Source organism: Amycolatopsis sp. NPDC050768 (assembly GCF_040654155.1).
In the GTDB taxonomy this organism is placed as follows: Bacteria; Actinomycetota; Actinomycetes; order Mycobacteriales; family Pseudonocardiaceae; genus Amycolatopsis.
This window is the reverse complement of sequence record NZ_JBFAHL010000006.1, coordinates 227,694-450,823: the sequence shown is the minus strand read 5'-3', so window position 1 is coordinate 450,823 and position 223,130 is coordinate 227,694. Positions and strand designations below refer to the sequence as shown.

The 223,130-nt window shown below is 71.2% G+C and carries 217 protein-coding genes, 3 pseudogenes and 1 riboswitch (1 of these 221 only partly in view); of the genes and pseudogenes, 133 read left to right on the top strand and 87 right to left on the bottom strand.

The window, feature by feature from the left end; all coding sequences use genetic code 11:
* Nucleotides 1-232: 232 nt before the first annotated feature.
* The 8 genes and pseudogenes from thrS to AB0H62_RS20710 all read left to right on the top strand — a co-directional run bounded on the left by thrS (nt 233) and on the right by AB0H62_RS20710 (nt 7,370).
* Nucleotides 233-2,260: a threonine--tRNA ligase gene (gene thrS, locus AB0H62_RS20745; protein ID WP_220241369.1), complete on the top strand. Its 2,028-nt coding sequence runs from the start codon at nt 233-235 to the stop codon at nt 2,258-2,260.
* The gene (locus AB0H62_RS20740; RefSeq protein ID WP_220241368.1) at nt 2,257-2,805 is read left to right on the top strand and encodes an HIT domain-containing protein; all 549 of its coding nucleotides are present in this window, start codon (nt 2,257-2,259) and stop codon (nt 2,803-2,805) included. The genes thrS and AB0H62_RS20740 overlap by 4 nt, the downstream gene beginning before the upstream one ends.
* A 66-nt stretch (nt 2,806-2,871) precedes the next feature.
* Nucleotides 2,872-3,402, top strand: a complete 531-nt coding sequence (locus AB0H62_RS20735) for a MarR family transcriptional regulator (protein ID WP_220241367.1) — start codon at nt 2,872-2,874, stop codon at nt 3,400-3,402.
* Nucleotides 3,403-3,502: 100 nt separating this feature from the next.
* Nucleotides 3,503-4,102 (top strand): annotated as a pseudogene (pgsA, locus tag AB0H62_RS20730) (phosphatidylinositol phosphate synthase); the annotation flags it as partial.
* 155 nt (nt 4,103-4,257) lie between these two features.
* On the top strand, nt 4,258-5,175 hold the full coding sequence (locus AB0H62_RS20725) for a phosphatidylinositol mannoside acyltransferase (protein WP_220241366.1): 918 nt from the start codon (nt 4,258-4,260) through the stop codon (nt 5,173-5,175).
* A 16-nt stretch (nt 5,176-5,191) separates the two neighbouring features.
* A complete protein-coding gene (locus tag AB0H62_RS20720; RefSeq protein ID WP_220247782.1) occupies nt 5,192-6,337 on the top strand; it encodes a glycosyltransferase family 4 protein in 1,146 nt (381 codons plus the stop codon).
* Nucleotides 6,334-6,822, top strand: coding sequence for an NUDIX hydrolase (locus tag AB0H62_RS20715; RefSeq protein ID WP_220241365.1), 489 nt, complete (start codon nt 6,334-6,336; stop codon nt 6,820-6,822). Before AB0H62_RS20720 ends, AB0H62_RS20715 begins: the two co-directional genes overlap by 4 nt.
* 35 nt (nt 6,823-6,857) lie before the next feature.
* Entirely contained in the window at nt 6,858-7,370 is a 513-nt protein-coding gene (locus AB0H62_RS20710; RefSeq protein WP_360587528.1) for an XdhC family protein, read from the top strand.
* Nucleotides 7,371-7,397: 27 nt separating this feature from the next.
* On the opposite strand, the gene AB0H62_RS20705 is transcribed toward AB0H62_RS20710, so the two are convergent.
* Nucleotides 7,398-9,506: an elongation factor G-like protein EF-G2 gene (locus AB0H62_RS20705; RefSeq protein WP_360587526.1), complete on the bottom strand. Its 2,109-nt coding sequence runs from the start codon at nt 9,504-9,506 to the stop codon at nt 7,398-7,400.
* 145 nt (nt 9,507-9,651) lie between these two features.
* Here AB0H62_RS20705 and AB0H62_RS20700 point away from each other — a divergent pair, with 145 nt between their 5' ends.
* Both AB0H62_RS20700 and AB0H62_RS20695 read left to right on the top strand, forming a co-directional pair.
* Nucleotides 9,652-11,103, top strand: coding sequence for an FAD-binding oxidoreductase (locus AB0H62_RS20700; protein WP_220241362.1), 1,452 nt, complete (start codon nt 9,652-9,654; stop codon nt 11,101-11,103).
* Nucleotides 11,104-11,160: 57 nt separating this feature from the next.
* On the top strand, nt 11,161-12,126 hold the full coding sequence (locus AB0H62_RS20695; protein ID WP_220241361.1) for a DUF5937 family protein: 966 nt from the start codon (nt 11,161-11,163) through the stop codon (nt 12,124-12,126).
* Between the two features lie 3 nt (nt 12,127-12,129).
* Here AB0H62_RS20695 and AB0H62_RS20690 read toward each other — a convergent pair whose 3' ends face one another.
* Nucleotides 12,130-12,450, bottom strand: a complete 321-nt coding sequence (locus AB0H62_RS20690) for an AzlD domain-containing protein (protein ID WP_220241360.1) — start codon at nt 12,448-12,450, stop codon at nt 12,130-12,132.
* A complete protein-coding gene (locus AB0H62_RS20685; RefSeq protein ID WP_220241359.1) occupies nt 12,450-13,145 on the bottom strand; it encodes an AzlC family ABC transporter permease in 696 nt (231 codons plus the stop codon). Before AB0H62_RS20685 ends, AB0H62_RS20690 begins: the two co-directional genes overlap by 1 nt.
* Nucleotides 13,146-13,215: 70 nt before the next feature.
* On the opposite strand from AB0H62_RS20685, the gene AB0H62_RS20680 reads away from it, so the two are divergent.
* Nucleotides 13,216-13,779 carry an XRE family transcriptional regulator gene (locus AB0H62_RS20680; protein ID WP_354875667.1) on the top strand — a complete coding sequence of 188 codons (564 nt, stop codon included), beginning with the start codon at nt 13,216-13,218 and terminating at the stop codon, nt 13,777-13,779.
* A 41-nt stretch (nt 13,780-13,820) separates the two neighbouring features.
* Here AB0H62_RS20680 and pdxS read toward each other — a convergent pair whose 3' ends face one another.
* Nucleotides 13,821-14,735, bottom strand: coding sequence for a pyridoxal 5'-phosphate synthase lyase subunit PdxS (pdxS, locus tag AB0H62_RS20675; protein WP_220241358.1), 915 nt, complete (start codon nt 14,733-14,735; stop codon nt 13,821-13,823).
* 454 nt (nt 14,736-15,189) lie between these two features.
* On the opposite strand from pdxS, the gene pdxT reads away from it, so the two are divergent.
* The 3 genes from pdxT (at nt 15,190) to AB0H62_RS20660 (ending at nt 17,400) form a co-directional block, all read left to right on the top strand.
* On the top strand, nt 15,190-15,849 hold the full coding sequence (gene pdxT, locus AB0H62_RS20670) for a pyridoxal 5'-phosphate synthase glutaminase subunit PdxT (protein ID WP_220241357.1): 660 nt from the start codon (nt 15,190-15,192) through the stop codon (nt 15,847-15,849).
* A gap of 60 nt (nt 15,850-15,909) precedes the next feature.
* Nucleotides 15,910-16,665 (top strand): YebC/PmpR family DNA-binding transcriptional regulator, encoded by a 756-nt coding sequence (locus AB0H62_RS20665; RefSeq protein WP_354875664.1) that lies wholly within the window; start codon nt 15,910-15,912, stop codon nt 16,663-16,665.
* Nucleotides 16,666-16,878: 213 nt separating this feature from the next.
* Nucleotides 16,879-17,400, top strand: a complete 522-nt coding sequence (locus AB0H62_RS20660; protein WP_360587522.1) for a DUF4262 domain-containing protein — start codon at nt 16,879-16,881, stop codon at nt 17,398-17,400.
* A 30-nt stretch (nt 17,401-17,430) separates the two neighbouring features.
* Here AB0H62_RS20660 and AB0H62_RS20655 read toward each other — a convergent pair whose 3' ends face one another.
* Nucleotides 17,431-17,877, bottom strand: coding sequence for a cupin domain-containing protein (locus AB0H62_RS20655; protein WP_220241354.1), 447 nt, complete (start codon nt 17,875-17,877; stop codon nt 17,431-17,433).
* A gap of 74 nt (nt 17,878-17,951) precedes the next feature.
* Between AB0H62_RS20655 and ruvC the strand changes: the two genes are divergently transcribed.
* From ruvC to AB0H62_RS20615, 8 genes are all read left to right on the top strand, one after another.
* Entirely contained in the window at nt 17,952-18,593 is a 642-nt protein-coding gene (gene ruvC, locus AB0H62_RS20650; RefSeq protein WP_255638075.1) for a crossover junction endodeoxyribonuclease RuvC, read from the top strand.
* Nucleotides 18,590-19,186: a Holliday junction branch migration protein RuvA gene (gene ruvA, locus AB0H62_RS20645; protein WP_220241353.1), complete on the top strand. Its 597-nt coding sequence runs from the start codon at nt 18,590-18,592 to the stop codon at nt 19,184-19,186. The genes ruvC and ruvA overlap by 4 nt, the downstream gene beginning before the upstream one ends.
* A gap of 3 nt (nt 19,187-19,189) precedes the next feature.
* The gene (gene ruvB / locus AB0H62_RS20640; protein ID WP_220241352.1) at nt 19,190-20,263 is read left to right on the top strand and encodes a Holliday junction branch migration DNA helicase RuvB; all 1,074 of its coding nucleotides are present in this window, start codon (nt 19,190-19,192) and stop codon (nt 20,261-20,263) included.
* Nucleotides 20,264-20,407: 144 nt separating this feature from the next.
* Nucleotides 20,408-20,830: a preprotein translocase subunit YajC gene (gene yajC / locus AB0H62_RS20635; protein ID WP_220241351.1), complete on the top strand. Its 423-nt coding sequence runs from the start codon at nt 20,408-20,410 to the stop codon at nt 20,828-20,830.
* A 205-nt stretch (nt 20,831-21,035) separates the two neighbouring features.
* Nucleotides 21,036-22,799 carry a protein translocase subunit SecD gene (secD, locus tag AB0H62_RS20630; protein WP_360587518.1) on the top strand — a complete coding sequence of 588 codons (1,764 nt, stop codon included), beginning with the start codon at nt 21,036-21,038 and terminating at the stop codon, nt 22,797-22,799.
* A 1-nt stretch (nt 22,800) separates the two neighbouring features.
* Nucleotides 22,801-24,054, top strand: coding sequence for a protein translocase subunit SecF (gene secF / locus AB0H62_RS20625; protein WP_220241349.1), 1,254 nt, complete (start codon nt 22,801-22,803; stop codon nt 24,052-24,054).
* A gap of 5 nt (nt 24,055-24,059) precedes the next feature.
* Nucleotides 24,060-24,578: an adenine phosphoribosyltransferase gene (locus AB0H62_RS20620; protein WP_360587516.1), complete on the top strand. Its 519-nt coding sequence runs from the start codon at nt 24,060-24,062 to the stop codon at nt 24,576-24,578.
* A 178-nt stretch (nt 24,579-24,756) separates the two neighbouring features.
* Nucleotides 24,757-27,120, top strand: coding sequence for a bifunctional (p)ppGpp synthetase/guanosine-3',5'-bis(diphosphate) 3'-pyrophosphohydrolase (locus tag AB0H62_RS20615; RefSeq protein ID WP_220241347.1), 2,364 nt, complete (start codon nt 24,757-24,759; stop codon nt 27,118-27,120).
* Here AB0H62_RS20615 and AB0H62_RS20610 read toward each other — a convergent pair.
* Complete coding sequence (locus AB0H62_RS20610; protein WP_360587514.1) at nt 27,096-27,959, bottom strand: alpha/beta fold hydrolase; 864 nt, start codon at nt 27,957-27,959, stop codon at nt 27,096-27,098. The genes AB0H62_RS20615 and AB0H62_RS20610 overlap by 25 nt on opposite strands.
* Nucleotides 27,960-28,032: 73 nt before the next feature.
* On the opposite strand from AB0H62_RS20610, the gene AB0H62_RS20605 reads away from it, so the two are divergent.
* Nucleotides 28,033-28,812: an enoyl-CoA hydratase-related protein gene (locus AB0H62_RS20605; protein WP_360587512.1), complete on the top strand. Its 780-nt coding sequence runs from the start codon at nt 28,033-28,035 to the stop codon at nt 28,810-28,812.
* A 7-nt stretch (nt 28,813-28,819) separates the two neighbouring features.
* Here the strand turns inward: AB0H62_RS20605 and AB0H62_RS20600 are convergent, their stop codons facing one another.
* Nucleotides 28,820-29,605, bottom strand: coding sequence for an aminotransferase class IV (locus AB0H62_RS20600; protein WP_360587510.1), 786 nt, complete (start codon nt 29,603-29,605; stop codon nt 28,820-28,822).
* A complete protein-coding gene (locus tag AB0H62_RS20595) occupies nt 29,606-30,493 on the bottom strand; it encodes a peptidylprolyl isomerase (RefSeq protein WP_220241343.1) in 888 nt (295 codons plus the stop codon).
* A gap of 146 nt (nt 30,494-30,639) precedes the next feature.
* Here AB0H62_RS20595 and AB0H62_RS20590 point away from each other — a divergent pair.
* Together AB0H62_RS20590 and AB0H62_RS20585 are read left to right on the top strand one after the other, a co-directional pair.
* A pseudogene (locus AB0H62_RS20590) lies at nt 30,640-31,214 on the top strand (MBL fold metallo-hydrolase).
* Between the two features lie 5 nt (nt 31,215-31,219).
* Nucleotides 31,220-31,876, top strand: a complete 657-nt coding sequence (locus AB0H62_RS20585; RefSeq protein ID WP_220241341.1) for a hypothetical protein — start codon at nt 31,220-31,222, stop codon at nt 31,874-31,876.
* Here the strand turns inward: AB0H62_RS20585 and AB0H62_RS20580 are convergent.
* The 3 genes from AB0H62_RS20580 to AB0H62_RS20570 all read right to left on the bottom strand — a co-directional run bounded on the left by AB0H62_RS20580 (nt 31,848) and on the right by AB0H62_RS20570 (nt 35,246).
* On the bottom strand, nt 31,848-32,135 hold the full coding sequence (locus AB0H62_RS20580; RefSeq protein ID WP_255638074.1) for a hypothetical protein: 288 nt from the start codon (nt 32,133-32,135) through the stop codon (nt 31,848-31,850). The genes AB0H62_RS20585 and AB0H62_RS20580 overlap by 29 nt on opposite strands.
* 101 nt (nt 32,136-32,236) lie before the next feature.
* Entirely contained in the window at nt 32,237-33,556 is a 1,320-nt protein-coding gene (locus AB0H62_RS20575) for a YibE/F family protein (protein WP_360587508.1), read from the bottom strand.
* A gap of 712 nt (nt 33,557-34,268) precedes the next feature.
* Entirely contained in the window at nt 34,269-35,246 is a 978-nt protein-coding gene (locus AB0H62_RS20570; RefSeq protein WP_360587507.1) for a GlxA family transcriptional regulator, read from the bottom strand.
* A 98-nt stretch (nt 35,247-35,344) separates the two neighbouring features.
* Between AB0H62_RS20570 and AB0H62_RS20565 the strand changes: the two genes are divergently transcribed.
* From AB0H62_RS20565 to AB0H62_RS20545, 5 genes are all read left to right on the top strand, one after another.
* A complete protein-coding gene (locus AB0H62_RS20565) occupies nt 35,345-36,046 on the top strand; it encodes a DJ-1/PfpI family protein (RefSeq protein WP_360587505.1) in 702 nt (233 codons plus the stop codon).
* A 676-nt stretch (nt 36,047-36,722) separates the two neighbouring features.
* On the top strand, nt 36,723-39,683 hold the full coding sequence (locus AB0H62_RS20560) for a BTAD domain-containing putative transcriptional regulator (RefSeq protein WP_360587503.1): 2,961 nt from the start codon (nt 36,723-36,725) through the stop codon (nt 39,681-39,683).
* A gap of 98 nt (nt 39,684-39,781) precedes the next feature.
* Entirely contained in the window at nt 39,782-40,288 is a 507-nt protein-coding gene (locus AB0H62_RS20555; protein ID WP_255638073.1) for a hypothetical protein, read from the top strand.
* A 200-nt stretch (nt 40,289-40,488) separates the two neighbouring features.
* Nucleotides 40,489-40,842, top strand: a complete 354-nt coding sequence (locus tag AB0H62_RS20550; RefSeq protein ID WP_220241337.1) for an STAS domain-containing protein — start codon at nt 40,489-40,491, stop codon at nt 40,840-40,842.
* Between the two features lie 112 nt (nt 40,843-40,954).
* Nucleotides 40,955-41,353 carry an SPW repeat protein gene (locus AB0H62_RS20545; RefSeq protein WP_220241336.1) on the top strand — a complete coding sequence of 133 codons (399 nt, stop codon included), beginning with the start codon at nt 40,955-40,957 and terminating at the stop codon, nt 41,351-41,353.
* Here AB0H62_RS20545 and AB0H62_RS20540 read toward each other — a convergent pair.
* Nucleotides 41,337-42,785, bottom strand: a complete 1,449-nt coding sequence (locus AB0H62_RS20540) for a DNA polymerase ligase N-terminal domain-containing protein (RefSeq protein WP_360587500.1) — start codon at nt 42,783-42,785, stop codon at nt 41,337-41,339. The two genes, AB0H62_RS20545 and AB0H62_RS20540, sit on opposite strands and share 17 nt — an antisense overlap.
* A gap of 50 nt (nt 42,786-42,835) precedes the next feature.
* Nucleotides 42,836-43,585, bottom strand: a complete 750-nt coding sequence (locus AB0H62_RS20535) for an SRPBCC domain-containing protein (RefSeq protein ID WP_360587498.1) — start codon at nt 43,583-43,585, stop codon at nt 42,836-42,838.
* A gap of 121 nt (nt 43,586-43,706) precedes the next feature.
* Here AB0H62_RS20535 and AB0H62_RS20530 point away from each other — a divergent pair, with 121 nt between their 5' ends.
* Entirely contained in the window at nt 43,707-45,455 is a 1,749-nt protein-coding gene (locus AB0H62_RS20530; protein WP_360587496.1) for a pyruvate dehydrogenase, read from the top strand.
* A gap of 91 nt (nt 45,456-45,546) precedes the next feature.
* Here AB0H62_RS20530 and AB0H62_RS20525 read toward each other — a convergent pair whose 3' ends face one another.
* The 3 genes from AB0H62_RS20525 to AB0H62_RS20515 all read right to left on the bottom strand — a co-directional run bounded on the left by AB0H62_RS20525 (nt 45,547) and on the right by AB0H62_RS20515 (nt 49,992).
* Nucleotides 45,547-47,436: an ABC transporter ATP-binding protein gene (locus tag AB0H62_RS20525; protein ID WP_360587584.1), complete on the bottom strand. Its 1,890-nt coding sequence runs from the start codon at nt 47,434-47,436 to the stop codon at nt 45,547-45,549.
* Between the two features lie 116 nt (nt 47,437-47,552).
* Nucleotides 47,553-49,286 carry an ABC transporter ATP-binding protein gene (locus AB0H62_RS20520; RefSeq protein WP_220241332.1) on the bottom strand — a complete coding sequence of 578 codons (1,734 nt, stop codon included), beginning with the start codon at nt 49,284-49,286 and terminating at the stop codon, nt 47,553-47,555.
* 64 nt (nt 49,287-49,350) lie between these two features.
* Nucleotides 49,351-49,992 carry a TetR family transcriptional regulator gene (locus AB0H62_RS20515; protein WP_220241331.1) on the bottom strand — a complete coding sequence of 214 codons (642 nt, stop codon included), beginning with the start codon at nt 49,990-49,992 and terminating at the stop codon, nt 49,351-49,353.
* A gap of 237 nt (nt 49,993-50,229) precedes the next feature.
* On the opposite strand from AB0H62_RS20515, the gene AB0H62_RS20510 reads away from it, so the two are divergent.
* Entirely contained in the window at nt 50,230-51,120 is an 891-nt protein-coding gene (locus tag AB0H62_RS20510; RefSeq protein ID WP_360587493.1) for a Ku protein, read from the top strand.
* A 199-nt stretch (nt 51,121-51,319) separates the two neighbouring features.
* Nucleotides 51,320-51,532: a hypothetical protein gene (locus AB0H62_RS20505; RefSeq protein ID WP_360587491.1), complete on the top strand. Its 213-nt coding sequence runs from the start codon at nt 51,320-51,322 to the stop codon at nt 51,530-51,532.
* A 242-nt stretch (nt 51,533-51,774) separates the two neighbouring features.
* Here the strand turns inward: AB0H62_RS20505 and ahcY are convergent, their stop codons facing one another.
* The 4 genes from ahcY to AB0H62_RS20485 all read right to left on the bottom strand — a co-directional run bounded on the left by ahcY (nt 51,775) and on the right by AB0H62_RS20485 (nt 55,846).
* Nucleotides 51,775-53,253, bottom strand: coding sequence for an adenosylhomocysteinase (gene ahcY, locus AB0H62_RS20500; protein ID WP_360587489.1), 1,479 nt, complete (start codon nt 53,251-53,253; stop codon nt 51,775-51,777).
* Between the two features lie 205 nt (nt 53,254-53,458).
* A riboswitch (S-adenosyl-L-homocysteine riboswitch) is annotated at nt 53,459-53,540 on the bottom strand.
* Between the two features lie 67 nt (nt 53,541-53,607).
* Nucleotides 53,608-54,381 (bottom strand): GAF and ANTAR domain-containing protein, encoded by a 774-nt coding sequence (locus AB0H62_RS20495; RefSeq protein ID WP_360587485.1) that lies wholly within the window; start codon nt 54,379-54,381, stop codon nt 53,608-53,610.
* Nucleotides 54,382-54,466: 85 nt separating this feature from the next.
* Nucleotides 54,467-55,513 (bottom strand): DNA polymerase IV, encoded by a 1,047-nt coding sequence (locus tag AB0H62_RS20490; protein ID WP_360587484.1) that lies wholly within the window; start codon nt 55,511-55,513, stop codon nt 54,467-54,469.
* A gap of 63 nt (nt 55,514-55,576) precedes the next feature.
* Nucleotides 55,577-55,846, bottom strand: a complete 270-nt coding sequence (locus AB0H62_RS20485) for a DUF3040 domain-containing protein (RefSeq protein WP_220241325.1) — start codon at nt 55,844-55,846, stop codon at nt 55,577-55,579.
* A gap of 512 nt (nt 55,847-56,358) precedes the next feature.
* On the opposite strand from AB0H62_RS20485, the gene AB0H62_RS20480 reads away from it, so the two are divergent.
* The 3 genes from AB0H62_RS20480 to AB0H62_RS20470 all read left to right on the top strand — a co-directional run bounded on the left by AB0H62_RS20480 (nt 56,359) and on the right by AB0H62_RS20470 (nt 59,818).
* Nucleotides 56,359-58,179, top strand: a complete 1,821-nt coding sequence (locus AB0H62_RS20480; RefSeq protein WP_360587481.1) for a serine/threonine-protein kinase — start codon at nt 56,359-56,361, stop codon at nt 58,177-58,179.
* Entirely contained in the window at nt 58,176-59,009 is an 834-nt protein-coding gene (locus AB0H62_RS20475; RefSeq protein ID WP_220241323.1) for an FHA domain-containing protein, read from the top strand. The genes AB0H62_RS20480 and AB0H62_RS20475 overlap by 4 nt, the downstream gene beginning before the upstream one ends.
* A gap of 68 nt (nt 59,010-59,077) precedes the next feature.
* Complete coding sequence (locus AB0H62_RS20470) at nt 59,078-59,818, top strand: FHA domain-containing protein (RefSeq protein ID WP_360587479.1); 741 nt, start codon at nt 59,078-59,080, stop codon at nt 59,816-59,818.
* 16 nt (nt 59,819-59,834) lie between these two features.
* On the opposite strand, the gene AB0H62_RS20465 is transcribed toward AB0H62_RS20470, so the two are convergent.
* Nucleotides 59,835-60,314, bottom strand: coding sequence for a MarR family winged helix-turn-helix transcriptional regulator (locus AB0H62_RS20465; RefSeq protein WP_220241321.1), 480 nt, complete (start codon nt 60,312-60,314; stop codon nt 59,835-59,837).
* Nucleotides 60,315-60,412: 98 nt separating this feature from the next.
* Here AB0H62_RS20465 and ribA point away from each other — a divergent pair, with 98 nt between their 5' ends.
* The gene (gene ribA, locus AB0H62_RS20460; protein ID WP_220241320.1) at nt 60,413-61,048 is read left to right on the top strand and encodes a GTP cyclohydrolase II; all 636 of its coding nucleotides are present in this window, start codon (nt 60,413-60,415) and stop codon (nt 61,046-61,048) included.
* 24 nt (nt 61,049-61,072) lie between these two features.
* Here ribA and AB0H62_RS20455 read toward each other — a convergent pair whose 3' ends face one another.
* A complete protein-coding gene (locus tag AB0H62_RS20455) occupies nt 61,073-62,056 on the bottom strand; it encodes a LacI family DNA-binding transcriptional regulator (protein WP_360587477.1) in 984 nt (327 codons plus the stop codon).
* A gap of 163 nt (nt 62,057-62,219) precedes the next feature.
* Between AB0H62_RS20455 and AB0H62_RS20450 the strand changes: the two genes are divergently transcribed.
* The 7 genes from AB0H62_RS20450 to AB0H62_RS20420 all read left to right on the top strand — a co-directional run bounded on the left by AB0H62_RS20450 (nt 62,220) and on the right by AB0H62_RS20420 (nt 69,014).
* Nucleotides 62,220-62,984, top strand: coding sequence for a sulfite exporter TauE/SafE family protein (locus tag AB0H62_RS20450; RefSeq protein ID WP_360587582.1), 765 nt, complete (start codon nt 62,220-62,222; stop codon nt 62,982-62,984).
* Between the two features lie 84 nt (nt 62,985-63,068).
* Nucleotides 63,069-65,333 carry a xanthine dehydrogenase family protein molybdopterin-binding subunit gene (locus AB0H62_RS20445; protein ID WP_360587475.1) on the top strand — a complete coding sequence of 755 codons (2,265 nt, stop codon included), beginning with the start codon at nt 63,069-63,071 and terminating at the stop codon, nt 65,331-65,333.
* 1 nt (nt 65,334) lies between these two features.
* A complete protein-coding gene (locus tag AB0H62_RS20440) occupies nt 65,335-65,805 on the top strand; it encodes a (2Fe-2S)-binding protein (protein ID WP_220241316.1) in 471 nt (156 codons plus the stop codon).
* On the top strand, nt 65,802-66,617 hold the full coding sequence (locus AB0H62_RS20435) for a xanthine dehydrogenase family protein subunit M (protein ID WP_360587472.1): 816 nt from the start codon (nt 65,802-65,804) through the stop codon (nt 66,615-66,617). Before AB0H62_RS20440 ends, AB0H62_RS20435 begins: the two co-directional genes overlap by 4 nt.
* 85 nt (nt 66,618-66,702) lie before the next feature.
* Complete coding sequence (locus tag AB0H62_RS20430) at nt 66,703-67,401, top strand: flavin reductase family protein (protein ID WP_360587580.1); 699 nt, start codon at nt 66,703-66,705, stop codon at nt 67,399-67,401.
* Nucleotides 67,402-67,449: 48 nt separating this feature from the next.
* Nucleotides 67,450-67,788 carry a hypothetical protein gene (locus AB0H62_RS20425; protein WP_360587471.1) on the top strand — a complete coding sequence of 113 codons (339 nt, stop codon included), beginning with the start codon at nt 67,450-67,452 and terminating at the stop codon, nt 67,786-67,788.
* An 86-nt stretch (nt 67,789-67,874) separates the two neighbouring features.
* Nucleotides 67,875-69,014 carry an RHS repeat-associated core domain-containing protein gene (locus AB0H62_RS20420; RefSeq protein WP_360587469.1) on the top strand — a complete coding sequence of 380 codons (1,140 nt, stop codon included), beginning with the start codon at nt 67,875-67,877 and terminating at the stop codon, nt 69,012-69,014.
* 128 nt (nt 69,015-69,142) lie between these two features.
* Here AB0H62_RS20420 and AB0H62_RS20415 read toward each other — a convergent pair whose 3' ends face one another.
* Nucleotides 69,143-70,090: a hypothetical protein gene (locus AB0H62_RS20415; RefSeq protein ID WP_360587467.1), complete on the bottom strand. Its 948-nt coding sequence runs from the start codon at nt 70,088-70,090 to the stop codon at nt 69,143-69,145.
* Between the two features lie 185 nt (nt 70,091-70,275).
* Here AB0H62_RS20415 and AB0H62_RS20410 point away from each other — a divergent pair, with 185 nt between their 5' ends.
* The 9 genes and pseudogenes from AB0H62_RS20410 (at nt 70,276) to AB0H62_RS20370 (ending at nt 82,574) form a co-directional block, all read left to right on the top strand.
* Nucleotides 70,276-70,767, top strand: coding sequence for a helix-turn-helix domain-containing protein (locus AB0H62_RS20410; protein ID WP_220241313.1), 492 nt, complete (start codon nt 70,276-70,278; stop codon nt 70,765-70,767).
* Between the two features lie 176 nt (nt 70,768-70,943).
* A complete protein-coding gene (locus tag AB0H62_RS20405; RefSeq protein WP_360587578.1) occupies nt 70,944-71,450 on the top strand; it encodes a DinB family protein in 507 nt (168 codons plus the stop codon).
* Nucleotides 71,451-71,522: 72 nt separating this feature from the next.
* Complete coding sequence (locus AB0H62_RS20400) at nt 71,523-72,452, top strand: 2-dehydropantoate 2-reductase (protein ID WP_266117909.1); 930 nt, start codon at nt 71,523-71,525, stop codon at nt 72,450-72,452.
* Between the two features lie 290 nt (nt 72,453-72,742).
* A complete protein-coding gene (locus tag AB0H62_RS20395; RefSeq protein WP_220241311.1) occupies nt 72,743-73,591 on the top strand; it encodes an ESX secretion-associated protein EspG in 849 nt (282 codons plus the stop codon).
* 53 nt (nt 73,592-73,644) lie between these two features.
* Nucleotides 73,645-74,037: a hypothetical protein gene (locus AB0H62_RS20390; protein WP_360587576.1), complete on the top strand. Its 393-nt coding sequence runs from the start codon at nt 73,645-73,647 to the stop codon at nt 74,035-74,037.
* A 10-nt stretch (nt 74,038-74,047) separates the two neighbouring features.
* Nucleotides 74,048-75,991: a hypothetical protein gene (locus tag AB0H62_RS20385; protein WP_360587464.1), complete on the top strand. Its 1,944-nt coding sequence runs from the start codon at nt 74,048-74,050 to the stop codon at nt 75,989-75,991.
* Nucleotides 75,992-75,998: 7 nt separating this feature from the next.
* Nucleotides 75,999-76,289, top strand: a pseudogene (locus AB0H62_RS20380) (type VII secretion target); the annotation flags it as partial.
* 486 nt (nt 76,290-76,775) lie between these two features.
* The gene (locus AB0H62_RS20375; RefSeq protein WP_360587462.1) at nt 76,776-77,363 is read left to right on the top strand and encodes a YbaB/EbfC family nucleoid-associated protein; all 588 of its coding nucleotides are present in this window, start codon (nt 76,776-76,778) and stop codon (nt 77,361-77,363) included.
* 189 nt (nt 77,364-77,552) lie between these two features.
* Nucleotides 77,553-82,574 carry an RHS repeat-associated core domain-containing protein gene (locus tag AB0H62_RS20370; RefSeq protein WP_360587460.1) on the top strand — a complete coding sequence of 1,674 codons (5,022 nt, stop codon included), beginning with the start codon at nt 77,553-77,555 and terminating at the stop codon, nt 82,572-82,574.
* 57 nt (nt 82,575-82,631) lie between these two features.
* On the opposite strand, the gene AB0H62_RS20365 is transcribed toward AB0H62_RS20370, so the two are convergent.
* Both AB0H62_RS20365 and AB0H62_RS20360 read right to left on the bottom strand, forming a co-directional pair.
* Nucleotides 82,632-83,264 (bottom strand): nitroreductase family protein, encoded by a 633-nt coding sequence (locus AB0H62_RS20365; protein WP_360587458.1) that lies wholly within the window; start codon nt 83,262-83,264, stop codon nt 82,632-82,634.
* Between the two features lie 63 nt (nt 83,265-83,327).
* Complete coding sequence (locus AB0H62_RS20360) at nt 83,328-83,909, bottom strand: TetR/AcrR family transcriptional regulator (RefSeq protein WP_360587456.1); 582 nt, start codon at nt 83,907-83,909, stop codon at nt 83,328-83,330.
* Nucleotides 83,910-84,031: 122 nt separating this feature from the next.
* Here AB0H62_RS20360 and AB0H62_RS20355 point away from each other — a divergent pair, with 122 nt between their 5' ends.
* The 9 genes from AB0H62_RS20355 to AB0H62_RS20315 are packed head-to-tail and all read left to right on the top strand — an operon-like array spanning nt 84,032 to nt 93,212.
* A complete protein-coding gene (locus AB0H62_RS20355; protein WP_360587454.1) occupies nt 84,032-85,648 on the top strand; it encodes an ATP-dependent acyl-CoA ligase in 1,617 nt (538 codons plus the stop codon).
* Between the two features lie 16 nt (nt 85,649-85,664).
* On the top strand, nt 85,665-86,414 hold the full coding sequence (locus tag AB0H62_RS20350) for an enoyl-CoA hydratase-related protein (RefSeq protein WP_360587452.1): 750 nt from the start codon (nt 85,665-85,667) through the stop codon (nt 86,412-86,414).
* Nucleotides 86,415-86,452: 38 nt separating this feature from the next.
* Nucleotides 86,453-86,941, top strand: a complete 489-nt coding sequence (locus tag AB0H62_RS20345; RefSeq protein ID WP_220241302.1) for a MaoC family dehydratase — start codon at nt 86,453-86,455, stop codon at nt 86,939-86,941.
* The gene (locus AB0H62_RS20340) at nt 86,938-87,384 is read left to right on the top strand and encodes a MaoC/PaaZ C-terminal domain-containing protein (protein WP_220241301.1); all 447 of its coding nucleotides are present in this window, start codon (nt 86,938-86,940) and stop codon (nt 87,382-87,384) included. Before AB0H62_RS20345 ends, AB0H62_RS20340 begins: the two co-directional genes overlap by 4 nt.
* Entirely contained in the window at nt 87,381-88,898 is a 1,518-nt protein-coding gene (locus AB0H62_RS20335; protein ID WP_220241300.1) for an acyl-CoA carboxylase subunit beta, read from the top strand. Before AB0H62_RS20340 ends, AB0H62_RS20335 begins: the two co-directional genes overlap by 4 nt.
* A 10-nt stretch (nt 88,899-88,908) precedes the next feature.
* On the top strand, nt 88,909-89,733 hold the full coding sequence (locus AB0H62_RS20330; RefSeq protein WP_360587449.1) for a CoA ester lyase: 825 nt from the start codon (nt 88,909-88,911) through the stop codon (nt 89,731-89,733).
* Entirely contained in the window at nt 89,733-90,656 is a 924-nt protein-coding gene (locus tag AB0H62_RS20325; protein WP_220241298.1) for an LLM class flavin-dependent oxidoreductase, read from the top strand. The genes AB0H62_RS20330 and AB0H62_RS20325 overlap by 1 nt, the downstream gene beginning before the upstream one ends.
* Nucleotides 90,649-92,388 carry a biotin carboxylase N-terminal domain-containing protein gene (locus AB0H62_RS20320; RefSeq protein ID WP_360587446.1) on the top strand — a complete coding sequence of 580 codons (1,740 nt, stop codon included), beginning with the start codon at nt 90,649-90,651 and terminating at the stop codon, nt 92,386-92,388. The genes AB0H62_RS20325 and AB0H62_RS20320 overlap by 8 nt, the downstream gene beginning before the upstream one ends.
* 44 nt (nt 92,389-92,432) lie before the next feature.
* The gene (locus AB0H62_RS20315) at nt 92,433-93,212 is read left to right on the top strand and encodes an SDR family oxidoreductase (RefSeq protein ID WP_360587444.1); all 780 of its coding nucleotides are present in this window, start codon (nt 92,433-92,435) and stop codon (nt 93,210-93,212) included.
* An 18-nt stretch (nt 93,213-93,230) separates the two neighbouring features.
* Here AB0H62_RS20315 and AB0H62_RS20310 read toward each other — a convergent pair whose 3' ends face one another.
* The 3 genes from AB0H62_RS20310 to AB0H62_RS20300 form a co-directional block, all read right to left on the bottom strand.
* Nucleotides 93,231-94,607 carry an NADP-dependent succinic semialdehyde dehydrogenase gene (locus tag AB0H62_RS20310; RefSeq protein WP_360587442.1) on the bottom strand — a complete coding sequence of 459 codons (1,377 nt, stop codon included), beginning with the start codon at nt 94,605-94,607 and terminating at the stop codon, nt 93,231-93,233.
* 256 nt (nt 94,608-94,863) lie between these two features.
* Nucleotides 94,864-95,490 (bottom strand): helix-turn-helix transcriptional regulator, encoded by a 627-nt coding sequence (locus AB0H62_RS20305; protein WP_360587440.1) that lies wholly within the window; start codon nt 95,488-95,490, stop codon nt 94,864-94,866.
* Nucleotides 95,487-95,744 carry a hypothetical protein gene (locus AB0H62_RS20300; protein WP_220241294.1) on the bottom strand — a complete coding sequence of 86 codons (258 nt, stop codon included), beginning with the start codon at nt 95,742-95,744 and terminating at the stop codon, nt 95,487-95,489. The genes AB0H62_RS20305 and AB0H62_RS20300 overlap by 4 nt, the downstream gene beginning before the upstream one ends.
* Nucleotides 95,745-95,866: 122 nt before the next feature.
* On the opposite strand from AB0H62_RS20300, the gene AB0H62_RS20295 reads away from it, so the two are divergent.
* Both AB0H62_RS20295 and AB0H62_RS20290 read left to right on the top strand, forming a co-directional pair.
* Complete coding sequence (locus AB0H62_RS20295; protein ID WP_360587438.1) at nt 95,867-96,721, top strand: helix-turn-helix transcriptional regulator; 855 nt, start codon at nt 95,867-95,869, stop codon at nt 96,719-96,721.
* Between the two features lie 3 nt (nt 96,722-96,724).
* On the top strand, nt 96,725-96,901 hold the full coding sequence (locus AB0H62_RS20290) for a DUF397 domain-containing protein (RefSeq protein WP_220241292.1): 177 nt from the start codon (nt 96,725-96,727) through the stop codon (nt 96,899-96,901).
* Between the two features lie 83 nt (nt 96,902-96,984).
* Here AB0H62_RS20290 and AB0H62_RS20285 read toward each other — a convergent pair whose 3' ends face one another.
* The 4 genes from AB0H62_RS20285 to AB0H62_RS20270 form a co-directional block, all read right to left on the bottom strand.
* Complete coding sequence (locus AB0H62_RS20285) at nt 96,985-97,848, bottom strand: dioxygenase (protein ID WP_360587435.1); 864 nt, start codon at nt 97,846-97,848, stop codon at nt 96,985-96,987.
* A gap of 32 nt (nt 97,849-97,880) precedes the next feature.
* A complete protein-coding gene (locus AB0H62_RS20280) occupies nt 97,881-98,681 on the bottom strand; it encodes a citryl-CoA lyase (RefSeq protein WP_360587434.1) in 801 nt (266 codons plus the stop codon).
* Nucleotides 98,678-99,856, bottom strand: coding sequence for a CoA transferase (locus AB0H62_RS20275; protein WP_360587433.1), 1,179 nt, complete (start codon nt 99,854-99,856; stop codon nt 98,678-98,680). The genes AB0H62_RS20280 and AB0H62_RS20275 overlap by 4 nt, the downstream gene beginning before the upstream one ends.
* 95 nt (nt 99,857-99,951) lie before the next feature.
* A complete protein-coding gene (locus AB0H62_RS20270) occupies nt 99,952-100,770 on the bottom strand; it encodes an IclR family transcriptional regulator C-terminal domain-containing protein (RefSeq protein WP_220241288.1) in 819 nt (272 codons plus the stop codon).
* 229 nt (nt 100,771-100,999) lie between these two features.
* On the opposite strand from AB0H62_RS20270, the gene AB0H62_RS20265 reads away from it, so the two are divergent.
* Nucleotides 101,000-102,436, top strand: a complete 1,437-nt coding sequence (locus AB0H62_RS20265) for an amidohydrolase family protein (RefSeq protein WP_220241287.1) — start codon at nt 101,000-101,002, stop codon at nt 102,434-102,436.
* 70 nt (nt 102,437-102,506) lie between these two features.
* The gene (gene ligD / locus AB0H62_RS20260; RefSeq protein ID WP_360587431.1) at nt 102,507-103,511 is read left to right on the top strand and encodes a non-homologous end-joining DNA ligase; all 1,005 of its coding nucleotides are present in this window, start codon (nt 102,507-102,509) and stop codon (nt 103,509-103,511) included.
* A gap of 71 nt (nt 103,512-103,582) precedes the next feature.
* On the opposite strand, the gene AB0H62_RS20255 is transcribed toward ligD, so the two are convergent.
* Nucleotides 103,583-103,963 carry a hypothetical protein gene (locus tag AB0H62_RS20255; protein WP_220241285.1) on the bottom strand — a complete coding sequence of 127 codons (381 nt, stop codon included), beginning with the start codon at nt 103,961-103,963 and terminating at the stop codon, nt 103,583-103,585.
* Between the two features lie 191 nt (nt 103,964-104,154).
* Here AB0H62_RS20255 and AB0H62_RS20250 point away from each other — a divergent pair, with 191 nt between their 5' ends.
* The 5 genes from AB0H62_RS20250 (at nt 104,155) to AB0H62_RS20230 (ending at nt 110,094) form a co-directional block, all read left to right on the top strand.
* Nucleotides 104,155-104,325: a hypothetical protein gene (locus AB0H62_RS20250; RefSeq protein ID WP_360587429.1), complete on the top strand. Its 171-nt coding sequence runs from the start codon at nt 104,155-104,157 to the stop codon at nt 104,323-104,325.
* Nucleotides 104,326-104,389: 64 nt separating this feature from the next.
* Entirely contained in the window at nt 104,390-105,019 is a 630-nt protein-coding gene (locus AB0H62_RS20245) for an SDR family NAD(P)-dependent oxidoreductase (protein ID WP_360587427.1), read from the top strand.
* 848 nt (nt 105,020-105,867) lie between these two features.
* Entirely contained in the window at nt 105,868-106,569 is a 702-nt protein-coding gene (locus tag AB0H62_RS20240) for a hypothetical protein (RefSeq protein WP_360587425.1), read from the top strand.
* Between the two features lie 23 nt (nt 106,570-106,592).
* On the top strand, nt 106,593-108,713 hold the full coding sequence (locus AB0H62_RS20235) for a DUF2156 domain-containing protein (protein ID WP_266117907.1): 2,121 nt from the start codon (nt 106,593-106,595) through the stop codon (nt 108,711-108,713).
* 94 nt (nt 108,714-108,807) lie between these two features.
* Nucleotides 108,808-110,094 (top strand): MFS transporter, encoded by a 1,287-nt coding sequence (locus AB0H62_RS20230; protein ID WP_360587423.1) that lies wholly within the window; start codon nt 108,808-108,810, stop codon nt 110,092-110,094.
* Nucleotides 110,095-110,124: 30 nt separating this feature from the next.
* On the opposite strand, the gene AB0H62_RS20225 is transcribed toward AB0H62_RS20230, so the two are convergent.
* The 4 genes from AB0H62_RS20225 to AB0H62_RS20210 form a co-directional block, all read right to left on the bottom strand.
* Nucleotides 110,125-110,382 carry a hypothetical protein gene (locus AB0H62_RS20225; protein ID WP_220241282.1) on the bottom strand — a complete coding sequence of 86 codons (258 nt, stop codon included), beginning with the start codon at nt 110,380-110,382 and terminating at the stop codon, nt 110,125-110,127.
* A gap of 63 nt (nt 110,383-110,445) precedes the next feature.
* The gene (locus AB0H62_RS20220) at nt 110,446-112,791 is read right to left on the bottom strand and encodes an aerobic carbon-monoxide dehydrogenase large subunit (protein ID WP_360587421.1); all 2,346 of its coding nucleotides are present in this window, start codon (nt 112,789-112,791) and stop codon (nt 110,446-110,448) included.
* Nucleotides 112,788-113,261, bottom strand: coding sequence for a (2Fe-2S)-binding protein (locus tag AB0H62_RS20215; RefSeq protein WP_220241280.1), 474 nt, complete (start codon nt 113,259-113,261; stop codon nt 112,788-112,790). The genes AB0H62_RS20220 and AB0H62_RS20215 overlap by 4 nt, the downstream gene beginning before the upstream one ends.
* Before the next feature lie 5 nt (nt 113,262-113,266).
* On the bottom strand, nt 113,267-114,133 hold the full coding sequence (locus tag AB0H62_RS20210) for a xanthine dehydrogenase family protein subunit M (protein WP_220241279.1): 867 nt from the start codon (nt 114,131-114,133) through the stop codon (nt 113,267-113,269).
* A 288-nt stretch (nt 114,134-114,421) separates the two neighbouring features.
* Here AB0H62_RS20210 and AB0H62_RS20205 point away from each other — a divergent pair, with 288 nt between their 5' ends.
* Genes AB0H62_RS20205 through AB0H62_RS20155 form a run of 11 tightly spaced genes read left to right on the top strand, consistent with a single transcriptional unit; the run spans nt 114,422 to nt 121,368 of the window.
* On the top strand, nt 114,422-114,658 hold the full coding sequence (locus tag AB0H62_RS20205) for a hypothetical protein (protein ID WP_220241278.1): 237 nt from the start codon (nt 114,422-114,424) through the stop codon (nt 114,656-114,658).
* Between the two features lie 10 nt (nt 114,659-114,668).
* Nucleotides 114,669-115,535: a xanthine dehydrogenase family protein subunit M gene (locus AB0H62_RS20200; RefSeq protein ID WP_360587418.1), complete on the top strand. Its 867-nt coding sequence runs from the start codon at nt 114,669-114,671 to the stop codon at nt 115,533-115,535.
* The gene (locus tag AB0H62_RS20195; protein WP_220241276.1) at nt 115,532-116,050 is read left to right on the top strand and encodes a (2Fe-2S)-binding protein; all 519 of its coding nucleotides are present in this window, start codon (nt 115,532-115,534) and stop codon (nt 116,048-116,050) included. The genes AB0H62_RS20200 and AB0H62_RS20195 overlap by 4 nt, the downstream gene beginning before the upstream one ends.
* A gap of 10 nt (nt 116,051-116,060) precedes the next feature.
* A complete protein-coding gene (locus AB0H62_RS20190; protein WP_360587416.1) occupies nt 116,061-118,451 on the top strand; it encodes an aerobic carbon-monoxide dehydrogenase large subunit in 2,391 nt (796 codons plus the stop codon).
* Between the two features lie 19 nt (nt 118,452-118,470).
* Nucleotides 118,471-119,394, top strand: coding sequence for an XdhC family protein (locus tag AB0H62_RS20185; protein ID WP_360587414.1), 924 nt, complete (start codon nt 118,471-118,473; stop codon nt 119,392-119,394).
* Nucleotides 119,388-119,969: an SRPBCC family protein gene (locus AB0H62_RS20180; protein WP_360587412.1), complete on the top strand. Its 582-nt coding sequence runs from the start codon at nt 119,388-119,390 to the stop codon at nt 119,967-119,969. Before AB0H62_RS20185 ends, AB0H62_RS20180 begins: the two co-directional genes overlap by 7 nt.
* A gap of 10 nt (nt 119,970-119,979) precedes the next feature.
* Nucleotides 119,980-120,234, top strand: a complete 255-nt coding sequence (locus tag AB0H62_RS20175; RefSeq protein WP_220241272.1) for a hypothetical protein — start codon at nt 119,980-119,982, stop codon at nt 120,232-120,234.
* 13 nt (nt 120,235-120,247) lie between these two features.
* The gene (locus tag AB0H62_RS20170) at nt 120,248-120,475 is read left to right on the top strand and encodes a hypothetical protein (RefSeq protein ID WP_220241271.1); all 228 of its coding nucleotides are present in this window, start codon (nt 120,248-120,250) and stop codon (nt 120,473-120,475) included.
* 13 nt (nt 120,476-120,488) lie between these two features.
* The gene (locus AB0H62_RS20165) at nt 120,489-120,731 is read left to right on the top strand and encodes a hypothetical protein (protein WP_255638069.1); all 243 of its coding nucleotides are present in this window, start codon (nt 120,489-120,491) and stop codon (nt 120,729-120,731) included.
* Nucleotides 120,732-120,736: 5 nt separating this feature from the next.
* On the top strand, nt 120,737-121,012 hold the full coding sequence (locus AB0H62_RS20160; protein WP_220241270.1) for a hypothetical protein: 276 nt from the start codon (nt 120,737-120,739) through the stop codon (nt 121,010-121,012).
* Entirely contained in the window at nt 121,009-121,368 is a 360-nt protein-coding gene (locus AB0H62_RS20155; RefSeq protein ID WP_360587409.1) for a hypothetical protein, read from the top strand. The genes AB0H62_RS20160 and AB0H62_RS20155 overlap by 4 nt, the downstream gene beginning before the upstream one ends.
* Nucleotides 121,369-121,502: 134 nt before the next feature.
* On the opposite strand, the gene AB0H62_RS20150 is transcribed toward AB0H62_RS20155, so the two are convergent.
* Entirely contained in the window at nt 121,503-121,859 is a 357-nt protein-coding gene (locus AB0H62_RS20150; protein WP_360587407.1) for a hypothetical protein, read from the bottom strand.
* Between the two features lie 169 nt (nt 121,860-122,028).
* Here AB0H62_RS20150 and AB0H62_RS20145 point away from each other — a divergent pair, with 169 nt between their 5' ends.
* The 4 genes from AB0H62_RS20145 (at nt 122,029) to AB0H62_RS20130 (ending at nt 126,783) form a co-directional block, all read left to right on the top strand.
* A complete protein-coding gene (locus AB0H62_RS20145; protein ID WP_360587405.1) occupies nt 122,029-123,480 on the top strand; it encodes a cytochrome d ubiquinol oxidase subunit II in 1,452 nt (483 codons plus the stop codon).
* Between the two features lie 104 nt (nt 123,481-123,584).
* Nucleotides 123,585-125,444 (top strand): glycoside hydrolase family 15 protein, encoded by a 1,860-nt coding sequence (locus tag AB0H62_RS20140; RefSeq protein WP_360587403.1) that lies wholly within the window; start codon nt 123,585-123,587, stop codon nt 125,442-125,444.
* Nucleotides 125,441-126,598: an NAD(P)/FAD-dependent oxidoreductase gene (locus AB0H62_RS20135; protein WP_360587401.1), complete on the top strand. Its 1,158-nt coding sequence runs from the start codon at nt 125,441-125,443 to the stop codon at nt 126,596-126,598. The genes AB0H62_RS20140 and AB0H62_RS20135 overlap by 4 nt, the downstream gene beginning before the upstream one ends.
* Complete coding sequence (locus tag AB0H62_RS20130) at nt 126,589-126,783, top strand: hypothetical protein (protein WP_360587399.1); 195 nt, start codon at nt 126,589-126,591, stop codon at nt 126,781-126,783. The genes AB0H62_RS20135 and AB0H62_RS20130 overlap by 10 nt, the downstream gene beginning before the upstream one ends.
* 67 nt (nt 126,784-126,850) lie before the next feature.
* On the opposite strand, the gene zwf is transcribed toward AB0H62_RS20130, so the two are convergent.
* From zwf to AB0H62_RS20100, 6 genes are all read right to left on the bottom strand, one after another.
* Nucleotides 126,851-128,251 (bottom strand): glucose-6-phosphate dehydrogenase, encoded by a 1,401-nt coding sequence (zwf, locus tag AB0H62_RS20125; RefSeq protein ID WP_360587397.1) that lies wholly within the window; start codon nt 128,249-128,251, stop codon nt 126,851-126,853.
* A 110-nt stretch (nt 128,252-128,361) separates the two neighbouring features.
* Nucleotides 128,362-128,751, bottom strand: coding sequence for a hypothetical protein (locus AB0H62_RS20120; RefSeq protein ID WP_360587395.1), 390 nt, complete (start codon nt 128,749-128,751; stop codon nt 128,362-128,364).
* The gene (locus tag AB0H62_RS20115; RefSeq protein WP_220241264.1) at nt 128,748-129,014 is read right to left on the bottom strand and encodes a hypothetical protein; all 267 of its coding nucleotides are present in this window, start codon (nt 129,012-129,014) and stop codon (nt 128,748-128,750) included. Before AB0H62_RS20115 ends, AB0H62_RS20120 begins: the two co-directional genes overlap by 4 nt.
* Before the next feature lie 12 nt (nt 129,015-129,026).
* On the bottom strand, nt 129,027-130,130 hold the full coding sequence (locus AB0H62_RS20110; RefSeq protein ID WP_360587393.1) for a VWA domain-containing protein: 1,104 nt from the start codon (nt 130,128-130,130) through the stop codon (nt 129,027-129,029).
* Nucleotides 130,123-130,998, bottom strand: coding sequence for a MoxR family ATPase (locus tag AB0H62_RS20105; RefSeq protein WP_220241261.1), 876 nt, complete (start codon nt 130,996-130,998; stop codon nt 130,123-130,125). Before AB0H62_RS20105 ends, AB0H62_RS20110 begins: the two co-directional genes overlap by 8 nt.
* A 4-nt stretch (nt 130,999-131,002) precedes the next feature.
* The gene (locus tag AB0H62_RS20100; protein WP_220241259.1) at nt 131,003-131,251 is read right to left on the bottom strand and encodes a hypothetical protein; all 249 of its coding nucleotides are present in this window, start codon (nt 131,249-131,251) and stop codon (nt 131,003-131,005) included.
* Between the two features lie 99 nt (nt 131,252-131,350).
* Here AB0H62_RS20100 and AB0H62_RS20095 point away from each other — a divergent pair, with 99 nt between their 5' ends.
* The gene (locus tag AB0H62_RS20095; protein ID WP_220241257.1) at nt 131,351-132,295 is read left to right on the top strand and encodes a LysR family transcriptional regulator; all 945 of its coding nucleotides are present in this window, start codon (nt 131,351-131,353) and stop codon (nt 132,293-132,295) included.
* 9 nt (nt 132,296-132,304) lie between these two features.
* Here the strand turns inward: AB0H62_RS20095 and AB0H62_RS20090 are convergent, their stop codons facing one another.
* Nucleotides 132,305-132,592, bottom strand: a complete 288-nt coding sequence (locus AB0H62_RS20090) for an antibiotic biosynthesis monooxygenase family protein (protein WP_220241255.1) — start codon at nt 132,590-132,592, stop codon at nt 132,305-132,307.
* 79 nt (nt 132,593-132,671) lie between these two features.
* Complete coding sequence (locus AB0H62_RS20085) at nt 132,672-132,821, bottom strand: hypothetical protein (protein ID WP_220241254.1); 150 nt, start codon at nt 132,819-132,821, stop codon at nt 132,672-132,674.
* 191 nt (nt 132,822-133,012) lie between these two features.
* On the opposite strand from AB0H62_RS20085, the gene AB0H62_RS20080 reads away from it, so the two are divergent.
* Nucleotides 133,013-133,345 (top strand): hypothetical protein, encoded by a 333-nt coding sequence (locus AB0H62_RS20080; protein ID WP_220241252.1) that lies wholly within the window; start codon nt 133,013-133,015, stop codon nt 133,343-133,345.
* Between the two features lie 117 nt (nt 133,346-133,462).
* Here the strand turns inward: AB0H62_RS20080 and AB0H62_RS20075 are convergent, their stop codons facing one another.
* From AB0H62_RS20075 to AB0H62_RS20035, 9 genes are all read right to left on the bottom strand, one after another.
* Entirely contained in the window at nt 133,463-133,786 is a 324-nt protein-coding gene (locus AB0H62_RS20075) for a putative quinol monooxygenase (protein ID WP_220241250.1), read from the bottom strand.
* Between the two features lie 902 nt (nt 133,787-134,688).
* Nucleotides 134,689-136,338, bottom strand: a complete 1,650-nt coding sequence (groL, locus tag AB0H62_RS20070) for a chaperonin GroEL (RefSeq protein ID WP_220241249.1) — start codon at nt 136,336-136,338, stop codon at nt 134,689-134,691.
* 50 nt (nt 136,339-136,388) lie between these two features.
* The gene (locus AB0H62_RS20065; RefSeq protein WP_360587388.1) at nt 136,389-137,414 is read right to left on the bottom strand and encodes an NAD(P)-dependent alcohol dehydrogenase; all 1,026 of its coding nucleotides are present in this window, start codon (nt 137,412-137,414) and stop codon (nt 136,389-136,391) included.
* On the bottom strand, nt 137,411-137,977 hold the full coding sequence (locus AB0H62_RS20060; protein ID WP_360587386.1) for an iron-sulfur cluster assembly protein: 567 nt from the start codon (nt 137,975-137,977) through the stop codon (nt 137,411-137,413). Before AB0H62_RS20060 ends, AB0H62_RS20065 begins: the two co-directional genes overlap by 4 nt.
* Nucleotides 137,974-139,008 (bottom strand): amidohydrolase family protein, encoded by a 1,035-nt coding sequence (locus AB0H62_RS20055; protein ID WP_220241243.1) that lies wholly within the window; start codon nt 139,006-139,008, stop codon nt 137,974-137,976. The genes AB0H62_RS20060 and AB0H62_RS20055 overlap by 4 nt, the downstream gene beginning before the upstream one ends.
* A 100-nt stretch (nt 139,009-139,108) precedes the next feature.
* Complete coding sequence (mimD, locus tag AB0H62_RS20050) at nt 139,109-139,459, bottom strand: propane 2-monooxygenase effector subunit MimD (RefSeq protein ID WP_220241241.1); 351 nt, start codon at nt 139,457-139,459, stop codon at nt 139,109-139,111.
* Nucleotides 139,456-140,559, bottom strand: a complete 1,104-nt coding sequence (locus AB0H62_RS20045) for an aromatic/alkene monooxygenase hydroxylase subunit beta (protein ID WP_220241239.1) — start codon at nt 140,557-140,559, stop codon at nt 139,456-139,458. Before AB0H62_RS20045 ends, mimD begins: the two co-directional genes overlap by 4 nt.
* A 54-nt stretch (nt 140,560-140,613) precedes the next feature.
* Nucleotides 140,614-141,663, bottom strand: coding sequence for an FAD-binding oxidoreductase (locus AB0H62_RS20040; RefSeq protein WP_220241237.1), 1,050 nt, complete (start codon nt 141,661-141,663; stop codon nt 140,614-140,616).
* Between the two features lie 89 nt (nt 141,664-141,752).
* Nucleotides 141,753-143,390, bottom strand: coding sequence for an aromatic/alkene/methane monooxygenase hydroxylase/oxygenase subunit alpha (locus AB0H62_RS20035; RefSeq protein WP_220241236.1), 1,638 nt, complete (start codon nt 143,388-143,390; stop codon nt 141,753-141,755).
* 277 nt (nt 143,391-143,667) lie between these two features.
* On the opposite strand from AB0H62_RS20035, the gene AB0H62_RS20030 reads away from it, so the two are divergent.
* Complete coding sequence (locus AB0H62_RS20030; protein WP_220241234.1) at nt 143,668-145,449, top strand: helix-turn-helix domain-containing protein; 1,782 nt, start codon at nt 143,668-143,670, stop codon at nt 145,447-145,449.
* 46 nt (nt 145,450-145,495) lie between these two features.
* Nucleotides 145,496-146,038 carry an enoyl-CoA hydratase-related protein gene (locus AB0H62_RS20025; protein ID WP_220241233.1) on the top strand — a complete coding sequence of 181 codons (543 nt, stop codon included), beginning with the start codon at nt 145,496-145,498 and terminating at the stop codon, nt 146,036-146,038.
* Nucleotides 146,039-146,060: 22 nt separating this feature from the next.
* Here AB0H62_RS20025 and AB0H62_RS20020 read toward each other — a convergent pair whose 3' ends face one another.
* On the bottom strand, nt 146,061-147,092 hold the full coding sequence (locus tag AB0H62_RS20020; RefSeq protein WP_220241231.1) for an LLM class flavin-dependent oxidoreductase: 1,032 nt from the start codon (nt 147,090-147,092) through the stop codon (nt 146,061-146,063).
* Between the two features lie 149 nt (nt 147,093-147,241).
* Here AB0H62_RS20020 and AB0H62_RS20015 point away from each other — a divergent pair, with 149 nt between their 5' ends.
* Nucleotides 147,242-147,766 (top strand): L,D-transpeptidase, encoded by a 525-nt coding sequence (locus tag AB0H62_RS20015; protein WP_220241229.1) that lies wholly within the window; start codon nt 147,242-147,244, stop codon nt 147,764-147,766.
* 37 nt (nt 147,767-147,803) lie between these two features.
* Here AB0H62_RS20015 and AB0H62_RS20010 read toward each other — a convergent pair whose 3' ends face one another.
* From AB0H62_RS20010 to AB0H62_RS19995, 4 genes are all read right to left on the bottom strand, one after another.
* Nucleotides 147,804-149,099, bottom strand: a complete 1,296-nt coding sequence (locus tag AB0H62_RS20010) for an NAD(P)/FAD-dependent oxidoreductase (RefSeq protein ID WP_220241227.1) — start codon at nt 149,097-149,099, stop codon at nt 147,804-147,806.
* An 82-nt stretch (nt 149,100-149,181) separates the two neighbouring features.
* Nucleotides 149,182-149,595, bottom strand: coding sequence for a VOC family protein (locus AB0H62_RS20005; RefSeq protein WP_220241225.1), 414 nt, complete (start codon nt 149,593-149,595; stop codon nt 149,182-149,184).
* Nucleotides 149,596-149,784: 189 nt separating this feature from the next.
* Nucleotides 149,785-150,570 carry a SigB/SigF/SigG family RNA polymerase sigma factor gene (locus AB0H62_RS20000; RefSeq protein ID WP_220241223.1) on the bottom strand — a complete coding sequence of 262 codons (786 nt, stop codon included), beginning with the start codon at nt 150,568-150,570 and terminating at the stop codon, nt 149,785-149,787.
* Nucleotides 150,567-151,019: an ATP-binding protein gene (locus AB0H62_RS19995; protein ID WP_220241221.1), complete on the bottom strand. Its 453-nt coding sequence runs from the start codon at nt 151,017-151,019 to the stop codon at nt 150,567-150,569. The genes AB0H62_RS20000 and AB0H62_RS19995 overlap by 4 nt, the downstream gene beginning before the upstream one ends.
* Nucleotides 151,020-151,236: 217 nt before the next feature.
* Here AB0H62_RS19995 and AB0H62_RS19990 point away from each other — a divergent pair, with 217 nt between their 5' ends.
* The gene (locus AB0H62_RS19990; protein ID WP_220241220.1) at nt 151,237-151,968 is read left to right on the top strand and encodes a GAF and ANTAR domain-containing protein; all 732 of its coding nucleotides are present in this window, start codon (nt 151,237-151,239) and stop codon (nt 151,966-151,968) included.
* 85 nt (nt 151,969-152,053) lie between these two features.
* A complete protein-coding gene (locus tag AB0H62_RS19985) occupies nt 152,054-152,587 on the top strand; it encodes a bifunctional nuclease family protein (RefSeq protein WP_220241218.1) in 534 nt (177 codons plus the stop codon).
* 228 nt (nt 152,588-152,815) lie between these two features.
* Here the strand turns inward: AB0H62_RS19985 and AB0H62_RS19980 are convergent, their stop codons facing one another.
* The 6 genes from AB0H62_RS19980 to AB0H62_RS19955 form a co-directional block, all read right to left on the bottom strand.
* Nucleotides 152,816-153,001, bottom strand: coding sequence for a hypothetical protein (locus AB0H62_RS19980; RefSeq protein ID WP_220241216.1), 186 nt, complete (start codon nt 152,999-153,001; stop codon nt 152,816-152,818).
* Between the two features lie 55 nt (nt 153,002-153,056).
* Nucleotides 153,057-153,959, bottom strand: a complete 903-nt coding sequence (locus tag AB0H62_RS19975; protein WP_220241215.1) for a TIGR03619 family F420-dependent LLM class oxidoreductase — start codon at nt 153,957-153,959, stop codon at nt 153,057-153,059.
* A 91-nt stretch (nt 153,960-154,050) separates the two neighbouring features.
* A complete protein-coding gene (locus tag AB0H62_RS19970) occupies nt 154,051-154,476 on the bottom strand; it encodes an STAS domain-containing protein (protein ID WP_255638065.1) in 426 nt (141 codons plus the stop codon).
* Nucleotides 154,477-154,655: 179 nt separating this feature from the next.
* Nucleotides 154,656-155,153 (bottom strand): hypothetical protein, encoded by a 498-nt coding sequence (locus AB0H62_RS19965; RefSeq protein ID WP_220241213.1) that lies wholly within the window; start codon nt 155,151-155,153, stop codon nt 154,656-154,658.
* A 34-nt stretch (nt 155,154-155,187) separates the two neighbouring features.
* Nucleotides 155,188-155,574, bottom strand: coding sequence for an STAS domain-containing protein (locus AB0H62_RS19960; protein WP_255638064.1), 387 nt, complete (start codon nt 155,572-155,574; stop codon nt 155,188-155,190).
* Nucleotides 155,575-155,732: 158 nt separating this feature from the next.
* Nucleotides 155,733-156,545, bottom strand: a complete 813-nt coding sequence (locus AB0H62_RS19955) for an LLM class flavin-dependent oxidoreductase (protein ID WP_360587378.1) — start codon at nt 156,543-156,545, stop codon at nt 155,733-155,735.
* A 310-nt stretch (nt 156,546-156,855) separates the two neighbouring features.
* Here AB0H62_RS19955 and AB0H62_RS19950 point away from each other — a divergent pair, with 310 nt between their 5' ends.
* From AB0H62_RS19950 to AB0H62_RS19930, 5 genes are all read left to right on the top strand, one after another.
* Nucleotides 156,856-158,364: a glycoside hydrolase family 30 beta sandwich domain-containing protein gene (locus tag AB0H62_RS19950; RefSeq protein WP_360587376.1), complete on the top strand. Its 1,509-nt coding sequence runs from the start codon at nt 156,856-156,858 to the stop codon at nt 158,362-158,364.
* Nucleotides 158,365-158,469: 105 nt separating this feature from the next.
* Nucleotides 158,470-159,468 carry a zinc-binding alcohol dehydrogenase family protein gene (locus tag AB0H62_RS19945; protein ID WP_360587574.1) on the top strand — a complete coding sequence of 333 codons (999 nt, stop codon included), beginning with the start codon at nt 158,470-158,472 and terminating at the stop codon, nt 159,466-159,468.
* 71 nt (nt 159,469-159,539) lie between these two features.
* Nucleotides 159,540-160,067, top strand: coding sequence for a PadR family transcriptional regulator (locus tag AB0H62_RS19940; protein WP_220241207.1), 528 nt, complete (start codon nt 159,540-159,542; stop codon nt 160,065-160,067).
* Nucleotides 160,064-161,278, top strand: coding sequence for a cytochrome P450 (locus AB0H62_RS19935; protein WP_360587374.1), 1,215 nt, complete (start codon nt 160,064-160,066; stop codon nt 161,276-161,278). Before AB0H62_RS19940 ends, AB0H62_RS19935 begins: the two co-directional genes overlap by 4 nt.
* A 130-nt stretch (nt 161,279-161,408) precedes the next feature.
* Nucleotides 161,409-162,101, top strand: coding sequence for a TetR/AcrR family transcriptional regulator (locus AB0H62_RS19930; RefSeq protein ID WP_360587372.1), 693 nt, complete (start codon nt 161,409-161,411; stop codon nt 162,099-162,101).
* A gap of 35 nt (nt 162,102-162,136) precedes the next feature.
* On the opposite strand, the gene AB0H62_RS19925 is transcribed toward AB0H62_RS19930, so the two are convergent.
* The 3 genes from AB0H62_RS19925 to AB0H62_RS19915 all read right to left on the bottom strand — a co-directional run bounded on the left by AB0H62_RS19925 (nt 162,137) and on the right by AB0H62_RS19915 (nt 165,331).
* Nucleotides 162,137-162,445, bottom strand: a complete 309-nt coding sequence (locus tag AB0H62_RS19925) for a helix-turn-helix domain-containing protein (protein ID WP_220241202.1) — start codon at nt 162,443-162,445, stop codon at nt 162,137-162,139.
* Between the two features lie 67 nt (nt 162,446-162,512).
* Entirely contained in the window at nt 162,513-164,918 is a 2,406-nt protein-coding gene (locus tag AB0H62_RS19920; protein ID WP_360587370.1) for a glycoside hydrolase family 2 TIM barrel-domain containing protein, read from the bottom strand.
* 2 nt (nt 164,919-164,920) lie between these two features.
* On the bottom strand, nt 164,921-165,331 hold the full coding sequence (locus AB0H62_RS19915; RefSeq protein ID WP_220241198.1) for a helix-turn-helix domain-containing protein: 411 nt from the start codon (nt 165,329-165,331) through the stop codon (nt 164,921-164,923).
* 93 nt (nt 165,332-165,424) lie between these two features.
* On the opposite strand from AB0H62_RS19915, the gene AB0H62_RS19910 reads away from it, so the two are divergent.
* Nucleotides 165,425-166,243, top strand: a complete 819-nt coding sequence (locus AB0H62_RS19910; protein WP_220241196.1) for an NAD(P)H-binding protein — start codon at nt 165,425-165,427, stop codon at nt 166,241-166,243.
* An 84-nt stretch (nt 166,244-166,327) separates the two neighbouring features.
* Here AB0H62_RS19910 and AB0H62_RS19905 read toward each other — a convergent pair whose 3' ends face one another.
* A complete protein-coding gene (locus AB0H62_RS19905; protein WP_360587368.1) occupies nt 166,328-167,218 on the bottom strand; it encodes an NAD-dependent protein deacetylase in 891 nt (296 codons plus the stop codon).
* A gap of 310 nt (nt 167,219-167,528) precedes the next feature.
* Between AB0H62_RS19905 and AB0H62_RS19900 the strand changes: the two genes are divergently transcribed.
* A complete protein-coding gene (locus tag AB0H62_RS19900) occupies nt 167,529-167,717 on the top strand; it encodes a hypothetical protein (protein WP_360587366.1) in 189 nt (62 codons plus the stop codon).
* Nucleotides 167,718-168,290: 573 nt separating this feature from the next.
* Here the strand turns inward: AB0H62_RS19900 and AB0H62_RS19895 are convergent.
* Nucleotides 168,291-169,688, bottom strand: coding sequence for a hypothetical protein (locus AB0H62_RS19895; RefSeq protein WP_360587365.1), 1,398 nt, complete (start codon nt 169,686-169,688; stop codon nt 168,291-168,293).
* A 79-nt stretch (nt 169,689-169,767) separates the two neighbouring features.
* Here AB0H62_RS19895 and AB0H62_RS19890 point away from each other — a divergent pair, with 79 nt between their 5' ends.
* The 7 genes from AB0H62_RS19890 (at nt 169,768) to AB0H62_RS19860 (ending at nt 176,365) form a co-directional block, all read left to right on the top strand.
* Nucleotides 169,768-170,517 (top strand): nucleotidyltransferase domain-containing protein, encoded by a 750-nt coding sequence (locus AB0H62_RS19890; RefSeq protein ID WP_360587363.1) that lies wholly within the window; start codon nt 169,768-169,770, stop codon nt 170,515-170,517.
* A 310-nt stretch (nt 170,518-170,827) separates the two neighbouring features.
* Entirely contained in the window at nt 170,828-171,781 is a 954-nt protein-coding gene (locus tag AB0H62_RS19885) for an ABC transporter ATP-binding protein (protein ID WP_360587361.1), read from the top strand.
* The gene (locus tag AB0H62_RS19880) at nt 171,738-172,523 is read left to right on the top strand and encodes an ABC transporter permease (RefSeq protein WP_220241185.1); all 786 of its coding nucleotides are present in this window, start codon (nt 171,738-171,740) and stop codon (nt 172,521-172,523) included. Before AB0H62_RS19885 ends, AB0H62_RS19880 begins: the two co-directional genes overlap by 44 nt.
* Nucleotides 172,520-173,500: an ABC transporter substrate-binding protein gene (locus AB0H62_RS19875; RefSeq protein ID WP_220241184.1), complete on the top strand. Its 981-nt coding sequence runs from the start codon at nt 172,520-172,522 to the stop codon at nt 173,498-173,500. Before AB0H62_RS19880 ends, AB0H62_RS19875 begins: the two co-directional genes overlap by 4 nt.
* Nucleotides 173,497-174,228, top strand: a complete 732-nt coding sequence (locus tag AB0H62_RS19870; protein WP_220241183.1) for an isochorismatase family protein — start codon at nt 173,497-173,499, stop codon at nt 174,226-174,228. Before AB0H62_RS19875 ends, AB0H62_RS19870 begins: the two co-directional genes overlap by 4 nt.
* Complete coding sequence (locus AB0H62_RS19865; RefSeq protein ID WP_220241182.1) at nt 174,225-175,661, top strand: UbiD family decarboxylase; 1,437 nt, start codon at nt 174,225-174,227, stop codon at nt 175,659-175,661. Before AB0H62_RS19870 ends, AB0H62_RS19865 begins: the two co-directional genes overlap by 4 nt.
* On the top strand, nt 175,661-176,365 hold the full coding sequence (locus tag AB0H62_RS19860) for a GntR family transcriptional regulator (RefSeq protein ID WP_220241180.1): 705 nt from the start codon (nt 175,661-175,663) through the stop codon (nt 176,363-176,365). The genes AB0H62_RS19865 and AB0H62_RS19860 overlap by 1 nt, the downstream gene beginning before the upstream one ends.
* Nucleotides 176,366-176,472: 107 nt before the next feature.
* Here AB0H62_RS19860 and AB0H62_RS19855 read toward each other — a convergent pair whose 3' ends face one another.
* Genes AB0H62_RS19855 through AB0H62_RS19845 form a run of 3 tightly spaced genes read right to left on the bottom strand, consistent with a single transcriptional unit; the run spans nt 176,473 to nt 178,784 of the window.
* Nucleotides 176,473-177,222, bottom strand: coding sequence for a GntR family transcriptional regulator (locus AB0H62_RS19855; RefSeq protein ID WP_220241178.1), 750 nt, complete (start codon nt 177,220-177,222; stop codon nt 176,473-176,475).
* Nucleotides 177,219-178,127: a LysR family transcriptional regulator gene (locus tag AB0H62_RS19850; RefSeq protein ID WP_220241177.1), complete on the bottom strand. Its 909-nt coding sequence runs from the start codon at nt 178,125-178,127 to the stop codon at nt 177,219-177,221. Before AB0H62_RS19850 ends, AB0H62_RS19855 begins: the two co-directional genes overlap by 4 nt.
* A 36-nt stretch (nt 178,128-178,163) precedes the next feature.
* Complete coding sequence (locus AB0H62_RS19845) at nt 178,164-178,784, bottom strand: UbiX family flavin prenyltransferase (protein ID WP_255638063.1); 621 nt, start codon at nt 178,782-178,784, stop codon at nt 178,164-178,166.
* 200 nt (nt 178,785-178,984) lie between these two features.
* Between AB0H62_RS19845 and AB0H62_RS19840 the strand changes: the two genes are divergently transcribed.
* The 7 genes from AB0H62_RS19840 to AB0H62_RS19810 all read left to right on the top strand — a co-directional run bounded on the left by AB0H62_RS19840 (nt 178,985) and on the right by AB0H62_RS19810 (nt 186,679).
* Entirely contained in the window at nt 178,985-180,019 is a 1,035-nt protein-coding gene (locus tag AB0H62_RS19840) for an amidohydrolase family protein (RefSeq protein WP_220241173.1), read from the top strand.
* Nucleotides 180,016-180,819 (top strand): alpha/beta fold hydrolase, encoded by an 804-nt coding sequence (locus tag AB0H62_RS19835; RefSeq protein WP_220241172.1) that lies wholly within the window; start codon nt 180,016-180,018, stop codon nt 180,817-180,819. The genes AB0H62_RS19840 and AB0H62_RS19835 overlap by 4 nt, the downstream gene beginning before the upstream one ends.
* Nucleotides 180,816-181,697, top strand: coding sequence for a xanthine dehydrogenase family protein subunit M (locus tag AB0H62_RS19830; RefSeq protein ID WP_360587356.1), 882 nt, complete (start codon nt 180,816-180,818; stop codon nt 181,695-181,697). Before AB0H62_RS19835 ends, AB0H62_RS19830 begins: the two co-directional genes overlap by 4 nt.
* 46 nt (nt 181,698-181,743) lie before the next feature.
* Complete coding sequence (locus AB0H62_RS19825) at nt 181,744-182,208, top strand: (2Fe-2S)-binding protein (RefSeq protein WP_360587572.1); 465 nt, start codon at nt 181,744-181,746, stop codon at nt 182,206-182,208.
* The gene (locus AB0H62_RS19820) at nt 182,205-184,556 is read left to right on the top strand and encodes a xanthine dehydrogenase family protein molybdopterin-binding subunit (protein WP_360587354.1); all 2,352 of its coding nucleotides are present in this window, start codon (nt 182,205-182,207) and stop codon (nt 184,554-184,556) included. Before AB0H62_RS19825 ends, AB0H62_RS19820 begins: the two co-directional genes overlap by 4 nt.
* 10 nt (nt 184,557-184,566) lie before the next feature.
* Complete coding sequence (locus tag AB0H62_RS19815; RefSeq protein WP_220241166.1) at nt 184,567-185,232, top strand: SRPBCC family protein; 666 nt, start codon at nt 184,567-184,569, stop codon at nt 185,230-185,232.
* A 91-nt stretch (nt 185,233-185,323) separates the two neighbouring features.
* On the top strand, nt 185,324-186,679 hold the full coding sequence (locus AB0H62_RS19810; RefSeq protein WP_360587352.1) for a solute carrier family 23 protein: 1,356 nt from the start codon (nt 185,324-185,326) through the stop codon (nt 186,677-186,679).
* Nucleotides 186,680-186,695: 16 nt separating this feature from the next.
* On the opposite strand, the gene AB0H62_RS19805 is transcribed toward AB0H62_RS19810, so the two are convergent.
* Complete coding sequence (locus AB0H62_RS19805) at nt 186,696-188,045, bottom strand: tannase/feruloyl esterase family alpha/beta hydrolase (protein ID WP_360587350.1); 1,350 nt, start codon at nt 188,043-188,045, stop codon at nt 186,696-186,698.
* Between the two features lie 154 nt (nt 188,046-188,199).
* Here AB0H62_RS19805 and AB0H62_RS19800 point away from each other — a divergent pair, with 154 nt between their 5' ends.
* The 5 genes from AB0H62_RS19800 to AB0H62_RS19780 all read left to right on the top strand — a co-directional run bounded on the left by AB0H62_RS19800 (nt 188,200) and on the right by AB0H62_RS19780 (nt 194,485).
* Entirely contained in the window at nt 188,200-189,153 is a 954-nt protein-coding gene (locus tag AB0H62_RS19800) for a PHB depolymerase family esterase (RefSeq protein ID WP_360587348.1), read from the top strand.
* Between the two features lie 122 nt (nt 189,154-189,275).
* Entirely contained in the window at nt 189,276-190,001 is a 726-nt protein-coding gene (locus tag AB0H62_RS19795) for an IclR family transcriptional regulator (protein WP_255638062.1), read from the top strand.
* Between the two features lie 84 nt (nt 190,002-190,085).
* Entirely contained in the window at nt 190,086-191,690 is a 1,605-nt protein-coding gene (locus AB0H62_RS19790; protein WP_360587347.1) for a thiamine pyrophosphate-dependent enzyme, read from the top strand.
* On the top strand, nt 191,687-193,165 hold the full coding sequence (locus tag AB0H62_RS19785; protein ID WP_360587345.1) for an aldehyde dehydrogenase family protein: 1,479 nt from the start codon (nt 191,687-191,689) through the stop codon (nt 193,163-193,165). The genes AB0H62_RS19790 and AB0H62_RS19785 overlap by 4 nt, the downstream gene beginning before the upstream one ends.
* Nucleotides 193,166-193,207: 42 nt before the next feature.
* Entirely contained in the window at nt 193,208-194,485 is a 1,278-nt protein-coding gene (locus AB0H62_RS19780; protein ID WP_360587343.1) for an aromatic acid/H+ symport family MFS transporter, read from the top strand.
* Between the two features lie 9 nt (nt 194,486-194,494).
* On the opposite strand, the gene AB0H62_RS19775 is transcribed toward AB0H62_RS19780, so the two are convergent.
* Nucleotides 194,495-195,436, bottom strand: coding sequence for a LysR family transcriptional regulator (locus AB0H62_RS19775; protein ID WP_360587341.1), 942 nt, complete (start codon nt 195,434-195,436; stop codon nt 194,495-194,497).
* Between the two features lie 66 nt (nt 195,437-195,502).
* Here AB0H62_RS19775 and AB0H62_RS19770 point away from each other — a divergent pair, with 66 nt between their 5' ends.
* Nucleotides 195,503-197,050 carry an MBL fold metallo-hydrolase gene (locus AB0H62_RS19770; protein ID WP_360587339.1) on the top strand — a complete coding sequence of 516 codons (1,548 nt, stop codon included), beginning with the start codon at nt 195,503-195,505 and terminating at the stop codon, nt 197,048-197,050.
* 184 nt (nt 197,051-197,234) lie between these two features.
* Nucleotides 197,235-198,725: an alkaline phosphatase family protein gene (locus tag AB0H62_RS19765; protein ID WP_360587336.1), complete on the top strand. Its 1,491-nt coding sequence runs from the start codon at nt 197,235-197,237 to the stop codon at nt 198,723-198,725.
* Nucleotides 198,726-199,037: 312 nt separating this feature from the next.
* Here the strand turns inward: AB0H62_RS19765 and AB0H62_RS19760 are convergent, their stop codons facing one another.
* Together AB0H62_RS19760 and AB0H62_RS19755 are read right to left on the bottom strand one after the other, a co-directional pair.
* Complete coding sequence (locus tag AB0H62_RS19760) at nt 199,038-199,622, bottom strand: CHAP domain-containing protein (protein ID WP_360587334.1); 585 nt, start codon at nt 199,620-199,622, stop codon at nt 199,038-199,040.
* A 148-nt stretch (nt 199,623-199,770) separates the two neighbouring features.
* On the bottom strand, nt 199,771-200,658 hold the full coding sequence (locus AB0H62_RS19755; protein WP_220241152.1) for an XRE family transcriptional regulator: 888 nt from the start codon (nt 200,656-200,658) through the stop codon (nt 199,771-199,773).
* Nucleotides 200,659-200,801: 143 nt separating this feature from the next.
* On the opposite strand from AB0H62_RS19755, the gene AB0H62_RS19750 reads away from it, so the two are divergent.
* Nucleotides 200,802-201,767 carry a DUF3152 domain-containing protein gene (locus tag AB0H62_RS19750; RefSeq protein WP_360587332.1) on the top strand — a complete coding sequence of 322 codons (966 nt, stop codon included), beginning with the start codon at nt 200,802-200,804 and terminating at the stop codon, nt 201,765-201,767.
* A 101-nt stretch (nt 201,768-201,868) separates the two neighbouring features.
* Here the strand turns inward: AB0H62_RS19750 and AB0H62_RS19745 are convergent, their stop codons facing one another.
* The 4 genes from AB0H62_RS19745 to AB0H62_RS19730 form a co-directional block, all read right to left on the bottom strand.
* Nucleotides 201,869-202,246, bottom strand: a complete 378-nt coding sequence (locus tag AB0H62_RS19745) for a hypothetical protein (RefSeq protein ID WP_220241150.1) — start codon at nt 202,244-202,246, stop codon at nt 201,869-201,871.
* Between the two features lie 139 nt (nt 202,247-202,385).
* Nucleotides 202,386-203,237 (bottom strand): sigma-70 family RNA polymerase sigma factor, encoded by an 852-nt coding sequence (locus AB0H62_RS19740; RefSeq protein WP_360587570.1) that lies wholly within the window; start codon nt 203,235-203,237, stop codon nt 202,386-202,388.
* A complete protein-coding gene (locus AB0H62_RS19735; RefSeq protein ID WP_360587330.1) occupies nt 203,234-203,725 on the bottom strand; it encodes a hypothetical protein in 492 nt (163 codons plus the stop codon). Before AB0H62_RS19735 ends, AB0H62_RS19740 begins: the two co-directional genes overlap by 4 nt.
* Nucleotides 203,726-203,975: 250 nt before the next feature.
* Nucleotides 203,976-204,686, bottom strand: a complete 711-nt coding sequence (locus AB0H62_RS19730) for a TetR/AcrR family transcriptional regulator (RefSeq protein WP_220241147.1) — start codon at nt 204,684-204,686, stop codon at nt 203,976-203,978.
* Between the two features lie 168 nt (nt 204,687-204,854).
* On the opposite strand from AB0H62_RS19730, the gene AB0H62_RS19725 reads away from it, so the two are divergent.
* Together AB0H62_RS19725 and AB0H62_RS19720 are read left to right on the top strand one after the other, a co-directional pair.
* Nucleotides 204,855-205,865 carry an NAD(P)-dependent alcohol dehydrogenase gene (locus AB0H62_RS19725; protein ID WP_360587328.1) on the top strand — a complete coding sequence of 337 codons (1,011 nt, stop codon included), beginning with the start codon at nt 204,855-204,857 and terminating at the stop codon, nt 205,863-205,865.
* The gene (locus AB0H62_RS19720) at nt 205,862-206,620 is read left to right on the top strand and encodes a DUF4389 domain-containing protein (RefSeq protein ID WP_360587326.1); all 759 of its coding nucleotides are present in this window, start codon (nt 205,862-205,864) and stop codon (nt 206,618-206,620) included. Before AB0H62_RS19725 ends, AB0H62_RS19720 begins: the two co-directional genes overlap by 4 nt.
* Before the next feature lie 742 nt (nt 206,621-207,362).
* Here the strand turns inward: AB0H62_RS19720 and AB0H62_RS19715 are convergent.
* The 3 genes from AB0H62_RS19715 to AB0H62_RS19705 form a co-directional block, all read right to left on the bottom strand.
* A complete protein-coding gene (locus AB0H62_RS19715; protein ID WP_360587324.1) occupies nt 207,363-210,020 on the bottom strand; it encodes an exo 1,3/1,4-beta-D-glucan glucohydrolase in 2,658 nt (885 codons plus the stop codon).
* Nucleotides 210,021-210,240: 220 nt separating this feature from the next.
* Nucleotides 210,241-211,164, bottom strand: a complete 924-nt coding sequence (locus tag AB0H62_RS19710) for an acetamidase/formamidase family protein (protein WP_220241139.1) — start codon at nt 211,162-211,164, stop codon at nt 210,241-210,243.
* Nucleotides 211,165-211,401: 237 nt separating this feature from the next.
* On the bottom strand, nt 211,402-212,238 hold the full coding sequence (locus AB0H62_RS19705; RefSeq protein WP_360587321.1) for a DUF4436 family protein: 837 nt from the start codon (nt 212,236-212,238) through the stop codon (nt 211,402-211,404).
* Between the two features lie 101 nt (nt 212,239-212,339).
* Here AB0H62_RS19705 and AB0H62_RS19700 point away from each other — a divergent pair, with 101 nt between their 5' ends.
* The 3 genes from AB0H62_RS19700 to AB0H62_RS19690 are packed head-to-tail and all read left to right on the top strand — an operon-like array spanning nt 212,340 to nt 214,730.
* Nucleotides 212,340-213,398, top strand: coding sequence for an agarase (locus AB0H62_RS19700; protein ID WP_360587319.1), 1,059 nt, complete (start codon nt 212,340-212,342; stop codon nt 213,396-213,398).
* Nucleotides 213,391-213,948 (top strand): TetR/AcrR family transcriptional regulator, encoded by a 558-nt coding sequence (locus AB0H62_RS19695; RefSeq protein ID WP_360587318.1) that lies wholly within the window; start codon nt 213,391-213,393, stop codon nt 213,946-213,948. Before AB0H62_RS19700 ends, AB0H62_RS19695 begins: the two co-directional genes overlap by 8 nt.
* A 35-nt stretch (nt 213,949-213,983) precedes the next feature.
* Entirely contained in the window at nt 213,984-214,730 is a 747-nt protein-coding gene (locus AB0H62_RS19690; RefSeq protein WP_220241133.1) for a dienelactone hydrolase family protein, read from the top strand.
* Nucleotides 214,731-214,773: 43 nt separating this feature from the next.
* Here AB0H62_RS19690 and AB0H62_RS19685 read toward each other — a convergent pair whose 3' ends face one another.
* Complete coding sequence (locus tag AB0H62_RS19685) at nt 214,774-215,037, bottom strand: GlsB/YeaQ/YmgE family stress response membrane protein (protein ID WP_220241131.1); 264 nt, start codon at nt 215,035-215,037, stop codon at nt 214,774-214,776.
* A gap of 265 nt (nt 215,038-215,302) precedes the next feature.
* Between AB0H62_RS19685 and AB0H62_RS19680 the strand changes: the two genes are divergently transcribed.
* On the top strand, nt 215,303-216,544 hold the full coding sequence (locus AB0H62_RS19680) for a carboxylate--amine ligase (protein WP_220241129.1): 1,242 nt from the start codon (nt 215,303-215,305) through the stop codon (nt 216,542-216,544).
* 34 nt (nt 216,545-216,578) lie between these two features.
* Nucleotides 216,579-218,600, top strand: coding sequence for a hypothetical protein (locus tag AB0H62_RS19675; RefSeq protein WP_220241127.1), 2,022 nt, complete (start codon nt 216,579-216,581; stop codon nt 218,598-218,600).
* Here AB0H62_RS19675 and AB0H62_RS19670 read toward each other — a convergent pair.
* Nucleotides 218,594-219,313 (bottom strand): glucose 1-dehydrogenase, encoded by a 720-nt coding sequence (locus tag AB0H62_RS19670; protein WP_220241125.1) that lies wholly within the window; start codon nt 219,311-219,313, stop codon nt 218,594-218,596. The genes AB0H62_RS19675 and AB0H62_RS19670 overlap by 7 nt on opposite strands.
* Before the next feature lie 221 nt (nt 219,314-219,534).
* Between AB0H62_RS19670 and AB0H62_RS19665 the strand changes: the two genes are divergently transcribed.
* The 4 genes in view from AB0H62_RS19665 to AB0H62_RS19650 are tightly spaced (at most 30 nt apart) and all read left to right on the top strand, a layout consistent with a single transcriptional unit that may run on beyond the window.
* The gene (locus AB0H62_RS19665) at nt 219,535-220,440 is read left to right on the top strand and encodes an alpha/beta hydrolase (protein ID WP_360587314.1); all 906 of its coding nucleotides are present in this window, start codon (nt 219,535-219,537) and stop codon (nt 220,438-220,440) included.
* A gap of 30 nt (nt 220,441-220,470) precedes the next feature.
* Nucleotides 220,471-222,096: an NAD(P)/FAD-dependent oxidoreductase gene (locus AB0H62_RS19660; protein WP_360587312.1), complete on the top strand. Its 1,626-nt coding sequence runs from the start codon at nt 220,471-220,473 to the stop codon at nt 222,094-222,096.
* Between the two features lie 14 nt (nt 222,097-222,110).
* Entirely contained in the window at nt 222,111-222,872 is a 762-nt protein-coding gene (locus tag AB0H62_RS19655) for an SDR family oxidoreductase (protein WP_220241119.1), read from the top strand.
* 24 nt (nt 222,873-222,896) lie between these two features.
* A protein-coding gene (locus tag AB0H62_RS19650) for an NAD-dependent succinate-semialdehyde dehydrogenase (RefSeq protein ID WP_360587310.1) crosses the window boundary here: on the top strand, nt 222,897-223,130 show its start. Its footprint extends 1,257 nt past the window's final position; 234 of the gene's 1,491 nt are visible here — the first part of the coding sequence; it begins with the start codon at nt 222,897-222,899; its stop codon lies beyond the right edge, outside the window.

Sequence of the window (223,130 nt, the reverse complement as noted above, 5' to 3'; positions counted from 1 at the left end):
TTTTTCCGCCCCCGCGGCGGGGGCGGGGGGGGGGGCCCGGGCCCCACCCGCCCCCCCGCCGGCCCCCTCCCCGCGCCCCCCCCCCCCCCGGGCGGCCCCCCGCTTCCGTGGTGCGGGGAGACGAGCCCGGGAGAGCCGCCCCGGTTAGCGCCGACACGCGTGAGGCGCCCGCGGGCCGCCGACTAGCATCAACCGGAGTCATTCTTGTCACTTGCCCCAGAAGGAGCCGATCGTGTCGCATCCGCCGTCAGCCGCCGCCGTCCCCGCCGAGCGCGTGGTGGTCCCGGCGGGCACTACGGCGGGAGCCGCGGTCCGCGAGGCCGGGCTGCCGACCAAGGGCCCGGACACGATCGTCGTCGTGCGCGATGCCGAGGGAAAGCTGCGCGACCTCGCCTGGGCGCCGGAGGCAGACGCCGCGGTGGAGCCCGTCGCGGCGAACACAGAAGACGGCCGCAGCGTGATCCGCCACTCGGCCGCCCATGTGCTGGCGCAGGCCGTGCAGCAGGAGTTCCCCGACGCGAAGCTCGGCATCGGGCCGCCGGTCAAGGACGGCTTCTACTACGACTTCGCCGTCGACAAGCCGTTCACCCCGGAAGACCTGCAGGCGCTCGAGAAGCGCATGAAGCAGATCGTGAAGGGTGCCCAGCAGTTCTCCCGCCGCGTGTTCGACTCCGTGGACGAGGCGAAGAAGGAGCTGGCGAACGAGCCGTTCAAGCTCGAGCTGGTCGACCTCAAGTCCGAAGTGGACACCGACGAGGTGATGGAGGTCGGTGGCGGCGAGCTGACCATCTACGACAACCTCGACCCGCGCACCAAGGAGCGCGTGTGGAGCGACCTCTGCCGCGGCCCGCACGTGCCCACCACGAAGTTCATCCCCGCGTTCAAGCTCACCCGTGTGGCCGCCGCCTACTGGCGCGGCAGCGAGAAGAACCCGCAGCTGCAGCGGATCTACGGCACGGCGTGGGAATCGGGCGAGGCGCAGGACGCCTACCTCGAGCGCATCGCCGAGGCCGAGCGCCGCGACCACCGCCGCCTCGGCGCCGAGCTCGACCTGTTCTCCTTCCCGGAGGAGATCGGCTCCGGGCTGCCGGTGTTCCACCCGAAGGGCGGCATCATCCGCCGCGAGCTGGAGAATTATTCGCGCCGCCGCCACGAGGAGGCCGGCTACGAGTTCGTGAACACGCCGCACATCTCCAAGGGCGAGCTGTTCCACACCTCCGGCCACCTGCCCTACTACGCCGACACGATGTTCCCTCCGGTCAAGTTCGACGACGAGGACTACTACCTCAAGGCCATGAACTGCCCGATGCACAACCTGATCTACCGCTCACGCGGGCGGTCGTACCGGGAGCTGCCGCTGCGGCTGTTCGAGTTCGGCACCGTGTACCGGTACGAGAAGTCGGGCGTGGTCCACGGCCTCACCCGCGTGCGCGGCCTCACGATGGACGACTCGCACATCTACTGCACCAAGGAGCAGATGCCGGGCGAGCTGCGCTCGCTGCTGAAGTTCGTGCTCGACCTGCTGGCCGACTACGGGCTGTCGGACTTCTACCTCGAGCTGTCCACCCGCGGTGACTCCGAGAAGTTCATCGGCGAGGACTGGGAATGGGAGGAGGCCACGGAGACGCTGCGGCAGGCCGCGATCGACTCCGGTCTCGAGCTCGTGCCCGACCCGGGCGGCGCCGCGTTCTACGGCCCGAAGATCTCCGTGCAGGCGAGGGACGCCATCGGCCGCACCTGGCAGATGTCCACGATCCAGCTGGACTTCAACCAGAACAAGCGCTTCAACCTCGAGTACACCGCGTCCGACGGTTCGCGCCAGCGCCCGGTGATGATCCACCGCGCGCTGTTCGGCTCGATCGAGCGGTTCTTCGGCGTGCTGACCGAGCACTACGCCGGCGCGTTCCCCGCGTGGCTCTCGCCGGTGCAGGTCGTGGGCATCCCGATCACCGCCGACCAGGTCGAGTTCCTCGACGGCGTGCAGAAGGCGTTGCGCGCCAAGGGGATCCGGGCCGAGGTCGACGCGAGCGACGACCGCATGCAGAAGAAGATCCGCACCCACACCACGCAGAAGGTGCCCTTCCTGCTCCTGGCGGGCGCGAAGGACGCCGAGGCGGGCGCGGTGTCGTTCCGCTTCCGCGACGGCGGCCAGATCAACGGCGTGTCCGTGGACACCGCCGTCGACGCCATCGCCGAGTGGGTGGCCGGCCGCGAGAACGCCTCGCCGAGCGCGGAGGCCGTGGAGAAGATCCTGCGGTGAGCGACGCGGACGGTCCCGAGATCGTCGAGCAGGACGGAGTGGGGGTCCCGGACGCGCTGCAGCGGCTGTGGACCCCGCACCGGATGGCTTACATCAAGGGGCAGGAGAAGCCGGACGACGACGAGTCCGACGGCTGCCCGTTCTGCCGCATCCCGGGCCTCGACGACGAGACGGCGCTGATCCTGGCGCGCGGCGAGACGGTGTACGCGGTGCTGAACCTGTACCCGTACAACCCCGGTCACCTCATGGTGGTGCCCTACCGCCACGTGGCCGACTACACCGACCTGACCGGGGCCGAGACGCGCGAGCTGGCCGAGTTCACCCAGCACGCCATGCGCGTGGTGCGGGCGGTGTCGGCGGCGCACGGGTTCAACCTCGGGATGAACCAGGGCGTGATCGCCGGCGCGGGCATCGCGGCGCACCTGCACCAGCACCTGGTGCCGCGCTGGGGCGGCGACGCCAACTTCATGCCGGTGATCGGGCACACCAAGGTGCTGCCGCAGCTGCTCGGCGAGACGAGGAAACTCCTGGCCGACGCGTGGTGAAGACCACGGGACGCGGGAGTGTACCGGCGCGGTAATTGAGCACTCAATCAGGGGTAACATGGGGGTATGTCCGAACCTCGCTGGCTTTCCGAAGACGAGCAACGCGTCTGGCGTGACTTCTCCCAGGCAGCCGCGCTGTTGCAAGCGCACCTCGAAGGCCAGCTGCAACACGACTCGGGCATGCCGCACACCTACTACGAGGTCCTGGTGGCGCTGTCGGAGGCCGACGGGCGCCGGCTGCGGATGAGTGAGCTCGCCGAAGCGCGCGGCTCCTCGCGCAGCCGCCTGTCCCACGCCGTGGCGCGGCTGGAGGGCAAGGGCTGGGTGCGGCGCGAGTCGTGCCCCACCGACAAGCGCGGCGCGTGGGCGGTGCTCACCGACGCCGGGTTCGCGGCGCTCGAGACGGCGGCCCCCGGCCACGTCGAGGCCGTGCGCGAGAGCCTCTTCGACCGGCTGACGCCGGAGCAGGCGCAGCAGCTGGGCGAGATCAGCTCGGCGATCCTCGGCGGTCTGCGGCCCCAATGCGCGGCCGCGATCGCGGCCGAGGAGGCGGGCGAATTCGTGGCCCCGGTCGTCGAACTGCCGAAATCAGGCTGATCGCCCGGCGGGTCGCGGGGCGGGACGTCGGCCCCGTGCCGGCGGGTCGATAGGCTTTCCTGGCCCACCCACCCTCGAGCCAGGTGCACCAGACGACGAGATGCTCAACATTTTCGCCCGTGCCTCAGTCTCCCGCGTCACCGATCCGATCGGTCGGACGCTGGTCCGTGCCGGACTGACTCCGAACGCGATGACCGTGATCGGCACCGCGGGTGCCGTGGCGTGCGCGCTGGTCTTCTTCCCGCAGGGGCTCCTGCTGTGGGGAACCTTCACCGTGTGGGGGTTCGCCATGCTGGACCTCCTCGACGGCGCGATGGCCAGGGCCCGCGGTTACGGCACCCCGTTCGGAGCCGTCCTCGACGCGACGTGCGACCGCTTGGTGGACGGCGCGCTGTTCGCCGCCATCGCGTGGTGGTGCTTCGTGGTCGACCACAACAACCGCGCGGCCGCGGCCGCCCTGATCTGCCTGGTGCTCGCCCAGGTCATCTCCTACGTGAAGGCCCGCGCCGACGCATCGGGCCTCGAAGCCGACGGCGGCCTCGTCGAGCGAGCCGAGCGGCTGATCATCGCGCTCGTCGGCACCGGCCTGCACGGCCTCGGTGTGCCGTACACGGTGGAGATCACGCTCTGGCTGCTCGCCGTGCTGTCGGTAATCACGCTGCTGCAGCGCGGTGCCGCCGTCGCGAAGGCCGCGCGAGCCGTGGCCGAGCAGGCAAAGCAAGCCGCGGAAGCCACGAAAGCCGAGCAAACCCGGCAAGCCGAGCAGGCCCAGCAAGCCAGGTCGGCCGAGCAACCCGCCACCACTCAGGCCGAGCAGGCCCCGACCGGCGACGTGCAGACAGGCGGGGCGCAGCCGTGAGCGCGCTGTCCCAGCGGCTCGGCGAGTTCGGCTACACGGCGGGCTGGCAGCTCGCCCGCCGGATGCCCGAGCCGATGGGGACGACGGTGTTCGCCCTCGGCGCCGACCTCGCCACCCGCCGCGGCGGCGGGGGCGTGCGCCAGCTGCGCGCCAACCTCGCGCGGGTCGTGCCGCAGGCCGACGAGACGGAGCTCGACGAGCTCGTCCGCCGGGCCATGCGGTCGTACGCGCGGTACTGGTACGAGACGTTCCGGCTGCCGTCGATGGACCGCGCCGAGGTGATCTCCAAGGTCGGCGCCGCGATCACGGGTGTCGAGAACATCGACGCCGCCCTCGCCGAGGGCAACGGCGCGGTGATCGCGCTGCCGCACAGCGGAAACTGGGACGCGATCGGGGTGTGGCTGGCCGACCGGCTCGGCGGGTTCACCACGGTCGTCGAACGGCTCAAGCCCGAGTCGCTGTTCAACCGGTTTGTGGCCTACCGCGAGTCGCTCGGGTTCGAGATCGTGCCGCTCACCGGCGACAGCGCGGCGATGCGCTTGCTGCTGAAACGCCTGCGGGAGAACAAGGTCGTGTGCCTGGTCGGCGACCGCGATCTCACCACGAGCGGTGTCCCGGTGCGGTTCTTCGGCGAGCGCACGCACATGCCCGCGGGCCCGGCGCGGCTCGCGGCCACCACCGGGGCCGCTCTGTTGCCCGCCGGTTCGTGGTTCAGCGAGGACGGCTGGCAGGTCCGCGTGCACCCGCGCATCCGCGTGACCGCCCGCGCCGAGGTGCCCGCGGCCACGCAGGCGCTGGCCGACGCGTTCGCCGGCGACATCGCGGCGCACCCGGCCGACTGGCACATGCTGCAGAAGATCTGGCTCGCCGACCTCGAGGCCGCCGAGCGCGGCAGCCTCGAAGAAGTGGGCTGACGCGGTGGCGGGCGGGCTGAAGATCGGGATCGTGTGCCCCTACTCGTTCGACGTGCCGGGCGGGGTGCAGGGGCACGTGATCGACCTCGCGCGGGCGCTCATCGCGCGGGGCCACCAGGTGTCCGTGCTGGCGCCCGCCGACGAGGACGCCGTGCTGCCGGACTTCGTGCACCCCGCGGGCAAGGCGCTCGGCATCCCGTACAACGGCTCGGTCGCGCGGCTGCAGTTCGGGCCGGTTTCCTACTCGCGGGTGCGGCGCTGGATCCGGGACAACGGGTTCGACGTGCTGCACCTGCACGAACCGGCCGCGCCCAGCCTGTCGCTGCTCGCCCTGAAGGTGGCCGACGGGCCGATCGTCGCCACCTTCCACACGGCGACCACGCGCTCGCGCACACTGGCGGCGTTCCAGCCCGTCCTGCGGCCGCTACTGGAGAAGATCACCGCGCGCATCGCGGTGTCGGCGCTCGCCCGCCGGGTGCAGGTCGAGCACGCCGGGGGCGACGCGGTCGAGATCCCCAACGGCGTCGACGCCGAGTTCTTCGCGCGCGCCACGCCGCTCGACGGCTACCCGCGCGCGGGCGGCACGGTCGGGTTCGTGGGCCGGTTCACCGAGCCGCGCAAGGGCATGGACGTGCTGCTGGAGGCGTTGCGCCGGCTGCAGCCGGAGTTCGAGGACCTGCGGCTGCTCGTGGTCGGCCGCGGCGACCCGGACCAGCTCCGGCGCATGGCCGGCCCCGAGCTGTGGCCGCACGTCGAGCTGCTCGGCCAGGTCGACGACGCCACGAAGGCGCGCGCGCTGCGCAGCGTCGACGTGTACTGCGCGCCGAACACCGGCGGCGAGAGCTTCGGCATGATCCTCACCGAGGCCATGGCCTCGGGCACGCCCGTGCTGGCCAGCGGGCTCGACTCGTTCCGCCGCGTGCTCGACGACGGCAAGGCCGGGCAGCTCGCGGCGACCGGCGACGCCGGCGCGCTCGCCGACGGCCTGCGCGAGCTGCTCGGCGACCCGGCCCGGCGCGCGTCGCTGGCCGCGGCGGCGGGGGAGCGCGTGACGGCGTACGACTGGTCGGTCGTCGTCACCCAGGTGCTGCGCGTGTACGAGACCGCGATCGCCGCCGACCCGAGGCTGGTCGTTGCGGCAGAGCGGGAGTTCGCGCGGTGACCTGGCTCGCGTGGCTGATCCCCGTGCTGGCCGCGATCGTGGTGCTGGGCGGGCTTTTCCTCGTCGCGACGGCCAACCGCCTCGACCGCCTCCACGTGCGCACGGACGCCGGCTGGGCCGCGCTCGACGCGGCGCTGGCGCGGCGCGCGGTGGTCGCCCGGGCGGTCGCGGCCTTGCTGGACGGCACCGGCCCCGGTCTGCACGCCGCGGCCGAGCGGGCCGAACGCGCGTCCCGCGCCGAACGCGAGGCCGACGAAAACGAGCTGACCCTGCGCCTCGGCGCCATCGACCGGGCAACGCTGCCACTGGTGCTGGCCGAGGAGCTCACCGACGCCGAGCACCGGGTGGTCATCGCCCGCCGCGTGCACAACGACGCCGTGCGCGACACCCTCGCGCTGCGGCGCCGGCGGAAAGTGCGGTACTTCAAGCTCGCCGGGACGGCGCCGCTGCCGGAGTACTTCGAGTTCGCCGAACCCGAGGTGTGACGGGAATTCCGGGTGACGGTGGCAGACTGAGGCGCATGACCGTCGAACCGGATGCCTGCGCCGTCGCCCACGGCGCTCCCGAAGCGAACCCCGACGCGCGGACCCTGGTCGTCGTGTTCGCGTCGCCGGTGGCCCGGTACCTGCTGAGCTACGCCGCCGACCTGGGCTACCACACCGTGCTGTTCGAGCCGGACGCCGCGCGCGCCACCGACGTGCGGACGGCGTGCGACATCCGCACCGCGATGCCGGCGCTCGACAAGTCCGCGGACGTCGTGGTGACCGACCACCACCGCCCCGAGCTGGGCCCGGTGTTGCGCGACGCGCTCGCGGAGGACACCCGCTGGGTCGGCGTTCTGGGCAACCCGCGTCACGAAGGGCCGCACGTGTCGGCGCTGACGGCTCTGGGCGTGCCGGCGCCGGACATCGCGCGGGTGCACCGCCCGGTGGGGCTGAACATCGGCTCGCGAAAGCCGGCCGAGATCGCCATCGCCGTGCTGGCCGGCCTCATCGCCGACCGCAACGACAAGCCGGGCGGCTTCGAGTTCTGAGTCTCCGCGGTCAGACCGGCACTGCGCTCACAGAGGCACCGCCCCTTCCGGCAGTGGTTCGAACCGGGCGTGGACGCGGGTGAACGTGGCCGTGCCCGACGTCAGCGAACGCAGGTCGATCGCGTACCGCAGGAGTTCCGCGGCGGGCACCTCGGCGTTGATGACCGTCCGGCCGCCCTCGCCCGACTCGGTGCCGAGGACCCGCCCGCGGCGGGACGACAGGTCGCCGAGAACGGTGCCCAGGTGCTCGTCCGGGAGCGTGACGGCGACGGTGTCCAGGGGTTCCAGCAACGTGATCCGGCTGGCGGCCGCGGCTTCCCGCAGGGCGAGCGCGCCGGCGGTCTGGAACGCCGCGTCCGACGAGTCGACGCTGTGGGCTTTGCCGTCGACGAGCGTCACGCGCACGTCGACGACCGGGTGCCGGTCGACGAGCCCGCGCTTGAGCTGCGCGCGGACGCCCTTCTCCACGCTCGGGATGAAGTGGTGCGGCACCGAGCCGCCGACGACCTTGTCCACGAACTCGAAACCGCTGCCGCGCGGCAACGGTTCCACTTCGATGTCACACACGGCGAACTGGCCGTGGCCGCCGGACTGCTTCACGTGGCGGCCGTGGCCGCGGGCGGGTTTGCCGAACGTGGCGCGCAGGCTGATGCGCACCGGTTCGGTGTCCACGTCGGCGCCGCCGGCGCGCAGCCGGGACAGGACGACGTCGGCGTGCGCCTCGCCCATGCACCAGAGCACGAGCTGACCGGTCTCGGCGTTGCGGTCGAGCCGCAGCGTCGGGTCGCCGGCCACGAGGCGCGACAGGTTGCGCGAGAGCGTGTCCTCGTCGCTGCGGGTCTTCGCGATGATGGCGACCGGCAGGAGCGGCTCGGGCATGCGCCAGGGTTTCATCACCAGCGGGTCGTCTGGCGACGAGACGGTGTCGCCCGTTTCCGCCGAGCCGACCTTGGTCAGCGCGCACAGATCGCCCGCCACGCAGTAGGGGACTTCGCGCAGCGCGGAGCCGAGCGGCGAGTACAGGTGCGCCACGCGTTCGTCGGCGTCGTGGTCCTCGTGCCCGCGCTCGGCGAGGCCGTGGCCGGACACGTGCACCGCGTTCTCCGGCCGCAGCGTCCCCGAGAACACCCGGACGAGCGACACGCGGCCGACGTAGGAGTCCACGGCCGTGCGCACGACCTCCGCCGCGAGCGGTCCGGCGGGGTCGGCCGTCAGATCACCGTGGGGGCCGCCGTCGGGGGTCGTGACGCCCGGCAGGGCGTGCTCCAGCGGTGACGGGAACGCGCGCACGATCCCGTCGAGCACCTCCGCGAGCCCGATGCCGCTGGTGGCGCATACGGGGATGACGGGGTGGAACGACCCGCGCGCCACGGCCGTCTCGAGATCGGCGATGAGCGTGTCCTCGGAGATCTCCTCGCCGCCGAGGTAGCGCTCCATGAGGGTCTCGTCCTCGCTCTCGGCGATGATGCCCTCGATGAGCGCGTTGCGGGCGTCTTCGAGCCCGGCGAGGTCGGCCGGGGCGGGCTCGCCGATCCGCGGCGGGTAGCCGGCCGAGTAGTCGAAGTAGCGCTGGGTGATGAGGCCGACCAGCCCGTCGCGGGCCGGCAGGTAGAGCGGCAGCACGCCCGCGCCGAACGCGGCCTGGCAGGCGGCGATCTCCGCGAGCGCGTCGGCCCGGTGGTGGTCGAGGCGGGAGACGATCACGGCCCGGGGCATCCCGACCGACGCGCACTCCTCCCACACGGCGACCGCCGCGGCGTCGACGCCTTCGGCCGCGCACACCACGAACAGCGCGGCGTCGGCGGCGCGCAGCCCGGCACGCAGCTCACCCACGAAATCGGCGTACCCCGGCGTGTCGATCAGGTTGATCTTGTGGCCCTGGTGCAGCACCGGCGCCACCGACAGCCCGACGGAACGCTGCTGGCGCTGCGCGGCCGGGTCGTGGTCGCACACCGTGGTGCCCTCGACGACCGAGCCGGCGCGCGGGACGGTGCCCGACGCCGCGAGCAACGCCTCGGTGAGCGTGGTCTTCCCGGAACCCGAGGGCCCCACCAGCACGACGTTGCGCACCCGGGCGGGGTCGGCCACAGCGACGGCGGCCCCGGTGTCGGTACTCCTGCTCTGTTTGTCGGCCATAGCGACTCCTCGGCGAACGGCTGGTGTACGCGATGTGTCCTCGATCACACACCCGCTACCCTGGGCAGGGCAAGGCAGGGCCGGGGGGGACCACGCGTTTGCTCCCCGGTGGGTTCCGGCCTCGGGCCGGGCAGGGGGGAGCGGGATGACGATCAGCAGGCGCACGTTCCTGTGGGTGTCCGGGGCGGCGGTACCGGTGGCGGCGGGCCTGGGGGCCACCACTCCGGACACGGCGCCGGACCGGTGGGCGGCCCTTCGGCGGCGGCTTTCGGGGGCGTTGCTGGTGCCCGGCGACACGGGGTACGAGGCCGCCCGCCACGGCTATTTCACGTTGTACGACCACCACCCGGCGGCGATCGCCGGCTGTGTGAGCGAGGCGGAGGTGCAGGCGTGCGTGGACTTCGCCGCGCAGCACGGCATCCCGGTGGCCGCGCGCTCGGGCGGGCACAGCTACGTCGGGTACTCCACTGTGGACGGCGGCCTGGTGGTGGACGTGGGGCGGCTCGACGGGATCCGCGTCCTCGGCCACGGACGGGCCGTGGTGGGTGCGGGCGCGCGGCTGGGGCCGGTGTACCAGGCGCTCGGTTCGGCCGGGCGGGCGCTGGCGGCGGGCACGTGCCCGACCGTCGGCATCGCCGGGCTGACGCTCGGTGGGGGAGTCGGCGTGCTGGGCCGCAAGCTCGGGCTCACGTGCGACCAGCTCGAGTCGGCGCGGGTCGTGACGGCGGACGGCGTGGCGCGCACGGTGTCGGCGCATCAGCACGCGGACCTGTTCTGGGCGTTGCGCGGCGGCGGGGGCGGCAACTTCGGCATCGTCACGTCGTTCACCTTCCGGACCGCCGAGGCGCCCGACCTCACGTCGTTCAGCCTGCAGTTCCCGCCCGAGACGGCCGCGACGCTGTTCGCCGAGTGGCAGGACTGGCAGCCGCGGATGCCCGACGAGCTCTGGTCCGACCTCGGGCTCGGCGCCACGGCGGCGAACTTCGGCGGCTGCTTCGCAGGTCCGCGCAGCCAGCTGAAGCCGATCCTCGACGACTTCGTCCGCCGGGTGGGCGCCGCGCCGCTGAAGCGTGAGGAGCCGGAGACCGATTTCCTCGGCGCGATGAGGTACTTCGCCGGCTGCACGGACCTCGCGGGTTCGGCGTGCGGCCCCGGCTGGGGCGGCGGCACCGGCAAGATCGGGACCGCGGCGTACGTGGCGACCTCGCGGATGCTGATGCGCCCGGCCAAGGATCCGGCCGCGGTCCTCGAGCTGCTGAGCGAGGACCCGGATTCTTACACGATCGTGGACGGTGGCGGCGGCGCGATCGCGCGCGGCGACTCGGCTTTCCCGCACCGGCGGGCGCTCGCGAGCTTCCAGTTCACCCACGGGCTGGAGCACGCGACCGAAACCGCGGCAAGGCGCGCGATCGGGCGAATTCGCGACGGGCTCGGGCCGGAATTCGGCACAACCGGTTACGTCAACTACCTCGATCCGGAAATGCCCGACTGGGGTCAGGCCTATTACGGCGGAAACCTGCCCCGGCTGCGCGCCCTCGCCCGCCGGTACGACCCGGACCGCGTGTTCGCCTTCCCGCAAGGGGTTACCCCGGCCTGACTGTCCACAACGGATTGTTTTACACTTCTCCGATTCCCGTTTTCGAGGAGGAGGAACGTGCTGGAGCTGGCGTGGTCGGTGGACGAATTGGCGCGAACGAGGCTCGCGTTCTCCCCGTTGTGGGAAATCGTGGCGAGCGTCCGGGTGCTGGCGCGTCCGGGGGAGCACGCGCTGCACCTGCCGTGGGTGCGCAAGGCGTCGGGCGCGCTGGCCGACGCGGGCATCGACGTCACGCCGCTCGCCGATCTCGTCGCCGGCCGCTCGGTGCCGCGGTTCCTCACGCCCACGCCGGCTTCGCCCGTGCCGCAGCTGGCCGACGAGCTCGCGGACCTGCGCGACGTCGCCCCGCGCGCGGTGCGGCGCGAGCTGGAGGCGATGGACCCGCCGCGCTCGGCCGCGCTGACCCGCTTGCACCGCGCCCCGGAGGCGGGGCTCGACCGGCTCGCGGAGCTGATGGAGCGGTACTGGGCGGTGGCGCTGGCGCCCGCGTGGCCACGCATGCGGGCCCTGCTGGAAGGCGACGTGCTGCACCGTTCGCGCCTGCTCGCCGCCGGTGCGGCTGAGGACCTGTTCCGCGACCTGGCGCCCGCTGTCCACTGGGCCGAGGGCGCGCTGATCGTCGCGCAGCGCCACGTCCCCGGCACGGGCGCGCCGCACGGCCACGGGCTCGTGCTGGCGCCGTCGGTGTTCGTCTGGCCGCGCGTGATCTCCCGGACCCACGCGGGCCGGCAACCCGTGCTGCGCTATCCGGCCCGCGGCGTCGCCGGCCTGTGGGAATCCGGCGGAACCGCGTCGTCGGCGGCCCTGCGCGGGGTGCTCGGCCGCAGCCGCAGCACGCTCCTCACCTCACTGACCACGCCGGCGGACGTCGGCGAGCTGGCGCGCCGCACGGGCCTGAAGCAGGGTGTTGTCGCGAAGCACCTCCAGCTCCTGCGCACCGCCGGCTTGGTCGCCACGGCCCCCGACGGCGTCCACTCGCGCACGGTCGCCGCCGACGCCGTGGTGACCGCGGCCGACGACTGAGCGTCAGGGGACTCCGGCCAGCCGCAGCAGCGCCGCCGTCGCCGCGGCGGCCACGACCACGGCAACGAACGGGGCTTTGCGCCAAGCCAGCACACCGCCGACCAGCACCCCGGCCGGCCGGGCGACGCCGGCGAACGCATGCCCGTCCATCAGCGCGCTTGTCGCGACCAACGCGGCCAGCAGGACGACGGCAGACAGCGCCATGAGCCGCTGGGCGCGAGGGGAGAGGCGCACGCGCGTGCGCAGCACCGGCCCCGCGAAGCGGAAGGCGAACGTGCCTGCCGCGAGGACCGCGGTGGCGATCAGGAGCTCGACGCCGTCCATCAGTGGGCTCCTTCCAGCGTCTTCGGTTCCTTGGCCGCGACGCCGACGAGCACGCCGGCCAGCGCCAGCAGCACCGGGAGACCCGCGGGCAGGAACGGGGTCGCCACCAGGGCGACCACCACGCCCACGGCGACGGGCAGCCGGGTGGCGCGGTCGCGCAACGACGGCAGCACGAGGGCCAGCAGCACGGCCGGGAACGCAGCGTCCAGGCCGAAGGCGGCGGTGTCGCTGATCGCGGTGCCGGCGAAGGCGCCCGCGACGCAGCCGGCGTTCCACGCGACGAACAGGCCCGCGCCGCACGCCCAGTAGGCCGCGCGGCGGCGCCCGGAATCGCGCTGGGCCAGGGCGAAGGCCACGGACTCGTCGATCATCAGGTGGCTGCCGGCGATGCGGGCGGCCCACTTCGAGCCGAAGACGTCGCCGATCGCGAAGCCGAACGGCAGGTGCCGCGCGTTCACCAGCAGGCCCGCGACCACGGCGGCCAGCGGGTTGCCGCCGCCGGCGATGATGCCCACCAGCATGAACTGCGACGCGCCCGCGAAGACCAGCAGCGACAGCAGCATCGGAGCCCATAGCGGGAAGCCCGAGCTCACCGCGATGGCGCCGTAGGAGACGCCCACGAGGCCGTCGGCCACGCAGACGAGCGCGATGTCCCGGGTCAGCTCCCGGTCGAGTGTTCGCCAAATCGAACGCATAGTGCCTTATGCTGAACACAAGACCGGGTGTTCGTCAAGGCGAACGGAAAGACTGATGGAGCGAACACGCATGTCGCAGGAGACCACCGGCGCGCCGCTGGAGATCATCGCCGCGTCGCTGCGCCGCGAGCGCACCCGTGCGGGCCTGTCGCTCACCGAGGTCGCGCGCCGCGCAGGCCTGGCGAAGTCGACGCTGTCGCAGCTGGAATCCGGCTCGGGCAACCCGAGCGTGGAGACGCTGTGGGCCCTCGGCGTGGCGCTCGACGTGCCATTCTCCCGGCTCGTGGAACCCGAACGGCCCCAGGTCCGCGTGATCCGCGCGGGCAAGGGGCCGACGGTGTTCGCCGAGCACGCCGACTACGCGTGCACGCTGCTGTCCGCGTGCCCGCCCTCGGCGCGCCGGGACATGTACGTGATCCGCGCGGAGCCGGGCACTCCGCGCAGGTCGGACCCGCACATGAACGGCGTGGTCGAGCACATCGTGATCTGCGCCGGACGGGCCCGCGTCGGCGTGCGCGACGACCCGGTCGAGCTGCTGCCCGGCGACTACATCTGCTACCCCGGGGACGTGCCGCACATCTTCGAGGCGCTGGAGCCCGGCACGTTCGGGGTGGAGATCTCGGAGTACTCGTGAAAGCAGTACTCGTGAAAAACCGGTGGTGAAAAACCCGGGGCTTACCAGCCGCGCTCGGCGAGCCGGTGCGGCTCCGCCAGCTCCTCGACGTTGATGCCCACCATCGCCTCGCCGAGGCCGCGCGAGACCTTGGCCAGCACGTCGGGGTCGTCGTAGAACGTCGTCGCCTTGACGATGGCCTCGGCGCGCTGCGCGGGGTTGCCGGACTTGAAGATGCCCGAGCCCACGAACACGCCCTCGGCGCCGAGCTGCATCATCATCGCCGCGTCGGCCGGGGTCGCGATGCCGCCCGCGGTGAAGAGCACCACCGGCAGCTTGCCGTTCTGCGCGACCTCCTTGACCAGCTCGTACGGTGCCTGCAGCTCCTTCGCCGCGACGAACAGCTCGTCCTCGGGCAGCGAGGACAGCTTGCGGATCTCGGCGCGGATCTGGCGCATGTGGGTCGTGGCGTTGGAGACGTCACCGGTGCCGGCCTCGCCCTTGGACCGGATCATCGCCGCGCCCTCGGTGATACGGCGCAGCGCTTCGCCCAGGTTGGTCGCGCCGCAGACGAAGGGGACGGTGAAGGCCCACTTGTCGATGTGGTTGGCGTAGTCGGCGGGCGTGAGCACCTCGGACTCGTCGATGTAGTCGACGCCGAGCGACTGCAGCACCTGCGCCTCGACGAAGTGGCCGATGCGGGCCTTTGCCATGACCGGGATCGAGACGGTCTCGATGATGCCGTCGATCAGGTCCGGGTCGCTCATGCGCGCGACGCCGCCCTGGGCGCGGATGTCGGCGGGCACGCGCTCGAGCGCCATGACCGCGACCGCGCCGGCGTCCTCGGCGATCTTCGCCTGCTCGGCGGTGACCACGTCCATGATCACGCCGCCCTTGAGCATCTCCGCCATGCCGCGCTTGACCTTGGCGGTGCCGGTGACGGACTGGGGTTCGGGGGTGGTCTGCTGCTCGGACACTTCGGGGGCCTTTCTCGGGACGGACTCCTGCACCTTCGAGCGTAGGGGTGTGGTGGACCGGTGAACCAGGCCAGTGCCCGGCTATCTCGGCAGTCCACTTTCCGAGTGGCCACCACCTGCGGATCCGGTCGCCGCGGGGCGGTGTCGGCCGCGTCACGTGCCGCCGGATCGACGCTGACCTGCGCCGGTGCCGACGGGGTATCCTGGAGGTACGGATGGGGGTCGCTTCGCGGATTCCCGGTGCTGTCCGGCCGGTGGGTGTCGTGAGCTCCGGCAAGATCCCCCTCGAGGTGGCCACTCGGCGACGTTTCGGGAAGGCCACTTGTCGGCGCCGGAGTCCGGTGGCCGGCCCGGTCCCTCGGGTGGGTGACAGCCGGCCGACCGCCCGCTGACCTGGCCGGAAGGCCCGCGAGGCGTCCCCCTAAGCTGAGCAGAACGTCTTTCGGGAGGTCGGGTGGCGACAGCTTCGGGAGCACGGCCGACAGTCGGTGTGCTCGCCCTGCAGGGCGCCGTGCGCGAGCACGTCGCGATGCTGGAGCGCGCGGGTGCGCACGCCGTGCCCGTGCGCCGCGAGGCGGAGCTGTCCGAAGTGGACGGCCTGGTGCTCCCCGGCGGGGAGTCCACCACCATGTCGCGGCTGCTGGAGAGCTTCGAGCTGCTCGAGCCGCTGCGAGCGCGGATCGCGGACGGGATGCCCGCCTTCGGCTCGTGCGCCGGGTTGATCCTGCTGGCGCGCCAGGCGCTCGACGGGCGCCCGGACCAGCAGCAGCTCGGCGGGCTCGACGTGGTCGTCCGGCGCAACGCGTTCGGCAGGCAGGTCGACTCGTTCGAGGTGGACCTCGACTTCGCGGGTGTCGAAGGCGGGCCCGTGCACGCGGTCTTCATCCGGGCCCCGTGGGTCGAGAAGGCGGGGGCGGGCGTCGAGGTGCTGGCCACCGTGCCGGCGGCGCTCGTGCCGGGAGACTCGGTGCCCGAAGATCCCGCGGTCGGTGAGCCCGAGGCTAGGATCGTCGCCGTCCGGCAGGGGTCGGTGCTGGCCACGGCGTTCCACCCGGAGATCACCGGGGACGAGCGGGTGCACCGGTTGTTCGTCGAGCTCGTGCGAGAAGCCTGAGCAGGGATTGCGGCGTGCGCGCGACGCGAGTCGGGGGTACGCGGAACAAATGGAGGAAAGATGAGCGGCCACTCCAAGTGGGCCACGACGAAGCACAAGAAGGCCAACCTCGACGCGAAGCGTGGCAAGCTCTTCGCCCGGCTGATCAAGAACATCGAGGTGGCCGCCCGGACCGGCACCGGCGGTGGGGACCCCGACGGCAACCCCACGCTCTACGACGCCATCCAGAAGGCGAAGAAGAACTCGGTCCCGCAGGACAACATCGAGCGCGCGCGCAAGCGCGGCGGCGGTGAAGAGGCCGGCGGCGCCGACTGGCAGAACATCACGTACGAGGGCTACGGGCCCAACGGCGTGGCGGTGCTGATCGAGTGCCTCACCGACAACAAGAACCGCGCCGCCATGGAGGTCCGGACCGCGCTCACGCGCAACAACGGCTCGCTGGCCGACCCGGGCTCCGTCGCCTACATGTTCAACCGCAAGGGCGTCGTGATCATGCCCAAGGGCGAGGCGAGCGAGGACGACGTGCTCATGGCCGTGCTCGACGCGGGCGCCGAGGAGGTCAACGACCTCGACGAGAGCTTCGAGATCGTCTCCGAGGGCGGCGACCTGGTGCCGGTGCGCAAGGCGCTGCAGGAGGCCGGGTTCGAGTACGAGTCGGCGGAGCTCACGTTCCTCCCGACGGTCTCGGTGCCGCTGGACGTCGACGGCGCGAGGAAGGTCTTCAAGCTGATCGACGCGCTCGAGGACTGCGACGACGTGCAGAACGTGTACGCGAACTTCGATGTGTCCGATGAGGTCATGGCTTCGGTCGACTGACGTCGGCCCACGGCGGGTTTCCCGCCGTGGCAAGGGATTTCGGCGGCACACCGAGAGTAGAGCGTGCCGGCGAACGGCCCCGGTCGAGCGCGGGAGAATCCGCGTCCGGCCGGGGCCGTTTCTCATGCGATCAGCGGAGCGTAGTCGGATTCCTTGCTGTGCCCGGAAATTCGCGGCTGTCGGTACTGGGCTCAGCCGCGCGGGTGCGGCACAATGACCGCCGTGACGACCTCAGCCCTCACCGCCGAAGAGCAGCGCCTGATCGACTGGATCGAATCCCAAGCGAAGGAACGGGGTAACGCGGTCATCGCGGTCCCGCAGGACGATCAAGGCGCCGGCTTCTGCTTCACCGCCTGCGCGTGGGCGCTGCACAACGTGCCGGAAGTCGTGGTCGTCGGCCTGCCCGGCGATCTGGGCCCGATCCTGCTCGACGCGTACGTCGACCGCGCGGCCAACGGCGAGATCTTCGAGGTCGGCAAACGCTACGACGACTTCTTCCAGGGCAGCGCCGTCGTTTTCGAACGCGTCGCCAAAGGCCACTACCCGGAGTACTTCGGGTCGGCGTTCCTCGTCTACCCCGACGGCGACTTCCCGGCGCTGCAGGTCGTCGTCGCCACGGCCGACGGGCACTTCCCCTGGCAGGACACGGCTCCCGAGGGCTTCTCCGAGTGGCAGCCGGTGCTCACCGAAAGCGGTGTGCCCGAGAGTTGGACCCCGGGCGTCGACGGGCCCTGATCACCGGCCCTGATCATCACCGGCCGCTGATCACCGCGGCAAGTCCCTGAGATCCGCTGCGGCGGCGGGAAACCGCGCGGCGAGCGTCTCGACGTCGGCGAACTCCACGCAGTCGTCGGTGTAGGGCGGCACCACCACGGTGCCGAGCAGAGACCACTCGCCCAGCGGTACCGTCGCCTGCCACGTCCCGGCGGGGACCACGACCTGCGGCCGTTCGCCCGCGGCGACGTCGGTGCCCAGCACCGGCCGCGTCACCATGCCGTCCGGGTGCAGGAGCAGCATCCGCCCCGGCGCCCCGGCGTGGTGCACGAAGATTTCGACGCGATCCAACCGGTGTGGCGCCGAGAACTGCGGCGCCACCAGCAGGTAGTAGATCGCGGACCCCTCTTCGGAACGCCAGCTCTGCGCGAAGAGGCCGCCTTCGACGGGCAGCGGCGACAGACCCAGGTGGCGGATGAATTCCGGTGGCTGCGGCATGGCGCCCATCCTGCCGGGCCCCGGCCCAGTAGCCTGCACGTCGAACGGATGTTCGTGCGGGCGAAGGAGAAGGTGTGCGGGTGCTCGGGGTCGACCCCGGTCTGACCAGGTGCGGTCTCGGCGTGGTCGACGGTGGCAAGGGCCGGGTCGTCCGCGCGGTGGCCGTCGGTGTCGTGCGCACCCCGCCGGAGGACGATCTCGCCCACCGGCTCCTCGGCATCGCCGACGAGGTCGAGGTCTGGCTGGACCGCTACAAGCCCGAGGCGATCGCCGTCGAGCGCGTGTTCGCGCAGCACAACGTCCGCACGGCCATGGGCACCGCGCAGGCGGGCGGCGTCGTCGCGCTGGCCGCGGCGCGGCGCGGGCTGCCGGTCGTGTTCCACACCCCGAGCGAGGTCAAGGCCGCGGTCACCGGGTCGGGCCGCGCGGACAAGGCGCAGGTCACCGGTATGGTGATGCGCCTGCTCAACCTCGAGGTGAAGCCGCACCCCGCCGACGCGGCCGACGCGTTGGCGCTCGCCATCTGCCACCTCTGGCGCGAGCCGATGCGGGTTCGCCTCGCCGAGGCCGAGGCGCGCGCGGCCGAGCTGGCCCGCGCGCACAAGGCCAAGCTGGCGGCCGCCGCGAAACAGGCGGGCGCCGCCACCCGCACCCCGGTGCGGCGCGCGGCCCGCCGGACCCCGAGCAAGCTGGACGACACTGGAGCACCCCGATGATCTCCTCCGTACGCGGTGAAGTGCTGTCCGTCGGCCTGGACCACGTCGTGGTCGAGGTCGGCGGCATGGGCTTCGCCGTGCAGGCCACCCCGGCGACGCTCGCGACGCTGCGCCGCGGCGAGCAGGTGCGGCTGCACACCGCGCTGGTCGTGCGCGAGGACTCGCTGACCCTGTTCGGGTTCGCCGACGACGACGCGCGCGAGCTGTTCGGCCTGCTGCAGACCGTGTCGGGCATCGGACCGCGGCTCGCGCTCGCCACGCTCGCCGTGCTGGAGCCCGACAAGCTGCGCGCCGCGCTCGTCGAAGGCAACATCACCGTCCTCACGCAGGTGCCCGGCATCGGCCGCAAGGGCGCCGAACGGCTCAGCCTCGAACTGCGCGACAAGGTCACCGCGCTCGGCGGCACCGGCGAGGTGCCGGCCGTGTCCGCGCCCGGCGCGCTGCGCGCCGAGGTCGTGGAAGCGTTGGCAGGACTGGGTTTCCCGGCCAAGCAGGCCGAGCAGGCGGTGGACCGCGTGCTGGCCGAGGGCGACGGGCACACCACCGCCACGGTGCTGCGCTCGGCGCTGGCCACCCTCGGGCGCAAGCGGTAGCCGATGGACCACGAAGTGACGGAGTTCGAAGCGGACGACGAGACACTCTCCGCTCTCTCGCAGAACGGCGAACGCGAGGTCGAGACGACCCTGCGGCCGCGCAAGCTCGACGAGTTCGTGGGCCAGCCCCGCGTGCGCGAGCAGCTGGAGCTGGTGCTCGAGAGCGCCCGCCGCCGTGGGGTGCCGCCCGACCACGTGCTGCTGTCCGGTCCACCGGGGCTCGGCAAGACGAGCATGGCGATGATCGTGGCCGCAGAGCTCGGCGCGGCCATCCGCATCACGTCCGGTCCGGCGCTGGAACGCGCGGGCGACCTGGCCGCGATGCTGTCGAACCTCGCGCCCGGCGACGTGCTCTTCATCGACGAGATCCACCGCATCGCCCGGCCCGCCGAGGAGATGCTGTACCTCGCGATGGAGGACTTCCGCGTCGACGTCGTGGTCGGCAAGGGGCCGGGCGCCACGAGCATCCCGCTCGAGATCGCGCCGTTCACGCTGGTCGGGGCCACCACACGGTCGGGCTCGCTCACCGGGCCGCTGCGCGACCGCTTCGGCTTCACCGGCCAGATGGAGTTCTACACCGACGCCGAGCTGGAGCTCGTCGTGCGCCGCGCCGCGACGATCCTCGACATCCCCATCGACCGTGACGGCTGTTCGGAGATCGCCCGCCGCTCGCGCGGCACGCCCCGGATCGCGAACCGTCTGCTGCGCCGCGTCCGCGACTACGCGGAGGTCCGCGCCGACGGCAACGTGACCATTGACGTCGCCCGGGCGGCGCTGAAGGTCTACGACGTGGACGAACTGGGCCTCGACCGGCTGGACCGGGCCGTGCTCAGCGCGCTGACCCGCTCGTTCGGCGGGGGACCGGTCGGCATCTCGACGCTCGCCGTCTCCGTCGGTGAGGAGGCGACCACGGTGGAAGAGGTGTGCGAGCCCTACCTGGTCCGCGCGGGTATGCTCGCCCGCACTCCGCGTGGCCGGGTCGCGACCGCGGCCGCGTGGGAGCACCTCGGCCTGGTGCCGCCGCCTGAGGCAGGGCGGCCGGACCAGGGCGGTCCCTCGTTGTTCGACCAGGGCTGACGGGGACGTCGGACACCGGCCGGCGGGAGCGCAACGGACGGTGGGTGCTGGCGATTTCGCGAGCACCTGGCACACTCGAAGACAGCACATCCGTCAAAACCGGACGTAAGCACCGACGACGTGACGTCCGTCGAATGGAGAGTCATGAACAACTTACTGCTGCCGTTGCTGCTGCTGGTCGTGGTGGCCGTGCCGCTCGTCCTCGGTACCCGCAAGCAGAAGAAGCAGCAGGCAGCCCAGCAGGACCTGCAGAAGAGCATCGCCCCCGGCGACCGCGTGATGACCACCTCGGGTCTCTACGGCACCGTCGCCGACGCTTCCGGCGACGACACCATCGACATCGAGATCGCCCCGGGCGTCGTCACCACGTGGCTGCGAATCGCGGTCCGCGAGAAGGTGCAGCCGGCCGTCGAGAACGACGAGACCGAGGTGGAGACGGACTCCGACGACACCGTCGGCGGCGTCGCTTCGACCACCGCCGAGGCGCCGGCCCAGGAGTCCATCGAGGACGAGGGCGAGAAGTCCGGTGCGCAGATCGCGCCCCCGCTGGAGCACGGCAAGAAGTGACCTGCTTCTTCCCCGGGCAGTGACACGCGCGTAGCCGACGAAAGTCGGTACGGGCGAACGCAGGGCTCACGCAGCACCGAGTACTGTCTCGGTGCTGCGTGCGTGTCCGCCGCCATAGTCATGCCCAGCAGCGTGCCGGGAGCACCGTCCCGGCTCGCTCACCGAACCAGTTGGGGTCCACCCAGTCCGAGGAGACCGAAGCACCGTGGCACCATCGGCCGGGCATCTCCGCCCGGGACGCTATCTCGCCTTCTTCGCCCTGATCGTGGTCGTGCTCTACGCCCTGGTGTTCTTCACCGGCAGCGGCAAGGCCACGCCGAAGCTCGGCATCGACCTGCAGGGCGGCACCCGGGTCACGCTCACCGCGCGGACGCCGGACGGCGGCCAGCCCACGCGAGACTCGCTGAACCAGGCGCGCCAGATCATCGAACAGCGCGTGAACGGCATCGGTGTCGCCGGCACGGAGGTCGTGCTCGACGGCAACAACGTCGTCATCACGGTCCCGGGCGCGCAGGGTGACCAGGCGAAGTCCCTCGGCCAGACCGCGAAGCTCGGCTTCCGCAAGGTCATCACCTCGCAGCCGAACGCCCCGGCCGCGCCGCCCGCCTCGGGCAACCCGGCTGCCCCGCCGGCTTCGGGCACTCCCTCCACGCCGCCGTCCTCCGGTGCGCCCTCGGCCCCGCCGTCCGCCACGGGCGCGCCGTCGAGCACGCCGAACGGCGGCGGTGGCGCGGCCGGTGCCTCGGCCCAGCAGCCGCCGAGCACCACGCCGTCGGCTCCGCCGGCTTCGAACACGCCGGCGGCCGGTGGCCAGGCGCAGACGCCGATTCAGCAGGCGCAGGCGATCCGGCAGAACCCGGACCTGGCCTCGGACGACCAGGCCAAGGCGCAGGCCGCGCAGCAGGCCGCGCTGGCCTCGCTCACCTGCGCGCCGAACGTCGCCGACCCGCTCGAGGGCAACGACCTCTCGGACAAGCCGCTGGTCGCCTGTGGTGACCAGGACGCGACGAAGTACGTGCTCGGCCCGCAGTTCCTGCCCGGCACCGAGATCTCCGGCGCGAACTCGGGCTACGACCAGCAGCGCGGCCAGTGGATCGTCGACCTGACGTTCAACGGCACCGGCAGCAAGACCTGGGGTGACTTCACCGCGGCCAACGTCGGCCAGCAGGCCGCGTTCGTGCTCGACACCCAGGTCGTGTCCGCGCCGACCATCCAGGGCGCCATCCTCGGCGGCAACACGCAGATCACCGGGCAGTTCACGCAGGCGACCGCGAAGAACCTCGCCGACGTCCTGAAGTACGGCTCGCTGCCGCTCTCGTTCGACTCGTCCGACGCCACCACGGTGTCGGCGACGCTCGGTTCCGCGTCGCTGCAGGCGGGCCTGCTCGCCGGCGCGATCGGCCTGATCGTGGTCTTCATCTACTGCCTGATCTACTACCGCCTGCTCGGCATCCTGACGATCCTGTCGCTGGCGCTGTCCGGCCTGCTGGTCTACGCGGTGCTGGTGCTGCTCGGCCGGTGGATCGGGTACACGCTCGACCTCGCCGGCATCGCCGGCCTGATCATCGCCATCGGCATCACGGCGGACTCGTTCGTCATCTACTTCGAACGGCTCAAGGACGAGATCCGGGAAGGGCGGACGTTCCGGTCCGCGGTGCCGCGCGGCTGGGCTCGCGCCCGGCGCACGATCCTGGCGTCCGACGCGGTGAGCTTCCTCGCCGCGGCGATCCTGTACGTGATCGCGGTCGGCGACGTGCAGGGCTTCGCGTTCACCCTCGGCATGTCGACGGTGCTCGACCTCGTGGTGGTCTACCTCGTGACGCACCCTGTGGTGGCGATGGTGTCCACGTCGAAGTCGACGTTCCTGTCCAACCCCCGCAACCTCGGCCTCGGTGCCGTCCAGCGCCTGGCCTCGGAACGCAGGGCGTCTCGGCCCGCCGTCGGCCGCACGAACGTGAAGGAGGCCTGACGTGGGCGTCGAAGACCTGGGCACGGACGCCGAATCGGGCGCCGGCAAGGCCACCCCGTCCGGCAAGAAGGAAAGCGTCTTCCACCGGCTCTACGTCGGCACGGGCGCGTTCGACATCATCGGCAAGCGCAAGCGCTGGTACATCTTCTTCGCGGCGCTGGTGCTCGTCTGCATCGGCTCGATGTTCATCCGCGGCTTCAACGTCGGCATCGAGTTCGAGGGCGGCACGCAGATCCAGCTGCCCGCGCACGGCGCGCGCGGTGACATCAGCACTTCGCAGGCGGCCGAGTCGTTCACCAAGGCGCTGGGCGAGCAGCCGTCGGAGACCCAGCGCGTGGGCACGGGCAACGCGGCCACCATCCAGATCCGCTCGGAGGCACTGCCGGCCGACCAGGTCGCGAAGGTGAAGCAGCAGCTGTTCACCGACTGGGCGCCGATCGGGGCGGACAACCAGGCGAGCGTGCAGGCCATCAGCGACAGCGCGGTGAGCGCGTCGTGGGGCGACGAGATCTCGAGGCAGGCGCTGATCGCGCTCGCGGTCTTCCTCGTGGCCGTGGTGATCTTCCTGGCGATCTACTTCGACACCCGGATGGCCGCGGCCGCGCTGATCTCGCTGATCCACGACATCGTGGTCACGGCGGGCGTGTATTCGCTCGTCGGCTTCGAGGTCACGCCGGCGACGGTGATCGGCCTGCTGACCATCCTCGGGTTCTCGCTGTACGACACGGTGGTGGTGTTCGACAAGGTCCGCGAGAACACGCGCGGCCTGCTCGGCCTCACCCGCCGCACGTACCCCGAAGCGGCGAACCTGGCGCTGAACCAGACGCTGATGCGGTCGTTCAACACGGCGTTCATCGCCCTGCTGCCGATCCTCGGCCTGCTCATCGTCGGGTACATCCTGCTCGGCTCGGGCACGCTGCAGGACCTGGCGCTCGTGCAGCTCACGGGCACGCTGGTCGGTGTGCTGTCGTCGGTCGCGCTCGCGACGCCGCTGCTGGTCGACCTCAAGATGCGTGAGCCGCAGTACCAGCAGCAGGCACAGCGCGTCGCGGCCCGCCGGGCCAAGGCCGCCGCTCGCGAGGCCGCGGGCGAGGACTTCGACGCGGCGGACGACGACGCCCTGGCCGCCGAGCTCCGCAAGGAGAAGGCGATGGCCGCGGCGGCCGGCGTTCCGGCCCGCACCCCGAAGGCGCGCCCGCAGAACAAGCCGCGCCGCACCGGTGGCGGCGTGTCGTCGGCGAAGCGGAAGCGCTGAGCCGGATGGAGCTGGAGAAGGCCCTCGGCCTGATCGCCGAGGTGCCGGACTTTCCCGAACCCGGCGTGCTGTTCCGCGACCTGAGCCCGCTCTTCGCGGACGGCCCCGGGTTCGCCACGGTCGTCGACGCCCTGGCCGGCACGCTCAGCCCCGGGGTTGAGCTGCTGGCCGGCGTCGAGGCTCGCGGGTTCCTCCTCGCCGCGGCCGTCGGGTACGCCCGCGGCCTCGGCGTGGTGCTCATCCGCAAGCCCGGCAAGCTGCCGTCGGTGGCCGGCCGGGTCGACTACGCGCTCGAGTACGGCACCGCCGGCGTGGAGCTGCCGGCCGGCGTCGTGCACCCCGGCCGGCGCGTCGGGGTGATCGACGACGTCCTCGCCACCGGTGGCACGGTCGCCGCGACGGCCAAGCTGCTCGAAGACGCCGGCGCCGTGGTCGACGGCGTGTCGGTGGTGCTGGAGCTCGCGGCGCTCGGTGGTCGTGGCGTGCTGGCGGGTCGCCGGGTCGAAGCGCTGCAGGTCGTCTGATCCCGCGTCACCAGCGCGAACGGCCGGGAAGCCGGGACGCTCGCGCGGCGTTGAACAACGTGTGGTTCCGCCGGTGCTCGGCGGCGCGCCGTCTGCCGATCGGACGTAGGCGGCGAGGCCACGCGGCCGAGCGGCTACCCTGGGGGTTCGAAGGCCGCACGAGCAGCAGGAGGTGCGGGTGAGCCAAGAGCTCGACGCCGCGGTGCCCGCCAAGCCGGTGCCCGCGAAGGATGGCTCCGGTGCGCGTGGTGCGCAGTCGGTGCCGCCGCCGAAGGCGAACGGGGCCGCGCCCAACCCGTCGGCGACCCGCCGGGTGCGGGCCCGTCTGGCTCGCCGGATCACGGCCCAACGGGCCGCGCCCGTGAAGCAGGTGCTCGAGCCGCTCGCCGTCATCCACCGCGAGCTGCACCCCAACGCCGACCTCGCGCTGCTGCAGCGCGCCTACGACGTCGCCGAGGAGCTGCACCGCGACCAGCGGCGCAAGTCCGGCGACCCGTACATCACGCACCCGCTCGCCGTGGCCACGATCCTCGCCGAGCTGGGCATGGACACCACCACACTCGTCGCGGCGCTGCTGCACGACACCGTGGAGGACACGGGCTTCTCGCTCGACCAGCTGAAGGCCGACTTCGGCGACAAGGTCGGCGAGCTCGTCGACGGCGTCACCAAGCTGGACAAGGTCAAGCTCGGCATGTCGGCCGAGGCCGAGACGATCCGCAAGATGGTCATCGCCATGGCGAAGGACCCGCGGGTGCTGGTCATCAAGCTGGCCGACCGGCTGCACAACATGCGCACCATGCGCTTCCTCCCGCCGGAGAAGCAGGCCCGCAAGGCCCGCGAGACGCTGGAGGTGCTCGCCCCGCTGGCCCACCGCCTCGGCATGGCGACGGTCAAGTGGGAGCTCGAAGACCTCGCGTTCGCGATCCTGCAGCCGAAGAAGTACGACGAGATCGTGCGCCTGGTCGCCGACCGCGCGCCCTCGCGCGACACGTACCTGCGCAAGGTGATCGCCGACCTCACGGGCAACCTCGTGTCGTCGCGGATCACCGCCAAGGTCGAGGGCCGGCCGAAGCACTACTACTCGATCCACCAGAAGATGATCGTGCGCGGGCGCGACCTCGACGACATCCACGACCTGGTGGGCGTGCGAATCCTCGTGGAGGACGTGCGCGACTGCTACGCCGCCATGGGTGTCGTCCACGCGCTGTGGCAGCCGGTGCCCGGGCGGTTCAAGGACTACATCGCCCAGCCGCGCTTCGGCGTGTACCAGTCGCTGCACACCACCGTGATCGGTCCGGACGGCAAGCCGCTCGAGGTGCAGATCCGCACGTACGAGATGCACCGGACCGCCGAGTACGGCATCGCGGCGCACTGGCGGTACAAGGAAACCAAGGGCACCCACAGCGGGAACTCGATGGACGTTGACGAGATCGCGTGGATGCGCCAGCTGCTCGACTGGCAGCGCGAGGCCGCGGACCCGGGTGACTTCCTCGAGTCGCTGCGCTACGAGCTGGCCGCGCGCGAGATCTTCGTGTTCACGCCGAAGGGCGACGTGATCACGCTGCCGGCGGACTCGACGCCGGTCGACTTCGCCTACGCCGTGCACACCGAGGTGGGCCACCGCTGCATCGGCGCCCGCGTGAACGGCCGTCTCGTGGCTCTCGAGCGCAAGCTGGAGAACGGCGAGAACGTCGAGATCTTCACCTCGAAGGCGGAGAACGCCGGCCCGAGCCGCGACTGGCTGCAGTTCGCCGGGTCGCCGAAGGCGCGCGCGAAGATCCGCCAGTGGTTCGCGAAGGAGCGCCGCGACGAGGCGATCGACGCGGGCAAGGAGGCGATCACCAAGGAGATCCGCAAGGTCGGGCTGCCCATTCAGCGGCTCGTCTCGGCGGAGTCCATGGGCTCTGTCGCCAAGGAGCTGCGCCACGGCGACATCTCCTCGCTGTACGCGGCCGTGGGGGAGGGCCACACCAGCGCGAAGCACGTGGTGCAGCGGCTGGTTGCGCTCATCGGCGGCGTCGACGAGGCGGAGGAGGAGCTCGCCGAGCGGGCCACGCCGTCCACGGTTTCGCGGCGGCGCGGGTCCAACGACGTCGGCGTCATCGTGAAGGGCGCCAGCGACGTGTGGGCCAAGCTCGCCCGTTGTTGCACCCCGGTGCCGGGCGACGAGATCCTCGGGTTCGTCACGCGCGGCGGTGGCGTGAGCGTGCACCGCACGGACTGCACCAACGCCGAGGACCTGCGCACCCAGCCCGAGCGGCTGGTCGAGGTGGAGTGGGCACCGTCGTCCTCGTCGGTGTTCCTGGTGGCCATCCAGGTCGAGGCGCTCGACCGGCACCGGCTGCTGTCGGACGTCACCAAGGTGCTGGCCGACGAGAAGGTCAACATCCTCTCGGCGTCGGTCACGACCACGCGCGACCGCGTGGCCGTGAGCCGGTTCTCGTTCGAGATGGGCGACCCGAAGCACCTCGGTCACGTGCTGAAGGTGGTCCGGGGCGTCGAGGGTGTGTACGACGTCTACCGGGTCACGTCGGCTTCCTGATCCTCGAACCACGAGCGGAGCGCTTCGGTCACTTCGGCGGGGCGCTCCATCGGGGGCAGGTGGCCGGTGTCGGGCAGGTCGAGCCGGGTCGAGCCGGGGATCTCCTGCTCGAACTTGTCGGCCAGCTCCAGCAGGCCTGAGCCGTCTTCTCGGCCGATGACCACCAGCGTGGGTGCGGTGATCTCGCCGAGACGGTGACGGCTGTCGGGGACGTCCTCCGTCCACTTCGGATCGGTCCACTCGCGGCGGTAGACGCCCTCGCACATTTCGAGGGCGCGGGCGTAGAAATCTTGGGCGACGTCCGATTGTGTCCGATGTGGACCGACGACGAGATAGCGGACGTTGGCGTCGGCGATGGCTCGGACGTCTGCCTCGTCGATGTGGTCGGCGGTGTGGTCGAGGTAGCGCTTGAGCTTCTCGAGCGGCACCGCGGCGAGCATGGCTTCGCGGCTGTCCGACGCCATGGGCTCGGGCCAGTCGTGCCCGGACAGACCGGCGCCGATCAGGGCGATGCTCGTGACGCGCTCGGGCGCGGCGAGTGCGGTGTCGAGGGCGTAGGCGCCGCCCATCGAGGAGCCGGCGAGCGCGGCGCGGTCGATGCCGAGCGCGGACATGAGCGCGAGCAGGTCGCGGTGGTGGGAGACGTTGCCTTCGGCCGCCTGCGAGTCGCGGTGGCCGCGGCGGTCGTAGCGGATCACGCGGTGGTGTTCGGCCAGGGCCGCGAACTGGTGGTCCCACATGCGCCGGTCGGCGAGCCCGGCGTGCACGAGCACGACGGGCGGGCCCTCGCCGGCCTCGTCGTAGCCGAACCGCACGCCGTCGACCTCGATCATCCCCATGGGTGCCACGCTAGCGCGGGGAGCTGGTCACAGACGCGGGTTTCGCGCAGGGCGATCCCGCTAGGGTGCTGGCATGACCGACGGATTCGAGTTCACGCGCGACGGCGAAGTCGCGCGGCTGACGTTCGCCCGGCCGGAGAAGATGAACGCCATCACCTACGGCATGTGGTCGGCGATCCCGGACGTCGTGGCCGAGGTCGAGGCCGACCCGGCGCTCAAGGTCCTCGTGCTCACGGGTGCGGGCAAGCACTTCTCGGCCGGCGCCGACATCAGCGAGTTCCGCGACCTGCGTTCCACCGCCGACGGCGCGGCCACCTACGACAAGGCCGTCGACGGCGCCGTGGCCGCCCTGACCTCGATGCGCAAACCGTCCGTCGCCATGATCCAGGGCAACTGCATCGGCGGCGGCTGCCAGCTGTCGGTGGCGTGCGACTTCCGCTTCGCCTCGGAAGACGCGCGCTTCGGCATCACGCCCGCCAAGCTGGGCATCGTCTTCCACTTCGACTCGACGCGCTTGCTGGTCGCCCTCGTCGGCCCCGCGAACGCCAGGTACCTCCTGCTGTCCGGCGAGCTCATCGACGCCGTGCGCGCCCGCGAGATCGGCCTCGTCAACGACCTCCACGCCGCCGAAGGCCTCACCGCGGCCACCGCGGCGTTCGTGGACACCCTCTGCTCCCGCTCGCAGGCCTCGATCCGCGGCATGAACCGCATCATCGAGAAGATCGTCGCGGGCCGGCAAACGCCCGACGACGAAGTGGACGCCATCCGCCTCGCCGCACTGCACGGCGAGGACTACGCGGAGGGCGTCGACGCCTTCCTGAACCGCCGGCCGCCGAAGTTCACGCACCGCTGAGGGGCGCTCAGATCTCTTCCCAGGGCACGCTTTCGTACGCCTCGGCGAGCAGCCGCGCGGCGGCGGGGTCGTTGCGCAGCGCCACACCGTCGACGGACGCGACGGGCCGACCGACGGTCTCGGAGTTGGTGAGGAAGACGGCGTCGAAGCCGGGGAGCTCGCGGGGATGGACCGGGCGGGTCACCTGCGCGACCCCGGCGGCGCCGAGCCGTTCCTTCAGCAGCAGGTAGGTGATGCCCGGCAGCACCGCGGCTTCCGGCCACACCACGGTGTCGCCCTCGAGGAACCCGAGGTTCCAAATGGACGCTTCGCTGAGGTGTCCACTGTGGTCGATGAACACCGCGTCGTCGTAGCCCGCGAGCACGGCCTGGCGCGAGTGGTGGACAAGCCCGAACGTGCCGGTGTGCTTCACCTCGGGCAAGTCGCGCTGGTATCGCACCGACCTCAGCCGGATCGGGTCGGCGACGTGCTCGTGCGGGGGACCGGTGCGCACGAGGATTTCGGGCTCCATGACGGGAGCTTCTTCGCTGGAGCGGGACGCGATGAGCACGCGCACGGACAGCGCGCCTTGCCCGGCAACGAGCTTGCGGACGTAGCCGCGGACGAGGGAGAGGTCGAGTTCGCCGCCGAACAGCAGCGAGGTGCTCGTGGCCAGCCGCGTGAGGTGCAGGTCGAGGCCGCGGACCCGGCCGTCGCGCACCTGCATCGCGGTGAAGTGGCCGTAGCCGCCCAGAACGCGAGCGAGCTGAACGGCGCCGGGTTCAGCGCCGTTCAGCTCGAACGGGAAAGACACTCAGGCCGCGACGTTCACGGCCGTGAACTTGACCTGCTGCTTCGGCTCACCGGTCGCGCCGTCCTGGCCGACGGTGCCGATGCCCGTCTTGGCGATCGCGTCGAGGACCTTGAGGCCGTCGTCGGAGATGCTGCCGAAGATGGTGTAGTTCGGGGGCAGCTCGGCGGTGCCGTAGACCATGAAGAACTGGCTACCGCCCGAGTTGGGCTGGCCCGTGTTGGCCATGGCGAGGATGCCGCGGCCGTACTTCTCGCCGTCGATGAACTCGTCCGGGATGGTGAAGCCGGGGCCGCCGGTGCCGTCCGCGTTCACGTCGCCCTTGGCGTTCGGGTCGCCGCACTGCAGCATCTGCAGGTCGGTGACGCCGAGGCGGTGGCAGATCGTGTCGGTGTAGAAGCCCTGCTTCGCCAGGCTCACGAACGCTTCGACGGTGCACGGCGCCAGCGCGCGGTCGAGCGTGATCGGGATGTCGCCGACGGTGGTCTTCATCGTGATGTCGACCTTGCCCTGCGACGACACGTTCTTGCCGTCCGGCGCCGTGGTCTTCTTCGGCGGCGGCGCGCTCTGCGTGTCGGCCGGGTACGCGCACGTGGTCGGGTTCGGCAGGGCCTTCGGCCGCGTCGGCAGCGCGGTGCGCTGCGTCGGGATCTGGCCGACGGTCGGCACCGGCGGGGCCGAGCTCGACGGCGGCGGGCTGGCGGCCGCCGTCGTGTCGTCGCCACCGCCGCTGTTCACGACCCACACGACTACCCCGGCCACGATGAGGACGACACCGCCGACCACTCCAGCGCCCACGATCTTGCGTCGCTTGGCCCGGTCCCGCCGGCGCTCGATCTGCCGCTCGAGTTTCCGCTTAGCGGCTTCACGGCGCTGCTGGTTGGTCGCCACCCGCCCTCCAGTTCAGGCTCGATGTCACACGTCTGAGGTAGCGGCAGTGTATGGGCACAGCCTGTGAGGACTCTGTACAGGGGCCGCTAGTCTCGATCCGATCGTGATCAGCGCCGCTTCGCCAACGCCGGGACAGGAGGGGTTTGGTGCTCGTCGTCGGGTTCGCCGCAGGGCCGCTGCGCGCGAACTGCTATCTGCTTGCCCCGGCGCCCGGCGGCGAGTGCGTGGTCGTGGACCCCGCGCAGGAGGCCGCAGAGCCGCTCGCGGCCGCGCTGGCCGAGCACGGGCTCACACCGGTCGCGCTGCTCGCCACCCACGGTCACCCCGACCACGTCGCCGGCGCCGCCGGCCACGACCTCCCGCTGCACTTGCACCCGGCCGACCGCGAGTGGTTCGCGGGACCGTCGGTGCCGCTGGCCGAAGGCCCGCTCGAAGTGGCGGGTCTGGCGCTCGAGGTCGTGGCCATGCCCGGCCACACGCCGGGGTCGGTGGCTTTCGCCGTGCGGGCGAGCGAAGGTGGCAGGCTGGTGCTCACGGGGGACACGCTGTTCGCCGGGTCGACGGGCGCTCCGACGACTCCGGCGCCGAACTGGAGAGATCGTTGCGCACGAAGCTGCTGACCCTGCCCGACGACACCGTGGTGCTGCCGGGCCACGGGCCCGCCACGACCATCGGGCGCGAACGCGCGACCAACCCCGCGCTCACGGCGGCGGAGGCGTGACGGGCATGACCGAGCAGGACGGCGTCAAGGGCGCACCGGAACGGCTGCCGCTGTTCGCCGAGGATGTGAAGCTCACCCGCCGGCGCGCGTGGTCCGGCTTCATCGGCGCGGTGATCGTGGCCGCGGCGTTCGGTGGCATCGCCGGGCTGATCGGCGGGCAGCTGGCGGGGCTGATCGTCGCGGTGGTCGTGGCGCTTCCCTTGCTGTACATCGTTCTCTACACGCTGCGCCGCCGGGTCTGGCTCGAAGGCACGACGCTGGTCGTGCGTACGTGGGGCATCCGGCGCATCGGGCTCGTCGAGGCGGAGCGGCTCGACATCGTGATCGGCGACGTGCGCGGCACCCGCACGGTGAGCCTGCTCGTGAACGCGGGCAAGCGGCGCAAGACCGTGAAGGTCGACCTCGCCGTGTTCGCCGGTACAGGCGGGCGTGAGCTGGGCGCGCTGCAGCTGCGCCGGGTCGCCGACGCGCTGCTGAACAACACCGAGGCCAACGGGCTGGTGTTCTCCGAGCTGCTGGTGGCGGAGCTGCGGTCGGAGGCGCGTGGCGACGCCGTGGCCGAGCGGCCGCTGTACCGGCTCGCGTCGGCGGCCCCGGCCGGGCGTTACATCCAGCGGTTCCCGATGGAGGCCGTCAGCCGCTTCGTCGCGACGCTGGAGTGACCGCTGGAGGGACGCTGCACTTCGACGTTTCCTCCGTGCTGTCGACGCGGGCGCGGATCTGCTCCACCTGGTCGGCGAGGTCCGGCAGCTCCTCGGCGACGTAGGCGAGCAGGCGCTCGAGGTGGCGCAGCGTCGCCCGCACGTCGTCGAGCGCGCTCGCGATCCGCGGGACGGCCTCGGCCGCCTCCAGCAGCGCCGCGAACAACCGCCGGACCAGGTGCACGGTGACCCGCGGTCCCGCCAGTACGGCTGAGAACACGACCCCTCCTCGGGTACGGATGTACTCGCCTCGGTCGCGGACTTCGTACCGCAGCCATCGGGTCCGGTTCCGGCCGGGGTTCGCTCGTGTTACTGGTGTGACTAAGGGGTATTCGTGGTGCTCACGAGGTGGTCGACGGGCTCGCGCGCCGCGATCAGCGCCGCCAGGATCGTCGTCACCGGGACCGCCGCGACGATGCCCACGGACCCCGCGAGCGTGCGGATGATCTCCGACGCGATGTCCTCGCTGCCGAGCAGCGCGCCGAGCCCGACGCCGGAGATCGACGAGTACAGCAGCACCGGCAGCGCGGCGCCGGCGTAGGCCATCACGAGGGTGTTCACGGCCGAGCCGACGTGGTCCCGTCCGATGCGCAGACCCGAGCGGTAGAGCTCCCGCCAGCCCAGCGACGGGTTCGCGCGCCGCAGCTCCCAGACGGCGCTGGTCTGCGTCACCGTCACGTCGTCGAGGACACCGAGCGCGCCGATCACGATGCCGGCGAGCAACAGGCCGCGCGCGTCGATGCCGTGGCCGAGTGAGCCGATGAGCGTGGACGTGCTGTCGTCGAGGCCGGTGAGCGAGGCGCCGACGGAGAAAATCGCCGACAGGACGCCGATCAGCGCGAGGCTGACGAGCGTGCCGAGCACCGCCACCGACGTTCTCGCCGACAGCCCGTGGGTCAGGTACAGCGCCACGAACATGATCGCGCCGGCGCCCGCGATCGCGACCACCAGCGGGTTCTCGCCGGCGAGGATCGAGGGGAGCACGAACAGCACGATCACCACGAAGCTCAGCACCAACGCAACGAGCGCCGCGAGCCCCTGCCAGCGGCCGAGCACGAGCACGGCGAGGGCGAACAGCGCGGCCAGCAGCACGAGCGGCGTGCCGCGCTGGAAGTCGACGAGCTGGAACGACGACGGGTCGGTGGCGTTGCCGCCGTTGTAGGCGAGGACCACGTTGTCGCCGGTGGAGAAACGCGGCGTGCTCGGCTCGATCGGCACGATGAGGCGCAGGGGTTTCCCGTTGCCCGGGCCGTCGGTCATCGTCAGGTCGACGGTCTGGCACGGCTTCTGGTCGGGGTCGGTGTCGGCGCCGACTTGCACCTGGCCGTTCGCGAGGCACGGCCCCGTGGCGGTCGCCGTGATCGACGCCTGCACCGGCGTGCCCTGCGGCACCACACTCGTCGGCGACGCTTTGCCCCACGGGTACAGCACGACCATGCCGACGACCGTCGCGAGGGCGAGCGGGACGAGCAGCCAGATGAGGAGCTTGCGGACGCGGGTGGAGGCGGGGGCGGCGGGGCCGTGGCTGTGGCCGTGCCCATGACCGTGGCCGTCCGCTTGCGCGGCGAGGGCGGCGCGGAGGCCCTTGCGCGCGGCGGGTTCGGCGGCGTCGGGGGGTTCCGGCGCTTCGTCCGGGCTCACGGCGGTGCGGGGGCGGCGGCCGGTGGGGGGAGGCGTGTCGCCGGTGCGACGGCCGGCGGTCGGCCAGGCGCCGTCGGCATCCGGTGAGGAGGGTTCACTTGTGGTGCGCGAGATTTCGCCGTCTCGGCGCGCTTGCCCCTGGGTGCGGCGGGAGGGCGGCAGCGGAGTTTCGCCTGTGCGGCGCGATGTTTGGCCGCCACGGCGGCCGGTCGGCGGTGGAGTCTCGCCGCGACGGCGTGGGGGGAGCGGGGTTTCGCCCGTGTGGCGGCCGGCGGACGCCGGGGTTCCGTCGGCGTGGTGCGACGGCAGCGGAGCTTTCCCGGTTCGGTCGGCCCGCGGGGTGTCCGCGGTGCGGGCACTTGCCGGGGGTGGCGTGTCTCCGTTGCGGCGGCCGGCCGGAGTGTCGCCGGCGCGGCGTGGTGGCAGCGCGGTTTCGCCCGTGCGGCGGGCGGCGGGGTTGTCGCCGGAACGGGGCGCGGCTCGGCGCACCGGCTCTTCGGCTCCGGGCCAGGCCGGCTCGTCGCCCGTGTGGGATCGGCGGGACCGGGCTGGGGGCGCGGAGGGGTCGCCGGCGACGCGGCGGATGGGGCCGGTGTCGGCGGTGTCGGCGTCGTCGGGGTAATCGGGCGGTGCCACGGCGCACATCCTGCACTCCGGCGGTGGCCGTCACCCGTACCGGGTGGGGACGACCCGGTCGTATCCGGCGTTTCGCTCAGCCGAGGGCCTGGCGCAGGTGCACGCGGCGGTAGGCGGACGGCGGGGTGTCGAAGTGGTCGAGGAAGGCCTGGCGAAGCGTCTCGGTGGAGCCGAAGCCGCAGCGGCGGGCGATGGCGGCCAAGGGCAGGTCAGTGCCCGCGAGGAGGCGGGCGGCGTGCTCGGCGCGGACGGTGCGCACGTACTTGCCGGGCGTGGTGCCCAGGTGCGCGTCGAACAGGCGCGTGAGCTGGCGGGTGCTGATGCCCGCCTGCCGGGCCAGCACCGGCGTGCCGAGGTCTTCGCCCAGGTGTTCGGCGACGAACGCGGTGAGGTCGCGCACCTGCCGGTGCTCGGGTGGCGGGCCGGACAGGAACATGCTCACCTGAGCCTGGTTGCCGGGCCGCTGGAGGTAGGTCACGAGGGCGCGGGCGGCTTCGCGGGCGAGCGTCGGGCCGTGGTCCTCCTCGACGAACGCCAGCGCGAGATCCAGCCCGCTGGTGACGCCGGCGGAGGTGTAGACGTCGCCGTGGCGGATGAACAGCGGCACCGGGTCCACGGTCACCGACGGGTACTTCGCGGCGAGCTGCGCCGCGTACGCCCAGTGCGTGGTCGCGCGGCGGCCGCTCAGCAGGCCGGCCGCGGCGAGCACGGTGGAGCCGGTGCAGACCGACGCCGTGCGCGTGCTGTCGCGGGAGAGGCGGCGGACGTGTTCGAGCAGGCGCTCGTCGCCCGCCGCCGCGCGGTGGCCGAGGCCGCCGGAGACGACGATCGTGTGCAGGGGCCCCGAAACCTGGTCGAGCCGCACGTGGGGCGTCAGCGTGATGCCGGACTGGCAGCGGAACGGGTGTCCGTCCACAGTGGCCAGCCGCAGGGCGTAGCCCGGGCGCGCGCCGAGCCGGTTGGCGGCGTCGAGCGCGTCGGAGACGCACGCGATGTCCAGCAGTTCGGCGTCGGGATACCCGACGACCACGACCTGCCGTTCTGGCCCCGGCATGATCAAACTTTAGCAGGTCAGCAGGCCGATCGACATGGTTCGCAGGATTACGGACATCGCCCTCCCGTCCGCCCGCCCGCGGGGGCACGGTGGGACGCATGACCGAGAAGACGTTCGCCTTTGTCCTCTACCCCGGCCTCACGGTGCTCGACCTCGTGGGCCCGCTCCAGGTGCTGAGCGCGTTCGCCATGGCGGATCAGGACTTCCGCGTGGTGGTCGTGGGCGAGACCCTCGACCCGATCGGCACCGACACGCCCCTGCGGATCGCGCCCAGCCACACCTTCGCCGACATCCGCGAGCCCTACGGCGTCCTCGTCCCGGGCGGCTCCGCGCCGACCCTGGAGGCGCTCGCGAACCGGCCGCTGATCGACTACCTGGCCACGACCGCGCGCACGGCCGAGCTGATGACGTCCGTCTGCACGGGCGCCCTGCTCCTCGGCGAGGCCGGCCTCCTCGACGGCCGCGAGGCCACCACCCATTGGATGTTCCGCGACCTGCTGCGCGCCTTCGGCGCCACCCCGGTCGCCCGCCGCTGGGTCGACGCCGGCCCCGTGATCACCGCCGCGGGCGTCTCGGCGGGCATCGACCTGGCCCTGCACCTCGTCGACCGCCTCGCCGGCCCCGACGTCGCCCGCACCATCCAGTTCGGCATCGAATACGACCCGGAGCCGCCGCTGGGTCCGCTCGACTGGTCAAACGCCCCGCATGGTGCTCTGAAGCCGTTGCTGGAACACACTCTGGGCGACAACGTCCTGGCCGACCGCCCAGATCTGAAGGCGAAGCTGCTCGCTCACGCCTGAGCCGGGACGCCGGCGCGAACGGACCGGTCGCGCCGGGCTTCACCGCTCGAGTGGGTGGTGCCCGGTCCACGGCGGGACTGTTCGCGCCGGGCCGCGCATGGTCGGGCGGGCGCTGCGGTGCGTTCGGTGACGGTGCGGTGCTGAGCGATGGTCGAGCGCTCACACGGCGCCCTGCAGCTCTTGCTGCAGCACGCCCTGGGCGACGACGTCCTGGCCGACCGGCCGGATTTGAGGGCGAACCTGCTCGCTCGGGCCCGAGCGGGGAGGCCGGCGCGAACGGACCGCTCGCGCCGCATTGTGTTGGCGGGTGGCGCGCGCTGACGGCGTCGGCTCGACACGGCGGTGCCGCGGCCGCGCGAGGAGTAGACGCGGCGGGACCACTAGCCCCGCGCCGCGCATGGTCGGGTGGGCGCTGCGTTGCGTTCGGTGAACCGACCGCTCGCCGAGCGAAGGTCGAGCGCGGCCGGACTGTTCGCGCCCAGTTTTTCAGGCCGAGCGCGCCGCACGGGCCACCTGCCCGGCGGGGTGCAGACGCGGGCCGGCGTGAAGGGACCGTGCACCCTTCCAACGGGGTGAGCCATCCGGGTGAGGGCCGCCCGAACAGCCGGGAGCGGAGGGTGGCGCAGGTACTTTCGGGTCGCTCGATCAGGTGACATGCGGCCGTGGGGAGCTTGCGGTGCGGTTCCAGGTCCTCGGTCCGCTGGCGGCGACCGTCGCGCTGCCGTCGGCGGCGCAGCCGCGGCGGTTGCTCGCGTTGTTGCTCGCGCGGCCCAACGAGGTGGTCGGGCGGGCGACGATCGTCGACGAGCTGTGGCCCGAGGGGGCGCCGCCGAGTGCGGCGGCGATCGTGCAGGTGACGGTGTCGAAGCTGCGCAAGGCAGTGTCGCCCGGGTTGGCCGCGGATGACCCAGGCCAGCGGCTCAAGTCGGGGCCGCGGGGGTACGTCCTCAGGGTGGCCGAAGGGGAGCTCGACGCCGCGGAGTTCGTCGCGCTCGCGTCGGCCGGGTTGGCGGCGGAGGACACCCAGGCGAAGCAAGAGCTGCTGACCCGCGCGCTCGCGTGCTGGCGGGGCGGGGCGTTCTGCGACGTCGCGACGGGACCGCTCGTCGAGGCGCACGAGGTGTGGCTGGAGGACCGCCGGCGGACGGTCCTGCTGCAGCTGGTGGAGCTGCAGCTCGCCGAGGGCGACGGGCAGGCCGTGGTGCACCGGCTCGCCGCCGTCGTGGCCGCGCGGCCCGCCGACGAACGGCTCGCCGGTCGCCTCGCCGGGGCGCTGGAGGGGCTGGGCCGCCGCGACGCCGCGCTCGACGTGCTGCGCCGCACGCGCCGCGCGCTGTGGGACGAGGCCGGCGTGGTGCCGGGGCCGGAACTCGACGCGCTGTACCGCCGCATCGCCGGCGCCGAGTGGACGGCCGGAGGCCCGCCCGCGCAGCTGCCCGCGCCCGTGCCCGACTTCACGGGCCGCGCAACGGAACTGGCCGCCGTCGCGCGTCACCTGCGCGCGCCCGCGCCGGTCGTGGTCCACGGCGCCGCCGGGGCGGGCAAGAGCGCGCTCGCGGTGCAGGCCGCGTGGCGGGCGCGACGCCGCTTCCCCGACGGGCAGCTCGTGGCCGACCTTGCCGCCACCGAACCCCGTGACGTCCTCATCGCCTTCCTGCGCGCCCTCGGCGCCGCCACGGCCGAGCTCACCGGCGATCTCACGGCGCTGGTGGCCGCTTGGCGCAGCCACACCGTCGACCTGCGGCTGCTGGTCCTGCTCGAAAACGCGCGTACCGAAGCCCGGGTCCGCCCCCTGTTGCCGAGCGGCTCCGGCTGCGGCGTCCTCGTGACGGCGCGGTGGCCGTTGCCAGGATTGGCGGCAGCCAGGCCGGTTCCCGTCGGTGATCTGTCCACTGCGGACTCGGCAGCGCTGCTCACCGCCGTCGCCGGCGAAGCCCGGATCGCGGCCGAGCCCGCCGCCGCCGACGAAGTCGTCGCCCGCTGCGCCGGGCTTCCCCTCGCCCTGCGCATCGCCGGGCTGCGGCTCGCCACCCGACCCCACCTGCGGATCACGGACCTGGCCACCCGCCTCGGCGACGACCGCCGCGCCCTCGACGAGCTCGCCGCCGGCGACGTCAGCGTCCGCGCGGCGATTCTTCCGGCGCTGCGCGAATGCTCCGCGGAAGACCGCGATCTCCTGCGCCTGCTGGGCTTGTTCCGCCGGCCCGTGCCCGACTGGTGCGCCGCCGCGCTCCTCGCCGTCCGCCCCGCCGAAGCCCGCGACCGCCTCGAAGCCCTCGCCGACACCCACCTCCTGGCCGCCGACGACCACGGCCGCCACGCCGTCCCCCGCTTCGTCCGCCTCGGCCTCGCGCGGCTGCCCGGCGAACTCGATCAGGCCGCGCTGAAGCGCGCCCTCGAAGCCACCCTCGCCCTGGCCGAACGCGTGCTTTCCGTCCTGGACAAGGGTTTCATCCCGGCCGGACCCCCGTTCGCCCAGTCGGATGCCGGAGCCGTCCGCACCGCGACCGCCGACCCCGATGCTTGGCGACGCCGGGAAACCGAACTCGTCGCCACGGCCGCCCGGCTCGCCGGCCGCCACCACTGGCACGCCCTGGCCGCCCGTCTCTCCGACGCGTGCGCGGCCCTGGCCGGCACGCCGTGGCTCGGCCGCTCCGCGAGGGCGGTCTCGGTCGTCGGCCTCGCCGCGGCGCGCCGCCTCGGCGACCGCCCGGCCGAGGCGGGCAAGCTGTTCACCCTCGCGTCCGTCCACTGGCAACTCGGCCGATCGCGCCAGGCCCGCACTTACTTCGCCATGGCCGGCACCCGCTTCAAGACCCTCGGCGACCCGCGCGGCCGCGGCGCCGCCCTGGTCGCGATGGCCGACCTCGACGCCGACGCGGGCCAGGCCGAGCTCGCCGTCGAAGAGCTGCGCGAAGCCCTGGAGCTCCTGCGCGCGTGCGGCGACGTCCGGGGCCAGGCCATCGCGGCCGCCCAGTTCGGCGGCCTGTCGGAAGACCTCGGCGACCTCCGCCGCGCCGTCGAGAGCTTCGAAGCCGCCCTGCTGCTCGCCGGCGACTGCGCCGGCCGCTGGCACGACCAGGTCGCCAAGCGCTACGCCGACGTGCTCCGCCGCCACGGCCGCACTGACCGCGCCGCCGACCTGCTGACGGGCGCGCTCGGCGGCGCCGTCCGCACGCGTGAGCGCCACTGGGAAGCCCACGTGCTGCGCAGCCTCGGTGACCTCCACACCGACGCCGGCGAGGTCGCCGAGGGCGAGCGTTGCCTCACGCGCTCGCTCGACCTGTTCGAGCAGATCGGCCACCGGCACGCGGCCGCCTACACCCACCGCAGCCTCGCCGAGACCCGCCTGCGCGCGGCGGACCCGGCCGGCGCGCAGCAGCACCTGCGCCGCGCCATGGCCGTGTTCCGCGACCTGCACGACCGTCGCGGTACGGGTTACGCGCTGCTGAGCCTCGGCAAACTGCAGGCCGGCGCGGGCGAAGCACCCAAAGCTCTCGCCGGTGCCGCGGACGTCTTCCGCGACCTCGGCTTCCCGCTGTGGGAGCTGCGCGCGTTGCGGGAGCTCAACGCTGCTTCGAGTGATTCACCCGCCGGCGACCGGGCTCGTGAAGTCTTGGCGAAGATCAGGATCTGACGCGCGCCGCGACACCCCCGGCGCGAGCGCGTTTGGCGTTCGTATGGAGCCGCGCACAAGGCTCCCCCTCGTCGTAAGTCCCCACGAGGAGGCAAGTCATGCGCGTTCCTCCGATGCTGCCCAAGGCGGCCGTCGGACTGGCTGCCGCGGCGGCCATGACGGTGCTCGGTACGGCCACGGCTTCGGCCGCACCCACCGTCACCAAGCTGACGCAGTCCCAGGCGGCGTCGCAGCTGTCGGCGGCGGGTGTCACGCACTCGTCGAGCGGCGGGTGCACCACGCGGTCGAACTCCACCTGCACGTCGTTCGAGCAGATCAACCAGACCACTGTCAGTGGCGTGATCACGCTCAAGCGCGCCAGCGGCTGCGCGATCAACATCACCGGCGGCACCGAGGTCGGCCACGCCTCGGGCACCTACAGCCACTACAACGGCTACAAGGTGGACATCTCGCACAACAGCTGCATCGACGGCTACGTCAAGAACAACTTCTCCTACATCGGCCTGCGCGGCGACGGCTACCCGCAGTGGCAGGCCCCCTCCAGCAACCTCTACTGCGACGAGGGCAATCACTGGGACATCACCTACTACACCGCCGGCGGCTGATCGGACCCTCCGTTCGCACCGGCCGCGCGGCCGGCCGGGGACTGCCCACCACTGAGGGCGATGGGCAGTCTCCGGCCCGGCCCCAGCAGCACCGATGACCGTTCCGCACCGTTACGGTCACTCCGGGTGACTCGTGAGGTCCCCCACCTGCGCGCCGCGCGGGGGTTGACCGGGCCGGGGGAGCGCGTACCGTCAGGCCAATGCCCCAGCGCCGAGGGGATTCCGGTCTCACCCTCCTGACCACCGTCCGCGACGACGACCTCGTGCTCGTCACCGCCGCGGGCGAGATCGACGCCGCCTCGGTCGGCGACTTCCGGACGGTGCTGGCCGCGGCGTGCGTAGTGGGGGACAAGCTCGTGGTCGACCTCTCGCGCGTCGGGTTCCTCAGCTGCGCCGGCCTGCGCGTGCTGGAGGAGACGAGCCGCACGCGCCCCGCGTTGTCCGTGGTCGCGACCGGACGCCTCGTGCTGCGGGTCTTCGACGTCACGGGCGCCGCCCAGGCCCTCGACGTGCGGCCGCGGCTCGTGGACGCCTGCGCGGCCGCCCGCGCCTGACCGGCCGCCGAACGGGTGGAGATCACCCCGGGCCCGTGCGAGCCACGCCGATCGTGGGTACTCCACCCGTGAACCCGATCAAGGGAACCCGACTACGGCGAGGTGATCCGGGATGTCCACCACGACCGAACGCACCGGCACGAACGGTGCCGTCGGCGCACTGGTCGGCGGCGCCGCGGGGCTGGCCGTGCTGGCCGGTCTGTACTTGATCATCGGCCCGTGGCTGGCGCGGTTCGGCGGCGCGGCGGAGCTCGCGATCAGCAACACGGTGGCCGGTCTGGCGATCATCGTGCTCGCCGCCGTGCGAGCGCGCACCACGCGCCCGCAGGCCCTCACGTGGGTCCTGCCGGTGCTCGGCGTCTGGGCCGCGGTGTCGCCGCTAATCCTGCGCTACGGGGACGAAACCGCGCCGTCGGTGGGAGCGTTGACGGGCAACATCGTCGCCGGTGCCGTCGTGCTGCTGGCCGGTATCGCGCTGTGCCTGCGCCGCCCGGCTACCCGGGCTCGCTGAGCAGCCCGCGCCAGCGCGGCGCGGACTTCGGCCCGTGCAGGACCTCCGCGGCGAGCACGGGCCGTACCCAGCGCGCATCGGGGTGGTCCGGCACGTCGGCCAACGGCGGCCGCGGTTGTTCCAGCTGCGCGAGCACCGCGGCGAGCGAGCCGAGTTCCTCCTCGGAGAAGCCGACTCCGACGCTGCCCGCGTAGCGCAGGCCCGCGCCGTCGGGCACGGCCAGCAGCAGTGACCCGAACGTCCCGGCTCGCCGGCCGCCGCCGGGACGCCAGCCCGCGATGAGCACCCGGCGCACGTCCGGGGACTCCACGAACAGCCAGTCCGTGTTCGCCCGGCCCGGCCGGTACGGGCTGCTCCGGCGCTTCGCGACAAGGCCGGGCAGACCGTGGTCGCGGCTCGCCCGTGCGACGGCGCCGCCGTCGCCGAGGTGGGTCGGCGGCACCTGCCAGTGGTCGCCGGCGAGGCCCAAGTCGTCGAGCAGCGCGCGGCGTTCGAGATACGGCAGGGCCAGCCGCGAGCGGCCGTCGAGGTGCAGCACGTCGGAGACGAAGAAGAACGCGGGATGCCGGTCCACGAGCCGGCGCGCCGTTCCGGGGTCCGCTTCCGCGCGGCGGCGCAGCCCTTCCGGGTCCGGCCTGCCCGCGGCGAACACCACGATCTGCCCGTCCAGCAACGCTTCCGTGGATCCGAGCTGCGCGGCGAGACCACGCAGCTCCGGGTAGCGCGCGGTCACGTCGACGCCGGTCTGGTCGACGGCCGCCACGCGCGCGCCGCCCGCGCGCACGAGCGTGCGACGGCCCGGCCACGCGAACTCGTACGCCCAGTCGCCGTCCTCGGCGGTGGAGGGCATGCGTCCCGGCCGGGCGGGCATCGGCGCGAGGAACCGCGGCGTGTCCTCGTGGCCGGGCTCGGCGGGGTCGAGACGACGCAGCCGCCAGCCGTCCGCCTCTCCGGCCTCGGTGCTGCCGCGGTCGAGCTCGTAGCGGCCCCGCAGGCGTTCGCCGTGGAGCACGAACTCGATGCGGTGCTCGTGCCAGTGCACAGTTTCGTAGCGGCCGCGGTCCCACACCTCGACCGTCCCGGCGCCGTACTCGCCCGCCGGGATCTCGCCTTCGAAGTCCGCGTAGGCCACGGGCTGGTCGTCGATGCGAATGGCGAGCCGGCCGCGGCCGGGAGAGCGGGGCAGGCCGCGCGGGACGGTCCACGACGTGAGCACCCCACCGCGTTCGAGGCGGAAATCCCAGTGCAGCTGCGAAGCGCGGTGTTCCTGGACCACGAACACGCCACTGTTTTCGATGAGGCGCTGGTCAATGGGATGCTGGTCGATGAGGTGCTGGTCGACGGGATGCTTCTCGACGGGATGCTCGGGTGCCGGTTCGAGTGCCTGGCCGAGTGCGCGTCGGCGCCGGCGTTCGGCGAGTTCGTCCGCCATCGCAGGCGTGGCACCCCCGTCCCTTCGGGTGCGCCCACTTTAGCGCCCGATCACGCCAGTACGCGCTCCAGCCACGCCTGCCAGGCTTTGCTTTCCTGCTCGACGTCGGCGTCGCCGGCGAACAGGTGGTGCCCGATCGCGATCGGCATCCCCATCCCCGACCGCTCGTGGAAGCGGTAGAGCGCGTCCGGGGTCCGGATGCCCGCGTAGTGCGGGGTCGTGTAGTCGAGGATGCCCTCGACAGGCCCGACGCCGTCGACCGCGAACCGCACCGGCTGCCCGGCCTCGGGCGCGTCCGGCAGCCCCAGCGCTCGCACCAGCTTCGGCCAGGCTTCCGGCGACGCCGACGACTCCGGACCGGCGGCGATCACGAACCGCGCGCGGCGGCCGGGGAAGTGCTGCAGGAGCTGGCCGAGCGTGTGCAGGTACATGTCCCAGCCGCGGCTGAAGCCCTCGTGGTACTCCTCGCCCCAGTCCTGCGCGGTGAAGCCGTGGTGGATGAAGCGCAGCACCGACGTGCCGCCCTCGGCCGCCTCCACGAGGAACTCGAAGGCGTCGAAGCTGCCGTCGGGCGCCGGCGTCGCGCGGTAGGCGAAGCGCCGCGGTGGCTCCCACGTGGTGATCTCGGCTTCGCTGGTGAACTCGCCCACGGCGAAGCGGACGCGCTGCGCCTGGGCGTCGACCTCGTGCTTGCCCATGAACCACGAGTCGATGCCCGGTCCCGTGGCCACGGCGTCCCACACGGCCTCCGGGGGTGCGGGCAGGCGGACCTGCTTGGTTACGTCGAACTCGTGGGTCATGACCGGTTCCTCCTCACCTGACGGGAATTCCACGGTGTCATTGACAAGAATAGTTGTCAAGGGCGAGCGACGTTCACCGGGAGGTGCGAGACTGCCGGGGACCCGAGGGAAAGGACCGCTCATGGCGACCGTGGCCGACCAGCTGATCGACGTTCTCGTGCAGTCCGGCGTGCGCCGCATCTACGGCGTGGTCGGCGACAGCCTCAACCCCGTGGTCGACGCCGTGCGCCGCACCGGCGGCTCGGCGCGCGGCGGGATCGACTGGGTGCACGTGCGCAACGAAGAGGCCGGCGCGTTCGCCGCGGCCGCCGAGGCGCAGCTCACCGGTGAGCTGGCCGTGTGCGCGGGCAGCTGCGGTCCTGGCAACCTGCACCTGCTGCAAGGGGTCTACGACGCGCACCGCTCGGGCGCGCCGGTGCTCGCGCTCGCGTCGCACATCCCGTCGACTCAGATCGGCACCGGCTTCTTCCAGGAGACGCACCCGCAGCAGCTGTTCGCGGAGTGCTCGCACTACTGCGAGCTGGTGAGCGGCCCCGAGCAGATGCCGCGGCTCGCGCGGATCGCGGTGCAGAACGCGGTGGGCCGGCGCGGCGCGGCCGTGCTGGTGCTGCCCGGCGACGTCTCGCACGAGTCCGCCGTGAACCCGACGGGGGTGTCGGCGCCGCTCGGCACTCCACCGGCCATCGTGCCCGCCGCGGCCGACGTCGACCGGCTCGTGGAGCGGATCAACCGCGCCGAGAAGGTGATGATCATGGCCGGCGCGGGCTGCCGCGACGCCCACGAAGACCTCCTCGCGCTGGCCGACACGATCGGCGCGCCGGTGGGGCATTCCTTGCGGGGCAAGGAGTTCGTGCAGTACGACAACCCGTTCGACGTCGGCATGAGCGGCCTGCTCGGCTACGGCTCCTGCTATGACGCGATGCACGAGGCCGACCTCGTGCTTTTGCTCGGCACCGACTTCCCGTACGACACGTTCCTGCCGCAGCGCAACACCGTGCAGGTGGACATCGACCCCGCCCGCATCGGCCGCCGCTCGGTGCTCGAGTTCGGGGTGCTGGGCGACGTCGGCGCCACAATCCGCGCCGCCCTGCCGCGGCTGCGCCGCCACGAGGACCGCTCGTTCCTGCACAGCATGCTGCACAAGCACGAACGCAGCCTGCAGCGCGTGGTCGACGCGTACACGAGCGACGTCGCGCAGCGCGTGCCGCTGCACCCGGAGTACGTCGCCGACATCCTCGACGAGGAGGCCGCCGACGACGCGGTGTTCACCGTGGACACCGGCATGGGCAACGTCTGGGCGGCCCGCTACGTCACGCCCAACGGCCGGCGCCGGCTGATCGGCTCGTTCGTGCACGGCAGCATGGCCAACGCGCTGCCCCACGCCATCGGCGTGCAGTCGGCGGCGCCGGGTCGCCAGGTCGTGGCGATGTGCGGCGACGGCGGGCTGGCGATGCTGATGGGGGAGCTGCTCACGCTGAAGACCCACGCGCTGCCCGTGAAAGTCGTGGTGTTCAACAACTCCTCGCTCGGCATGGTGAAGCTCGAGATGCTCGTGGACGGCTTGCCCGAGTTCGGCACCGACCACGACTCCGTCGACTTCGCCGCCATCGCCCGCGCGTCCGGCCTGCACTCCCGCCGGGTCGAGAAGCCGGCCGACGTGCGCGAGGGCATCCGCGAGATCCTCGACCACGACGGCCCCGCGGTCCTCGACGTGGTGACCGATCCCAACGCGCTGTCGATCCCGCCGAACATCACCGCCGCCCAGGTGCGCGGCTTCGCACTCGCCGCGAGCCGCACCGTCCTCGGCGGCGGCGTGGGCAAGATGCTGCAGCTGGCGAAGTCCAATCTGCGCAACGTGCCCCGCCTGTAGCACGCCTGGAGAACCAGAGCCCGTAAACGCATCCGGGGCGGCGCCACCGTGTTTCATCACAGCGGCACCGCCCCGGATCGAACGCCCCGGATCAGTCCGTCTCGGCCATCGCCTCGGCGAACTGCGCCGCGTACAGGCGGGAGTACGCGCCGCCCGCGTGCAGCAGGGATTCGTGGTCGCCCTGCTCCACGATGCGGCCCGACTCCATCACCAGGATCACGTCGGCGTCGCGGATCGTGGACAGGCGGTGGGCGATCACGAAGCTCGTGCGGCCCTCGCGCAGCGAGTTCATCGCGTGCTGGATGAGCACCTCTGTGCGGGTGTCCACGGAGCTGGTCGCCTCGTCGAGGATGAGGATGGCCGGCTTCGCGAGGAACGCCCGCGCCACCGTGATCAGCTGCTTCTCACCGGCGCTGACCGTGCCGCCCTCGTCGTCGATCACCGTGGCGTAGCCGTCGGGCAGCGTGCGCACGAAGCGGTCCACGTAGGTCGCGGTGGCCGCTTCCACGACCTGCTCGTGGGTCACGTCGTCGGCGCCGTAGGCGATGTTCTCCTCGATGGTGCCGCCGAACAGCCACGCGTCCTGCAGGACCATGCCGGTCTTGTCACGCAGCTCCTCGCGGTTCATCTTCGCGATGTCCACGCCGTCGAGCGTGATGCGCCCGCTGTCGATCTCGTAGAACCGCATCAGCAGGTTCACCAGCGTGGTCTTGCCGGCGCCGGTCGGGCCGACGATCGCGACCGTCTGGCCCGGCTCCACCGTGAGCGAGAGGTCCTCGATCAGCGGCGTGTCCTCGAGGTAGCGGAAGGACACGTCGTGGAACTCGACCTTGCCGTGGACCACGGCCGGGCGCTGCGGGTCCGCCGGCTCGGGCGCCTGCTCCTTCGCGTCGAGCAGCGCGAACACCCGCTCGGCCGAGGCGACACCCGACTGCAGCAGGTTCGCCATGCTCGCGATCTGGGTCACCGGCTGGCTGAACTGGCGCGAGTACTGGATGAAAGCCTGCACGTCGCCCAGCGTCAGGGTGCCCGACGCCACGCGCAGCGCACCGATCACGGCGACCAGCACGTAGTTCAGGTTGCCGATGAACATCATCGCCGGCTGGATCGTGCCGGAGATGAACTGCGCCCGGAAGCTCGCGTTGTACAGCGTGTCGTTCTGCTCGCGGAACATCGCTTCGGCCTCTTCACGCCGGCCGAAGACCTTGACCAGCGAGTGGCCGGTGTACATCTCCTCGATGTGCGCGTTGAGCTTTCCCGTCGTGGCCCACTGCTTGATGAACTGCGGCTGCGCGCGCTTGCCGATCTTGGCCGCGATGAACACCGACACGGGCACGGTCAGCAGCGCGATGATCGCGAGCAGCGGTGAGATCAGGAACATCATCAGCAGCACGCCGATCACCGTCAGCACCGAGGTGACGATCTGCGAGAGCGTCTGCTGCAGCGACTGCGCGAGGTTGTCGATGTCGTTGGTGACGCGGCTGAGCACCTCACCTCGCGGCTGGCGGTCGAAGTAGCGCAGCGGCAGCCGCGCGAGCTTCTCCTCGACGTCGCGGCGCAGCGAGTAGACAGCGCCCTGCACGAGGCTCGTCGTCAGGCGCGCCTGGATCAGGCCGAAGAACGACGCGATCACGTACAGCGCCAGCACGATCAGCAGCACCTGGCCCACGGCTGTGAAGTCGATGCCCTGGCCCGGCACGATGTCGGCGCGCGCGAAGATGTCCGCGAGCGTGGTGTTGCCCTGCGCCCGCAGGCCCGCGACGACGGCGTCCTTCGTGACGCCGGAGGGCAGGTTCTTGCCGATCACGCCCGCGAAGATCAGGTCGGTGGCACGCGCGAGGATCTTCGGCCCGATCACGGTCAGCGCGACGCTCACCGTGCCGAGGATCAGCACGCCGATCAGCGCCGCCCGCTGCGGCCTCAGCAGGCGCAGCAGCCGGGCCAGCGACCCCTTGAAGTCCATCGCCTTCTCCGGCGGCATGCCGCCGGCCATGAACCGCCCCGGCCCCGCGGCGGGCGCGACGTTCTTGTTGCGCGCCGCGGTCGGCCGTTCGCCGACCTCCGTCGCGACCGCTCCCGTGGTGCCCTCTTCCTCGCTCACGCCGCCTCCTGCTCGGTCAGCTGCGAAAGCACGATCTCGCGATACGTTTCGTTGCCGTCCATCAGTTCGTGGTGGGTTCCGGTGCCGACGACGCGCCCGTCGTCGAGGACGATGATGCGGTCGGCGCCCCGGATGGTGCTCACGCGCTGCGCGACGATGACCACCGTCGCCTCGCGGGTCTCGTCGGTCAGCGCGCGGCGCAGCGCCGCGTCGGTCGCGTAGTCCAGCGCGCTGAACGAGTCGTCGAACAGGTAGATCTCCGGTTTGTGCACCAGCATCCGCGCGATGGCGAGACGCTGGCGCTGCCCGCCCGAGACGTTCGTGCCGCCCTGGGCGATCGGGGAGGCGAGCCCTTCGGTCATCTTCTGCACGAAGTCCTTGCCCTGCGCCACTTCCAGCGCGTGCCAGAGCTCGTCGTCGGTGGCGTCCGGGTTGCCGTAACGCAGGTTGCTCGCCACCGTGCCCGCGAACAGGTACGGCTTCTGCGGCACCATCCCGACGGCCGAGGCGAGCACGGCCGGGTCGAGCTCGCGCACGTCGACGCCGTCCACGCGGACGGTGCCGGAGGTGGCGTCCATGAGCCGGGGGATCAGGTTGAGCAGGGTGGTCTTGCCGCTGCCCGTGCTGCCGATCACGGCGGTGGTCTCACCGGGGCGCGCGCTCAGCGAGATGTCGCGCAGCACCGCCTTCTCCGCGCCGGGGTAGCAGAACTCGACGCCGGTCAGCTCCAGCACGCCGTGCACGCGGCCGGGGGAGACCGGCTTCAGCGGAGGGCGGACGCTCGACTCGGTGTCGAGGACCTCGGAGATGCGCTCCGCGCTCACCTCGGCGCGCGGCACCATCATGAACATGAACGTGGCCATCATGACCGACATCAGGATCTGCAGCAGGTAGGCCAGGAACGCCGTCAACGCGCCGATCTGCATCGAGCCGCTCTCGATGCGGTGCCCGCCGAACCACAGCACGGCGACGCTCGAGACGTTGACCACCAGCATCACGGTGGGGAACATAAGCGCCATCAGCCGGCCGACGCGCAGCGACACGGTGAGCAGCTCGTCGTTGGCCTGGCCGAAGCGTTCGCGCTCGCGCTCGTCGCGCACGAACGCGCGGATCACGCGGATGCCCATGATCTGCTCGCGCATCACCTGGTTGATCTTGTCGATGCGCACCTGCATGAGCCGGAACGCCGGACGCATACGGGCGATGATCAGGCCGACGGCGACGCCCAGCACCGGCACGATCACCAGCAGCAGCGACGAGAGCGGCACGTCCTGGTTCAGCGCCAGGAGGATGCCGCCGACGCACATGATCGGTGCCGACACCATCAGCGTCAGCGTCATCAGCACCAGCATCTGGACCTGCTGCACGTCGTTGGTGGTGCGGGTGATGAGCGAGGGTGTGCCGAACTGGCCGACCTCGCGGGCGGAGAAGTCCTGGACCCGGTGGAACACCGAGCCGCGCACGTCGCGGCCCAGGGACATGGCGGTGCGGGCGCCGAAGTAGACGGCGCCGATCGAGCCGGCGATCTGCACCAGCGTGACCAGCAGCATCATGCCGCCGATCCGCATGATGTAGCCGGTGTCGCCTTTCACGAGCCCGTTGTCGACGATGTCGGCGTTGAGCGTCGGCAGGTACAGCGCGGCCAGCGTCTGCACCAGCTGCAGGACGACGACCAGCCAAATGGTCGTCTTGTAGGGGCGCAGATGACTGCGCAACAGGCGGATCAGCACGGGTCGGTTCTCCCCCAGGATGGTGTTCTGTGGTGGTGTGTCTGTTTTGGACGGTTCGGGTGGCTCATGGTGCGGTGGTGCTCGCCGCGGCCGCGGCCAGGGTGGGCATGCCCGCGGAAGCCTCCCGCAGCAGGTCCACGAACGTGGGCAGGAACTCGGCGTCCGGCCCGGAGGTCAGCCACGTGTGAAACGCGATGCGGGAAGCGCTCTGTACGATCCCCGCGAGCATCCTCGCGTGCAACGGATTTGCGGTGCCGCCCGCCCGTTCGGTGACGGCTTCGGCCAGTACGCGCTCCACGGTGGCGTGCGCGCGCAGCATCTCCGCGAACAGTCCGGCGTTGCGCACCATGTCGCGCATGCGGCGCACGTCCTCGCGCCGGGGCGAGCCGTCGCGTGAGGCCTGCTCCACCGCCGCGTTGATCACGGCCTCCCACAGCGGCTCGTGGGCCGGCCGGGCCCGCAGCGCCTCCCGCACGCGCTCCTGCTGCGCGACGATGAACGAGCAGACCGCCTCCTCCTTGCTGGAGAAGTAGTTGTTGAACGTGCGCGGCGACACGCCGACCTCGCTCGCGATGTCCTCGACTCGCAGCTGGTTCAGGCCACGCTCGAGCGCGAGCCGCAGCGCCGCGGCACCCAGCGCCTGCCGGGCCGCCAGCTTCTTGCGTTCGCGCAGCCCGAGCACGGGTGCCACGGATTCGGAGGTCATGCGAACCAGCGTAGCAAAAGTGCGGGGCACGCAATAATCTGCGTGCCCCGCACTTTTGCGTGACGTGGCGCCTCGGGGGAGCCGCTACCCCGGGTGACCGGTCCCGGCGGGTCGTCGCAGGTCAGGCTGGGCCGGTCGGGAGCCGCGCCGACCGGCGGGACTGTCGGGATCGGATGATCCGGGCTACGGTTGTTACCGAGCGTGAGTGGAGCACCGGCGGACGGCGGAGGAGCGCGCATGCGGTCGATGTGGAAGGGCTCGGTCTCGTTCGGGCTGGTCAGCATCCCGATCCAGCTGTACGCGGCCACGGAGAACAAGAACGTCTCGCTGCGCCAGGTGCACGAGTCCGACGGCGGCCGCATCCAGTACAAGCGCTTCTGCTCGGTCGACGGGCAGGAGGTGCCCTACGCCGAGATCGCCAAGGGCTACGAGCTGCCCGACGGCGAGATGGTCGTGATCACCGACGCCGACCTCGCCGACCTGCCGCTGGCCACGCAGCGCACGATCGACGTGCTGGAGTTCGTGCCGCTCGAGTCGATCGACCCGATCCAGTTCGACAAGACCTACTACCTCGAGCCGCAGAAGAACGCCGTCAAGCCGTACGTGGTGCTGCGCGACGCGCTGCACAAGGCCAGCCACGTGGCGATCGCCAAGGTGGCCGTGCGCCAGCGCGAGAGCCTGGCGCTGCTGCGCGTGGTGTCCGACGTGCTCGTGATGACCACGATGCTCTGGCCCGACGAGGTGCGCACGCCCGATTTCCCGTTCCTGCGCGAGGATCCGCCGCAAGTGCGCCCGCAGGAGCTGACCATGGCCGGCTCGCTGATCGATTCGCTGTCGGAACCGGTGTTCGAGTCCGAAAAGTACACCGACGGCTACCGTGAGGCGCTCGAATCCGTGATCGAGGCCAAGGTCTCGGGCAACGAGACGACGAAACCCGGTGCGGTGGCGGCGAAAGCCGACGTCGTCGACCTCATGGCGGCCCTGGAGGCGAGCGTTTCCGAAGCCCGCAAGACGCGTTCGGCGGCGCCGGCCAAGAGCACCTCGTCGCGCTCTCGCAAGGCCGCGCCGGACGAGGAGAAGCCGGCCAAGAAGGTCGCTCCGCGGACCCGCCGGCCGAAGAGCGCCTGAACGAGCTTTTCCCGCCGAGCCCCGGGAAAGCCGGGGGACATCACCGCCGGTCCGAGATCGCCGGACCGGCTGCGGCGACACGCCGCCCGTATGCCAGACTCTGGCGCCCACCGGTGGTACCAAGAAGCTGTCCGGTCTGATAAGAGCCGGTGTTGACCTGAGCCGGTTCGAGAGCACGAGAGCGGAAGGCGGCCTGAGCATGGAGTGCGCGTTCTGCACCAGCGGGATCGACCACTGTCACGGCACCCTGGTGGTTCACCCGGACGGCGGGTTCGCCGAGTGCACGGACGAGAGCTGCGCGGACCTCGACCGCGTCCGCCACGGCCTGATCATCGACTGCCACACCGTCGACGCGGAGTGCTTCTGCACGCTCGCCGTCGAGGTCGAGACGGAGCTTCGGCAAGCTTCCTGAGCCCTCCCGCGGCCCAGTGACCGTGAAGGCCTCGTTCCCCGGACCGCCGGGGAACGAGGCCTTCACGGTTTTCCGCCGAGGGTTTCCCCTCCGGCCCCGATCCTTACCCGATCGTGTATGCAGCTGTGTACACCGGCTTGGCGATGTGCTAACACTAACGAGGTCCTTCGGCTCTCCCTCCCCCTCGGAGCCGGAGGACCCCTTATTTCCGGCCTCCGGTCTCCGCCGGGGCGGCCCGGGGCTCAGTAGCGGTAATGCTCCAGCTTGAACGGGCCGGCCGCGTCCACGCCGATGTACTCCGCCTGCTCCTTCGTGAGCTTCGTCAGCTTCACGCCGAGCGCGTCGAGGTGCAGCCGCGCCACCTTCTCGTCGAGCAGCTTGGGCAGGCGGTGCACGCCGACCGGGTACTCGCCGGGCTTGGTGAACAGCTCGATCTGCGCGATCGCCTGGTTCGCGAACGAGTTCGACATCACGAACGACGGGTGCCCGGTGGCGTTGCCGAGGTTCATGAGCCGGCCCTCGGACAGCACGATGATCGAGTGCGCTGGGCGCCCCTCGTGCTGTCCAGCGAAGGCCCACTCGTGCACCTGCGGTTTGATCTCCAGCTTGCGGATGCCGGGCACCTTGCCGAGGCCGGCCATGTCGATCTCGTTGTCGAAGTGGCCGACGTTGGCGACGATCGCGTTGTGCTTCATCCGCGCCATCTGCGCGGCGGAGATGATGCCGAAGTTGCCGGTGGTGGTGAGGAAGATGTCGCCGCGCTCCACGACGTCGTCCAGCTCGACCACGTCGAGGCCCTCCATGGCCGCCTGCAGCGCGCAGATCGGGTCGATCTCCGTGACCACCACGCGCGCGCCCTGGCCGCGCAGCGCCTCGACGGCGCCCTTGCCGACGTCGCCGTACCCGCAGACGACGGCGAGCTTGCCGCCGATCATCACGTCGGTGGCACGGTTGAGGCCGTCGACCATCGAGTGGCGGATGCCGTACTTGTTGTCGAACTTGGACTTCGTCACCGAGTCGTTCACGTTCATCGCCGGGAACAGCAGCGTGCCCTCGGTCGCCAGCTTGTAGAGCCGCTTGACGCCGTTGGTGGTCTCCTCGGTCACACCGCGGACCTCGCCGGCGATGCGCGTGAAGCGCTTCGGGTCGGCGGCGAGGCTCTCGGCGAGCGTGCGCAGGACGATCGCGTACTCCTCGGCGTCGGCGTCCGTGGCGGCCGGCACGGCGCCCGCGGCCTCGAACTCGACTCCCTTGTGGACGAGCAGCGTCGCGTCGCCGCCGTCGTCCAGGATCATGTTGGGGCCCTGCCCGTCGGCGAACCGGAAGAGCAGGTCGGTGCACCACCAGTACTCGTCGAGCGTCTCGCCCTTCCACGCGAACACCGGCGTGCCCTCGGGCCGCTCGGCCGTCCCGTTCGGACCGACGACGACGGCGGCCGCGGCCTCATCCTGGGTGGAGAAGATGTTGCAGGACACCCAGCGAACGTCGGCGCCCAGCGCCACGAGGGTTTCGATCAGCACCGCGGTCTGCACAGTCATGTGCAGCGAGCCGGCGATGCGGGCGCCCTTCAGCGGCTGCGCCCCGGCGAACTCTCGCCGGATCGCCATCAGGCCCGGCATCTCGTGCTCGGCCAGGCGCAGCTGCGTCCGCCCGGCCTCGGCGAGCGCCAGGTCGGCCACCGCGAAATCGAGTCCGCCGACGTTCTGCAGTTTCGGGCTCATAGAGGTTCCGCTCCCATTCGATACGGTTCTGGTTTCTGTTTCAGGGCACGGGGAATCGCGGCACCACCGCGTTCGGCAGCACCGGGCTCACCCGGGAGGGTTCAGGAGATGAGGAGGCCGTCCGCCGGCTTTTCCTGGGACGGCAACACCTGTGCCGACGACGTCCGCGTCGACGACAGCTGGGTCAACAAAAAAGGCACCTCCTTCGCAGGAGGCGCCCTTGTCCGGAACTCGCGGGCCGAGCGTGGCGGAAACTCTCGGCTTCCGTCGCAGCGCCTCTCGGCCCGGAGTGCGCCCTCGCGGCGCACGGTTCGTTCTACCGGTTCCCACCATGGCAAGGTGGGCCGGAGGCTGTCAAGCGCGCGGACCGGGCAGGTCGAGCTCGGTGTGGCGCGTGGCCAGGGTCTCGGCGAGCACGGCGAGCTTCACATTGAGGTCCTGTGATGTGCGGCGCAGGATGTCGAACGCCTCGTCGGCCGAGATGCCCCGCCGCTGCATCAGGATGCCCTTCGCCTGGCCGATCACGTCGCGCGCGTCGATGGCCTTGCGCAGGTGCGCCCGCTGGAGGTCCGCGGTCGTCACGGCGTTGGTGGTAGCCAGCGCCAGCGAACCGTGGGTGGCCAGCAGCAGCGCGAGGTCGCGGTCGGTGGGCGTGAGTGCGCCGGTCTCGCGCGCGTAGACGTTGAGGGCACCGGACAACTGCGGCTCACGGGCGTCGGGCAGCAACGCGATGGCGAGCATCGAGCCCATGCCGCGTTCGGCCGCGGCCGGTCCGAACTTCGGCCACTCGGTCTCGTGGGCGAGGTCCTGGCTCTCCGCGTGGGCCGGGCCGTCCGGGCGGGCCGCGTCGAGGCAGGGGCCCTCCCCGGTGCGGTACTGCACCTGGTCGAGCTCGACGGCGATCGCATCGGTCTCGATCGGGGTGTAGAACAGCCCGTCGGGCGAGCGCAGCGTGATGCTGACGACGCTCGCCGCGGGGATCACCCGGACCGCCGCCGTCACGAGCTGCTGCAGCACGCCCCCGACGGTCGTGACCTCCAGCAGCGACCGCGTGAGGTTCAGGAACTCGCCACCCAGCCCGCCGAATCGGTCGTCGGAACCGGTCGCGGGGACTCCGTTTTCGGACATGCCTCACCTCACTCGTGTGCCCGGTGTCCCGATTACCCCGCCGACAGGCTCGGCCAAACGCGCCCCCGCCGGTCACCGCGTCCGATCACGCGGGCGGGTGCGGGAACTCCGCGCGCACCCCGAGCAGTCGCACGGGCTGGTCCAGCGTGAACATCCCGAGCACCTCGCGCGCGGCGCGCCCGATCGCCGAGGCGTCCGAGGTCGGCTCCGGCAGCGTGATGCTGTGGGTGTGCGTGTGAAACGGCGCGAAGCGCACCTTCACCGCGACGCGCGCCGCCGGGCGGCCCTCGTCCACGACGTCGCGGGCGACCCGCACGGCGAGGGCGTCGATTTCTTCCGCGATGCGCGCGGGATCGGTGAGGTCTTGCTGGAACGTCGTCTCGCGGCTGCGGGAGCGCGCGACGTACGGCGTGGCGGTGACCTCGGCGTCGCCGATCCCGCCCGCCAGCACCCGGTACCACGGGCCGAGGCGCGGGCCGAACCGCGCGGCGAGGTCGTCCGCGTCGGCGCCGGCCAGCTGCAGCACCGTGGTGAACCCGGCTTCGGCGAGCTTCTTGGCCGTCTTGCGCCCGATGCCCCACAGCGCGTCGGTGGGCCGCTTGGCCATCACGGCCCACCAGTTCTCCCGCGTGAGGCGGAAGATCCCGGCCGGTTTCGCGAATCCGGTGGCGAGCTTGGCGCGCAGCTTGTTGTCGCCGATGCCGACCGAGCACGAAAGCCCGGTCTCGTCCTCGACCGCCCGGCGGACCTCGGCCGCGAACGCCTCGGGGGTGTCGGTGTCGACGGTTTCGGTGTCGAGGCCGAGGAACGCCTCGTCCCACCCGAGCACCTCGACCACCACCGGCAGCTCACGCAGCCGCGCCATGACGCGGTCGGAGACCTCCTGGTACGCGGGCGCGTCGGTGGCCAGGAACACTGCGTCGGGACAGCGTTTCGCGGCCAGCCGCAGCGGCATGCCGGACTGCACGCCGAACTCGCGCGCTTCGTAGGACGCGGTGGCCACCACGGCGCGCTCGGCGGGGTCGCCGTTGCCGCCCACGACCACCGGCCGGCCGCGCAGCTCGGGCCGGCGCGCGATCTCGACCGCGGCGATGAACTGGTCGAGATCGACGTGCAGGACCCAGGCGGACACCGCACCAGTGTGCGGCGCGGACCCGGGTGAGCGCACGTCAAACGCGCCGCGGCTCCCGCCGCGTCAGGAGCGGCCGTGCCCGCGCACGACGTGCAGCGCCACCCCGCCGCCGGCGGCGAACAGCGCGCACAGCGTGAAGGCGGGGCTCGTGGTGACGACACCGGCCACGAGGAACGCGACGGCCGAGACGTCGAAGAGCACCGCGAAGAGGGTGAGCAGACGACGGTTCGGCCCCGGCCTGCCTCGGGAGAGCGTCGCCGCCAGTTCCGGATCGCTGAACTCGAACCAGCGTTCGATCTTGTCCAGCTCGCTGCGTTCGTGGTGACTGAGCATGGAGGTCTCCTTCGGCGGCGCGCCTGCCGTCACCTCCGCCAGATACCCCCGGCCACCGTGATCCAATCGCCGATCCGGGCGCTCCGCAGCGGATTCACCCGGCCGCACCCATCCGTATAACGGCCTATCCGTCGAATCCTGGACCGCCGTGCCGGTTTCGATGTCCACTGTGGACGCTTGATCGGCCGGACGGGTGACCCGGGTGTTCACGCAGCGCAGCGCGGTTCGGGGCCGATTCTTGTTGGCGGGCAAGGGAACCGGCGCCGGGGTCGCGGCGCGCAAGCCGGCTCGGGGACGACGTATCCGTCGCGGGACGATTTGTCGATTCCGACCTCGCAGTGGATCTGCGGGTCGACGTGGTTGTCTTCGGCGTGGGAGTCGTTTGTGCCCGGACCGTAGGCGGGCATCGGGGGAGTGGTCGCGATCCGGGCCGCTTCCTGCCACCGGACGTGATGCAGTATCGTTACTGCGAGTTACCTCACAGAGGTCCGACCACGCCGAGGGGAGCGTCGGTGCAGGGTGACCGGCTGATCGCGGAGCGCTATCGACTGCTCGAGCGGATCGGCACCGGGGGCATGGGCGTGGTCTGGCGTGCGCACGACGAGCAGCTCGATCGTGAGGTGGCACTCAAGCAGGCGCGGCTTTCCGATGCGGTCAGCGGCCGCACCCTGCGTCGCGAGGCCCGGCTCGCCGCCGGGGTGCAGCACCCGAACGTGGTGACCTTCTTCGACGTCGTCGCCCAGGGCGACGAGCTGTGGCTCGTGATGGAGTACGTGCCCTCGCGCAGCCTCGCCGAGGTCCTCACCGCCGAGGGCAGCCTGCCCGTGCGCACGGTCGCCGAGATCGGCGTGCAGGTCGCGGGCGCGCTCGCGGCGGTGCACGAGGGCGGCGTGGTGCACCGCGACGTGAAGCCCGGCAACGTCCTCATCACCGACGACGGCCGTGCCAAGCTCACCGACTTCGGGATCTCGCGCTCGGTCCGCACCGACGAGACGGTCACGGACTCCCCGCACATCGGCGGCACCCCCGGTTACCTCGCGCCGGAAGTCGCGCAGGGACACCCGCCGACCGCCGCGTCCGACGTCTTCTCGTTGGGCGCCACGCTGTTCTCCGCGGTCGAGGGCGCTCCGCCCTTCGGCGGCGGCAACGAGTACGCGACCATCCGGCGCGCGGCCGAGGGCGCGGTCCCGCCGGCGCGCAAGGCCGGTGAACTCGCGCCCGTGCTCGCCGCGTTGATGCGGACGGCTCCCGAAGACCGGCCCACCGCGGCCGCCGCGCACGACCTGCTGGTCGCCGGCGTGGGCGGGCTGCCTCCCTCGTCGCCGCTGCGCCGCCGGCCCGACGGGCGCCGGCGGCGGCTCGTGATCGCGGGGGCGGTCGCCGCCGTCGTGGTGCTCGCGGGCGTGGCCCTGATCCTGCTGCCGGACAGTGGAAAGCCGCCGACTCCGGCCGCGGCTTCGAAGGTGCCCGCCGCTCCGGCGAAGCTCGGCATCGGCAAGGACCCGCGTTCGGCCGATCCGTGCCGGCTCGTGGACGCGGTGCCGCTGCGCCCCTACGGCGACCCCGAGGCGGACCCGGACTACGGCAACTTCGACCGCTGCGACGTGATCCTCAAGCGTGGCAACGATCTTCAGGCCGACGTGAAGGTCGAGCTGGAGGACCCGCCGTCCGGCGGCGCCGCGCCGGAGGGGCAGCGCTCGCGCTCCGGCCCGTTCGACGTGTTCGGCGACCCCGCGCAGGACGGCGCGTGCGTGCGCCTGATCCAGCTGCAGGACCACTACCTCGTGCGCGTGACCGTGTCCGACGACGACGGCGACAACCTCGACACCTGCAAGCCCGCCGACGTCGCGGTCGCGTCGGCGACGAAGGTGCTCGCCGTGGCGGGCGTGCCCGCGCGGTCGACGCCGGTCCCTGCCGGTTCGCTGTCCGATGTGGACGCGTGTTCGCTGCTGAGCTCCGCCTCGCTCGGCAGCACCGCGGGCGTCACGGCGCCGGTGCAGGTGGTGCCGGGCTACGGGGACTGGACCTGTGACTGGGACAGCTCGGCGTCGGACCGCGCGGTCACGGTGATCTTCGACCGCGACCAGCCGCCGGACGGCGACTCGGGCCAGCTCGTCAAGGTCTCCGGGCACGACGCGCACCTCGCGACCGACGACTTCGCCGACGACACGTGCCAGGCGCTGCTGGTCTACCGGCGCTACACCGACGCACAAGGAGAGGCCGCGGTGGAGCAGATCAAGGTGGTGGTCCACGGCGACCCGCCGTCGCAGGACCTCTGCGCCCCGGCCACGTCACTGGCCGGCGACGTCGTCGCGAAGCTGCCGCAGGCATGACCGCGCTGCGATCCGGCGGGCCGGCGGAGTCCCTCGGCGCCGACCACGGCAGCCTCGCCTACGGGGTGCCGCCCGCGGCGCCGGGCACGATCTTCGCACTGGCCGTGACCGGCGGCGTGCGCATGCCGCCCCGCGACGGCCGGGAAGTCCTCTTCGGACGCAACCGCGAAGACGTCCACGTGTGCGTGGGGGAGGACGACCGGAAGGTCAGCCGCAAACAGGGTTTTCTCGTGCGCCGGCGCGACGCGTGGTGGATGCACAACACCGGGCGGCTGCCGATCCGCATGCCCGGCTCGCGCCTGTTGTTCCCCGAAGAGGAGCCCGTGCCGCTCGCGGAGGGCTACACGGCGGTGTTCGTGCGCGGTTCGGCCGACCGAGAGCACCTGCTGGAGCTGTACGTGTCGGGGGCGGACGGACGCCGGCCGGAGTCGCGCCCGCAGGACGTGACCGAGCCGCCGCGCATGTGGCGGCTGAGCCCCGAAGAGCGCCTCGTGCTGGTCTCGCTGGCCCAGCGTTACCTGCTGCAACAGCCCTACCCGCAGCCGATGGCGTGGCGGCAGGTCGCCGAGCAGCTCTCCGAGCTGGCGCCGGGCAGCCGCTGGACGCCCAAACGGGTGGAGCACCTCGTGGTCGCCGTGCGGGCGCGGCTCGCGCGCGCCGGCGTCACGGGCCTCACTCGTGAAGAGGTCGGTGAGCCGGTGGGCAACTCCCTCAACGACAACCTCGTGAAGGAGCTCCTGCTGTCCACTTCGCTGGTGCCGCCGGACCTCGCGCTGCTCGAACCACCCGACGAAACCGCTCCGGGAGGGGTCCCGGCGCCGCCCGGTTAGCCTCGCGGCGCGCGGTGGGGCAGGCCCCGCGCCGGGAACGGGCGGGGGGCGTCGTGACGGGTGAGGGGATGCGGGCACTGCCCGCCGGGCATCCGAGCCTGGCGCGGGGCTTCGCGTCACCGCCCGGCACGCTGGTCGTGCTCGGGCTCGCCGGGGGAGTGCTGGTGCCGCCGTCGGCGCCGGGTCCGGTGACGTTCGGGCGCAACACCGCGGAGGTTTCCGTGCCGGTCGGGGAGGACGACCGGCGGGTGAGCCGCCGCCATGGCGTGCTGGAGCACCACCGCGACCGCTGGTGGGTGCGGGCGACGGGCAAGGTCCCGTTACGGCTGCCGGAATCCCGGCTCCTGTTCACCGGCGCGGCGCCGGTCGCGCTGCCGGCGGGCTACCTGCCGTTGTTCGTGCACGGCTCGCGCGGGCGGGAGCACGTGCTGGAGGTGCACGTCGCCGACGGCAGGCCCGCCCGGCGACCCGCGCCGCACGGGGTGCTCGACACGCGCGAACGGCTGGCGCTCACCGTGGTCGGCCAGAGCTTCCTGCGCTGGGAGGCGCAGCCACGGCCGGTGCCGCCGGAGCGGGCGGCGGCTCAGCTCGCGGTGCTGGACCCTGGCGGCGACTGGACCTCGCTGGGCGTGCGGGCCGCCCTCGACGGCGTGCGGGCCCGGTTCCACCCGGCGAGCGGCGACGACCTGTTGCTCGGTGCGTTGCTGGCCGCCGCGGTGCTGGTGCCGCCGGATCTGGCCTTGCTGACCGCCGAACCCGTGCCGCAACCGCGCGTGCCCGACTGGACACAGAGGACAGTCGGCTCGTAGTGCCGGGTGCCGAGCGTCACACGGCGGTTCGCTGCGGCCGCTGGGCGCCACGCAGCCGGGACTCCAGGGTGTCGAGCGCGGTGCTGAACACGCCGAACTGCTCGGGCGTGAGCGCGTCGACGAGCAGCTCGCCCACGAGCGCGGCGTGCCCGGAGGCGGCCTCGCGAAGCTGTGACCAGCCGAGATCGGTGAGGAAGGCGATCACGCCGCGGTCGTCGGACTCACACGAGCGGCGCCCGACGAGCCCGGTCTTCTCCAGCTGGCCGACCTGGTAGCTCAGCCCGCTCTTGGACGTGAGAGCCGCGCCCGCCAGCTCCGTCATGCGCAGGGCGCCGCCGGCGGCGGCGAGGCGCGCCAGAACTTCGTACTGTGGGTGCGAAAGCCCCGCGTCGTCGCGAAGCTGCTGTTCGACGCGACGGTTGAGCTGCGAGCTCACCGCCAGGAAGGCCTGCCAGGTCTTCAGCTGGCGATCCGTGAGCCATCGGGGGTCGGCCATGCACCCATGGTAACGCAGGTTGTTCGAATTTGAACCATGTTGTAGGGTCGATCAAGTCGTGGTTCGAATTTGAACCACCTGGGAGAACGGAGCAGCCGATGGCGACGGTGGCGGAGGTGCGTACGCGGGTGCGGATCCCGCTGCGGCTGGGCGACGACCTCTCCGTCGACTCGGAGGCCGTGACGTTCCACGGGCTCGCCGACGGGCTGGAGCACCTCGCGTTCGTGCTCGGCGAGCCGGGCCCGGTGCCGCTCGTGCGGATGCACTCCGAGTGCCTGACCGGCGACGTCTTCGGCTCGGCCCGCTGCGACTGCGGCCCGCAGCTGCGCGAGTCGGTCGCCCGGATTTCCGAGACCGGCGGCTACCTGCTCTACCTGCGCCAGGAAGGCCGCGGCATCGGCCTGTACAACAAGCTCGACGCGTACGCGCTGCAGGACGGCGGGCTCGACACCTACGAGGCCAACGCGGCGCTCGGCCTGCCCGAGGACGCCCGCGACTACACCGCCGCCGCGCAGATGCTCACCGCGCTCGGCGTGCGCCGGCTCGACCTGCTGTCGAACAATCCCGACAAGGCCGCGCAGCTGACCGCCCACGGTCTCGACGTGCGTGACCGCGTGCCCACGGGCGTGTTCGCGACGGAGACCAACGTCCGGTACCTGCGGGCGAAGGTCGAGCACACCGGCCACAGCCTCGTGCTGCCCGCCGGGTTCGGCCACGCCGGCCTCGCCAGCTGAACCGTCCACATCGGATCGTCCGTGTCAGGGCGCCGACTCCCGCACCACCAGTTCGGTCGGCAGCACGGTCACGCCGTCGAGAGGCGTGTCGCCGGTCAGCTTGCCGAGCAGGCGTCGCGCCGCCGTTTCCCCGAGCGCCCGGGAGGGCCGGCGCACGGTCGTGAGCGGCGGGTGCGTGAACGCCGCGAGCGGCAGGTCGCCGAACCCGGCCACGGCGACGTCTCCGGGCACGGTGCGGCCGGCTTCGCGCAGTCCGGTGAGGACACCGGCTGCCACCACGTCGTCACAGGCGAACACGGCGTCGAATCCGTAGCCCGAGGCGACGAGCCGCCGCACGGCCGAGCGGCCGCTGCCCGCGGTGGAAGCCGCCTCGGTGACGGCGTTCCCGGTGAGCGGTGAACCGGCTTCTTCGAGTACGGACCGGAATCCGGCGAGCCGGGAGGCGGCGTGTTCGCCGGGACCCGTCACCACGGCGACGCGGCGCCGGCCACGCTCCAGGAAGTGCCGGGCCACCGCGGCGGCGCCCGCGGCGTCGTCGCCGGTCACGGACGGGAACGCCGAGCGCGCCCCATCGACGACCACGACCGGGAGGTCGGAGTCGCGCAGCGCGTCGTTGTCCGTGACAGCGGGTGGCGGGTCGAGCAGCAGCAGCCCGTCGAACGCGTGCGCCCGCACCTGGTGCGTGAAGCGCTCGAGCGAGTCCGCGCCCCGGGCGGCCGTGCTCAGCAGTAGGCCGTGGTCACTCTCCTCGACGACGTCGGCCACTCCCTGCAACACCTCGCCGACGCCTGCCGGCGAGAGTCCCGGCACGAGCACCCCGACGAGCCGGGTCCGGCCCTTCGCCAGACCGACGGCCCCGGCGCTCGGGATGTAGCCCGTCGCGGCGATGACTTCACGCACGCGCACAGCGGTGGCGGCGTCCACGTCGGACTTGTTGTTGAGCACCCGGGACACGGTCGTCTTGCTCACCCGCGCTCGGCGGGCGACCTCCGCGATCGTGACGCGCATCGGTCCTCCATGCGAATCCGAGCACCGGGCGGGTTGCCTTCTCTTCAACGTACTCGCCTGTCCGCCTGTTGCCGGGCGTCCGTTCGGCGGTGTCCGTTCCGCCGGAAGTGACATGTATAACAACCTATACGGCGGCGCGGGAGCGCGTGTTCTGATGGCGGGCGTGATCATCGACGCGGGCGAGTTCGTCCTCTTGCTGCTCGCCGGAGTGGGCGCCGGCCTCGTCGGCGCCACCGCGGGACTGGCCTCGCTCGTGTCGTACCCCGCGCTGCTCGCCGCCGGGATGCCGCCGGTGGTCGCGAACATGACCAACACCGTCGCGATGCTCGGCACCACCGCGGGCGCGGCCGCCGGTGCGCGGCCTGAGCTGAAGGGGCAGTGGCGCCGCCTGCTGCCGCTGTGCCTGATCACCACGGCCGGCGGTGGCTGCGGCGGGCTCGTGCTACTGCTGACGCCGCCCGACGCGTTCACCGTGGTGGTCCCGTGGCTGATCGGCGGTGCGGCGCTGGTCCTGTTGGCGGGTCCGCGGTTGCGCCGGTTGGCGGAAGGCGCGGAGCGCCACGGCATCGGCCCGGTCACCGGCGCTGCGGCGTTCCTGGTCGGCGTGTACGGCGGCTATTTCGGTGCCGCGGCGGGCGTGCTGATGCTGGCGCTGCTCACCACCGTGTGGACGCAGCCGCTGGCCCGCACGAACGCGGCCAAGAACATCGCCACGGGCACGGCGAACCTCATCGCCGCGGCCGTCTTCGCGTTCACCGGCCGCGTGCTCTGGCCCGCGGCGCTCGCCGTGTGCCTGGGTTCGGTCGCGGGGTCCTGGCTCGGTTCGATCCTCGTGCGGTACCTGCCTGCGACCCCGCTGCGGATCGCGATCGCGATCGGCGGGCTCGTGCTCGCGGTGATGCTTGCCCGCGAAGCCTACGCGGGCTGATCGCAGCGGAACCGTTGCCGTGCCCGGCTGACGCGCGGGCACCCCAGGGGGCATGATCGGCGGGGTACCCGAGCAGGAGGCCAGATGAGCATTGTCGGCACCCGCGTGGTGCGCGTCGAGGACGAGAAGCTGATCACCTCGGGCGGAACGTACGTCGACGACTTGCGGGAGGCGGCGCTCACCGGCGCCGTCCACGCGGTCTTCGTGCGCAGCCCGATCGCCCACGCGCGCATCACCGGCATCGACACCGAAGAGGCGAAGCAGGCACCGGGAGTCGTCGGCGTTTTCACGGCGGCGGATCTCGACCTCGCGCCTCAGCAAGTCGGTCCCGTGACCGAACCGTTCCTCGCCACGGACGTCGTGCGCTACGTCGGCGAACCCGTCGCGCTGGTGCTCACCGAAGAGCGCTACCAGCTGGCCGACGCGGCGGAGCTGGTCGACGTGGACTACGACCCGCTGGACGCCGTGGCGAGCATCGACGCCGCGCTGTCCGGCGAAATCGAGCTGTTCCCCGGTGGTGGTGGCACCGGCAACGTCATGCAGGTGAACGGCGCCGAGGAGTTCGACGACGCGGTGTTCGCGGACTGCGACGCCGTCGTCACGCAGACGATCCTCAACCCGCGCGTGGCCCCGGCGTCGCTCGAGGTGCGCGGCGGATCGGCGGCGTGGGGCGAGGACGGCCGGCTGACGTTGTGGCTGTCCACGCAGAACGCCCAGATCGCCCGGACCACCGTGGCGGGTGCTCTGGGGCTCGGCGAGGAACGCGTGCGCGTGATCGCGCCGGACGTCGGCGGCGGCTTCGGCGCCAAGATCGGCGCCGACCCCGAGGCGAGCCTGCTCGGCTGGGCCGCGCGTGCCGTCGGGCGGCCGGTGCGGTGGACCGAGTCGCGCAGCGAGAATCTCACGGCGATGACCCACGGCCGGGCGCAGCAGAACACGGTGACCATCGGCGGCAAGCGCGACGGGACGGTGCTCGCGTACCGGATCGACGTCGTGCAGGACAGCGGCGCCTACCCGCGCGCCATGTTCCTGCCCACGCTGACCGAGATGATGGCGCCCGGCGTGTACCGCTTCCCCGTGGTGCAGACGCGCAGCCGCTGCGTGGTCACGAACACCACGCCGATCGCCGCCTACCGCGGCGCGGGCCGGCCCGAGGCGACGGCCGCGGTCGAGCGCGCGATGGACCTGTTCGCCGCCGAGATCGGGATGGACCCGGCCGAGGTGCGGCGGGTCAACTTCATCCGCCCGGAGGAATTCCCGTACACCACGCCGACCGGCGGGGACTACGACACGGGCGAGTACGCGGCGGCGCTCGACAAGGTGCTCGAGGCCGCGGGCTACGCCGAGCTGCGTGCGGAGCAGGAGCTGCGCCGCGCCGCGGGCGACCCGGTGGCACTGGGTCTCGGCATCGCCGCCTACGTCGAGATCACCGGCGGCGACGCGAGCGGCGAGAGCGGCCGCGTCGACATCCACGAAGACGGCTCGGTCACCGCGTACACGGGCAGCTCGCCGCACGGCCAGGGGCTGGCGACGTCGTTGGCGATGCTCCTGTCCGACCAGCTCGGCGTGCCGCTGGCGAAGATCACCGTGAAGCACGGCGACACCGACGAGGTCCCGCGCGCGGTCGGCACGTTCGGCTCGCGGTCTCTGCAGCTCGGCGGCTCGGCGGTCCGGCAGGCGGCCGACGAGGTGATCGCCCAGGCCCGGGAGCTCGCGGCCGACCTGCTCGAGGCCGCGGCCGAGGATCTGGAGCTCGACACGGAACGCGGGGTCTGGCAGGTGCGCGGCGCGCCGTCGAGCACAACGCTCGACTGGGCGCGGATCGTGTCCGCGGCCGAGAGCGCGGCGCTGTCGGCCGACGTGTGGTTCGGCGATGGCAAGCCGACGTTCCCGTTCGGCGCGCACCTCGCCGTGGTCGAGGTCGACACGGAGACGGGCAAGGTCGAGGTGCGGCGGCTGGTCGCGGTCGACGACGCCGGGCCGGTGGTGAACCCGCTGACCTTCCGCGGCCAGCGCCACGGCGGGCTCGGCCAGGGCATCGCGCAGGCGCTGCTGGAGGTCGTGAACTACGACGAGGACGGCAACCCGACCACGGCCACGCTCGCGGACTACTCGTTCGTGACCGCGACCGAGCTGCCCGACTTCGAGCTCGTGGACATGGCGACGCCGACGACGCGGAACCTGCTGGGGGTCAAGGGGATCGGCGAGGCCGCGACGATCGGGTCGACGCCGGCGGTGCACAACGCGGTGGTCGACGCGCTCGCCCACCACGGCGTGCGGCATCTGGACATGCCGACCACCCCGATGCGGGTCTGGGCGGCCCTGAACGACGTGAGGAAGGCGGACTGACGTGCGGGTCTCCATCGAGGTGAACGGCCGGACCACGGCCGGGGAGGTGCCGGACCGGACGCTGCTGGTGCACTACCTACGCGACACCGTCGGGCTCACCGGCACGAACATCGGCTGCGACACCACTTCGTGCGGCGCCTGCACGGTCCTGTTCGACGGCGAGTCGGTGAAGTCGTGCACGGTGCTGGCCGCGCAGGCCGACGGGCACGAAGTGACCACAGTGGAGGGTCTGGCCGGCGACGACGGCGAGCTGCACCCCGTGCAGCGCGCGTTCCGCGAGCAGCACGGGCTCCAGTGCGGCTTCTGCACGCCGGGGATGATGATGGCTTCGGTGTCGCTGCTGAAGGAGAACCCGCAGCCCTCGCGACGCGAGGTCCGGGAGGCGCTCGAAGGGAACCTGTGCCGCTGCACGGGTTACCACAACATCGTGAGCGCCGTGGTCGAGGCTTCCGGGCAGGAGGTGGACCGGTGATCCCCGCCGAGTTCTCCTACCGTCGGGCGTCCACTGTGGACGAGGCGCTGGCGCTGCTGGCCGAGCACGGTGAGGACGCGAAGCTGCTCGCCGGCGGGCATTCGCTGCTGCCGCTGATGAAACTGCGGTTCGCGGCGCCCGAGGTCGTGGTGGACATCGCGCCGCTCGACGAGCTGAAGTTCGTGCGGCTCGACGGCGAGGAGGTGGTGATCGGCGCGCTGTCGCGGTACCACGACCTCCACGGCGACCCGGTGCTCGCCGAGCACGCGCCGCTCATCGCGCACGCTTCGGGTGCCGTCGGAGATCCGCAGGTGCGCCACCGCGGCACGCTCGGCGGTTCGCTCGTGCACGCCGACTCGGCCGCCGACCTGCCCGCGGTGATCCTCGCGTCCGACGGCGTGCTCGTCGCGCGCGGTCCGGCGGGGGAGCGGCGCATCCCGGCGTCCGAGTTCTTCCTGGGCCCGTTCACCACGCCGCTGGAGCCGGACGAGCTGCTGACCGAGATCCGCCTGCCCAGCCAGGCCGGACTGGGCTGGGGCTTCGAGAAGTTCACGCGCCGGAACATCGACTGGGCGATCGTGGGCGTCGCGGTGGTCGGCACGTCCGTGGGCCTGATCAACCTCGGCGGCACCCCGCTGCGGGCCGCGGCGACGGAGAAGGCGCTGGCGGACGGCGCTTCTGCCGACGAGGCCGCGGCGCTCGCCGCCGAGGACACCTCGCCGCCCGACGAGCCCCACGCGTCGGCGGAGTACCGCCGGCACCTGGCGCGCGTGCTGACGCGGCGGGCACTGCTGGCGGCGGGCATCGCCTGAGCCGTTCGGCCGGTGGGGAACGGGCGTGATCGTGACGTCCGTTTCCCGCCAGCCGAGCGCGCCCGGCGTGCGCAGACTGGGGAACGTGAACACGACGTTTCCCTTGCACGCGGCCATCGAGCCCGGAATCCTGTACTTCGGCACCCCCGTGGTGCTGATCTCCACGACCAATGAGGACGGTTCGGCGAACCTCGCCCCGATGTCCTCGGCGTTCTGGCTCGGCTGGCGAGCCATGCTCGGCCTGGGCGCGCGCTCGAAGACCACCCAGAACCTGCGGCGCACGCGCGAATGCGTGCTGAACCTGCCTTCGTCCGCCCTCGCCGCGGCCGTCGACCGGCTCGCGCTCACCACGGGCTCGGACCCGGTGCCCCCGGGCAAGCAGCAGCGCGGCTACTTCCACGTCGCCGACAAGTTCGGCCGCGCGGGCCTCACCCCCGTCTCGTCCGAGACGGTCGCGCCGCCACGCGTCGCCGAGTGCCCGGTGGCCATGGAGGCCGTCCTCGAGGCCACCCACCCCTTCGCCGCTGACGACGAGACCCAGCACGGCTCCGTCGTGGGCCTGGAAGTCCGCGTCCAGCGCGTCTTCGTCCACGACGACATCCGCCTGCCCGGTACCGACGACCGCGTGGACCCCGACGCGTGGCGTCCGCTGATCATGAGCTTCCAGAAGCTCTACGGCCTGGGCCCGCAGGTGCGCGAGTCGACGCTGGCGTCCATTCCGGAGCGGCTCTACCGCGGTCCGGACATCGAGCGGGCCCGCCGGGCGGGGGTCCAGACCAATTGATAACTTGTGAATTCGAGGTGACAAGGCCTGGTGGGGAGGGGCACGTCCGTGAACAATCCGCTGATCGCGCAGACCCATGATTCCACGAAAGCGTATTCAGGGATCTCGCTGCTCGAAACCGCGAACGACCTGTCGACGGCGATCCAGTCGGGTGACTGGGCGTCGGTGGCGATGGGTGCGGTCGGGACGGCGCTGGATGCGTTGTCGATGGCGATGGACCCGTTCGGCGCGATCCTGGCGGCCGGTGTGTCGTGGTTGATGGAGCACGTCGGTCCGCTCAAGGACGCGCTCAACGGGCTCACGGGCAATGCGGACCAGATCGCGGCGCAGTCCGAGACATCTGGGCGAACGTCGCCAAGGAGCTGGGCGGTATCTCGTCGGACCTGAACGACGCGATCAGCGCGGATCTGCAGAGCTGGTCCGGGTCCGCGTCGGACGCGGACCGGCAGCGGGCACAGGACCTGGGCACTTCGTTGCAGGCGGCGCAGAAGGGCTGTGAAGGCGCTTCCTCCGCCGACGCACAGCGCGGCTGGGTGGACACGAACTTCTACGCCATCGTCACCGATCTCGTGGGCTCGCCCCAGGAGCTCGTCGACGACGGCGGCCGGGTGGTCTGGCACGCGCGCCACACGGCGTGGGGCGCCGAGCCGGGCGCGGCGGTCCCGGCCGGTCCGGCGACTACCCCGCTGCGGTTCCCCGGCCAGTACCACGACGCGGAAACCGGGCTGCACTACAACTTCTACCGCTACTACGACCCGGCGCAGGCGCACTACCTTTCGCGCGACCCGCTCGGGATGCGGGCGGGGCCCAACCCCCGCGCGTATGTGCCCTACCCGACGACGATGCTCGACCCGCTCGGCCTGTTCATGTGCGTGCAGTCCGAAGCGGAAGAGGTCGCGGACATCGCGTCGCGCAACAACTTCCCGACCGCGATGGCGTCGGTGCTGCGTCCGGCCGGGCACGACCAGAACTCGGTGTTCTACGGCTTCAGCGGCCGCGGGAACCACGACATCCGCACCGGCCGGCAAGGGTCGTACGCGAACCAGAACCGGCTCAACGGCCGCAACCCCGAGACCCACAAGCTGCCGGGCGGCACGACGCAGCACCCGAGGCTCACCCAGGCGCTGAACAACGTGCCGCCGAACCGCCGCGCGGAGAACTTCCAGCACGGCGGGTGCGCCGAGATGGACGCGGTCAACCAGGCACTGCACGACAGCCGCGGCCGTCCCCTGACGCGGCAGGCGCTGCAGAACCGGCTCGACGACCTCAACGGCGGCCGGATGGGCATCGCGGGTGTCGACAGCAAGACGGGCGGGCTCAGCGACCGGCAGGGCCGCTACTTCCCGCCCTGCACGACCTGCGACCACGTGCTGGGGCAGTTCGGGATCCGCCCGTCGGGGCACTCGGACCCCACGCTGCCCGCGCGCCCGTTGCCGCAGGCCGCGCCGGACCCGGCGCCGGCTCCCGCACCGGCGGCTCCCGCCCCGGCTCTCGCACCCGCTCCGACGCCCACACCGGCTCCGGCTCCTGCTCCCGCTCCTTCGGGCCCGGCGCCGAGCAGTTCGACGGCGCCGCCGAAACCGTCGTGGGCGGACATCGCTAAGCGCCGCTGACCCGGCGCGCAGTCGTCGCACCCGAGCGGGGCGGGGCCGCCGCGGTTCTCACCGAACCGTGGCCCCGCCCCGAACTCCGGTGGGGCGGTGCGGGATCACACTGTCCACGGAGGAGTGATCGGGGTCTGTCACCCCGCCGTCCACGCGGCCAGTGCCGGCGCCAAAGCCTTGATCCCCGCGGTCACCGCGGCGCGGCCCTTCGCCGACGAGGTGGCGGCCGGCTGCTGCGTCAGGAGCACCACGACGAAGCGGGAGTCGACGATCCCGGTGGTGTTGAGCACGAGCGACGAGCGCAGGATCATCCAGCCCTGCTTGATCTCCCACGTCGTGCCGGGCATGCCGTCCGGGATGCCGAAGTACTGCGGGTAGCCGTCGTCGGCGGGCTGGCGCGCGTCGGCCATCGCGGTGAGCAGCGGTTGCGCCGTGGCGTCGGGGACGGTGTCGGTGAGGTAGCGGTAGGTGGTGACCACGTCGTCGGGGCTCATCTTCGTCATGCCCCACTGGCCCGGGTCCGTCGGTTCGAGTGTGTGCGAAAGCCCGATGAGGTGGGCCATCCGCCCGACGATCGCGGTCCCGCCGTCGGCTTCCCACAGCTTGTCGGCGACGGCGTCGTTGCTGCCGGAGATCATGTCGGTGAGCTCGTCGGCGGTGTCGCCGGAGGGGATCTGCCAGGTGCCGTCGTCGTACAGCGAGTCGAGCGCGATGAGCAGCTTCACCACGGAAGCCGTGTAGTACGAGGTTTGGGGGTTGTTCAGCGCGAGCGTCTTGCCCGTCTTCGTGTCGTACACCGCGAGCCCGACCTTCGTGCCCTTCGACGCGGCGGTCACCGCGTCGACCACATCGTCGGCCACGGCCGAGGGGTCGGGCAGAGGAGGCGAGGAAGTGGTCGGTGGTGTCGTCGACGTCGGTGGTTCGCTCGTGGACGGCGGCGCGGGGGAGGACGAGGGCGGTGGCAGCGTCTGCGCCGCGGGCATCGTCGTCACGTGGCGCGTATTCACCGTGACGACGACCGCCGTAGTGAGGACCGTCGCGGTGAGCCCCGCGGCAGCCAGTGTCCATCTCAGCCGTCTTGCCATACCCGGGACAACGCCGCGGAACCGCTTTGTTGCAGCAGATTCCACCTGTCTGTTTCCTGTGTGTTGCTGTGAAGCCGCTGTGATCGGCCGAACGGCCCAGCGCCCGCCCGCCGCGTGCTACGGTCGATGACGGCTTGCACCGCGAAAGGCAGCGAACGCGGTGTGGTGGAAGGAAGGGAGCGGTGATGGTCCGACGCATCCAGTGGTCTGGGCAAGCGTGCCCGATCGCCCGGGCGGTCGACGTGCTCGGTGAACCGTGGACGTTGCTGATCCTGCGAAACGCCACCACGGGTACCGCGCGCTTCGACGAGTTCCGCGACGAGCTCGGCATCGCCGACAACGTGCTCACGACCCGGCTCACCAAACTCACGGAAGCAGGGCTGCTCACGCGCGTGCCGTACCGCGACGGCGGCCGCACCCGCCACGAGTACCGCCTCACGAAGGCCGGCGCCGACGCGCTGCCGGTGCTGCTGTCCCTCGCCGAGTGGGGCGATGAGCACACGCGTTCCGACCCGCCCGCCGAGCGCATGCTGATCGTCCACGGCGCCTGCGGGGCGCGCACCCGTCCCGGCACGCTGTGCGACGAATGTGGCGAACCGATGCGCCGCGAGGACATGCTCTGGTACCGGCCGTGGCGCTCGCCCGAACCCGTGGCGCTCGCCGAACCCGTGAGTTGAACCCCGCGGCGCGCCAATCCACAGTGGACAGTCCACGGGGTACGGGAGAGCCCGTGTCCGTGCGCCGGGTCGCGCACGAAGCCGTGCGGCTGGAGGCGCCCGCGGCGGCGCCGTTCGCCGCACCTTGGCGCGGCGGTAGCCTGAGCCCGGACGTGTCACCGGGTGAAGGGGGAGCCGTGGCGACGGAACGGATCGGGCCGCCGGCGACCGCGGGGGAGCGGGAGATGCTGCGCGCGTTCCTCGACTTCCACCGCGCGACGCTCACGATGAAGTGCGACGGCCTCTCCGACGAGCAGCTGCGCCGGCAGTCGATGCCGCCCTCGTCGCTGTCGCTGCTGGGGCTCGTGCGGCACCTGGCCGAGGTCGAGCGCGCCTGGTTCCGCCGGGTGATCGACGGCGAGGACGTGCCGCTCGTCTGGTCGGCCGACGGTGACTACCAGGCCGCCTACGACGCCACCGACGGCACGCGGGCCGAGGCCTTCGCCGCGTGGCAGGCAGAGGTGGAGCACTCGCGGCGGATCGAGGCGGCCGCCGAGTCGCTCGACGTCGTCGCGTACAACGCGCGGTGGGGCGAGGACGTCTCCCTGCGGCTGGTGATGCTGCACCTGATCCACGAGTACGCCCGCCACAACGGCCACGCCGACTTCCTGCGCGAGGGCGTCGACGGCGTCGTCGGTGTCTGAGCCGAACCGCCGAGGTGTGAGAGCAGCGACTCTGGCTTGGCCTAGACAAGTCAGCGGCCTACTGTCGCACGGGTGACGAGCGCGAAGCGAATCCTGGTGGTGGGTGCCGGCGCGACCGGCGGGTTCTTCGGTGGCCGGCTGGTGCAGGCCGGCCGTGACGTGACCTTCCTGGTGCGCCCCGGGCGCTCGGCGGCGTTGAGCGAACGCGGCCTGCGGATCACCGGGCTCGGCGAGGAGACGGTGCTCACACCGAAGCTCGTGCACGCCGGCGAGCTCACCGAGCCGTACGACCTCGTGCTGTTCACGGTCAAGGCCGCGGGGCTCGAGCAGGCGATCGAGGACGTGGCGCCGGCGGTCGGGCCGGACACCCTCGTGCTGCCGGTGCTCAACGGGCTGCGCCACCTCGACGCGCTCGTGGCCCGCTTCGGCGAGCAGCGGGTGCTCGGCGGTGTCGCGATCGTGATGACCACTGTGGACGGTGTGGGCGACATCCGCCGCCTGTTCGACCTCCAGTCGCTGACCTACGGCGCCCGCACCGAGCCGGCGCCGGCCGGGCTCACTGGGGTGCACGAACTGCTCTCGGGTGCGGGCTTCGACACGGTCCTGTCCCCGGACATCACGGCCGCCATGTGGGCGAAGTGGGTGTTCATCGCCTCGATCGGTGCCGTGACCTCGCTCATGCGCGGCACCGTCGGCGACGTCGCCGGGCAGCCGGGCGGGATCGCGTTCGCCGAGGCCGTGGTCGCCGAGTGCGCGGCCGTCGCGGCGGCCGCCGGGCACCCGCTGGAGGCCGCCGCTCTCGAGAACGCCCGCGGTACCGTGACCGAGGTCGGCTCCCCGCGTGCGCCCTCGCTCTACCGCGACCTCACGGCCGGGCTGCCCGTGGAGGGCGAGCAGATCTTCGGTGATCTGGTGGACCGGGCGCACGCGCTCGGGGTGTCCGTACCACTGCTGGAACTGGTCCGGCTGAACCTGCGCGTGTACCGGTCACGGCTGGGCTGAGTCCCCGAACGAACCCCGTTTCGGCGCCCCGGGAGAAGTCCGTGAACTTTTTCGCCGATCGCGGTGAACCGAATCGGCTCCGGCCCACGTGATGGGTGCGGAAGGGCGCGAAGGCCGTGCCCGGGTTGACACGGACGGATGGTCTTTCGGGCACCGGTTCGAGTGGTGATTTCCCGTCACACCAGGACTGCTACGCTCCGATCAGTGACATCTGCGCCCCTTTTGCGCAGGTGTCCGGACCGCGGCGCAGCGCCGTGCACGACCCGCCGTGGGGAAGGAAGCTCTCGGGTATGGCGGACAGGTTCGAGTTCGTTCTCGACGTCTTCGAAGCTCTTGTAGTCAGCCAGGCAACCGGCGGTGACATCCGCCAGTACCCGTTGCGAATCGGCACGGTGCCTTCGGATCCCATCCGGTTCGTCCGCCTGGCGACCCAGGTCTACCGGGCGATGGAGGACAAGCGGCTCTCCACTCATGGTGAGCTCAGCCCCCACGTGCAGACGGCGTTCGGGTTGCTCGCCCGGCCGCGCGTCTCCGTCGCGGTGGCCGGGGTCGACGGCGTCGGCGCCGACATCGCGGTGCTCGCCCTCAGTGACGGCAGGCAGGCGCTCGGGATCACGCAGAACCCGCGCACCGACGACCTGCTGTTCTCCCTCTTCGCCGACGAGGACCTCGTCGACGTCGTCACCGGCGTGCTGCCTCCGGCGCGCGCCGCGACGACCGGCGCCCACGAGGTGAGCCGGCAGGCGACGCGTGCGGTGTCGGCGATGACCGCGCGGCGCATCGCCGAGGCGGCCGAGGACGAGGAAGAGACGGACGCGTTCGGGATGATCGAGGTCCGCGGGACCGTGCGACCCAGCCGCACCGACCCCCGTGTGACACCGACGCCTGGCAGCACCGAGGTGTTGGAGCGCGTCATGGCCGCGCCGCGCCTCGGCGGCGGCCACGTCACCGTCACCGGCTGGGGCCGGCACGGCGAGCTGCGCGCGGCCGACCCGCTCAGCTGGCTCGACACGCAGGACGGCCGCTACCTGATCCACACCACCACCGGCGAGGCCGGTGACCTGAGCGCGAAGTACGTCCCCGCAGGGCGGTCCGAGGTGGCCCGCGCCGTGCAGAACGCCATCGCCGCCGTCTACTGACGCGCGCGCACCAAGAGGAGGGAGATCCGGTGGCCGACGACGCGACCCCGGCGATGATGACTGCGCGTGAATTTACACCGCAGTTGTCCGGGACCGAGCTGAAGCGATTGGCGCAGACCGGCAGTTTCGCGGTGGACGACACCACCGGCAACCAGATGATCGAGGCGCTCGAAGGTGTGATCGACACCCTTCAGGCGCGGTGGGACGCTTTGCAGAAGCTGGGCACTGCCCCGGCTCTGTCGTCCACGGCGACCGGTCAATGGGTGTCGAACCACATGCTCAACACCGCCAGCGACGCCCAGGGCTTGCTCACGCAGCTGCAGGCGGCGCGCGACGAGTTCCCGACATACGTCGAGGCGATCAAGCTGGCGAAGCAGAACTACAGCAACACCGAAGCCGGAACGCGCGACACCATCAACCGGCTTCCCGTCGACGAGCTGACCTGAGGAGGATCTCGTGGCCACGACAACCGACACGTCCACCTCGGCGGTTTCAGACCCGTCGTCACCGGACTACGACCTGCACAGCCCCTACTACGAAGTGACGGCCGACTCGTCGTCGAAGTACTTCGTCGGCCCGGTCAAGCCGGACGACGTCGCCTCCGGTGACCAGATCCGTGCCGACGCCGCCAAGGAGGTCGACGACGAGATCGCCCAGGGCTGGCTCGGCCCCGTCGTCGACCCGAAGACGCGCAACGACAAGATCCAGGAGCTCTACGAGCAGCGGCTCGTGGAGGCGAAGTCCGGCCTCGACGGTGGTCTCCAGCTGCGCCAGACCGACGGCGCGCCTTACACCGACTGGTCGCAGGCGACGCACGAGCAGATGCAGCAGGCCATCACCCAGCAGGCGAACTCGGGCACCGTGGCCGAGTCGTCGGAGGAGTGGGTGCAGGTCGGCAACGACCTGGCCACGCACCAGCAGAACCTCGCGCAGGCGATCTCCGCCAGCACGAGCAACTGGCAGGGCGCGGGCGGCGACGCGGCGCGCGAGCACCTCGCGAACGTCGGCAAGTGGCTCGGCACCACCGCCCAGGGCGCGACCCTGGCCGGGCGCCAGCAGGAGATCCACTCGCAGGCGCTGAACCAGACGCAGATCGCGATGGCCGCGAACCCGCCCGTGCAGTTCAACGTGCAGGACGCCAACGCGCAGCTGCAGCAGATCAAGGACCCCGCCGAGTACGCCGCGCAGGCGTCCAAGGCGATGGCGACCTTCACCGAGCAGCAGGCCGCGCGCCAGCAGGCGGCGCAGCTGATGACGCAGTACGACCACACGATCGGCTCGGCCGTCGTGACGCCGGCGTTCGCGGCTCCGCCGAAGCTGCCGGGCTCGACCGCCGCGAACGGCGGCGGCGCCGGTGGCGCCGGCGGTGGCGGTGCCGGGAGCCAGGGTCTTCCGATCGGCCCCGACGGCCTGCCGATCGGCCCGGACGGCCGGCCCATCGGTCCCGACGGTCTGCCGATCGGCGGTGCCGGTGGTGGCGCGGGCGGCGGCGCTGGTGGCGGTGCGGGTGGTGGCGCCGGCGGCTTCAACCCGCCTCCGCTCAACGTGCCCGACGGTCCGGGCGGCGCCGGTGGCGGTGGTCTCGGCGGTGGTTCCGGCAGCGGCGCCGGCGGCGGTGCGGGTGGTGGCGCCGGCGGCTTCAACCCGCCTCCGCTCAACGTGCCCGACGGTCCGGGCGGTGTCGGTGGCGGTGGCCTGGGCGGCGGCGGCCTCGGCGGCGGCTCCGGCCTGCCGAACGACGAGACCACGAAGACTTCGGGCTTCACGCCCCCGCCGCTGAACGTGCCCGACGGTCCCGGCGGTACCGGGATCGGCGGCGGTGGCTTCAACCCGCCGCCGTTCAACCCGGGCAGCGGTGTCGGTGGCGGTGGCCTGGGCGGCGGCTCGGGTTCCGGCACGGGCTTCACCCCACCGCCGTTCAACCCCGGCACGGGCGTCGGCGGTGGCTCGCTCGGCGGTTCCGGTGGCGGCCTCGGCGGGGGCTCGGGCAAGATCCCGACCATCGGCCGTAGTGGCGGCATCAACGGCGACAGCATCAGCAGCCGCCTCGGCGGTGGCGGCGGTGCCGGTGGCGGCGGGATCGGCGGCATCGGTGGTGGCGCCGGCATCAAGGGCGCGGGCCTCGGTGGCGCGGCCGGCGCGGGTGCCGGTTCCGGTGCCGCGGCGACCGAGGAGGAGCTGGCCGCGCGAGGCGGTGGCGCACAGGCGGGCGCCAAGGGCGCGGCCGGTTCGCCGGGCATGGGCGGCATGGGTGCCGGCCAGAAGGGCGGCAAGGGCCCGGAGGACAAGGAGCACAAGATCGCCGACTACGTGGAGTCGGACGACCCGAGCTTCTTCGCCCCGGACGAGGTCGTCGCGCCGCCGGTGATCGGTGACTGGAAGAACAAGGACTGGAAGTGAGGCGGGGATGACCAGCGGAGGCTTCGACGTCGAACCCGACGAGCTGACGGCGCACGCCAGCCACCTCGACGGGCTCGTGGACCGGCTGAACAACGCCGTGCAGGCGGCGGACTACGCGTTGAACGACGACGCCTACGGCCTGCTGTGCGCGTTTCTCCCGCCGATCGTGAACCCGACGGGGGAGCAGGCCAAGGACGCGGTGAGCGCCGCGGCCGAAGGCATGCAGACCACTGCGGACAACGTCCGCACCACGGCGCAGGCGTACATGGACGGCGACTCCCAGGAGGCGCAGCCGTTCCTCAACCAGCTGGCCAACAGCGACGAGGCGGCGGGCTTCACCAGCGGGGGCTCGGACGGCTACTCGTCGAGCAGCTACCCGTCCGGCAGCGAACCGCTGTCGCCGCGGATCGGCACGACGATCCCGAGCGAGCCGCTGCAGGAGCCGCTGTCGCCCCGCATCGGCACCACGGTGCCGAGCGAGCCGCTGCAGGAGCCGCTGTCGCCCCGCATCGGCACCACGGTGCCGAGCGAGCCGTTGCAGGCGCCGCTGGAGGCCGATCGCCCGTCGTACCGCATCGGCACGACCGTGCCGAGCGAGCCGTTGCAGGCGCCGCTGTCGCCTCGCATCGGTACCACGGTGCCCGACCAAGAGCCCGTGGTGAACCCGTCGTCGTTCAGGATCGGCACGGTCACCGAGTAGCCGGTGCCAGTTGGCGCCGGGCGACGCTTCGCCCGGCGCCACCCGAACAGTTCAGCAGCAGGCAGATCGAGGAGTACGAACACCATGACCAGTGCGGGAGGGTTGGGTGACCTGATCAGGGACCCCGACGAGGCGATCCGGCGGATGGACGAGTGGGCGGCGGGCTTCGCCCGCAAGGCCGAGCGCTACGCGGCCGCCCAGCAGGAGACCGAACGGCTGCGCCTCACGGCGTCGAGCCCCGACGGCACCGTCAAGGTCACCGTCGGCGCCGACGGGGTCGTGTCCGACCTGGTCTTCGGGTCCAAGACGCGGACCATGCCGCAGGAGGAGCTGGCCCGCATGGTGCTGGACACCATGCGGCGCGCGCAGTCGGGCATCACCCAGCGCGTGGCCGAGGTCATGACCGAGAACCTCGGCGACGAGGACCAGGACACCCGCTCCGCGCTGCTCGGCAGCCTCCGCAGCCGCTTCCCGGACCTCGACGAGCCCGAAGACGGTTCGGGCGAGCCGGAGCCCCCGGCTCCGACCCCGCCGCCGGTGCCGCCCGCACCGTCGGCCGGTGGTGCCCCGACCCCGCCGCCGCCCGCCGCGCCGCCGAGCCCGGCAGGTCCGACGGGTCCGCGCCGTCCGGGTCGCATCGACCCGGACGAGCAGGACAACAACCCCTGGTGACCTCTGGCGTCGCTGTCCACTGAGGACGCCGAGGACACTGGACACTGGACACCGGCGCCGGCGTGCCGGGGTTTTCATCGCATCCGTTGTGCGCCAACTGGTAATGGGCCGGGGCTCGGATGCGGCTTTAGTTGGTGACGGTGGCCCGGTCGTGCGCGACCTGGCCACCGAACTGGGAAGGTTTCGTTCGTGAGTAATCCGTTGATCGCGCCGACGCAGGATTCGACGAAGGCTTATTCGGGCATTTCGTTGCTGGAAACCGCGAACGATCTGTCGACGGCGATCGAGTCGGGTGATTGGGCGTCGGTCGCGATGGGTGCGGTCGGCACCGCGCTCGACGCTTTGTCGATGGCGATGGACCCGTTCGGCGCCATTCTGGCGGCCGGGGTGTCGTGGCTGATGGAGCACGTCGGTCCGTTGAAGGACGCGCTCAACGGGTTGACGGGGAACGCGGATCAGATCAAGGCGCAGTCGGAGACGTGGGCGAACGTCGCGAAGGAGCTGGGCAGTGTCGCGTCGGATCTGAATGACGCGGTGAGCGCGGATCTGCAGTCGTGGTCGGGTTCGGCGTCGGACTCCTACCGGCAGCGGGCGCAGGATCTGGGCACGTCGTTGCAGGCGGCGCAGAAGGGCTGTGAAGGCGCTTCTTCCGGAGTGAAGACCGCCGGTGAAGTGGTCGCCGCGGTCCGGACTTTGGTGCGGGACATCATTTCCGAGCTGATCGGGCACATGATCAGCTGGGCCCTGCAGGTCGTGTTCACCCTCGGGATCGGCCTGGCGTGGGTCGTTCCGCAGGTCGTGAGCGCGGTGGCGAAGACGGCGTCGCAGATCACGGGTCTGGTCACGAAACTGGTGAAGGCGCTCAAGGCGCTGGTTCCGTTGCTGAAGAAGGCCGGGACGCTGTTCGAGGACGCGGGCAAGGCGTTCAAGGGCCTCAAGGGCGGCAAGGTCGCTCCGCCGCCGAAGGCCGGTGACCTCAGCGGCACTCCGAAGGCGCCGCCGGTGAAGACCCCCGGTGGTGACGGTGGCGGCACGCCCAAGGGCGGCGGCTACGAGGGCACGCCCAAGGACTACACCCCGCCCCCGGGCAAGTCGAGTGGCGACGATTCCACGCACGCCTCCAGTTCGGGTGGTGGCGACGCCCCGCCGCCGCCGAAGAGCGACCCTCCGCCGCCGCCGAAGGGCGACGATTCCACGCACGCCTCCAGTTCGGGTGGTGGCGACGCCCCGCCGCCGCCGAAGAGCGACCCTCCGCCGCCGCCCAAGAGCGGTCCGGACCCGGCTCCCACGCCCAAGGGCCTCGACGCCAGCCCGGCCCCTGGTGGTGGGGGGACCCCGAAGGGGCTGCCCAAGAGCGGTGGCAAGGGCGGTGAGACGGGGCCGAGTTCGGTCAAGGACGCCAACACCGATCCGAAGGCGAACGACAAGCCCGCCGACACCAAGCCCACCTGTGGTGACCCGGTCGACGTCGCCACGGGCCAGATGATCATGACGCAGCAGGACGTCGAGCTGAGCGCGTCGCTGCCGCTGGTGCTGGCCCGGACCCACCTGTCGACGCACCGGCTGGGCGGGTACTTCGGCGCCGGCTGGGCGTCCACTGTGGACCAGCGGCTGGATGTGGAGCCGGACGGGTTCTACTTCGCCGCGGACGACGGGATGTTGCTGAACTACAGCACCCCGTTGCCCGAAGGTGACGGCCTGGGGGTGCTGCCCGATTCCGGTCCGCGCTGGCCGTTGCTGCGCACCGAGGGCGGGTACGCCATTGCCTGCTTGGACCGCGATCGCCTGCTGCATTTCCAGGACGACGGCACGGGCCGGCTGGCGATCAGCGGGATCCGGGACGGCGAAGGCAACCAGATCGAGTTCGTCCGCAACGAGGACGGCACGCTGGTCGGGATCGCCCATTCGGCGGGGTACCGGATCGCGGTGGACACCGGTGACGGTCTGATCGAGACGCTGCGCCTGCTCCCCGCGGACCCGGCGGCCGAGGAGTCGGACGTCGTGTTGGTGCGCTACGGCTACGACGAGCAGCGGCGGCTGGTCGAGGTGGTCAACTCCTCCGGGCAGTCGCTGCGGTTCGGCTACGACGCCGAGGGGCGGATCATCCGCTGGCAGGACCGCAACGACATGTCCTACCGCTACCGGTACGACGCGGCGGGGCGTTGCGTCGAGACCGAAGGCAAGGACGGCTACCTCAGCTACACCTTCGACTACGACCGGGAAAACCTGCTCACCCGGGCGATGGACTCGCTGGGTCAGGTCACCACCTTCGAACTGGACGAAAACCTGCGGGTGGTCCGGCAGACCGATCCTCTGGGCCACGTCACCGCTTCGGAGTGGGACGAATACGGGGCGCTGCTGTCGAGCACCGACCCGCTCGGGCGGACCACGCGCTACGAGTACGACGAGGCGGGGCGCCCGGCCGCGGTGGTCCGGCCGGACGGCAGCCGGTCACGATCGGAGTACGACGCGGCGGGCCGGCCGGTGACGTTCGTGGACTTCGACGGTGCGGTGTGGCGCCGCGAGTACACCGAGTCCGGCCGGTTGAGTGCCGAGATCGATCCGAGCGGGGCGCGCACAAGCTACGCCTACGACGCGGCGAGCGGGACCAGCACGGTCACCGATGCGCTGGGTCGCACGAGCCGGGTCGAGTACGGCGTGGCCGGGCTGCCGGTCGCGGTCGTCGATTCGCTCGGCACGGCCACGCGGTACCGCTACGACGAGCTCGGGCGGCCGGCGGAGATCACCGACCCGCTGGGCGGGGTCACCCGGCTCCGCTGGAGCGTCGAGGGTGCGCTCCTGTCCCGCACGTTGCCGGACGGGACCACCGAGCAGCTGGGCTACGACGGTGAGGGCAACCTGCGGCAGGCCACGGGCGCTGCGGGTGTGGTCACCCGGACCGAGGTCGCGCACTTCGACCGCGAGGTGGCTCGTACCGCGGCGGATGGCAGCCGGTTGGCGTTCACCTACGACACCGAGCTGCGGCTGACGTCGGTGACCAACCAGCAGGGCCTGGTGTGGCGCTACACCTACGACCCGGTGGGCCGGCTGGTCGGGGAGACCGACTACAACGGCCGGGCCATCGGCTACGTCCACGACGCCGCGGGTGAGCTGGTCGAGTACAGCAACGCGGTCGGGCAGACCGTGCGGCTCACCCACGACGCGGTCGGCAACATCATCGAGCGCCGCAGTGACCAGTCGGTCACGCGCTACACCTACGACCCGGCGGGGCGGATCACCCGGGCCATCAACGACGACACCGACCTGAAGATCCGCTACGACGCCCTCGGCCGGGTGCTGAGTGAGGAGCTCAACGGCCGGACCGTGGCGTTCCGCTACGACGCGGCCGGCAACCGGGTGTGGCGGCGGACCCCGTCCGGCGCGGAGAGCACCTGGCAGTACGACCAGGCGGGGCGGCCGCTGTCGCTGCGCACGGCCGGCGAACTGGTCCGCTTCGGCTACGACGCGCTCGGCCGGGAGGTCCAGCGGCAGGTGGGCCCGGCGGTGCGGCTGGTCCAGTCCTGGGACGAGGCTCACCAGCTGCGGGCGCAGACGCTCGCGGCCGCCGGGGATCGCGTGCTGCAGCAGCGCACGTACGGCTACCGGTCGGACGGCCACCTGACCACGGTGCAGGACCGGGTGAGCGGGCCGCGTCAGTTCGACGTGGACCCGCTCGGCCGGGTGCTGGCGGTGACCGGGCCCGGCTGGTCGGAGCGCTACGCCTACGACCCGGCCGGGAACATCGTGGACGCCGACTGGCCGGTCACGCCGGCGGCGACGGTCGCGGATGCGGCCGGTCAGCAGGCGCGCGGCAGCCGGCGGTACGCCGGCACGCTGCTCGAGCAGGCCGGCGCGGTGCGCTACCAGCACGACGCCGAGGGCCGGGTGGTGCTGCGGCAGGTGGAGCGCACGCCTGGCGTGGTGGACACGTGGCGCTACACGTGGGACGCGGATGACCGGCTCGTCGGCGTGGTCACCCCGGACGGGCAGCGCTGGCGCTACGTGCACGACGGGCTCGGCCGGCGCGTGGCGAAGCAACGCCTCGGCGGAGACGGCCGGGAAGTGCTCGAGCAGGTCGAGTTCTGCTGGGACGGCACCGAACTCGTCGAGCAGGTCCACAATGGACGACACGCGCTCGTGTGGGACTGGGCGCCCGACGGCCTGCGGGTGATCGGGCAGACCGAGCGCGTGCCGGCGCCGGGCGGCTCGCAGCAGTGGGTCGACCAGCGCTTCTTCGCCGTCGTGACCGACCTGGTCGGGACACCGACCGAACTGGTCGACGCGCAGGGCACCCTCGCCCACCACGCCACCGCCACCCTGTGGGGTGGCACGCAACCCGGCGCGAGCGCCGCCACACCACTGCGGTTCCCCGGCCAGTACCACGACCCGGAAACCGGCCTGCACCACAACTTCCACCGCTACTACGACCCCGCCACCGGCCGCTACACCAGCCATGACCGGCTTGGTCTCGTCCCCGGGGCGCACTCGCAGAACTACGTGCGCAACCCCACCGGCTGGGTCGACCCCCTCGGCCTGACTCCTTGCCAGGCTGGAGAGCTCGGGAAAGTCGTAAAGGATTACAGGGAGAAACTCGGCTGGCAGAAGGGGTCGGGGCCGCACCCGTTGACCAAACTACCCGGCCAGCAGCAGCAGTACGCGCACGTCGGCGTAGGAAAGCTCGGCTTCGAGGGAGCGGGCGGGGACACCGGCCTGAAGATGGTGGTGGACAAACAAAACGGCTACATCGTCGGGTACCTCAAGAAGGATGAGGGTGGCGGCCCCGACACGTTCCATTACGATCCGACGCACGAGTACCACAAGGATGTGCGTATCGATCCGAACCATGCAGCGCCCGGAGCCGTGCACAAGCCGGACATCGGATCGATCGCGTATCCTCCCAACGAAAAGTACAATCAGAATTTCGGCCCCAACACCCTGGCGAACGCCGTGGATGACATGTCGAACAGCGCCAAGGGATCGACGGACTCACTTCGAGTGACCGCTATGCACGTCGCCGAAGCCGGCCGGTTCGACCCGGTCGCCAAAAATCACCTGAATTACTTCACGAATAACATTGACGACAAACTCAGCACACCTAACTGGGAAAAGATCAATGGTTGGGGTAAAGCGAGTGACGAGTTCCGGGCTTCGGGGTCGGGTGACAACCCTTCGGGTCTGGCGCTGCTGAATCCGCCGAAGTCGAACAGGTAGTCCTGGCGCCGGCCTGGAATCGATGCCGATTCCAGGCCGGTGCCGGTCAGGCGGTGGTCACCACTTGTCCCAGTGGGTCACCTCGTCCGGAGCCGGCCGGGAGGCCGGGCGGAAGTCCGTACCCAGGGTGTAGGCCAGCGGGGTCAGCACGGCCTGCGCCACCGTCTCGTAAGGAATCCCGAGGATGTCGGCGACCTCCTGCTCCCGGACCACGTGCATGGAGGTCCACGCGGTGCCGAGGCCGCGGGCGCGCGCGGCGAGCATGAAGCTCCAGGTGGCGGGCAGGACGTTGGACACGCCCGCCGTCGCGGAAGCGCGGTCGGGGCCTTCGTTGCAGGCCAGGACGAGCACGGGAGCCTCGCCCATGTGGTCACCGAGGTAGTCGGCCGAGCTGGCGACGCGGGACTGCACGCGGTCCCGCTCGGTCTCGCCTGAGTTGTTGCCCGGGTAACCGGGGGAGGCCTTGTACTGGGCGAAGATCGAGCCGTAGATTTCGCCGATGGCGCGGCGCTTGGCTTCGTCGCGCACGACCACGAAGCGGGCCGTGACGATGTTCGAGCCGGCCGGGGCCTGCAGGGCGAGGGCGACGCATTCGCGGATGAGGTCGTCGGGCACGTCGCGGGTGAAGTCGAGGCGTTTGCGCACGGCGCGCGTGGTGGACAGCAACTGGTCCGGGGAAAGTTCGAGCATGCCGCGATCATAGGTCCGCGAGGCAGGTGCGCGCGCCGCGCGAGACCGTGACCACAACCTGGTTCAGTGCGCGCGCAGGCCCTCGATCAACAGGTCGGCGAACCGGTCCGCCAGCTCTTCGGTCGTCAGCTCACCTTCGGGTGAATACCAGACATACGCCCAATTCAGGATGCTCGTGAGCGCGATGCCGGCGATGCGCGGGTCGGCTTCGCGGAACTCGCCGGTCTCGATGCCTTGCGTGATGATGCTGCGCAGCCCGGTTTCCCAGCGGTCGCGGCTGGCGATCACGGCTTGCTGGCGGGGTTCGCTGAGGTTGCGCCACTCGTGGAAGAAGACGGTGGCGAACTCCTTGTTCTCGCCGATGAGCTTGAGGTCGCGCGCGGCCACCTGGCGCAGCTGCTCGGTCGCGGTGCCGCCGGCGGCGAGGATCTCCTCCATGTCGCGCTCGGACCGTTCCATGATGCTGTGCACGATCGCCTCGAGCAGATCCTCTTTGCTCTGGATGTGCACGTACAGGCTTCCGGCGTGCACGCCGACCTCCCGGCCGATGTCGCGCATCGAAGTCCCGTGGTAGCCCTTGCGGGCGAACAGGCTTGCGGCGATCTCGACGATGGGCGTGACGTAGTCGGTGGCTCGTTCGGACACCCGCCCATTAGACACTACGGCGAGTGACGAGTCGATGGGCAGAACGGGTGCAACAACTGTTTGTTGACCGATCGCTCCCATGCGATTAGCGTCCGGAGGCGAGACTTGGAGGCAGCCCGACGATGCGCTACTACGAGATCGACCAGAGGACCACCGCGCACATCCTCGCCGACAAAGCCGCCCGCGTCGGCGACCGCCCGTTCCTGCACTGGGCGGGGCGCACCTTCACCTACCGCGACCTCGACGAGATGACCAACCGCTACGCCAACGGGTTCGCCGACCTCGGCATTTCCCGGGGCGACCACGTGGCGATGATGATGCCCAACGGCCCGGAGTTCCTGTGGACGCTCTGGGGCCTGGGCAAGCTCGGCGCCGTGGCGGTGCCGCTCAACACCGCCGCCAAGGGCGAGTTGCTGCGGTACTTCCTCGACCAGTCCGACTCCACGGCCGTGTGCGTGGCCGGTGACCTGCTCGCGCGCGTCGCCGCCGTGCTGCCCGAGGTGCCGGCCGTACGCACGGTGCTGGGGCTCGGCTCCGACCCGGCGCAGCTGGCCGCGCTCGACGGGGTCACCACCCACGACCTCGCCGATCTCGGCCAGGCCTCACCCGAGCCGCCGCGGCTGGCCGAACCCGTGCGCTGGAACGACCCGCACCTGATCCTCTACACCTCCGGCACCACGGGCCCGTCGAAGGGCGCGATCTGCCCGCAGGCGCAGGGCCACGCCGTGGGCCATCAGATGGCTTCGCTCAACTCCTACCGCCAGGACGACGTGCTTTACACGTGCCTGCCGGTCTTTCACGGCAACGCGATCTGGTACACCGTCTACGCCGCGCTGTGGGCGGAAGCGTCGGTGGCCCTCTACCCGCACTTCTCGGCCAGCCGGTTCTGGTCGCAGATCCGTGAGTCGAAGGCCACCGTGTTCAACTGCCTCGGCGCGATGGCGAACATCATCTGGCAGCAGCCGCCCTCGGAGCGCGACCGCGACCACAACGTGCGGATCTGCATGATGGTGCCCAACTCCCGTGAGCTGGCCCAGGGTTTCCTCGAGCGCTACGGCACGCGCGTGACGTCGGTGTACGCCATGACCGAGAACTGCGCGGTCACCGTGTTCAGCCCCGACGACTCGCCCGAGAAGGTGCCCTCGGCCGGGCGCGTGCGTCCGGACATGAGCGTGCAGATCGTGGACGACGAGGGCCGCGCCTTGGCGACGGGTGAGGTCGGCGAGATCCGCCTGCGCCCCAACGAACCCGGCATGACCATGCTGGAGTACTACAAGATGCCCGACGCCACTGTCGGCGCCACGCGCGACCTGTGGTTCCACACCGGCGACCGCGGCTGGCTCGACGAAGACGGGTACCTGTTCTTCTCCGACCGCAAGAAGGAAGCCATCCGCCGCCGCGGCGAGAACATCTCCGCGTATGAGGTGGAGACCATCGTCTGCAAGCACCCGGCGATCCTCGAGGCCGCCGCCGTGCCCGTGGCTTCGGAACTGGGCGAGGACGACCTGATGGTGTACGTCGTGCTCGAAGAGGGCGCGAGCGCCTCCTACGAGGAGATCATCGCGTTCTGCGACGAGCACATGCCCTACTTCATGGTGCCGCGCTACCTGGAGTTCATCGACCGCCTGCCGAAGACGCCGAGCGAGAAGATCGAGAAGTACAAGCTGAAGACCGCCGCCGCGGACCGCGTCGGCGAGCTGTGGGACCGGGAGGCGGCGGGCATTGTCATCAGGAAGTGAAGCCGTCAGGGTCAGTGTGGACGGTTACGTCGGCCGGATCACGATCGACCAGGAGGCCACGCGCAACGCGCTCAGCCCCGAGGTGATCGCCGGTCTGGACAAGGCGATCACGGCCGCGGCGGAGTGCTCGGTGGTCGTGGTGCGCGGGCGGGGCGGAACGTTGTCGGCCGGCGCCGAGCTGAAGTTCCTGCGTTCGGTGCTGGACGACCCGGCCGCGGTGCGCGAGTACATCACCTCCATCGGGATGACGCTCGACCGGCTGGAAGCCGCGCCGTTCGTGTCCGTCTGCGTGATCGACGGCTACGCGGTGGCGGGTGGCTGCGAGATCATGCTCGCCTGCGACCTCGCCGTGGTCAGCGAGACCGCGCAGATCGGCGACCGGCACCTCGAGTACGGGCTGCTGCCGGGCGCCGGCGGTTCGGTGCGCCTCACCCACGCCGTCGCCCCGGCGATCGCCCGCAGGCTGCTCTACACCGGCGAAATCGTCGACGGCGCCACCGCCGCGGGCTTCGGGCTCGTGAGCAGCGCGGTGCCCGCGGCCGAGCTCGACGACGCCGTCGAGGCGCTCGTGGCGCGCCTGGCCCGGCACGCGCCCGACGCGTTGCGCAGCATGAAACGCCTGCACCGCAAGGCACTCGCCGACGAACCCGCCGCCGCGATCACCGCGGAGCGGGAGACGTTGCTCGCGCACCTGGCCGGCCCCACCGCACGGGAGGGGCTGGCCGCGTTCGCCGAGCGGAGAGCGCCGCGGTTCGGCAGTCTCTGATTCAAGATCGCCGGTGGCCCGGCGCGGAAAGGTAAACCATGAGCACAGACACCGATCGCCCGGTCTCGGGCCGGTGGTTCGAACAGCTGGAAGTCGGCACCGTGGTGCGGCACGCGACGCGGCGCACCGTGACCGAGACCGACAACGTGCTGTTCACGACCATGACGATGAACCCGGCGCCGATGCACCTCGACGCCGACTACGCCTCGCGCTCCGAGTTCGGCAAGCCGCTGGTGAACAGCATGTTCACGATCGCGCTGGTGGTCGGGCTCTCGGTGTACGAGCTCACGCTGGGCACGATCGTGGCGCAGCTCGGGATGTCCGAGGTGGAGTTCCCGAAGCCGGTGTTCGCGGGCGACACGATCCGCGTGGAGAGCGAGGTCGTGGAGGCCCGCGCCTCGAAGTCGCGGCCGAACGCCGGGATCGTCGTGTTCGAGCACCGCGCCTACAACCAGCGCGACGAACTGGTGTGCCGGGCCAAGCGCACCGGCCTGATGCACCGCCGACCAGTGGGGGATGCCGCGTGATCACCGAGTACTTCGACCGGATCAAGGTGGGCGACACCCACGTCAGCCGGGCCCGCACGATCACCGAGACCGACATCGTGCAGTTCGCCATGTTCACCGGCGACTGGCACCCGGCGCACACCGATGCCGAGTACTTCGGGGCCGACCCGGTGTTCGGCGGCCGCGTGGCGCACGGCGCGCTGTCGCTGTCGGTCGCGCTGGGCCTGGTCACGTTCTGGCCCGAGGCGATGAAGGCGTTCTACGGCATCGACCGGCTGCGGTTCGTCACGCCGGTGCGCGTGGGCGACACGATCCACGTCGAGACCGAGGTCACCGAGCTGACCCCGCGCGGCGACGGCCGGGGCGTGGTCACCTCCGCGTTCCGGATCCTCAACCAGCGTGGCGAAACCGTGCTGGCGGCGTCGCTGAAGACCCTCGTGGTCACGGAGGAGGCAGCGCGATGAGCGAGGTGACGGCCGAGCTCGAGACGGCCGAAGAGATCGCGCTGGCGGGCGGCGACGCGAGCCGCTGGCCGAACAAGCTCCCGGTGCGGGAACGGATCGCGCTGCTGCTCGACCCCGGCAGCTGGGTGGAGGACGGGCTGCTCGCCGACGCGTCGGGCGACGGCCTGCCCGCCGACGGCGTGCTCACCGGCGTCGGCACGGTCGAGGGCCGGCCGGTCGCCGTGATCGCCCACGACTTCTCGGTGAAGGCCGGGTCGTGGGGCGAGCTGACGTGCGAGAAGCAGGTGCGCATCCTGGAGCGCGCCGACCGGGACCTGCTGCCGGTGTTCTACCTCGTCGACTCCGCCGGCGGGCGGCTCACCGACCAGCTCGGCTTCTTCTCCGGGCGGCGCGGGGCGTCGCGGATCTTCCAGCTGCAGGTGAAGCTTTCCGGGAGGGTGCCGCAGATCTGCTGCCTGCACGGGCCTTCGGCCGCGGGCGGTGCGTACATGCCGGCGTTCACCGACTGGGTGGGCATGGTCGCGGGCAACGCGTCGATGTACCTGGCCTCGCCGCGCGTCGCGGAGAAGGTGACCGGCGAGCGCACCACGCTCGAGGAGATGGGCGGCGCGACCATGCACGCCACCGTTTCCGGCTGCGGCGACGAGGTGTTCGACGAGGACTGGCAGGTGATCGCGGCGGCGCGGCTGCTGCTGTCGTACCTGCCCGACGACTGGCGCTCGGCGCCCGCCCGCGCCGAGGCCGTGGCGCCGGAGATCCCGGACTGGCCCGACGGCCTGATCCCGGAGGACCCCAACGCGGCCTACGACGTGCGCGACGTGATCCTGCGGCTGGTCGACGCCGGGAGCTTCTTCGAGATCAAGTCCGCGTGGGCCGAGGAGATGGTGACGGGCTTCGCGCGCCTGGGCGGGCAGACCGTCGGGCTCGTCGCGAACCAGCCGTCGGTGCGCAGCGGCGCGATCTTCGTGGACTCGGCCGACAAGGCGGCGCGGTTCGTGTCGATGTGCGACGCGTTCAACGTGCCGCTGGTGTTCCTGCAGGACGTGCCGGGCTTCATGGTCGGCGTCGCGGTGGAGCGGCAGGGGATCATCCGGCACGGTGCGAAGATGGTCGCGGCGATGGCGAGCGCCGAGGTGCCGAAGTTCAGCGTGGTGCTGCGCAAGGCGTACGCGGCCGGCTTCTACGCGATGTGCGCGCCGGGCTTCGAACCGCGCGCCACGATCGCTTTGCCGACCGCGACGATCGGCACGATGTCCCCCGAGGCGTCGGCGAACGCGGTGTACGCCAACAAGATCGCGGCGATCGAGGACCCGGCCGAACGCGAGGCGTTCGTCGCCGCGCGCGTCGCCGAGCAGGCCGCGGACTTCACGTTGCTGCGGCTGGCCGGTGAGCTGCACGTCGACACGGTGGTGAAACCGGAGGCGCTGCGGGCCGAGCTGCTGGGCCGCCTGCGCGCGGCGGGGAGCTGGGAGCGTTCGGGCCACCGCCGTCACCACCTGATCAGCCCGGTGTGAGGGAGCTTTGATGTCGGACGGACTGGTGCCCCGCAGCCTGCTGTTCATGCCGGGCTCGAAAGCGGCGATGATCGCGAAGATCCCGGCGATCGCGCCCGACGCGGCCGTGGTCGACCTCGAGGACGCCGTGCCCGCCGCGCAGAAGGCCGAAGCGCGGGAGACGACCGTGGCCGCACTGGCGGGCTTCGACGCCGGCCCTTCGACGACGGTGCTGGTGCGGGTCAACCCCGTCACCTCGCCGTGGTTCGCGGACGACCTGGCCGCGGTGGCTTCGCTGGGCGGCGTCGGCGTGGTGCTGCCCAAGTACGAGCGGCGTGAGGAGATCGACGCGGTGCGGGCGCGGGTCGGTCCCGACGTGCCGGTGATCGCCGGGCTGGAGACCGTGCGCGGCGTGGCGTTCTGCCGTGACCTGCTGCGCGCCGGGATCGACTCCGTCTACTTCGGAGCGGAGGACTACATCGCCGACATCGGCGGCGTCCGCACCGCCCGCGGGGACGAGGTCTTGTACGCCCGCAGTGAAGTGCGGTTGGCCGCCCATCTGTGCGGGGTGTCCACAGTGGACCAGGCCGTCGTCTCGATCCGCGACGACGACCGCTTCCGCGCCGACGCCCACCAGGGCCGCGCGATCGGCTACACGGGCAAGATCTGCGTGCACCCCCGCCAGGTCGAGCTGGCGCACGAGGTCTTCACGCCCGCCCCGGACGAGGTCGCCCACGCGCGCGCCGTCCTGGCCGCCGCCGACTCCGGCGTCGCCGTCGTCGACGGCCAGATGGTCGACGACGTCCACGTCCGCATGGCGCGCACAGTGCTGGCCCGAGTGCCGGGGGAGGCGTGATGCGCGTCGGGTTGATGTTCCCGCCCGCGGGCGATCCGGGGGAGATCCCCGCGGTCGCGCGCAGGGCCGAGGAAGCCGGGTTCGACTTCTTCTGTTGTGGTGAACACGTGTTCTTTCACGGGCCGATGACCAACGCCTTCGTGGGGCTGGCCGCGGCGGCCGGGGCGACCGAGCGGCTCGGGCTGATGAGCGCGCTCACGATCCTGCCGGTGTATCCGGCGGCGCTGGCGGCGAAGCTCGTGGCGACGCTCGCGGCGGTGTCTCGCGGCCGGTTCGAGCTGGGGGTCGGCGTGGGTGGTGAGCATCCGCCGGAGTTCGAGGCCGTCGGCGTGCCGCTGGCCGAGCGCGGCCGCCGGACCGACGAGGCCCTCGAGGTGCTCGACCGGCTGCTCGCCGGGGGCCCGGTGACGTTCGACGGCGAGTTCACGACCATCAAGGATCAGGAGCTCCAGCCGGTGCCCGAACGTCGGCCGCCGGTGTGGGTCGGTGGCCGGCGGCGCGCGGCGATGCGGCGGGCCGCGCGGCACGGTGACGGCTGGCTGCCCTACCTGGTCGCGCCGGATCGGCTGCGCGACAGCCTGGCGCAGGTGCGGGAGCTGGCCGTGGGGTACGGGCGGCGGCCCGAGGACATTCGCGGCGGCGTGTACATGTGGTCCAGTGTGGACACCGACGGCGACCGGGCCCGGCGTGAGGTGGTGTCGGCCGTGAGCGAGACCTACCGCCAGGACTTCGAGGGCCACGCCGACCGTTACCTGTTGTTCGGCACGCCGGCGCGCGTGCGTGAGCGGCTGGCGGAGTACGCCGAAGCGGGTGCCGAGAGCGTGATCTTCGCGCCCGCGTGCGCGGATCACGACCGCGCGATCGACCTGTTCGCCACCGAGGTCCTCCCGGGGATCCGGGAGAGGGGGATGTCCCGTGTCTGAGTTCACCAAGGTCCTGGTCGCGAACCGGGGCGAGATCGCGGTCCGCGTGATCCGCGCCGCGCGCGACGCCGGGCTGGTTTCGGTCGCCGTCTACGCCGATCCGGACGCCCGGGCACCGCACACCCGACTCGCCGACGAGGCCTACGCGCTGCACGGCAGCACGGCCGCCGAGTCCTATTTGGACATCGACAAGATCCTCGACGTCGCCAAGGTCAGCGGCGCCGACGCCGTGCACCCCGGCTACGGGTTCCTCTCGGAGAACGCCGCCTTCGCCCAGGCCGTGCTCGACGCCGGTCTCGTGTGGATCGGCCCGGGCCCGCAGGCGATCCGCGACCTCGGCGACAAGGTGACCGCGCGCAAGATCGCCCGGTCCGTCGGCGCGCCGCTGGTGCCGGGGACCGAGGAGCCGGCGGCGTCGGCCGAGGAGGTCGTGGCGTTCGCGCGTGAGCACGGGCTGCCGGTGGCGATCAAGGCAGCGTTCGGCGGTGGGGGTCGCGGGCTCAAGGTCGCGCGCACGCTCGAAGAGATCCCCGAACTGTTCGAGTCCGCCACGCGCGAAGCCGTCGCGGCCTTCGGCCGGGGCGAGTGTTTCGTCGAGCGCTACCTCGACCACCCCCGGCACGTCGAGGCGCAGGTGCTCGCCGACGCGTACGGCACGGTCGTCGTGGCCGGCACCCGCGACTGCTCGTTGCAGCGCCGTCACCAGAAGCTGGTGGAGGAAGCCCCGGCGCCGTTCCTGAGCGCCGAGCAGCGCGCGCTGATCCACTCGTCCGCCAAGCAGATCTGCGCCGCGGCGGGATACCTCGGCGCGGGTACTGTCGAATACCTCGTGGGCACCGACGGCACGATCTCGTTCCTGGAGGTCAACACCCGTCTGCAGGTCGAGCACCCCGTGACCGAGGAGACGACAGGCCTCGACCTCGTGTTGGAGCAGTTCCGCATCGCCCGCGGCGAGCGGCTGACCATCGCCGATCCCGAACCACACGGGCACGCGTTCGAGTTCCGCATCAACGGCGAGGATCCGGGCCGCGGGTTCCTCCCGATGCCCGGCACCGTGCGCCGCTTCGACGTACCCGAGGGCCCCGGCATCCGCCTGGACTCCGGTGTGGAGGCGGGCAGCGTCGTGGGTGGACAGTTCGACTCGATGCTGGCCAAGCTGATCGTCTCCGGGCCCGACCGCGCGACGGCCCTGGCTCGCAGCCGGCGGGCGCTGGCCGAGCTGGCGGTGGAGGGTCTCGCGACCGTGGTGCCGTTCCACCGCGCCGTGGTGCGCGACCCGGCGTTCACGGCCGAGAACGGGTTCACCGTCCACACGCGCTGGATCGAGGAGGACTTCGCCAACACCCTGCCCGAGTACTCCGCCGAACCCGCCGACGACGGCAAGGTGTCGATCTCCGTCGGCGGCCGCGCCCTGCGGGTGTCCTTGCCCGGTCTGTCCGAAGTGGGCAGCCGGGCCGACGAGATCCGCGCGGCTTCCGCGGCCGTGGCGCTCGGTCCCCGCGCGACGGCCGTGTCCGGCGACGCGGTGACGACGCCGATGCAGGGCACGGTCGTGAAGCTCGCCGTGGCCGAAGGCGACCCGGTCGAGGCCGGCGACCTCATCGCCGTGGTGGAGGCGATGAAGATGGAGAACCCGGTGAAGGCGCACAAATCCGGCGTGGTCACGGGACTCGCGGTGGCGGTGGGCGACAGCCGCGCCCAGGGCGAGGTGCTCTGCGAGATCGCCGGGTAAGGTCCACCGGGGAGTTTCCGTTGGTACGACAGGGGAGCACGCTCGTGGATCTCGGAATCGCCGGCCGCACGGCCGTGGTGTGTGCGTCGACCCAGGGCCTCGGGCGGGCCTGCGCGGTGGAGCTCGCCCGGGCGGGCTGCACCGTCGTCGTCAACGGGCGCTCGGAGGACTCGACGCGCGCCGCGGCCGCGGAGCTCGCGGCGGAAACGGGCGCGACCGTGGTGCCCGTGGCGGGCGACCTCGGCGACCACGCCGTGCAGGACGCGCTGCTCTCGGCCGCGGGACCGGTCGACATCCTCGTGAACAACAACGCCGGTCCGCCGTTCCGCGACTTCCGCGAGGTTGACGAAGACGCGCTGTTCGCCGGCGTGCGCGCCAACATGGCCACGCCGATCCGGCTGGTGCAGCTGGTCGTCGACGGCATGGTGGAACGCCGGTTCGGCCGGATCGTGAACATCACCTCCGGCTCGGTCAAGATGCCGCTCGCCGGACTCGACCTCTCCAGCGGCGCGCGGGCCGGCCTCACCGGGTTCCTCGCCGGCGTCGCCCGGTCCGTCGCGCACGCCAACGTGACGATCAACTTCCTGCTGCCCGGCTCGTTCGACACCCGCCGCCTGCGTTCGGGTCAGGAAACGGCGGCTGCGAACGCGGGAGTGACGCCGGAAGCCGTTGCGGACCGGCAACGCGCGGCGATCCCCGCCGGCCGGTTCGGCGAGCCCGCGGAGTTCGGCGCGGCGTGCGCCTACCTGTGCTCGGCGCAGGCGGGGTTCGTCACCGGCCAGAGCCTGCTCATCGACGGCGGGGCGTTCCCGGGCGTGCTCTGACGCCCGGGCCCCCGAGCGTCAGCCGACCCAGACCGTCTTGAGGTTGCAGAACTCCCGGATCCCGTGCGACGACAGCTCGCGGCCGTAACCCGAGCGCTTCACGCCGCCGAACGGCAGCTCCGGGTAGGACACCGTCATGCCGTTGATGAACACCTGCCCGGCGTCGAGGTCGTCGATGAACCGCTCGATCTCGCCGGCGTCCTCGGTCCACGCGTTGGACCCGAGGCCGAACGGAGTCGCGTTCGCGATCTCCAGCGCCTCGTCGAGGTCCGCCACGCGGTAGAGCGAGGCGACCGGGCCGAACACCTCTTCGGTGAAGATGCGCATCTCGCGCGTGATGTCGGTGATCACCGTCGGAGGGTAGAACCAGCCCGGGCCTTCCGGCCGTTTCCCACCGCACAGCACGGTGGCGCCCGCGGAAACGGCCTCGTCCACCAGTTCCTCGACGTCGGCGCGGCCCTGTTCCGTGGCCAGCGGCCCGACCTTCGTGTCGTCGTCGAACGGGTCGCCGACGGTCAGCGCCCGCATCCGCTCCACGAACTTCCTGGCGAACTCGTCGTAGACGTCGGTGTGCACGATGAAGCGCTTCGCCGCGATGCACGACTGGCCGTTGTTCTGCGTGCGCGCCGTCACCGCGGTCTCGGCCGCGCGGTCGAGGTCGGCCGAAGGCATCACCACGAACGGATCGCTGCCGCCCAGTTCCAGCACGGTGTGCTTCACCTCGTCACCGCAGATCGCGGCGACCGAGCGCCCGGCCGGCTCGCTGCCGGTGAGCGTGGCGGCGGCGACGCGCGCGTCACGCAGGATCGGCTCGACCTGGTGCGCGGAGACCAGCAGCGTCTGGAAGCAGCCTTCGCCGAATCCGCCGCGGCGGAACACGTCCTCGAGGTACAGGGCACACTGCGGCACGTTGGACGCGTGCTTGAGCAGCCCGACGTTGCCCGCCATCAGCGCGGGCGCGGCGAAGCGCATCACCTGCCACAGCGGGAAGTTCCACGGCATCACGGCCAGCACCACCCCCAGCGGCTGGTAGCGGCCCAGCGCGCGCGACGCGCCGACCACCGACGGGTCCGGCAGCGGCTCGTCGGCGAGGAACGCTTGCGCGTGGTCGGCGTAGTACCGCATGCCCTTGGCGGACTTCAGCGCCTCGGCGCGGGCCGAGGCGAGCGTCTTGCCCATCTCGGTCGTCATCATCCGCGCGACGTCGTCGGCTTCTTTTTCGAGAAGGTCGGCGGTGGCGTGCAGCAGCGCGGCGCGCTCGGCGAACGTGGTGCGCCGGTAGGTCTGCCACTGTTCGTGCGCGATCCCGATCCTGTCCCGGACCTCGGCCTCGGTCAGCTCGGTGAACGTCTTGACCGTCTCCCCGGTCGCGGGGTTGATGGTGGCGATCGCCATGGGCGGAGCCGTCCCTTCTCCTCGTCGCGGTGCGGCCGCGCGGGCCGTCCCCAACACGAGCCTAGGTCTTCCCGGCCCCAGCAGCAGGCAAACCAGCGGCAGGCAAACCACTGGCGGGCAAACCAGCGGCAGACAGGCCGCAGCACGAAGCCCCCAGGCTCGTGAGTCCCTGGAGGCTTCGGCTCAGCCCGCCCGAGGCGGGAGTGGGAACCCGGCCGCCGCACCTGGTCGGGGTCAGCACGCGGCAGCCGGGAGATCATTCGTCGTCGGGGTGGTCTTCGTCGTCGCCGGTTTCGGGGTTGCCGTCGTAGATCACTGAGCCGTCGTCGCGCATCCATTTGCCGATCGCCGTCACCTCCAGCGGCTCGGCGAGGAGGAGTTGGACGGTGTAGCCGTAGAAGCGGGCGTAGAGCAGCACGTTGGTGAAGGCCGCATCCGCTGCGCCGGGGTTGTTTTCCAGGCGCCACAAGGTGAGTGGGCTGATGCCGAGGGTTTCGGCGACCTCGTCGCGGGTCAGGCCGGCCTTCTGGCGCAGCGTGTGCAGGTGTTGCAGGAGCTGCCACAGTTCGGACATCGCCTGGGCGTCGCCGGCGTTGTCGCCGTGGGGCATGCGCTCGCGCCAGGGCGGGCGGCGTTGTCCCGGGTCGTCTTCGACGAGGACGACGTGCAGGCGGTAGCCGAGGTGGCGGGCGTAGGCGTCGAGGGTAGGCAGGGTCTGGCTGGTGCGGGCCCGGGTGCGCAGCGAGTGGATGTTGCCGGCGAGCATGCCGAGGATCCGCCCCGCTTCCCGCAGGGTGAGGCCCTCGGCGACGCGGATCTCTTCGAGCCGCGCGGCGACGATGTCGAGTTGCGCGAGCGCCGACCGCTGGACCAGTGCGGTCATCGCGGCCGCCGGAAGCAGGTGCGGCAGTCGCGTGCCCTGTCACGGTCGTCGCCGAGTTCCTGCGACAGTTCCGAGCGGAACGCCCACCGCGCGGGAATGACGAAGCCGTTCTGCGTGCAGCCGGGGCTGAAGGTGTCCCGTTCCTCGTCTTCCAGCTGAGCGCGCAGGTACCGGTGGTTACGCGTGTCTCCCGCCCAGAAATGCACGGCGAACAGGCCACGCTCGATCATCGCCGGTGACAGCTCGCCGGTCACATCATCTGCCGCTATTGTCATCGCTCACCCTCCCCGAACACGTCACGTGTGCACGAGGCTACACTTTGAAGTAGATGAGGCGAGAGTGCAATATTTACACTCTCGCCTCACTCGAAAGGAGCATGATCGTGTCCAACCCGCCTTCCCTTCGCCGTCGGCGCCTGGTGTCGGCGCTTCGCCGGCTGCGCACCGAAGCGGGGCTGACCATTGTGGACGCTGCCGAGGCCGCGGGGTTCTCCGAAGCCAAGCTCAGCCGGATCGAAACGCTGCGGCACATGGTCAACGGCGACGACACCTACCGGCTCGCCCAGGTCTACGGGGCGGACCAGCAGACAACGGATGCGCTCGTGCAGCTCGCGCGAAGCTCCAAGCAGCGCGGGTGGTGGGCGGCGTACTCCGATGATGCGCTCGGCCGGCTGACGGACTACATCGAAATGCAGGCCGATGCAGTTCGCATTCGCGAGTTCGAGGAAGGCATCGTGCCGGGCGCGCTCCAGACCAGCGGGTACACCGAGGCGGTTCTGCGCCTCGGTCTGCCGGATGCCAGCGAGGAGACAATCCAGCAGCGGCTCAAGGTCCGAACCGAACTCCAGGAGAGTGCCCGATCCCGAGACCTGCGGATGTGGGTGATCCTCGACGAGATGGCGCTGCGGCGCCCCGTCGGCGGTCGCGGCGTGATGGCGGACCAAGTGGCCGCGCTGATCTCGGCGGCCAACTCGCCCGGCATCCGTGTGCAGGTGCTCCCGACGGACATGAGCGGCCATCCGGCGATGGGAACTCCCTTCACGCTGCTCGATCTTGCCGATCGGGCCACGTATGTCTACCTCGACACCCTCGCCGGTGGCTCATACCTGGAGGAGACTCGCGACGTGGACCGGTATGAGTCGGCCTGGGAGGCGCTCCAGGCGACAGCGTTGAGCTTCGAGGATTCGACTAGCCTGATGGCGACCATTCGAACCGAGCACCAAGGCGGGTAGAACGTGAACGAGACCCGGCTGTGGCGCACCTCGTCGTATTCGAGCAGTGAAGGGCAATGCGTCGAGGTCGCCGTGGGCATCGAGTCGGTCGGCATCCGGGACACCAAGGACCGCCAGGGCGGCGAACTCGACGTTCGCGCCGCCGCGTGGCCGGCCTTGCTGGAGCAGCTCGGGCGCTGACCGCGCAAGAAGGCCCCCAGCGACTCGTGAGCGCTGGGGGCCTTTTGCTGTCTCTGCTGCCGGGATTCTCGGGATTCTCGGGATCAGCCGACGGGCTGCAGGACGAAGTCGTAGCGCGCCTCGACCCACGGCACGGCCGACTCGCCGCCGTCGGGTGTCGGGCCCGGCTCGCGGGGCTCGAAGGTGACCACGAGCTCCTGCTTGGTGCCGAACACGACGTCGCTGTCGAGGTACTGGGCGCCTTCCTGGAACAGGTGCGTGATCAGCGGCTCGTGCCCGGCGGCGTTCACGAGGAAGTGCACGTGGGCCGGGCGGAAGTGGCTGATGTCGGTGCGCGAGATCAGGTCGCCGACGGGACCGTCCATCGGGATCGAGTACCCCTTCGGGGCGATCGTGCGCACGCAGTAGGTGCCGTCGGTGCGAGCGGTGTACTTCGCGCGCAGCCGGGCTTCGTCGATCTCCGGCAGCTGCGACTCGTACGAGCCGTCGGCGTCCGCCTGCCACACGTCGAGCAGCGCGCCGGCGACGGGAGAGCCATCGAGGGAACGGACGGCGCCGCTGACGTAGAGCGGGGTGCCCTCGACGCCGTCGGACATGTCGCCGCCGAAGTCGAGCTCGGGGGAGCCGTCGATGTGGAACGGGCCGAGCACCGTGGCCGGCGTGGCTTCCTTCTCGAAGGAGTGGTTCATCTGCACGACGAGCATGCTCAGGCCGAGCACGTCGGAGGCGAGGATGAACTCCTCGCGCTTCTCGTCGCTGATCTGGCCCGTCCTGGTGAGCCACTGGATCGCGGCCATCCACTCCGGCTCGGTGAGCCGCACTTCGCGCGCGAAGTCGTGCAGGTGGCGCACGAGCGCGGTCATCAGCTCCTTCGTGCGCGGGTCGTGCGCGGTGCCCCACCGCTGCGCGGCCAGCTCCGTGATGTTGTCCTCGGTGACGAGCTCCATTGACGTCCTCTTCTCGACCGGATTCCGTGGGGTCAGGGCGTGTACGGGTCCGGCTCCACGGGCCGGTTGTTCAGGTCTACCGCGAGAAAGATGTCGTTGCCCACGGGGTGGCGCAGTTCCTCGGCGAGCTGCCCGATGAGCCCGGCCGTGCGGGCCAGCAGGGCAAACCCGCGCAGCAGTTCCAGCGGCAGCCCGAGGTCGGCCAGCGCCGCGCCGCAGACGCCCGCGCCGTTGAGCGGCAGCGTTTTGCCGAGCACCTGCGGGTGCACGCGGCCGATCGCGGTGAACAGCGCCAGGTGCGGGCCGACGAGCCCTTCCTCGGCGGCGATCTCCAGCAGGCGCGGCGTGCGCGGGTCGCCCTGCTTGTGCACGTGATGCCCGAGCCCGGGGACGAACTCGCGGGCTTCCCGTTTCGTGCGCACGGTTTTGAGGGCGAGCGCGTCCCAGCCGGCGTCGTCGGTGGGGAGGTCGCCGGCCGAGGCGAGCACCTCGTGCAGGAAGCGGCCGCAGTCCTCGGTGACGCCGAGGAAGCGCGAGCCACCGCCGAGCAGGCCGGCGGCGAGCGCGCCCTGGATCGAGTCGGGCGCGGACAGGTAGGTCAGCCGCGTGACGATCGCGGTCGGGGTGAAGCCGTGGTCGGCCAGCGCCGCGAGCACGGCCTCGAACACGCGGGTCTCGCCCGGCGTCGGCCGGCGCTGCGTCGCGAGCCAGAAGGCCAGCTCGCCGAAGCCGACCTTGCCCATCACGTCGTGGGCCAGGTCCTGGCCGAGCAGGGTGATCTTGTCGAGCGACGACGCTCCGAGCGCCGTCTCGTACACGGGCGGTTCGCTCACTCGGATTCCTCTCGCGGGGTACGGAGCCAGGCGCGCAGCTCGGCACCGTGCTCGTCGAGCTCCGGCGGCGGCAGCCGGTAGGACGCCGGGGTCGCCGAGAGCCGCAGCGGGTGGCGCGTCGTGGGCACCGCGCGGTCGCCTTCGCCGACTTCGACCACGGGATCGAGCCCGAACCGCTCGGCCATCGCGAAGCCGCCGTCGATCGTGGAGATCGGGCCGCACGGCACGCCCACGGCCGTGAGGGCCTCGAACCAGTCGACGGCGCCGCGGGCGGCCAGGCGCTCGACGAGGATCGGGCGCAGCTCCTCGCGGTTGCGCGTGCGGTCGGCGTTGTGCGCGAAGCGCGGGTCTTCGGCGATCTCCGGGATGGCGAGCACGTCGCACAGCTTGCGGAACTGGCCGTCGTTGGCCGCGGCGACGATGATGTCGTCGTCGGCGGTCGGCAGCGGCTCGTACGGGAACACGCTGGGGTGCGCGTTGCCCATCCGGTAGGGGACCACGCCCCCCGCGACGTAGGCGGAGCTGTGGTTCACCAGCCCGGTGAGCGCCGAGGACAGCAGGTTGACCTCCACGAGCTGGCCGGCGCCGGTCGCGTCGCGGTGGCGCAACGCGGCGAGGATGCCGATCACGGCGTGGTTGCCGGCCATCACGTCGAACACGGAGATGCCGGCGCGGTACGGCGGCCCGGCGGGGTCGCCGGTGAGGCTCATCAGGCCGGAGATCGCCTGCACCATCAGGTCGTAACCGGGCACGTGGCTGCCCGCGCCGGAGCCGAAGCCGGTGATCGACGCGTAGACGAGGCCGGGGTTGAGGGCGCGGACGGTCTCGTAATCGAGGCCGTACTTGGCGAGGCCGCCGGGCTTGAAGTTCTCGATGAGCACGTCGGCCCGGGCGGCGAGCTCGCGCCCGACCGCCGCGTCGCCCTCGTCTCGCAGATCCAGGGCGATGGAGCGCTTGCCGCGGTTCACGCCGAGGTAGTAGGTGGAGGTCTCGCCGCGCACCGGCGGCATCCAGGTGCGGGTCTCGTCGCCCTGTGGGCCCTCGACCTTCACGACTTCGGCGCCGAGGTCGGCGAGCAGCATCGTGGCGTACGGGCCGGCCAGCACCCGGGAGAAGTCCGCCACCAGCAGCCCCGACAGCGGTCCGGTGCCCGCTCCCGCCGGGGAGTCTTCCATGCTTCGCCTCTCTTCGGTCCGTCAGGCGGACCACTGTCCGTCCGAGTCGTCCAACCGAGAGTCTGCGCCAGTGCGACGCGCCGGTCAAGCGTGGGTCAGGACACGGCCGGCGCGGTGGCGGCAGCACTGTGGGGCACGTCCTGCAGGCGCGCGAAGTCCGCACTGATGTCGCCCGCGGCCTGCAGCAGCAGTGGCAGGTGGTGGCCGATCAGGCGGTCGACCGGGGTCTCGGCGGCGTGGCAGTTGACGTTGACGCTCGCGATCACGCGGCCGGACCCGTCGCGCAGGGGCGCCGCCACCGAGCGGATGCCGAGGGTGAGCTGCTCGTCGGTCAGCGCCCAGCCGCGGGCGCGGACCTCACGCAGCTCGGCGTCGCGTTCGGCGTGACCGGGCTGCCAGCGCGGCACGAGCCCGGAGCGCGTCGGCTCGGCGAGGGTCGTCTCGAGCTCCTCGGGTGACAGGGCAGCGAGCAGGACTTTGCCCAGCGATGTCGGCAACGCCGGGAACCGGGTGCCGATCTGCACGGCCAGCGACACGATCTTCGGCACCGAAACCCGGGCCACGTAGACGATGTCGGACCCGTCGAGCTGCGCGATCGAGCAGGACTCGTTCGTCTGCGCCACGAGCTTCTCCAGGTGCGGGCGCGCGATGTCCCACAGGCCCATCGACCGCACGTAGGCGACGCCGAGCTCGAGCACGCGGGGCGTGAGGGCGTAACCACGCTCGGCCGCGCGCACGTAGCCGAGTTCTTCCAGCGTCAGCAGGATCCGCCGCGCGGTGGGGCGGGCCAGCTTCGTGGCGGTCGCGACCTCGGCGAGCGTCATCACCGGCTGGTTGGGCCGGAAGGCGGCGATCACTTCGAGCCCGCGGGCGAGCGCCTCGATGAAGTCCGGACCGGTTCCCTCTCGTGGCATGGCACGACCTCCTCACGGCCTGGCGGGCACTGCGTCCCGCGAAGCGTATCCGCTCTCTGTCCGCGAGACGGACAGCGTCGCCCAGCCTCGCGCGACGCCGGGGCCCGGCCGGGCATTGACAGGGGCTCCGCGGTGCGCAAAAGTGTCTGCACCCCACTGGTTGTCCGTCAAGCGGACGATTGTACGCGTCAGGGGTCCGAGGGGGCTCCGGCGTGGAAGAGAGGCAGCCATGAGCGAGCCCACCGGCCGGCCGGTCGTCCTGCGCGGCGGGACCGTGCTGACCGTCGACGCCACCCGCCGCGTGCTGCCCGGGCACGACGTGCTGGTCACCGGCGACACGATCACCGCCGTCGGCCCGGAGCTGGCCGTGCCCGAAGGCACCGTGGAGATCGACGCGACCGGCGGCATCGTGATGCCGGGCATGATCGACACGCACCGGCACATGTGGCAGACGGCGATGCGCGGCTACGGCGCCGACTGGACGCTGACGCAGTACTTCGTCTGGTACTACCTCGAACACGGCAAGACATTTCGCCCGGCCGACGTCTACGCGGGCAACGTGCTGTCCGCCTGGGAAGCGCTCGATGCCGGCGTGACGACCACAGTGGACTGGTCGCACGGGCTGCAGACGACCGAGCACGCCGACGCGGCCGTGGACGCGCTGCAGGCCGTGCCGGGCCGGTTCGTGCTGGCATACGGCAACATCCAGGACGCGCCGGCGCACTGGACCGCCACGCCCGAGTTCCGCGAGTTCGTCGCGCGCCGCATGACCGGCGACCCGATGCTCGGCTTCCAGCTGGCGTTCGACGTGACCGGCGACCCGGCGTTCCCGGAGAAGCCGGCGTTCGAGGTCGCGCGTGAGCTCGGCGTCCCCGTGACCACGCACGCGGGCGTGTGGGGCGCGACCGGCGACGACGGCATCCGCCTCATGCACGACCACGGCTTCATGACGCCGGAGACGATCTACGTGCACGGCGCGTCGCTCTCGGCCGACTCGTACCACCGGATCGCCGCGACCGGCGGCTCGGTGTCGGTGTCCACCGAGAGCGAGCAAAGCGCGGGCCAGGGCTACCCGCCCACCTGGGCGCTGCGCTCGCACGGCATCCCGGTGTCGCTGTCGATGGACACCTCGGTGTGGTGGAGCGGCGACCTGTTCTCCGCCATGCGCACCACGCTGGGCGCCGACCGGTCCCGCGAGCACCTTGAGGCGCACGCGAAGGGCGACACCGTCACGCACGCCGCGCTGCGCGCCGACCAGGTCGTGGAGTGGGCCACCCGCGGCGGCGCCAGGGCACTCGGGCGGGAGGCCGAGCTGGGCAGCGTCGAGGTCGGCAAGAAGGCCGACCTGGTGCTGGTGAAAAACGATCACTCGCCGGTGTCGTTCCCGCTGCTCAATCCCCACGGCCACATCGCGTTCCAGGCCCAGCGCGGCGACGTGCACACCGTGCTGGTCGACGGCCGCATCGTGAAGCGCGACGGCCGCCTCGTGGACGCCGACCTCGCGGCGGTGCGCCGCACGGTGGACGCGACGGTCGAACACCTGCGTGCGCAGCTGGGCGACGAGGCCTGGGAGCAGGGGATGAACCCCGACGTTCCCGCGGCGAAGGTCCTGGACAACCCGTACACCTACACCGAATACCAGAGCGGCAGCACGCACGGCGGGTGACCACTGTGGACGTTTCCGCTCGGTTCGCCTTACGGTGGGGCGAGCGGGACGTCCGAGGCGGGAGGCCGGCATGGCAGGCGGTGCTGAGCGGTCGCGCGTGCCGGCCCCGATCGAGCCGATGCTCTCGACCCCCGACGGCGGCCTCCTGCGCGACAGCCCGGACTACGCCTACGAGTTCAAGTGGGACGGCTACCGCTCCATCATGCGCGTCGCCCCCGACGGCACCACCGTGCTGACAAGCCGCAACAACAACGACTTCACCGGGCGCTTCCCCGAGCTGCTGGGCGTGTTCGGCGACGCGCTGGGCGGGCGGCCCGCGGTGCTCGACGGCGAGATCGTGGCTCTCGACGAGCAGGGGCATCCCGACTTCGGGCTGCTGCAGAACCACGACAGTTCCCAGCGTTCCGTGTCGTACTTCGTGTTCGACGTGCTGTGGCTCGGCGGTGATTCGCTTTTGGACGCTCCGTACGACGAACGCCGGGGTGTTCTTGAGTCACTTGCGCCGTTGGACCGCCGCCTGGCGGCCATCACCCCGTCCTACTCCCACACGGACTTGTCGGCGCAGGGGATGTCGCCGCAGGACCTGCTGGACGTGGCTCAGAAGACGATGCTCGAAGGCCTGGTGGTCAAGGCGCGAGCTTCGCGGTACCACCCCGGCCGGCGGAGCCCGGAGTGGCTGAAGCACCCGCTGATCCGCACCACGGAAGTCGTGCTCGGGGGCTGGCGGCCGGGCCAGGGGCGTCGCGCTTCGACCCTGGGTGCGCTGCTCCTCGGTGCGCACGATCCTGCGACGGGCGATCTTCTGTACCTGGGTGATGTGGGGACGGGGTTCACCGAGCAGATGCTGGTGGATCTGCGGGAGACGCTGGCGCCGTTGGAGCGGCCGGCGAGCCCGTTCGCCAACGTGGTGCCCCGGGACCGGGCCCGGGGGGCGCATTGGCTGGCACCTTCGCTCGTCGGCGAGGTGGTGTACCGCCGCCTGACTCCGGGCGACCAGCGGCTTCGGCACACGGCTTGGCGGGGGTTGAGGCCGGATCGGGTGCCGGGTGAGGTGGAAGTTCCTCTGTCGCCCTGATCGCACCAGCGGGTTGTCCTGGCCCCGAGATGCGGTCGGCGGCGGCAGTCAGTCAGTCGATGATGTCCTCGCTACCAGACCGACAACAGTCGCGCGTCGGGCTGACCGTTTTCATCGACCCCGACGAGATGGGCTGCTTCGGGGCCGCTGCGGGAGTCGTCGTCCAGCGGGATGGCGAAGCGATGCTCGCCGGAGTCGACCGCGAGGTAGCTGTGGGGGACCACTTCGTAGCCGTCGATCACGTTGCCGACGAAATAGCGCATGACGACCAGCGACTGTCCTTCGGGAAAGCGCCATGCGCGGCAGCCGTACATCCCAAACGGGTTCGTGAGCGCTCGCAAGACGGGTCCGTCGAAATGCAGTTCGACGTAGTCGCGGACGAAGCTGACCGCGCTGATCTCGCGGCAGACCAGGAGTTGCAGCGACGCGGACGGGTCGTGAGCGGGGGCCACGCCGTGATCGTGCCAGAACTCTCTCTCCGCCGTGCCCGCCGAAGGTGGAGTGACGGGCGCTACCCCCGGTGGACGAGCCATCCGCTGGCGTGCCATGCTGAAATGTCAATCACTGACACAGGAGGCATCTAATGACAGGCACGCAGTGATAGGGGTTCGTCAAGGCGGCGGCGACGGAGCTGCCGCGGGGCGTGCGCATCAACTGCGTCAGCCCGACGGTCCTCACCGAATCCACGGCCTACCACCCGTATTTCCCCGGTTTCACGCCCGTGCCGGCGGCCGAGGTGGCGCAGGCGTATCTGCGGGCAATGGCGAACCCCGTCACCGGCCGCGTGCTGAAGCTGCACAAGACCGACAGCTGACGGGGGAAGAATCCATGACCATCACCGGCGGCGCCAGGGGTCTCGGCCGGAAGCCGCGCGCAGGTTGATCGCCGCCGGGCACACTGTCTACATCGGAGCGCGGGACGCTACGCGGGGCCGCGAGGCCGCGGATCAGCTCGGGGCGAAGTTCCTGCAGCTCGATGTGACCGACGACGAGTCCGTTGCCGCGGCGGCCGGCCGGTTGACCGAGTTGGACGTGCTCGTGAACTGTGCGGGCGCGTTCGAGGGCATGCTCAAGCCCGAAGACGCGACGGCGGGGCACATGCGGGAGATCTTCGACGTCAACGTGTTCGGTGTGGTCCGGACGATTCACGCGTTCCTGCCGGTGCTACGACGGTCCGACACGCCGGTGATCGTGAACGTGAGCAGCGGCCTGGGGTCGTTCGGGACGGTGAACAACCCCGAGCGGCACGAGTCGCGGTTTCCGTTGCCGGTGTACGCGTCGTCGAAGGCGGCGGTGGGGATGCTGACCGTGCAGTACGCCAAGGGGCTGCCGGGAATCCGCGTGAACGCGGTGGATCCCGGGTTCACCGCGACCGAGATGCACGGCATGAGCGGCGACGGGATCCAGACCGCCGAGAAGGGCACCGACTCGATCGTGCGCCTGGCGAGCATCGGCGCGAACGGTCCTACCGGCACGTTTTCCGACCGCCACGGCGAGCTGCCGTGGTGACCGGCGCGCTGGTCCTGGGCGGAGGCGGGATCGCGGGCATCGCGTGGCTCACCGGGCTGCTGACGGGCCTGGCCGACGCGGGCCACGACGTCACGCGGGCGGGCGGCTGGTCGCCGCCGGCTGTGCCGTCCAGGGACTCTGGCCGCCGGCGACGATCGACTGGCGCTGACGCACCCGGTTGCGGATGCACTTTTCACAGCCGGTAGCCAATCGCCGGAAGAGGCCGTCAGCAGCACCGCGGCCGCACGTGATCGAGACCCGGTCCGAAGGCCGGTGCAGGCACCGCGGCGTCAGAGAGCCCGGCTCGGCGCACGGCGGGGGTCGTCATCGCGTGGCTCGAACGTCGAGCGGGGGCGGATGGCCGAAGCTGGTGAGCGCCGCCGAACCGGTGCACCGCAAGAGGATTCCCGAACCGTGCCCACCCGAATCAGGCCCGATCGCCGACGCACCGGCACGCCGCAGGCAGCAGCATCGATCCCCGAGAAGGCGACCAGGACGTCGACGTGCGCGACGCCCGTGCCCAGCCGCCCGCGGTGAATCCGGCCCCGCGGATCCACGCCGAGCCGCGCGGGGATCCGGCCGGTGCCCGGTCCCGAGCCGGCCGGAGGTGCCCGAAACCGGGGTTACCATCCGATTCATGCTGCGCCGATGTTCCTCGGTCGCCGGGCCGTGGCGTGCTCCACGAAGCCCGGCGTCGCATCGTGCGGGGAACTGGCGCGCAGCGAGCTCGACGGGTGAGTTTCCACCGCGTGGCCCTTCCTGGTCACCACCGACCACAAAGGACACCCGAGGACCGCTGAGGTCGGGGATCGCCTGCCGAGAGCTGTCTTCGAGCCGGGGAGGCGCCGATGACTGAGACCTATCCGCCGCGCCGCAGCCCCGCGCGGATCGCCGTGATCGTCATCGCGGTGGTCGTGCTCGTGATCGGCGTGTGCCTGGCCATCGGGGGCGGTGTCCTGCTGCTCGTGTTCGGCTCCGGCGGGTCGCTGAAGTCGGGGGAGCACGACGTCACGACCCCGACCGCGGCCATCGTGACCGACACGGCGCAGATCACCGACACCGGCCGGCTCACCCGCGCGCTCGGGTCGCCCTCGGTGAGCGTCCACGCGACGGGCGGCAACTCGTCCGGCCTGTTCATCGGCATCGGGCCCGCCGCGGACGTCGACCGGTACCTGACCGGGGTGGCGATCGAGCAGGCGCGCAACTTCAACCTCGACCCGTTCGCGCTCGACGCCGTCCGCCGCGACGGCACGGCACTGGCGTTCCCGCCGGCCACCCAGCCGTTCTGGGTCGCGTCCGGGGCGACCGACGTGACCTGGCAGATCACCGACGGCGACTACCGCGCGGTCGTGATGAACGCCGACGGCACACCCGGCGTGGACTCCCGCCTCAGCGTCAACCTGAACCTGCCGGGCCTCTTCGGCTACGCGCTCGGCTTCCTCATCGGCGGGCTGGTCCTGGTCGTGGCCGCCATCGTCGCGCTCGCGATGGGCCGGCCCCGCAGCCGGGCCCCGGAGCCGACCACGCCGACCCCGCCGCCGCAGTACTGAGACCGCGGACCGGGCCGGCAACCATGGCAGAACACACCGCGACCGTCGAGCACGCGAAAACCCCCGAGTTCCTCAGCCGCGCACGGTCGATCGCGCTGGTGCTGTGGCGGCGCGCCCCGTTCACCACGGCCGTTGTCGTGGCCATGGTCGCGCTCGGCCTGGCGACGGGCACGCTGTGGAGCGCCGTCGAGACGCGCGAGTGGTTCCCGCAGGTGTCCTACGGCCTGCCCTCGCTCCTCGACGGCCGCTGGTGGACGTTCCTCACCGGCCCGTTCTTCGCGCTGACCCCGCTCTTCTACCTGCCGGTGGCCGGCGGGTTCGCCCTGCTCGTCGGCCCATCCGAAGCACGGCTGGGAACGCGCCGGACCGCCGCGATCGCCGTGGGCGCGCAGCTGGCCGCCACCCTCGGCGCTTCGCTGATCCTGCTCGCGCTGCGCGGCACCGGCTGGGAATGGGCGACGCAGCTCGCCGGCCGCACCGACGTCGGGTTCTCCGCGGGCGCACTCGCCGTGGTCGCCGTGGTCAGCGCGACCATCCGCTCACCGTGGCGGCTGCGGTTGCGCGCGCTGCTGTGCGTGTACGTCGGGGTGTCGATCCTCTACATCGGCACGCTCGCCGACCTGGAACACCTGCTCGCCGTCGGCCTCACGCTGCCGCTCGCGCGCCGGCTCGCGGGCCCGAAACGCCTGCGCTCCACGGGCCGCCCGACGCGGCGGGAGTGGCGGCTGCTGGCGGTCACCGGTCTCGTCATCGCGGGCGCGGTGCAGATCGTGGTGCGCATCGCGCCCGGCGTCAGCCCGCTCGGCTCCACGGCGGACCAGGCCGACTCGGTGCCGGAGCTGGCGATCGTGCTCGTGGTGATCGCGTTGATGATCAACGGCCTGCGGCGCGGCAAACGCGCCGCCTGGCGATGGGCGGTGGGGCTCGCCTCGCTGATCGTGGCGCTCGGCGTCGTGATCGCCGTGGTCGTGCTCGTCGCGGAGATCTTCGGCCTGGCCTACACGATCGAAAACGCGTCGTTCCTCATCGCCGACGCCGTGCTCTGGGGCGCCATGCTGACGCTGCTCATCGCCGCGCGCGGGGCATTCCGCGTCCCCTCCCGGCGGAAGCGGCGCCGCGCGCTCGGCTCCCGCGACGTCGACGGCGCCACCGAGCTGCTGCAACGCCACGGCGGCGGCACGCTGTCCTGGATGACCCTCTGGCCGGAGAACTCCCACTTCTTCGGCCCCGACGCCGAGTGCTACCTCGCCTACCGCCGCCACGCCGGGGTGGCCATCGCCCTCGGCGACCCGATCGGCCCCGACACCGCCGGCACGATCAGGGCGTTCGCCGAGCTGTGCGACAACTCCGGGCTGGTGCCGTGCCTGTTCTCCGTCACCGACGAGACCACCGCCGTCACGGACTCGCTCGGCTGGGCGCGCGTGCAGGTCGCCGAGGACACCCTCGTCGACCTCGAGGACCTGGAGTTCCGCGGGAAGGCGTGGCAGACCGTGCGCTCGGCGCTCAACCGCGCGGTGAAGGAGGGCGTCACCTTCCGCCTGGTGACGCTGGCCGACGAACCGTGGTCGCTTGTCGCGCAGGTGCGCGCGATCTCCGAGGAGTGGGTGGGGGACAAGGGGATGCCCGAGATGGGCTTCACCCTCGGCGGCGTGGACGAGGCGCTGGACCCGCGCGTCCGCGTCGGCCTGGCCGTGGACACGGACGGCGTGGTCCAGGGCGTCACGTCGTGGCTGCCCGTGTACGGCGGCGACGGGCAGGTCGAGGGCTGGACGCTCGACGTGATGCGCCGCCGCGGCAACGGGTTCCGGCCCGTGGTGGAGTTCCTCATCGCCTCGTCCTGCCAGGCGTTCCGCGCCGAGGGCGCGCGCTTCGTCTCGCTGTCGGGCGCCCCGCTGGCCCGCGCCCCGGAGGCGCCGCCCGCCGCGCCGCTCGAACGACTCCTCGACTCGTTCGGCGGAGCGATGGAGCCCTACTACGGGTTCCGTTCGCTGCACGCGTTCAAGACGAAGTTCAAGCCCCGCTACGTGCCGATGTACCTCGCCTACCGCGAGGAGGCCGACCTGCCGCGGATCGGCGTCGCGCTCGCGCGCGCGTACCTGCCGGACGCCTCGCTGAGCTCGCTGGTGCGGATGGGGAAGAACTGACGGGACGGGCGGGCACCCTGGCGAGGATTGGCCGTTTCCCCCTCGACCTGCGCGGACTATGCTCGCCGGGTTGATCAACGGGGGAGAGGACGGGATGGCTGAGCAGGTCCTGGTGCGCGGCGAGCAGGTGCGCCGCGTCGCGGTGGCGAGCGCGATCGGCACGACGATCGAGTGGTACGACTACTTCATCTACAGCACCGCCACCGCGCTGGTGTTCAACAAGCTCTTCTTCCCGTCGCTCTCCCCGGCGTCGGGCACGCTGGCGGCGTTCGCGACGCTCGGCGTGGGCTTCGTCGCGCGGCCGCTGGGCGGGATCGTGTGGGGCCACTTCGGCGACCGGGTCGGGCGGAAGGCGATGCTGGTCGCATCGCTCGTCCTGATGGGGCTCGCGACGGCCGCGGTCGGGATACTGCCCACGTTCGCGCAGGCCGGCGTGCTCGCGCCCGTGCTGCTGGTGGTGCTGCGCGTGCTGCAGGGCATCTCGGCCGGCGGCGAGTGGGGTGGCGCCGCGCTGATGGCCGTCGAGCACGCACCGGCGGGCCGGCGCGGGCGGTACGGTTCGTTCTCCCAGATCGGCGTGCCCGCCGGGCTGATCATCGCGCAGCTGGTGTTCTTCGCGGTGACGAGCTCCCTGTCACCGGAGGAATTCCGGTCGTGGGGCTGGCGCGTGCCGTTCCTGGTCAGTCTCGTGCTGGTCGTCGTGGGTCTGGTGATCCGCTTACGCGTGGCCGAAAGTCCCGTGTTCGCGCGGGTGCGGGAGACCGGCGAACGCAGCCGGGTGCCGATCGTCGACGTGCTGCGCCGCCGCCCGCGTGAGGTGACCGTGGCGGCGCTCAGCTTCATCGCCAACACCGCGCTGGGCTACGTCTTCTTCGCGTACCTGTTGTCCTACGGCACTTCCGTGCTGAAGCTGAGCAGCACCACGATGCTGGTGGAGATCATCGTCGGCAGTGTCGTGTGGCTCGTGAGCATCATCGCGGGCGCGATCTGGTCGGACCGCGTCGGGCGAAAACGGGTGTACCTCGTGGGTTCGGTGCTGCTCGTCGTGTGGTCGATCCCGTTCTTCCTGCTCGTCGACACGCGCCAGCCGTGGCTGCTCGGGGTCGCGGTGGTCGTGCTGAACGTCGGCCTGGGCGCGACGTACGGGCCGCAGTCGGCGCTGTTCGCGGAGCTGTTCGAGCCGCGCTACCGCTACAGCGGCGCCTCGTTCGCGTACGCCGTGGGCGCGGTCCTCGGTGGTGGTTTCGCGCCCCTGATCGCGACGGCGCTGCAGACGTCGACCGGCACGTCGCTGTCGGTGTCGCTGTACATGGTGGCGGTCGCGCTGATCAGTCTCGGTGCGGTGATCGCGTTTCCGCGCTCGCCGGTCACCACAGGCTGAGCCCGACGGCGGCGGCCAAGGTGGTGTTCCTCAGGCGGCGGAGTTCAGGTCGTCCAGCGCCTGCGCCCCGGCCGGCGTGAGCTCGGCCGGCACCCAGCGCCCGGGAGCGACTTCCCGCACCGGCCGGACGAGCCCGGCGTGCGTGAGCGCGTGCGCGGTGGGCTGGTCGGAGCAGAGCAGGCCGTCGATCCGCAGGTCGGGTTCCCTGCCGGCGCCGAGCTCGGCGCGACCCGCCGCGACGGCGCGCAACAGAGCGAGCGCCCGGCCGTTGAGCGGTGTCGTCGTCATGGCGATTCCTTTCCGCGTCCCTCACCTCGAACACGGATCTGCGGCCCCGCGGGTTCACCCCGCTCAGGAGATGGCCAGGTCAGCTCGCAGCGGTGAGCCGCGCATCGCCCGCCAAACCGCGGCCGGCGTCAGCGGCATGTCGGCGTGGCGCACCCCGAACGGGGCCAGCGCATCGACCACCGCGTTGACCACGGCCGCGGGCGAGCCGACGGTCGCGGACTCGCCGATGCCCTTCGCGCCGATGGGGTGGTGCGGCGAGGGCGTGACGGTCTCGCCGAGCTCCCAGGACGGGCACTCCAAAGCCGTGGGCAGCAGGTAGTCCATGAAGGAGCCGCCGAGGTGGTTTCCGTCGGTGTCGAACGCCATGAGCTCCATCAGCGCCATCCCGATGCCGTCGGCGAGGCCACGGTGCACCTGGCCCGCGACGATCATCGGGTTGATCCGCACGCCGCAGTCGTCCACGGCGATGAAGCGGCGCACGCGCACCTGGCCGGTGTCCGCGTCGACGTCGACCACGCACAGGTACGCGCCGAAGGGATACGTGAGGTTCGGCGGGCTGTACACGGCGCTCGCGTCGAGCTGTCCCTCCACGCCGTCGGGCAACGCCAGGTCGGAGTGGGCGGCCAGCGCGATCTCGCGGATGGTGTGCCCACGGCCGGGGACACCGCGCACGAACCAGCGCCCGCGTTCCCACTCGAGGTCGTCCGGGCTCACCTCGAGCATCGCCGACGCGACCTGCCGCGCGCGTTCGCGCACCTTTCGCGCCACCGTGACGGCGGCCGCGCCCGACACCGGCGTCGAACGCGAGCCATAGGTGCCGAGGCCGAACGGCGTGTTGTCGGTGTCGCCCTGCACGACCTCGACCTCGTCGGGAGGGATGCCGAGCTCGGCCGACACGAGCTGCGCGAACGTCGTCTCGTGGCCCTGGCCCTGCGACATGCAGGACAGGCGCAGCACGGCCGAGCCGGACGGGTGCACGCGCAGCTCGGCGCCGTCGGCCATGCCGAAGCCGAGGATGTCCATGTGCTCGCGCGGGCCGGCGCCCACGGCCTCGGTGAAGAAGCTCAGCCCGAGGCCCATCAGCTCGCCGCGGGCGCGTTTCTCGGCCTGCTCCCGGCGTAGCTCGTCGTAGCCCGCGATCTCCTTCAGCAGCGTCAGTGCGCGCGGGTAGTCGCCCGAGTCGTACTGCCAGCCCGTGGCGCACGTGTACGGGAACTGCTCGGGCCGCAGCAGGTTGCGCATGCGCAGCTCCGCCGGGTCGAGCCCCAGCTCACGCGCGAGGACGTCCATCATCCGCTCGACCACGTACACGGCCTCGGTGATCCGGAACGAGCACGCGTACGCGACGCCGCCGGGCGCCTTGTTCGTGTACACACCGGTGACCGAGCAGAACGCGGCCGGCAGGTCGTAGGAGCCGGTGAACACGTGGAAGAACCCGGCGGGGAACTTCGCGGGCTGCGCGGTGCCGTTGAACGCGCCGTGGTCGGCGAGCACGCGCACGCGCAGCGCGAGCAGCCGGCCGTCGCGCGTCGCCGCGATCTCGCCGCGCATGTGGTAGTCGCGGGCGAACGACGTGCTCATCAGGTTCTCCGACCGGTCTTCGGTCCACTTCACCGGCCGCCCGGTGACCATCGAACCGACCACCGCGCACAGGTACCCCGGGTACATCCCGACCTTGTTGCCGAACCCGCCGCCGATGTCGGGCGCGACGATGCGGATCCGGTGCTCGGGCAGGCCGGTGATCCGCGAGTACAGGATCCGGTGCGCGTGCGGCGCCTGCGCCGTGGCCCACACCGTGAGCTTGCCGGTGATCGCGTCGATGTCGGCCACGGCGCCGCACGTCTCCAGCGGCGCCGGGTGCACGCGCGGGTAGAGCATGTCCTGCCGGGCCACCACGTCCGCTTTCGCGAACGCGGCTTCCGTCGCTTCCTCGTCGCCGGAGGACCAGTCGAACACGTGGTTGTCGGCCTTGCCGAGGTCGTCGCGGATCACGGCGGCGCCGGCGGCGAGCGCGGCCGGCGCGTCGACGACCACCGGCAGCGGCTCGTATTCGACGTCGATCAGCTCGAGCGCGTCTCTTGCCGCGTACCGATCTTCGGCGACGACGAACGCGATCTCCTGGCCCTGGAACCGGACCTTGTCGGTGGCCAGCACGGCCTGTACGTCGTGCGAGAGCGTCGGCATCCACGCCATCCCGCGTTCGGCCAGGTCTTTCCCGGTGAGCACGGCGCGGACCTTGGGGTGCGCCTCGGCCGCGCTGGTGTCCACCGACACCAGGCGCGCGTGGGCGTGCGGGCTGCGCAGGATCGCGCCGTGCAGCATCCCGGGCAGCACGAGGTCGTCGAGGAACGTGCCGCGCCCGCGCACGAAGCGCGCGTCTTCCTTGCGGGGCAGCGAACCGTAGGTCATGGGGCTTCCCCGTCCGGGTGCTCGGCCGCCCACCGGATCGAGCGGACGATGTTCTCGTAACCGGTGCAGCGGCACAGCTGCCCGGAGATCGCTTCGCGGATCACGTCTTCGCTCGGATCCGGGTCGCGGTCGAGCAGCCAGCGCGCGGTCATCAGCATCCCCGGCGTGCAGAAGCCGCACTGGATCCCGTGGCACGCCACGAAACCTTGCTGCACGGGGTCGAGCTGCGCGCCGTGGCCGAGGTCCTCGACGGTGCGCACCCGCTTGCCGTCGGCCATCACCGCCAGCACTGTGCACGACTTCACCGGCAGGTCGTCGAGCCACACCACGCAGGTGCCGCAGTTGGAGGTGTCGCAGCCCCAGTGCGTGCCGGTGAGCCCGAGGTCGTCGCGCAGGAGGTGCACGAGCAGCAGGCGCGGCTCGACCGTGCGGCGGTGGGGTTCGCCGTTGACCGTCACCGTGATCTCCACGCCCGTCAGCCTCCGGCCCGTTCCGCCGCCCGGTGCAACGCCCGTGTGGTGAGCGTGGCGACGAGGTGGCGTTTGTAGTCCGCCGGGCCGCGCTGGTCGGCGGCGGGGGAGCAGTGCTCGGCCGCGATGACCCCGGCCTTCTCGAAGCGTTCCGCCGAAGCGGCGCCACCGCGCAGGAAATCCTCGGCCTCGGCCGCGACGAACCGCGGCGCGCCGACCGCGGTGAGCCCGATGCCGGCCTCGCCCACGTCGTCGCCTTCGAGCACGAGCTCGGCCCCGGCGGCCGCCACCGCCCAGTCACCCGCCCGGCGGCCGACCTTCGCGTACGCGCTGCCGCTGCCCTCGCGGATCGGCAGCCGCAGCTCCACGAGCAGCTCGGCAGGGCCGACGACCGTGCTGTAGGGCCCGGTGAAAAACTCGCGCACGGGCACGGTTCGCGTGCCTTCCTCCCCGCGGATCACGGCGTTGGCCCGCACGGCGGCGAAGGCGGCCGACAGGTCCTCCGACGGGTCGGCTTGGCACAGCGAACCCCCGATCGTGCCGCGGTTGCGCACGATCGGGTCGGCGATCACGCGCTCTGCGTCGGCCAGGACCGGGAACAGCGCGCCGGCCTCGGCCGAGGCCAGCAGCTCCGCGTGCCGCACCAGCGCGCCGATGCGCAGCTCGCCGTCGGCGACCTCGATCCCGGACAGCTCGGTGAGCTCGTTGACGTCCACGAGCGCTTCGGGCCGGGCCAGGCGCAGCTTCATCATCGGGATCAGGCTGTGCCCGCCCGCGATCACGCGGCTTTCCGGACCGTACTTGGCCAGCAGCGCCAGCGCGTGCTCGACACTCGTGGCCCGCTCGTACTCGAACTGCGCCGGCACCTGCATGACGGTCGATCGTCCCCGCCGCGCGGGCCCGCCGCAACAGCGGATTAACCGATGACCTACTGCGCCGTTGGTTACCAATCCGACCACAGCCACGGCTCCGAGCTTTCGTAGCAACGGTTACGTCATGCCCGGGGTCTGCCTACTTTTGGTCGGATTGGCAACAGGTATATGCACCGGTTCCGCCCAGCTCGGCGCGGGGTTAAGCAAAGGGTTAATCGCGGATTGTCGCGTCCGTGGTCCGGGTGGAGCATCACAGCAGCTGACCAACGGCGGAAGCAGGTGCGCGTCATGCGGATCGAGTCCGACGGGCACAGCCGCGGCAACCCCCGGCTGTTCGAGCTCGTCGAGGACGCACCGAAGCAGGGCCCGGGCCCGACCGTGTGGGCGTGGCCCGACCTCGTGGACTTCCTGAAGGTGGCGGGCCGCCCGGTCGCTGGGCCGTGGCCACCGCACCAACGGCCTCGGCCGGACCCCGAAGAGGACACGCTGCCCACGGCCGTGGCCGAACCTCCCGAGAACGCCTGAGGAGGCCCGCGTGTACCCGTCCCGGTTCCGCTACGAAGCACCGCGTTTCCTGCCCGAGGCGCTTGACCTGCTGCGCACGGGCGGCGACGAGGCCAAGGTCCTCGCCGGTGGGCAGAGCCTGGTACCACTGATGAAGCTGCGTTTTGCCGCACCCGCGCTCGTCGTCGACATCAACAACGTGCCCGGCCTCGCCCACCACGAGCTCGACGCCGAGGGCAACCTCCACGTCGGCGCGCTGTGCCGGCACGCGGATCTCGAACGCTCGCAGTTGCTCAAGTCCGTGCAGCCCACGATGGCCGCCGCGGCGCCGCTGATCGCTGATCCCATCGTGCGCAACCGCGGCACGCTGGTCGGTTCGCTGTGCCACGCCGATCCCCAGGGCGACTGGGCTTCGGTGGTGCTGGCGCTGGACGGGTCGATCGTCGCGCAAGGGCCCGCCGGCCGGCGCCGCATCGCAGCGCGCGACTTCGTGCTCGGCCCGTTCCAGAACGCGCTGGCGCCCGACGAGATCGCCGTGGAGGCCGTCATTCCCGCACCCCGCGGTACACCCGCGGGCGGTTACCTCAAGCTGGAACGGCGGGTCGGCGACTTCGCGACGGTCGGCGTCGCCGTGGCGGTGGAGACGCAGGCCGGCACGGTCACCCGCGCCGGCATCGCCCTCACCGGCGTCGGCGGTTCGACGATCGAAGCCACCGACGCCGAGCACGCGCTCGTGGGCGGCCCGCTGACGTCGGACAGCGTGGCGGAAGCCGCGGACCTGGCCGCCGCGGCGGCCCGCCCGAAGACCGACCACCGCGGCACGGCCGAGTTCAAGCGGCACGTGGTGCGCACGTTCGTGGTGCGCGCGCTGGGCCGCACCGGGGAGGAAGCGGCATGACGAGCGTCCACGAGATCCACGAGGAAACCACCGGCGACGTCCCGATCCGCCGGATCACGGTCACGGTCAACGGCGAGCGCCGCGTGGTCGAGTGCGAACCGCGGCTGCTGCTCGCGCACCTGTTGCGCCAGGGCCTGCGCCTCACGGGCACGCACATGGGCTGCGACACCACCAACTGCGGCGCGTGCACCGTGCTCGTCGACGGCCGCGCGGTGAAGTCGTGCACGATGCTCGCGGTGCAGGCCGACGGGCACGAGGTCACCACGGTCGAGGGGCTCGCCACGGCGAGCGAGCTGCACCCGCTGCAGGAGGGCTTCCGCGAGGAACACGGCCTGCAGTGCGGCTTCTGCACGCCGGGGATGATGCTCTCGGCCAAGGCCCTGCTCGACGAGAACCCGGATCCGTCCGAAGAGGACGTCCGCTGGGCGCTGTCGGGGAACCTGTGCCGCTGCACGGGTTACCAGAACATCGTGAAGTCGGTGCTGTGGGCCGCCGCCAAGCTGCGGTCCGAATAGGAGGCTCGACGTGTCGCAGGCGTTGGACGAGAACAAGATCGGCGGGCTCGGCGTCAGCCGCAAGCGGGTGGAGGACAACCGGTTCATCCGCGGGCGCGGGAACTACACCGACGACATCGTGCTGCCCGGCATGCTGCACATGGAGATCCTGCGCAGCCCGCTCGCGCACGCGCGGATCAAGTCGATCGACACCAGCCGCGCATGGGAGATCCCGGGGGTGCGGCTCGTGCTCACCGGCGAGATGGCCGCGACCCGCAACCTCGCGTGGATGCCCACGCTCTCCTACGACACCCAGGCCGTGCTCGCCACGGACAAGGTGCGGTTCCAGGGCCAGGAAGTCGCGTGTGTCGTCGCCGACGACCCCTACATCGCCAAGGACGCGTGCGAGGCCATCGATGTCGAGTACGAACCGCTGCCCGTGATCGTGAACCCCGGCCAGGCCGTGGCCGAGGGCGCGCCGCTGATCCGCGACGACAAGGCGGGTCAGGCCGACAACGTCGTCTACCGCTGGGAAGTCGGCGACCAGACCGGCACGGACGCGGCATTCGAGAAGGCCGACGTGGTCTCGAAACTGCGGCTGCACTACCCGCGTTCGCACCCCTCGCCGATCGAGTGCTGCGGCTCCGTGGCCGACTTCGACCGCGCGACGCAGAAGCTCACCGTGTACATGACCACGCAGGCGCCGCACATCATCCGGGCCGCCGTCGCGATGGTCGCCGAGCTGCCCGAGCACCTGATCCGCATCGTCTCGCCGGACATCGGCGGCGGCTTCGGCAACAAGGTGCCCGTGTACCCCGGCTACGTGTGCTCGATCCTGTGCTCGATCCTGCTGGAACGGCCCGTGAAGTGGATCGAGGACAAGACCGGCAACCTGATCTCCACCGGGTTCGCCCGCGACATGTACCTCGACGGCGAGATGGCGTTGCGCGCCGACGGCAAGATCCTCGGCGTCCGCATGCACGCCGAGGCCGACCACGGCGCGTTCTTCGCCGACGCGCAGCCGAGCAAGTTCAAGATCGGGCTGCTGCACTCGACGTTCGCCTGCTACAACGTGCCCGCCGCGCACCTCACCGCGCGCGGCACCTACACCAACAAGGCGCCCGGCGGCGTCGCGTACCGCTGCTCATTCCGCGTCACCGAGGCGATGTTCTTCCAGGAGCGCATGGTCCACCAAGCCGCGAAAGACCTCGGGCTGGACCCGGCCGAGTTCCGCCGGCGCAACTTCGTGCGCGCCGACGCGTTCCCGCACCGCACGCCGTTCGGGTTCCTCGTGGACTCCGGCCAGCCCGAGGCGTGCCTCGACGTGGGGCTGAAAGCCGTGGGCTACGAGGACTTCCTGCGGCAGAAGGAAGAGGCGCGCAAACGCGGGCGGCGCCTGGGCATCGGGATCTCCACGATGACCGAACCGCTCGGCGCCGGCAACAGCCGCGAGTACGACATCCTCGGCATCAAGATGTTCGACTCGGCCGAGCTGCGCGTGCACATGACCGGCAAGGCGCTGCTTCGGGTCGGGGCGAAGAGCCAGGGGCAGGGTCACGAGACCACGTGGGCCCAGATCGTGAGCCACGAGCTGGGCATCCCGGCCGACGACGTCACGGTGGAGGAGGGCGACACCGACACCGCGCCGTTCGGCATGGGCACCTACGCCTCGCGCAGCACGCCGGTCGCGGGCGCGGCGATCTCCATGGTGTCGCGCAAGATCCGGGCCAAGGCGCGCAAGCTCGCCGCGCACCTGCTCGAAGTGTCCGAAGAGGACCTCGAGTGGGAGCTCGGCCGGTTCTCGGTGCGCGGGGTGCCCGAGCACGGCGTGACCATCCAGGAGTGCGCGATGGCCGCGTACGGCAACATGCCCGACGGCATGGAGCCCGGGCTGGAGAACCACGCCTACTACGACCCGCCGAACCTGACCTGGCCGTTCGCGGTCTACATCGTCACGGTCGAAGTGGACCCCGAGACCGGTGTGTGGGACGTGCTCAACACCGTGGCCGTGGACGACTGCGGCGTGCGCATCAACCCGATGATCGTGGAGGGCCAGATCATGGGCGGGCTCACCGAGGCCTACGCGATGGCGAACATGCAGTTCATCACCTTCGACGCCGAGGGCAACTGCGTCGGCTCGAACTACATGGACTACCTGCTGCCCACCGCGTGGGAGACGCCGGGGTTCGAGCTGCACAGCGAGGTCGTCACGCCGTCACCGCACCACCCGATCGGCGCCAAGGGCGTGGGGGAGTGCGCCGCGGTCGGCGGGCCGGCGGCCTTCGTGAACGCCGTGATGGACGCCCTCGACGACACCGGCGTGCGCAACATCGACATGCCGCTGCTGCCCGACCGCGTGTGGGAAGCGCTGACGCAGCGCCACGACGTGTCCGGTGCGCCGCCCGTGCGGACAGACGACTGAGGTGCCTGAGATGTCTACTATGGACTCATCCGACGGCTGGGACGTCCTCACCCACGCCGGTGAGCTGGCCCGCCGCGGTGAGGCGTTCGCGCTCGCGACCGTGGTGTGGCGCCAGGGCCCGTCGTCGGGCAAGCAGGGCTGCCGCGCGATCATCACGGCCGAGGGCGAGCTGCGCGGGTGGATCGGCGGCGCGTGCGCCGAGCCGGCCGTGATCCGCGAGGCCCGGCAGGCGCTCGTCGAAGGCACGCCCCGGCTGCTGTTGCTCGGTTCGCCGGAGCAGTTCGGCGCGGCGGTGCCCGAAGGCATGACGGTGGTGCCGATCTCGTGCCAGAGCGAGGGCGCGCTGGAGGTCTACATCGAGCCGGTGCAGCCCGTGCCGCACCTGGTGGTGGTCGGGCGCTCGCCGATGGCGCACACGCTGGTGGAGCTGGCGGGTTCGCTCGGCTGGCACGCGCAGCTCGTCGAGCACACGGAGCTGGACGCGGTGACCGAGCGGTCCTTTGTGGTCGTGGCGACGCAGGGGCACCACGACGAAGAGTCGGTGGAGCGAGCCCTCGCCGCACGGCCGGCGTACGTCGGGCTCGTCGGCTCGCGCCGCCGCGGGGCGAGCGTGCTCGGTTACCTCGCCGACCGGGGCGTGCCGGGCGACGAGCTGGACCGCGTGCAGGTGCCGGCCGGGCTGGACCTCGGCAGTGTGTCGCACCGGGAAATCGCCGTGGCGATCCTGGCCGAGCTCGTGCGGATCCGGGCGGCCCGCGGGGTGCCGCCCGGATCGCCGGGGCAGGTCGAGGCCGCGGCCGTCGACCCGGTGTGCGGCATGACCGTGGAGGTCGACGACCCGGTGGTGTTCGAGGGCCACGAGTACAGCTTCTGCTGCGCCGGCTGCCGCGCCGCTTTCCTGCGCGACCCCGGCGCGTACGCCAAGAAGGAGAGCCGATGCTGATCCGCAACCAGTTCGAGGTCGCGCAGCCCGTGGACAAGGTCTGGCGGTTCTTCGACGACGTGCCGGCTGTGGCGACGTGCCTGCCCGGCGCCGAGCTGACCGAGGACCTCGGCGACGAGCGCTACCGCGGCCGCGTGGGCGTCCGCCTGGGGCCGGTGTCGCTGAAGTTCGACGGCGTCGCGGCCATCACCTCGCGCGACGAGGACGCCCGCCGGCTCGTGGTCGACGCGAGCGGCGCCGAAGCCCGCGGCCGGGGCCAGGCGGCCATGGTCGTGACGGCGACGCTGGCCCGCGCGGACGTGGGCACCCGCGTCGACTTCGAGCAGGACCTGCAGGTGTCCGGCGCCGCCGCGCAGTACGGGCGGGGCATGATCGCCGACGTCTCGTCGGTGCTGATGCGCCAGTTCGCCCTCAACGTGCAGGAGGCCATCGCGCGCGCCGAACGCGGGGAGGCGGCGGCGCGCCACGCGGCGGCCCCGGCCCGCGGGTTCACGATCGGCCTGCAGGCGACGCTCATGGCGCTCAGGCGCGTGTTCCGCCGGTTCTTCGCGCCCTACCCGAGCACCCCGGCCTGAGGAGGCAACCGTGGTCCTGTGGTGGATCGGCAACGCCGTGCTGCTGTTCGTGGTGCTGCCCGTGGTGATCGCCCTGCTCAACCGCGTGCTGGCCGCCGTCGAGCGGATCCGCGCCGCGGCCGACGACATCCTCGTGGGCGGCGTGCGCCTCGCGGGGCAGCTCGAACCCGTCCCGGAGGCGCTCGCGCGCACCGACCGCACCATCGGCGAAGTGGCCGTCGGCGCGACCCGGTACGCCGGCAGCGTCGCGAAACTGCTGGGCTGAAAGGAGTTCCGCCATGCCTGCCGCCGCCTGGGCCACCCTGGCCATCAGCGCGCTGATCATCCTGTTCGCCGCCGTCGGCCTGCTCCGCGTGATCCTGCACCTGCGCCACGTCCGCCGCACGCTCGGCAGCGTGCTGGGCGGCGTGCGCGTTATCGCGGAGGAGACCGCGCCCGTGCCCGCCGCGCTGGGCTCGGTCAACGCGAACCTCAAGCCGGTGCGCGACTTCTGCGAGTCGGTGTGAGAGGGGGAGTGTCGTGACCACGGGCTGGATCATCGGGTTTTCGATCGGGGTCGTCATCGTGCTCGTCGTGGTGGCGCTCGTGGTGCCGATCCTGGCGCTCGCGCGCTCCATCGGCCGGGCCGCGCCGCTCATCGACGACGAGCTCAAGGCGGCCGAACGCAACACCGCGCCGCTGGCCGAGCTGCGCACCACCATCGACCACGCCGAGGTCATCGTCGCCGGTCTGCGGCGCGGCCGTGAGCGGCTGGGAGGCTGATCCGGGTGTCCACACAGGACGAGACGTTGTGGTGGATCGCCATCGCCGCCGGGTTCGTGGTGATCCTCGTGGTGGTGGCTCTGCTGAGCCTGCTCATCCGCTACGTGAAGGTGATCGACCGCCGGGTCGCGGGCATCCGCGACACGCTGCACGGCGCCGCCGACAACACGCAGCACACCGACCTGATCCCCGTCACGGCCACGCGCGTCGACGCCGTGCTCGCCGAGGGCCTGCAACACCACCTGTTCCTCGGCCGTGTGCTCGGAAAGGTGAAATCGTGACCACCACCCTGATCGTGCTGACCGTCGTCGACATCGTCTTGCTCATCGCGGGCCTCGCGGTGTACTTGTTCTGGGTCGGCGGCCTGCTCGCCCGCATCGCCACGAACCTGGAGGACTGCGCGGACACCGTGCGGCGCATCAACACCCACGCCGAGGCGATCGTGCCGGGCGTCTCGCACATCAACCGCACGGGCGCGGTGGTGGCCGGCGCGTTGCCGCTGCTGTACGGGATGGCGGAGGAGATCGTGGCGGGCGCGACCTACACGCCGCCGACGGAGGAACGCCCGCCCGCGCGCCCGGCTTCGGGCACGCGGCGTTCGCGGTTGCACGACGCGGTGGGGTTCGCGTCGCACTGACCCCGTTCGGCGCCGGCGCGGCGGGCCAACGCTTCGCGACAGTCCCGACACCAGCACCTTGACCAGCGCCGCCGCGACGACCTGTCGAATTCGCCATCGTGGCAGCGAGGCCATCCGAACTACCAGGTGATGCGTCAAGCCTGTGAAGCAGAGCTCTCCCGTTCGGCGAGAAACTCGTCGAGCAACTCGAAGAGCACCTCGAGAACATGTGCTTCCTGCTCGGGCGTGAGGACGGTCCCGCCCTGCCGATCCGGAAGGGCGATCTGCTCGATCTGGGCTTGCCAGACGAGGTTGCGACTGACCTCATGGTTCGCCATCAGCCACTCGCGCCAACCATCCAGGCCAGGCCCGCCGTGTCGGCTGGCAGCGTGGTCATAACCCGCCATGAAGGCAGTCGTTCCGCTGAGCGTCGTCCGGCCGATGAACATGCCGGTGCGCTTGGCGAAGAAGGCGAAGTACTCGCGCTCACTCATCTCGATCAGATTTGTCACCCCCGAATTCTGCCGTGCCGGCTGTCGACTGCGGGCGGCAGCCGCGGTTTCCGCCCCGCCGCGATCGGGGGCCGACGTCATCCCCGCAGGGTGATGCCCGCCGGGTGCGGGACCCGACAGGGTCGGGGGCATCGCTACAACCGGCGAACCCTCCGAGCGGCTGGGGCCGGTGCGCGGGCAAGCGGGCAGGGGTGATCGTGGGCGAGACGTTGACCGGTCTGGCGAACGCGGCCGCCGCCGTGAATCCCGTGCCCTGGGCGCGTTCGCAGATGGCGTTCACGCTCGGGTTCCACATCATCCTCGTGCCGCGGCGTGCTCGGGCGTCCTCGCGGTCGTCACGATGGAAGCCGGCTGGGTGGTCACCGAGGTCGGCCGCCAGCCGTGGATCGTCTACAACCTGATGAAGGTCGAGGCCGCGGCGACCGGGAACACCGGCGTCTGGATCACCTTCATCGGCGTGATCGTTCTCTACCTGGCACTGGGCGTCACGACGATCGTGGTGCTCCGCTCGATGAGCAGGCGCTTCCGCCGCGCCGGCGGGTTCGTCGACATCGACACCCCGTACGGGCCGGCGCCGGAACCCGAGCCGGCGAAGACCGTCGAACCCGAGCCGGCGAAACCGCGGAGCCTGAGCCGTGAGCACCGCGGTCGCGGCCGTGCTGCTGGTCGCCATCGCGACCTACGCCGTGTTCGGCGGCGCCGACTTCGGCGCCGGATTCTGGGACCTGACCGCCGGCGGGAAGCCAACCACGTCTGGCTGATCTTCATCTTCGTCCTCACGTGGACGGCCTTCCCGGCGGTGTTCCAGTCCATCACCCTCACGATGTTCGTCCCGCTGGCCATCGCGGCCTTCGGGATCGTGTTGCGCGGCGCGAGTTTCGCGTTCCGCAAGACGGTGGTCACCGTGCGCGTCCGGCGGGTCTTCGGTGGCTTGTTCGCCCTCTCGTCGGTGCTCGTGCCCTTCTGCTTCGGCGCGATCGCGGGCGGTATCGCGTCCGGTCGCGTGCCGGCCGGGGGCAAGGCCGGCGACCCGGTGGGCAGCTGGCTCAACCGGACTTCGCTCGTGACAGGTGGGCTGGCGGTCGTGTTGGCGGCCTACCTGGCGGCGGTGTACCTCGTCAGGGACGCACGGCGAGCCGGTGACACCGATCTGGCGGGCTACTTCCGCCGCCGCGCCGTGCTGAGCGCCGTCGCCGCGGCCGTGGTCGCCGTGATCGGCTTCGTCGTCTTGAGCGCCTCGGCACCGCACGTCTTCGACCGGTTGATCTCGTGGGCGTTGCCCCCTGTCGTGCTCAGCGTCCTGTGCGGGTTCGGCGCCCTCGTGCTGCTGGTCCGCGGCGCGGCCCGCGGCGGGCGGGTGCTCGCCGTGGTCGCGGTCGCCTGCATCATCTTCAGCTGGGGTGTCGCCCAGTGGCCGTACCTGCTGCCGGAGAGCGTCACCGTCTCCGCCGCGGCCGCACCGACCGGAACCCTGATCACGTTGCTGGTCGCCGTGGGACTGGCGGTGCTGATCGTGCTGCCGGGCTTCGTGCTGCTCTACGTGCTCGACCAGCGCCGGCTGCTCCCCGAGGAAGGTGTCGAGGACGCCGCCGACCGGATCGTCGACACCGAGGCCGGCTGAGCCGTACCGCAATCACCTGCGAAAGGTGATTGCCGCGCCGCCCGGTCCATCGATCGTCGAAGCAGGCCCGCGACCTCGCGCGTCACGAATGTGAAGGAGCCCCCGTGAACGCCACGACCTCGCCCTTCCCGCGGATCGCCGACTACGCGTTCCTGTCCGACTGCCACACCGGTGCCCTGGTGGCGCCGGACGGGTCCATCGACTGGCTGTGCGTGCCCGCGTTCGACGCCCCGAGCAGCTTCGGCAACCTGCTCGACCGCGGAGCCGGCTCCTTCCGGTTCGGTCCCTACGGGATCAACGTGCCGACCTCGCGCGCCTACGTGCCGGGTACCAACGTCATGACCACCACCTGGCACACACCACACGGCTGGCTGCTGGTCCACGACGCCCTGACGATGGGCCCCCGGCGCGGCCCCGACACGGTCACGCCCCACACGAGGCCGCCCGCCGACAGCGACGCCGACCACCTGCTCGTGCGCACCGTCGAGTGCCTCGAAGGTGAGCTGGAGGTCGAGCTGGTCTGCGAGCCGGCGTTCGACTACGGGCGGGAGCCTGCCGTCTGGACCATCGTCGGCGACGATCACCGCGCCGACGCGACCGGGGCCGGCCAGACCTTCCGGCTGAGCACGGACATGCTCATCGGCATCGAGGGTGGCACCGCGCGGGCTCGGCACGTGCTCACCAAGGGCGACAAGGCGTTCTGCGCGCTGTCGTGGGCCGAGGGGCTGGCCTCGCCGGCCGACGTCGCGGAGGCGCAGGCCCGGATCGACGCGACGGTCCAGTTCTGGCGCAGCTGGCTCTCCCGGGCCCGCATCCCGGACCACCCGCTGCGCCTTCCCCTCGAGCGCTCGGCGCTCACCATCAAAGGCCTGACCTACATGCCGACCGGTGCGACGGTCGCGGCACTGACCACGTCGCTGCCCGAAGCGCCGGGCGGCGAGCGCAACTGGGACTACCGCTACACCTGGATCCGCGACACCACGTTCACGCTCCAGGCGCTGCATTACCTGAACCTGGACTGGGAAGCCGGCGACTTCATGCAGTTCGTCGGCGACCTCGAGCCGAACAGCGACGGCGGCCTGCAGATCATGTACGGCATCGACGGACGCCGGGACCTGACCGAGTCCACTCGCGACGATCTCGGCGGCTACGAAGGCGCCCGGCCGGTCCGCGTCGGGAACGGCGCCTTCGACCAGCGCCAGAACGACGTCTTCGGCGCTGTGCTGGACTCGCTGCTGCTGCACACCGCCAGGAGCAAGCACCTGCCGCGCCGGCTGTGGCCGCTCGTCCAATCGCAGGCCGCGGCCGCGACCGCGGTGTGGCGCGAGCCGGACCAGGGCATCTGGGAGGCCCGCGGCAAGCCGCAGCACTACGTGTCGTCGAAGCTGATGGGCTGGGTGGCGCTCGACCGCGCCGCCAAGCTGGCGAACATCCGCGACGACGGCAAGCTCGAGAGCCAGTGGCGCACGACGGCGGACGAGATCCGCGCGGACATCCTCGAGCACGGCCTGAGCGAACGGGGCGTGTTCCGGCAGCACTACGACACCGACGCGCTGGACGCCTCGACTCTGCTCGCGGCTCTGTTCGGCTTCCTGCCGGGTACCGACGAACGCATGCGCAAGACGGTCGACGCGATCGCCGACGAGCTGACCGAGAACGGCTACGTCCTGCGCTACAAGACCGACGAGACCGACGACGGGCTGTCCGGAAAGGAAGGCACGTTCCTGATCTGCTCGTTCTGGCTGGTCTCCGCGCTGGCGATGGTGGGCGAGATGGACCGGGCGAGCAGCCTGATGGAGCGCCTGCTGCGGATCGCGTCGCCGTTGGGTCTGTACGCGGAGGAGTTCGAGGTCGAGCGCGCCCGGCACCTGGGCAACTTCCCCCAGGCGTTCTCCCACCTCGCCCTGATCCAGGCGGCGAGCCGGATCATCCTGTCCGACTTCATGGCGGAGCTGTCACTGTGACCGAGCAGCGAACCGGGAACCGGAACGTCGTGGTGCTGGGCGGCGGGCTGGCCGGCGTCGCGTGTGCCCGGCGGCTCGGTGACGAGGGCATCGGGGTGACCCTCGTCGACCGCAACGACTACCACCAGTTCCAGCCACTCCTCTACCAGGTCGCCACTTCGCAGCTGCCCGCGGAGGACATCGCGCGCCCGCACCGGGTGATCTTCCGCGACCACCCGACGGTCGAGATCCGCACCGCGCGCGTCACGGAGCTCGACATCGCGAGCCTCGGCCTGACCTTGTCTGGCGGCGAGAAGATCAGCGGATCACACCTGGTGCTCGCGGCGGGCGCGCAGCCCGAGTACTTCGGTGTCCCGGGCGCCGCCGAGCACGCGTTCCCGCTCTACTCGGTGGCGGACGCCGTGCGGCTCCGGCTTCACGTGCAGGACCTGGTGCGGGAGGTCTCGGAAAAACGGCTCGGCGAGGACGCCCTCGACATCGTCGTCGTGGGCGGCGGCCCGACCGGCGTCGAGATCACCGGCGCGCTCACCGAGCTGATGACCGCCCTCGCGGCCATGGAGCGGATCCCGACCTCCGGGCGGATCTTCCTGATCGACCGCGGCAGCAGGCTGCTCGGCGCCTTTTCCCACCGGTCGCACCAGTACGCGCACAAGCGGCTCATCGAGCACGGCGCCGAGCCCCGGCTCGACACGGGAGTCGCGGCGGTGCACGCCGACCGGGTGGAGCTCGACGACGGCACCGCCATCCGCACCCGCACCGTCATCTGGGGCGGCGGCGAGTCGGCGGCCCCCGTGGTGCAGGCCGCCGCCGGCCTCGGGACCGGTCGTGGCGGGCGCGTCGACGTGCTGCCCGACCTGACGGTCGACGGACACCCGGACGTGTACGCGATCGGAGACGCCGCCAACATCCCGGCGCGGAATAAAGGGACGCTGCCGCAACTGGGCTCCGTGGCCCAGCAGTCCGGCGAGTGGGCCGCCGCCAACATCCTGCGCCGGCGAGCCGGACAGCCGGCGAAACCGTTCCACTACAAGGACAAGGGCATCATGGCCATGATCGGCCGCAACGCCGCCGTCGCCGAGGTCGGCAAGCACCGGCACCAGGTCGACGGGCCCCTCGCGTTCGCCGCCTGGCTCGGGTCCACGCGATGCTGCTGAGCGGGGTGCACAGCAGGGTCGACGCCTTCATGTCGTGGGCGTGGGACTACTTCGAGCGCGACCACGCCGCGATCGTCGAGTGGTCCACGAAACCCCACCGCATCGTCTGGGGAGACGACGAGGCGGATATTCCGCACATCTCGGTCGACCGAGGCGACTCCACGACGTCAGCCGGCCGTTCCTGAGGCGGACGGCCGACGCGGGAGCACTTCGGGTCGCGACCGGCCACCGGCGCGGCTCGGCCGAGCCTGGTCAGCGGGACGTCCAGGGCGTGCGCCAGCCGCCGAACCCGGCCGTGATCTGGTCGGCCGCGGCCGGCCCCCAGGTTCCGGGTTCGTAGGCCTGCACCGGCGGCGGCGCGTCGAGCAGCGGCTGCATGACCCGCCAGGTCTCCTCGACGCCGTCCTGGCGGGAGAACCGGGTGCTGTTCCCGATCATCGCCGCGTGCAGCAGAACCTCGTACGGTGTCGGGCCCTCGCCGCCCTCGGCCGCGAACTCCATGTCGAGCTCGATCGGCGCGATGCGGGCCACGTCCGCGCGGAACGCGTCGACCTGGATCCGGACCCCGGTCGACGGGTCGAGCCTCAGCACGAGCTGGTTCGGCTGCGCCGCGTGTCCGACGAGCCCGAAACCCAGCTTGGGCGGGCGCTTGAACACCAGCCGCAGCTCGGTCTGCGTCACCGGCAGCCGCTTGCCGGTCCGGATGAAAAACGGCACGCCGGCCCAGCGCCAGTTCTCGATGTCGAGCCGCAGCGCCGCGAACGTCTCGGTCGCCGAGTCGCGGGGAACGCCGTCGATGTCGAGGTAGCCGCGGTATTGCCCGCGCACGTAGTGGGCCGGATTCGCTTCCACCACCGCTCGGAACAGACCGACCTGCGACTCCTTCAGCGTCACCGGGTCGCCCCGCGACGGCGGCTCCATCGCGGCGGCCGCCACCACCTGCATCAGGTGGTTGACGACGACGTCGCGCAACGCGCCGACCGGGTCGTAGAAATGACCGCGGTCCTCGACGCCGAAGCTCTCCGCCATCGTGATCTGCACGCACTCGAGGTAGTTGCGGCTCCACAGCGGCTCGAGAACGGCGTTGGCGAAACGCAGGTGGAGGACCTCCTGCAGCCCCATTTTCCCCAGGTAGTGGTCGACCCGGAACAGCTGCGCCTCGTCGACGTACTGGTGCAGCTCATCAGCGAGCGCACGGGCGGACTGCTGGTCGTGTCCGAACGGCTTCTCGATGACGAGCCGGGCACCGGTGGTCAGCCCGGCTTCGGACAGTCCCTTGACCACTCGGGCGAACAGGAACGGCGGGATCTCCAGGTAGAACACCGGTGTCGCGGCGCCCTTGACCGCGGCTCCGACCCGCTCGTAGGTGGCCGGGTCGGTGAAGTCGCCGCTGACGTAGGACAGCTTGGCGGCGAACCGCTCGAAGACCGCCTTGTCGAGGTCTCCGGTCGCTTCGATCGACGACCGGGCCCGTTCGATGAGCTGATCGAGTGTCCAGTCGTCGGCGGCCACCCCCACGACGGGGCAGTCGAGCAGCCCGCGGGCCTCGAGGCGGTAGAGCGAACGGAAGGTCATCACCTTCGCCAGGTCGCCGGTGATCCCGAAAATCACGAGGACGTCCGCCCGCGGCGGCTCGATGGCTGTCGATGTCATCCCTGCCTCCAGCTCCGTCACGACGCATCACGGGCTCCGGTCGTGTCCGCGAGCATCGTCGCCGCCGACCGAGCGACGCGGCCTCATCCGTGGGGGATGAGAGGGGCGCCTCAGCGCTCGTGGCCGATCCACTCCTCGGCCCAGTTGTGGTCGAACTGCGTTTCGTTGCAGCGCGGCCGGTAGACGGCGGCGAGCTCGCGGACGATCTGCTCGCGGTGCGCGGGCAGACCACCGGGGACCTCGTAGGTGCAGATGTGCACCTTCCACCGTGAGCCCGCGCGGGCGATCCAGCACTGCGCGCGCGGGTGCCGCCACGGGAGGCTCGCCTGGGACAGGTCGTCCGCGTGGTCGACGTACACCACGGCGTAGCGCTCGGGCCGGGATTCGGGCTCGGGGCGGTAGAGCACGGCGTACACCGCGGCGACGGCGGGCGGCGTCCACCCGCCGAGCAGACGGGGGCCTTCGAACGGGTACCCCGAAGCCGAGCCGAGGCGGATCACTCGTGTTCGCCGACGGCCTGGACGCGCCCGACCGGCAACGACGGCAGCCCGGCCTCCTTCGCCGCGCGGCGGAACTCCGCCGTGGCGAGCGTGATCGCCTTCTCCCGGTCGGGTGCCTCGACGAGCAGGCGTGCGCCGTAGCTCGTGGTGCCGATCCCGCTGGCGATCCCGCCCGAGGCCGCCACCGCGTCGGCCAGGCTCACGATCTCCTCGCGAGTGAACACGCGCTCGCCGTCCGCTTCGATCCCCACGCTCCACCGCATCGCCGGTGCTCCTCACCGAACTCGGGGCAGCGCTGCCGCGAGCTCCTCCAGGCTGCGCAGGTCGTGGCCGGCCACCAGCAGGTCCACGTACGGCGCGGCGATCCTCATCCCGAGCGGTGCCGGGCTGAGGGCGCCGCCGTGCGGGTTCGTCCACACCAGCCGGTGGCACAGCCGCGACAGCCGCTCCACCGCCTTGGCCAGCACCTCCGGGTCACCGCGGTCGAAGCCGTCGGAACAGATCACGACCACACCGCCGCGGCACCGGCCACGCCGGCCGAAGGTGCGCACGAACTCGTCGAGCGCGGCGCCGATGCGGGTGCCGCCCTCCCAGTCGACCACGGCTTCGGCCGCTCGCGCCAGGGCTTCGTCGGCGTCACGGGTGCGCAGCTGGTCGGTGATCCGCGTGAGGCGGGTGCCGAAGCAGAACACCTCGACCTCCGCCGCGGCGCTGCGGGCGGAGTAGGCGAACTGCAACAGCGTGCGGGAGTAGTCGGCCATGGAGCCGGAGACGTCGAGGACGAGGATCAGCGGCCGCAGCCGCACGCGGCGTTCGCGCCATCGCAGCGCGCGGGGTTCGCCGAACGTCCGCAGCGAATCCCGGACCGTGCGGCGCAGATCCGGTTCGCGGCCCTTGCGCGCGGGCCGGGTGCGGCGCGTGCGGCGTTTCGGCGGGGTGAGGCGAATCCGCGCCATGATGCGGCGGATCGCGGCGAGCTCTTCGGGCGTGCAGGTGCCGAAGGACTTGCGTTTCAGGCTGTCCACATCGGACGCGGTGAGCCCGAGCAGCGTGTCGGTCTCGTGCTCGTCGCCGGCGCGTTCGGGCTCGGGCAGCGCCAGCGTGGCGTCGACGCCCGACTCGGCGAGGATCGTGAGCAGCGCCGCGGGCGGTTCACCGGCGCCGAGGAAGTAACGGCGGAACGTCTCGTCGTAGCGGGCGAGGTCTTCGTGGCGCTTCAGCAGCGTGGTGCGGCCGCCCCAGTAGAGGTCGGCGAGGTCGGTGGTGTCGAGGACGGTCATCGCGCGGCAGCAGCCGAGCGCGTCGCCGGAGCCCACGGGGAGCCCGGCTTCGCGCAGCGCCCGCGCGAAACCCACCAGCACGCGGGTGAGCTCAGCCACCGGAGGCGAGTTCCGCGAGGTGCTCGCGCACCACGTCGAGGTCGTCGCGGTCCTTCACGACGGCGCCGAGCGTGTCGCCGGCGGAGCGTTCGTCGAGCGTGCGCTCGCCGAGGAACCGCAGCATGCGAGCCCAGTCGATGGTCTCGGCGACGCCGGGCGGCTTGGCGAGGTCGAGCTCCCGCAGCCGTCGCACGGCGGCCACGACCTGGCGCGCCAAGCTCTCCTCGACGCCGGGCTCGCGCACGAGCACGATCTCCACCTCGCGGTCGGCGCCCGGGTAGCCGAGCCAGTGGTAGAGGCAGCGGCGTTTGAGCGCGTCGTGCAGCTCGCGGGTGCGGTTGGAGGTGAGCACGACCAGCGGCGGGCTGGGCGCGACGATGGTGCCGATCTCGGGCACGGTGACCTGGAAGTCGGACAGCAGTTCGAGCAGGAAGGCTTCGAACTCGTCGTCGGCGCGGTCGATCTCGTCCACGAGCAGCACGGCGCCGGCGCCCGCGCGGACGGCCGCGAGCAGCGGCCGTTCGACGAGGAACTCGGGCCCGAACAGCTGCTCGACCACCTCGCCGGACTCGGCCTGGTGGTCCTGCAGCGCGCGGATGCGCAGCAGCTGGCGGGCGTAGTCCCATTCGTAGAGGGCCTGGGCGGTGTCGATGCCCTCGTAGCACTGCAGCCGGATGAGGCGGCGGCCGAGCACCGTGGCGAGCGTCTTCGCGACCTCCGTCTTGCCGACGCCGACCTCGCCTTCGAGCAGCACGGGCCGGTGCAGCCGCAGTCCGACCAGCAGCGCCGTGGCGAGGCCGCGGTCGGCGAGGTACGCGCCGTCGCGCAGGGCGGCGGTGAGCCCCGCGACGGTGTCCGGCTCGGCCATCCCGTTACGGCTGCTCGTCCGCGCCGAGCACGAGGTCACGCACCGTGCTCGTGCCGGGCTTCAGCTTCCCCTCGCGGGCGAGCTGGTCGTGCCACGCCGTGTGCAGGTCGCCGTTCTCGGCGAGCCCGCCGAACCCCACGGCCGACATGTTCTTGCACGAACGCTGGGGCCCGCAGGCCGCTTCCAGCTCGTCGGCGTCCTGGCCGCGGGCGCGCCAGACCTCGCGCAGGACTTGCAGCGCTTCGTCGTCCATGGGGCGAGTGAACACCGCGGGCGCGGTTGCGCAGCGCTGGATTAACCCTTTGCTTAAGGAGTATTGTCCAGGATCCGGGGTTACCGAGAGTATTTGACCATGACACTGGGCCAGCTCAACGCGTTCGTCCTGGTGGCAAGGCTGGGGTCGGTCACCGACGCCGCGAAGGCGCTCGGCGTGAGCGAGCCCGCGGTGTCGCAGGCGCTGGCCGCGCTGCGCCAGCACCACGGCGACAAGCTGCTCATCAAGCGCTCCGGCGGCATGACACTCACCGCGGGCGGCAGCCGGCTGCTGCCCATCGCGTCGCAGATGGTGGCGCTCGGCGCCGAGGCCGACGCCGCCGTGCGCCAGGCCAACGGCGTCGCGGCGCGCTTGCAGCTGGCGGTGACCAGCGAGATCGCGGAGTTCGTCGCCAACCCGCTGCTCGAGGCGTTCACGCGAAGATCGGGCAACGCCATCGACGCGTCGTCCGGGCTCGCGCGCACCGCCGAGTTGCCCGTGCTCATCACCAACCGGCTCGCCGACGTCGCGCTGGGCCCCGACGTGACCGGCGACGGCGGCGACCTCGACTGCACGCCGATCTTCCGCGCGTCACTCGTGGTGGTCGGCTCGCCGCACTGCCGCCACCAGGGCAGCCCGGCGCACTGGCCGTGGCTGCTCGACCCGGCGGGCGCCGACCCGGGCAGCGACACCGGCCGGCTGCTGGCCCGCCTCGGCGTGCCCGACGACGAGATCCAGGTCTTCCCGAACCAGACGGCCGCGTGGTCGGCGGCCGCCAGCGGGGGCGGGGTGTCGGTGGCGCTGGAGCACCTGGTGGCGCCGCAGCTGCGCCGCCACGAGCTGGTTGTGGTGCCGACGCGCCACACGCCCATGTCGACGTGCTGGTACGTGACCACCCTGCCAACCGACCGCCGCACGGGTGCGGCCAACTCGTTGCGGCACTTCCTGACGACGCCGGCGGCGATGCACGTGATGCGCGCGCCGGGCAGTGGCGTGCCGCCTTCGCGGTTCCGGCCGCCGGTGTACGTGACGATCTGGTCTTAGCCTTTTCGGTCAGGTCAGTTCGCGCACGCCGGCAACGTCGTACTCGGCCACTTCGGCGGCGAGGATCTCGGCGTTCTGCTCGTCGCTCGAGCCGCTGCCCCGGAACGCCTCGACGGCCGCCTGCGACTCCCAGCGCTCGAAGACGACGATGCGCCCGGGGTCCAGCAGGTCCGCGGTGAGGGAGAAGCCGAGGCAGCCCGGTGCGTCGCGGGCCTGCTCGACCACGCTCACGCAGCCGGCGAGGTAGGCCTCCCGCCGGCCGGGGTCGACGACCAGGTGCCCGGCGACGATGAGCATGTGCCGCTCCTTGGCTGCGGGCCGCCCGGAGCCGATTTTCGTTGCGGCGGCGGCGTTTCCGTGGTCTATCCGTTGTTTTTCAGTAGGGGAGCGGTTTACGCGCGTTGCCGGTCACGAGGTTCCCGATGCTCACCCCGACACCGAACCCCACCTCCGCCGCCCAGGCGAAGCCCAGCGCCGTCGTGAGCGCGATGCTCAGCGCCAAACCTGGCTCTTCCTTGCGGGACAACGGTTTCACTCCTTCGTTCGTTCTTCGTGGTGTGCTGGTCCGCGCCTGCACGGATGCTGTCATGTCCCCACCGTCCGTCGAGTCAGCGGCGTCCACGCTAACAACGTGAGCCGTGGTGGCCAGGGACTTCACCCGGACGTTGTAATCGACGAGGATCGTGACCGACAGCGACTCGACGAAGGAGTGACCACATGGGACTCAGGGACATCACCGCGTCCACGGCGGAGCTGTACACGGCGCAACGCGTCTACAGTGACCCGGTCGAGAAGGATGGCATCGTTGTCATCCCGGCGGCCATGGTGACCGGCGGCGGGGGCGGCGGGCAGGAGGCGCCGGACAAGGAAGGTGTCGGCTTCGGGCTCTTCGCGCGCCCCACGGGGGCGTTCGTCATCCGCGGCTCGGAGGTCACGTGGGTGCCCGCCGTGGACGTCACGGCCTGGGGTCTCGCGGTGGGTGGGATGGTGATCTCGCTGGCCTGGATCCTCACCCGCGCGACCCGGCGCCGGCGCGGCAGAAAGCGCTGACGGCGTTCCCGGGCGATTTCCGAGGCGATTTCTCCGGTGATTTCTCGGGCGACGCGGCCGGACGGGTCCGGACCCTTCGCGGCGGTCCGGACCTCGCCCGGCCTGTGGTGGGAGCGGTCAGTCGACTCGGAGCTCGCCCATCGGGCTCCAGCCGGCGCCGGGGGCGTCCAGGCTGACGATCTCCGGGGTGCGGGCGATGACGCCGGGCATCCACGCCATCGCGTCCGCGAAGTGCGGCGATTTCACGTGCGCACGGCCGGCGTCGGAGTCGGCGAAGGCCTCGACCAGCACGAACTGGTGGGGCACGTCGACGCTGCGCGACCACTCGAAGAACAGGTTCCCGGGCTCGCGCCGGGTGGCGAGGGTGAAGTCGTCGACCAGACCGAGCCAGTCCTCGCTCCGCTCGGGCCGGACGGTGAACTTGACGACGATGAAGATCATGCTGTCCTCCGAAAGGGGCACAGACGGCGCACGAGGCCACGCTGCCTCGTGACCGGGCGTGAGCCGGGCGCCGCGACCACCCGTACTCACGACCGGCCGCGGCCCCCGGCGGGCGTCCCGCGCCGGGAACCGAGTCCGGGTTCGCCGGGGCTGGTTACCTCGCCCCGGCTGCCGTTGACACGGCTGCCTCACTTGCCATCAGTGCTGGCAACCTGCCATCGCGGTGGCAGATCGCCCTGGAAACCGACTCGTCCGGCTGTCCGCTTGCCACGGGCTGTGGCACCTTGCCGTTCCTGTCGGCTGCTTGCCGCTGCGCCTCGCCCTTGCCATGGGTGTGGCGACTTGCCGTTGCCACGGCTACTGCGGCTGTCGTGGCAACTCGCCGTTGGCTTGGCCAGTTGCCGTGGTTGTGGCGGCTGGCCCTTGCCGTCCGTCTTGGCGTTGCCATGGCGGCTTGCCATTGCCGTGGCGATTTGCTGTGGCCGCTTGCCGTTGCCGTGGCGATTTGCCGTTGGCGTAGCTGGTTGGCACGTCGTTCCGGCAACTGGTGATGCGGCATGGTCTGTTGCGAGTTGGTGTGGCGTGGTGCCACGGCCCCTGGCAAGCAGCGAACCAGTTGGCGGGATGCCGTTGGGTTCGGCAATTTGCCATCTGGGTTGCCTGCGTGCCAGGCCATTGGCCGGTTCCGATGGCTTGTTGCCTGAGTAGCCGGCAACAAGCCGTACCGCAGGACACTTGCCGGCCGGCGTGGCATGGTGCCGATCGGCCGGCCGACTTTCCACCCCGCCGGCACAGAGCCGGGCCGCTCGCTAGACGGGACCGAAACCGGTTTCGGGCCCGGTCCCGTCGAGCGGCAGCGCCCAGCCGGCAGGTCAACAAAGGTCAGCAGAGGCCGGCTGCGGTCAGTAGATGTTGGAAGGCCGCACCATGCCCTCCGCGAGGTCACCGAAGCCGGGAGCGATGATGGCGCCCGGGTTCTGGATGATCTCCTCCACCACGAGCGTCTCCGTGGTCAGCAGCAGAGCCGCGATGGACGCCGCGCTCTGCAGAGCCGAGCGGGTCACCTTGAGGGGGTCGATGACGCCGGCCTCGAACATGTCGCCGTACTCGCCCGTGAGGGCGTTGAAGCCGTGGCCCGGAGCGGACGAGCCGACGGCGGCGAGGACCTCGTCACCGTCGTAGCCGGCGTTGATGGCGATCCAGCGCAGGGGCTCGACCAGCGCGCGCCGGACGATGTCGCGGCCCACGGCGGCGTCGCCGGTGAGGTCGAGGCTGTCGACCTCGGCACGGGCCTGCACGAGGGCGGTGCCGCCGCCGGCGACGATGCCCTCCTCGATCGCGGCGCGCGTGGCCGACAGCGAGTCCTCCACGCGGTGCTGCTTCTCCCGCAGCTCGACCTCGGTGGCCGCGCCGACGTGGATCACCGCGACGCTGCCCGAAAGCCGCGCGATCCGTGCTTGGAGGCTGTCCTGGTCGTGTTCGTTCTCGGCGCGCTCCAGCTCCCGCTTGATCTGCTCGATCCGCGCCGACACCGCGGTGTCGGCGCCCGCACCGCCGACGAGCGTGGTGCTGCCCTCGGTGACGGTGATGCGACGGCACCGGCCCAACTGCTCCAGGCGCACCGCGTCGATGCTCTGCCCCGCGTCGCCGGTCACGACCTCGCCACCGGTGAATACGCCGAGGTCCGACAGCTCCGCGAGCCGTCGGTGCCCGAAGCCCGGCGCGCGCACCACGACCGAGCGGAACGTGTTGTGCACGTTGTTCGCCACGAGCATGCCCAGCGCGGGCCCGTCCACGTTCTCGGAGATGATCACCAGCGGCTTCTGCGTCCGGGTCACCTGCTCCAGGACCGGCATCAGCGTCTGCACCTTCGAGATCTTCTCGTTGGTGAGCAGGATGTACGGGTCCTCGAAGACCGTCTCCATGCGGTCCTTGTCCGTGGCCATGTAGGGCGAGATGTAGCCGTTGTCGAACTCCATGCCGTCCACGAAGTTCACCTGCAGCCCGAACGCCGGCGACTCCTCCACGGTGACCACACCGCCGAGCCCGACGCGGCCCATCGCCTCGGCGATGATGTCGCCGATCTCCGGGTCGTTGTTCGCCGAAAGCGTCGCGACGTGTGCGAGGTCGCCCGCCTCCGTCACCTCACGGGCGCCGGCCTGCAGCACCTCGACCACGCGCTGCACGGCCTTCTGGATGCCGTTCTTCAGCAGCTGCGGGTTGGCGCCGTCGTCCACGGCGCGCAGGCCTTCGCGCACGATCGCCTGCGCCAAAACGGTGGCGGTGGTCGTGCCGTCGCCCGCCACGCCGTTGGTCTTCATCGCCACCTCCTTCACCAGCTGCGCGCCCATGTTGGCGAACGGGTTTCGCAGCTGGATCTCCTTGGCGATGGTGACGCCGTCGTTCGTGATCGTCGGGGCTCCGGTGAGCTTCTCGATCACGGCGTTGCGTCCCTTGGGGCCGAGCGTCACCTTCACCGCATCGGCGAGCGCGTTCACGCCCGACTCCAGCAGCTGGCGGGCTTCGACGTTGAAGCGCAAGTCCTTGGCCATGTCTGTCCTTTCCGTACGGAGGTCGTGGTCGCGGCTGAACCTGCCGGCGGTCAGGGCACGAGGATCGCGCGGCCGCGGACGAGGCCGCGGTCCAGATCGTCGAGCGCCTTCTCGAAGTCGGTCAGGGCGTACTTACTGGTGTGCAGCGCGACTTTTCCTTGCGCGGCAAGCACCATGAGCTCGGCGAGATCCGAATAGGACCCGACGAGGTTGCCGACGAAGTTGATTTCGGTGGAGATGATGTCGATGGTCGGCACCGCCAGCGTCCCGCCGTAGCCGACCACGTAGTAGTTCCCGGCGCGTCGCAACATCTTCACGCCGGCCTCGATCGCGCCGCCCTCGCCCACGAAGTCGACGACGGCTTCCGCGCCTTCGCCGCCCGTGAGCTCGAGCACCGCCTGGGCTTCCGAGCCGTCGGCCACCACGAGGTGGTCGGCACCGAGCTCGCCCGCGAGCTTCAGCGCCTCCGGAGACCGGTCGACCACGATCAGCTCCGCAGGGCTGATCGCCTTCAGCACCTGGATGCCGATGTGGCCGAGCCCGCCCGCGCCGATCGACACCACGCGCTCACCCGGGTGCAGGTGGGCCGCCGCCTTGCGGGCGGCGTGGTACGCGGTGAGCCCCGCGTCGGCCAGCGCCGCCACGGCCGCCGGTTCGAGCGAGGAGTCCAGCTTTACCACAGCCCGCGCGTTGGTGCGCAGGTATTCCGCGTAGCCACCGTCACGGTCGATGCCCGGGAACGCCGACTGTACACAGTGGACGTCATCGCCCGCGCGGCACGCCTTGCACAGCCCGCACGTGGCGAGCGGGTGCAGGATCACCGGGTCGCCCACGGACACCGACGTGACACCCTCGCCGATCTCCGCGACCCAGCCCGCGTTCTCGTGGCCGAGCGTGTAGGGCAGCGTGACGCCCGACTTCTCCGCCCACTGACCCTCGATGATGTGCAGATCTGTGCGGCACACGCCGGCGCCGCCGATCCTCACCACCACGTCGAGCGGTCCCTGCACGCGGGCGTCGGGCACCTCGACGAGCTCGGGGGTGCGGTCGTAACCACGTAGCTGCACCGCTTTCACGACGGTACCTCCTCTCGCACCTCGTCGCCGGTCCGGTAGTACCGCGGTTTCGTGCTGTCCTCGATGGACACGCGCACGCCCTTGGCGAACCGCAGCAGGCTCTGGCGCTCGGGGGACCGCTGCGCGTCGACCTGCCAGCCCTCGTCCACCAGCTTGCGCACGGCCCGCTCCATGCAGGCCAGGTGCGTCTCGCGCCGGAAGCCCGCCGGGAGCTCGGCGAGCCCACCACCGGCCTGTTCGGGGACCGAGCCGCCGAAGCCGGCGGCGGCGACCTCGCCGCCGGCGCGCCCCTCCAGCACGATGTCGACCGTGTCGACGCTCGGCAGGCTCAGCACCGCGTCGTGCGCGTCGGCCACCATCAGGTACGCGAAGTTGGGCGCGCAGAAGTACGCGGGCAGCCGCAGCCGCACCGAAACCGAGTGGCCGCGGTCGTTGTGCAGGCGCACGCGGACGCCGCCCACGAACCCGAGGTCCGTGATCGGCTCGTGGAACTCGGGGTCCACGACGTCGGCCAGGGCACGCCAGACTCTGCTGGTCAGCGTTTCCGCTGTCGCCGCGGTCATGCCGGGACCTTCGAACTCGCCTCGGCGGCCGCGCGGGCACCGGCCATCCCGGCGGTCACCTCCGCGGGCACTTCGAGGTCGTAGAGCTGCGCGGCGTTGAGGCCGAGGATCTTCTTCTTCGCGTCCGTGGTCAGCGTGCCGTAGTCGCCCTGCATGTCCTCGGGGAACTCGAAGTCCACGAAGGACTCGACGAGCCACTTCGGCTGCCAGATCGCGTAGTCGCTGGCGAAGGTGATGCGGTTCTCCCCGAGCCAGTACAACAGCTCGCCCACGACCTGCGCGAAGTAGCGCGGCCGCGTGTGGATGAACGGCATCGCCACCGCGAGGCAGGCGTAGACGTTGGGTTCCTGCGTGGCGATCCAGCAGAAGTCCTCGAACCGGGGCAGGCCCACGTGCTCGACGACGAAGTTGAGGTTCGGGAACGCGACGGCAGCGTCGTCGATGTCGGCGACATCGGCCGAGTCCCGCTCGCTGTGGTCGATCGCGGGTCCTTTGTGGACGTGGACGTTGCGGATCCCGAGCTGCTCGCACTTCTCCAGGTACCGATAGGCCCACGGGTCGGACAGCTGCCAGCCCTTCGACTCGCCCTTCCACTCCGCCGTGTAGAGCTTCACGCCCTTGAGGTCCCACCGCTCGGCCAGCGCTTCGAGCTTGTCCAGCCCGGCCTCACCGTCGCGAGGGTCGAAGGCGCCGTTGACGATGAACTTGCCAGGGTTGTTCTCCGCGACGGCCCCGTCCTGCTCGGTCGTGTTGAACCCGTTGACGTAGAACTCGGTGAGGTAGGTCGGCTGGAAGATGGCCTTGTCCACGTAGCCCGTCGTGAACAGGTCGTCGATCAGCGTCTCCTCGGAGTACTTGCCGAACTTCTCCAGCGACCACAGCCACTCGGCGGGGCTGAGAGTGCGGTGGTGGTCGTAGAAGCACTCGATGAAGCCCTTGCCGTACCGGTTGGCCTGGTTGGCCGGCGAGCCGTCCCAGAAGTGCACGTGGCTGTCGACGATGAAATAGCTCTCGCCGTCCTTGCGGTACATGGGGAGTCCTTTCGCGGGAAGGGCCCCGGGGCCGGGGCCGGGACGGCGAGCACCGTCCCGGCCCGGCCCCCCTCGGGGCGAACCGGTGTCCGTGCGCGGGCTACTCGACCGGTTCGAGGTCGAAGTCGATGTACTCGGCCGCGTCCTCCGGGTTGGCGAACAGCACCGTCTCGTCGTCGAGGTGGACCATGCGCCCGTAGTGGGTCGACATGATCTCCTCGAAGTCGGTCTGCCCGAAGTCGAAGCCGATCGCCTCGGAGATCTCGTCCCAGTTGAAGACGATCTTGTTCGTGCCGTCGAGGCGGATCATGGACGGGTACTCCGCCACCGTGATGCCCGGCTTGCTGCGCATGACCTCAGCCACGACGTAGCCGTTCTGGTTGTTCATCAGGGTGACGCCGCACATGTTCGACGCGGTGCGGTCGACGCTAAACTGCCTGCTCGCGGTCATGAAAGCAGCCCTTTCGGTTCGTCGAGGGAGAGGTCGGACAGGAGGCTGCGCAGGCTGGCCACCGAGCGGTCCCAGGACTCGGCGAAGGTCACGACCTTCTCCTGCGGCTGCGACCAGATCGGCTGCAGCGTGCGGGCGGCGGCCTCGGACACCGGCACCCACTTCTCGAGCCACGACGTGAGCACCCGCTTGTTCTGCGCGGAGTGCTCGGCGTCGCTGGTGAGCATGCTGAACAGGGCCCGGGTGTAGGAGCGGTCGCGCCCGTAGTCGTGCTCGCCGGCACCGACCACCGTCGGCGTGACGTAGTCGCCGTTGCGGGCGGCCACCTGCATCACCAGGTGGCTGCGGAAGAGCTCACCCACCAGGGACTCGAACACCACGTTGGCGGCGAACAGCGACTCGGCCCAGTCTCCGATCGCCGTGAGGCGCTCGACGTTCTCACGCACGCCCTGCCACGCCGGGTCCTCGTGCCACACCGAACGGTGCACCGCGCCGTCGAAGTCGATCCCCGACTCGGTCAGGTCCAGGTTGTAGAGCGCGAGGTCCTGAGCGAAACGCAGCTTGTGCGCGGTGTTCACGGCGATCGCGTTGTTGATCATGTTCGTCGGCGCCGAGCGCTGCTCCGAGCAGAACACGTGCATGCCGAGCCCGTGCTCGGCGTGCATCCAGGCACCCAGATGCCGTTCGACGAACTTGCTCCAGCTCGGCGCCCAGTTCTGGTAGGCGCCGGCTTTCTTGGCGTTGTCGAGGTTGAGCTGGATCTGCCGGACGACATTGGAGTTGTTCCGGAAGATCGTCTGTTCCCACTCCTCGTTGGGGTCGAGGAACTCGTGCCAGTTGCCCGACTTGAGCTCCGTCCACTCCTTCGGGTAGCCGCCGGGGCCGTCCGCGAAGCCGTAGATCCAGCCCTGGGAGAGGTGCCGCTCGGGGTCGGGCTGGACGTCGAAGGTCACGTCCTCGTAAATCGTCGCACGCATCTTGCGCGGCTTGAAGTAGTTGTAGCTTCGGCTCTTCGAGCTCGGGAAGTCCAGCAGCCCGGCTTCGGCGCCCGTGAACTCCGGCTTCGGGAAGCTCTGCTGGGGCTTTTCCGTACTGACCATGAGCACACCTCTCTGTGTGTGTGGCCTGCTTCGGGTGGGATCGGCCCGCGGTGGTCAGTCCTCCGCCGCGGCCGTGATCGTGAACTTGTCGTAGAAGACCTGATCTGACGGCACACCCAGGCTTTCCAGCAGGGGCAGGGCCGCGTCGATCATCGGCGGCGGGCCGCACAGGTACACGTCGCATTCGGCGATGTTGTCCTCCCGCCGTTCGAGCACCTGGGTCACGAGCCCGGTTTCGCCTTCGCCGTCACCCGGCCAGCCTTCGGGAGCGGTGTCGGACAGACACGGCACGAACCGGAACTTCGGCAGCTGCCGGGCGAGCTCCGCCATCTCGTCGAGGTGGAAGAGGTCCCGCTCGGTGCGGGCGCCGTAGTAGTACACGACCTCCCGCTCGTTGCCGCTTTCCGCCATCTGCCGCAGCAGCGCCAGAATGGGGGACATCCCGGCCCCACCGCCGACGAAGACCAGCCGCCGGTCGGAGCTGACCCGCAGGGTGAACGTGCCGTACGGCCCGGTCACCTCCAGCGGGTCGCCGGCGGACAGGGGTCCTTCGAGCAGCCCGGAGAACTTGCCACCGGGGTAGCGCTTGATGATGAACTCGAGGATCCCGCCGGCCACCGTGACGTTGGCCATGGAGAACGAACGGTGCTCGTCCGTGCCCGGGATCTTGATGTCCACGTACTGCCCCGGGTGGAACCGGATGCCCGCGTCCTCGTCCACCTTCAGGCGGACGAGCGAGATGTCGTGGGTCAGGTCGGTGATCGACTCCACCGTGGTTCCCGCCGTGACGACCGGCAGGCCGGACCGGATCATGTCCTCGTCGTAGTTGGTCAGCTCGATCTCGAGGTCGGAGTACGCGTGCCCTCGGCAGAGCAGCACGAACCCTTCCTCGCTTTCGTAGTCGGCCAACGCGAACGTGGAGTACCGGTCCATCTGCAGGTCACCCTCGAGCAAGAAGGACTTGCACGCCGAGCACTGCCCCTCCTTGCAGCCGTGCATGAGCATGACGCCCTGCCGGAAGGCCGCATCGAGGATGGTCTCGTCCTCGTCGGCCTCGATGTCGATGCCGACCGGTTCGAACCGGATCTTGTGCTTGTCGCCCATGGACGCCGCTCCTGGGGATGGGGGTACCCACCGGGGCACCCGGGATTCGAACCCGGGAACCCCGGCGGGGACCGTTTCGGGGTGCGGCCTCAGGCCACCGTGACGTTCGGGTTCGCCTTGTACGCGGCGATGTGCGCCTCGCGCTCGGCGTCCGACATCTTGTTGAGCGCGATGTTCGGGCTGCCGAAGGTGATCCCGCGGACGTCGTTGAGAGTCCACAGCTTCTTCGGGTCGTCGAGGTCGAGGTGCGGCTGCGGGATGAGAGTCTTCCCGTCGTCGCGGACGTAGCCGAGGTCGGAGATGATGTCGGCGAGGTCCATGCCGTCGTAGAGCGTCTCCCACTCGCGCTTGCCCGTGAGCCGGCCCATGTTCGGGGTCTCGCGGCCCTCGTACTCGCCGCGGAACGCCGTGGTGTCGGTCCAGGCGCAGGTCTCCGAGCAGTAGGTGCGCCACTGGCCGTCGACCTTCTCGGTCACCATGTCCTCGCGGATGAGGGCGGGGACCATGCAGGTCCAGCAGCGGTGCGGGTACTCGTAGCCCACGTTCTCGAACGCGATCGGCTTGTTCTTGCCCGGGTAGCGCAGGCGGTTGTACGCCTCCCACCACTTGCCGAACTGGTTGTACCAGCCCGGGTACTTCGACTCGAACCACTCGAAGTCGGTGTCGGTCATCGGGTCGATGCGCCAGTAGTTCACCGGCCACCCGGTGGCGAAGAACTGCGCCACGCGGTGCACGTAGTGCTTGTTGATGATCCGGTTCCACGCCTCTTCGACGAGGTCGTGGGGGATCTTCAGGCCGTACTTCTCGAGCGGGATGAGGTAGCTGCGGTAGTAGTCGTCGTAGATCCACCGACGCCACATCTCCGCGTAGCTGTCACGGTCCTTGCGGCGGTCCTTCGTGCCGTACTCGATGAAGGTGCCGATGGCCGCGTCGACCACGCAGTGGTTGTTCCACCACGCGTAGCGCAGGTCGCGCTCGAGCAGCGTCCGGTTGTCCTCGTCCGCCAGCGCCATCAGCAGGATGGAGTAGCCGTTGCTGATGTGGCGGGACTCGTCGGACTGCACGGAGTGGAACACCGTGGGCAGCAGGTAGTCGCCGTTGGCCGCGGCCTCCGACGGCATGGCGACGAACAGGGTGTTCGTGAACGCGGTCTCGGCCACCACCGTCAGGTAGATGTTGGCGGCGGTGATCGCGTCACCGGTGATGAAGCCCTCGCCGAACTGCCGGCCGATCGTGCCGGCGTAGTTGTTCGAGAACGCCTTCTCCGTGATGTCGAACCCGGCGGGGTCGATGTAGTGGTTCATGTAGAGGCGCTTGAGGTTCATCTGGATCGTCGAGTGGCGAACCTCGTCGATCATCTGCACCGCGAGGCCGTTGTGCACCTCGGGGTTCGGCACCGCGTCGATCGCCATCGGCATCGCGCGGGCGGCCGAGATCTCCGGGAACGGGATGATGGACAGGAACAGCTTCTGCCACTCCATCCAGCGTTCCTGGACCTGGCGGAACATGTTGCCGCGGATGGCGCCGTCCATGGCGCCGAACACGCGGTTGTCCTTTTCCTCCTCCATCGGGAAGTAGGAACGAAGGATCTGCTTGAGCGGGTCCTTCTTGGGGGCCTTGTCGAACTTGTAGTCGGTCCCGAAGCGCTTCGCGGGGGTCGCGAAGGTCGGTTCCCACGACAGTTCCGTGATCTTCTTGTGGGCCTTGCTCAGACTTTGTCGACTCACGCCGTGTACCTCCACCTGATCGGTCGTCGGCAGTTCCTGGCTCGGCTTGGTTCGCGCCGCTCGCGGGTGGTGATCCGGTCCCCGGCCGCCTGGCCGCCGGGCACCGGATGCAGCTCGCACGTCGCCGTCCGGATGCAGGGAATGACACCGCGAGTACCCTGTGATGGTGGTCTCAATATGAGACAGGCAGTGGTCTGCGCTGCCGTTATGGTGACTGGCACACGACGTCGTGTGCCTGGCCGGGGCGCACGACGCCCTACTGCCGGGAGGTGAGGCTTTGACCGACGCAGGCGCCTCCATTTCGTCGCCGGACAGGCTGGCGAACGCCAGGGAGCAGTTCTTGTCCACGGAGGAGGTCGACGCGGAAAGTGTCCGCAAGACGATCCTCGCGTCGTGGTGGCGGTCCCGGACGCACCGGGTGGCCGCCGACCACGTGAAAACTCCGTATGTGGAGGATCCCAACCTCGAGACGCCGCTGCTGCAGAGCGCGGGCGCGGTGCTCGACGCCCTGGAGGACAAGCTGAGCGACCTCGCGGTGAGCGTGGTGCTCACCGACGACCAGGCGCTGGTGCTGGACCGCCGGACGGAGGACCGCGCGCTCGAGCGTTACCTCGACGGGGTGCAGCTCGCGCGCGGGTTCAGCTACGCCGAGGAGTTCGTCGGCACGAACGGGATCGGCACGGCGCTCGAAGGCAGGCAGGCGACCGCGGTGTTCGGTCACGAGCACTACGCGGAGAACCTCGACACGCTCGCGTGCGCCGGCGTGCCCATCCGTCACCCGATCTCGGGCCAGGTCCTCGGCCTGCTGGATCTCACGTGCTGGAAGAAGGACGCCGGCCCGCTGCTGCTGGCGCTGGCCAAGGCGACCGCGCACGACATCGAGACGGAGCTGACCACCCAGGTCGGCCTGCGCGAGCTGAGCCTGTTCTCGGCGTACCTGCGGGCGTGCCGGCGCGGGCAGGGGATCGTGCTCGCGGTCAACAACGATCTCGTGATGCTCAACGACCACGCCCGCCAGCTGCTCGTGCCCGAGGACCAGGCCGCGCTGCTGGCCCGGGCCGTCGAGGCGCTGAGCTCGCAGTCGGACCGCTCGCTGTCGATGGACCTGCCCAGCGGCGCCCGCGCGCGGCTGTCGTACACGCCGGTCTCGAGCGATGTCGGCCCGGCCGGCGGCGTCGTGCGGGCCCGGCTGCTGCAGGAGCCCGAGGTCGTGTCCGCGCGCACCGACACGCGCCAGCCCGTGCTGCCCGGCATCGTCGGCACGGGCGCGTTGTGGGTGCGGGCGTGTCACTCGGTCGGCCGCTTCGCGCGCGACCGGAAGTGGACCGTGGTCGAGGGCGGACCCGGCAGCGGCAAGCTCGCCGTCGCCCGAGCCGCACATTCCGGCTCCACGGCGAGCGCGCCGTGCGAGGTCGTGGAGCTCGACGGCATCAAGCCGGGGGAGTGGGAGGTCCCGGTGCGGCGCGCGCTGCGCAAGGGCCCGGGCACGGTGGTGTTCCGCCACCTGGACAAGCTCTCGCAGCAGGAGCAGCGGGCACTGGCCGCGGTGCTCGACGACGCGCGGCTCGACGCCCGCGTGTGGGGCGTCGCGACGGTGTCGGAGGGTGAGCAGGACGGTCTCGACACCGACCTGATGCGCCACTTCCCGACGTCGGTCACGGTGCCGCCGCTGCGCCACCACATCGAGGACGTGCGCGTGCTCGTGCCGTTCCTGCTCGCGCAGCTCGGCAAGGGCCCACTGCTGCACTGCTCGCCGGCCGCGCTGCAACTGCTCCTGCGCAACGAGTGGCCGGGCAACGTCGCCCAGCTGCGGCAGGTGCTGCGCAAGGTCGTGCACACCCGCCGCGCCGGCGTGATCGAGCCCGAGGACCTGCCGCCGGAGTGCCGGACGGTGGTCAAGCGCGTGCTCAACCCGCTGGAGTCGCTGGAGCGCGACGCGATCGTGCGCAGCCTCCTCGACGCCGACGGGAACAAGTCCCGCGCGGCCCACTCCCTCGGCATGTCGAGGGCCACGATCTACCGCAAGATCCGGGACTACGGCATCGACATCCCGTCGTGAGCGATCTCGCGTGGGGCGCTGCGATCGGGTGCGGGGAGGACGGCGCATGATCGACCTGGAGCACGACCACGGCGTCGCGGTGGTCCGGATGCACGAGAACCCTTGCGGGAGCATGGTTCCCGAGACGCTGGACCGGATCACCGCCGCGCTGGGCTACATCGGCGGCTCGTACGCGGTCGTCCTCACCGGCGGTGACGACGTGTTCGCCCGCGGCTTCGCCGGCACGGCGGACCGGCTGGAGCGGGCCGTGCTCGCCATCGCGAACCACCCGAGCCCGGTCGTCGCCGCGATCGGCGGAGACGCGCTGGGCGCCGGCTACGCCCTGGCGGCGGCCACCGACCTGCGCGTGATGGCTCAGGGGCGGCTCGGACTCGGCGCGGCCGCGCACGTGCCGCCCGCCGTCGAGGCGGTGTTGCGCCGCCACGCCGGCCCGGTCTGGCGCACGGTCCGCTCGGGCGAGCGCACGTTCACGCCGGAGGCGGCGCTCGTCGCCGGACTGGTGGAAACGTGTTGCGCCCCAACCGATCTGCTGCACGTGGCGGTGGAGCGGGCGGCGCGGCTGGCCGGCGGGGCGAAGCAGTTCTGCTGAGGCTCTTCCCGGTGCTCGGGCCTCAGCCGAACTCCTTGCGGATCTGCGGGAGCACCTCGGTGCCCAGCAGCTCGATCGCCTTCATCACCTTCGCGTGCGGCACGCCCGACCAGTCCATCTGCATGGCGTAGCGGTCGGCGCCGGTCAGCTTGCCGACGCTGATGATGCGCTCGGCCACCTCGTTCGGGCTGCCGACGAACAGTGCGCGGGCGCCCTCGGTGTACTGGTCGTACTCGCGGCGCGTGGGCACGGCCCAGCCGCGCGAACGCGCGCCCCACTTCATCGTCTCGAGCCAGTACGGGTAGAAGGTTTCCTTGGCGTCCTGGGAGTTCTCGGCGACGAAGCCGATGGCGCCCATGGTCACGTCGTGCTCGTCGTCGGCGTGCTCGCCGGCCGCGGCCGCGCGGCGGTAGAGGTCCACGAGCGGCGCGAAGCGCTCCGGCTCGCCGCCGATCACGGCGTAGACCACGGGCAGGCCGAGCAGCCCGGCGCGGATCGAGGACTCCGGGTTTCCGCCGGTGCCGACGGAGATGCGCAGGCGCCGGCCGTACGGGCGCGGGTAGATGTGCGCGTCGTTCAGCGGCGGGCGGAAGCGGCCCGACCACGTGATCGGGTCCTCGCGGTCGATGCGCAGCAGCAGGGCGAGCTTCTCTTCGAACAGCTCGTCGTAGTCGCCGAGGTCGGCACCGAAGAGCGGGAACGACTCGGTGAACGACCCGCGCCCGGCAAGCAGTTCCGCACGGCCGCGGCTGAGCTGGTCGAGCGTCGTGAACTGCTGGTACAGGCGCACCGGGTCCTCGGTGGAGAGGACCGTGACCGCGCTCGCGAGCGTGATGTGCTCGGTGACGCTCGCCGCCGCGGCCAGCACGGTGGCGGGGTTCGAGATGGCGTAGTGCTCCAGGTGGTGCTCGCCCAGGCCGTAGAACCCGAGACCGAGCTCGTCGGCGAGCTTGATGCGCTCCACCGTTTCGGCGAGCCGCTGCGCCACCGACACCTGCTCACCGGTCACCGGGTCGGGCGTCCGGTCGCCGAAGCTGTAGATACCGAGTTCCATGTCCACTTCCTCGCGAGTTCCTGGCGTCGAACCTACCAGGCTTTGATGACGCGTCAACATTTCTTGTCGGTAGTGTCCGCGGTCACGGACTCAACCTTCCCGCCCGCTCACCCGTTGATCACGGTGGACCGGGACGACAGGAGTTGTCGATGCAGGGAAAGACCTTCGCGACGGGAGTGCTGGTGGCCGTCGCGGCCGCGATGACGGCGTGCGCCGCGCCGCAGGCGGCCACCACCACCCCCACGCCGCTGGCCGAGACCTCGAGCCTCGCGCCCGCCACCACGGAGACCACGCCCACGTCGACCACTCCGCCTCCGCCCCCGCCCCCGCCGTGCGCGGTCACGACCGGCGCGTGCGCGAGCCTGTCACTGCGGCTCGCGTGGCTGCTCAAGGACGGCGTGGTCGTGCGCGGACCGGTCGCGATGGAACCGGGCGACGCGAGCCAGCCGACGCCCGTGGGCAGTTTCAAGGTCGCGTGGAAGGACAAGGTGCACACCAGCAGCGAGTACGGCGACCCGATGCCGAACTCGGTGTTTTTCGCGGCCGGCGGGATCGCGTTCCACGCCGGGCCGTTGGACAAGCCCTCCCACGGCTGCATCCACCTGGCCGACGCCGACTCGGCGGTGTTCTTCGCCGGGCTGCCGGTGGGCGCGTCCGTCGAGGTGAAGGCCTGATCTGTCCACTGTGGAACCGATGAGTTCCATAGTGGACTCAGTGTCGGCGGTGCGGTACCTCGGGGGAGTCGGTGTCCAGCGGCACAGACGAGCCCCGGACCAGTCCCAGTTGGACGGTCGGGCGGCGGCTCACCGTCGCGAGTCCCCAGTTGGTGGCGGTGCGCAGGCGGTTGCCCGGCATCGCCAGCAGGTGGTACGCGCGGGTCACGATCTTCGCGGGCCAGCCCGAAAGCGGCACGTGCAGCGGGTTGGCCGCCGCGCGGCCGGCGCCCAGGTCGACCACGAACCCGAGGTCGTGGTGGCGGTAGGTGCCGGGCCGGCCGTACCCGAGTGACGCGGCGACGTTCGTCCCCGCGAGCTTGCCCTGGCGTTGCGCGTGCTGCGCGGTCATCGCCGTGCACTCGCCCGGCCGTGTCAGGTCGGGCACGGCCGCGACGTCGCCGCACGCGAACACGTCCGGGTAGCCCGGCACGCCGAGCTGCGCGGTCACCACGACGCGGCCCTTGGTGGTGGGCAGGCCGACATCGGCGACGAGCGGGTCGGGCCGCACCCCGACGCACCACACGAGCGACCGCGTCGGGACGCGTTCGCCGGTGGTGAGCGTGACGGCGTCGGCGGTGGCGTCCTTCACCGACGTCTTCATCAGGACCTCGACGCCGCGCTCGCGCAGCACCGTGTCGGCGGTCTTGCCCAGGCGTGGCGCCAGTTCGGGCAGCACGCGGTCGGCGATGTCGAGCAGCAGCCAGCGCACCGGCTGCCCCGTGAGCTCGGGGTGGCGCGCGGCGAGCGCCTCGGTGAACGCCGGACCCTGGACCGCGACCTCGGTGCCGGTGTAGCCGGCGCCCACGACCACGAACGTGCAGCGAGCCGTGCGCTCCTCCGGATCGTCGGCCGCGGCGGCGAGCTCGATCTGACGGGTGATGTGGTCGCGCAGGTAGAGCGCCTCCGGCACCCCGCGGAACCCGTGGGCGGTCTCGGCTACGCCCGGGATCGGCAGGAGCTTGTTCACGCTGCCGGCTGCGAGCACGAGCCGGTCGTAGGACAGCTCGTGGCCGCGGTCCTCGGGGTCGGTGTAGCCGATCGTGTGCGCGTCGAAGTCCACAGTGGTCACCGTGCCCAGCACCAGCCGCACGCCGCGCAGGGTTCCGGGGATCGAGACGGTGATGCTGCGCGGGTCGAGCAGCCCGGCCGAGACCTCCGGCAACAGCGGCAGGTAGAGGAAGTAGTCGGTGGGGTTGACCACCACCACTTCCACGTCGTCGTCCGCGGTCCTGCGCAGCCGCTTCGCCGCGTTGTACCCGGCGAACCCGCCCCCGACGATCACGACCCGCATCACGTCTCCTCCCCGTACGGTTGCCGGACACGCGGCGGTCACCCGGCGGCGGCCGCGGCAGCCCGGGTGCCGCCGGGTGCGCTCAGCCCTGCGGCTGCGTGATGTTGACCATCCAGCCGATGCCGAACTTGTCGACGCACATGCCGAACTCGTCGCCCCACATCTGCTTCTCCAGCGGCACCGCGACGTTGCCGCCGTCGGAGAGCTTGGCCCAGTAGCCGCGCAGCTGGTCGCCGTCGTCGCCGCTGAGGCTGACCGAGATGTTGGTGCCGGGGTTGTGGTCCATGCCCGGCGGCGTGTCGGCCGCCATCAACGTGAACCCGTTCTCGGTTTCGAGCTGAGCGTGCATGATGTTGTTCGCCGCGGGGGAGTCCGGCATGCCGGATTCCCCGAACGTGTTCACGGTCAGCGTCCCGCCGAACACGTCCTGGTAGAACTCCATCGCCTGCCGGGCGTCGTCGCGGAAGCTGATGTACGGGTTGAGGATCGAAGCCACCGGACACTCCTTCGTCGTGGAAGGGAATGAATCCTTGCAGAAGACGAAGGGGTGGACAACGGGGTCGCTCCGGCGGGTGAAGAAATCGCGCTTCGGTAACGGGAACGAGTGCCCTGCGATGGGGGGATTTCCGTTGCCGTGTGGCGGTTTTCGGCGTTCTCGGTGAAAAGATTTCCGTTATAACCGTGCTCACGGGTCGGTGGTGAGTTTTCCGCGAAGTTGTTCCAGAGTCTGTGACAGCAGGCGCGAGACGTGCATCTGGGAAATGCCCACGCGGTGCGCGATCTGGGTTTGCGTGAGACCGCCGAAGAAGCGCATCACGAGGATCGCGCGCTCGCGCTGCGGCAGTTCGCGAAGCAGCGGTTCCAGCGCCTCGTGGTTTTCGATGTGCTCGAGTTCCGCGTCTTCCTCGCCGAGGGTGTCCGCGAGCGAGAGGGGTTCCGCGTCGTCGTGCACGGGCTTGTCGACCGACAGCGTCTGGTAGGCGTTGCCGGCGATGAGACCTTCGTGGACTTCGTCGACGTCGAGCCCGAGGTGCTCCGCGAGCTCCGTCGGCGTCGGCGCGCGGCCGAGGGTCTGAGACAGCGCGCTCGAGCCGTGGCTCAGGGCGAGGTGCAGTTCCTTCAGCCGGCGCGGCACGCGCACGGACCAGCCGGTGTCGCGGAAGTGGCGGCGGATCTCGCCCATGATCGTGGGCACGGCGAAGGAGAGGAAGTCCGGGCCGCGGTCCGGGGTGAACCGGTCGATGGCGTTGAGCAGCCCGATGCGGGCCACCTGCACGAGGTCCTCGCGCGGCTCGCCGCGGCCGGTGAAGCGCGTGGCGATGTGCTCGGCGACCGGGAGGAACTCCGTCACCAGTTGCTCGCGCAGGCGCGGGCGGCGCGGATCGTCCGCGTCGAGGGCGACGAACTCTTCGAACAGCGGCACCGTGTGGGCGTACTCGTCCCGGCGCCGGGTGATCGGCTGCTGGTTCACCTGGCCGTCCCCGGGCCCAGCTCGAGGTGGATCGCCAGGGTGTTGCCGACGCCGTCGGGAGCCGTGGTGTTGGTCGATGACACGGCGGCGGCCAGCGTCGTGAGCACGTGCCAGCCGAAGCTGCGCTCGCTCGGCAGCCGCGCGTGCCCGGTGCGGGTCTCCACGGTGATCGCGATGCCCTCGGGTGCCACGTGGAAGCGGCAGGTCATGGTCTCGCCGAAGTCGGCGAGTTCCACGAGCTGCGCGCAGGCCTCGTCGACAGCCATCTTCGCGTCGGCGATCGCGTCGAGCCCGTAGTCGGCGCGCGCGGCCACCGCCTGGGCCAGCATCCGTACCAGCGGGATCTGCGCGGTCTCGGCGGGCAGACGCAGCTCGACCACCTCGGCGAGCAGGTTGTCGACCGCCGGCATCCCTTGGCTCGGCGAGCTGCCGGCTGCTTCGTTCTCCATGCCCCCCGCATACCCACTCGGTCAGGCTTCGACACCTCGGTTTCGCGACTCGTACGGGGTGGTGAGAGGGAGCGGCACCGCGTGCCGGACAGGTGATCGGGATGCAGTAATGTCGCCCGAGGACCCGTTAAAGCGCTAGCGGCCAGTAGTGGCGCGCGCCCGGGTCTCGCCTGGTCTGCAGCGCCCGTCAAGTACCCAAGAGAAGGGTCTGGGAAACATGACCGGCGGCCAGGAACGGCTATCCGCGCGGCTTGACGAAGTCACCGTGGCGATGGAGTCGCTGACCGCGATGCTCGACCACCAGGAACTCGATCTCGGCCAGATGCTGCAGGCGGTCTGCGAGCACGTGGTCGGTGTGGTGGCCGGGGCAGACATGGCCAGCATCACGCTGGTGCGGGACGGCGTCGGGGAGACCGTCGCCAGCACCGACCAGCGCGCGGTGAACTTCGACCGCGAGCAGTACCGCATCGGCGACGGGCCGTGCCTGCGCGCGGCCGAGACGGGGGCGCCCGTGCGGGTCGGCGTCGGCGCGGTGGCCGACCAGTGGCCGCAGTTCGCCTCGGCCGCCGACGAACTCGGCGTGGCGAGCTTCCTCGCCGCCCCGCTCACCGTCGACGGCGACATCAGCGGCGCGATGAACCTGTTCGGGTTCGGCGAACACGGGTTCAGCGACCTCGAGGTGAAAATCCTGGAGCTCTACACCGCCACGGTGGTGTTCGGCCTGCGCAGCGCGCGGCGCTACTTCGACGCGCAGGAGCTGGTGGCGCAGCTCAACCGCGCGCTGGACACGCGTGCCGTCATCGACCAGGCCAAAGGCATCCTGATGGCCGCTCACCGCATCACGGCCGAGGAAGCTTTCCAACGGCTCGTGAAGCGTTCGCAGGACGGAAACCGCAAGCTCTACGACGTGGCGGCCGAGTTCGTGGCCGCCGTGTCCAGTTTTACCTGACCCCGCCCCGCGCGGGTACGCGTGCCCGCGCGCGACACTGGGTATGTCCCCCAGGGGGATCTCAGTCCGGAAGCGGGTGAATCACATGGTGCAAGTGCGGGTCCAGGGTCTCGCCGTTGTCGCCCAGGAGGTGGCGCCGGTGGTGCTGCTGCGCGAGGAAACGGGGCAGCGCCGCTGGCTGGCCATCACCATCGGCGCACCGGAGGCGCAGGAACTCGCCGCCGCGCAGGAGCAGGTGACCTCGGCCCGGCCGGGCACGGTCGAGCTCATCCTCGAGGTGGTGTCGGCGTTCGGCCGGCAAGTCACGAGCGTCGAGGTCACCGAGCTGCGCGACAGCATCTTCCACGCCGACTTGGTGCTCTCGGACGGTGTGCGCGTGTCGGCGCGGCCCAGCGACGCGATCGCGGTCGGGCTGCGCGCCCACGCACCCATCGACGTCGCCGAGGCCGTGCTCGCCGAGGCCGCGGTGGACGTGACGGTGGCCGGCGGCGAGGACCCGGCCGAAGCGCTCGGCGGCGAGCCGGGCGTGGGCACCGAGGACGAGATCCGCCAGTTCCGCGACCTGCTCGACGAGGTCAGCCCGGACGACTTCCGCGACCCCGGACCAGGGCCCGCCTGAGCGGGAATAGCGATCGCCGCTCGTGATGTTGAAAGAGGCGGTCGATGCGTTTCGTGTCCGCCGGGCTCACCCCTCGTCGAGGCGGTGTTCCGTCCGGCTGCCTCGGCATCCGGCCTGCGCCGCGTCGCGCGATCTGCCGAGAGGCGGGCACAGCGCACCGGCCCGAGACGATGGCCCCCGACCTGGCTCCGGTCGGGGGCCATCTTCGTACCCGGGGATGATCTTCGGTCAGCCGCGCAGCTCCGGCGGCTCGCCGTCCACGCCGAGGTCGACCTCCGCGTCGAAGGCGTTGTGCTCGTGCCCGGCCACCGGCTGGGCGACGTCGGTCCCGAGGTCGAAGCCGGCGTGCTGGGCGGCCTCGGCGAGTCCGTCGTTCTCGTCGGACTCGTGCCGGTGGTGGTGGCGCTCGATCATCCCGACATCTTCGGCAGTCCGGACCCCGGCGGGCAACCAACGGAGGGTGAACGCGTCACGCGGGCTCGTGGGAGGTCTGCCCCAAGATCGTCTCCACGAGCTCGAGGGCGTGGTCGGTGCTGCGCGCGGTGAAGGTGAGGTCGACGAACACGTCGCGAAGCTCGGTGTCCTGGGCGGTGCGCTCGATGGCCGTGACCACGTCCGCCACGCCGGCGCCGGCCCGCGGGTAGACGCGCAGGATCGCGCCCAGTTCCGCGGGGTCACGGCCGGCCTCCTCGGCCAGCTGCCGCAGGTTCGCCAGCGGCGCCAGGATCGCGGTCGCCGGGTCGTACTCGGCCGGCGGCGTGATCACCGGCAGCCAGCCAGCCGCCCGCCGCGCGATCCGGCGCATCGCGGCCGGCGCGTACCCGGCGAGGTACACCGGCGGCGTGCGGAGCGGCTTGAACGAGTCGTGGGTTTCGGGCACGGTCCAGTGCCGGCCGCGGTATTCGGCGGGATCGGTGGTCCACAGTGCTTCGAGGGCGTCGAGGCATTCGTCGAGGCGCGCGCCGCGTTCGGTCATCGGCACGTTCACGGCCTCGTACTCCTCGGGAGACCAGCCCGTGCCCAGCCCAGGGACCAGCCGGCCACCGCTGAGCGCGTCGATCGTGGTGAGCGAGCGCGCGAGCAGAGCGGGCGGGTACCAGGGCGCGTTGAGCACGTTGGTGCCGAGCCGCACCCGCTCGGTCACCGCGGCCGCGGCGGCCAGCAGCGCGAACGGGTCGAGCCGCACGGCGAACTCGGCCGGGATCGCGTCGGAGCCGCCGTACCCGACCGTCGGGTGCACCGGTGCGAGCAGGCGGTCGCCGACCCACAGGCTCGCGGCACCGAGCTCCTCGGCACGCCGGGCGAAGCGGGTGACGCCCGAGCCGTCTCCGGCGAACGGGCCGAACTGGGGCAGGGTGAAACCGATGCGCATGGTGCTCTCCCGGCGTCCGCGGTGGTGGTCCCCGTGGTGATCTTGCCATCGGATCCCGGGTCCGCGGCCAGGGATGTGCGCCGGGAAACCGTCAGGTGGTGAGCCGCCGCTGGCCGGGGACGTGGACGGGTGAGAGGCCCGCTGCGGCGCCGGGGCGTTCGCAGCCGAGTGGCATGAGCTGAAGCAGGCGGCGAGCCGGGTGGGAGTCGCCGGGGTCCACGTAGAAGTCGGTGTCGAGGAGCTCGGCCAGCAGCTGCATGCGGCGCAGGACCTTCAGGCCGGCGACGGCGAGGAACGTGGTGCGGCCGAGGTCGATGATCACTACGCCGACCGTGCTGCGGATCCTGGCTTCGACGACCTCGGCGAGGTGCGGGGCGGTGCAGAGATCCACCTCGCCCACCACCTCCACCACGGACACGCCTGGCACGGGCCGGTGGACGTGCAGGTCGAGCAGGCGTTTCGGGTCGACGTGGCCGACCCTGGCGGAAGGAGCTTTCGTGCGGCGTAGGGCGCTCATCGCGGCCCGCCTCTCGTAGAACGCGCACCCGGGTCACGGCCGACCCGGGCCGGAGTTCGGGCATCCCAGCCGATCGGCGCCAACGCTCCCGGAGCGCGGTGAAATCGCGGCGGCTGGTGACTCAACCAAGACCCAGAGTAGTGCACGTGCACTAGAGCCGCCAGCCGCTGCCGGAGTGGTTACCTCCGAACCTGCTTGCCCGCCGCTATGTAGGCGTTGGAATCGCCGAGGAACGAGAACACGACGCCGATCACGGCTGCCAGCGCCGAGAGGTAGCTCAGCCAGGTGCCGCCATTGCCAGTGAGGAGCGACAGGACCTGCAGCGCCGTGAGCACGGTCAGCACGATCCGCGCCCAGTTGCGACCGGCGCGCAGCTTCACCGCGAACAGCAGGTACAGCAGCGCGATGATGACCGCGATCACGACCGCCACGATGAGCGCGATGTTCGCGGCCTGGTCGAGCTGCGCCTGGTCGAGGTTGGGATTGGTGCGGCGGGCGGCGTCGACGAGGTCGTCCTTCTGCCCGAACAGCAGCAGGGCGGCGACGATGCCGATCACGGTCGAGGCGACGAACGCCCAGAACGCGACCGTGATGGTGTTGGGCACGGCCGGACGTGGGGGTTCGCCGGAGAAGGAAGGCGGCGTGGAGTCGTCAGGAAACCGCGGCAGATCGCTCATGTGAGGACATTAGGCCCACTGCCGCGGGCTCGCACTACGACGAGGGGACGCTACCGGTGGCCGCCGCCAGGTTCGGATGGATCTCCAGCACCGAGTCGAGGTGCAGCAACCCGATCGGCCGTAGCAGGCCGCGCTGCTGGGTGACGATGCGGAACGGGATCCCGGCCTCGGTCGCGCGGCCCCGGACGTCGATCAGCACCGAAAGGCCGCTGGAGTCGCAGAACGGCACCTCGGACAGGTCCACGACGAGCACGTCGGGGCGGGCTTCCAGGGCCGCGACGAGCTTGTCGCGCAGCGTGTCAGACACCGCGGTGTCGATCTCCCCGGCGGCGGTGACCACCATCGTGCCGGCGGCGGTCGTGGTGGTGATGTGGAGCGTGGGCAAGCGTCGCGCGCCGGCCGCTCTGAGGTCGTCGGTCACGACGGTTCCCTCCGCGATCACGGGCCCGCCGGGCCGGACGAGCACCCAGCAGGCCGGGTGCCCGGCTTGCGGCCGGGACAGGGTCTGGTGACGGCTGGGTGCTCAACCGTGGTTCGTCCGAACGTAACAGCCCCGGCCCCGCCTGGCAGCCCGAGGCGTCACCGGCGTGGCGGCCCGGCGTCGACGACGGCCAACGAAAGGTCGAGGGGGTCGAAGTGGATCAGGGATTCGAGCCACCAGGTCATGCCAGCCTCGGTCAGCGCAACGAGGTCGACCGTCGGGGGTTGGTCCCAGGCCGGGCTGGCGTTGCCGGCCACCGCGACATCGAAGGGGCGGCCGGCAGGGCGCACGGCGGTGACCAGCCGGGCCAGCTCCTCTGGCGGCGGTGGGTGCGGGCCGGCCAGCGGGAAGATGCCGTCGCCCGTGGTGGCGCGGGTGAGGACGCGCGGGTGGTCGGTGGACATCGCGGTCCAGACGGGGATGGGGTGCGGTTCGGGTGCGCCGGCGTCGAGGTCGACGTGGAAGTGCTCGCCGCGGTGGTGCACCTCGGCGCCCGACCAGATCGCGCGGGCGACCGCCAGAGCCTCGTCGAACTTCGCCGAGCGAGGGCCGAGGGGTTCGCCGAAGCGGCTGAAGTCGCCGGTCTCGTCGGAGCCGAGGCCGGTGCCGAGGATGAGGCGGCCGCGCGAGAGGCGGCTGACGGTCGAGGCCTGTCGCGCGAGCACCCACGGCCGGCGCCGTGCCGGGGGAGTGACCATCGGGCCGAGAAGGATCGTGCTTGTCGCCTGGGCGATCGCGCCGAGCGTGGTCCACGGGTCCGCGATCGGTGGCGCGCCGGGCACGACGTGGTCCCACAGGAACACCCCGTCCCAGCCTGCGGCCTCGGCCCGCACGGCGAGCTCGACGAGAACCGCCGGGTCGCCGAACGGTCCGAACGGCGGCAGGTACAAGCCGTGGCGCAGGGTGCTCACCGGGGTCTCCTCACGTCAGCGGTGCGGGAATCGGGCCACCGTAACGAGTCCGCGTTCAGTGGGCTGAATTGCCTTGCCCGACAACGGGAACCCGCGCGCGGTTGCCGGTCAGCGGCACGAGGAGGGGCCGGACGTGCGGACAAACCGCCCCAACGATGGGAAACCGGGGCGGGGATCTTGTCACCGCGCCCGCGGTTTGGTTGTGTCGGTGCGGACCCCGGTCGCGGCCGCCAACGCGGGCACGGGTTCCCCACGGTGCCGATCAGGTGCCGTGTCCGCTGGGTTTTCCCCGTGAAACGAAGGAATCTGCATGCCGCGCTTGCGAAGAGTGCTGTGTTCGGTGACGGCCGCGTTGGCCGCCGTGACCGTGGCGGCCGGGTCGGCGACCGCCGCCTCCGGGCCCGAGATCACGCCGGCGGCGCCCGCCGCCCAGGCCCCTGCCGCCGTGTCGCGGACCGTCCACGAGTGGCTCACGAACCCCGGTGACGCCACGCCCGTCGATACGCAGCTGAGCTGGCAGAGCCCGGCCGCGGCGGCGCCGACGACGGTCCGCATCGATCCGAACGTGAAGTTCCAGACGGTGTCCGGCTTCGGCGCGGCCATCACCGACTCGTCGGCCCAGGTGCTCTACGGCCTCACGCCGGGCAATCGCGACGAGGTCATGAAGAACCTCTTCGACCCGCGCGCCGGCGCGGGCATCAGCTTCCTGCGCCAGCCCATCGGCGCGTCGGACTTCGCCGTCGGCCAGGACTACAGCTACGACGACCTGCCGTCCGGGCAGACCGACTACGACATGAAGCACTTCTCCATCGCCCACGACGAGGCGCAGATCCTCCCGCTCGTGCGCCAGGCGAAGAAGCTGAACCCGCAGCTGGAGATCGTCGCCAGCCCGTGGAGCATGCCGGGCTGGATGAAGACGTCCGGCTCGATGATCGACGGCAAGCTCATCGACTCGCCGAAGATCTACCGCGCATACGCGCTGTACCTGGTGAAGTTCCTGCAGGCCTACCGCAAGGCGGGCGTGCACGTGGACTACCTGACCGTGCAGAACGAGCCGCAGGCCCTGGAGCGCAACAACTACCCGGGCACCGACCTGCCGTGGCAGCAGGAAGCGAAGGTGATCGAGGCCCTCGGCCCCGCCATCCGCGCCGCCGGGCTCGACACGAAGATCCTCGGCTTCGACCACAACTGGAGCGAGCACCCCGGTGACATCGCCTCGCACCAGCGGGCAGGGGAGGACCCGCAGCCGGAGTACCCGTACGACCTGCTGTCCACCCCGGCCGCGAAGTGGATGGCCGGCACCGCCTACCACTGCTACTACGGCTCGTCCGACGCGCAGACACCGCTCAAGGCATCGTTTCCCGGCAAGGACATCTTCATGACCGAGTGCGAGGGCGGCGACTCGTCCACGATCCTCGGCGTGATGCAGAACTGGGGCCGCAGCTCGATCGACTGGAACATCGCGCTCGACGAGAACCACGGCCCGCACCTGGGCGGCTGCGGCACCTGTAACGGCACCATCACCGTGAACTCGCAGACGAAGGCCGTGACCTACAACGACCAGTACCGCGATATCGAGCACTTCTCGAAGTTCGTGCCGCCGGGCTCGGTGCACATCGCCTCGTCCGTGGTCTACACCAGCGGCAGCAGCACGCCGATCGAGGCGGTCGCGTTCACGAACCCCGACCACTCGACCACCGTGGTCGCGCTGAACACCGCGAAGACCGAGCAGAAGTTCACCGTCGTCTCCGGTGACCGCTCGTTCGACGCGGCCGTGGGCGCCGGCGCCACCGTCACCTTCCAGTGGAGCGGCCGCTGACCGACCGGGTGGTGCGGGGCGGCGGAGAGCCCGCCGCCCCGCGTCGCGCGCGGTACGTTCGGGTTCCCGGACGAAGGAGCGGTCATGACGGGACTGCCCGCGACCATGCGCTCGTGGCGCGTCACCACGCCGGGCCCGATCGGCACCGGCCCGCTGCGCCTTTCGAGCGTCCCGGTCCCCGAACCGGCGCCGGACGAGCTGCTGGTGCGGGTGCTGGTGTGCGGCGTGTGCCGCACCGATCTCCACGTCGCCGAAGGTGATCTGCCGGTGCACCGGCCCGCGGTGACCCCGGGGCACGAGGTGGTCGGTGAGGTCGTCGCGAAGGGGGACACGGCGAGCGGGTTCGCGCTCGACGACCGCGTCGGTGTCGCCTGGCTGCGTCACACGTGCGGCGAGTGCAAGTTCTGCTTGCGGGGCGCGGAAAACCTGTGCCCGCAGTCGCGGTACACGGGCTGGGACGCCAACGGCGGGTATGCCGAATACACGGTCGTCCCGGCGGCCTACGCCCACCACCTGCCCGCCGGGTACACCGACGACGAACTGGCGCCCCTACTGTGCGCCGGGCTCATCGGCTACCGCGCGCTGCAGCGGGCCGAGGTGCCCGAGGGCGGCCGGCTCGGTCTGTACGGCTTCGGCGGCAGCGCGCACCTCGCGGCGCAGGTGGCGCTCGCGCAGGGCGCCACGGTCCACGTGCTGACCCGTGGCCGGGCGGCGCAAGAGCTCGCGCTCGAGCTGGGCGCGGCTTCGGCCGGTCCCGCGGACGCCTCGCCGCCTGAACCGCTGGACGCGGCGATCCTGTTCGCACCGGCGGGCGGGCTCGTGCCGGTGGCGCTCGCCGCGCTCGACCGCGGCGGCACGCTCGCAATCGCCGGGATCCACCTCACCGACGTGCCGGAGCTGAACTACCAGCGGCACCTGTTCCAGGAGCGGCAGGTCCGCAGCGTCACGGCCAACACCCGCGCCGACGCGCGGGAGTTCCTGGACTTCGCCGGCCGCCACCACCTCGAAGTGACCACTCGTCCGTACGCGCTGGCCGACGCTGATCAAGCTCTCGCGGACCTCGCCGCGGGCCGGTTCACCGGCGCCGCTGTGCTCCACGCCTGACGGGGATTTTCCCCCGGCTGCCGCCGTTCGGCTGTTGATCAGTTACCAAGACCTAGGTTACGGTGACCTAGATGTGGATCGACGTCCTGCTCCTCGCCAAGCTCGCCGCGCAGCCCCTGCACGGATACGAGCTGCGCAAGCAGGTCGAGGAATCCAGTGGCCGCGCGCTGTCGAACAACTCGCTCTACCCGACGCTGCGCCGCTTCGCCGAAGCCGGCGCGGTCACGCGCGTCGACGAAGCGCACGAGGGCAAGCCGCCGCGCCACGTGTACACGATCACCGATGTCGGCCGAGAGCTGCTGCACGACCTGCTCGCGGACCTGCCCGCCGAGCTCGCCGGTGACCCTGCCGAGTTCTTCGCACGGCTCGCGGGGTTCGGCTGGCTCGAACCCGAGGAACGCCGGCGCGTGCTCGACGCGCGAGAACACGCGCTCGCCGCCCAGCGCGAGCGCCTCACCAAGCTCGCCGAGGCGCAGGAGGACCCGTGGAGCCGGCTGGTGCTGGCCGAGGTCGGCCGCCGGGCCGAGCAGGAACTGAGCTGGCTCGCGACGGTGCGTGCGCGGGCCCGGAAACCGTCACCCGAGGAGGAGACCCGATGACCACCACCGAGCGTGCGCCGCGGCTGCCGTTCGACCGGCCCAACGTGCTCGAGATCGCGCCCCTGTACCAGGTTCTGCGCCGCGAAGGCCCGATTGCGCGCGTGACCACGCCGGCCGGCGACCCGGCCTGGCTCGTGACGCGGTTCGCCGACGCCCGCGCGGTGTTCGCCGACGCGCGCTTCGGCCGTTCGCACCCGAAGCCGGAGGAGGCCTCGGCGGTGTCGGACGCCGCGGTGCTGAGCGGCCCGCAGGGCGACTACGAGAACGAAGAGGCCGAGCACGCGCGGCTGCGGCGCCTGCTGGTGCCGGCGTTCTCGGCCAACCGGATGCGCAAGCTCGGCGAGCACATCCAGGAGCTCGCCGACCGGTGCCTCGACGAGCTCGAAGCCGCGCACGACGCCGCGGGCGGCGAACCCGTGAACCTGCACGACTTCCTGTCGTTCCCCTTGCCGGTGCTGGTGATCTGCGAGCTGCTCGGTGTGCCGTACGCCGACCGCGACAAGTTCCGCGACCTGTCCGACCGTATCGGCGTGCTCGACAGCGGCGGCGACGCGAAGCGCGCGATGGACGAGTTCGCCGCCTACATGGGCGAGCTGGCCGACAAGAAGCGCGCGGAGCCGGCGCAGGACGTCGTGTCCGACCTCGTCGCCGCGCAGGCCGACGACCCGACGTTCACCGACGACGACCTCGCCCGGCTGGGTGCGGGACTGCTCTTCGCCGGCCACGAGACCACGTCGAACCGCATCGACCTCGGGGTGCTGTTCCTGCTCACCGACACCGCGCGCCGCGACGCGCTGGCCGCCGACCCCGAGGGCCGCGTGCACGGCACCGTCGAGGAGATCCTGCGGATGTCCGCGCCGGGTGGCCTGGGCTTGCTGCGCTACGCCCACGAGGACGTGGAGATCGGCGGTGTCGCCATCCAGCGCGGTGACGCCGTGATGATCTCGACCTCCTCGGCCAACCGCGACGCGAGCGTGTTCGCCGACCCCGAGGAGTTCGACGCCGACCGCAAACCCAACTCCCACATCGCTTTCGGCTACGGCGGGTTCTTCTGCATCGGCGCGAGCCTGGCGCGCACCGAGCTGCGCGTGGTGTTCAGCACGCTGTTCCGCCGCTTCCCGAACCTGCGCCTGGCCGTGGACGTCGACGACCTCGACGTCCGCTCCAACCGCCTCACGGGCGGGGTTTCGAGTGTGCCGATCACCTGGTGACCGCGCCGGGCCGCACTCCTTCCCGGGGTGCGGCCCGAGTCGCTCTATCGTTGGTAGGGCTAATCCGTAGCGGCGCTATGACGTGCGTAACAGTGCTACGTAAGCGGGATATCTGAGCTACACTGGGTGCATGGACATCCGCACCCAGATGCTGGAGGCCGCCGAGAAGCTGCTCGACGCCTCGCCCGACCGCGACATCTCCACGCGCGCCGTGTGCGAGGCGGTCGGGGTCGGCGCGCCGATGCTGTACCGCCTGTTCGGCGACAAGAACGGCCTGCTCTCGGCCGTCGTGGACCACGGGTTCGACCGCTACCTGGCCACCAAGCGCGCGGCCGAGCCGTCGGCCGACCCGATTGCCGACCTCAAGAACGGCTGGGACACCCACATCGCCTTCGCCCAGGAGCACCCAGCCGTCTACCGGCTGATGTACTCCCCGGCGTTCACCGAGATCCCCAGTGCCGCGCAGGAAGCGCTGCGGCTGCTGCGGGAGGTGCTCGTGCGCTGCGCCGCGATCGGCCGGCTGCGCGTCGACCCGGACGCCGCCGCGCAGCGCGTGATGTCGGCGAACATCGGGGTGGCGCTCAACATGGTCACCCAGCCGGGCGTCTACACCGATCCCGAGCTGTCCCGGCGCGTGCGCGACGCCGTGCACGACAGTCTGCTCACGCCCGAGAACGGCACCGAGGAGACCGAGAGCTCGGCAGCGCCGGTGTCGACCGCGGCCCTGCAGCTCGCCGCGCTCCTGCGGACCGAGGACACCACGCTCGGCACGGAGGAGACACAGCTGCTGCTGAAGTGGCTCGACGGCCTGACCCGCGACTGACGAGTCCGAAGTGGACGGATCGCCCGGCCGGGGGCTCAGGGCTCGGTGAGCACGAGGTCCAGCAGGCCGGGGAAGCGCGCGTCGAACTCGGAGCGCCGCAGCCGGTTGTAGCGTCGCGGTCCGCGGTCGAGCTGTTCGAGCAGTCCCGTCGACCGCAGCACCGCGAAGTGGTGGCTCGCCGTCGCTTTCGACACCGGCAGGTCGAAGGTGCCGCACGCGCGCGAGAAGTCCGGCCCGTCCGAGAGCTCGCGCAGGATCGTGCGGCGGACCGGATCGGTCAGCGCGTCGAGTGCCTGCTGCAACGTCACCTCGGCCGGATCCGTGTGGGTCAGCGTTCGCGCCATGCCGCCTCCCAGCGTTCTCGTGTCACCGCGGCGTCCTCGCCGATGGTACCCGTGTCCGGCGAGTGGCTCAGACCGCGGAGATCGTGGCCGATCCCGTGTCCAGAAACGGATGCGACGCGGTCACGGTGATCGTCCCGGGAGTGTCGCGCATCGAGCGGATCCACACCGCCGCCGCGCCGCCAAGGGCACCGAAGTCCAGGAACGGGTCGCCGATCAGGACTCCCGGCCCGTCGACCGCGACGCTGAGCACCCCTCGGGCGTGCGGGCGCGGTGCGCCGTAGCGGTCCACCGATCGAAGGGTGACGCGCGTGGTGTCCTGGCCGTCGGCGGTGATGGCGCCGTCGTCCGCGGCCACGGCCAGCGTGTCGAACGCCGGGTCGGCGCTGAACCTGCGGCGCAGCACCGTCTGCCCCTTCACCCGGCCCTCGATTGTCAGGTCCGGGCGCACTTTCCCGGTCACGGTGAGGTTCACCAGGAACGGCGGGTGCTTCAGGTGACCGAACCGCGCCCGGTCGGGGTGCACCGTGACCGGCCGCCGGCCCGCGACCGTGACCACGAGCTGGTCGCAGTTCGACCAGATCAGCGCGTTGCGACCGGGTCCGCCCCGCGGCGAGCCGGGCCCGAAGTCCCAGTAGAACGCGGGCTCGATCACGGCGCCGCGCGACGGGGCCCGTTGCGCGCGGTAGAAACCCGCGCCCAGCTTGGGAATCCGGAAGAAGTCGACCACGCCGGGGTACTTCACCCCGCGCAGCGAGTGGTACCAGCCGGACGGGTAGTCGAAGCCGCACCACGCGATCAGCCCGCAGTAGCGCGGGTCGGCCGCGGCGTGTTCGTGCACCCACGCGTGGAGCATGCTCTGCTCCCGCTGCACGGCGGCGGCGTCGGTGCGGCGGAAGTACGGCGCGCCCACGAGCGTGCCCACGGCTTCGCTCACCAGGTACGGCACGCCGTGGCGCGGCGGGCGCAGTGGCGGCGGCGCGTTGCGCGAGGGCGGGCGGCTGTAGTCGTTGAAGGAGAACACCCCGCCGTTCTCCTTCACCGGGTACAGCGGCGAGACGTAGCCCCTCTGCCCGGCGACCGCGCCGGTGCACGGCCGCATCGGGTCGAGCTCGGCGGCGAGCTGGTCGGTCTTGCCGTAGAGCGTGTACTGGCCGAGCGTCTCGTTCACGCGCGTGCCCCACACGATGATCGACGGGTGGTTGCGGTCGCGCACGATCATGTCGTGCACGTCGCGCACCGCGAGCTCCTGCCACGCGGTGTCGCCGACGTGGTCCCAGCCCGGCAGCTCCTCCCAGACGAGGATGCCGAGCTCGTCGCACGCGTCGAGGAACGCGGGCGACTGCGGGTAGTGCGAGCAGCGCACCATGTTGACGTTGAGCTCGTTCTTGAGGATCTCGGCGTCGCGCCGCTGCACGCGCTCGGGCATGGCGCCGCCGACGAACGGGTACCACTGGTGGCGGTTGAGCCCGAAGAGCTTGAGCGGGCGGCCGTTGAGGCGGAAACCGTCCACAGTGAACTGGGCGTCGCGCAGCCCGGTGCGCACGGGGTAGGTGTGGACCTTGCGCCCGGCCACCGAGAGCGTGACCAGGACGTCGCACATCTCCGGCTCGTCGACGTCCCACAGCTTCACCGCGTCGAGGCCTTCGAGCGTGACGGTCGTGTTCGTCTCGCCCCTGCGCAGCCCCGTGATGGCGGTGACCGCGGTGGCGATCTCCGTGCCGGCCTGGCTCAGCGTCGCCGTGAGCCGCACGGGTCCCTTCACCGCCTTCGCCGCGTCGACCGTGCAGTGCACCACCACCGCGCGGTTGGGCGTGAGCACGGCGATCTGCTGGGCGTACACATCGGACAGGTAGGCCTGTGGGGTGCCGTACAGGTTGACGGTGCGGTAGATCCCGGCCGGCTGGTAGAAGTCGATGGCCGTCGGGTTCGGGTACTCGGGCAGGTCCGGGGGAGTGTCCTGCTGCCAGCGGCCGTCGACGGCCACGGCGAGCACGTTGTCGGAGCCGGTGAGCAGCCCGGTGATCTCGCACGTGAGCGGCAGGTAGCCGCCGCTCTGCGAGGCGACGCGGCGGCCGTTGAGGAACACGGTGGTGGCGCTGAGGACCCCGTCGAACCGCAGGAACGCGCGGTTCTTGCGCAGCTGCGGCGGCACGAAGAAGTGCTGGCGATACACCCACAGGTGCTGCCAGTCGTTCGGGTGCCAGCCCTCCCACGACAACGGTGTGACGCAGTGGGGAACCGACACGAGCGTCATGGACCGGTCGTCGAAGTCGACTTCGGTGCAGCCCGGCACGAACGGGCCGAACAGCCAGTCAGCGCCGAACCCGCTCGTCGCCTCGACCGGCGCGGGCTGGTGCAGCGCGGCCGAGAGCGCGCCCGAGGCCGCGATGGCCGCGCCGGCTCCGAGCAGGAACGTGCGCCGGGCGTGACCGGTCTTCGGGACAGCCGTGCCCCCTGGTTTTTCCTCCGCCATGCCTACGCGCTCTGCCGGCCGCCGGACTCGTCGTACCCGGCCTGCGTGGCGAGGATGTCGACGGCGTGGTCGCGCAGCCAGGAGAACAACGTCGAGAGCTGGTCGCCGGTGCCACGGCCGAGCGGCGTGAGGCCATAGGTGACCTGCGGCGGCGTGGTGGGCTCGACCCGGCGCCACACGAGGCCGTCGCGCACGAGGGTGCGCAGCGTCTGCGCCAGCATCTTCTCGCTGACGCCTTCGATGCTGCGGCGGAGCTCGAAGAACCGCAGTTCCCGCTCGCGCAAGGCGATCAGCACCCACACGCCCCAACGGCTGGTGACGTGGTCGAGCACCGTCCGCGCGGGGCAGTCGGTGTGAAACACCTCATACCCGTCACGAGCCGACCGGCCCGCGAACTGCGTCCATTCCTCCATGTCGTGAGCTTACTTAAAGGTGCGTCCTTCCGGCCGGGGGACGCGCACGGCACCTTCGTGACCACTGTGGATCGTAAGGATTGGGGTTCGAAGATGATCGTGGTGACAGGGGCGACGGGGAACATCGGCCGTCCGCTGGTGGCGGCGCTGGCGGCGGCGGGCGCGCCGGTGACGGCGGTGTCGCGGACGGCGCCGGCCGGGCTGCCCGAGGGAGTGGTGCATCGGGTCGCCGACCTGGCCGCGCCGGAATCGCTGCGCGACGTGGTGGCCGGGGCGGACGCGCTGTTCCTGTTCCCGGGCGGCCCGGCTCCGGCGGAGCTGGCCGACGTCGCGAAGGCCGGGGGAGTACGGCGGCTCGTGCTGCTGTCCTCGCAGGGCGCGGCCACGCGGCCGGAGGCTTACGCGTTTTTCACGGCGTACGAACGGGCTGTGCGCTCGTCGGTGCCGGCGGCGACGATCCTGCGGCCGAGCGGGTTCACCACGAACACGCTGGGGTGGGCCCCTTCGGTGCGCGCTTCGCGCCTTGTCGAAGCTCCCTTCGGCGACGTGGCGCTCCCGTTCGTCGACCCGGCGGACATCGCGGCGGTCGCCGCCGCGGCGCTGCTGGACGACTCGCACGACGGCGCCGAGTACGAGGTGACCGGTCCGGAGTCGCTGACCCCGCGTGAACGGGCGGCGATGATCGGCACCGCGCTCGGCGAGCCGGTCCGGTTCGCCGAGCAGACGCCGGACGAGGCTCGCGCGCGGATGCTGGAGTTCATGCCGCCGCCGATCGTCGAGGCGACGCTCGGGGTGCTGGGTTCCCCGTTGCCCGCCGAACGCCGGGTGAGCCCCGACGTGCCGCGGGTGCTGGGCCGCCCGGCCCGTGCGTTCGCCGAGTGGGTGGCGGACTCCGTCGCCGCGTTCCGCTGAGGGACCGGCGAAGGTGCACCAGCCCGCCGCGCCGGCCGCGTCGATCTCCGCGTGGGCCGGCGCGCGGGCTGCGGTGGGCTCGCGTCAGGCGAGGCGCGCGGGCCCACCGACGAGGTCGACCAGGTCGGCCAGCGCCTCGCCCAGCGGCAGGTCGACGCGGACCCGCGCGTGCGCGTCGCCGCGGGTCTGGCCGCGGTTGACGATGAGGACGGGTTTGCCGGTTTTCGCGGCGTGGCGGACGAAGCGCAGACCGGACATGACCGTGAGCGACGAGCCGAGGACGAGCACCGCCGAGGATTCGTCGATCAGGCGGTAACAGCGTTCGACGCGTGGGCGCGGCACGTTCTCGCCGAAGAACACCACGTCGGGCTTCAGCACACCGGCGCACGTGGTGCAGTCGACGAGCGTGAACGTGCGTACGGCTTCCTCGGCGAGCTCGACGTCGCCGTCGGGGTTGATCCGGGTGGCGGTGCCGCCGAAGTCCGGGTTGGCCGCGCGCAGGCGGTCGTCCAGCTCTTCGCGCGGCGTGGTGCGGCGGCAGCCGAGGCAGATCACGCGATCGAGGTTGCCGTGCAGCTCCACCACACCGCGCGTGCCCGCCGCGCGGTGCAGGCCGTCGACGTTCTGCGTGATCACGCCGGACAGCAGGCCGGCTTCGCGCAGGGTCGCGATGGAGTGGTGCCCGGAGTTGGGCTCGGCGCGCGCGATGGTGCGCCAGCCCAGGTGGCTGCGCGCCCAGTAGCGGCGGCGGCCCTCGGCGCTGCTGGTGAACTCGTCGTAGGTCATCGGAGTGTGCCGGCGCAGGCTGCCGGACTCGCCGCGGTAGTCGGGAATGCCGGACTCGGTGGAGATCCCCGCCCCGCTCAGCACCACCACGCGGCCGCGGGAGACGACCTCGGCCACCTCGGCGACGCTTCCGGTGCGCGGGAGCGGTTCACCCGTGCCGGTCCAGGTCAGGGTCGGTCGTGTCCGCACCCGATCAGCTTACGCACCCACGAGGTCGCGTTCGAGGTCCTCGAGACTGCGCCCCTTGGTCTCCGGCTCAGCCGCCACACGAAGACGATCGCGAGGGCCGTCATCACGGCGAAGAACCCGAAGTTGAGCGCGGCCCCGAAGGCATCCAGCAGCGGCGGGAACACGAGCGCCACCGCTGCGGAAGGTGTTCACGGTCGGGATTCTGCTCGTGTTCTTCCAGAACTTCGTGGGCATCAACACGATCATCTAATACGCGCCCACGCTGCTGACCAACGTCGGGTTCGGCTCGTCCGGCGCGATCCTCGCCAACGTGGGCAAGCCGGCCGCCGGTGAGCAGCCGCAGCCGCAACGGCTCCGCGCGCTCGGCCTCGTCGCGGGCGCCGGCGCGGACGACGGCCAGCTCGGCGTCGGCCGCGTCCTCGCTGCCGCGCAGGCGGGTCAGGACGGTGCGGGCCGTGCGTTCGTCATGCTGGTTGACCGCGAGCCAGCGCGGGCTTAGCCCCACAGGATCCCGCCCAGTGCGCCGAAGAACCAGATACCGAAGTTCGCTGCCCGCCGCCCGCTCACTTTTCGATCATGACCCGCGCGGCGAAGATCGGCAGCGTGAAAGCGATTTCTCCTGGCAGGGCAACACAAATCCCCCGGACTTGCAGATTCCGGTTTGGCCGGGTTGTCGCTGGGTACTTCAAGGGCATGTGGTTCGCGTTGGGTACACCCGTGGTCCTGATGGTCGCCGCCGTGTTGATGGAGCGGTTCGAGCAGCACTGCACCCGGGTCCCGGCGAGAGCCGCGGCGGGCGAAGGCACGCCGGAAAGGCCTGCGCTTGAACGGGCAACGCTTCGCAGGACTACGGACCGCGAAGTTCCGCGTCCGGTGGCGGCGCCGACAGTGGCTCTGCCGCACTGATTTCCGCCCGGTGCGGACCACCAGGTGAATTCGGGAACGTGGTGCGGCGCCGGTCACGGCCGCGGGCGGCGGCCAGGGACGGAGACCGGCGTGGGCACCTGCGGGGAAAGGGCCGGGCTCCCACCGTCGGGGTGCGGGAGCCCGGCTCGTCTCGCGCGCGGGGTGATTACTGGGCCGCGCCCGAGGTGAGGGTTTGGTACCACGCGTCCCACGGGTGGTTGGTCGCCGCGTAGTTCGCCGGCGGGTTCGTGGCCAGGCCCGCCGAGTCGAAGTCCCACCCGCGGACCAGGTGCCCGCTCTGCCGGGCCGAGGTGATGAACGCCGACTCCGTGGCGGGGGCGCCGTAGAACAGCGCGTCCTGCTGCAGCTCCGCCGGGTCGCCCTGCTGGTACTCGTCGAACGCGACCTGCGGATAGCGCACGCGTTCGCCGGAGACGCGGTCGGTGGCGTAGCGCAGGGTCTGGGCGGGCGTCGGGCCGTCGGCGCCGGTCGACACGGTCACGCGGCGGGTGCCCGACGTGCCGGTCGCCTTCGGGAACAGCGCATCCGAGGTCTTCGCGTTGCCGCTCCAGGTCACGGCGCCCGACGCGTCGAGCGCGCCCTGCCACTGCCAGTTCTGGCTGGAAGACTGGCTGCGGTGGATCTCGCGCACACCGGTGCCGGTGAAGGCGACGGTGGGGGACACGCCGTCGTCGTACTTCTGGCTCGCCGACCAGGTCAGCTCGCCGTCGGCGCCGAGCTTCGCCGTGTGGGACCAGAGCGTGGCCGCGGTCTGCGACTGGTGGACCTCCACGAGCCGGCCCGAGTCGTCGAGCGCGATCGCGGGGGTCTGGCCGCTGTCGTAGCGGCCGTGGCGGTTCCAGGTCACGCGGCCGTCGGCGCCGTACGTCCCGGTCCAGTACCAGAGCGCGCCGGCGCCGGAGTCGTGCACCTCCACGACCTGGCCGCGGCCGTTGATGGCCACCGCCGGGTGGTAGCCGACGTCGCGGCGGTACTCGGCACGCGTGCCGCTGTCGCCCGAGAGGAGCGTGAGCACCTTGCCGCGCAACGAGTCCGTGGTCGCGCCGGCCGGGTAGTCCTCGGCGAGCAGCAGCCGAGGGCCGAAGGCGGTCTGCAGCTCCTGGTTCACCGCGGCCAGGTTGCCGGCGGCGAACGACGTGTTGTCGGTGAGGTCGTCCTTGAGGTCGAGCATCACCACGATCGGCGCGGCCGTGGGGTGCGCGGCCGACCAGGTGTTCACCACGGCGAGCCAGTCGCGCAGGTTGTTCGACGCGGGGTTGCCGGCGTGGTCGACGAGGTCGCCCGGGCTGCCGTGCCCGATGCCGTAGTCGTGGGTGGTGGCGTAACCGTTGTCGTGGATGTCGAACTCGACGAAGCGGACGCCGTGGTCGAGCTGGTAGGTGATCGAGCCCTTCGCGCCGTCCACGTCGCCGGAGTAGCTGTTGTGGGTGGCCTTGAAGGTCGTCGAGGTGAACGGTGTGACCGCCGCGGTGGCGGGTGCCGTGACCAGCGCGAACGCGGTGGCGGCCGCGGCGAGCGCCACGGGCGCACGGAAGCGGTGCATGTGTGGTGACCCCCAGGTCGAGTGCGGAAAGTGGCGAAATCGTAGCGATCATCCACCGAGTTCATGGCATGTTCGGACGATGCCGGACAACAACGGGAAAATCTTTGCCGACCAGGTGGCCGACGTGCTGGGCGCGCTGCCCGGGGTCAAGGCGGTCGCGCTGGGCGGGTCGCGCGCCCAGGGCAGCGCCGGCCCGGATAGTGACTGGGACGTGGCGGTCTACTACCGCGGCGCGTTCGACCCCGGCGACCTGCGCGCGCTCGGCTACCCGGGTGAGGTGTCCGAGCTCGGCGAGTGGGGCGGCGGCGTGTTCAACGGCGGCGCGTGGCTCACGATCGACGGCCGGCGCGTCGACGTCCACTACCGCGACCTCGACTCCGTCGAACACGAGCTGGCCGAAGCGCGCGCCGGGCGGTTCCACTGGGAGCCGCTCGCGTTCCACCTCGCCGGCATCCCGAGCTACCTCGTGGTGGCCGAACTGGCCGTCAACGAGGTGCTGCGGGGCAGCCTGCCGCGTCCGGAGTACCCGCCGGCGCTGCGGGAGACCGCCCCGAAGTTCTGGCGCGCCTCGGCGGAGCAGACGCTCGGCTACGCGAAGAGCGCGCACGTCGAGCGCGGGCACACCACGGAGACGGCGGCGTCGGTGGGCGTCGCGGCGCTGCAGACCGCGCACGCCGTGCTCGCCGGGCGGGGCGAGTGGGTCACGAACGAGAAGACCCTCATCGAGCGCGCCGGGCTGCGCGGGCTCGACGACGTGCTCAGCGGCCTCGCCCACGACCTCGAAGGCGCCTTCGCGACCGCCGCCGCGCTGCTGCGGGCGGCCCGCTGACGGTCGAACGAAGTGGCTAGTGTCGACAGTTGAGGCCTCCAGCGCGATGACACCTCGATAACGGGACGATCAGTACCGAGAGGAATCGACGCGTCACTTCACTTGCGTGACCAGGAATTTTCCTTGTCGTGGAAGATCTTTTTCGTGGTCGATCATGGCGATCGTCTCACTGCGACCCTTGACACAGACTGGGCTGGGGCAGAGACTCTCCCGAAGTGTCGACACCTTGCGAATAGCAGTGCAGCCATCAGCAAGGAGGAGCAGTAGTGAGCAACCCAGAAGTCCGACCGGTTGGGGTGGCGGTCGGCCGATGACGTCGTCGAATGTATGTCTGGACGCGCGTGATCTGCTGCTGGGCCACAAGGCCCGGCGCGGCAACGCGTTCTCCACGGCGGTCCTCGACCTCAACCTCCAGATCATGGACGAGGAGTTCGTGGTCATCGTCGGGCCCAGCGGGTGCGGCAAGACCACGTTCCTCGAAGCCGTCGCCGGGCTGGTCCCGGTCTCCGGCGGTGCGCTGGAGGTGGGCGGCAAGGCCGTCAAGGGACCCGGCCCCGAACGATCGCTGGTGTTCCAGCACGCGTCGCTCTACCCGTGGCGCACGGTGCTGGACAATGTCCTCTTCGGACCGCAGGTGCAAGGCCGGCTCACGCGGGAGGTGCGCGCCCGGGCCGAGGAACTGCTGGAGATCGTGGGCCTCTCGCACGTCGCCCGCAAGTACCCGCACGAGCTCTCGGGTGGCATGAAGCAGCGCGTGAACCTCGCGCGGGCCCTGGCCACCGACCCCACCCTGCTGCTGCTCGACGAGCCCTTCGGTGCGCTCGACGCGCAGACGCGCGAGAACCTGCAGGACGAGCTCCTGCGGATCTGGCAGGCCGACACCGTCAGCTCGAAGAAGACCGCGATGTTCGTGACCCACGACGTGAACGAGGCCGTGCTGCTCGCCGATCGCGTGCTCGTGTTCTCATCTTCCCCGGCCCGCGTTGCCCTCGAGGTCAAGATCGACGCGCCCCGCCCCCGGGACGCGGCCTGGCGGCGCAGCTCCGAGTTCCTCGCCTACGGCGACCGGATTCTCGAGGCGCTGCACCACAAGCCGGCCGACGAGAGCGCGAACCCCACCCCCACCCAGGAATCCGCGGCTGCGGAAGACTCAGCGAGGAACCATGACAACGGCGTCAACACTGACCAGGCCGCCGAGCCCGCCCGGGCAACCCGCGGCAGTGGAGTCCAGGGGACTGTCCGCCTGGGTTCAGCGCAGGCGTAGCGGCCTGCTCGGCGCGGCCGGGCTCGTCATCGTCCTGGTGCTGTGGCAGGTCTGCACCGCCACCGGCGTCGTCGACGTCTCCTTCAGCAGCAGCCCGACGCGCATCGTCTCCTCCGAGATCGACCTGTTCGGCTCGGGCACCATCTGGCCCGCGCTCGGCGCGACCGGTCTCGAGCTGTTGTGGGGCCTGCTGATCACGTTCGTCGTCGGCATCCCGGTCGGGCTCGTGCTGGGCCGCAGCAAGATCCTGCACGACATGACCGAGCCGATGGTCAACATCCTCTACTCCGTGCCGTACGTGATGTTCCTGCCGATCATCATCTTCTGGTTCGGCATCGGCGACGTCTCGCGCATCCTCGTGATCATCTGGGCCGCGATCCTGCCGCTCATCATCAACATCACCGCCGGCGTGCGGAACCTCGACAGCGACTACACCCGCGTGGCCACGGTGTTCTGCACGCCGCGGCTGCGGTTCTTCTACGCCATCGCGCTGCCCGCGACGCTGCCGTACATCCTCGCGGGTGTGCGCCTCGCCGTCGGCCGCGCCTTGGTCGGCGCGATCGTCGCGGAGCTGTTCCTCGCGAGCCAGGGCCTCGGGTATTTCGTCCAGACCCAGACCTCGAACTTCAACATGGACAACGCCATGGCCGGCATCATCATCCTCGCTGTCGTCGCGCTGCTGCTCAACGGCGCCGTGCGGATGATCGAACGCCGCTTCACCCACTGGGCAGGTTCGCAATGAACAAGAAGCTTCTTTCGACGGTCGCCGCCACGGCGGCACTGGCGCTCGGCCTGTCCGGCTGCGCCGGCAAGGGCGGCACCGACCCGGTCAAGGCGGACGCCAGCGGCGCCCTGCCGATCACCATCGGTTACACCGCGCTCGGCGCGGGCTACTCCGACCTGTACGTGGCCCAGGACGAAGGCATCTTCGCCAAGCACGGCCTCAAGGTCACGCTCAACCGGCTCAACGACAGCTCGCAGCTCGTCGCCGCGCTGTCGAGCAACAGCGTGAACATCGGGGTCGGCGTGGCAGCGGACTCCGCCGCCGCGATCATGAAGGGCTCCGACCTCAAGTACGTGGCGATGTCGGAACCGCACTACAACCTCGAGATGTGGGCCAGCCCCGACATCAAGACGATCAAGGACCTCAAGGGCAAGAAGGTCGCGATCTCCTCGCCCGGTTCGCAGAGCGACTTCGGGCTGACCGACCTGCTCGAGGCCAACGGCATGAAGCGCGAAGACGTGCAGGCGGTGTTCGTGAAGAGCGTGCCCGCCGAGGTCGCGGCGCTCGGCAGCGGTGCGGTGTCCGCGCTGCTGACCCAGCCGCCGAACGGCACGCAGAGCCGGGAGAAGGGCGCCCACCGCCTGGCTTCGCTGGCCGATCTGCAGTTCCCGCTCGGCGCGTACACGGTGCAGAACAAGTTCCTGCAGAACAACCGTGAAGCGGTGAAGCGGTTCTACGCCGCGGAAGCCGAGTCGCTGCAGTACCTGCGCTCGCACAAGGCCGAGACCGTGAAGGCGATCAAGAAGTACAGCGGCGTGCAGAGCGACGACCTGGCCAACTACGCGTACGACTTCTTCCTCACCGTGTGGTCGCAGACCCCCGAGGTCGATCCCAAGGTGATCAAGCAGGCGTTCGACGAAGCGGCGCACAACGCGAAGTCGACCCCGCCGGCGGACGTCACGAAGTACATCGACAGCACGCTGGCGGCGGCATGACCGTGCCGAAGACGGCCGCCGCCGTGTTCGAGGACGGCTGGGCGCCTTACCTGACGGATCGCGACCGGGCCGTGCTCGCCGCCACGTCGTGGGCCAAGCAGGCGCCATTCGGCCTCGGCTCGCGCCCGCTCGTGGTGGCCGTCGACCTATACTACGCCGCGCTCGGCCTGCCGCGGGCCGGCATCGTGGAGTCGGTCGCCGACTGGCCCAGCTCGTGCGGGGACGCCGGTTGGGAGGTCGTCGACCGCACCGCACCGTTCCTCCAGGCGGCCCGCGATGCCGGCGTGCGCGTGGCGTACTTCCACGCCACGCCACCGGAGTACGGGCGCTGGAACCGCAAACCGGCTCCGGCGCTCGCGCCGAAGCCGCGCGCGGTGGACGGCAACGCCATCGTCGCCGAGGTGGCCCCGGCCGAGGGTGACATCGTGCTTCGGAAGATCGGCCCGAGCTGCTTCTTCGAGACCCCGCTCGACACCATCCTCCGGGCGGGGGGCTACGACACGCTGCTCGTGGTCGGCGAGGCCACCAGCGGCTGCGTGCGCTCGACCGTGGTCGACGCGTGCAGCCGGGGCTACCGCGTGGGCGTGGTCGGCGACCTGTGCTTCGACCGGTTCGAGTCGTCGCACTGGCTGAGCCTGTTCGATCTCAACCAGAAGTACGCCGACGTGATCACCGCCGACGCGGCCACCGAGTACTTCCAGGCCGACACGCGACGAGGAGCAGCATGAACGACACCGGTCCCGACCTGCGGCGCTGGCTCGCCGAAGCCGAGCGCGAAGGCGAGGTCCAGCCGATCGAGGGCGCCCACTGGGAGCTGGAGATCGGCGCGCTCTCACAGGTCAACTACCGGCGCAGCAAGCCGAAGGCGATGCTGTTCGACTCCATCAAGGACTACTCCGCGGGCTCGCGGGTGCTGTCCGGTTCGGTCAGCAACCCGCGGCTGCTCGGCTCCGTGCTGGGCCTCGGCTGGGACAACACCGACGAGGACCTCATGGAGACCCTCGCGGTGAAGCCGGGCGAGTGGGCGGCCAACGCGGCCGAGTTCCGCGCCGTCACGGTGACCGACGGCCCGCTGCTGTCCCATGTGGACGACGAGATCGACCTGCTGAAGTTCCCCGTGCCGCGCTGGCACGAGGGCGACGGCGGGCGCTACATCGGTACGGGCTGCGCCGTGGTCACGCGTGACTACGACACCGGGCGGATCAACCTCGGCGCCTACCGCATGCAGGTGCAGGACGAGGGCCGCTCGGCGACCGTGAACATCGAGGCCGGCAAGCACGGCGCGCAGCACCTGCGCCGCTGGTTCGAGGCCGAGGGCCGCGCGCCGATCGCCGCGTCGCTGGGGCACCACCCGGCGTACCTGGTGGCGGCGGGCGTCGAGGTGCCCGGCGACGTGTCGGAGTACGACTACGTCGGGGCCATGACGGGTTCGCCGGTGCGCACGATCGCGGGCCTGGCCACGGGCCTGCCGCTGCCGCACGACGCGGAGATCGCGATCGAGGGCTGGGTGCGCCCGGCCGACACGCGCCCGGAGGGCCCGTTCGGCGAGTGGACCGGGTACTACTCCGGTTCGAAGGACCCGATCCTCGCGATCGACATCGAGAAGGTCTACTACCGCGACGACCCGATCCTGCTCGGGGCGCCTCCGGGCAAGCCGCCGCACGACTACTCGTACATGCGCACCGTGATGAAGTCCGCGATCATCACCGACTCGCTGCGCAAGACCGGGCTGCCCGGCGTGCGCGCCGTGTGGGCGCACGAGGCCGGTGGCGGGCGGTCGCTGCTGATCGTGGCGATCGAGCAGAAGTACCCGGGGCACGCGCGCCAGGCCGCGTACCTCACGGCGCAGCTGCCGAACGCCGCGTACATGAACCGCTTCACGGTGGTCGTGGACCACGACGTGAACCCGCGTGATCTCGGCGAGGTCGTGTGGGCGATGTGCGGGCGTACCAACCCCGAGCTCGACATCGAGGTCATGAAGCGGACGTGGGGCAGCCGCGTCGACCCGCTCACGCTGCCGGGCGAGATCGCGTTCAACAGCCGCGCGGTGATCGACGCGTGCCGGCCGTTCGAGCGGCTCGCGAGCTTCCCGGCAGTGGCCGAGTCGACCGAGGACCTGGTCGCTTCGGTGACCAGGCGCTGGCCCGAGGTGCTCGGCTAGTGACCGACGCGGGCGTCGAAGACCTGCGGAAGGAGCTGTTGTTCAGCGCGTTGCGCGGGTCCGACGGCGACTCGTCGCTCGCGTTCACGATCTTCCGCGAGCTCGCCACGAGCATCGTGGAGGGCAGGCTGCGGCCCGGTCACGAGGTCAACTCGGCCGAGCTGGCCCGGCGGTTCAGCACTTCCCGCACCCCGGTGCGGGAGGCGCTGCTCCTGCTGGAACGGGAGTCGCTGGTGATCGTGCCGCCGCGGCGGCGGCCGTACGTCTCGCCGGTGGACATGCGGCAGGTGCGGGAGATCTACGAGATCCGGGGCAGCCTCTACGGGCTGGTCAGCGAGCTGGTGGTCGCCCGCGCCACGGACGAGGAGATCGACGGTCTGCGTGCCTGGCAGAAGGTGCTGGCCGACGACGCCGAACGCGGCGACGTCCACGGCTACTTCTGGCACAACGTCGGGTTCCGCAACGCCGAGGCGAGCCTCTCGCAGAACGGCGAGCTGCAGCGGCGGCTGTCCTCGCTGGGTCTGCAGATGCACCGCTTCCGGCACCTGAGCCTGTCTCTGCCGGGCCGGCTGCTGCACTCGGTCGCCGACCACGAGCGCCTCGTCAACGCCTACGCCGACCGCGACGCGCCGCTCGCCGCGGCGGTGAGCCGGTCGCTGGTGCTGCGGGGTTACCGGGCGATCGAGCGGTCCGGCCAGGTGTGAGGCAGTCGTAGTGCCCGGCTTCCCGGCCGGGCGCGCGTAACCGCCGTCTGTGCGCGCGAGGCCCCGACCCGTGCACAGGCGTCGGTCACCCGCGTCCGGCCGGGACGTCAGGCGTCGGGCGGGCCGGGGGAGCGCTCGACCTGCAGGCCCGACCAGCCGGACTCCTCTATCGCCTGCAGCCCGGCCGCGATGATGGACTTCGTCAGCGCCACGGCCAGCGGGGCGTCGCGGTCGCGGTAGGCCTCCAGGAGCCGCTCGTGGTCGTCCACGGAGCGCGTGAGGCGGCCGGGCAGTGACAGGCTCACGTGGCGCAACTGGAGCGTGCGCAGGCCCAGTGAGCCGAGCAGGCGGGTGAGCTGGTGGTTGCCCGCGACCTCCGCCTCGGCCTGGCGGAAGGTGACGTTGTGCCAGAAGTAGGAGTCCACGTCGCCGCGTTCGGCGTCCTCGCGCAGGTGGGTCTGCCAGTTTTCCAGCACGTCGAGCGCGCTGTCGGGGGCGTTGCGCACGATCAGCTCGCTGACCAGGCCGTGCAGGCTCGCGCGGATCTCGTACATCTCGCGCGCCTGGCTCAGCGTCACCGGGGCCACGCGCGGGCGCCGGCGGGCCGGGATGTCCACGAGGCCTTCGCGCTGCAGCGTCAGCAGCGCTTCGCGCACGGGCGTGCGGCTGCTGGTGTAGCGGCGGGCGAGCTCGACGGAGTTCACGTCGGCGCCCGGCGGCAGGCGGCCGTCGATGATCTGCACTGCGAGGTCCTCGACGATGCGGTCCACGAGCGAGATCTCGGTGCGCCCGTCCCGCAGGATGCGGCGCAGGACGTCGGTGCCGGGCCGTTCGCCGGTTTCGTCCGGCACGGTCACGGGGTCTCCTCGGGGGTCGTGGCCGCTCGCAGGACGTCGAGCATCTGCTGTGCGGCCGGGGGGTGGCTCGCGTTGAGCAGCCGGACGGCCGCGATGCGCCGGCGCGGCGCGGGACCGGCGATGTCCACGGCGACGACGTCGGGCCGCAGCGCCACCAGCGCGAGCCGCGGAGCCGCGCTGATGCCGACGCCCGCCGCCACCAGGCCCTGCGCCGACAGGTAGTCCTCCGTGGCGAAGCCGATGTCCGGTTCGAACCCGGCGAGCCGGCACAGCGTCGTGAACGCCTCGTCGTACGGCGGGCGGTGGCTGCGCACCACCCAGCTCTCGCCCGCGAGCTCGCGCAGCTCCACTTCGGACTCACCGGCCACGGGGTGGTCCACCGGCACGAGCACGCACAGCGGGTCGTCGGCCAGGTGGATCCACTCGATGTCGGCGGGCACCGAGCGCGGGTCGAAGTCGTAGTCCCAGGCCAGGCCCAGGTGGATCGAGCCGTCGCGCAGGTTCGCGGGCATGTCGGAGGCGTGGGCCGAGCGCAGCACGATCTTCGTGTCCGGGTAGCGCTCCTGGTACGTCCGCACCACGCGCGGGATGAGGTCCGCGCCGGCGGTGGGAAACGCGCCGAGGCGCACGTACGACTGCTGCGCCTTGAGGTCCTGCATCTCCTGCTCGATGTTCGCGATCGTGCCGAGCAGGCCCGTGCTGCGCTCGGCGAGGATGCGCCCGGAGTCGGTGAGCTCGATGCCGCGGGGGCCGCGGATCATGAGCGGCACGCCCAGCTGCCGCTCCAGCAGCGCCATCTGCTGCGACACGGCGGAATGGGTCATGAACAGGGCTTCGGCCGCCGCGGTGAACGAGCCGCGTTCGGCCACCGCCGAGAAGATCTGCAGTCGCCGAGCTTCGAGCACCCGAGTCCTTTCCCGACCGCTCTCGCGGTCCCGCCGTCAGCCACCGTGGGTGAGAGCGTCTTTGCGTCTGGTCACGTCACCGTCCCACGCCGGGGGAGCGAGCTCCCACAGGCCCACCCGGGAGAGCGCGCGGCGAGCGGTGAAGTCCACCAGGTCGTCGATCGTCTCGGGTCGAGAATAGAAGGCCGGGACCGGGGGCGCGATGATGGCGCCCGCTTCGGCCGCCGCGGTCATCGACTTGAGGTGCCCGAGGTGCAGCGGCGTCTCGCGCACCATGAGCAGCAGCGGCCGGCCCTCCTTGAGGCACACGTCGGCGGCGCGGGCGACGAGGTCGTCGGTGTAACCGGTGGCGATGGCCGAGAGCGTCTTGATGGAGCACGGGGCCACCACCATGGCCTCCACGGGGAACGAGCCCGACGCGATGGTCGCGCCGATCTCGCCGGGCCGGTGCGTGACGTCGGCCAGTTCGCGCACGTCCTCGGCGGACAGGTCGCACTCGTGGCGCAGCGTCACGATCCCGGCCTTCGACAGGATGAGGTGCGTCGAGAAGTCCGGACGCTCGCGGAGCAGTTGCAGAATGCGCACGCCGTAACACGCACCGCTCGCCCCGGTGATGGCCACGACGACGTTGCGCCGCGGAAGTCCTGTCTCCGTCAACGGGCACCTGCCTTTCGCTGTCACCCGGTTGTGGTGCCGGGCTCGGGTCATCGCATCACGCCGGGCCCCGCTCGCGCGAGGGGGCCGCTGTAAGAACTGCTTACCGGGGCCGACAGCAAAGCGCGCTGGTTGCCCCTGTCCTGGGCACCTAGCGTCGAGGACCAGCGAGTTTTCCCACACGTGGTCTTCGGCACTGAGAGGTGAGTCGGACGGACAGCGACGAGATCGTCCCCTACCCGGTTCTCGACACGCACGCGCACATCGTCCCGCCATCGCTGCTCGCGGCGCTCGAGAAGGCGCCCGCGTGCGGCTTCAGCGCCCGGCGCACGGAGAAGGGCTGGGTCGTCGACGTGCCCGGCATGGGCGAGACCCGCCCGATCGGCGCGCGGATGAACGAGACCGGCCCGCGGGCCGGCTGGCGCGCGCAGACGGGCGTGGCCACCCAGGTCATCTCGCCGTGGATGGACATCCAGTCGGCGTTCCTGGAACCGCCCGCCGCGCGCGACTGGGCCCGCACGGTCAACGACGCGATGGCCGAGTCCGTGGCCGAGCTCGGCGGCGGTACGACCGCGCTGGCGTCCGTGGCCACCGACGACGGCGAGCAGGCCGCCGCCGACCTGCTGGAGGCGTGGAAGCGCCCGGAGTTCACCGGCGTCATGCTGAGCACCGACCCGCTCACCGGTTCGGCGCCGCACGAGGAGAACTTCGAGCCACTGTGGACGGTCGCCGCGCGCGAGGAGATCCCGGTGGTGCTGCACCCGCCCACGTACGGGCCCTCGGGTGAGCTCGCCACACTCGGCACGATGGGCAACGTCCACGGCCGGCTGATCGACAACACCGTCGCCGTGACCGAGCTGATCCTCCACGGCCTGCTCGACCGCCACCCCGGCCTCAAGGTGATCCTCGTGCACGGCGGCGGGTTCCTGCCGTACCAGGCGAGCCGGCTCGACGGCGGCTACCGCACCAAGGAGGCGTTCGCGGGGGAGCTCGAGCGGGAGAAACCGTCGGACTACCTGCGCGACTTCGTCTACGACACCGTCGCGCTGTCCGCGCCGGCCATCCGCTTCCTCACCGGGCTCGTCGGCTCCGACCACGTGGTGCTGGGCAGCGACTACCCGTTCGCGCTGGGCGACCCGCGCCCCGTGCACACCGTGCTGGACGCCGGACTGTCCGAAAGCGACACCGAGGCGATCCTGCGCACCAACGCCGAGAAGATCTTCCGGAGGCCCGCATGATCCCGTCCACCTCGACCGCGGGTCCGCTGGCGGTCCGCCGCTGGGGCGCGGGCGAGCCCGTGGTGCTGCTGCACCCGCTCGCCACCTCCGGCGAGCTGTGGACGCCGCTGGCCGAAGCACTCGCCGACGAGTTCCAGGTGTTCGCGTTCGACCTGCGCGGCCACGGCGAGTCCTCGTGGGACGGCAAGCCGTTCTCGATCGCCGACCTGGCCGACGACCTCGGCGCCGCGCTCGACTCGCTCGGGCTCGAGAGCGTGTCGCTGCTGGGCCTGTCGATGGGCGGCAGCGTCGGCGTGAACTTCGCCGGCCGCTTCCCGGGCCGCGTGCGTTCGCTCGTGCTCGCCGACACCACGGCGTACTACGGCGACGGCGCGCCGCAGGTCTGGGCCGAGCGCGCGGAGAAGGCCGTGTCCGTGCCGCGCTCGAAGCAGGTCGCGTTCCAGCTGGACCGCTGGTTCTCCCCGGAGTTCCGCGAGGCGAACCCGAACGAGGCCGACCGGATCGTGAAGATCTTCCTGCGCACCAACAGCGAGGCGCACGCCGCGGCGTCTATCGCGATGGGCGAGATGGACTCCCGCTCGCTGCTTCCGTCGGTCACCGCGAGCACGCTCGTGCTCGTCGGGGAGCACGACTACGCGACGCCGCCGGAGATGGCGGCCGCGCTGGCCGAGGGCATCCCCGGCGCCGTGCTGGAGGTCCAGACCGGCCTGCGGCACATGTCCCTGATCGAACGGCCCGCGCTCGCCGAGCGCGTGCGGGCGCACCTCAAGACCGGCACGACCGGCACGGAGACCGCATGAAACCCGGCAGGTTCACCTACCACTCGCCGCGCAGCCTCGACGAGGCGCTCGCGACGCTGCAGGTCTACGGCGACGACGCCAAGGTCCTGGCCGGCGGCCAGAGCCTGATGCCGATGCTCAACTTCCGCCTGGCGCGCTTCGAGCACCTGGTCGACGTGAACCGCGTCGGCGCCGAGTACGCCGAGCCGACGTTCGGCGACACGCGCATCACGATCCCGCTGCTCGTGCGGCAGCGCCGCGTCGAACGCTCGGCCGAGGCCGCCGCCGTGCTGCCGGTGCTCACCGAGGCGTTGCAGCAGGTGGCACACCCGCAGATCCGCAACCGCGGCACGATCTGCGGCAGCCTTGCCCACGCCGACCCGGCGGCGGAGCTGCCGAGCGTGCTCTCGGTGCTCGACGCGACCTTCACGATCGCTTCGTCGCGCGGGGTGCGCGAGGTGCCGGCGGAGGAGTTCTTCCTCTTCCACCTCACCACTTCGCTCGAGCCCGACGAGCTGCTGCTGCAGGTCAGCGTGCCGCGTCCGCAGGCGAACCAGTTCTCGGCGTTCAGCGAGTTCGCGACGCGTCGCGGCGACTTCGCGCTCGCCGGCGTGGCCGCGGTGTGCGAGGTCGACGCCGCCGGCGTGGTCACCGCGTGCCGCATCGCCGCGGCCGGCGTCGCGCCCACCCCGCACCGGCTCACCGACGTCGAGGCGCTGGTCACCGGCGCGTCGCTCGGCGACGACCTGTTGCCCGAGGCCGAAGCCGCCGCCCGCGCGCAGGTCGACCCGACCGGGGACATCCACGCGAGCGCCGAGTACCGCAGCCGGCTCACCGGCGTGCTGGTCAAGCGCGCGCTCGCCGACATCCGAGGAAAACTGGAGGCCACCCGTGCGTGACCACGCGACGGAGTTCCCCACCCGCACCCAGGACGAGACGCACACCGTGGGGTGCACGGTCAACGGCCGCGAGTACGAGGCCGTCATCGACCCGCGGATGACGCTCGCCGACTTCCTGCGCGAGAAGCTGCGCCTCACCGGCACGCACCTCGGGTGCGAGCACGGCGTGTGCGGCGCGTGCACGGTGATCGTCGACGGCGCCGCCACGCGCTCGTGCCTCATGCTCGCCGTGCAGGCCGACGGTGCCCAGCTCGAAACCGTCGAGGGCCTGGCCGAAGACGGCGAGCTGTCGCCGCTGCAGTGCGCGTTCAAGCGCAACCACGCGCTGCAGTGCGGTTTCTGCACGCCCGGTTTCCTGATGAGCGTGACGGCGGCCTTGCGCGAGGAGAGCGTGACGACCGAGGAGCAGGCCCGCGAGGTGCTGTCCGGCAACATCTGCCGCTGCACCGGCTACACCGGCCTCGTGAAGTCCGTACTGGAAGCCTCTGCCGGAAAGGACGCCCAGGCATGAGCGACACCCTGGTCCCCGAAGGCACGATGATCGGCCGGCGCCTGGAGCGCCGCGAGGACGAGCGCCTGCTGACCGGCCACGGCGGTTACCTCGACGACCTCGACCTGCCCGACGCGCTCGCGGCCGCGTTCCTGCGCTCGCCCCACGCCCACGCGAAGATCCTCTCCTTCGACGCCACCGAGGCGCTCGCGCTGCCCGGCGTGATTGCCGTGTTCTCCGGCGCCGACCTGATGGAGATCCAGAAGCCGCTGGCGCCGAAGGTGCAGCACCCGCAGCTGCGCGACTACCCGCGCCTGCCGATGCCGCCGGCCGAACTGCACTACGTCGGCGAGCCGCTCGCCGTGGTGATCGCCGAGTCGCGCTACATCGCCGAAGACGCGATGGAGCTCATCGAGGTCGACTTCGAGGTGCTGCCCGCGGTCGCGTCCACCGCCGTCGCGTTGCAGGAGAACGGCCCGCTGGCCCACTCCGGCGACGAGACCAACGTCGCCGTGCTGCTCAGCCAGAGCGCGGGTGACGCGGCCAAGGCGCTCGCCGAGGCGCCGAACGTGCTGTCCGACGAGTTCTTCGTGATGCGCGGCGGCGGCCACTCGATGGAGACCCGCGGCGTCGCGGCGCGGTTCGAGGCGGCGACCGGGCAGGTCACCATCTGGGACACCACGCAGGCCCCGCACTACGCGCGCCAGCAGCTTTCGGTCATCTACGAGATGGCCGAGGACGACATCCGCGTGATCGCGCCGGCCGACGTCGGTGGCGGGTTCGGCCCGAAGGCCCAGTTCTACGGCGAAGAGGTCGTGATCCCGTGGGTCGCGATGAAGCTGGGCCGCGCGGTGAAGTGGGTCGAGGACCGCCAGGAGAACATGGTCACCTCGATGATGGAGCGCTCGCAGACCCACCGCGTCGACGTCGGTTTCGACAACGACGGCTTGCTGCTGGCGGTCAAGGACGTGATCGAGCACGACCAGGGCGCGTACTGCGCGGGCCTGCAGGTCCCGTCGATCACCACCTCGACGGTGCCCGGCCCGTACCACGTGCCGAACATCGCGATCGAGCTGCGCGCGTGCTACACGAACATGGTGCCGACGTCGTCGGTGCGCGGCGCGGGCCGCCCGCAGGCGGTGTTCGTGATGGAGCGGATGATCGACCGGATCGCCGAGCACCTCGGGCTCGACCCGGCGGAAGTGCGGCGCCGCAACCTGATCCAGGCCGACGAGTTCCCGTACAAGGTCGGCATCATGTTCCGCGACGGCAGTCCGCTCACCTACGACAGCGGCGACTTCCCAACGCTGCTGGAAGGCACTCTCGAGCGCATCGGCTACGACGAGGCGCGCGCGCTGCAGGCCAAGCTCCGCCAGGAGGGCCGCTACCTCGGTATCGGCCTGTCGGTGTACATCGAGGGCTGTGGTCTCGGCCCGTACGAGGGCGCGAAGATCCGGCTGACCAACAAGGGCCGCATCCTCGTCACGCTCGCGGCGGCCGGGCAGGGCCAGGGTTACGAGACCGTCTACGCGCAGATCGCCGCCGACGGCATCGGGCTCGACATGGACTACATCGAGGTCAAGACCGGCGACACGGCCCGGATCCCGTTCGGGCAGGGCACGTTCGCCTCGCGCATCACGGCGACCTGCGGGCCGGCCGTGATGGACGCGGCGAAGCAGATGCGCGAGCGGCTGCTCGACACCGCGTCGGTGCTGCTCGGCTGCGACGCGTCCGAAGTGGACTTCGTCGGCGACAAGGCCTGCCTCGGCGGGGACCTGGAGAAATCCGTTTCCCTGCAACAGCTCGCGCAGACGGCGAACATCGGCAAGCACGGCATCACGATGCCGCGCGGCATCAAGGCCGGCATCGAGACGTCGAGCTACTTCTCGCCGGAGCGGGCCGCGTACGCCAGCGGTGCGCACGCCGCGCTCGTGGAGGTCGACCCGGAGACCGGCGAGATCGAGATCCTCAAGTACGTGATCGGCCACGACTGCGGCAACGTGATCAACCCGCTGCTCGTCGACGGCCAGGTGCTCGGCGGCTTCGCCCACGGCATCGGCAACGCGATGTACGAGGAACCGGTCTACGACGTCGAAGGCCAGCCGCAGGCCACGAGCTACCTCGACTACGCGCTCGTGTCGGCCACCGAGGTGCCGCCGGTCGAGCTGTTCCACATCCAGACCCCCAGCCCGCTCAACCCGCTCGGGGTGAAGGGCGCGGGGGAGGGCGGCACGATCCCGGCGCCGGCCACGATCGCCAACGCCGTCGAGGACGCGCTGCGCCCGCTGCGGGCCCGCGTCACGCGCGCACCCATCACCCCGGCGCGCATCGTCGACGCCATCGTGGCCGCGGCCGCGAGCCAGGACTGAAAGGCACCGGATGCTCATCGAAAACTCCTTCGACGTCTCCGCCGACCCGGACGAGGTCTTCACCTTCCTGCAGGACGCGCACAACGTCGCCGCCTGCTTCCCGGGCGCGGAGCTCGTGGAGGACCTGGGCGACGACTCCTACCGCGGCAAGGTGAAGATCAAGGTCGGCCCGGTCACGGCGGCCTACCAGGGCGTCGCGAAGATCGTGGAGAAGGACGGCGCCGCCCGCGTGGCCGTGCTGGTGGCCGACGGCAAGGACACCCGCGGAGCCGGCACGGCGAAAGCCAAGGCGACCATGCGCGTGACGCCGGCCGAAGGGGGAGCGCACGTCTCCCTCGAGACCGACCTGACCATCTCCGGCAAGCTCGCGCAGTTCGGCCGGGGCATCATGTCCGACGTGTCCGGGCGGATGGTCGGCGAGCTGGCTTCGCGGGTGCGGCAGCGGATCGAAGCCGGGGAAGAAGCCCCGGCCGTGGCTCCCGCTCCCGCCCCGGCCGCCGCGGTCAACGGTTCGGCCGCTCCCACGCCCGCCGCGACCGCTACTGCAACCCCGCCCCGTCCCGCTCCGCAGTTCGACGAAGCACCGCCGATGAAGGCGTCGGTGCTGATCCGCATCGTGCTCGCCGGTTACCTCGAAAGGTGGGCCGCGCGCCTGCGCAAGTCTGCCGAAGCCTGACCCGTCCACCGCCCGACCGATCCACGCTCCGCTCCCCGTCCCCCCGCTCGATGGCCGCCGCAGCCGTCCGTCATCGCTTGGAGCTTCCCCCATGGCCGTCACCGCCGCCGCCACGGCTCCTGCCACTCCCGAAACCGAACCCGTGCCGATCTTCGACATCGGGATCGACGACAAGGTCAAGGTCTCGAGCTCGATCGGGCTCGGGGTCCAGAACATCCTCGGCATGGCCGGGCTGCTGATCTTCCCCGCCCTGATCGGCACCGCGTTCAAGCTGTCGGCCACCGACACCGCCTACCTCTACGGCGTCACGTTCATGACGTCCGGGCTCGTGGTGATCCTGCAGTCGGTGTTCCTGCTGCGGTTGCCGATCGTGCAGGGCCCGTACGCCGGTTCGCTGGCCGCGCTGCTGGCCGTGGGCCACGGCAAGGGCGGGCTGGGCGCCGCGTTCGGCTCGATGGTCGTGGCCGGCCTGATCTGGTGTGTGCTCGCGATCCCGATCAAGAAGTACGGGCTGGTCACGTACCTGTCGAAGTTCGTGCGCGACCCGATCATCTGCGGTGTGCTGGTGCTGATCCTCGCGACCCAGCTCACCAGCACCGCGTTGCCCAACGTGCTGGGCACCCCCGGTTCACCCGGGTTCCCCGGCATGAACCTCGTGTCGGGCTTGGTCACGGCGCTGGTCGTCATCCTGCTCACGTTGCTGCCCAAGGGAACCATCCTGCGCCGCGGTGCCGTACTGGTCGCGGTGATCGTCGGGACGGTCGTGTATGCGATCTTCGAACCGACGCATTTCGCGGGCGTGGTGCACAACGTGGGCTTCACGGTGCCGCGGATCTTCCCGTTCGGCTTCTCGGTCGACGGCGAACTCGTGCTGATCTTCTTCATCACGCTGTTCCCGGCGATCGCCGAAAGCATCGCGACCTACGACATCGTCGCCGGCTGGGGCCGTCAGGAGCTGTCCGGCTACCGCGTCTCGCAGGGCGTGTTCGGCGAGGTCGTGGGCAGCACCGTCGGCGCGGTCTTCGGCGGCATGTCCACGCTGGCCTACCCGGACAACATCGGCCTGCTGCGCGTGACGAAGGTCGGCTCCCGCTACGTGACGCTGGCGACCGGTGTCATCCTGCTCGTGCTGGGCGGTCTCGGCCCGTTCGACCACCTGCTGCAGGCCGTGCCCCTGCCCGTGCTCGCCGCGGCCGGCACCGTCCTGTTCGGAGTGCTGTTCGCGAGCGCCATCGACACGCTCTCGGGGGTGCACTGGTCCCGCGACAACCTCATGCTCGCGGGCTTCCCGTTCATCACCGCGATCGGCGGGCTGTTCGTGCCGCCCGCGACGATGAAGGTGCTGCCGCAGGTGGTGCAGCTGATCCTGCAGCAGCCGCTGATCCTCGGCACCGTGCTGCTCCTCCTGATGAAGGCCGGGTACGGCTTGCGCCGCAAGGAGTCCTGAGACTTCTGACGCTCGGTCACAGTGAGCAGGCGGTGGCCAGCTCCGCGGGAGTCGCACCCGCGGGGCGGGCCACCGTCGCCGAGACCGGCGGCTGCACCCCGCGCAGCCAGCCCGCGAGCGCGGTGAACGCCGTGTGGAAACACGGGGCGATCGGGCGGAGCCGGTCCGGGAACGTGTCGACCAGCCCGTCGACGTGGTTGCCGTCCTGGATGCGGTAGTAGCGGTGCAGCGCGCCCCGCCCGGCGCGCTCGACCATCCGGTCGTAGACGTCGGAGTCGCGGCTGATCGGCAGGAGGCTGTCGAGCGTGCCGTGCAGGGTCACCAGCGGACGGCCGATGCGCCCGGTCAGCGCCACGCGCTCCACCGCGCGGTGCACCGCGGCCGGTCGCGCTGCATAGTCGTAGTCGGCGTCGCATGCCGGGGTTCCGCTGGTGCAGAACGGGATCCCCGCCGCGAGGGTGCCGTCGAAGCCGGGATCGACCTCGGCGCGGTAGGTGCGTTGCGTGAGGTCCCAGTAGACCTGGTCGTGGTAGGGCCAGAGGAACTCCGAGCCCGGCGCGAAGCCCGCGTCGAGGATCGCTTGGTGCGCCTGGGGGTCGCCGGCGGCGTAGGCCGGGTACTCGCGCAATGCCGGGGGCAGGAACGTCAGCAGGTTCGGTCCGTCGGCCGTCCAGAGCGTGCCCTCCCAGTCGACACCTCCGTCGTAGAGCCACGGCCGGTTTTCCAGCTGCCAGCGCACGAGGTAACCGCCGTTGGACAGCCCGGCCGCGATGGTCCGCGCCGGCGCGCGGCCGTAGTGCCGGCCCGCGGCGAGCTTCGCGGCGACGGTCAGCTGGGTGACGCGGTCGTTCCACTCGGCGAGCGCGTCGCCGGGACGCCGTCCGTCGGCGTAGAAGTCCACGCCGGTGTTCCCCTTGTCCGTGGCGGCGAACGCGTAGCCGGCGGCGAGCACATGATCGCCGATCGCGCGGTCGTTGGCGTACTGGCGGCGCGTGCCGGGGGAGCCGGAGACCACGAGCCCGCCGTTCCAGTGGTCCGGCAGGCGCAGCACGAACTGCGCGTCGTGGTTCCAGCCGTGATTGGTGTTGGTCGTCGACGTGTCGGGGAAGTAGCCGTCGACCTGAACGCCGGGCACGCCGCTCGGCGCGGGGAGCGCCGCCGAGGTCAGGCCCGCCCAGTCCGCCTGGACGGTGTGGCCGGTGGCGAGCGTGCCGGTGGTGGTCAGGTCGGCGAGGCACGTCTGTTCCTGGTGTGCCGCACCGGGAACGGGGACCGGCGCGCACCGGGCCGCGGTCGCCGCCGGGGCCGCGAGGACGGTGCCGGCGAGCAGGCCGGCGAGGACGAGGGGAAGCCGCCGCGTACGCATGCCCGAACCGTAGGTCCGGACCACTGCGGGCGGTATCCGGCGGGACCACACAAACCGGGCGCGAGTTGTGGTGGTCGGCACCGTGGGAACGCGGAGTCGGCGTTCCTACGCTGAGCGTGACGGTGCTCACCGAGGTCACAAGGAGGTGGTCGGTGTGCGGAAGGTCCTCACCGGGCTGCTGGTGTCGGCTCTGCTGGTGCTCCTGCCCGGGTTCGCGTCGGCGGCGACGATCAAGGAGGTCACGGGGTTCGGGGTGAACCCCGGCGCGCTGAAGATGTACGAGTACGTGCCCGACGGGCTGCCCGCCGGGCGGCCCGTGGTGGTGGCGTTGCACGGCTGCACGCAGAACGCGACGGGCTACGGCCAGGGCACCGGCTGGGTCGAGCTGGCCGACCGCTGGCACTTCTCCTTGGTGCTGCCCCAGCAGCAGTCCGCGAACAACATCACGAGCTGTTTCAACTGGTTTCAGGCCTCCGACAGCACCCGCGGGTCGGGGGAGGCCGAGTCGATCGCGCAGATGGTGCGGCGCGCGGTCGCGGACACGGGTGCCGACGCGTCGCGGGTGTACGTCACCGGTCTGTCGGCGGGCGGGGCGATGACGTCGGTGCTGCTCGCCGCGTATCCGGAGTTGTTCGCGGGCGGCGCGGTGGTGGCCGGTCTGCCGTACGGCTGCGCGTCTTCGGCGCTCGACGCGTACTCGTGCATGTACCCGGGCAAGGACCTCACGCCCGCGCAGTGGGGTGCGAAAGTCCGTGCGGCGGCGCCGTTTTCCGGCACACGGCCCACGGTGAGCCTGTGGCAGGGCACTGCGGACTTCACCGTCGCGCCGGTGAACCTGCGTGAGCTCACCGAACAGTGGACGAACGTCGCGGGCGTGGCCGCCACACCGTCCACAACGGACATTGTCGGCGGTTTCCCGTACGCGGTCTACCGCGACGGCTCGGGCCGCGCCGCGGTCGAGACCTACTCGATCACGGGCATGGGCCACGGCCAGCCGGTCGCTCCCGGCACGGGTCCCGACCAGTGCGGGCACGCCGGCGCGTACCTCCTCGCGGTGGGTGTCTGCGCGGCGGCGCAGGTCGGAAAGGCGTGGAACCTGGCCTCCTGACGCGGGGACCTGGTCGCCTCCGCTTGCCTCAGCCGCGCCACGGGCGGATGATGGGCGACTCGGTATCCCCGAGGTCAGGGAGGCGCGCGATCGCCGGTAACGCTGCCGAACCCGGGCGCACGGTGCTCAGCCGTGCGTTCGCGATCCTGGATTCGTTCCTCGACGGCCGCCCCGAGCAGACGCACGGCGAGATCACGCGAGCCACCGGGTTCGCGCCCGCCACGGTGTACCGGCTGCTCGCGGAGCTCGTCGGCTGGGGCGCGCTCGAACGCACCGGCCGCGGCCGCTACCGCGTCGGCCTGCGGCTGTGGCAGCTCGGCTCACAGGCGCCGAGCGGGCGGGAGCTGCGCGACGTCGCGCTGCCGTTCCTGCAGGATCTGCTGCAGGTGACCCACGAGGTCGTGCACCTCGTGGTGCTCGACGAGGGCCGCGCGCTCTACCTCGAAAAACTCGAGGCACACCCGGACGTGGCGGTCACGTCGCGCGTCGGGAAACGGTTGCCGCTGCACGCGACCGGCCCCGGCAAGGTGCTGCTCGCGCACGCGCCCGCCGAGTGCGTCGACGAGGTGGTGTCGGCCGGCCTGGACCGCCGAGCCAGCGGCACCATCACCGATCCCGCGCAGCTGCGTGGTGTGCTCGCCGAGATCCGCCGGTCCGGTTTCAGTATCTCGCGCGACGAGATGACCGACGGCGCGTCGTCGGTCGCCGCGCCGGTGCGCGGGCTCGCCGACGAGGTCATCGCCGCCATCTCCGTGGTCGTGCCCAGCAGCACGCCGAACCTCTCGCCGCTGATCCCGGTCGTCCGGATGGCCGCGCTCAACGTCTCGCGCGCGATCCAGACGGCCTGAAGTTTTCCGTCCAGTGAGAGTGGGGCTGGGCGCGGCAGACGGACGTACCGGACACTCCTGAGCCACACACGCCAGGGAGGTTCCTTGCCCGCCACCGTCCGAGACGCCGCGTTCGACGTCCTGCGCCGCTACGGCGCGACGACGTTGTTCGCCAATCCGGGCTCGACCGAGATCACGCTGCTCACCGACCTGCCGGGCGACTTCGAGTTCGTGCTGGCGCTGCACGAGGGCTCGGTGGTCGGGATGGCCACGGGCTGGGCGCTCGCCGCGGACCGGCCGGCGGTCGCGATCCTGCACACCACGGCGGGCCTGGGCAACGCCGTGGGTGCGCTGGCGACCGCGCGCGTCAATCGGGCGCCGCTGGTCGTGCTCGTCGGGCAGCAGGACCGCCGCCACCTCGCGCTGGAGCCGTTCCTCGCGGGCCACCGGCTCGACGACGTCGCCGCGCCCGCGCCCGTGTGGGTGGGGGAACCGCCGCGGCCGCAGGACGTGCCGGGCGCGCTGGCCCGTGCGTGGCACGAGGCCCGCGACCACCGCGGCCCCGCGCTGGTGATCGTGCCGATGGACGACTGGCTCGCGTCGGCCGCAGACGACGAACCGCTGCCCGCGCCGGCGCGGCTGGTCCGGACCACTGCGGCGGAGCCGGAGGTCGTCGCCGAGCTCGAGAAGTTCTTGGCGGAGGCGGAAAAACCGGTGCTCGTGGTCGGGGCCGGCGCGGACGACGCGGAGACGTGGCACGCGCTGGAAGCGCTCGCCGAGCGGCTGCAATGTCCAGTGTGGCAGGAGGCGTTCGGCGCCCGCGCCGGGTTCCCGCAGGACCACCCGCGGTTCGCCGGGCACCTGCCCGCGGGCCGCGCGGAGCTGCGCAAGGTGCTCGCCGGCCACGACGCCGTGCTCGCCGTGGGCGCGCCGGTGTTCCGGCAGTACCCGCGCGAGCCCGGCCGGCTGATCGGCCCGGGCACGCGGATCGCCGTGGTCACCGACGATCCCGACGAGGCCCACCGCAGCCCGGCCGACCTCGCCGTGCTCGCGCGGCCCGCCGCCGTGTGCGGTCCGCTCGCGTTACGCCTGCCTGCGCGTCCGGCGTCCGCCGAACCGCCGGGACGCACGATCGACCTGCCCGAGCCACCCGTCGACGGGTTGGCACCGGAGCACGTGTTCGCCGCCCTGGCCCGGCGGATTCCGCGCGACGCGGTGCTCGTGGAGGAGACCCCGTCGAGCCGGCCGTTGCTGCACGCGCTCGTGCCCGCTCGCGCGCCGCTCGGTTTTCTCAGCGCCGCCATGGGCGGCCTCGGTTTCGCGGTGCCCGCGGCGATCGGCGTGCGGATGGCGCGCCCGGACCGCCCGGTGGTCGCGGTCGTCGGCGACGGCTCGTCGCTGTACGCGATCCAGGCGCTGTGGAGCGCCGCGCACTACGGCGTGGGCGTGCTCGTCGTGGTGCTCGCCAACGGCCGGTACGCGATCATGGACGAGCTTGCCGCCCGGCACGGTGAACGCTCGGCCGCCCCCGGTGCCGCGCCGTGGCCCGTGTTCGACGAGATCAGCGTGAGCGGTCTCGCGCGCTCGCTCGGGTGTCCCGCCCGGCGGGTCGAGACCCACGAGGAACTGGAGTCCGTTTTGGACGAAGTGCTGCCGGCGCTGGCGCGGGCCACCCGGCCGCTCGTGCTCGACGTGGCGGTGGCGCGGTGAGCGCCCCGCCCGGCCCGCTGCTCGGCGGGGTCCGTTGGCAGGGAAGGATCTTCTCCGGCGGCTGGGTGCCCGGGTCCGGCGGCGAGTACGACTCCGTGGAACCGGCGACGGGCCAGGTACTCGCGCGCGTCGGCGCGGCGTCGGCCTCCGACGTGCCCCAGGCGGCCGAAACCGCGCGGCGCGCGCAGCAGGAGTGGGCCGCGCCGCCCTACGATCAGCGCGCCTGGGTGCTGCGCCGCGCGGCGCGGCTGTTCGAAGATCACGCCGACGAGATCGACGAGTGGCTCGTGCGCGAGTCCGGGGCCACGCGGCCGTTCGCGCGGTTCCAGACGGGCGCGGTCGCGGCCGAGGAGTGCCACGAGGCCGCGGCGCTGGCGGCCCACCCGTACGGCGAGCTGCTGCGCTCCAACCAGCCGCGGCTGTCGATGGCGCGGCGAGTCCCGGCCGGCGTCGTCGCCGTGATCTCGCCGTTCGACGCGCCGATCATCCTCTCGATCCGCGCGATCGCGCCCGCGCTGGCGCTGGGCAACGCCGTGCTCATGAAGCCCGATCCGCGCACGGCCGTGTGCGGCGGCGTGGTGCTGGCCCGGGTCTTCGAGGAGGCGGGCCTGCCCGAAGGTCTGTTCCACCTCTTGCCGGGCGGGGCCGACATCGGCGGGGCTCTCGTGGAGGACCCGCTGGTGCGCGTGATCGCGTTCACCGGCTCCACGCGCGCGGGCCGGCAGATCGCCGCGGCGGCGGGAGAGCGGCTCAAGCGCGTCCACTTGGAACTGGGCGGAAACTCGGCACTGGTGGTGCTCGACGACGTCGATGTCGAGCAGGCCGTGTCCGTCGGCGCGTTCGGCTCATTCAACCACTCCGGGCAGATCTGCATGGCCACCAGCCGCCACCTCGTGGCGGAGAAAATCGCCGCCGACTACGCGGCCGCGCTCGCCGAGCACGCCGCCCGCCTGCCCGTGGGCGACCCGGCGCGGACCGACGTCGCCGTCGGCCCGATCATCGACGCCGGGCAGCGCGACCGCATCCACGAGATCGTGACGAGCAGCGTCGACGCGGGCGCGAAGCTGGCTGCCGGCGGCACGTTCGAGGGCCTCTTCTACAGCCCGACGGTGCTCACCGATGTCCCGCTGACCGCGCCGGCGTACGCCCAGGAGATCTTCGGGCCGGTGGCCCCGGTCGTGCCGTTCTCCACAGTGGACGAAGCAGTCCGCCTGGCCGGCGGTACCGAATACGGGCTGTCACTCGGCATCCTGACCCAGGACGTCTCGAAGGGGCTCGCGCTCGCCGAGCGGATCCCGTCCGGACTCGTGCACATCAACGACCAGACCGTGAACGACGAGGCGCTCGCGCCGTTCGGCGGGGTCGGCGAGTCGGGCACGGGCTCCCGCCACGGTGGTGCGCGGGCCAACCTGGAGGCGTTCACCGAGATCCAATGGGTCACCGTGCGTGGTGACCTCCCGCGCTATCCCTTCTGACGCACCGGTTCCCCAGTCCCCTCCGACGACGCAGGTGATGACATGACGGTCTCCTCCCCGATCGACCCCCGGGCCAAGTACGCGCGCTGGGTCGCCCCGCTCTGCTGGACGGCGGTGGCGCTCGAAGGGTTCGACCTCGTGGTGCTGGGTGTGGTGCTGCCCGCGCTGCTCAAGGTTCCGAGCTGGGGCTTGGACCCCAACTCGGCCTCGCTGATCTCCGTGGTCGGCCTTCTCGGCGTGGCCGTGGGCGCGCTCACCATCGGCCCCGTGAGCGACCTGTTCGGCCGCCGCGGCACGATGCTGCTCACGGTCACGAGCTTCTCGGTGTTCACGTTGCTGTGCGCGGTGGTCGACGGCCCCTGGCTGTTCGGGCTGCTGCGCTTCCTCGCCGGGCTCGGTCTCGGCGGTGTGCTGCCGACCGCGCTCGCGCTGATCACCGAATACGCCCGCGTGGGCCGAGGCGGCAGCTCCACCACGGTGCTCATGACCGGTTACCACGTGGGCGCGGTGCTCACCGCGTTGCTCGGGATCCTCGTGGTGGAGCGGTATGGCTGGGAGTGGATGTTCGTGATCGGCGCCGCTCCGGCGGTGGTCCTCGTGCCGCTGATGGTGAAGTTCCTGCCGGAGTCGGCCGAGTTCCTCAAGGCGCGCGGCACCCGCGCGGCCCGGCCGCCGCGCGAGCGCAACCCGATCGGCATCCTGTTCCGCCACGGCTACGGGCGCGCGACGATCGCGTTCTGGGTCACGTCGTTCATGGGGCTGCTGCTCGTGTACGGCCTCAACACCTGGCTGCCGCAGATCATGCGCGAGGCCGGCTACGAGCTCGGCGCGGCGCTCGCCCTGTTGCTGGTGCTCAACGTCGGCGCCGTGATCGGCCTGCTGATCGGCGGCCGTGTCGCCGACCGCCTGGGCTACCGCCGTTCCACCATCGTCTGGTTCGCCGCGGCGGCCGTGTTCCTCGCGTTGCTGAGCATCAAGCTGCCGGGCTTCACCGTGTACGTCGGCGTGCTGCTTGCGGGGATCTTCACCTTCAGCGCGCAGGTGCTCGTGTACGTCTACGTCGCCCGCGTGTACCCGGCAGCCGCCCGCGGCACGGCCCTGGGCGCGGCCAGCGGCATCGGGCGCTTCGGCGCGATCTCCGGCCCGCTCGTCACCGGATTCCTGCTCACGGCCGGGCTGGCCTACCCGTGGGGCTTCTACCTCTTCGCCGTGGTCGCGGCCGTCGGCGCGGTCGCCATCGCGATCGTCAACCGCGATCCGGCGCCGGACGCGCCGCTCGAGGTGACGGCGGAGGAGGAAGCCGCGACGCGCACCGAGTGACGGCCGGGGTCAGGCCCGCTCGTCGAGATCCGCGAGCTGAAGGGATGCGTCGAGGACCAGGTTCCGCAGCCAGGTGTGCAGCGGATCGGCGTCGAGCCGTGGGTGCCAGGCCATGCCGTACGCGAAATCCTCCAGCTGCTCGGGGGCGGCGGCGACACGCACTTCCCGCTCCGGGACGTGGTCCACCAGGCGGCTCGGCAGGACCCCGATGAGCGGGGTGCCGGGCAGCGCTGCGATCGCCCCGGTGAAGAACGGGACCCGGAGTCCCGGCCGCGCCGTGATGCCCAGCGTCGCGAGCCGGGACTCCGCGAGCATTCGTTCGGCGCCCAGGACCACAACGCTCGCGTGCGGGTACGACGCGAGATCTTCGACCGTCAGGCGGTCCGCCGTCAGCGGGTGGTCGCGCGACAGGACGCAGACGAACCGCTCGGTGAACAGCGGCTGCCAGCGCAGGGGAGCGGGCGGCGGCACGGGGGTCAGGACGAGGTCGGCGCGGCCGTGCTCGAGGTCGTCGAACGACTCGGGCGAGAGCCAGCCGGCCTGCACGGAGATGCCCGGCGCCTGCCCGAACACCTGGCGGAACAGGCGGTTCCCCAGGACGACCGCCGCGTAGTCGGTGAGCTGCACGCGCACGACGTCGGTCACGGAGCCGGGTGAGAACTCGTCGCCCCGCACGATCGACCGCAGCCGCGGCATCACGAGCGCCAGCTCGCGCTGGATCGTGCGCGCTCGCGGGGTCGGCTCGAAACCCCGGGCCGTGCGCACGAGCAGCTCGTCGTCGAACGTGGCGCGCAGGCGCGTGAGGGTGCGGCTCATCGCCGACTGGCTGAGGTGGATCCTCGCCGCCGCCCGCGTGAGGTGCCGTTCCTCCAGCAGGACCTCGAGGGCCTTCAGGAGGTTCAGGTCCGCGTTCTCGAGTTGCACGCCGCGCATGTTGGACCTGAGCACCATGCAGTGGACGCTTGGTCGGTCCGGGGCGAAAGTGGTGGGGTGCAGCCCGAGAAGAGGACCGGAACGATGACGAAAACCGAACTGGCGACCGCGCTCGAGAAGCTCGCCGACGCACTCGGCGGGCGGGCGGCGCTCGAGGCCGTCGCGGTCGAGCGAACGGTGGCCACCGGGTGGCGGCGGCACCCGGGGTGGGGGATCGACCCCGCGAAACCCGAGCTGGTCGCCGACTTCACGGCGACGTTGGAGCTCGACGTCGCCGGGCCGCGGTACCGGTGGGCGCACCAGGCGAAGACGTACCTGGTGCCGACGGAGCTGGACTACGTGGAGATCGGGAACGGCAGCCGCGGCCACGTGTCCGGTGTGGACTTCATGTTCGACACCCGGCCCGTGGACACGGACATTCCCTCCTGGCGGGTCGCCGCGCGGCTGCGGCACTTCGACCTGACCTCACCCCTGCGGCTCGTCCGCAAGATGCTCGCGCCCGGCGCCGACGTGACCGTCGAGCGGGACGGCGGTGGCGACGGTGGTGAGGGCGCGGTCCTGACGCTGCGCGAGTTCGGCCGTCCGCCGGTCCGGCTCACCGTGGCCGCGGCGACGGGACTGCCGGTTTCCGTGGACGTGACCGAGGAGCACTCGCCGCTCGGTGACGCGGCGGTCCGGGTCGCGTTCGACGACTTCCGCCGGGCGTCGGGCGTGCTGCTGCCGTTCCGGGTGGACATCACGATCGGCGATCTGCACGTCCACAGCGAAACGCGGACGGAGGCGACCGTCGGCGAGTCTGTCGACGACGCGCTTTTCGAGTCAGGGGAAGCGAAAATCGTCGACTCCACCGTGGAGCAGGCCGCTTATGCGCTGCACTCCACGGAATGGATCATGAACTACGTCTACTCCGGTGTGCGGTTCTACTTCGACCTGCAGACGGCTCCCGTGACGCCGGAGCCGGTCGACCTCGCGCCCGGCGTGAAGCTCGTGATCGGGCCGAGCCACAACACCCTGGTCGTGGAGCTGCCGGACCGCCTGCTCGCGGTGGAATCGCCGATGTACGACGACTACAGCCGGGCCGCGCTCGCCCAGGTGAAGCGCGCGTTCCCGGGCAAGCCCCTGCATGAGCTCGTCTGCACGCACTTCCACTACGACCACGTCGGCGGCGTGCGCGAGTTCGCGGCCGACGGCGACCTGACCGTCCACGTCGGAACCCCGTCGGTGGCCTTCTTCCAGCGGGCACTGTCGGCGCCGCACGAGGTGGACCCTGACCGGCTCGCCACCGGGCCCGTGAAGACGACCGTGCGCGGCATCGCCGACACCCTGACCTTCGACACGGCCGGCGGCGGGACCGTCGCGGTCCACCGGATCGTCAGCGACCACGCCGACGACATGGTGATCGTGTACGTGTCCTCGGGCAAGCTCGTGTTCAACTCCGACCTCTGGAACCCCACCCCGGCCCCACCGGCCCCGGGCGACCAGCGCGGCCGCCTGGCCACCCAGCTGTACGACGCCATCCAGGCCCTGGGCCTCGACGTCGACACCGTCGTCGGCGGCCACCGCGGCAGCGACGGCACGACGTGGGCCCACGCGGCGCCGCTCGAGTACCTGAAGCGGGCGGCGGGGTACTGACGGAGTCCTTTGTGGAGAGTCTCCGCCGGGGCCGGGAAAGGGAGGAATCGCCCATCCGCGGAGACTTCCGCGCAGGCGTTCAGCCGAAGTTCAATCGGTCGCCACCGGCCGGATCACCCGGGGATCAACCGCGGCCGAAAGCCTGTCGGAGCTCCCCGCCGTGCCCGAAGCCGGAAGGATTCCGATGACCGAGACCCCGGAGAACGACAGAACCGGTTTGACCCGCCGCAGGCTGTTCGGCGCCGCCGCCGCCGGTGGGCTGGCCGCCGCCGCGGCCGTGCTGCCGCCGAACGTCCGCACTGCCTTGGCGTCCCCGCCTCCGGCCGGTGGTCACCTGCGCGACATCAAGCACGTCGTGATGCTGATGCAGGAGAACCGCAGCTTCGACCACTACTTCGGCACGCTGTCCGGCGTGCGCGGGTTCGACGACCCGCACGCCCTGCGGCTGCCCGGCGGGCGTTCGGTGTTCCACCAGCCCGACCCGACGCACCCGGACGGCTACCTGCTGCCGTACCGACTGAACACGAAAATCAGTGCGGCGCAGGCGATCCCGTCCACGAGCCACGCATGGGGCGTGCAGCACCAGGCGTGGAACGACGGGAGGATGGACAACTGGCTGCCGGCGCACCTCGCGGCCGACGGTGCCACCAAGGGTCCTTACACCATGGGCTACTTCACGCGCGAGGACATCCCGTTCCAGTACGCGCTCGCGGACGCGTTCACCATCTGCGACGCCTACCACTGCTCGGTGCTGGGCCCGACCTGGCCCAACCGCTTCATGTGGTTGTCCGGCACCATCGACGCGGACGGCGAGTTCGGCGGCCCGTCGCTGGAGACGGGGAAGGTGCCCGACGGGCACTTCACCTTCAAGACCTACCCGGAGCGGCTCACGGAAGCGGGCGTCAGCTGGAAGGTCTACCACTCGCCGGGCGGCGCGACCGGGCTCCCGCCGTTCAGCGCGATCAAGCAGTACGCCGAGGCGAAACCGGGCACGCCGTTCTACGACCAGGCCATCGCGCCCTCACCGCTGGGCCAGTTCGAGTACGACGCGCTGCACGACCAGCTGCCCACCGTCAGCTGGCTGCTGCCGCCCAGCGCGTATGACGAGCACCCCGCCAACCTGCCGGCTGCCGGCGCCACGTTCGTCGCCGGCAAGATCGACGCCATCGCCGCCAACCCGGAGGTCTGGGCCAAGACGGTGTTCATCCTGTCCTACGACGAGAACGACGGGCTGTTCGACCACGTTCTGCCGCCGACTCCGCCCCCGGACACGCCCGGCGAGTTCGTCAACGGCACCTCACCCAGCGGGGTCAAGGGCGGCGGCCTGCCGACCGGGCTGGGCTACCGCGTGCCGTGCATCGTCGTCTCGCCGTGGACCGCCGGGGGCTGGGTGAGCTCGGAGGTGTTCGACCACACCTCGCAGCTGCAGCTGCTGGAACACGTCACCGGCGTGCGCGAACCCAACATCACCGACTGGCGCCGGCGCACCACCGGGGACCTCACGTCGGTCTTCCGCTTCCACGACGCGACCAAGCACGCCCCGACCCTGCCCGATACCCAGGGCCAGTACACCCTGGCGCAGTACGAGGTCGCGCAGCTGTCGAAGCCCGCCGCGCCCGCCGGCGGGCAGGAGGTGCCCCACCAGGAACGCGGCTACCGGCCGCAGGTGCGCTGAGGAACGGCTCGACGACCGACGGCGCCTGCCGGTCCGGTTGCGCCCGGACGAGACTTACGAGATCTGGGTTCCGGTGGCCGCATTGCCTCGACACGAGCACTTCGAAGATCTGGCCCGGGCGCTCTTGTCCGTAGGGCGCAAGGACAAGTCGTGAGCCGACAAGAACGTTCCGCCGTTCGGCTACGTCGCAGGTGGCGGAAGCACCTGGCGTCGCGTTGCGGCGAAAGCACCGGACCGGATTTCACCAGGGGTCCGACGTGGACTCGGCCGGACGGCGGGAAGGCGCCGTCCGGCCGAGGGTTCGGGGAACGCTCAGTTGTAGAAGTGGATGTAGCGGAAGTCGCCCTTGGTGAGGTCGTGGACGAGGTAGTGGCCGTCGCCGGCCCAGTTGTAGTCCTCGACCGTGACGGTGGAGCCGTGGACGCTGTCGACGACGGCGACGTGGCCGTAGCGGCCCGCGTCGGTCTGGGCGATGGAGCCCGGGGTGGGCGTGTTGTCGACGCGGTAGCCGTGCTTGCGGGCGTTGTCGTCCCAGTACTTGGCGTCGCCGTAGTTCGAGGCGCTCTCGCCGTGGCGGTCGATGGTGAACGCGGCCCAGGAGACGCACTCGCGGTTGTACATGTTCCAGTCGTCGACGACGGAGTCCTGCGGGATGTTGAGCCACTTCGCGGGGTAGTTGTCGCCGATGAGGTTGGCCTTGGCCGACGGCGCGAGGGTGCCGAGCCGGGCGGCCATCGACATCGGGCGCGCGGCCGCGGTCGCCGTGGCCGTGGCCGGCGTGGGCGCGGTCGGCGTTGTCGGCGCAGCGGCCGAAGCCGGCACAGCGGCCGCCGCGCCGGTGGCCGTGAGCGCGGCCGCGGCGGCAAGAGTGGCCAGGGTCCGGGTGAGACGGCGCATGGCGGTGCCTTTCCGGGGAACGGGGGATCGGGGGAGTGCCGCGGCGGACGGTAACCAGCCGCGGACCGCGCGCTCCAGACCGAAGTGGACAGCCGGTGCCCGGCGCCGAGAATTCGCAGGTCGGCGGCTCGTGTTCACAGAATTGGCGTCACCACGTCCACCACGCGCCGTGGATGCCGGGCCGCGTGTCGCGGGTGGCGAACGTGACGGCGTGGGTCGTGCCGACGCGCAGCGGGTCGCCGGTGTGGCGGGGCCCGTCGGGGCCGCGGCGTTCGAACGAGCGGACCCGCCGCGGCAGCCGCAGGCCGAACTGCACCTGGCACACGTATTCGCGCACCGGCCGCGTGAAACGCCGGCCGTACTCCTGCGCCGGCGTGCCGGGCGGCAGCAGGATCTCGTACTCGACGGCCGTGACCTCACCGGCCGCGAGCACGCGGTCGAGCAGCAGCTCACCGGCCGTCATGCCCGTCTCGCGATCCACCCGCACGCGCCCGACGCGCGCGAACCGCACGCCCTGGTAGCGCGGTTCGGCCGGCAGCGAGCCGTCGGCCTGGTGGTAGGTCATCATGCGGTCGACGCCGTCCATCGTGGCCTCCGCGACGAGCCGCACGTGCAAGGCCCGCTCGCACCCGTCGTCGTCGATGGCCACGCGGTCGTGCACCGACCAGAACGCGAGCTGCCCGTCCGGCGGCGGTTTGAGCTCCACCGTGAGCGGCCGCAGATCGGGCCACAACCGGCGGCGCTCCACGCGGTCGGGCGGGTGGCCGAGCCAGCGACCACGCGGCGCGCGCGGGCCGAGCAGCGACGTGAGTGAGCCGGGGGAGAGCTCCAGCACGGCTTCGAGCTGCGTCACGGCGTTCAGCGACGCCTCGCGCTCGGGCCGGGAGCGGCCGCGGCGCCAGTAGGACAGGGCGGAGCGCGAGAGCGTCACGCCTCGGTTGGCGAGGTGGTGGCGGACCCGGTCGAGGGAGAGCCCGGAGTCTTCGATCGCGGCGTCGAGCGTGACCGCGAACGAGCCGGGGTGCTGCGCAGACACGACTTCAGCATGATCAACAGGGCCGTTGTCCGGAACCGACGAAAGTCGGGGTCACCGCCCGTGACGTGCCGCTTGGTCTCAACCTTTCGCCCGTCCCACCCGTTGGACGGGGAGGAACTGTCACCGGGGAGCTGGGGAAGTGCGTGGCGCAGGACGAAACGCGGGCGCGGGAACCGTTGCGTGCCTCGCGGAAACCGTTGCCGGAGCGGAGATCCGCGAGGAGGAAGAAGGGCTTCCTGCGCACCTACGGCTGGCGCGTCTACGCGCTGCCGGTCATGGTCGTGCTCACCGTGCTCGTGCTGGTCAACACGGCGTCTACTTCGGCCCCGTCGACGGCGGCGCAGCAGCAAGCCCCGGCTCCCGGACAAGCCCGCGCCGAGTCCCGGTCCGAGTCCTCCGTGGACTCCCTCGAGCCGGGCGTTCCCGAGAACCCCGCGAAACCGGCCGATCCCAACGCCCCCACCGCCGACCTGCCCGCCGGCGGCCCGTACACGCAGACCGGCCGGGGCAAGTGGCACGTGATCCCCGGCTCCGGCCCGAAGATCGGCACCGGCCGCCTCTACCGCTACACCGTCGAGGTCGAGGACGGCATCGACCCGGCGAGCTACGCCGGCGACGACAGCTTCGCCGCCGCCGTGCAGGGCATCCTGTCCGACCCGAAGAGCTGGACCGCTGACGGCAAGGTCGCGCTGCAGCGCGTGGACGCGAGCGATCCGCACCCGGACTTCCGCGTCAGCCTCTCCACCCCCGACACCACGCACCGCGCCGACGCCTGCGGGTTTTCCATCACCTACGAGGCTTCCTGCTTCCGCCGCAGCATGCGCCGCGTGCTGATCAACCTCTCGCGCTGGGTACGCGGCGCGAAGGCCTATGGGGCGAACATGACCGCCTACCGGCAGTACGCGATCAATCACGAGGTCGGCCACGCGCTGGGCCACTCCCACGTCGGCTGCGGCGGCACGGGCCAGCCGGCGCCCGTGATGATGCAGCAGACCTTCGGCGTCGCCGACGACTACGTCGCCCGCCTCAACAACGTCCCCGGCGGCGACCAGGGCGCCGTGCCGGCCGACCACCGCGTGTGCGCCACGAACTCGTGGCCGTTCCCCTAGGACCACCGAGCTGCATAACGACCTACACGGCGGCCGGTGAGGCAGCGGTCAGCACAGAGCAGTGGCTGGCACAGAGCAGTGGCCGGCAAAGCGCGCAGTGATCAGAACGGCGCCGTGGTGCACGCCGGCGGGCCGATTTCCTTCCACTTTCCGTTCTCGCGCGCCACGAAACGCAGGCACACGAGCTCGTTCTTCACCACCTGCTGTCCGATGTGGATGATCTGCGCCGCCGTGGTGCCCGAGGATGTCGGCCCGCGGCTCCAGCCGCGCCCGAAGACCTGGAAGTACCCGTACTTCGCCTTGATCGGCTGTTGCCGCAACGCGATGACCTGGTTCACGTACAGGCCGCTTCCGTCCGTGGTGTTGCAGAACGACGCGGTGCAGTTCTTTTCGGTCTTCGCCGACGCGGTGCCCGTGAACAAGGTTGCCGCCACTGCGGACAGTGCGCCGATCACGGCGATCTTCCTGGTGATGGACATGGTCCCCTCCGGTGTCGCGGTCCACGCCCCTGAACGAAGTGGACCATCCGGCTGAAACGTAGATGATCACCACCCCCGATGTTGCACTTTGACTCGAAGTGTCACACCATCGTGCGACGACTGCGCGATCACAGTGCGATCAAGGGAGGACGGCGACCGCCACCTTCGCGAGCCGCTCCGGATCCGCGATCACCTCGTACGCGGCGACCCGCCCCGCCGTCACCGACACCTTGAGCACGCCCGTCAGCCGGCCGTAGGGCGCCAGCACCAGCCCGACGGTGCCGTCCACCAGAGCGGGCTCCGCGAGGCGCGCGTGGTCGGCGAACGCGGTGGTGCCGCGCGCGACGGCGTCGGCGCCGCGGAGGACGGCGGCGGCACCCGGCGGCAACGCGGCCGCGTCGGCGTGCCGGACGACGTCGGGAGCCAGCAGTTCGAGCAGTGCGGCGAGATCACCGCCGCGGGCCGCGGCCAGGAACGCTTCCACGACCTTCCGGTGCTCACCGAGCCCGGACCCGGCCGCGGGAGTACCGCGCACCCGCAGCCGCGCGCGGCTCGCGAGTTTCTTCGCCGTCGCGGGCGAGCGGTCCAGGATCGGGCCGACGGCCTCGAACGGCACCGCGAACAAGTCGTGCAGCACGAACGCCACGCGCTCGGCGGGTGCGAGCGCCGCCAGCACCACGAGCAGGGCCCGGCCGACCTCGTCGGCGAGCGCGAAGTCCTCCTCCGGGCCTGCGACGCCGCGGTCCGGCAGCTGCTCGAACGGTGTCTCCCGCCGCGCGCGCAGCAGGTCGAGGCAGATCCGCGAAACGACGGTGGTCAGCCACGCTGCCAAGTTGTCGACCTCGGATGCCGACGCCAGTCGCAGCGAGGATTCCTGCACGGCGTCCTCGGCTTCGGCCGCCGAGCCGAGCATCCGCCGCGCCAGCGCGCGCAGCCGGGGCCGTTCCGCTTCGAACCGGGCCGCCAGGGTTTCGAGCGGGGTGTGGGTCAGTCCTGCAGCTGCGGCGTCAGGCGCGCGAGCACGGCGCGACCGGTGTCGGTGAGGGACACGAACGCGCTGTCGCTCGGCAGCGTGTCCCCGCCGCCGAGCGGCCGGCCGGTGACCGCGAGGTACTCCAGGGCGACGGCGGCCGACAGCCCGCGGGTGGTCGCGGCCAGGTGCGTCAGCTGCGGCACCGCGACGCTGGTCTGGACACCGAAGTGACGGGTCGAGACCACCCCGAAAATCTCCTCTTGGTATTGCAGGGACTCCATCTCCAAGTACACCTCCGCGGTCAGCCCGGCCGCTGCGAGCACGGCGCGGTTGTGCCGCTGCATCGGCGTGAGCGTGGCGGGATCAGGCGAGTCGGGCAGCAGCACCGGCTCCAGTCCGCCCGCGGGCTCGTCGCCGCCGAAGACGAAGCTGTGCCTGCCCACGTGGCCGGCCGCCAGCGTGCACGCAGAGCGGTCGCCGAACTCGTCGCGCTCGGCCGCGGTCACGAAGCAGCCAGGCCGGATCTTCTGATACCGCCGGGCCCGATCTTCAGATCCCGCCGGGCCGGCTCGGCGACGCGGATGGTCCGTGCGCTTTCGTCGTGACGGCGCGGCATGCAGCTTGTGGATCGTCACGCGATCATTCGCCCAGCCACGCCAGAACTCATCGCCCGGCGGCAATGCTTCCAGTGGGTTCTCGGCTTAGCGCTGCTTTTCGTTCCGATGTTCATCAAACGCCGGCTCGAGGGGAAGCGGCTTAGCCGGATCCGACGGACTTCCGCCCCGTAGCCACTCGGGCGGTGAGGCCCTCGAGGATCCGGCGAAGGCCCCAGAGGTACTGCTCGGTGGAGATGTAGCCGGCCATCGTCGCCGCCGCTGCGGCACTGAGCGGGAAGTGTTCAGGCGGCCTCGCCGAGAAGGCGAGCTGGCGGATGGCGATCCGTTCCGACTCCGCCGGCAGCGGGACCTTGTGCTGCACATCGGCGACTTCCAGGACGAGTGAGCCGAAGATGTAGACGAACAGCAGGTAGGACGCCCGCGCGGCGTCGGTGGCGTCGAGTCCGGCGTCGGCCAGCAACTGCAGGAGCCGTTCGGTGAGGGCCTGCGCGATGGGCCCATCCATCCGGCTGCCGACCATCAGGCTGACCGCGCCCGGATGTGCGGACAGTTTCGCTCGCAGTTCCAGGGCCAGTGCTTCCACGCGTTCGCGCCAGGGCTGCGCACGGTCGGCGAAGACGTCGTGGTCCACCTCGCCGAGCAGCCGCTCGACGAGCGCATCGACCACGGCGGCCTTGTCCGGGAAGTAGGTGTAGATCGCGTTCGGGACCACGCCGACCCGCGCGGCAATCGCCCGCACGGACGCCGCATCCGGGCCCTGGTCGAGCAGGCTCAGCGCCGCGTCGAGGATCTCGTTCTCGGTGAGGGCGCGCCGCGGACCGCGAGGGCGTCGCCTACCTGATTCGGACAATGGTGCCTTCCTCCTCTTGACTTCGGTACCACCAGGGTAGACGGTTCTTTGTACGGCGTACAAATCATGTACACCGTCCAGTGATCAACGGTGAAAGCGAAGGTCACGATGCGCACAACTCACGTCGACAGACTCAGGGGTCCCCCTCTCGAGACCGCAGGGGCAACGATGACGGCGGTCGTGCAGGACCACTACAGCGCCGCTCCCGAGGACCTCTTCCGGGTCGCGCAGACCGACACACCCGCTATGGGGGACGACGACATCCTGGTGAGGGTGCACGCGGCCAGCGTGGACCGGGGCACCTGGCACATCATGTCCGGCCTGCCCTATCCGATCCGGCTCGCAGGCTTCGGACTTCGCCGCCCGAAGTACGCCAACCCAGGCCGGAACCTGGCCGGAACGGTCGAGGCGGTCGGCCCCAGCGTCACCGGCTTCGCCCCGGGCGACGAGGTGTTCGGGATGTCCACCAGCACCTTCGCGCAGTATGCGACCGCCCGCCCTGGCAAGCTCGCCCCGAAGCCGGCGAACCTCTCCTTCGAACAGGCTGCTGCCGTTCCTGTCTCGGGGGTGACCGCCCTGCAGGCGGTCCGCGACCACGGACGCGTCCGGGCCGGTGAGACGGTGCTGATCATCGGCGCCTCGGGCGGTGTCGGTACGTTCGCGGTGCAGATCGCGAAGGCATTCGGCGCGGACGTCACCGGCGTTTGCAGCCCCAGCAAGGTGGAGATGGTCCGCGCCCTGGGCGCCGACCACGTTATCGACTACGCCGGCGCCGAATTCGCCGACGGCGGACACCGCTACGACGTCGTCCTCGACATCGGCGGCAACGCCCGGCTGTCCGATCTACGGCGGGTTCTGACACGACGGGGACGACTGGTCATCGTCGGCGGAGAGAGCGGCGGCCGGCTGCTCGGCGGCAGCGACCGCCAGATCCGGGCGAAGCTGCTTTCGCCCTTCGTCCGCCAGCAGCTGGGCACCTTCGTCGCGAAGGAGACCGCCGTCGATCTGATCGCGCTCGGCGCGCTCATCGAGGGCGGAAAGCTCACCCCCGCGATCGACCGCACCTACCCACTGGCCGAGGTCGCTGCGGCCATCCGCCACCTGCTCGACGGGAAGACCCGAGGCAAGCTCGTCGTCTCCGTCCTCCCCCCGGCACCCGCCACAGGGAGCACACCATGACCGATCCCCGTACGCCCTACCCGGTCCGCGTCGACGCGGCGCTCGAGCCGTCGGGCTCCCGCGGCCTGTGGCTGGTCAAATGGCTGCTGCTGATCCCGCACTTCGTCGTGCTGTTCTTCCTGTGGGTCGCCTTCTCCGTAGTCAGCGTGATCGCGTTTTTCGCCATTCTGATCACCGCGCGCTATCCGCGATCGTTGTTCGACTTCAACGTCGGCGTGTTGCGCTGGACCTGGCGGGTGAACTACTACGGCTACAGCGCCCTGGGCACCGACCGCTATCCGCCCTTCACCCTCGCCGAAGTGGCCGACTACCCGGCGCACCTCGACGTGCCCTACCCCGAGCGGCTGTCCCGCGGCCTGGTGCTGGTCAAGTGGTGGCTGCTGGCCCTGCCGCACTACATCGTGCTGTCGATCCTGGTCGGCGGCGGACTGTGGGCAAGCTCCGGCGTTACCACCGACGGTGGCTGGAACGCCGGCGCCGGCGGTGTCGGCCTCCTCACGCTGCTCCTGCTGATCGCCGCGATCGTGCTGCTGTTCACCGGCCGGTACCCGAAGTCGCTGTACGACTTCGTGCTCGGCATAAACCGCTGGGCGCTGCGCGTGGCCGCCTACACCGGACTGATGACCGACCGCTATCCGCCGTTCCGACTCGACCAGGGCGGCGCCGACCCGGTGCCCGCCGACCCCACCCCACCGTCGCCTTCTGGACCGCCGGCCGCGGGGCAGCCGGCCGGTGAAACCCTTGGGGCCGGGTAGCGGCAGGCTGGCATGTTTTGCCTGAAGGGTACGAGCTGGGCTCATCTGCGCAGCGCGTTCTCCCGCAAGCGCCCGTGCTGGTCTCAGACATGATTCGCGCCATCAGATCTCACTTTAAACAGAGGACCGGACGTTGTCCGATGTGGACAGTCCGGTCCTCGTGCCAAGCGTCAGCTGAATGGTCCCAAGGTCGGTTTAGGGCTTCGGGTCGACGATGATCGGCAGTCCGAGGTTGACAGTCCCGGCCGGTTGGCGTTCGTGGGCTCGGTCGAGGCTGACTAGCCCCCGGGACGGAGCTCGAACCGGGCGTATCGGCGGGACGGGTACCAGCGACACGGGTTCCGGTCCCCCGCCGCGCCTGCGAACCGCCCCAGAAAGGTCTGTGCCATCCGCGCAGGCTGGGAAGAGTCTCAAAAACGATCGTTTGCGAGACACACGCGGCTGATCGGCGTTTCCGCAGGAGAGACCTGCAAAGCATGCCGTGTCCGCGCCAATGTCACGTTCTCGGGGTTTTGCAGTGATGGCGTCACCGAGCGCGGCGTCTAGACGATGCCCGATGCGAGGGAAGGCTGCCGCATCGCGGCATAGCCACGCCCGAGCACTCGATATGGGTCAGCCACTGTTGTCACCGACCGCTCCCTTCCCAGGCTCGTGAACGGATTCTCGAGCTGGTCGCATGACAGTGCTCACCCAAACGCGGGGCGCTCGCGGGGAAAGTCCCGCGAGCGCCCCGGCACTCACCTCACGTCAGATCCGAACACTTCACAGCGTCCGGATCTTTCGCTCCGCCTGGCGACCACCTCACGTTCGCGAACGACGCCGAGAACGCACCGTCGGTGTAGACCAGGAACGGCGTGTTGACGTTCTCGAAGTCGAGCCCGTTCGCGAAGCACGAGAGCGGGATCTTCACCGTCGACTTGCTCCCCGCCGGCAGATCCGTGAACAGCTTGGTGGCGTTGACCTCCGAGAAGCACGGGTAGACGCAGTGCATGCTCACCACGGTGCGGTTCACCGGTGGCGAGTTCACGATCACGTCGAACTCGAGCGCCCCGTCCGCGTTGGGGTACCCGCGCAGGTCGCTGGTCGCGGGGCTCTGCAGGTACAGCTGTGCCGCGCCGGTGCCGGTCCACGTCGTCTTGAGGCCGTCGGCCTGCACGTTGACGTCCGCCGGAGTCACGGTGATCTCCGGGTGCTCCGCGGTGCCGTCGGGCCCGATCTCGGTGCCGCCCCAGTTCGAGGCCGAGCCGATGTAGCTCTTGTACGGCGCGATGTCCGTGCGGTCGAAGATCGACAGGTCCTCGGTCGCGGTGCCCCCGCCGCCGGTCGACCCGCAGGTCGTCGGGCCCTCGGCCTCGTCGAGCTTCGCCACGGTGGCGCGCTGACCGGTCTTGAGGCCGTAGCCCAGCGCGAACAGCGGGTCGTAGTCCGGGCTCCACGGGTTGAGCGGCGTCTGGCACGCGCTCTTCGGCCACGAGTAGGACAGCTTGCCCTGGTACCCCGTGCCGTCCTTGCCCTTGACCATCATGTCCGCCACGCCGCCGCCCTCGGTGCCGGGCAGCCAGGCCGCCACGAACGCGTCGGAGCGATTGATCTCCTTGTTCAGGTAGAGCGGACGACCGCCGACGTAGGCGGTGACGACCGGGACACCCTTGCCGCTCACCTTGTCCAGCACGGCGAGGTCCTCGGGGTAGAGCTTCGCGGCCTCCAGCGACTTGCGCTGCAGGTCGCCCACGCCCTCGGCATACGGCGTTTCGCCGATCACGGCGATCACCGCGTCGTAGCCGGTCGGGTCGACGTCGCCCTTCTCGCTGAAGGTGACGTTGGCGTCGCCGAGGTCTTCCTTGAGCCCGCCCAGGATCGAGGTGGCGTTGGGGAAGTCGGCGTTGGTGTTGCCGGTGCCCTGCCACGACAGCGTCCAGCCGCCGGTCTGGTTCTGGATGCTGTCGGCGCTCTTGCCGACCACCAGCACCTTCGACTTCGGCTTGAGCGGCAGCACGTTGCCGTTGTTCTTCAGCAGCGTCTGCGACTCGCGCACGGCGTCGCGGGCGAGCCAGTTGTCCGTGAGCGCCTCGTCTGAGTTGGCGTCGGAGCGGTCCGACGGCTTCTGCTCGTCGAGGATCCCGGCGCGCAGCTTCACGCGCAGGATGCGGGTCACGGCGTCGTCGATGCGGGCCATCGGGATCTGGCCGTCGTTGACCTGCGCGACGGTGTTGGTGATGAACGCCTTCCAGTCGGCGGGCACCATCACGAGGTCGACGCCGGCGTTGATCGCCTGAGGGCAGCTCGCGTTGGTGCAGCCGGGGACCTGGCCGATGCCGTTCCAGTCCGACACGACGAGGCCGTCGAAGCCCATCTTGCCCTTGAGGATCTGGTTCAGTGCTTTGTCGCTGCCGGTGAGCTTGCCCTCGTTGATGCCGAGGTCGGCGTTGGTCCAGCTGTTGAACGACACCATCACGGTCTGGGTGCCGGCGGCGAGCGCGCCGTAGTAGCCCTGACCGTGGATGTTGATCATGTCTGCCTCGGACGAGGGGTTCACGCCCTGGTCCTGGCCCTTGATCGTGCCGCCGTCGCCGATGTAGTGCTTGGCGGTGGCGATCACGCCGTTGTAGGTGATGCGCTTGGTGGCGCCGTCCTGCAGGCCGTTGATGGCCTCGTAGCCGTAGGCCCGGGTGATGCGCGGGTCCTCGGAGAAGCCCTCGTATGTGCGGCCCCAGCGGTCGTCCTGCACCACGGCGAGCGTGGGGGCGAAGGCCCAGTCCTGGCCGGTGGCGCGGATCTGGCGCGCGGTGGCGTTCTCGACGTCGCGGACCAGGCACGGGTCGTGGGCGGCGCCGAGCGCGATGTTCTGCGGGAAGACGGTGGCGCCGTAGACGTTGTTGTTGCCGTGCACGGCGTCGATGCCCCAGATCACGGGGATCTTCGTGCGGCTGGTCTTCGACGCGCTCCAGTACGCGTCGGCGAGGTTCAGCCAGTCCTGCTGCGTGGCGTGCTTGTTGCCGCCGGGCCACGAGCCGCCGCCGTTGAGCACCGAGCCGATGGCGTACTGCTTGACCTCGTCGGGGGTGATCGCGTTGATCTCGGGCTGCGTCATCTGCCCGACCTTCTCCTCCAGCGTCATGCCGGAGAGGATCTTCGCGATGCGCGCCTCGTCTTGCGGGTTCTTCTGCATCAAGCTGTCGACCTTCGGCCAATCCGAAAGCGTCGGCAGGGTGTTCTCGATGCGCGCGCAGCCGTTCTTGTCGAGCGCGGGCTGCCCGATCTCGGGCTGCGCCGCGGCCGGTGCGGCCGGTGTGGCGGGGGCGGGCGCCGCGTTCGCCACACCGCCCAGCAGGGTGAGGCTCGCGAGCGCGGCGAACGTGGTCCTTCGGGCCCGGGACCACCCGGGGGATCTTCTGGCCATCGACAGTCCGTTCTGCAGAGGGCGGCGGGGACGGGCCCAAAGCGGGCCTTGGCGATCCTGACCGGACAAAGAGGATGGCGTCAAGAGGTCCGGACCCTACGGAAGTCCGTTATTTCTCGCCTCGAATTAAGGTGTGATCGCACCTGGGTCACGGATGGACCAGACCAGTGCGCGCCCCGGGCAGACCCGGGTGGCCGCGAAGGCAGACTTCGCCGGATCGTCAGCGGATCGCGTAGGTGGGGAGTACCGCGTGCACGCCCCAGGTCTGGTTGGCGACCTGGGTGACGCGCAGGTCGACCACCGGGCTCGCGAGCGCCAGCGCGGTGGGGCGGTCGAGGTCGTAGAGCTTCTCCAGCCACGTGAGCATCGCGCCGAGCGCCTCGGCGGTGGCCTCGTTGAGGTCGGTGTGGAAGCCGAACGTGATGCGCCCGGCGGGCGCCTCGGCGTGGATGCCGGGCACGGGCCGGTCGGTGGTGAGGTCCAGGGTCAGCTCGGTGGTCATCGGGCACTCGATCGCGGTGCCGCCGACCTCGCCGTCGCCCTGGGCCGCGTGCCCGTCGCCGGCGAGCAGCCGCGCGCCGGGGACCGTGACGGGCAGGTACAGCGTCGAGCCCGCCACGAGCTCGCGGCAGTCGATGTTGCCGCCGCCTTCCGGGCGCGGCGGCACGGTGGAGTGGTCGCCCGGCTCGGCCGGCGGCAGGCCGATCACCCCGAGGAACGGCGCCAGCGCCACGGTCTGGCCGCGGTCGTTGGTGCCGGTGCGCTCGCCGGCGTCGAGCTCCCACAGCAGCCGTCCGGGCGGGCCGCCGGCGACGCCGAGCTTCTGCGTGAGCCAGTTGTCCTTCGACGCCGACACGGTCCAGCCCCAGTCGCCGGGCCGCAGGTCGTCCAGGTGCACGGCGAGCACCGCGCCCGGCTCCGCGCCGCGCACGGCGATCGGGCCGGTGAGGCAGTGGCCGCGGCTCGGGTCGATCATCCGCGGCCGCTGTTCGCCGGGTGTGCGCTGGCGTTCCAGGAATCCGTGGCAGTCCAGCGATCCGACCACGACCGTGTCCCCGGGGTCGACGGTCAGGACGGGCTCGGTGTCCCGGTTGAAGACGTCGATCGTGGTTTCACGGGTCGGGTCGAGGTGGTGCCGGGCCATGTGCGCGCTCCCTGGGGTCGGTGCTCGCCCCGGATCGTCGCACGGACACTCGTCCGCCGGCGCCGCCGAGTGAGAAATGCCGCCAGGCGGCCGAGACGTTCGCCGGCGGCGCGGTGGTCGCGGAGCGTCTGGTGTTCGAGCTGCCAGGCCAGGTTCGGGGTGATCACGGTGCGCTCCCTCGTCGTCGGGCTGTCGTGGGGACGACAAACCGGAGGGCCCGAAACCGACACCGCGCGGCTAACTCGTGCGATTCGCCCGTTCCACGGCGGCGCCGGCGACCACCGACGCGAACACGCTCAGCGCCACGATCAGCTCGGCCCAGAGGAACGCCGTGTAGTCGAGCAGCGTGCCGATCGGCGGCGAGCCCGGAGCGGCGTTGCGGAAGGAGGCCAGCGCGAACAGCGACGCGGCCATGAACCCGAACGCCGGCCACACCAGCCCGCGGCGGCGCGCGACGAGGTGGCGCGCACCGAGCGCCACCGCGACGGCGATCGCCCACATCGCGAACATCATGAACAGCGCGAACACGAGCACGCTCGTCGCGCGGGTGAGGCGGATGTCGAGGCCGCCGGAGCTGTCGGAGCCGGTCACCGTGAGGCCGAACAGACTGTCGACCTTGTCCAGCGTGAGCAGCACCGGCACCGGCTTGCCGTCCTGCACGGCGGCGAACTGGATGTGGCTTTCGTAGCCGTCGAACGGGTAGTCGGTGATCGCGCCGCCCGTCAGCGCGATCGGCAAGTCGGCGCTGGCGATCCGCTCGTGGGCGGGGAACGTCTGGTCACCGCGCAGGCTCGAGGAGTTCAGCAACGTGAGATCGCTCGCCGGCGCGACCCCGTCGTCCTCGCCGAGCCGCCCGCGCGGCACTACGAGCACCCGCAACGTCACCTCCCGCGCGACCGCGTCGACCTTCTGCACGGTGGCGTTCACGTCGATCCGGTCGGGCTCGTCGGTGCCGATGGAGTGCCACGTGTCCCCGGCCGTGCGCTCGGCGGAGTGCACCCACACCCCGGCCCCTGCCGCGAGCCCGATGCCCACCAGTACGCCCGCGGCCCAGGCCACGCCTTTCCACGTCATGGCGGTGATGGTGACACCGGCGGCCCCGGCGCGCCCCTCCGCTCACGCAGGCGGGTGACCCCGGACGGCAGGGGAGACGAACCGGTTCGTATCCTTAAGCCATGGCGTTCTTCACGGTGGCCCGCCACAGGCGGTGGACGTTCTCCGGGCCGGACGGCGAGCCGTTCCCGTCGATCGGGGTCGCGCACGCGCACGACACGAACCTCCGATACCCGCACAACCAGGACATCTGGCGCACGCGGTACGGCGGCTCGCGCGAGAAGTGGCTTCGCGACGGCCTGGGCGCGGACCTGCGCGCCTGGGGGTTCACCACGGTCGGCTCGACCGCGGAGTACATCAGCGGCACCGGGCTCGGCGTCACAGGCACCGTCGTGGACCTGGGGCACGCGGAGGACCTGCCGGGCGCGGACGTCGCCGCGGCCGGGTTGCCGTACGTGCAGGCGTTGCGGGTGGCGGAGATCGAGTCGTGGAACGGGCACCCGGCCTACCGCGATCCGCGTTCGCCCGCGTTCGCCGAGTACTGCGACCACCTGGCCCGCACGCTGTGCCGCCCGGAGGATCCGTTGCTGCTCGGGTACTTCCTCGTCGACGGGCCGGCCTGGGCGCGCCACCCGACGGGCGCCGGCTGGCCCGGCCCGCTCGCCGAGACGGCCGAGGCCTACTACGCCACGGCCACCGAGGCGATCCGCCGCCACGACCCGAACCACCTGATCCTCGGCGACCGCTTCGGGACGAAAGCGGGCGCACCGGACGAAGTCCTCGATGCCGCCGCGAAGCACGTCGACGTCCTGTCGGTGCAGACGTTCCCAGGCCCGGGCGCACTCGACACGGCGCTGGAGACGCTCGAACGCTGGCACACCAGGACCGGCCTGCCGGTGCTCGTCGCCGACACCGGCAACTGGTGCCCCACGCGGCTGAGCCCGCACCGCACCGGCAGCATGCGCGACCAGGCCGACCGCGCCGCCGGGTACGTCCGCACCGCCGAGGCCTTCGCCTCCCTGGACTGGTGCCTGGGCTGGCACTGGTGCGCCTACGTCGAAAACCCGCATCGTGGCTGGGGCCTGAAGGATCCGTGGGACGAGCCCTACGACGACCTCGTCGGCGCGATCACCGAGGTCAACCGGCGCGTGGCCGCCGGTTGGGCGGTGCGCGGTGCCTGACGCCACCCGCCGCAACCCCCAGACCCACCGCGCGATCCTCGACGCCGCCTGGGACCTCACCGCCGCCGGTGGCTGGGCCGCGGTGAGCGTCGACGCCATCGCCGCACGCGCCGGTGTCGGCAAGCGCACTGTGTACCGCTGGTGGCCCAGTAAAGCCGCCGTGGTGCTCGAAGCTTTCCTTGACCACGCCCGCGCCAACCCGGTCACCACGCGCGCCACCACCGCCGAAGGCCTGCTGCGCGCCCACGCCCGCCACTTCGCCGACCTCTACGTGGACACGGTGCTGGGCCGCGTCTTCACCGGTCTGCTCGGCGCCGCTCAGCAGGACCCCGACCTCGCCGCCCGCCTCGAAGAGCACTGGTTCGAGCCCCGCCGCGCCCCCGTCCGCGCCGCGGTACGTGAGGTCGTCGGTCCGGACGCCGACGTGGACCTGCTGCTGGACTTGGTCTTCGCGCCGCTGCACTACCGCTTGGTCACCGGCCGCCGGCCGCTCGACCACACCTACGCGGACGCCGTCGTCACGGCGGTCCTGCACGGGGTACTAGGTTGACGACGAGAGCCAGCAAGCTGATCGACAGGAGTGACATGCGCAAGGAGAAGGTGGACGTCCCGGCCGCCGACGGGGTCGCCGACTCGTACCTGGTCGTTCCCGACGGCGGGCCGCACCCCGGGGTGCTGCTGTTCATCGACGCGTTCGGGCTGCGGCCGCGGATCGAGGAGATGGCGGAGCGAATCGCGGAGGCCGGCTACGCCGTGCTCGCCCCGAACCTGCTCTACCGCGGTGGCCCGGCGCCGCAGATCGACGTTTCGGAGCTGGGCGATCCGGACAAGCGGGGCGAGATCTTCGGCAAGATCATGCCGCTGATCCAGGGACTGGGCACGGACAACGCGATCCAGCGTGACGCCCAGATGTACCTCGACTTCTTCGCGGCGCAGGAAGGTGTCGCGGAGGGACCGGTCGTGATCACGGGCTACTGCATGGGCGGCACCAACGCCCTGCGCGTGATCGAGGCGTTCCCCGAGCGCGTCAAGGCGATCGCGGCGTTCCACGCGGGCGGGGTGGTCACGGACGGGCCCGACAGCGCGCACCTGGGCGTCGGCTCGATCACCGGCGAGGTGTACTTCGGGCACGCCGACCAGGACCACTCGATGTCGGCCGAGCAGATCAAGACCTTGGAGGCCGCGCTCGACGAGGCCGGGGTCACGTACCGCTCGGAGGTCTACGAGGGCGCGACCCACGGGTACACCATGACCGACACGGCGGCCTACGACGAGGCCGGCGAGAAGCGGCACTGGGAGAACCTGTTCGCGCTGCTGGAGCGCGTGAAGTGAGCCAGGGGCGGGGCGGCTCGCGAAGAGCCGCCCCGCCCGCTGGTCAGTCCCGGCTGCGGTGGAAGATCATCCGGTAGCCGACGAGGATGATCAGCGCGCCGAGGATGGCCAGGCCCCACGTGCGCAGGTCGAAGAACGTGCCCAGCTGCACGTGGAACAGCGTCTTGCCGACCCAGCCGCCTACGAACGCGCCGCCGATGCCGAGCAGGATCGTGATGATGCAGCCGCCGGGGTCCTTGCCCGGCATGAGCGCCTTCGCGATCAGCCCCGCGATCAAGCCCAGCACGATCCAGCTGATGATTCCCATGACTGTCCTCCCGGCCGCGGTGCGGCGTCGAACTCCGGCGCGAACCGCGCGTTCTTGAGCGCACAGGATGGCAGGCACCCGAACGGGTGGCGCGGCGAGTGGACCGGACGTGACCTGGATCTCACCCGGAGGCTTGCGGGTGGCCGGATCGAGAGTATCCACAGTGGACAGGCGACCCGCTCGATCGGCGGAAGGTGCGGACATCTGGGACCGTGAAGGTACAGACCCCGTCCGACCCCGCACGCGCCGAACAGAGGAGCGGTCCATGACCCAGTCCGTACCGGTCACGAAGAATCCCGACAAAGGATATCTGGCCGTGCTCGGCTGGAGTCTCAACGCGATCGAGGCGCTCGACCGCTTCGACCGCCGCTACATCGTGGTCGCGCCCGACTGGGCGGAGCAGTACTGCGCGGAACACGGCATCCCTTACCTGCCCTGGAACTTCGAGAGACTCAACGACCGGTCGATGGAGATCGCCGAGACCCTGAAGCAGGAGGGGGTCGACGTCGCCATCCCGCTGTTCGAAGAGACGGTGGAGTGGGCCGGCGCGATCAACTCCGTGCTGATGGACAACCCGCGCCTGTTCGGGCAGGCGATGTTGTTGCGGGACAAGGCTTTGATGAAGCGCCGCGCGCAGCTGGGCGGCATCCGCGTCGGCATCTTCGAGGAGGCCCACGCGCGTGACGACGTGGTGCGGTTCCTCAAGCGCGTCAACCAGACGCTGCTCAAGCTCGACGGCGACCCCAACGACCCGATCCACCTCAAGGCGTTCGACAAGGCCGGCTGCCTGGGCCACCGCGTGATCCGCACGCCCGACGAGATCGACATGATTCCGGAGGAGGAGTTCCCCGTCCTCATGGAATCCCACCTCGACGGCTGGGAGTTCGCCGTCGAAGCGTGGATCCACGACGGGAAGATCAAGTTCCTCAACATCTCCGAGTACGTCACGCTCGGGTACTCGGTGTTCGTGCCCGCGACGCCGGAGCTGGAGCGCTACCGGCCGCAGATCACCGCGCAGATCGAGAAGCTCGTGAAGACCTTCGACATCGAGTTCGGGTTCGTGCACCCCGAGTACTTCGTGACCAGCGACGGCGAGATGTACTTCGGCGAGGTGGCTTACCGCCCGCCGGGCTTCAAGGTTTTCGAGCTGCTCGAACGTGCCTACGGCTTCAACGCCTACCAGGCGTTGGCGCTCGCGTTCGACCCGAAGACGACCGAGGAGGAGATCGACGCGTTCTTCCCGCGCGAGGTCGTCGACGCGGCCGGTGTCGCCGGCTGCTTCGGGGTCTACCCTCGGCGGCGGGTCGTCAGCGAGCTGAGGATCCCGGAAGAAACCGAAGACGACGACTACTACGAGTCCCACGACCTGTCGGCGCCGCCGGAGGAGACGGTGACCAAGCGGACCGCGTTCGGCACCCACTGGGGACTGCTGTACTTCTTCGGTGACGACGCCTACCGGATGCGCGAAACGCTGAAGAAGCAGGAAGAGCTCGACTTCTACGTCTGAGCACCAGACGGGAGAGCCGACCGGGGTAACACCAGTGAATCCGAACGCCGACGCCACGGAGGGCACCACCCTCGCCAAACGGGTAGCTTCGCTCGACGACGCCGTCCAGGCCATGGCCGAGACGCGCGACTTCGGCAAGCACACGAAGCTGCGGCGCGTGCTGGAGGCCCTGCGGCGCGTGCTGCTGCAGCCCGGCGGGGCCGCCGCCGTGCAGGCCCGCGCGCAGGCGCTGGACGAAGCCGGTCTCTACCAGGGCACCGACTGGGCCTCGCCGGAGATCCTCCTGCCGGCGCTGGTCGGCCCCGGGCTGCACAGCGGGGAAGCGGACACCGTCGTGATCGAGGCGGCGAGCGAGCTGCGCATGCTCGCCGTCGCGCTGGGGGAGTACACCCACGCGACGCTGTCCGCCGAGGACGCCCGCGGGTTCCTGTCGCAGGTCCTGGCGATGAACCTGGAGCTGCTGTTCACCCCGCCCACCGAGGCCGAGCGGGCGCACGAGGGCCGCACCGCGCAGCTCATCCGGGCGCTGTTCCGCCACGTGGCCGACGGGATCGGCTACGCCAGCGTGCTCGACAAGCTGGTCGAGGAGATCTGGCGGATCCTGCGCCAGCGCCCGATCCAGGTCGAGCAGGTGCAGTCGCTGATCACGCGGATCTCCGTCTACCGCGGCGACCCCGAGGTCGACCTCGGCCCGAACTCCGGGCAGGGGCTCGACCGGCTCATCACGAGCCTGTTCGGCACCACCGAGGCCTGCCGGGAAGACCCGGGCTTCGAGGTCTTCCGCTCGCGGCTCGAGGCGATGGACGCCGGTGGCCTGCAGTACGAGGCGTCCGGCTTCGCCCGCGCGATGCACGACACCGGGCTGGTTTCGCCGTACCACGCCGAGCTGCTGCGGTTCGTGCGCCACGAGGGTGACTACCTCGTCGCGGAGGCGCTCGGGCTGTCCGACACCGGCCGCAACTGCCTGCTGCGCTACCGAGATCTCGTGCACCAGCTCATCGCCGACGCCGTACACCCGGAGACCGCGCAGTGCGTCTACGGCCTCGCGCTGCTGCTCGACCGCGGCATCCTGCACGAGCCTCCGGTGGTTCCCGCGTTGTGGCGCCAGCTGGCCCTCACCCTCGGCCCGGCCGCGCGTGAACGGCTCACGGCCGTGTTCGGTCCCGCGCCCGAGGCGAAGGCGCGCCTGACCGCCGGCGTGCTGTCGATGCTCGGCCTGCCGCTCGGCGTCGGCCAGGGCGACAACCCGACCTGCCAGTCTGCCCGCGCGCTGTCGATGTGGGCGGGCAACGACCCGGACTACCTGCTGCAGATGGTCGTGTGGGCGGCCCGCGACGACGAGATCACCATGCACTTCGAGGGCCAGCCGATCTCCTCGCGCGAAAGCGAGGGCGGCATCGCGCGCAAGCTGCCCGTGGATCTGGACCCGGTGTCGTTGCTCGTGGTGCCCCACCTCGACCGGATCTACGCCGAGATGGGCCGGCGCTGTGTCGACCGGCCCGGCGACCCGCACCGCTGGGTCAACCCGGAGTTCCACGGCTGGTGGGCGTTCCGCGGCTTCCGCATCAACGTCGACGTCGCCACCGGGAACCTCATCGACCTCGACGAGTTCCTGCGCGCCTTCCATGCCAGCTATCACCCGGCCTACAACGGCGACCAGCCGCTGATCCACCCGCAGCCGGCCGGTGTCGCCGTCACCGACAGCGCGGCCCGCTACGTCGGCTGGCACGCGATCACGATCCTGCGCGTCGCGCCCGACCCGCACGACGTGATGCGCGTGTACTTCTTCAACCCCAACAACGACAGCGGCCAGGACTGGGGCGACGGCGTGGTCGTCTCCACCGCCGGCAACGGCGAACGCTTCGGCGAGGCCTCACTGGCGTTCGATCAGTTCGCCTCGCGGCTCTACCTCTTCCACGTGGACCCGCTCGAACACGGTGAGCCGGAGAAGGTGCCGGCCGAGGACGTCGAGCGGATCGTGGGGTACCTCGAGCGCAGCTGGGGCGCCGACCGGCTGCCGGCGGGGAGTCTCCAGGCCGCGCCGCCGCCTCACTGAGCCAGATAGCCCCCGTCCACGACCAGCTCGGAACCGGTCACGAAGCTCGACTCGTCGCTGGCCAGGAACAACGCGCCGTTGGCGACCTCCTGGGGGTCGCCGGCGCGGCCCATTGGGGTCTGGCCGATCACGAACTCGTTGATCTCCGGGTCCTGCGCCTCGGTGAGCGGGGTGCGGATGAAGCCGGGGTGCAGGGAGTTCACGCGGATGTTCTCGCGCGCGTAGGTGATCGCCGCGCTCTTCGACATGTTCCGCACCGCGCCCTTGGTCGCGTGGTAGGCGTGGGCGCCCGCGACGGCGACGGTGCCCCAGATCGACGAGACGTTGATGATCGAGCCGCCGCCGTTGCGCTGCATCAGCGGGACGACCTCGCGCATGCCGAGCCACACGCCGGTCTGGTTGATCGCCACGACTTGCTGCCACTTCTCGAGCGAGAGCTCGTGCAAGGACTCGTACGCGATCACCCCGGCGTTGTTGGCCAGCACGTCGACGCGGCCGTGGCGGTCGGCGACGTCGCCGACGACGCGGGCCCAGTCGGTGTCGCTGGCGACGTCGAGGCGGTGGTACTCGACGCCGTCGGCGAACCCGTTCGCTTCGCTGCGGCCGGTGGCGATCACGGTGGCGCCTTCGCGGGCGAAGGTGTCGGCGATGGTGCGGCCGATGCCGCGGCCGGCGCCGGTGACGAGGGCGACCTTGCCCTGCAGACGGTTCATGGTTCCTCGCTCGAAGCACGGAAGAGGGGAGGCTGTCCGGCTCAGCTTCGCCCGTCGCGTGGACGTCGTGGTCGTTCAGTGTGAGACGCGGATGTGTCATTTTGCGACAGCGCGTGGCGGGCGGCTCCCGCGTGGTGATGCTGGGTGGACCGGCGCCCGGACGGGCACCGGACACCCCTGTGACCTCGCTGTCGAAGCGGGATTCCCCTCCAGGAGAGCCCATGACGTTGCCCGAGCCGACGGACCTGCTCGGCCAGATCTACGCCGGGTGGGCGGTCGAGATGAACCGCCACCCGGACATGTCGGTGGAGCTGCTGCGGATCGTCTTCGACGACTGGCAGCGTGCGACCGCCGAACCCGAGGGCGTGTCCTACGCCCACACCGAACTCGGTGGCGTGCCCGGCATCTTCGTGACGCCCGAGGGCGCCGACGCAGACCAGGTGCTGTTGTTCTTCCACGGCGGCGGCTTCGCGCTCGGGTCGTCCGCGAGTCACCGCAAGCTCGCCGGCCACCTCGCGAAAGCCTGTGGCACCACGGCTTTCGTCGCCGACTTCCGCCTCGCGCCCGAGCACCCGTACCCGGCGGCGCTGGAAGACGGTGTCAAGGCGTTCGACGCGCTGCTCGCGCGCGGTCACCGCGTCCGCGATATCACGCCGGTCGGCGACAGCGCCGGCGCGAACCTCGCCGTCGCCACCGTGCTGAAGCTGCGCGAAGACGGCCGCGAGCTGCCCGCCCAGGTCATCACGCTCTCGCCGTGGCTCGACATGGAGAACAGCGGGACCACGATCGAGACCAACAACGACACCGATTTCCTCATCGCGCGCGAAGGACTGCAGGCCAACATCGACCGCTACCTCAGCGGCGGCGCCGACCCGCGCGACCCGCTCGTGAACCCGCTCTACGCCGACCTCACCGGCTTCCCACGGCTCTACATCAGCGCCGCGGACACCGAGTCGCTCTACGAGGACAGCGTGCGGTTCCACGCGCTCGCGACCAAGCACGGCGTCGACGTCACCTTCGTCGTCGGCGAGGGGATGCAGCACGTCTACCCGTTCCTGGCGGGCCGCCACCCGCGCGCGGACCAGGAGATCCGGACCATCGCGGACTTCTACCGCGCGGGCCGCTGAGACTTTTCCACCATCACCGAAGGGATCACCATGCCGTCCACTCAGGACACCAGCTTCGACGCCATCGTGATCGGCGCCGGCTTCTCGGGGCTGGCGATGCTGCACCACTTCAACCAGCTCGGCCTGCGCTCGGTCGTGCTCGACTCCGCGGACGGCGTCGGCGGTACGTGGTACTGGAACACCTACCCGGGCGCCCGCACCGACAGCGAGTTCTACTACTACTCGTTCTCCTTCTCGAAGGAGGTCCGCGAGGAGTGGACGTGGCAGGAGCGCTACCCGTCGCAGCCGGAGGTTAAGGCGTACCTGGAGTTCGTCGCGCGGCGGCTCGACCTGTACAAGGACATCCGCTTCGGGACGAAGGTCGAGACGGCCGCCTACGACGAGGACGCGAACGTGTGGTCGGTGACGACCGCCGACGGCCAGGTCCTCACCGCGAAGTACCTGGTCAGCGGCATGGGTGTGCTGTCCGCGCCGAACCTGCCCGACATCCCGGGCGCGAGCACGTTCGCCGGCCAGAGCTACCACACCTCGCGCTGGCCGCGTGATCGTGAAGTCGACCTGCGGGGCAAACGCGTCGGCGTGCTCGGCCTCGGCGCGTCGGGCGTGCAGCTGGTCCCGGTGGTCGCCGAGACCGCCGGTGAGCTGTTCGTGTTCCAGCGCACGCCGAACTACGTCGTCGCGAGCTCCAACCGGGCTGTCGACGAGCAGTGGATGAACGAGGTCCGCGAGAACTACGACGAGAGCTTCGAGAAGGCGTTCGACCACGGGTTCGCCGTGCCGTTCGTCAAGCCGGAGCTCGGTGCGAAGGACGCGAGCGCCGAGGATCGCGAGCGCGTGTTCGAGCAGGGCTGGGCCGAGGGCGGCTTCCACTTCATGCTGGAGACGTTCAACGACCTGGCCGTGGACCAGGAGTCCAACGACCACGCGTCGGACTTCATCCGGCGCAAGATCCGCGAGACCGTGACGGACCCGGCGACCGCGGAGCTGCTGTGCCCCAAGGACTACCCGTTCAACGGCAAGCGCCCGCCGGGCGGCCACAGCTACTACGAGGCCTACAACCGCGAGAACGTGCACCTGATCGACGTGAAGTCCCGCGGCATCGACGAGATCACGCCGGACGGCATCGTGGTCGGCGGCGAGCTGTACGAGCTCGACGTGCTGATCTTCGCGACCGGCTTCGACGCCATGACCGGCACGCTCACCCGCATCGACATCGTCGGGCGCGACGGCGAGGTGCTGCGTGAGCACTGGGCCGACGGCATCAAGACCAACCTCGGCCTCTCGGCCCACGGCTTCCCGAACTTCTTCATGATCCTCGGGCCGCAGACGCCGTACGCGAACCTGCCGGTGGCCATCCAGGCCGGCGTGGGCTGGATCGCCGACGCCGTCGAGTACGCCCGTGAGCACGGAATCGAGCGGCTGGAGTCCACGGCGGAGGCCGAGCGCGAGTGGGCCGAGGAGGTCAACCGCGCCGGCTCGGCGACGATCATGGCCAGCGGCGCCAAGGCCAACGCGTGGTTCATCGGCGCGAACATCCCGGGCAAACCACTGGAGTTCAACGTCTACATGGGAGGCGCGGACACGTACTTCCGCCGCTGCGCCGAGATCGCCGACGCCGGCTACCCCGGGTTCGTGCCCCAGACCGCCGACGCGTGAGACAGGAGACGGCCATGCCCCGCTTGGCGGGCAAGACGGCGATCGTGACCGGTGCGTCGTCCGGGATGGGCCGGGCGACCGCGGAGCTGTTCGCCGCGGAGGGTGCGCGGGTCGCGCTCACCGACGTGGACGCGGACCAGGGCGCGGCGGTGGCACGGGAAATCGGCGCCGCCGCGCGGTTCCACGCGGTGGACGTGCGCGACGAGAAGTCGATCGAGCGCGCGTACACCGAGATCGTGGCGGAGTTCGGCAAGCTCGACATCCTGGTCAACTGCGCCGGCGTGATCGGCGTGGACAAGCCCACGCACGAGGTCACCGAGGCCGAGTGGGACGCGCTGTTCGCAGTGGACGTGAAGGGCGTGTTCTTCTCGACCAAGCACGCCGTGCCTCACCTGATCGAGAACGGCGGCGGCAGCATCGTCAACTACTCCTCGATCTACGGCCTCGTCGGCAACGACGAGTTCACGCCCTACCACGTGGCCAAGGGCGCGGTGACGATGCAGACGCGCCAGGACGCGGCGATGTACGGCAAGTACGACATCCGCGTGAACTCCGTGCACCCGAGCACCGTGCTCACCCCGCTGGTCGAGGGGATCGCCGAGGCGTACGAGGGCGGCCTGCCCGCCTACGAACGCATGATGACCGCGAACCAGTCCCTGCGCCGGCTCGGGCGCCCGATCGACGTCGCCTACGCCGTGCTCTACCTCGCCTCCGACGAGGCCGCCTGGGTCACCGGCGTGAACCTCCCCGTCGACGGCGGCTACACCGCGCGCTGAGCGCGCCGAGAAAGGACGACAACCATGACCGCACTGGCCGAATCCCCGGCCGGGCTCTTCGCCGGGCACGAAGTACCGCTCGGGCTCTACCTCAACGGCGAGTGGACGCACCCGGGCAAGACCTTCGAGGTGCTCAACCCGAGCACCGGGAAGCCGCTCGCCGAGGTCGCCGACGGAGGCCCTGACCACGCGCTGGCCGCGCTCGGCCACGCCGTGGCGGCCCAGGACGCGTGGCGGCACTGGTCGCCGCGCGAGCGC

What these genes read in the sequence shown, in the direction of transcription:
- AB0H62_RS20705 (WP_360587526.1), bottom strand. Translation starts at nt 9,506, where the DNA reads ATGGCCGACAAACAGAGCAGGAGTACCGACACCGGGGCCGCCGTCGCT.
- ligD (WP_360587431.1), top strand. Translation starts at nt 102,507, where the DNA reads ATGGCAGGCGGTGCTGAGCGGTCGCGCGTGCCGGCCCCGATCGAGCCG.
- AB0H62_RS19970 (WP_255638065.1), bottom strand. Translation starts at nt 154,476, where the DNA reads ATGAGCGCCCTACGCCGCACGAAAGCTCCTTCCGCCAGGGTCGGCCAC.
- AB0H62_RS19705 (WP_360587321.1), bottom strand. Translation starts at nt 212,238, where the DNA reads ATGACGTGGAAAGGCGTGGCCTGGGCCGCGGGCGTACTGGTGGGCATC.
- AB0H62_RS20170 (WP_220241271.1), top strand. Translation starts at nt 120,248, where the DNA reads ATGCCTGCCGCCGCCTGGGCCACCCTGGCCATCAGCGCGCTGATCATC.
- AB0H62_RS20185 (WP_360587414.1), top strand. Translation starts at nt 118,471, where the DNA reads ATGGACTCATCCGACGGCTGGGACGTCCTCACCCACGCCGGTGAGCTG.
- AB0H62_RS20230 (WP_360587423.1), top strand. Translation starts at nt 108,808, where the DNA reads ATGGCTGAGCAGGTCCTGGTGCGCGGCGAGCAGGTGCGCCGCGTCGCG.
- AB0H62_RS20195 (WP_220241276.1), top strand. Translation starts at nt 115,532, where the DNA reads ATGACGAGCGTCCACGAGATCCACGAGGAAACCACCGGCGACGTCCCG.
- AB0H62_RS20375 (WP_360587462.1), top strand. Translation starts at nt 76,776, where the DNA reads ATGACCAGTGCGGGAGGGTTGGGTGACCTGATCAGGGACCCCGACGAG.
- AB0H62_RS20295 (WP_360587438.1), top strand. Translation starts at nt 95,867, where the DNA reads ATGATCGTGTCCAACCCGCCTTCCCTTCGCCGTCGGCGCCTGGTGTCG.
- AB0H62_RS19930 (WP_360587372.1), top strand. Translation starts at nt 161,409, where the DNA reads ATGGACATCCGCACCCAGATGCTGGAGGCCGCCGAGAAGCTGCTCGAC.
- AB0H62_RS20345 (WP_220241302.1), top strand. Translation starts at nt 86,453, where the DNA reads ATGAGCACAGACACCGATCGCCCGGTCTCGGGCCGGTGGTTCGAACAG.
- AB0H62_RS19950 (WP_360587376.1), top strand. Translation starts at nt 156,856, where the DNA reads ATGCCGCGCTTGCGAAGAGTGCTGTGTTCGGTGACGGCCGCGTTGGCC.
- AB0H62_RS19810 (WP_360587352.1), top strand. Translation starts at nt 185,324, where the DNA reads ATGGCCGTCACCGCCGCCGCCACGGCTCCTGCCACTCCCGAAACCGAA.
- AB0H62_RS20055 (WP_220241243.1), bottom strand. Translation starts at nt 139,008, where the DNA reads ATGTACCGCAAGGACGGCGAGAGCTATTTCATCGTCGACAGCCACGTG.
- AB0H62_RS20445 (WP_360587475.1), top strand. Translation starts at nt 63,069, where the DNA reads ATGAGCATTGTCGGCACCCGCGTGGTGCGCGTCGAGGACGAGAAGCTG.
- AB0H62_RS20365 (WP_360587458.1), bottom strand. Translation starts at nt 83,264, where the DNA reads ATGCTCGAACTTTCCCCGGACCAGTTGCTGTCCACCACGCGCGCCGTG.
- AB0H62_RS20025 (WP_220241233.1), top strand. Translation starts at nt 145,496, where the DNA reads ATGATCGACCTGGAGCACGACCACGGCGTCGCGGTGGTCCGGATGCAC.
- AB0H62_RS19890 (WP_360587363.1), top strand. Translation starts at nt 169,768, where the DNA reads ATGCCGGACAACAACGGGAAAATCTTTGCCGACCAGGTGGCCGACGTG.
- AB0H62_RS19670 (WP_220241125.1), bottom strand. Translation starts at nt 219,313, where the DNA reads ATGAACCGTCTGCAGGGCAAGGTCGCCCTCGTCACCGGCGCCGGCCGC.
- AB0H62_RS19830 (WP_360587356.1), top strand. Translation starts at nt 180,816, where the DNA reads ATGAAACCCGGCAGGTTCACCTACCACTCGCCGCGCAGCCTCGACGAG.
- AB0H62_RS20015 (WP_220241229.1), top strand. Translation starts at nt 147,242, where the DNA reads ATGCAGGGAAAGACCTTCGCGACGGGAGTGCTGGTGGCCGTCGCGGCC.
- AB0H62_RS19805 (WP_360587350.1), bottom strand. Translation starts at nt 188,045, where the DNA reads ATGCGTACGCGGCGGCTTCCCCTCGTCCTCGCCGGCCTGCTCGCCGGC.
- AB0H62_RS19710 (WP_220241139.1), bottom strand. Translation starts at nt 211,164, where the DNA reads ATGGCCCGGCACCACCTCGACCCGACCCGTGAAACCACGATCGACGTC.
- AB0H62_RS19820 (WP_360587354.1), top strand. Translation starts at nt 182,205, where the DNA reads ATGAGCGACACCCTGGTCCCCGAAGGCACGATGATCGGCCGGCGCCTG.
- AB0H62_RS20735 (WP_220241367.1), top strand. Translation starts at nt 2,872, where the DNA reads ATGTCCGAACCTCGCTGGCTTTCCGAAGACGAGCAACGCGTCTGGCGT.
- AB0H62_RS20115 (WP_220241264.1), bottom strand. Translation starts at nt 129,014, where the DNA reads ATGCGGTGGAGCGTGGGGATCGAAGCGGACGGCGAGCGCGTGTTCACT.
- AB0H62_RS19770 (WP_360587339.1), top strand. Translation starts at nt 195,503, where the DNA reads ATGACGAAAACCGAACTGGCGACCGCGCTCGAGAAGCTCGCCGACGCA.
- AB0H62_RS19775 (WP_360587341.1), bottom strand. Translation starts at nt 195,436, where the DNA reads ATGGTGCTCAGGTCCAACATGCGCGGCGTGCAACTCGAGAACGCGGAC.
- ahcY (WP_360587489.1), bottom strand. Translation starts at nt 53,253, where the DNA reads ATGAGCCCGAAACTGCAGAACGTCGGCGGACTCGATTTCGCGGTGGCC.
- AB0H62_RS20205 (WP_220241278.1), top strand. Translation starts at nt 114,422, where the DNA reads ATGCGGATCGAGTCCGACGGGCACAGCCGCGGCAACCCCCGGCTGTTC.
- AB0H62_RS19925 (WP_220241202.1), bottom strand. Translation starts at nt 162,445, where the DNA reads ATGGCGCGAACGCTGACCCACACGGATCCGGCCGAGGTGACGTTGCAG.
- AB0H62_RS20020 (WP_220241231.1), bottom strand. Translation starts at nt 147,092, where the DNA reads ATGGAACTCGGTATCTACAGCTTCGGCGACCGGACGCCCGACCCGGTG.
- AB0H62_RS20080 (WP_220241252.1), top strand. Translation starts at nt 133,013, where the DNA reads ATGGGACTCAGGGACATCACCGCGTCCACGGCGGAGCTGTACACGGCG.
- AB0H62_RS20415 (WP_360587467.1), bottom strand. Translation starts at nt 70,090, where the DNA reads ATGGCAAGACGGCTGAGATGGACACTGGCTGCCGCGGGGCTCACCGCG.
- AB0H62_RS20105 (WP_220241261.1), bottom strand. Translation starts at nt 130,998, where the DNA reads ATGGCCGAGCCGGACACCGTCGCGGGGCTCACCGCCGCCCTGCGCGAC.
- AB0H62_RS20285 (WP_360587435.1), bottom strand. Translation starts at nt 97,848, where the DNA reads ATGGAGCTCGTCACCGAGGACAACATCACGGAGCTGGCCGCGCAGCGG.
- AB0H62_RS20095 (WP_220241257.1), top strand. Translation starts at nt 131,351, where the DNA reads ATGACACTGGGCCAGCTCAACGCGTTCGTCCTGGTGGCAAGGCTGGGG.
- AB0H62_RS20555 (WP_255638073.1), top strand. Translation starts at nt 39,782, where the DNA reads ATGCGCGTTCCTCCGATGCTGCCCAAGGCGGCCGTCGGACTGGCTGCC.
- AB0H62_RS20680 (WP_354875667.1), top strand. Translation starts at nt 13,216, where the DNA reads ATGTCGCAGGAGACCACCGGCGCGCCGCTGGAGATCATCGCCGCGTCG.
- AB0H62_RS20690 (WP_220241360.1), bottom strand. Translation starts at nt 12,450, where the DNA reads ATGGACGGCGTCGAGCTCCTGATCGCCACCGCGGTCCTCGCGGCAGGC.
- AB0H62_RS19985 (WP_220241218.1), top strand. Translation starts at nt 152,054, where the DNA reads ATGGTGCAAGTGCGGGTCCAGGGTCTCGCCGTTGTCGCCCAGGAGGTG.
- AB0H62_RS20130 (WP_360587399.1), top strand. Translation starts at nt 126,589, where the DNA reads ATGCTGCTGAGCGGGGTGCACAGCAGGGTCGACGCCTTCATGTCGTGG.
- AB0H62_RS19700 (WP_360587319.1), top strand. Translation starts at nt 212,340, where the DNA reads ATGGCGTTCTTCACGGTGGCCCGCCACAGGCGGTGGACGTTCTCCGGG.
- yajC (WP_220241351.1), top strand. Translation starts at nt 20,408, where the DNA reads ATGAACAACTTACTGCTGCCGTTGCTGCTGCTGGTCGTGGTGGCCGTG.
- AB0H62_RS20485 (WP_220241325.1), bottom strand. Translation starts at nt 55,846, where the DNA reads ATGCTCAGTCACCACGAACGCAGCGAGCTGGACAAGATCGAACGCTGG.
- AB0H62_RS20275 (WP_360587433.1), bottom strand. Translation starts at nt 99,856, where the DNA reads ATGGAAGACTCCCCGGCGGGAGCGGGCACCGGACCGCTGTCGGGGCTG.
- AB0H62_RS20505 (WP_360587491.1), top strand. Translation starts at nt 51,320, where the DNA reads ATGGAGTGCGCGTTCTGCACCAGCGGGATCGACCACTGTCACGGCACC.
- AB0H62_RS20545 (WP_220241336.1), top strand. Translation starts at nt 40,955, where the DNA reads ATGTCCACCACGACCGAACGCACCGGCACGAACGGTGCCGTCGGCGCA.
- AB0H62_RS20240 (WP_360587425.1), top strand. Translation starts at nt 105,868, where the DNA reads ATGACTGAGACCTATCCGCCGCGCCGCAGCCCCGCGCGGATCGCCGTG.
- AB0H62_RS19725 (WP_360587328.1), top strand. Translation starts at nt 204,855, where the DNA reads ATGACGGCGGTCGTGCAGGACCACTACAGCGCCGCTCCCGAGGACCTC.
- AB0H62_RS20565 (WP_360587505.1), top strand. Translation starts at nt 35,345, where the DNA reads ATGACCGAGAAGACGTTCGCCTTTGTCCTCTACCCCGGCCTCACGGTG.
- AB0H62_RS20010 (WP_220241227.1), bottom strand. Translation starts at nt 149,099, where the DNA reads ATGCGGGTCGTGATCGTCGGGGGCGGGTTCGCCGGGTACAACGCGGCG.
- AB0H62_RS20470 (WP_360587479.1), top strand. Translation starts at nt 59,078, where the DNA reads ATGCGGGCACTGCCCGCCGGGCATCCGAGCCTGGCGCGGGGCTTCGCG.
- AB0H62_RS19720 (WP_360587326.1), top strand. Translation starts at nt 205,862, where the DNA reads ATGACCGATCCCCGTACGCCCTACCCGGTCCGCGTCGACGCGGCGCTC.
- AB0H62_RS20265 (WP_220241287.1), top strand. Translation starts at nt 101,000, where the DNA reads ATGAGCGAGCCCACCGGCCGGCCGGTCGTCCTGCGCGGCGGGACCGTG.
- AB0H62_RS19685 (WP_220241131.1), bottom strand. Translation starts at nt 215,037, where the DNA reads ATGGGAATCATCAGCTGGATCGTGCTGGGCTTGATCGCGGGGCTGATC.
- AB0H62_RS19835 (WP_220241172.1), top strand. Translation starts at nt 180,016, where the DNA reads ATGATCCCGTCCACCTCGACCGCGGGTCCGCTGGCGGTCCGCCGCTGG.
- AB0H62_RS20495 (WP_360587485.1), bottom strand. Translation starts at nt 54,381, where the DNA reads ATGTCCGAAAACGGAGTCCCCGCGACCGGTTCCGACGACCGATTCGGC.
- AB0H62_RS19875 (WP_220241184.1), top strand. Translation starts at nt 172,520, where the DNA reads ATGAACAAGAAGCTTCTTTCGACGGTCGCCGCCACGGCGGCACTGGCG.
- AB0H62_RS20710 (WP_360587528.1), top strand. Translation starts at nt 6,858, where the DNA reads ATGACCGTCGAACCGGATGCCTGCGCCGTCGCCCACGGCGCTCCCGAA.
- AB0H62_RS20220 (WP_360587421.1), bottom strand. Translation starts at nt 112,791, where the DNA reads ATGACCTACGGTTCGCTGCCCCGCAAGGAAGACGCGCGCTTCGTGCGC.
- AB0H62_RS19945 (WP_360587574.1), top strand. Translation starts at nt 158,470, where the DNA reads ATGCGCTCGTGGCGCGTCACCACGCCGGGCCCGATCGGCACCGGCCCG.
- AB0H62_RS20235 (WP_266117907.1), top strand. Translation starts at nt 106,593, where the DNA reads ATGGCAGAACACACCGCGACCGTCGAGCACGCGAAAACCCCCGAGTTC.
- ruvA (WP_220241353.1), top strand. Translation starts at nt 18,590, where the DNA reads ATGATCTCCTCCGTACGCGGTGAAGTGCTGTCCGTCGGCCTGGACCAC.
- AB0H62_RS20655 (WP_220241354.1), bottom strand. Translation starts at nt 17,877, where the DNA reads ATGCCGCAGCCACCGGAATTCATCCGCCACCTGGGTCTGTCGCCGCTG.
- AB0H62_RS20570 (WP_360587507.1), bottom strand. Translation starts at nt 35,246, where the DNA reads ATGCCGGGGCCAGAACGGCAGGTCGTGGTCGTCGGGTATCCCGACGCC.
- AB0H62_RS19990 (WP_220241220.1), top strand. Translation starts at nt 151,237, where the DNA reads ATGACCGGCGGCCAGGAACGGCTATCCGCGCGGCTTGACGAAGTCACC.
- AB0H62_RS20465 (WP_220241321.1), bottom strand. Translation starts at nt 60,314, where the DNA reads ATGGCCGACCCCCGATGGCTCACGGATCGCCAGCTGAAGACCTGGCAG.
- AB0H62_RS20535 (WP_360587498.1), bottom strand. Translation starts at nt 43,585, where the DNA reads ATGACCCACGAGTTCGACGTAACCAAGCAGGTCCGCCTGCCCGCACCC.
- AB0H62_RS20310 (WP_360587442.1), bottom strand. Translation starts at nt 94,607, where the DNA reads ATGGCGATCGCCACCATCAACCCCGCGACCGGGGAGACGGTCAAGACG.
- AB0H62_RS19680 (WP_220241129.1), top strand. Translation starts at nt 215,303, where the DNA reads ATGACCCAGTCCGTACCGGTCACGAAGAATCCCGACAAAGGATATCTG.
- AB0H62_RS20530 (WP_360587496.1), top strand. Translation starts at nt 43,707, where the DNA reads ATGGCGACCGTGGCCGACCAGCTGATCGACGTTCTCGTGCAGTCCGGC.
- AB0H62_RS19915 (WP_220241198.1), bottom strand. Translation starts at nt 165,331, where the DNA reads ATGGAGGAATGGACGCAGTTCGCGGGCCGGTCGGCTCGTGACGGGTAT.
- AB0H62_RS20075 (WP_220241250.1), bottom strand. Translation starts at nt 133,786, where the DNA reads ATGATCTTCATCGTCGTCAAGTTCACCGTCCGGCCCGAGCGGAGCGAG.
- AB0H62_RS19935 (WP_360587374.1), top strand. Translation starts at nt 160,064, where the DNA reads ATGACCACCACCGAGCGTGCGCCGCGGCTGCCGTTCGACCGGCCCAAC.
- AB0H62_RS20325 (WP_220241298.1), top strand. Translation starts at nt 89,733, where the DNA reads ATGCGCGTCGGGTTGATGTTCCCGCCCGCGGGCGATCCGGGGGAGATC.
- AB0H62_RS20180 (WP_360587412.1), top strand. Translation starts at nt 119,388, where the DNA reads ATGCTGATCCGCAACCAGTTCGAGGTCGCGCAGCCCGTGGACAAGGTC.
- AB0H62_RS20585 (WP_220241341.1), top strand. Translation starts at nt 31,220, where the DNA reads ATGACCGAGCAGGACGGCGTCAAGGGCGCACCGGAACGGCTGCCGCTG.
- AB0H62_RS20305 (WP_360587440.1), bottom strand. Translation starts at nt 95,490, where the DNA reads ATGACCGCACTGGTCCAGCGGTCGGCGCTCGCGCAACTCGACATCGTC.
- AB0H62_RS20040 (WP_220241237.1), bottom strand. Translation starts at nt 141,663, where the DNA reads ATGGGCGACAAGCACAAGATCCGGTTCGAACCGGTCGGCATCGACATC.
- AB0H62_RS20455 (WP_360587477.1), bottom strand. Translation starts at nt 62,056, where the DNA reads ATGCGCGTCACGATCGCGGAGGTCGCCCGCCGAGCGCGGGTGAGCAAG.
- ruvB (WP_220241352.1), top strand. Translation starts at nt 19,190, where the DNA reads ATGGACCACGAAGTGACGGAGTTCGAAGCGGACGACGAGACACTCTCC.
- AB0H62_RS19865 (WP_220241182.1), top strand. Translation starts at nt 174,225, where the DNA reads ATGAACGACACCGGTCCCGACCTGCGGCGCTGGCTCGCCGAAGCCGAG.
- AB0H62_RS20335 (WP_220241300.1), top strand. Translation starts at nt 87,381, where the DNA reads ATGAGCGAGGTGACGGCCGAGCTCGAGACGGCCGAAGAGATCGCGCTG.
- AB0H62_RS20660 (WP_360587522.1), top strand. Translation starts at nt 16,879, where the DNA reads ATGACCGCCGTGACGACCTCAGCCCTCACCGCCGAAGAGCAGCGCCTG.
- AB0H62_RS20090 (WP_220241255.1), bottom strand. Translation starts at nt 132,592, where the DNA reads ATGCTCATCGTCGCCGGGCACCTGGTCGTCGACCCCGGCCGGCGGGAG.
- AB0H62_RS19895 (WP_360587365.1), bottom strand. Translation starts at nt 169,688, where the DNA reads ATGCACCGCTTCCGTGCGCCCGTGGCGCTCGCCGCGGCCGCCACCGCG.
- AB0H62_RS19870 (WP_220241183.1), top strand. Translation starts at nt 173,497, where the DNA reads ATGACCGTGCCGAAGACGGCCGCCGCCGTGTTCGAGGACGGCTGGGCG.
- AB0H62_RS20540 (WP_360587500.1), bottom strand. Translation starts at nt 42,785, where the DNA reads ATGGCGGACGAACTCGCCGAACGCCGGCGCCGACGCGCACTCGGCCAG.
- AB0H62_RS20100 (WP_220241259.1), bottom strand. Translation starts at nt 131,251, where the DNA reads ATGGACGACGAAGCGCTGCAAGTCCTGCGCGAGGTCTGGCGCGCCCGC.
- AB0H62_RS20395 (WP_220241311.1), top strand. Translation starts at nt 72,743, where the DNA reads ATGGCGGACAGGTTCGAGTTCGTTCTCGACGTCTTCGAAGCTCTTGTA.
- AB0H62_RS19940 (WP_220241207.1), top strand. Translation starts at nt 159,540, where the DNA reads ATGTGGATCGACGTCCTGCTCCTCGCCAAGCTCGCCGCGCAGCCCCTG.
- AB0H62_RS19690 (WP_220241133.1), top strand. Translation starts at nt 213,984, where the DNA reads ATGCGCAAGGAGAAGGTGGACGTCCCGGCCGCCGACGGGGTCGCCGAC.
- ribA (WP_220241320.1), top strand. Translation starts at nt 60,413, where the DNA reads ATGGCGACGGTGGCGGAGGTGCGTACGCGGGTGCGGATCCCGCTGCGG.
- AB0H62_RS19910 (WP_220241196.1), top strand. Translation starts at nt 165,425, where the DNA reads ATGATCGTGGTGACAGGGGCGACGGGGAACATCGGCCGTCCGCTGGTG.
- AB0H62_RS19760 (WP_360587334.1), bottom strand. Translation starts at nt 199,622, where the DNA reads ATGCGCCGTCTCACCCGGACCCTGGCCACTCTTGCCGCCGCGGCCGCG.
- AB0H62_RS19965 (WP_220241213.1), bottom strand. Translation starts at nt 155,153, where the DNA reads ATGAGCGATCTGCCGCGGTTTCCTGACGACTCCACGCCGCCTTCCTTC.
- groL (WP_220241249.1), bottom strand. Translation starts at nt 136,338, where the DNA reads ATGGCCAAGGACTTGCGCTTCAACGTCGAAGCCCGCCAGCTGCTGGAG.
- AB0H62_RS20270 (WP_220241288.1), bottom strand. Translation starts at nt 100,770, where the DNA reads ATGCCACGAGAGGGAACCGGTCCGGACTTCATCGAGGCGCTCGCCCGC.
- AB0H62_RS20475 (WP_220241323.1), top strand. Translation starts at nt 58,176, where the DNA reads ATGACCGCGCTGCGATCCGGCGGGCCGGCGGAGTCCCTCGGCGCCGAC.
- AB0H62_RS20210 (WP_220241279.1), bottom strand. Translation starts at nt 114,133, where the DNA reads ATGCAGGTGCCGGCGCAGTTCGAGTACGAGCGGGCCACGAGTGTCGAG.
- AB0H62_RS19655 (WP_220241119.1), top strand. Translation starts at nt 222,111, where the DNA reads ATGCCCCGCTTGGCGGGCAAGACGGCGATCGTGACCGGTGCGTCGTCC.
- AB0H62_RS19765 (WP_360587336.1), top strand. Translation starts at nt 197,235, where the DNA reads ATGACCGAGACCCCGGAGAACGACAGAACCGGTTTGACCCGCCGCAGG.
- AB0H62_RS20060 (WP_360587386.1), bottom strand. Translation starts at nt 137,977, where the DNA reads ATGACCGCGGCGACAGCGGAAACGCTGACCAGCAGAGTCTGGCGTGCC.
- AB0H62_RS20515 (WP_220241331.1), bottom strand. Translation starts at nt 49,992, where the DNA reads ATGACCTCCGAATCCGTGGCACCCGTGCTCGGGCTGCGCGAACGCAAG.
- AB0H62_RS19975 (WP_220241215.1), bottom strand. Translation starts at nt 153,959, where the DNA reads ATGCGCATCGGTTTCACCCTGCCCCAGTTCGGCCCGTTCGCCGGAGAC.
- AB0H62_RS20510 (WP_360587493.1), top strand. Translation starts at nt 50,230, where the DNA reads ATGCGGTCGATGTGGAAGGGCTCGGTCTCGTTCGGGCTGGTCAGCATC.
- AB0H62_RS20045 (WP_220241239.1), bottom strand. Translation starts at nt 140,559, where the DNA reads ATGGTCAGTACGGAAAAGCCCCAGCAGAGCTTCCCGAAGCCGGAGTTC.
- AB0H62_RS20550 (WP_220241337.1), top strand. Translation starts at nt 40,489, where the DNA reads ATGCCCCAGCGCCGAGGGGATTCCGGTCTCACCCTCCTGACCACCGTC.
- AB0H62_RS19665 (WP_360587314.1), top strand. Translation starts at nt 219,535, where the DNA reads ATGACGTTGCCCGAGCCGACGGACCTGCTCGGCCAGATCTACGCCGGG.
- AB0H62_RS20620 (WP_360587516.1), top strand. Translation starts at nt 24,060, where the DNA reads ATGGAGCTGGAGAAGGCCCTCGGCCTGATCGCCGAGGTGCCGGACTTT.
- AB0H62_RS20605 (WP_360587512.1), top strand. Translation starts at nt 28,033, where the DNA reads ATGACCGACGGATTCGAGTTCACGCGCGACGGCGAAGTCGCGCGGCTG.
- AB0H62_RS20685 (WP_220241359.1), bottom strand. Translation starts at nt 13,145, where the DNA reads ATGCGTTCGATTTGGCGAACACTCGACCGGGAGCTGACCCGGGACATC.
- AB0H62_RS20225 (WP_220241282.1), bottom strand. Translation starts at nt 110,382, where the DNA reads ATGACGACGACACCGCTCAACGGCCGGGCGCTCGCTCTGTTGCGCGCC.
- AB0H62_RS20330 (WP_360587449.1), top strand. Translation starts at nt 88,909, where the DNA reads ATGTCGGACGGACTGGTGCCCCGCAGCCTGCTGTTCATGCCGGGCTCG.
- AB0H62_RS20525 (WP_360587584.1), bottom strand. Translation starts at nt 47,436, where the DNA reads ATGCCGCCGGAGAAGGCGATGGACTTCAAGGGGTCGCTGGCCCGGCTG.
- AB0H62_RS20410 (WP_220241313.1), top strand. Translation starts at nt 70,276, where the DNA reads ATGGTCCGACGCATCCAGTGGTCTGGGCAAGCGTGCCCGATCGCCCGG.
- mimD (WP_220241241.1), bottom strand. Translation starts at nt 139,459, where the DNA reads ATGACCGCGAGCAGGCAGTTTAGCGTCGACCGCACCGCGTCGAACATG.
- AB0H62_RS20610 (WP_360587514.1), bottom strand. Translation starts at nt 27,959, where the DNA reads ATGGGGATGATCGAGGTCGACGGCGTGCGGTTCGGCTACGACGAGGCC.
- AB0H62_RS19745 (WP_220241150.1), bottom strand. Translation starts at nt 202,246, where the DNA reads ATGTCCATCACCAGGAAGATCGCCGTGATCGGCGCACTGTCCGCAGTG.
- AB0H62_RS20390 (WP_360587576.1), top strand. Translation starts at nt 73,645, where the DNA reads ATGATGACTGCGCGTGAATTTACACCGCAGTTGTCCGGGACCGAGCTG.
- AB0H62_RS20665 (WP_354875664.1), top strand. Translation starts at nt 15,910, where the DNA reads ATGAGCGGCCACTCCAAGTGGGCCACGACGAAGCACAAGAAGGCCAAC.
- AB0H62_RS19995 (WP_220241221.1), bottom strand. Translation starts at nt 151,019, where the DNA reads ATGGAGAACGAAGCAGCCGGCAGCTCGCCGAGCCAAGGGATGCCGGCG.
- AB0H62_RS19660 (WP_360587312.1), top strand. Translation starts at nt 220,471, where the DNA reads ATGCCGTCCACTCAGGACACCAGCTTCGACGCCATCGTGATCGGCGCC.
- AB0H62_RS19920 (WP_360587370.1), bottom strand. Translation starts at nt 164,918, where the DNA reads ATGGCGGAGGAAAAACCAGGGGGCACGGCTGTCCCGAAGACCGGTCAC.
- AB0H62_RS20355 (WP_360587454.1), top strand. Translation starts at nt 84,032, where the DNA reads ATGCGCTACTACGAGATCGACCAGAGGACCACCGCGCACATCCTCGCC.
- zwf (WP_360587397.1), bottom strand. Translation starts at nt 128,251, where the DNA reads ATGACATCGACAGCCATCGAGCCGCCGCGGGCGGACGTCCTCGTGATT.
- AB0H62_RS19715 (WP_360587324.1), bottom strand. Translation starts at nt 210,020, where the DNA reads ATGGCCAGAAGATCCCCCGGGTGGTCCCGGGCCCGAAGGACCACGTTC.
- AB0H62_RS19815 (WP_220241166.1), top strand. Translation starts at nt 184,567, where the DNA reads ATGCTCATCGAAAACTCCTTCGACGTCTCCGCCGACCCGGACGAGGTC.
- AB0H62_RS20700 (WP_220241362.1), top strand. Translation starts at nt 9,652, where the DNA reads ATGACGATCAGCAGGCGCACGTTCCTGTGGGTGTCCGGGGCGGCGGTA.
- AB0H62_RS19885 (WP_360587361.1), top strand. Translation starts at nt 170,828, where the DNA reads ATGACGTCGTCGAATGTATGTCTGGACGCGCGTGATCTGCTGCTGGGC.
- AB0H62_RS19980 (WP_220241216.1), bottom strand. Translation starts at nt 153,001, where the DNA reads ATGATCGAGCGCCACCACCACCGGCACGAGTCCGACGAGAACGACGGA.
- AB0H62_RS19780 (WP_360587343.1), top strand. Translation starts at nt 193,208, where the DNA reads ATGACGGTCTCCTCCCCGATCGACCCCCGGGCCAAGTACGCGCGCTGG.